The sequence below is a fragment of the Solibacillus sp. iso_87 genome (assembly GCF_056173085.1).
In genome coordinates, this window is record NZ_CM149656.1 from 956,542 (window position 1) to 1,187,227 (window position 230,686).

A 230,686-nucleotide genomic window follows, 5' to 3' on the forward strand; every position below is an offset into this window, starting at 1 on the left:
TAATTGGCGTCATTAAGGAAAGGTTGAATGATGTTGAATATTATGGCTGTGTTTGGTAGCTATTTAAATTTAGTATTACTGGCAACTGTATCTACAAATGAAAGTGATTACGTGTTTAATCGTATGTCTGGAATTACAAGATATTTATACGAAAATTTACCGAGCTACGAAATAGCTGGCTATGCAACATTCGTTCTTGTATTCCTTATGTCGGCAATTGTATACAAACTTGGTTTTGCAAAAAAACTTTCGTTCGGCAGAAATGTCATCATCTATACTTTCCTGTTTTTAGGATGTATGGTGTTAACATTTTTAGCTCTCTTTTTACCGATGATTGAAGGTTTAATTGTAGCTGCGTTAATTCTGATCATTTATAAATCACGTTTATGGCGTGAAAAACGTGAAGAAGCGAAACAACTAAGTTAATAGAGAGGGGGGTGTGTTAATTTGGACACATTCCCTTCTTTTTTTAAGGCGGTTTGATTGAAAACGCTTTATTCGGAGCGTTATAATTCATAACTGGGGATAATAACTAAAATGGAGTAGTGGAAAATGAATCTTACTAAAAAGCAAATCTTTATCATTGTTGGATTAGCGCTAATTATTATATCTTGCGTTATTTTTATACCTGCAGTATTATCGGCGAAAAATGAAGATAATGCAGCAGCGGAACTAAGTGAAGTTTATAATGATCAATTTGTCGTTACAAAATCTACGGCACCTGCAATCGGTGATGATTTTGAAGTGACGGTCCAATCGGAAACATCAAAAACAGTGTATGATTTTGAAGTAAAAGACGGTAAATATTTTGGCGAATATTATGGTGAAAATGTAAACATGCAAGTGAATGAACTGATTCAACCGATCGTTGGAGAAGAAATATTAGTTATGTCGAATGTATTTCAGAAAGGCTTGGAAGAAGAGACAGCACTTGAAAATGTGAAAGCGGATAAAGCTACTGTGCACTTATTAGTGGACGCTGAAGTTTCAGAAGCAACAGCACAGCAAATTGCAGATGCTGTAAAAGCACAATTCGGCGAAATTCCAGTGACTGTTGAAGCATATGTTGTGGATGAAGAACGTGTTTTTGAAGGGGTAAAAACAGAAGTATTGAATTTCTTCCAGTTAAGCAAAATTAACGGAAAAAGCTTCGTCGACTTTAAATTCCACGAACAGTCTTTTGAATTTTAATAATTTCGTTTAATAAGGAAAAAACCATTTTTCTCTTTTTGAGAAAAATGGTTTTTTGGTTTTCCGGATCATATTTTAAAACTCTTCATCAAATTTCGATGATGTTCGGAAAAAGTGGAATTTTCCGGTTGCTATTCGTTTATGTGTGTTTTCGGAAATACGTTCCGAACATGTTGTGCACATAAACGTATGGATGGGACGATTACGTAATTTTTTCGCTAAAGGTAAATCGTTTGGTAGTTCATGTAGTGTATCGCAAATGACACATTTTACACGCATGACGAAATCCTCCTATTGAATACGAATCGCACGCACATTTTTTATTGGATTTTCTACATTTGAACCATCAGCAAATAAAACGTGTACTGGTCCATCTTCTAAAAGTGGCTTTCCATCTTGGCTGAATTTGAAGATGAAACTTTCAGCCTGCTCCAATGGAAATGCAAATTCCTCGTCTGTTGTACATTCAAAAACAACTTCATTTGCACCATCAGCAAGTTCGGCATTTTTCAAAAATGGTTTGATTTCCATTCCGAATGTGCCTGTCATCATGCCTTTACGGTCAAATTTTCGTTCAGTTTTCAATGTAGGCGGAAATACTGCACCTTCCATAATTTCACGCGACCAGTGTGCACCCATGTCACGTAAATATTTTTCGTTATTTTCTTCAACTTTTTCTGAAACAAAATATGTATTCAGATCCAGTTTACGATCATCAAAAATCCATACAGTAGGATCTAATGTTAGTTCAAATTTAACCGCGCCTTTAATTGGAATGATTGTTTCGGTCATTTGTAAGTCCCCCTTCACTAAGTTCCTTCATAATTATAACGCGATTCCTCATAGAAAGAAATATAATTGAATTGAATGCAAAACATACAAAGACACTTGCATTTTTGAATGTAAAAAGATACACTTTACTAAGATAGAATCGAAGAAATATCATAGATGGGGGCGTCCTCATGGATACGAAAGCACAAGCTTCCTTTCAGGAAAAAGCATTAGAGCTGTTAACTGCGGATGCAGATAAAATTGCTCGATTAATTCGCGTACAAATGGATAATCTGACAATGCCATCTTGTCCGTTATATGAAGAAGTTTTAGATACACAAATGTTTGGTTTATCACGTGAAATTGAATTTGCCGCGAAACTCGGGCTGATCGAACGTGAACAAGGTAAGCAAATTCTCGATTCGTTAGAGAAAGAGCTTTCTTTATTACATGATGCGTATACAGACAAATAAAAGAAAACTCAAACGCTACATTGCGGTTTGAGTTTTTTTTTCAAAGATGAGGTTTATAACATGAAACAATATTTTAAAAATTATTTTCGCAATTTTGATTATGGGTTGTTGTTCGTTTACATTTTGTTAATGTTATTTGGACTTGTCATGATCTACAGTTCGAGTATTTGGGTTTCTATTATGCAATATGATGCAAATCCGAACTTTTATTACAATCGGCAGCTCGTCAATATAATTTTAGCGTTAATTTTGTTTACGGTCGCTGTCATTACGCCATATAAAAGATTATCCAATAAGTCTATATTAGGTCTTTTGCTGGCAGTTATGTTTATACTAGAGTTATGGCTTTTAATAGCCGGCAATAGTGTTAATGGTTCAAGAAGTTGGATAAGCCTGTTCGGCATTATGAATTTCCAGCCGTCCGAATTTGCCAAACTCTTTATTATTATTTTCTTTGCGGGAACTTTTTACCGTAAAAGTGTGAACCGTGGTTCGATGCAGCTGTTAACATTTGATGATGTGTCGTATCCGCTGGGCATGTGGTTATTTATCGTACTTGTTGTCGGTTTTGAAACTGATTTGGGTGCACTTGTTATTATTGTAGCCATAGCACTTGTTGTTGTTATTACGAGCGGACTTAGAGGTAAGACGCTCGGCCGAATTTTTGGACTGCTCTCGGCTCTAGGGATTGTCGGAATGATCGGGATTTTAATCTTTAAATGGGACACGGTTTTTAACGCAAGCCGAAGAGGCCGTATTACTTCATTTATAGATCCTTTCAGTGATCCGCTTAATTCCGGTTATCATGTAGTCAACGGATATTATGCTATCGGAGCAGGGGGTTTGGAAGGTCGAGGGCTCGGGCAGTCGATTCAAAAGCTGGGGTATGTACCTGAACCACAAACCGATTTCATTATGGCGATCATTGCCGAAGAGTTAGGGATTTTTGGTGTATCAATTGTTATTCTTGGTTTAGGCTTTATTGTGATGCGCGGTTATTATATCGCGATGTCAACAAAAGATCCGCTTGCACGAATGTTAGCAGCGGGCATTTCTACATGGATAGGATTACAGACTTTTATTAATTTAGGTGGATTATCGGGACTTATCCCGTTAACCGGAGTAACGTTACCTTTTATTAGCTATGGCGGTACTTCTATATTATTGCTCTCAGTGGCAATGGGGATACTTATTAATGTATCCACACATCACAAATTGGAAAAAAGAAAGTAATTGGGGGTTAAGGAGAAATGAAGTCGATTCAAAAGATTTTAGTTGCAAACCGAGGCGAAATCGCCATCCGTATTTTACGCGCCTGTAATGAGTTACATATTAAAACAGTTGCAATTTATTCTCGTGAAGATAGCGGATCTTATCACCGCTATAAAGCTGACGAGGCATATATCGTAGGCGTGGGCAAAAAACCGATTGATGCTTATTTGGATATTGAAGGCATCATTAAGATTGCAAAAGAGGCCAACGTGGATGCGATTCATCCTGGTTACGGTTTTTTATCGGAAAATGTTGATTTCGCGCGCCGTTGTGAAGAAGAAGGTATTCAATTTATTGGACCGACTTCTAAGCATCTTGATATGTTTGGCGATAAAGTGAAAGCGCGTGAACAGGCAGTTTCTGCGGAAATTCCGGTTATTCCAGGTACAGACGGTCCTGTAGCAAACTTGCAGGAAGTAGAACAGTTCAGTGAAACTTACGGCTTCCCGATCATGATTAAAGCGGCTCTTGGCGGTGGCGGACGTGGAATGCGTTTAGTAAATTCCAAAGAAGAACTGCAATCAGCTTATGAGCGTGCAAAATCTGAAGCAAAAGCTGCATTCGGCTCGGACGAAGTATATGTGGAGAAGGCGATTATTAAGCCGAAGCATATTGAAGTACAAATTATCGGTGATACACACGGCAATATTGTGCATCTATATGAACGTGACTGTTCAATTCAACGACGTCATCAAAAGGTAGTGGAAATTGCACCGTCAAATTCTATTTCTGAGCAGCTCCGCAATGATATTTGTGATGCGGCTGTTAAGTTGATGAAAAATGTCGGCTATATTAATGCAGGTACTGTAGAATTTTTAGTTGCAGACAATCAGTTTTATTTCATTGAAGTAAATCCGCGTATTCAAGTTGAACACACGATTACAGAAATGATTACCGGCCTTGATATTGTGCATGCACAAATTAAAGTGGCAGAAGGGCTTGACCTTCATTCGAAAGAAGTAGGAATTCCTGCACAGGACAAAATTCCGTTGTTCGGATACGCGATTCAATCCCGAGTAACAACAGAAGACCCTGCGAATGACTTTATGCCGGATACAGGAAAACTGATGGTATACCGTTCAAGTGGCGGTTTTGGTGTTCGTCTGGACGCAGGAAATGGCTTCCAGGGCGCTGTTGTAACACCATACTATGATTCTTTGCTTGTAAAAATTTCGACATGGGGAATGACGTTTGAAGAAGCCGCGGCAAAAATGGACCGTAACTTACGTGAGTTCCGTATTCGTGGTGTAAAAACGAATATCCCGTTTTTAGGTAATGTTGTATTACATGAAAAATTCATAAAAGGCGAGTTTGATACGAGCTTTATCGATACGACACCGGAATTGTTTGAATTCCCGGAACGTAAAGACCGTGGAACAAAACTATTAAACTATATCGGAAATGTCACATTAAATGGATTCCCAGGTGTTGAAAAACGTACAAAGCCGATTTTTGTACAACCTGACAAGCCAAAAGTCGATATTCTTATTCCTTCTCCAGAAGGCACAAAGCAAATTCTTGATACGCGGGGTGCAGACGGACTTGTGAAATGGATTAAGGAGCAAGAAGATGTTTTACTGACAGACACGACATTCCGTGATGCCCATCAATCATTGCTTGCAACGCGTGTGCGTACACAGGATATGCTTGAGATTGCAGAGGAAACATCTCGTCTAATGCATGACTATTTCTCCCTTGAAATGTGGGGTGGGGCGACGTTTGATGTTGCATACCGTTTCTTAAGCGAAAATCCGTGGGACCGATTGGAAAAACTTAGAAAGAAAATTCCGAATGTTCTGTTTCAGATGTTGCTGCGCGGAGCGAATGCGGTAGGTTATACGAACTATCCGGATAATCTGATCCGTGAGTTCATTCAGGAATCCGCTTCTTCAGGTGTGGACGTTTTCCGAATTTTCGACTCGCTTAACTGGATTAAAGGAATGGAAGTAGCAATTGATGAAGTACGTAATAGCGGAAAAGTAGCGGAAGCGGCAATCTGTTACACAGGCGATATTTTAGATGATAGCCGAGCGAAATATACGGTTCAATACTACAAAGATATGGCACGTGAACTAGAGGCGACGGGTGCACATATTTTAGCGATTAAAGATATGGCGGGACTACTGAAACCACAAGCTGCATACCGACTTATTTCCGAGCTGAAAGATGCGACTAGTCTGCCAATCCACTTGCATACACATGATACGAGCGGAAACGGAATTTACTTATATGCGAAAGCAATTGAAGCGGGTGTTGATATTATCGATACAGCACTAGGTTCAATGGCTGGTTTAACATCACAGCCAAGCGCCAACTCATTGTACTATGCAATGAAAGGTTCAGAGCGTAATGTACGTGCAGATATCGATAGCCTGGAAAAATTGTCATACTACTGGGAAGATGTTCGCAAATATTATGTTGATTTCGAAAGTGGCATGAATGCACCACATTCTGAAATTTATGTACACGAAATGCCTGGCGGTCAATACAGTAACCTGCAGCAGCAAGCAAAAGCGGTCGGTTTAGGCGACCGTTGGGATGAAGTGAAGACAATGTATTCCCGTGTAAATCTAATGTTCGGTGATATTGTAAAAGTAACGCCGTCATCAAAGGTAGTAGGGGATATGGCATTATTCATGGTACAAAATGATCTAACGGAAGATAATATTGTTGAGCGTGGACAAACGATTGATTTCCCTGAATCCGTTATTGAATTTTTCCAAGGTTATTTAGGACAGCCGCATGGCGGATTCCCGGTAGAAATTCAGAAAGTTGTATTAAAGGATCGTACGCCTATTACAGTTCGTCCCGGAGAATTATTGCCGCCGGTTGATTTCGATCAGCTGACAGCAGAATTAACTGAAAAGTGTGGACGAGCACCATCTAAACAAGACGTACTGGCATATGCGCTTTACCCGAAAGTATTTGAGCAATATATTGATGCTGTGAATGCATTCGGCGATGTTTCTGTACTCGATACGCCGACATTCTTCTATGGATTGAAAATTGGCGAAGAAATTGAAGTAGAAATCGAAAAAGGAAAGACACTGATTGTAAAGCTAGTATCAATCGGTGAACCGCAGCATGACGGAACACGTATTATCTATTTTGAACTGAATGGCCAATCCCGTGAACTGGTAATTCAAGACTTAACGGTTGAAGTAGACGGCAGCATTGCACTGAAAGCCGACCCGTCCAACCCGAACCAAATCGGTGCAACAATGCCGGGTACTGTTCTAAAAGTCGTTGTTAATAAAGGAAGCACAGTAAAACGTGGCGAACATTTATTGATTACTGAAGCGATGAAAATGGAAACAACAGTCCAAGCGCCAAAAGACGGTATTGTAAAAGAAATTTATGCAAAAGCAGGAGACGCTATTTCAACAGGCGATTTGCTTATTGAATTAGAATAGGAAAAGTCTTTCTAGCTTAAAATGAAAAGCGCCGCATTTTTGAATTCAAAATTTGCGGCGCTTTATTTTATATTTACTAGACCGCCGTGAACTTTACAGTATTACAACGAAAGGGAGATTGAAGTTGCAATCTCCCTTTTCTAGTAACTATAAACCTATTTAATTTATTTTTGATCTTGAAACTAGCATGATCAAATAACATAATAAACCGAATAGAAGTGTAATTAATAACGAGTGCATTAATGAAACGAACAAATGAAGTTTTAACAGGACTACAAGCATACCGGCAATCACTTGTAAAATGACAAGCGAAAGAGCGATTGTCCAGCCCCAGAAAATAATCCGCTGATTCTTGTAGTTTCTGATAACATGGATAGCAATATAGGCAATCCAAATTACGAAGATCAACACTGCAAAACGGTGCCCCATCTGAACCCACTCATACATATTGTACGGCATCGTCATTGGCTGATCGTTACGGCAGAACGGCCAGTCCGGACAGACTAGACTAGCATCGGTATGACGTACAAGAGCCCCGGTATAAACAACTATATATGAATATAAAGTAACGCAAATAGTATGTATTTTTAATTTCCTGCTCATGTACAATTGATCGGCATCAAACTTTTTGTCGACTTCAAATACAATCAAGGTAAGCAGCAGTACAGCCGCAAATGAGATTAATGAAATCCCGAAATGTAACGCTAAAATAAAGTCACCTTGTCCCCATAAAACTTGGGCAGCCCCAATGAATGCCTGAAGAGCAAGGAAGAACAGTGCCAAAAACCCTAAAAGCTTAACTTCACGAATATGGCCTAGCGCGCGCCATGTCCAAATAACAAGAATGAGGATAAAAATGGATACAGACCCCGTTACAAGACGGTGAGAAAATTCAATTAATACTTCTGTTGTGATTTCTTTCGGTATTAATGAACCGTTGCAGTCCGGCCAGTTTCTTCCACAGCCCAAACCGCTATCGGTCTTTGTAACTAGTGCTCCACCTTGAAGGATGAGCAACATGCCAAGTGTAGACAAAACAGCAAACCATTTTAGAAATTTGTAATATTTTTGATGCATAAAATGAGCTCACCTACTTTAATTTTCGCTTCGCTACAAAGAGCGTCTCTAATTTTAGATGATAGCGAAAATATCTGAAAAATACAACCATATTCAGGATTCCATTGTAAACGCAACCATTTTTTCACAAATTGTTCATAAATTCTTCTCCTCGCATTCACAAATATTGCCAAAAAATACATTACTATATAGTTATTGATAGAGATTTCTGCATGTTTCGACAGGTTTGATGTGAAGTAGTTTGAAATTTCATGAAACGTCTAGAAATCCTATCCAAATTTAGATATAGTTATGGTAACGGAATATGCTTACAAATTTGAAAGGAGAAGTAAGTTATTGGACTCTTTTACCAAAACCCCGTCGAACTATAGATATTTTTAACACAATCATTCTTTAAGTTTTCTTGCACTTATAAAGATAGAAATCTGTACTTCACATTAATGAAGACTTAAAGAAGAAATGAAGTTTTCTAGATATTTTGCTTATTTTTCTAGCAAAATAGTATAAACTAGAATTTGGTAGTAAAATGGGGTATAAGTAAAAATGTCTCAGTAATTCTAAAATCCTACTAATTGCGTAAGCGGATTTTTGTAACCGATAGCAGTGACTGCTGTCAGCATGTGAGGACTTATAATTTTCTGAGCCAAATCATTTAAGTGAAACTTTACTCAAATATATTAGAATTTTTCCAATCGATCTGTTTTTGACTTACCTCGATTAGAAGAACAGGAGACTAATCAATATTTGAATATAAAGGGAAGCAGTGAGTAGTGGGCGGCTAAAAAATCGGGATTCTTTCCAGTACAGTCTTGCACTGTACAAGAATTCACATAGACATAACCGCAGTCATGGTTACACATGAAAATACAACAAAGAAAGAGGGGTTTATTAAGCTATGATGAAAGGGCTTAAAAAATGGCGTTTATTCTCGTTATTAACAGTAATGACAGTATTCCTTTCAGCATGTGGTGAAGAGTATATCTCGACGCTTCGTCCATCTGGTCAAGTTGGTAAAGAACAATTAAACATCTTATATTTATCCATAGCTATTATGGCATTAGTCGTTATTGTCGTATCGACAATTTATTTAGTTGCTTTCTTTAAATTCCGCCGTTCAAAAGTTGGCGAAGACCATATGCCGAAGCAAGTGGAAGGCAGCCATACTTTAGAGGTGATTTGGACAGTTATTCCAATTATTTTATTATTAGTCTTAGCTGTTCCAACGCTGCACTATACGTATAAATTTTCGAATGTTGCTGCAATGGACGAAGTAGACGAAAGCGGTAACAATACAGCACTTACAGTAAATGTTACGGCAAAGTTATACTGGTGGGAATTTGAATATCCAAACCAAGGAATTATTACAGCACAGGAACTGGTTGTTCCTACTGGGGAAAAAGTATATTTCAACTTAATCGCATCTGATGTAAAGCACTCATTCTGGATACCGGCTATTGGCGGAAAGATGGATACAAACGTTGATGGTATTAACAAATTCTATTTACAGTTTGATAGAGAATCAGCCGGTTTAAACGATGGCGAAGGCGTATTCTATGGTAAATGTGCGGAGTTATGTGGTCCTTCGCATGCATTAATGGATTTCAAAGTAAAAGCACTTGAGCCGGAAGCGTTCAACGCATGGGTTACAGCAATGCAGGCTACTGAAGGTACCACAGCAGATAAAGAGTCGTCTAATTTAGGTGAAGCGACATTTGCCAACTCTTGCTTAGGATGTCACGCAGTATCCGGAGTTGCGGGCAATGGATTAGGTCCTAACTTAACAACTTTCGGTGACCGTAACCGTGTTGCTGGTTTCATGGACCATACAGTAGAAAACACGGCAGACTGGATTTATGAACCTTCTAAATACAAACCAGGAAATACAATGCCGGATAAACTTGTGACAGAAGAAGAAGCACAAGCAATTGCTGACTATTTAATGTCATTATCAGTTGAAAAGTAATATTTACATTAGAGAGAAACATTGAAGGAGGTTAAAGGTGTGAGCTCTGTTACACAGAAAAAGGGCTTTGGAGCACATGTATGGGACTATTTGACAACGGTCGATCATAAAAAGATCGCAATCATGTATTTAGCAGCCGGTACTCTGTTCTTCGCAATTGCAGGATTTGAAGCATTACTGATGCGTATTCAATTAATGTTCCCTGAAAGTACATTCATTTCTGCAGGCCTATTTAACGAACTATTAACAATGCACGGCACAACGATGCTATTCTTAGCAGCAACACCAATAATATTTGCCTTTATGAATGCGGTCGTACCACTTCAAATTGGTGCACGTGATGTTGCATTTCCGTTCTTAAACTCATTAGGATTCTGGCTATTCTTTATTGGTGCAGTATTCCTACACCTATCATTCTTTTTAGGTGGAGCACCTGATGCAGGTTGGACTTCTTATGCATCATTATCTTTATATTCACCGGGCCATGGTATTGACTTCTATATTCTTGGTCTGCAAATCTCGGGTGCAGGTACGTTAATATCAGGTATTAACTTCATCGTAACAATCATTACGATGCGTGCACCGGGTATGACGTTCATGCGTATGCCTTTATTCACTTGGACGACTTTAGTAGCAAGTTCCCTAATTTTATTCGCATTCCCTCCACTTACTGGTGGATTGTTCTTAATGTTAGTTGACCGTATGTTTGGGGCAAACTTCTTTGATCATACAATGGGTGGTAATACAATTATTTGGGAGCACTTATTCTGGATTTTCGGTCACCCTGAAGTATACATCTTAGTACTGCCGGCATTCGGTTTATTCTCGGAAATTATTCCGGTTTTCGCTCGTAAACGTTTATTCGGATACTCATCAATGGTATTCGCTACAATTTTAATCGGTTTCTTAGGGTTCATGGTATGGGCCCACCACATGTTCACAGTTGGTTTAGGTGCTACTGCGAACGCAATTTTCGCTGTTGCTACAATGGCGATCGCTGTTCCGACAGGGATGAAAGTCTTCAACTGGATCCTTACAATTTGGGGCGGTTCGATTAAAGTAACAGTGCCGATGCTCTATGCACTTGGATTTATTCCTTCATTCGTTGCTGGTGGGGTTACAGGGGTAATGCAGGCAACTGCACCACTTGACTATCAGCTGCATGATTCTTACTTTATCGTTGCTCACTTCCACTACGTAATCGTAGGTGGTATCGTAACAGGTTTATTCGGATCAGCGCATTTCTACTGGCCAATTATGTTTAACCGTGCATTAAATCCTAAACTGGGAATGATTACTTTCTGGATGTTCTTTATCGGATTCCACTTAACGTTCTTCATCCAGCATTTCTTAGGATTAATGGGTATGCCACGTCGCGTATTTACTTACATGGAAGGTCAAGGTTGGGATTTATTCAACTTTATCTCGTCAATCGGTGCTATTATGATGGGAATCGGGGTAGTATTATTAGTAATCGATGCAATTTTATCGATTAAATCAGAACCGGTTAACCGTCGTGATTACTGGGGCGATGGTCGTTCACTTGAGTGGGCGCTTGAAACACCGTTGCCATTCTATAACTTTAAACAAACACCACTTATTCGTGGTTATGATCCTTATTGGATTGAGAAAGAAGAAGGCAACAAAGAAGGTATGGTTTATGCTGAACCATTAGGTGAAATCCATATGCCAAACAATTCAATTCTGCCGTTCATTATGTCAATCGGTATGATGATTGCCGCATTTGGTGCTTTATACAGCCCGTGGGGAGATCAAGTACAGGCTGGTACAGCTACAGGAACAACTCCTGCAATTTCTTTAGCATTGATTATTGGTGGTCTAGGATTAACAATTGCATGTATGATCGTTCGTTCGTTTAAAGATGATTTAGGATTCCACGTAACGGTTGCTGAAATTGAACAAGTAGAAGCGGATTTAGCTCACTACCGTGCAACAGGTAATAAAGGGGGTATCAAGTAATGGATATTAATCAGAAATTTACTCCACAAACTTGGCCGAAACACCCTGAACAAGCTACTATGGAAGGGAAAAACAAGTTAGTTGGACTTTGGATTTTCCTGGCATCGGATACAGTATTATTCGCGAGTGTATTTGCTACATATATCGCGCTTAAAGATAGCGGTCCGGCAGGGATGGAATTCGCGGCAAAGGATCTTTATGAATTACCGTTAGCGTTTGTAATGACAATGTTATTATTAACATCTTCATTAACTTCTGTATATGCGATGTACCATATGAGAAACTTTAACTATTCCGGTGTTCGTACTTGGATGGGGATTACAGTTTTATTAGGCTTAGGCTTCCTTGCATTGGAAATCTATGAATTCCAGCATTATGTACACATCGGGTTTGGTTATACACAATCGGCATTCTCTTCTGCGTTCTTTACGCTCGTAGGGATGCACGGTTTACACGTTATTATTGGTTTAGTCTGGATTACGGGATTAATCATCCGCAATAGTAGCCGTGGATTGAACTTATACAATGCACCGAAGTTCTTTGCAGCTTCACTTTACTGGCACTTCATTGACGTTGTATGGGTATTCATTTTCACAGTAGTCTATCTGATGGGAGTGGTTGGATAAAATGGGACACGAAACTCATGTAGAAGTACGTACTCAGGCACAATTCGAATATGACAGAGAACATGCCAAAGCGCATATGCGTAAACAAGTAGTAAACTTTGCGATCATGATTTTCCTGACTTTTATCGCATTTGCCGCTGTACTGGCTGACTTTGCTCCAACATTTATCATTCCGATTATTTTATTATTGGCTGGAGTACAAGTAGTACTGCAACTTTATGCTTTTATGCACTTGGAAGATCGCACAACACATATGGTTGGTGTAATTGAGTTCTTCATGTGGAGTGCAGCCTTCATCGCGTTCACGTTCTTCCTGGCGTTTACGACAATTATTTGGTGGGGTAATTAATTGCATAACAATCGACGTCCTTAGCAAATGCTGGGGACGTTTTTTGTTTTAAGGTATTTTTGCAAAGTGAGTTATATAGTCGCATAAAAATTTACGGCAATAAATTAAGGTGAAACGGGAGTAAAATGGAGTAGAGGGTTTCAGATTCCCGAGAGACAACAAATGTAAATTTGCGACTAAAGTAAAGCGACAGGAGCACCGAGCGGAAAATCCAATTTTATCGGGACGAGTACCGATGCCCGCAGATAGTTAAGCCCGCAATGGAAATCAACGGTCTTAATTAGATAGGAAGGTTGAATTAGCTTCATATAAATAATGTACGGTCTAACCTATATAGAAAATACATGTTTGATTCAAGCAATTGTCATAGTTCTTTCATTGATGTTGGTGAAATTGCCATTTATAATAAAGTGAAAGTACAATTAGTGGGGCTTTTCTTCATTTCCCATTAATTAGAAGAAGTACAAGCTAAAACCGTCTCGTACTGTGACAACGCTTGTGTGACCAATATCGTGTTGACCCGAACCAATTTGGCTTTTACTACCCGTTAATGCGGGATAACTACTGATGTTTAAAGGAGCATGGTCATATGCCAATAAGTATATTCGGATTTCAAGCATTATGGAGCCCATATTTATTCGGGTGTTTACTACTTGTAACGGCTTTCTATTTTTTACTGACTGTTTCATGGCGAGAAAAGTTTAACTTGAGTGAACCGTTAAAGAAGAGTGAAGCAGCTTATTTTGTACTAGGAATCATTTCTTTTTATATAATTAAAGGATCTCCAATTGATTTGCTTGGTCATATTATGTTTACGATGCATATGACGCAAATGGCATTCTTATTATTATTAGTGCCGATATTCTTTATTAAAGGAATTCCTTGGTGGGTTTGGAAAGTGGTTGTGGAAGCACCGGTTATGCGAACAATTTTTAAAATTTTTACAAAACCGCTCGTTTCTATTATCGTCTTTATTGGCTTATTTTCGGTATATCATTTACCATCTGTATTTGACACGATTAAATTAAATGAAATATACCACCTGGCTTATACAGCGATTTTGTTTACCTCTGCTATTTTTATGTACTGGCCATTATTGAATAATGTTGATGGACAGCATGAAATGAAGAATATGACGAAATTGGCGTATATTGCCTCGAATGCCGTGTTAATAACACCAGCCTGTGCGCTTATTATATTTGCTTCAAGCCCGATGTACGGTACATACAGTGATAGTGATATGTGGCTGAAGGCGATGGAATTATGTGTTCCTTCCTCTACACTATCAGGACTTACATTATCTGGTCCGGAGTTGTTCTCGAGTATGGATTTATTGAGCGACCAGCAAGTTGGCGGCGTATTGATGAAAATTATTCAGGAAATTATATTTGGCGTTATTTTATTTAAAATTTTCCGTAAGTGGTGGAATACAGAGCGCTCAAATCAGCAGGAAATTACAGATAATGCTTTAAAAGAGTTTCAAAATAGAACACAGTACTAATAAGATGTTAAAATGTGTACAAATGGAGCAATCAACCTAATAATGTTGTTCATATTGATAGATTAAGTAAGAATGGAGATTTGAAAATGAATTTACCTATATTACCCACAATAAGCACGACGTTTATTGTCCTTAGTGCAGTGCTCGTAGCAATTGGCTGGGTATTGATCGCAAAGAAAAATGTGGAAGCACATAGAAAAGTAATGTTAGCAGCTGGTGTTTCGGCATTGGCATTCTTTATCATTTATGTATCACGTACTGTGTTTATTGGTAATACGGCCTTCGGTGGACCGGATGAGCTGAAAATTTATTACACAATTTTTTTAGTTTTCCATATAACATTAGCGACAGTTGGGGCAGTATTCGGGCTGACAAGTATAATTTCAGGTCTTAAATCCAATCTGAAATTACACCGCAAAATTGGTGCGATTACAAGTATTATTTGGTTCTTCGTAGCGATTACCGGGGTTATTGTATATTCATTGCTTTATGTTATTTATGAAGGCGGCGAAACGACGTCTGTCTTTAAAGCAATTTTAGGATTTTAAATTTTAAGCTTCCTATACTTTGATATAGGGAGCTTTTTTGGCAAATAAAAAAGCTGGGTTGGGTTGCCAGCTTTTAAAGGGATTAAATACCGTATGCTGATAGCTCTCTGCGAACATCTGCCAGTACTTTTTCACACTCTTTTACAAGATGTCCCGGGAATACCTCATCTGTGTATTCAACACCGTGTGGATAATAGTATTTTCCAATTGCAGGTTTGTTGATATTTAAAGTTGCATTATGTGCACCTACATCACCTGATACTGCATTACAAAAAACACGTAAATAAAAACGACCTTCACGTACATCATAGCAGCGGTCAAATGTCATTCGGTCATAGTCCCATGCACCGTGGCACTCTAAACCGAATTTGCCCATTACTGTCGTTAAAACTTCTTGATCAACTTTAACATGTTCGAGTTGTGTGTTTTCAAAATACATTTCTTTATCCTCCCTTTGCCTATCGTACATAAGTTTACGGTCAATTCTAATAATAGAACAAAATGGTAATTGATGCAATGACAACATTGTGTCATAGTGTCCAAAATTGGTATAATTATACTACCTAAAATAATGGTGGAGGATTTTAATGAAAGTTTTATTTCGCATATTAATTATTGCAACTTGTATCGGGATTGTCGTTTATTATTCAAATGAAGAATCCTCTCAAACAGAATTATTGGAAGGCCCGCCGAGCATTACAAAACCGGTAGTCGAACCGGAACCTTCCATGCCGGATGAACAGTATCTTCCGCGACCAGCTACAGGTATTTCTACATTAATAGGAAAAACATCAAAGGAAGTATTGGAAACATACAGTACTCCGAAGCGAATCGATCCATCGGAATATGGGTATGAATGGTGGATTTATGATACAGACAATGGACTGTTAATGGTCAGTATGAAGGAAGATCGAGTAAATCAGATTTATACAAATAATAGTAAATTTGATATAGCACCGTTTGTAATCGGAGAGCCATTGGACGACATTTATCGTACGACAGTACTGGGACAGGAAATAACAGTTGAACTCGAGGAGAATATCTATATATTTGCAATGAATGAACAAGATTTGCATGATCGCATTCTAGTAAAATACGATAATCTGTATGCGCAATTATACATAGATCACGAAACGAATCAATTATACAGTGTCCGTTTTCTCGATGGGGAAACACTCGTATTACATAAGCCGTATGAAATGCAATTTATAGGGGAGCTCTTTGAAGCAAGTACACCTTCGAGCTATATGCAAATTGATATCAATTTGGCGAACCGAAGACAATTGACCGATTTGGCAAATTCCTTGCGTGTGCAATATGGATTGCCTGCTTTACTTCCTTCAGATACGCTCGCTTCCTTGGCGGATTATAATAGTGAACATATGTTTTTAGGAATGATGGATTCTCAAGTGACAGATGATGAATATAAAATTGAAGACCAGTTGAATGAAGTGCAGCAGGGGTATGAGCAGCACGGTGTCAATGTGGCAACAAATTATAAAGATACCATTGAGGTAATCCATGGCTGGATGAACTCGAAAGAACATCGAACATTGCTTACGGATGAGGAATTTACGCATATCGGTTCAGGAGCATTTATGAATTACTATACACAGCTGTATGTGAAACAAAAATAAAAATAAATTAAAAATTAAACGCTGCGATATGTAGCGTTTTTTTTTTGCCTTCATAAAGTATGGTAAGGAGTGAAACCGTGCAAATTGGAGAATTGATTAAAGATTGGCCGTGCACTATGAAGGGCTCCATTAGAGTGGAAATAAAACGAGTGGAAGACGATGCGAATCTTATTTTGCCTGGAGATGCTTTTATCGCCAGGAAGGGAAATAAGTCGAGTGGTATTTCGTATATTGATAGCGCTTTGGAGAAGGGCGCAGCAGCAATTGTAGTAGATGATGAAAATTACTTTAATGAAGCCGATTTACCTGTACCGATTATTTGGGTACCGAATTGTTTGAGTTTTATTGCTTATGCGAGTGCAAAAATTTATAATTTCCCCGCAGAAGCATTAACCGTGATTGGGGTAACAGGCACAAACGGCAAAACAACTGTTACGCATTTTATCGGACAAATTTTAAACCAGTTGGATAAGCGCACTATGGTAATCGGTACGAATGGTGTTTTTATCGACCAGGAAAAATGCTATCCGGAAATGGAAGCATTGACAACATTACAGGCGAAAAATATTCAATTTTTGTTCAAAGAAGCAATCCGTCTTGATGTACCTTACGTTGTTCTGGAAGCTTCGTCCATTGGTCTGGAAAAGCACCGTCTGGATCATTGTGATATTGATATCGGTATTTTCTTAAATGTGACAGAAGATCACATTGAAGACCATGGTAGTTTTGAACGTTACAAACTATCCAAACAGATTTTATCGACCTTGGCGAAAAAAAATATTATAAACAGTGATGACAGTGTTTGTCGTTCCATTGGTTTAGCGACAAAAGGCAAGCGTATTTTTTTCGGCAAGGGGAGCCATGTCGACTACTTTTTCCAAACGCTAGTTGACGGACCAGCATCAACGACTTGTTGTATTCAGCATAAAAAAGAGAAGCATATAGTGAACATCCCGTTAGTGGGTGACTATCAATGCAGCAACGTGCTTGCAGCGATAAGCTGTGTTGCACAGCTTGATTTTCCGTTAAGTGATATATGCAATACAATCGGAAATTTAGTATTGCCTGAAGGTCGGTTTGAGCATGTGAAAAACCAGTTAGGCTTATCGATCGTCGTCGATTATGCCCATACACCGGATGCGATGAAAATGATTTTGCAAACATTAAAAAAGCATACAAAGCGCCGGTTAATTGTAATGTTTAGCTGTGGTGGTAACCGAGACAAGGCAAAACGGCCGAAGATGGGAATGATCGCATCGATTTATGCGGATTATATTATTTTAACGACAGATAATGCGCGCAATGAAAGTCCGCAGCAGATTAATAAGCAGATTCGTGAAGGCTTTTCTTCTTCACAGGAGTATATTGAGTGTCTCAACCGAAAAGAAGCGATTGAGCATGCGCTTAATTATGCGGAAGAAGGCGATACAATCGTACTGCTAGGAAAGGGTCATGAAAAAACACAGCAAATTGGAGACAAACAAAAATACTTTTCCGATTTAGTATTTGTTCGGGAAATGGTAAGACAATTGGAAAAACGTCGGTTGAACAATCATTGATTTTCCCTTCAATTCTGTTATGATAAAGTGAGATTGGAGGAATAAACAATGCTCATGACTTCTGATTGGGTTTTTATTTTAGACGAGGTCGATGAATTAAATGCGATGATCCTTTCCTCTGAGCAAGCCGAAAACCTTCGTCTTGCGAAAAAGGCAGTCTACGAGGATGCGGAATTAAGCGCACAAATTATGGCCTTTCAACGGTTAAAAGACCAATATGAGGATGTACAACGCTTTGGCAAATATCATCCTGATTACAATATAATTATGAAAAAAATTCGAACAGAAAAGCGTCTGATCGATATGAATGAACAAATTGCGGCACTTAAAGTGGCGGAAAATGATTTTCAGGATTTACTTGATGAAATTAGCCTGCTCATTGGCCATTCCGTTTCGGAAGCTGTAAAAGTTCCGGTAAGCAATCCGTTTTTTGCAAGCAGTTCTTCTTGTGGCAGCGGATGCGGTACAGGCGGCGGTTGTTCGTGTTCAGCTTAATGTAATAAAAAAGCTCCCGAAATTTTGAACTGCACCCCATTTGTTAGACACATCTAACAAGGAGGTGCAGTTTTTCTATGACTAGAATGAGTCCAGAAGATAAACTAGCAGCGGTTCAACGATATGTAAATGGCAAGGAAAGCTCAAGAACGGTCGCTGCGGATTTTGGTATTTCACACCGGTATTTATTAACTTTAGTAAAACAATATCAAAATAACGGCGTAGAAGTGTTTGTCAGACGATATACAAATTATACAAAAGCGTTTAAACTAGACGTACTTAATTATATGACTGAACACGGTACGTCCTTACACGAAACGGCAGCGATTTTCAATATAGCAGCTAGTTCGTCGATACGGAATTGGAAAAACCAATTCGAAAGATTAGGAGAAGATGCCCTTCAGCCAAAGAAAAAGGGGCGTCTATCCATGAAAAAAGAATCGACTAAACAACCAAAACAAGCACCAGTAGAAGGTTCACCTGAAGCACTTCAAGCAGAGATCAACCGTCTACGCATGGAAAACGAGTATTTAAAAAAGTTGAATGCCTTAGTTCAAGCCAAGGAAAAATTACCAAAGAAGACAAAGTAAAGGTCATCTATGAATTAAGGCATAAATACTCGGTGAAGGCGCTTGTGGCATTCGCAGAAATCAAACGCAGCACGTATTATAATCTAGTGAAGAAGATGAATCGACCAGATCGAGACGCTGATTTAAAAGCCGATATTCAAGCGATTTACGACGAACACGAGGGTCGTTACGGCTACCGTCGTATTCGTGATGAGCTGGAGAATCGTGGGCAAAAAGTGAATCATAAAAAGGTTCAGCGCATCATGAAAGAGCTTGGATTAAAGTGTTTAGTACGCATGAAAAAATATAAATCGTATAAAGGGACGGTTGGTGAAATCGCCCCAAATATTTTAAATCGCAATTTCACTGCAGAAGCACCAAATGAAAAATGGGTAACGGATATAACGGAGTTTAAATTATTTGGCGAAAAGCTTTATTTATCGCCTGTTTTAGACTTGTTTAACGGAGAAATTATCACCTATACAATTGGCTCTAGACCTACCTATTCATTAGTTTCAGAGATGTTAGAAAAGGCGTTAGAACACTTACCAGAAGACCATCAGCTATTAATGCATTCCGATCAAGGTTGGCATTATCAAATGAAGCAATACCGCCACAAGCTCCAATCAAGAGGCATTGTACAAAGTATGTCGCGTAAAGGTAACTGTTACGATAATTCAGTCATGGAGAATTTCTTTGGCATCATGAAGTCGGAATTCCTCTACTTTAAGAAATTTGAAAGTGTAGAGCAATTTAAATTGGAACTTGATAAATATATAAATTATTACAACACGAAACGCATGAAGGCAAAATTAAAAATGAGTCCGGTGCAATACCGAACTCAATTTACCCAAGCTGCCTAAATGAAATAACCGTGTCTAACTTTTAGGGGTCACTTCAAATTTTCGGGAGCTTTTATTTGTTATTGCGTCTAGGCTAAAGCGCCAACTCCTCGCACCATTAAGCCCCTCCGTGCAAGGGTGGTAGAACGTTTACTTTTGCGTCGGGTCTTCCAATGGCTTGGGCTCACACGATGTGAGTCATTGGGGGCATGCCCCATGGATGTGGCGTTTTGCCCACTCGGAGTTATACGGGCGCTTTAGCCTTTTGATTATTGCGATACTTTTTGGATGAGTACTTCTGCGACATCCGGACGGTTTGTCACAATTCCCATTGCCCCTTGTCGGATGACACGGTTCATTGTTACGAGATCATCAATGTCGCTGTAAATTGTCGGTACATTAAGTTCCGATAAAAACTTAACAAAGCGCGGTGAATCATAATTGAAAACACCTTGTTTTAATGGAACGATGAACAAGTCTACTTTTGGGTGATACAAATGACCGAATTGACTTGTGAATGAAGTCATCGCCTTTTTAATGTCGCCTTCACCGGCACCAAGAGCGATGCGGTTTTGTGCATATAAGTTGAAGCGGTCGATTTGTTCGCTATACGGACTTGTAACGATTACTTGGTATTGAATATTCAATTCTTCGATTAAGCGCCATAGTTTAGAAGGCATTAAACTACCTTCATATGTGTCTGGGCTATCTTGAATGTTTACGATAAATAGTTTATCCGGATATGTTTCGATTAATTGGCGTAATGTCACGGCCAGTATATGCTGTTCTCTGTAAGGGAAAGCCCCTTCTAAATCTTCAAAGTTATAGCCGATATTGAGTTCTTTTAATTGTTCAAATGTAAAGTCTTTAATAAAGCCAGAGCCATTTGTTGTGCGGTCTACCGTTGCATCATGAAAAGCGATAATTTCTTCATCTTTTGAAAGGCGGACACTTACTGTAAAGCCATCCACACCGATTTCCGCTGCTCGTTCAAAAGCAAGTAACGAATGTTCAGGTGCCAGACCCGCGCCTCCATGTTGTGCGATAATAATTGGACGTTCAAATTGTAATGCTTCTTTTGATTCACGTTTTTGCGGCTTTGAAATTGCTTTTGTTCCTGCCCATGCCGCCGCACTAGCCGCCGCGATTGCTAAAGCTACTTTTGTTTTCTTACCCATTAAATTCGTCCTCCTCTAACCGTACATTGTTTCGTTGAAAGCTATGTGCAATAAATGAGTTTAAAAAGCTTAAAATAGTATGAAGTGTATATCTCACTCTACTATTTTTCATTATAACGGAAAAGAAGTGGAACTGTCTAAACTCTGTTGCTAACAATTTGCACATTTGGTATGCTTTTAGTGAAAAAGACGGCTTGAAACTGAAGGAATTTACAGGAATTTGTTGCATGATTTAGCTGAATATAAATTTTTTTATGAAGAAATGGGGAGTTTTCCATGAATGAAAGACAAGGTTTAATTATATACGTTCATCAATTAAAACATGCGAAGTCGTTAAGAAAGTATGGTCACGTAAATTTCATCTCCAGGAGATTAAAATATGTTGTGATTTATTGTAATCGAGACGAAATCGAAACATTGAAAAATAAAATACAACGCCTTCCATTTGTGAAAGACGTTGTTGAATCATACCGTCCATTTGTTAAAAATGAATTTGAAAATGCAAAGCCGGATAAAGCAAAAGAGTATGATTATAAAATAGGTTTATAATTTTTACTTATTGCATCGGTGGTATGTAACGATTTAATCTCAAAATACCAATTAAGTATTGATAATATTGATTTTTTTCCGAAAAAACAGATGAGTGTTTAATTTCAAGAATGTTTTCTTGCTGCTTAACATCTTGAATCGTTTGTTTAAATATCTCAATTCGCTTTGACAGTTTTTCCTCGCTATATGGAATCCCTTCGCGGCAAATATATATTGGCATAAATTTGCCTTCACCTGATGGTTTAAAAGCCACGGCTAATGAAGCGACTGAATTGCCATCTTGAGTTGCAGTGAAAATAAATGCGTTATGGAATCGATGCCCATTTGTTTTGACCAGTTCGCAAAGCTCATATATATCGCCATAGCCTTGACCGAGTTCGATAAACTGTTGAATCATTTTTTTAGCACATCCTTTCTTTATAATAGTAACATGATGCAGGAGGTCAGGCACTTGAAAATTGCCGTTAGTATTTTTTCATTTTTAACGATACTAATCGGAACTATACTTTTTATGCAGTTCCAAGTTTATTCGGATAAAGTGGACTCGACTGAAAAAGGCTATCGTTATTCTCAGGAAATTGAAATTGTGTACCGTGGCGAAAGCTTGGATATTCGCCAGCATTTCAAAAATTTGCCGAATGAAGAACTGACGATTGAATGGCCAAAATCTTCCATTAATCCTGATTGTTTTATAGAAAATGAACATAGCTGTGCACGTTTAAGTGAAGACACCAATAAGTTTAAAGCCGGAGAAACACGGGCACAATCGATTTCCTATGTCATTCCATTAAAGAACGGCTTACAGTCCCGTAAGCTTATGAAAAATGTCTTTGCTACATTAAAAAACGGTGATGTTCAGTTCTCAACGGTGCATATTTCCACTGAAAAAGAAGTAAAAGGGCAGTGGGTAACAGGTTTGCCGTTAATCGGTGAGCAAAAATTGTCACTCGTCAACTATTCGATGTTTAGTGGGGAAGGCCCAGTAAAAGATCTGTTTTGGCAAGATGGGGACTTTGCGCTGCAAGAAGAAGTGGGCGTTGTCTCCATTTATTCAAGAACTCCATTAAAAGCTGCATTTTATGAAAAGCTTGAAAAAGTCAACTTCTTAAGTGATGAACATCTTGCAATCATTAACGGCACTAATATAGATGGGATCGATGGATTCCGAATGCTTTTTGTGCCGAATGTAACAGTGGCGAAGGTGCAGCAAAAGGTCCTGATTACACAACTGGAAGCAGCCTATGATTTTGTTGACAGCCCGCATTGGCTGAAAGAATTAATGGCATCATTTTTGACGGATACTGTATTTGGTGGAGAGAAAACAAAAGAAGTCGCTGCAACAATTACCGCCCAATTAACGGAATCGCAACTGACGGAGTGGCGAGAACGATTACAGGCATTGGAAGGTAAAAAGATCAGTGGAGAACTGCTGGACAAGGAGCTATCTGAAGTATTGGGAGCTTCTACGAAATATATTTCAATGAACGCACAATCAGAAAAGTCCTATCCATTTTTATATAATGACCCGCGGAATCTTTACGTCAATTCGGAAAAGCAGTCTGCCGTTCAAGTTGTATTAAAAGATGGCGAAGTATTGTACGGGGCAGATATTCTGCTGGAATCGATCGGTTATGATGTAAGTATTGGAGAACATGGGTATTATGTAGTAAGTGAAACGCGTGAATTCAGATTCCCGCATGAACCTGGTTTTTATGTATTTAATCAGAGACGCTATGACACGGTATCATTACCGGTAAAACAAGTTGCGGGCCAATATTTCATTGAGGAATCGTGGTTGCAGCGTTTGTTTATAGTAGAAATTGAAAAGACGGAAGACCGAATTAATATTTCGGCTCCTTAAAAAAAATACGGACACGATTTAGTAGGAAAGTTTGGTGAAAATCATGCGCGTTGTTGCAGGAGACAGAAAAGGGATGCCTTTAAAGGCGATTACAGGAAATACAACACGACCGACAACAGATAAAGTAAAGGAATCCATTTTTAATATGATTGGCCCATTCTTTAATGGTGGTTTGGCGGTTGATTTATTTGCCGGGAGTGGCGGGCTAGGTATCGAAACACTAAGTCGCGGTGCAGATTATGCGCTGTTTATCGAAAAAGATGCCCGTGCTTTCCAAGTGCTCCAGGAAAATATAAAAAAATGCCGTTATGAGGATGTATCTGAACTTTTCCGGACAGATGCGACGCGTGCGGTGAAGGCTTTATTGAAAAGAGATATTGTCATTGACTATCTATTTTTGGATCCGCCCTATCACAAAAATGAATATTATGATTTAGTCGAAACACTAGTTGAAGGCGGGAAGCTGGCGCATGATGCAATCATTATGTGCGAACATTCAACGGAAGTCACATTGCCGGAAAATTACGGCCGCTTTAACCTAGCAAGACAAGAAGAATACGGCAGTACGATCATTTCTATTTATCGTCATGAAGAGGAAGAGGGAGAAATCGTTTGACAGAAAAAATCGCAGTAGTACCTGGAAGTTTTGATCCGATTACGAATGGTCATATTGATATCATTCGTCGGGCAGCCGATGTTTTTGACACAGTATATGTCGCAGTATTAAATAACTCAGCTAAAAAACCATTGTTTACAATTGAAGAGCGCACAGCCTTAATTAAAGAAGTGACAAAAGATTTACCGAATATTCGAATCGAAACTTCTTCGGGACTGCTGATCGATTATGCCCGTGAAAAGAAAGCGAAAGCCATTGTACGTGGTTTACGCGCAGTTTCCGACTTTGAATATGAAATGCAGATTACTTCGATGAACCGAGTACTTGATGAAAACATTGAAACATTTTTCATCATGTCAAAAAATCAGTATTCATTCTTAAGTTCAAGCATCGTTAAAGAAGTAGCCAAATACGGCGGAAAAGTAAGTGAACTCGTACCAGCTCTTGTGGAACAAGCGTTAAACGAAAAATTCGCTAAATAATAAAAGAGCTTCTGTGAAGGATAACGTCCCACACAGAAGCTCTTTTTGTATTCACAATGGAGCTGTATCCGCCAGAAATCAACGGACTTCATTAAAAAAACTTTATCTATAAAAACAACAGGAAAAATAATATTGGGATGACGATGCTGTAAACAACACGCGTGAAAATATACGGTCGAATCGCAATATTTGCTGAGCGGGCAATTACGATTACTTGCAGGTGAATGCTTAAACTTTGAGTTGTCAAAAATACGACAGTGAAAAATATAAGCATGTCGCCATATAGTTGCTGGTGTAGCAAATGTAACCCGTTCGTCACTTCAAGAAAGCTGGCAATTCCAATTTCTAAATAGGTAGGAATTGATTTGAAAACCACTTCGACACTATGTAGAAACACTTGGTAAATCGTCGTAAAAAAAATGATCGTTGTTGCCACAATCAATATTGTTGGGGCACTTTCCTTAATACTTGACGTAAATGGTGTCGGGTCTTTAGGTGCTCTATGCACTTCTTTTGAAAGCGGAGGAGAAAATTTATATACGGCAATCAGTAAAATGAATGAAAAGCTATGTAGTAAAATTAAATATTGCCAGCTGAATGTTGTGGAATTTAATAAATCGCTTCCGACAAAGCCGAATAAAAAAAGCGGGCTTGGACAATGGCAAATGCCGAGCAAATAGGCGGCTTGCTGCTTTGTGATCGAATTACGTTTCACGAGTTGCGTAATTGTAGCAGCACCTGTAGGATACCCCCCGATGGCACTAATTCCGTAAGTTTGCAAAAAAACGATAAAGGGTGAATTGTTATAAGAATGCGTCAATTTTAAAAGCCATGTCGTTAATACCAAATACGGCAGTAAATATGGAAATAAAGCTTCCATAAATAGCGATACACCAATGTCTGCACCTACATGTGTCATTTCCGGGAAAAATAATAATAAACTAATTAATGTAATACATAAAAGGATTGTCCAAATATTTTTCATCCTTTTCAATATTTTGTCATTCGCTCGTTCAAATGCTACACTAATTGTATGCAAAAGAAGTTTAAATTAGTATTTCAACTAATCGGCAAGTAATTTTTAAGGAACGAATTTTGACATAAAACCGTCCTATAATTTGTTGGTAGCTGACAAAAATTAGTCCTGATACAATTACGCCAATGCGAAATCGATTATTTATAGAGGAGTCTAAATAAATGGGGAATAAAGGGAAAATAGCATTTGGCCTGTTTCTAATTATATTAATGGGTTTATCTTTCTATAGGTTGGATTATTATATTACAAAACCGGGTGGTACATATAATGTAAGCGAATTTTTGGCGATTCAAAATGGTGACCAGGACGATGAAGGTTCATTTTATATGACGACCGTTGCAATGGGGCAGGCAACTCCGTTAACTTATGCAATGGCAGCCGTAGCGGATTATTATGATATTGTAAAGTTAACAGATGTACGCCAAGAGGAAGAAGATGACGAAGAGTATAATGTTCGTCAATTGAAATATATGACGGACTCCCAGTTTAATGCAACGTATGTAGCGTTCAATCGTGCAGGGCTTGAATATCAAGTGACGTACAAAGGACTCTATGTATTGAATGTACTTGCAGATGGTGCTGCAGACGGACATTTAAAGCCAGGAGATGAAATTGTGGAAGTAGATAATGAGCGTATTGATAGTTTGGAAACGTTTCTTACTCTCATTACGCCAAAAGTAAAGGGAGATAAAATTAATCTAGTTGTAAAACGGGATGGAAAACTTATTGACGAAACATTGGAGATTAAAGAAATACCAGGTTCTGAAGGGCGTATTGGTATCGGTATCACTTATTCAGAAAGTAAATCAATCAAAACCGATCCGAAAGTGACCGTCAAAACAGAAGATATTGGCGGACCGTCTGCCGGATTAATGTTTACATTAGAGCTGTTAAATCAGCTGATCGAGGAAGATTTAACAAAAGGCTATGAAATTGCAGGTACAGGTGAAATGCTGGAGGATGGAACGGTAGGCCGAATTGGCGGTATAGAGAAAAAAGTTGTTTCCGCGGATAAAGAAGGCGTGGATATTTTCTTTGCACCTGATGATGAAATAACAAAAGAAATGCTTGAGTATAACCCAAGCATTACTTCAAATTATGAGGTGGCAGCCCAAACAGCAAAAGCCATTGATTCCGACATGAAAGTCATTCCTGTTAAAACAATTGATGATGCTCTGAATTATTTAAATCAACTACAACCGAAAAATTAATAGCGAATAGGCGGAGTTTTATAATCTTCGTCTATTTTTTTATTTGAAAATTGCTGTATGCCTAATTGGTACATTTGAGTTGCGTGCAGATCAATGGCCAATATTGGATCACTGACAGCTGCAACCCGGCTGATGAGCGGCAGGGAAAGGGACTTTTTAATGCTTGAAATATATTGCTGTCCAGAAGATGTCATGCCCAATATCCGAATATATGTAGGGCTTGAATAGGCATGTAACTGTTCTTTCGTGACCCCAGTATAAATATGTGTCAGCATCCGCTGGAGTCTTGTCCATGTATAACGCTTCGATTTCAACGCATTCATAAACTCTTCGAAGTCCGAGCTCGTTCTTGCATATTTAATGAGTGAGTTTTCAAGCCCTTCTGATACGTCTGCATACTGTTTTAACTGCTGTGGGGTATGTCTTAAAATAGCATACTGCAAAAGTGGCCAAAAGCCTTCCCAACTTGCAAAACGGCCATGTTCTGCCTGCCAGTGTCCAAGTTGACCAATACTCGGCTCGGGTAAATATTGTGTAACCTGCTCGAGAGACTTACCGCTGAACAATGCCTGACGAATCCCGGTAGCACTGGCAATTTCGCTGTCTGTATCAATCGCATCGTGATATCCTGCAGCAATTCGCTGAATCGTAGCAGGTCTCATAACCGTCTGTAGCTTCTCAATTGCTTCGACGTAATGGAAGCCTAGTATATTATTTGGTTGCCCTAAATCAATGTATGCATTCGGGGAAAGTTGTTTAAGCTGTTCATATGCCGTAAAAAGAGCTTGCGGATAGCTTTTGCCTTGCTGAATTGTTTCTTTAATAATGGAGTTATAGAGTGTACGGTTGCTTTCTATTAAGTGATAAGTGTTGAGAAACGGCGTGATGCTTCCTTGTTCGCTCCCAAATGCTAATGTCGTACATTGCGTTGCTTCCAATAGTTGGACAGCACCTGAAGCAAAACCAGTTGCCTGAGCAGTGCTGAAAATATAAGGAAGTTCAATTACGATGTCAACTCCGCTTGCGAGTGCCATCTTTGTCCGGTGCCATTTGTCGACGAGTGCTGGCTCTCCTCGCTGTAAAAATTGACCGCTCATAACGGCAACCGCAACATCACTGTTCGTAGTGCGTTTTGCTTCGTTTACGTGATGCAGATGGCCATTGTGAAACGGATTATATTCAACAACTATACCGACGGCTTGCATAAACTTCCCCCTTACGCTAAAATAGTTTTTTGTTCGCATCAATACGTTCGAAATGAATGTATCTTTGCAATATGTTAGAATTAATTTGATTATAAGCACGTTTTGTAATAGTGACAAGAAATTATCTTGACATCTTTTTTTATGGGCTATATAATAAACAGTGTTGTCTCGAGGTGATTAACGAATGAAATGGTCAATTCATCAATTATCAAAGTTTCGAAAAGACGGAATGCCGATTGATACAGTTGTTCAGTTGGATGAAGTAAAAAATCGTAACACCGATATACGTAACGTTTCACCCGTTCATGTAAAAGGGCTTTGTACTTTTGGTGCATCGCAAATGACTTGTCAATTAACGATTAGCACTACATTAACGCTTCCATGTGCACGCACGTGGGAAGATGTTGAATATCCTGTGAACATCGAAACAGTAGAAGTTTTCAGCTGGGTCGATGAAGAAAATCGCGGGGATGTTGAGGGCGATATCCATTATGTTGATGGAGACGTTGTTGATATGAAACCAGTCCTTGAGGAATTAATTCTTCTTGAAGTGCCGATGCAAGTATTCAAAGAGAATACCGAAGGACAAGTGCAAGGCGGTAAAGGCTGGAACTATTCAACGGATGAAGATGTAGAAAAAGCTAAGGAAGTTGACGAACCAAAATTGGATCCAAGACTGGCTGCTTTAGCTAAGTATTTTGATCAAACAGATGAATAAATATCTGTAAGGAGGTGCCATCAATGGCTGTACCATTTAGAAGAACTTCTAAAACTGCAAAAAGAAAGCGTCGTACGCATTTCAAACTATCTGTACCTGGTATGGTAGCTTGCCCAAACTGTGGAGAAGCTAAACTATCTCACCGTGTTTGCAAAGCTTGCGGACAATACAAAGGTAAAGAAGTAGTAGCGAAATAATTCAGTATTTACGCTATATAAAGACTAGTTAAGAGACCATGGCTCTTAACTAGTCTTTTTTCTGTTTTTGCATAGAAGCATTGTCAAAACAATAGCGCTCAACTATTATTAGAATAGTTTGATATATCGAAATAATTACTAAAGGAGATGGGCAAGTGGATTACTTAATTCAGAATGAAGATGGGATTCTAACATTTACGATTAATCGCGAAGTAAAAAGAAATGCTATAAACTACGCGGTGATGGAAGGTTTAAAGGAAGTTATTACATACATAAAAGAACATAATGATGTGCGTTTCTTAGTTATTACAGGTGCCGGTGAAAAATCGTTTTGTTCGGGCGGGGACTTGTCGGAGTTTCATAGTTTGGAAACAGAAGAAGAAGCGTTTGGCATGCTGAGTAAAATGGGGAATATTTTATATGATTTAGCGACATTGCCTGTACCGACAATTGCTTTAATAAACGGAGCAGCTGTTGGAGGAGGTTGTGAAATTGCGACAGCTTGCGATTTCCGACTGATTTCCTCACATGCAAAAGCCGGCTTCATCCAAGGGACACTGGCGATTACGTCTGGATGGGGCGGAGGAACTTATTTGTTTGAGCGTGGCCTGCGCCATGACCGTGCATTAAAAATGCTAATAGACGCAAAACCGTATGATGCGCAAACGTTATATGAGATCGGTTGGGCGATGCGTGTGTATATTGAAGGGACGAAAGAGCAGGCTCTTGCAGAGTTTATTGAGCATATGGCGAAGATCCATCCTTCTGTCCACCAGGCATATAAAGAAATTGAATTAAGAAAATGGCGTGAGCGCAATATGTACGAGCGAGTGATGGAAGAAATCCGACTATGTGCAAAGCTGTGGGAATCCGAAGCTCACCATAAAGCAGTACAGAACTTCCTCGAGAAGAAAAAATAATCCGTAAACAGATTGCTTGGTTAATAATTTATATGAAGTCCGTTGATTGGAATGGAGGAAGATGGAGTGAATGCTAAAATTGTCACGTCCTTTGATAACGCATTCGTGACCAACATCGTGTTGGCCTCTGACCTGCAATGAAAATTAATCCCCTAGTTACGATGAAAACTATTTTTCTCGTAACTTTTTTTGTTTTTAAGTCTATTTTGTTCATCATGGCATATAGTAGTAAAAAATATGAGGTGGTGCAACTGTGGAGCAAAAAAGAAGGAAAGATCAATGGACAATTGCAGACGATGAAAAGTTAGCTGAAATTGTGATTCAAACAGTTCAAAACGGACGTACACAACTAGAAGCTTTTGAGCAGGCAGCACAGGAGTTAAACCGGACGAAGCAAGCTTGCGGCTTTCGCTGGAATAAAACATTGCGAGCGCAGTATGGACAGGTTTTGAACAGCGTCAGAAAGCGCCCGAAACAGTTGATGCGCAGTCACTTAAAGTTGGCGTTATCTAGTTTTGAAGAATTGACAGAAGCATATAACGAACTAGAAATGAAATATTCGGAATTGCAATCAGAGTATGACAAAATTACGAAGTGGTTACATCAAGGTGTAGCCTTAACAAAAGGAAAACCGAGTTAAAGAAAAACTAACTATAAATAGAAATAAAATAATTTTTCGAGAAAATAATTGTAATTAATTTTACGGCTACTTACAATAGAAGTAGAAACATAGCGCGAGTAGCGCAAATATCTTCTAACAAGGGGGCCTTTTGCATGGCAGAAGTAAAAGCACAGATGGCAGGTACAGTATTCGAGGTAAGTGTTAAAGAAGGGGACAGTGTGACAAAAGGGCAAACACTCATCATTTTGGAATCGATGAAAATGGAAATCCCGCATGAGGCAGAAGCAGATGGGACAGTAGCAAAAATTACTGTTGCTGAAGGAGATTTTGTTGAAGAGAATGATATTTTAGTAGAATTAGCTTAAGTGATGGAGGAAAGATAATGACACAGCCTACTTATAACGAACACTTACAGCAGAAAATAGAAGAAATATACGCAGGCGGGCAACCAAAATATCACGAAAAGTTAAAAGAAACGAATAAACTTTTTGTCCGGGATCGCTTGAAACAATTATTTGATGATGGAATTTATGAGGAAGATGCCCGTTTTGCAAATTGTGAAGCCGGAGATTTGCCTGCAGATGGCGTTGTAACAGCTATTGGGCAAATTGATGGGCAAACCGTTTGCGTTATGGCAAATGACTCTACTATCAAAGCTGGGTCATGGGGTTCGCGAACAGTTGAAAAAATAATCCGTATTCAAGAGACTGCGGAAAAGATGCAAGTACCAATGCTTTACTTAGTCGATTCTGCAGGGGCGCGCATTACAGATCAGCTGGAAATGTTCCCTGGGCGACGCGGGGCAGGCCGTATTTTCCATAATCAAGTACGTATGAGTGGAATGATTCCTCAAATATGTATTTTATTCGGTCCATCTGCTGCAGGAGGAGCCTATATTCCGGCCTTTTGTGACATCGTTATAATGGTGGACGGAAATGCTTCAATGTACTTAGGATCACCGAGAATGGCTGAAAAAGTAATCGGTGAAAAGGTTTCGCTCGAAGAAATGGGCGGAGCGCGTATGCACTGTACCGTTAGCGGATGTGGAGATGTATTAGCTGCAAACGAGGAAGAGGCAATCCGCGAAGCGAGACGTTATATCAGTTATTTCCCTGCAAACTTTGCGGAATTCCCGCCGATTGATGAAATGAAAGCACCGAAACGCGGGAGAACACTGGAAGAGATTATTCCGGAAAATCAAAATGCGCCATTTGATATGTATGAATGTATCGAACAGCTGATTGATGAAGACAGCTTCTTTGAAATTAAAAAGCTTTTTGCTTCTGAACTGATAACAGGGCTAGCCCGCATCGATGGGCAAGTAGTAGGGATTATCGCCAATCAGCCGAAAGTAAAAGGCGGCGTATTGTTTATCGATTCTGCCGACAAAGCAGCGAAGTTCATAACGCTTTGTGATGCATTCTCGATTCCGCTGTTATTTTTAGCGGATGTACCGGGCTTTATGATCGGTACAAAGGTTGAAAAGGCGGGCATTATACGACATGGGGCGAAATTTATATCGGCGATGAGTTCAGCGACAGTACCGAAAATTTCGGTTATCGTTCGTAAAGCATATGGAGCTGGACTTTATGCGATGTGCGGACCGGCGTTTGAACCAGATGCAGTCATTGCATTACCAACTGCCCAAATTGCGGTTATGGGTCCTGAAGCGGCTGTAAATGCTGTTTATTCAAATAAAATCGAAGCAATTGAAGATCCGAAAGAGCAAATACAGTTTGTGAAACAAAAAATTGAAGAGTACAAGGAAGAAATCGATTTATACAAATTGGCTTCCGAAATGGTAATTGATGATATTGTCGCACCAAATCAACTGCGACATACATTAATTCAACGCTTTAATTACTATAATTCGAAACAAATTGTCTTACCATATCGAAAACATCCGGTATATCCAGTATAATAAATTAAGCTAAAGGTCTGTCTTGAAGGCAGACCTTTTTAATTCGAAATAAATTTGAGGTATAATATAATGCGAATTGAAATCATTGGGGCAGGTGCAGTTGGTTTATTAGTAGCAAGCTATTTTGCTGAAATGAATATGGATGTGTACATTGTCGGGAAACCTGCGGAGAAAACTGTATTTAAGGACATCCAAATTGCTAGGACGAACTTGAATCAATCTGTTACGACCGTCAACGTTAAATATATTTCGGCACTTTCAAATGAAGCGGATTTAGTCATTTTAGCTGTAAAATATGGACAACTTCATGAAGTGTATGCAAGTATGGAGCGTGTAAAGGAATCTATTCCATTATTATTTTTGCAGAATGGTTTAGCACATTACGAGGAAGCACTTGCATTATGTAAATCCCATATTGCATTTAGTTCGATTCAATTCGGTGCTCTTAAACTGTCACAGTATCATGTCGCCCATAAAGGGGAAGGTGTGATGAAAGTTGCTGTAGCAAAAGGGGATCGCAGCAAGTTTGATTTCCTAAACGTACTTTCATCGTCCGGACTGCCGATTGTATTTGAACAAGATGCCGAAACGATGCTGATGGAGAAAGCGCTGCTGAATTGTTTTATCAATCCGTTAACTGCGATTTTGCAAGTAAAAAATGGGCAGCTAATTACACAGAGCTATACATTGCAATTATTGAATAATTTATATAAAGAACTCATGACGGCATTTCCGCAATTTAAAGAATCATTCCAATTTGAGCAAGTCGTTGCACTTTGTGAAAGGACAGCAGAAAATACATCGTCTATGCTGGCGGATCGACTCGCAAATCGCAGAACAGAAATTGATACTATAGCTGGAGCGATTTTGAAAAAAGCGGAACAAAATGAGAAAGAATTACCTGTGTTACAAACACTTTATCATCTAGTGAAAGCATTTGAGGAGAGCGGTGAACAACTGTGATATTATTTTTTCAATATTTGGTGGCAACAATTATTGTATGCCCGATTATTGCTTTTATCACTGTGCTGCTCATATGCCGTAAGCTTCGATTAAAAAAACATAAAGCGATTGGCTTGGCAGCGGATATTACAACATTTCTTTTGTTTTTTTCGATACCAATTGCGTTACAAGGACTATGGAATATTGGTATATTAATGCCGATGCTAATTATCGTACTCGTAATTGCGATTGTTTTTACATATGTTGATTGGCGAACGAAAAAAGAAATTGAAGTAAAGCCATTACTGAAAAAAGTTTGGCGCTTTTACTTTTTATTGTTCAGCATCACTTATTTTATAATTTGGATCGTTGGAATTACCCATTCAGTTATGATGTTTATGATGGTTGATTAGGTGGCTAAACTTTTCTTTTACTGTAAACTAGTATCCGGAGAAAAATAAAGCAACGCAGTGATAAAGGTAATTTTAAAATTGAGTAAAGAGAAGTAGAGGAGAATTTTCATGGAGCTAGAACAAATAAATTCACCAGTAACGAATAAGCTATTAGCGGACTATTGGTCGGAGAATGCCGATATCCATTCGTTTTTTGAATATAAATATAATGAGGGAGCTTTTGACCAACGATTTGCATATTTAAAAAATCGTACATATCGTTCGAAAGAGCTTGCTCAAATTATACGCAGTTATATGGAGCAGTATGGCATCTCGGAAAAAACGGCGCATCATTTAGATGAAATTGAGCAAGGTGCTGTAGTTGTAGTAGGTGGTCAGCAAGCTGGTTTGCTGACAGGTCCTCTCTATTCTGTTCATAAAGCGATTACGGTAATTCTGCTGGCGGAACAACAAAGAAAAATACTAAATGCACCGGTCGTACCAATGTTTTGGATAGCGGGTGAAGATCACGATATTGAAGAGATCAATCATACGTATACAATGGCAAACGGCGAAGTGAAAAAACGTGGTTACAGTGAACGTTCTAAGCTGAAGAAAATGGCTTCGACTACAGAATTGAATAAAGAAGCACTTCAGCAGTTTATTTTAAATGTATTTAAAGATTTTGGGGAAACACAACATACAACAGACTTACTGAATAATGTTTTGAATCATGCAGAAAATAGTGAAACTTTTACTGATTTCTTCTCGCTGCTGATGAATGATTTATTTAAAAAGCACGGCTTATTAATGCTGGATGCAACTTATGGGCCGTTCAGACAATATGAAAAAAACTACTTTGTCCAATTGATTGAAAAGAACGAATCGATCGCAACAGGTGTTGTAGCGCAGGAAAGAAAGCTTGCCGAGAAAGGCTATGCAATGCCGATTGAAGCTACGGAGCAAAATGCGAATTTATTTTACATTAAAGAAGGCGAGCGTTTTCTGCTGGAGCGCAGTGGCGGCCACTTTAAAAATGGGTCAGCCCATGCGAATTTTTCAAAAGAGGAATTAGTGGCTATTGCGAATGAGTCTCCTGAATGTTTAAGTAATAATGTCGTTACCCGACCATTAATGCAGGAAATGGCACTCCCGGTACTAGCATTTGTCGGAGGTCCCGGTGAACTTGCTTATTGGGCAACTCTAAAGCCTGCATTTGATACGCTGCAGCTGCAAATGCCGATATTTGCGCCAAGGCTCAGCATTACGCTTGTTACGCGTCAAGTTGATGCATTACTGGAACAAAAAGAGCTGTCTGTAACGGATGTGCTGACAGGTAAGGTCGATGAACATTTAGCACAATTTGTGGAAAGTGTGAAAGATGAACAAGTAACGCGCGCAATTGAGCAGATGCAAAAACAGATGGAAGAGCAGTATGAACAACTGACGAGCTATCTGCAGCATGGTAACTATCATGTAGAAGATTTATTGGAGAAGAATAAAAATTACCATGAACGTCAATTCCAATATTTACGCTCGAAACTGGAACAGCAAAATATAGAAAAGCATGAAGTTTCAATTCGCCAATACAAAACGATCCAGTCGCTATTATATCCAAATGATAGTTATCAGGAGCGCTTGTACAACCCTTATTTATTCCTAAATACCTATGGGGAAAAGCTGATTGATGATTTATTGGATTTGCCTATGAGTATTTCCGTGAAACACCAACTTATTACCTTATAAAGAACAAGAGTTATCTCATATGCAGATAACTCTTTTTTGTGTCTTTTAGCACCGAACGTATGTGTGAGAATATGCTCATTTACGTGATTTCATTTTATTGTTATGAGAAGCAAGGAATTTGGTGGTAGAAAGTGGGGGGATGTGGTACATTATTTATTAAAGTGGGGTGAGTAGCATGTTCATGGGAGAATATCAACATTCTATCGATGCAAAAGGCCGCATGATTGTCCCTGCAAAGTTTCGCGAATCACTTGGAGAACACTTTGTAATAACTCGCGGGCTAGATCAATGCATTTTTGGATATCCTATGGATGAATGGCGAAAACTCGAAGATAAATTAAAGGATTTACCGATGACCAAAAAAGATGCACGTGCATTTGCGCGATTCTTCTTTTCTGGGGCAACAGAAGTAGAAGTGGACAAGCAAGGCCGAATTAATATTCCATCAACACTGATTGGATACGCTAATCTTGAAAAAGAATGCGTGATATTAGGTGTATCGAGCAAAATTGAAATTTGGGCGAAAGAATCTTGGCAGCAATACTTCGAGCAATCGGCAGAATCATTTGATGAAATCGCAGAAAATCTGATTGGCTTTGATTTTTAAATTTCTTTAGTAGTAGATGAAAAAATTTAAAGCAATGGTCACTATTACAGAACCGACATGAACTCTTAATCCGGGCGTAATAGTACCGACACGTAATTGAATTAATATTAAGAGGTGCTTCAAACTATGTTCGATCATACAACCGTATTATTGAAAGAAACTGTTGATGGGTTGAACATCAATCCGGATGGTATTTATGTAGACTGCACATTAGGTGGTGCAGGCCATAGTGAGTACCTTGTACAACAATTATCAGAAAAAGGCCGTTTAATTTGCTTTGACCAGGATACAACGGCTATTGAAAACGCAAAAGTACGATTAGCCGAATATTTAGATCGCGTTATATTCGTACACTCAAATTTCCGCTATTTAAAAGAAGAATTACACAAACTGAACATTCATCAAATAGATGGGATTTTATATGATTTAGGTGTTTCATCACCACAACTTGATACACCGGAACGAGGATTTAGTTACCATCACGATGCACCGCTCGATATGCGGATGGATCAGACTGCAGAACTGAGCGCATATCATGTTGTGAATGAATGGTCATACGAAAATCTTGTTCGTATTTTCTTCCGTTACGGAGAAGAAAAATTTTCTAAACAAGTTGCGCGCAAAATTGAACAAGCCCGTGAAATTGCTCCTGTTGAAACGACGGGTCAATTAGTAGAGCTTATAAAAGATGGTATTCCAGCCCCAGCACGTCGCAAAGGTGGACATCCTGCAAAACGAATCTTCCAGGCTATTCGAATTGCTGTAAATGATGAATTAGGTGCAGCGGAAGATTCTTTAGTAGATGCAATCGATTTATTGAAAATTGGTGGTCGTATAAGTGTGATTACATTCCATTCATTAGAAGACCGCTTAACAAAAACACTATTTAAAGAGGCTTCATCATTGCCGGATTTACCTCCTGGATTACCGGTTATTCCAGAGCATATGAAACCAGTACTTAAACTAGTGTCGAGAAAACCGATTTTACCATCAGACGAGGAGTTAGCTGCGAATAATCGTTCACGTTCAGCAAAATTGCGCATCGCTGAAAAAATTAACGATAAAGGACGTGGGTAAAAAATGGCAGTAAGAGCAAGACAAACTTATATACAACAGCAGCCAGAACTACCTCAACATCAGCAGCAGGAACAAAGACTGCCGGTCCAGCCGAAAAAACGCAAACCTAAGTATTTTTCGGCACAGGAAAAGTTTTTGTTCCTAGTATTTGCAATCGTAGTAGCATCTTTCGCTATTTCCATATTACATACTCAAGGAGAAATCCAAACACTCAGTATGGAAATCCAAAAAATCGAACGCGACATAACTGAAGTCAATAACAATAATACAGATTTAAAAGTACAAGTAAGTGAACGCTCCACTCACCAACGTATTTGGGAAAAAGCGAAAGAACTCGGATTAACACTAAATGAGAAAAACGTGAAAGTAGTGCCGGGAGAATGAAAAAGAGAAGATTTCGTTACCAGATAGGAGCCTTTCTAATGTTTATATTCTTTGGAGGGCTCTTTTTACTATTATATTGGCGTTTTGCATCAATCCAGGCGACAGGAATGGTAAAAGGGCATGAATTGGAAGAAGAAGCATTATCAAGGTACGAAACTGGATATGTGTTATCGGCAGACCGTGGGAAGATTCTGGACCGCAATGAAAATGTGATTGCCGAAGATACATTAAGCTACCGTCTTGTAGCGGTAATTAAAGAATCGGCAACAGAAAATAAAAAAAATCCAAGGCATGTCGTCGATAAAGCAGAAACAGCAAAATTATTGGCGCAATACATTCCGATGGATGAAGAAAAAATCTATGAACGGCTAAACCCTTCCAAAGATTTATATCAAGTCGAGTTTGGACTGGCAGGGCGCGGCATCAGTCATGAAGTGAAAAAGAAGATTGAAGAGCTTGATCTGCCTGGCATTCTATTATACAGCGACAAAAAACGCTATTATCCGAACGGCGCCTTTGCCTCTCATCTTATAGGTTTTGCATTGCGTGAAACGGATGATGACGGAAATTCGTCGGTTGTCGGGAAAATGGGGCTTGAATATATTTATGACAAGCAATTAACAGGAAACGATGGTAAGTTAACCTACCAGCGAGATGCTCGTAACTATTTATTGCCAAGCAGCGATAAAGTCGTACAGGAAGCACAAGACGGGAACGATATTTATTTGACAATCGATAAAACGATTCAAAACTTCCTGGAAGAAGCAATGACGCGTGTCAACGATCAATATAAGCCGCAGTCTATGGTTGCTGTCGTAGCGAATCCGAAAACGGGGGAAATCTTGGCGATGTCACAACGACCAACGTTCAATCCTGACACGCGTGAAGGATTAGATGGCAACTGGCTGAATGATGTTGTGGAAAATACAATTGAACCGGGTTCCACATTTAAAACATTTACGGTTGCAGCCGCAATCGATTCAGGGAATTGGCATCCGAATGCCAAGTATCAGTCAGGGCAGTATAAAGTTTATAACGATACAATACGGGATCATAATAGATACGGTTGGGGTCCAATTTCCTATTTAGAAGGTATCCAACGCTCTTCAAATACGGCGATGACGAACTTGCTTGATGTTATGGGCTGGGAAACGTATGAAAGCTATTTAAAGGAGTTTGGTTTCGGTCAAAAAACAGGCATTGATTTACCGAATGAAGCGAGCGGCATTATTAACTCGCGCTATCCTTTGGAAAAGTATACGACGACATTCGGTCAAGGTTCGACTGTTACTCCGATTCAGTTAATTCAAGGGGTAACGGCCGTTGCAAATGACGGGAAAATGATGCAGCCATATGTAATCGATAAAATTGTTAATCCGAACACTGGTGAGATTTTAGTAGATTCAGAGCCTACTATAAAAGGTGAACCGATTTCGGCAGAGACAGCGCAGCAAACACGTGAGGTTCTAGCTTCTACTATATATGGAGAAGCCGGGAATGCGAAACGTTTCCAGATTGACGGCTATAAAGTAGCCGGAAAAACAGGAACTGCCCAAATGCCAAAAGCAAATGGTATTGGTTATGACTGGGGAAAAAATGAATTCCTATATTCATTTTTAGGAATGGCTCCAGCAGAAGATCCGCAGCTGGCTGTATTTATTTCAGTTGCAAAACCAAAACTAGGTGCAACCGAAATAGGTTCTGACCCAGTTTCACAAGTTTTCAATTCAGTTGTACAGAACAGTTTGAAGTACATGAATATCAATCCGTCGGACGTAGCAGAAGCGGAGACAACAAAGATTGACGATTATGTAGGCAAGCAGACAGATACTGTCATGACTCAACTGGAATCTGAAGGACTGGTCCCAGTAATAATTGGTCAAGACGGAGAAATTACAGAACAGTTCCCTGCAGCAGATGCATCATTAACAAGTGGTAGCATCGTTTTCTTAAAGACAGATGGAGAGATTACATTACCATCGTTTAGTGATTGGTCGTTACGTAATTTACTTGTCTATAAGTCACTATCCAAACTGCCGATTGAAATTGTCGGCGAAGGCTATGTTGAAAGCCAAAGTGTTTCCCAAGGGACGCCGATAACAGATAATTCACCGATCGTCGTCAAGCTAAAAACCCCTGAGGAGAAGTATTTGACCCCTCCGGCAGAGGATATGGAACTGGAAGAAGAGAAAGACGAAGAATTTACTGAAGAACTTCCACAAGATTAGAGAGATTTGAATACAAACTTCATCTTTAACATACGTTGTTTTAGGTGAGGTGTCATATTATGAAATGGGTAACTACAAAATCTAAAAAACGTTTAACATGGATCGCCATCGCACTTGTACTATACGGCGTGGCGATTTTTGTTAAATTAGTATCCGTTCAAATTATTCAGTATGATGAGCTTTCGACAAAGGCAAAAGAAAACTGGGACAGGGAAATTCCTTTTCATACACAGCGAGGCGAAATTACTGACCGAAACAATGAAGTAATTGTAACGAATAAACTTGCCCCGACTTTGTACTTCATGCCTTCACAAAACGAAGATAAAGAACAAGCAGCAGATGCCATTGCAAACGTGCTCAATAAAGATCGAGTCAAAATATTGGAAAGACTGCAGCAACGAGTATCCCTAGTAAAAATTGCTCCAGAAGCTAAAAACATCACTTATGAGCAAGCGGAAAAAATTCAGCAGCTCCAAATTCCGGGTTTATACAGTGGTGTCGATTATGTAAGATCTTATCCGCACGGTAATTTGCTCGCACGCTTTCTAGGGTTTACAGGTGCTGACAACCAAGGTTTGGCAGGAATCGAATACGAGTATGATGAATTATTAAAAAGTTCGGATGCAGCCATTCGGTTATTTACTGATGCAAAAGGGAATGCATTGGAGCATGTAGATGATGAATGGAAAGACGGAAAAGACGGTGCGACAATTCAGCTGACAATTGATTTAAGACTTCAGAAGATTGTCGAACGTGAATTATCGCAGGCAATGCTGGAATATGATGCAGATCAGGCATTGGCCATTGCCATGAATCCTAATAGTGGTGAAATACTGGCGCTTGCATCATTCCCGACATACGATCCAATGAAATTTTCGGAAGTAGAGCCAAGTATATATAACCGTAACCTTCCTGTATTTATGTCTTATGAACCGGGTTCCACATTTAAAATTATTACGCTCAGTGCCGCTATTGAAGAAGGTGTAGTCAACATGGAGGAAGAACATTTTCATGATCATGGCTATACAATGGTCGAGGGGGCACGATTGCGCTGTTGGAAACGAGAAGGACATAAAGACCAGACTTTTTACGAAGTTGTACAAAATTCATGTAACCCTGGATTTGTAGAGCTAGGGCAACGAGTTGGTTCAACAAAGTTGCTTGAGTATATTCACAAATTCGGATTCGGGAAAAAAACGGGCTCGAACATTGCCGGTGAATCATCAGGCATATTATTTTCAAAAGAAGCATTTGGTCCGGTAGAGCATGCTACGACCTCTTTTGGTCAGGGTGTTTCCGTTACGCCGATTCAGCAGATGCAGGCGGTCTCAGCAGCAATTAATGGCGGTACATTATATACGCCATATACGGTTTCGAAAATACTGGACTCCAAAACAAACGAAGTTATTATGGAGCAAGATCCGGAAGCAAAAGCGCAGGTCATCAGTGAAGAGACATCGGAAAAAGTGCGTCATGCATTGGAGCTTGTAGTTGCAAAAGGTTCTGGTCGCCAGGCATTTCGTGACGGCTTACGCATTGGGGGCAAAACAGGGACAGCGCAAAAGGTGGAAAACGGCCGCTATAAGGACGGAGACTATATTGTATCGTTCATCGGTTTTGCGCCGGCCAATGATCCGGAAATTATCGTGTATGTTGCGATTGACAATCCGAAAAGTTCGTTGCAATTCGGAAGTGTTATCGCTGCACCGATTGTAGGCCGTATTATCGAAGATGCAGCGCCGCTGTACAATATCGAAAAGCAAAAAGATCAAATAGAACGGGATTACGTTTGGGGCGATGAATTGACTGAGCGTACACCAAACTTTATTGGAATGACAAAAGAAGAAGTAATCCCTCACTTATATCCTTATAAAATCGAATGGCACGGAGAAGGCGAAAAAGTAATTCAGCAAGTCCCGTCAGCTGATAGTCTTATTCTCCAAAGTGGTAGTGTTCATTTATATTTAGGAAATTAAATTGGATTTCCATCTTTCAAAATGCAACTAAAACAACTATTATAGTGAAGGACGTTTTTTCACAATAATAACTAGAGGTCGTAATCGTTGAAAATCAAACGTTCCACCATATTCAGACAGAAGTTTTAAAGGAGATATATTATGACATTATCAACAACATTGACCATACTCTTTTCATCATTTTTAGTAACGGTCATTTTAGCGCCAGTAGGAATCCCTCTTTTACGCCGATTAAAATTCGGGCAAAGTATACGTGAAGAAGGCCCTCAATCACATATGAAAAAAGCGGGTACACCTACAATGGGTGGTTTAATTTTCTTGTTAGCCATTATTATTTCGACAATTATAGTCGCAATGATTTTCGACTTGTTTACAACACAAACGATTGTATTATTACTTGTTTTAGTTGGATTTGGCGTAATTGGCTTTTTAGATGATGGGCTGAAAGTTATTTTTAAACGTAATTTAGGATTGACTTCCCTTCAAAAATTAATTGGTCAAATTGCAATTGCGATTGCAGCATTCTTACTATTACGTTTAGGTTCATTTGATACATCTGTAGGAATTCCATACACAGATTTATCGATTGATTTAGGAATTCTATATGTTGGGTTTTTAATTTTCTGGCTAGTAGGTTTTTCAAATGCAGTCAATTTAACAGATGGTTTGGATGGACTCGTTTCAGGAACGGCTTCAATCGCATTTGCTGCATTCGGTGTCATTGCATTATTTAACGAGCAAGCCGATATTGCATTATTTGCATTTGCTGTAACTGGTGCATTACTTGGATTTTTGATTTTTAATGCAAATCCGGCAAAAGTGTTTATGGGAGATACAGGTTCCCTTGCGCTTGGCGGTGCATTGGCAATGATTTCGGTCCTGGTGAAACAAGAATTGCTGTTACTATTAATCGGTCTTGTATTTGTTATTGAAACATTATCCGTTATTTTACAAGTAGGAAGCTATAAACTGCGTAAAAAGCGTATATTCAAAATGAGTCCGATTCACCACCATTTTGAATTATCCGGCTGGTCAGAATGGAAAGTCGTACTAGTATTTTGGTCAACAGGTTGTATCGTAGCACTTATAGCAGTATTAGCGGAGGCGTTATTATGATGGAATATGAAGGATTACAAGCTAAAAAAGTACTCGTTTTAGGATTGGCGAAAAGTGGTGTTGCGGCTGCTGAGCTTTTGCATCGGTTAGGTGCATTTGTAACAGTCAATGATGCAAAGCCATTTGATGCAAATCCTGAAGCGCAGGAGCTTTTATCAAAAGGAATTACCGTAATTTGTGGACGACATCCAGAAGATTTGCTTGATGAAGGTTTTGAGCTTGTCGTAAAAAACCCCGGGATTCCATACACAAATCCGATCGTTGCCGATGCGATAACAAAAGGTCTGCCTGTTATTACAGAAATGGAACTTGCCTATTTAGTAAGTGAAGCGCCATTTATCGGTATTACCGGTTCGAATGGCAAAACAACAACGACAACTTTACTTTACGAAATGCTTAACGTAGGCCGTTTAAAACCATTAATCGCCGGGAATATTGGAACCGTTGCTTGTGGTGTTGCAGCAGAAGCAAAAGCAGATGAGGTTATTGTTACTGAGTTATCATCGTTTCAGTTAATGGGGACACGTGAATTCAGACCGCATATTGCAATTTTGACAAATCTGTATGAAGCACATTTAGATTACCACGGGACATTTGAAGAATATGCTGAAGCTAAATTTGGAGTCACACGCAATCAAACAGCTGAAGATTATTTCATTTATAATGCCGATCAGGAAGTTGTGGCGAAATATGCTCAAAAATCAAATGCTCAACTCATTCCATTTACGACAAAAGGTCAAGCAAAACAAGGTATCAGTGCAGATAAAGAAAACATTTATTGGCAAGGCGATGCAATCTTAAAACGTGATAATATTGTATTGCCGGGCGAGCATAATTTAGAAAATATTTTATGTGCTGTAGCAGCAGCCCTACTGCAGCAATGTCCTGTTGAAGCAATTGAAGAAGTTTTATCAACATTTGCAGGGGTACGTCACCGAACGCAGTTTGTCCGTGAATGGCAAGGACGTAAAATTTACAATGATTCAAAAGCAACAAATGTACTGGCAACGAAAAGTGCCTTGGCTGCATTTGAGCAACCGATTGTATTATTGGCCGGCGGATTAGATCGCGGGCATTCATTTGAGGAGCTTCGTAAAGAAATGACACGTGTAAAGGCAGTTGTCGCGTTCGGCGAGACTGCACTTCGCTTTATCGAATTTGCAAAATCATGTGGCATTACGAATATTGTGCGTGCAATTGATGTAGAAGATGCAGTGGGATACGGAGCAAAAATGTCTGAAGAAGGTGACATCATTTTACTGTCACCGGCATGTGCAAGCTGGGATCAACATGCGAGCTTTGAAATTCGGGGCGACTTATTTATTGATCGTGTTATGAAACTTTCATAAGAAAGGATAGTTACACTGTCGCAAAAAAATCAACAGTATTTTATGATCAGTGCGATTGTATTGTCGCTTATTGGCATACTCTTTATTTTTTCAGCAGGTACATATTGGGGGAATGTTCACTATGATGGACAAACCCCGTTTTACCTGAAGCAGTCAATCTATTTCATCGTTGCACTTATCATTTGTGCAGCCATTATGAACTGGGAGTTTTTACAGCAACCGAAAGTGTGGAAGATTTTTTATATCATCTCGCTTGGCTTGCTTGTTGCTGTTCTTATTCCGGGTATCGGGATTGTCCGAAATGGTTCGCAAAGTTGGATTGGAATCGGTCCTTTAACGATCCAACCGGCTGAAATTGCGAAAGTAACAACAATTATTTATATTAGTGCATTATTAACACAGCGGAAATCGTATGAGCGCATTGTTCAAGTGAAGCATTTTCTCATATTGATTCTTCCGGCAGCCTTAATTATGCTTCAGCCTGATTTTGGTGCTGTCTTTATTTTAGTTGTAGTTGTTTTAATTATACTTTTTATTGCACAATATCCGTTGCGTTTATATGTTGTCCTCATCACTTTAGGTATAGGAGGCCTTGCCGGGTTAATTATCGCAGCTCCATATCGCCTTAAACGGATCGAAGCGTTTATCAATCCTTGGGCAGACCCGTTAGGAAGCGGCTTCCAAGCTGTACAATCTTTATTTGCGATAGGTCCGGCAGGCTTGTTTGGACATGGATTATTAAAAAGTAGACAAAAGTATTTATACTTACCGGAACCGCAGAACGATTTTATTTTTGCGATTATTTTAGAGGAAATCGGACTTGTCGGTGGAATGGGACTGCTGCTTATTTTTGCGTGCTTTTTAATTCTTGGATATCGCTTGGCATTACAATGTAAGCATGTATTTCATTTTTATGCGATATGCGGACTTACAACGATGATTGCTGTACAGGCAGCTCTGAACATAGGGGTAGTTATTAATTTATTGCCTGTAACCGGTGTAACACTGCCATTTATAAGCTATGGCGGAACATCGCTTGTTGTTGTCTGGGTAACAGTAGCGCTTATTTTAAATTTTTCATATGAAAGAAGGAAGGAGTAGGGATAATGGAAAAAGTAATCGATATTACAGAACGAGTACCAGCCATGAAAAAACGCAGAAGACGCCGTACTAATTTTAAATTTTTAGGACTAGTGACGATTTTTCTTTTTATCATTATCATCCTTCTTTATTTTCAATTACCTTATAGTGATATAAAAAAAATTGATATTAAAGGGGCAGCCCTTAAGGAAGATACGTACTATATCGAACAGTCAAATTTAAAAATAGACGATTCGTTATGGGGCTTTAAAATTTCGGAAGTGGAGCAGGCAATTGCTAAACATGAATGGGTAAAATCCGTAAATGTCGAAAGAAAATTCCTGAATGAAGTTCAAATTACAATAGAGGAATGGCAAAAAGTAGCCTATATCTCACAAGACGGGGAATTTTACCCTATGCTTGATAATGGCATTGTCTTTGAAGAACCCAATGAAATTGTTCCTATCGATGCACCGATTTTCCGGGATTTCGAAAATGAGGCTCTTCGAAAAAAGCTGTTAAAGGAACTGGCGAATCTAAAACCGGAAGTACTGTCGCTCATTTCACAAATTAATGCAAATCCTACAGAGGCGGACCCGTATTCAATAACGCTTTTCATGAATGATGGCTATGAAGTACGCGCAGATGCGAATACTTTAGCAGAAAAGTTAAATTACTATCCATCGATTATTGCGCAAATTGAAAGCGAGGACGTTTCTGAAAAAGGGATTGTAGATATTGAAGTTGGTTCATATTACCGACCTTTTTCAGGAGAATATTCATTAATAAAAGAAGACACTGAAAAAGTTGAAGAAACTACAGATGAAACAGAAAATGCGGAAACTGATGAAGGGGGGCAACTGGAAGAACAAAATGAAGAAGAGCCAGAATGATAACAGCAGGCAGCCGAAGAAAAAATCTGCATTATTTTCAAAAAAGTATGGCGCTATATTAATTGTATGCGTGATTACAGGATTTATTATCGGTTTTTCCTATAATTTATCAAAGGACAAGCGTACATTAAGTTCTGCCTCTCCCCAGTTTGAGCAGGAAAATCAGTACATGGAAGATTTGATTGAAAAACAGGAAAGAAACAAAGAGCTTGCAGGTGAGTTGGCCCAATTAGAGGAGAAAATTCGAACATATGAAAAGCAGTTTTCTTCGAACGAAACGCAATATGAGCAGAATCGGCAAGATGCTGAGCAATTGCGACTATTATTAGGACTAACAGATGGAATGGGACAAGGGATCAAAATAACACTGCAAGACGGGGATTATAATCCAGATACTACCAACCCGAATGAGTATATTGTGCACGAAAGTCACATATTTAAAGTATTAAATGAATTAAAAATTGCAGGTGCCGAGGCAATTTCTATTAACGGACAACGTTTGAAACCGAATTCTTACATTGCCTGCAATGGTCCGGTCATTACAATTGATGGGCAACAGTACCCAGCACCATTTGTAATTGAGGCAGTTGGTAATCAGGATGTACTTATTTCTTCCTTAGAATTGGCAGGGGGAGTATTTGACCAATTATTAAATGAACAAATTGTCGTTACTTTGGAAACAGACGACCTAATAGAAATGCAAACAGTCAGCGATGAATAAGGCATAAAATCGGAGGGAAAATGATGACGAAAAAAATGTACCGTAATATTACAATTATCTCGTTCATCATCGGCTTTATGCTCGCAGTGCAGTACAACACAGTTCAAAATCCGACCGAAAGAACTACAGTCGATATTTGGGAAATTCGCCAGCAATTATTTGCGGAACAGGAGCAGCATTCCGAACTGCTGACCGCAATAAGCGAATTAACCGAAACTGTAAATAAATACGAGGATGCAGAGTTTGATAATCCGGAAGTACTATTGCAGCAAACTGTTGACCAACTTAAAGAACGTGCAGGAATTTTGCCGGTTGAAGGACCGGGGTTAACGTTATCAGTTGGCCCTTCACCTGAATTAGTGGGCTTAGGCTATGAAATAAAGCCTGTATCGCCTGAACTGTTAATTCGCCTTATAAATGATTTAAATCGATATAATGCCCGGGCAATTGAAGTGGATGGCAAACGTTTAAGCTACAATTCGGCCATTCGCGATATTAATGGGAAAACAACGATCAATAGTGAGCCGATTCAAAATACGAATATTGAAATAAACATCATTACACTTACGTATGAGCAAGCCGAGAAAATGAAAAATCATTTGCTGGCTTCTACGTTCCAGGATGAGTTTTATATTGATAATCTAGTATTGACGATTCATGAAGCAGAGCAGAAGATACAAATTGATTCAATTGCACCTGTACAAAGAATTAAGTATTTATCAGAAAAGTAGAAGGGGATGCGAATATGTGGTTACCACTTTTAGGTCTTATATTAGGTGTGGTATTAGGGATTTTAACAGATATTCAAATTCCATCTGTTTATGAAAACTATTTATCCATTGCTGTACTGGCGGCTCTCGATACAATGGTCGGCGGTATCCGTGCATTATTGCAGCAAGTTTACGATGATAAAGTATTTATTTCCGGGTTTTTCTTTAATATAATTTTAGCAGCAGGATTGGCTTTTCTCGGAGTTCATATAGGTGTCGATCTTTATTTAGCCGCTATTTTTGCATTCGGAGTTCGACTGTTTCAGAATATCGCAGTCATTCGTCGGTTATTATTGACAAAATATGAGAACAGAAGATTGAAAAAGGAGGAAAACTCTTAACAATCACGTTAAAATATCATTACAATTTATCGTTTTACTTAGACAATCAACGAAATTTACAATAGAATGAACTATAGGAGTAATCGAAGGAGGTGCAGTAAGTTGAATCATCAAGAAATTTATGTTTCTCTCGATATTGGATCATCTTCAATAAAGGTCCTGATCGGAGAAATGAACGGTGATCAATTGCACGTAATTGGTGTAGGTCATGTGAAATCAACAGGGATAAGAAAAGGTGCAATAGTTGATATAGATGCAACTGTACAGTCCATTAAAAAAGCTGTAGATCAAGCAGAGCGAATGACTGGTATTAATATAGAAGAAGTGGTGCTTGGAGTTCCTGCAAACCAGACAGCATTACAGCCTGTTAAAGGGGTTGTAGCGGTAAACGGTGAAGACCGGGAAATCACGGACGATGATTTAGCTAGAGTAATAGACTCTGCACAGGTAATGTCGATTCCACCAGAGCGAGAGTTAGTAAATTTGATTCCTAAACAATTTATCGTAGACAACCTAGATGAGATTAAAGACCCGCGGGGTATGATTGGCATTCGTTTAGAGATGGATGCGACAATGATTACGACATCCAAGACGCTTGTACATAATGTTTTAAGATGTGTAGAACGTGCAGGCTTGCAAATTCGCGAAATTTATCTACAACCATTAGCAGCAGGAAATTTTGCGCTGACGGAAGATGAGAAAAATCAAGGAACTGCTTATATCGATTTAGGCGGCGGATCGACAACTGTTGCGGTATTCCAAGACGGACTGCTGACAAATACAGCTGTTATCGCGGTAGGCGGAGATCATATTACGAAAGATCTATCGATTGTATTAAAAACACCGACAGAACAAGCCGAAAAAATCAAAAAGCAGTATGGACATGCCTTTTACGATGATGCTTCCGATGAACAAACGTTTGATGTTCCTGTTGTTGGTACTGATACAACGGATCAATACAGTCAACGTTTCATCTCAGAAATTATCGGAGTACGTTTAGAAGAGTTATTTGAATTAGTATTGGATGAATTAGCACGTATGGGGGTACAGGATTTACCGGGTGGTGTTGTCATTTCTGGCGGGGTAGCACAGCTTGAAGGAATTGCTCAACTGGCGCGACAAGTAATGTTAACGCGAGTTCGCATTTATACACCTGATTACATCGGTGTACGTGAACCGGCCTTTACAACGTCAGTAGGTTTAATTCGTTATGCACATGCAGAAGACGAATTTTACGGAAGAAGCGAGCCGGTACCAGCTTCTTCATATGCAGCACCTTATCCTACTCAACCAACTCCTTCTAAAAAACAATCAAATGTGCCGGAGAGAGTAGATAGCGCAAATAAAGTAAGTGTAATTGATCGCGCGAAAAACTTATTAAACAAATTTTTCGATTAATACGAAAATGAATGACGTGAACAATTAGGAGGAGAAGAGTATGTTAGAATTTGAAACGGATGTTGAACAATTAGCCGTTATTAAAGTAATCGGCGTTGGCGGAGGCGGTAACAATGCCGTAAACCGCATGATTGAACATGGTGTACAAGGTGTAGACTTTATCGCTGTAAATACAGATGCACAAGCTTTAAATCTGTCAAAAGCTGAATATAAACTACAAATTGGCGGTAAATTAACACGTGGACTAGGTGCAGGGGCAAACCCAGAAGTAGGAAAAAAAGCTGCTGAGGAAAGCCGCGAACAATTGGAAGAAGTATTACGTGGTGCCGATATGGTATTCGTAACTGCCGGTATGGGCGGTGGTACTGGTACGGGTGCAGCACCGGTAATCGCATCAATCGCACGTGATTTAGGTGCATTGACAGTAGGTGTTGTAACACGTCCGTTTACATTTGAAGGCCGTAAACGCCAAACTCAGGCAATCGGCGGTATTACTTCAATGAAAGAAGCAGTCGATACATTAATCGTAATTCCAAACGATAAATTACTGCAAATTGTTGATAAATCAACTCCAATGCTGGAAGCGTTCCGTGAAGCGGACAATGTATTACGTCAAGGTGTACAAGGTATTTCAGACTTAATCGCAACACCTGGTTTAATTAACCTGGACTTTGCCGATGTAAAAACAATTATGTCCGATAAAGGTTCGGCATTAATGGGTATCGGGATTGCTGCTGGTGAAAACCGTGCAGTAGAAGCCGCTAAGAAAGCAATTTCTTCTCCATTACTTGAAACATCAATCGATGGTGCAAAAGGTGTTATTATGAATATTACAGGCGGAACGAACTTAAGTTTATTTGAAGTTCAGGAAGCTGCCGATATTGTACAGCTCGCTTCAGATGAAGAAGTAAATATGATCTTCGGTTCTGTAATTAATGATAACCTAAACGATGAAATTATCGTAACGGTAATTGCAACAGGATTCTCTGATGACTTTATTATTCAAAAGCCGCAGCCTGTGCGTCCGTCAATCGGTGCTCGTCAACAAGCTGCAACAAGCACAACTCAACCGCAACAACAGCAGCCTGTACGCCAGCAAGATCCAGTGCAGCAAGAAGCGCCACGTCAAACACAACAAACAAACTATCAGCAAGACGATGCATTGGATATTCCGACATTTTTACGCAATCGTCGTAATCGCTAATAATACAAACTTTCATAGTATGAAAAACGATTATTTACATCTATATGTGAATAATCGTTTTTTTTAGTTTAAAAGATGTTATGAAAAGTAGCCTGCCTATGCATGTATAGGCAAGGAAAAGTAGAATAACAGATTCACACCATCACATTAAAACCTCCTCCTTTGCCCCTATGATTCTTTAACTTTCCTGCTACCAACTTTTTGTCGATTGGATTTGAATGTCGTAACAATATGTCATACGATTCTTCCAGATTTATGCAACAGTTAGACAAAATACTCTGAGGGGGTTTGATAATCTTATTTACAGGAGGACAATACATGTATGCAGAGTGGATTCTTTTAATGAATTTTTTAATGAATCTCGTACTACTAAAATTTACCGCAACCATAACATATACCATCATTCCAATTTGGAGATTACTATTAGGGGCCTTTTGTAGTGCGCTGATCGCTGTGTTATTTATGGGAAACATATTTATGTTGCTTGTAAGTTTCATCGTACTATTAGGCATTGCCTTTTCATTTAAATGGAAAATATTTTACGAGCAAGGGAAGTGGATTGTTGTCGCTACTTTGCTCGCAGGTGGATTAATAACAGCATTACAACCATTTTTGCTTGCATCTCCGTTTTTCGTTTATATTTTTTTATGTTTCGGCATAGTATGTATTAGTTTGACAGTGATGAAACAAGGCTGGTTTCAAAAATTGCAGAATGTTGCACAAAGTCGATATGTAACGACAAGCAAAGTAGAACTGTTCGAACAACAAATGGAGCTCGTAACATATATCGATACGGGAAATGAATGCACTGAACCTTTAAGTCAGGCACCGGTCCATTTTATTTCGTTTAAATCAGTTCAATCGATGTTGCCGGATGAATTTAGTGAATGCCTGCTCAAATGGAATGAGCAGGAGCCTTACTCACTGACAATGTTTTCAAAGGAAATACAGAAAAGAATACGTATTGTTCCTATTACAACGGTTCAAAAAGGCACATTACTCGTACCGGCCTTTCGTGCCACAATTGTCATTCAGAACAAGACGTATCCAAATCACTATGTTGTATTTACGAAAAATGATGCGCGCTTTCCGCAAAATGCACAAATGATTGCACATGTTTTTGTCCTAACGAATTCATAAGGGAGGATCGATATTGCTTAAAAAAATTCAATCGATAATTTTAAACATACTAAGCTACTTTAGAAGAAAAAAAGGGACATACTATATAGGGGGACATGATTCATTGCCTATTCCATTAACTAGAGAAGAAGAAGTTGTCGTAGTCGAAGCATTTATGAATGGTGACTTGCATGCCAGAGATATGTTAATTGAAAGAAATTTACGTTTAGTCGTTTATATTGCAAGACGTTTTGATAATACGAGCACGCCGATTGAGGATTTAATCAGCATCGGTTCCATTGGCCTTATTAAAGCGATTGAAACTTTTAATTTGGACAAAAACATTAAATTAGCGACGTATGCATCGCGCTGTATCGAAAATGAAATATTGATGCATTTACGAAAGACGAGCCGCATGAAAGGCGAAGTTTCCTTTGATGAACCGTTAAATGCGGATGCAGACGGAAATGAACTATTACTTTCAGACATATTAGGGACAGAAGAACATATTATAACACTTGATGTAGAACGTAAAATTGAGCGACAGCATATGTTTAATGCCATTAATCAGCTGACACCTCGTGAAAAATATATTATGGAATGTCGTTTTGGCCTAAACGGAAAAGAAGAAATGACGCAAAAGGAAGTAGCGGACCATTTAGGTATTTCACAATCTTATATTTCAAGATTGGAGAAAAAAATTATTATGGATTTACGTGAATTCTTGAACGAACCAATTGCATAAGATGGTTAAATTTGGCGCGCATAGCGATGACCATTTCGGACAAAATGATTGCAAAGACAAAAGACAATCTAGTTCGGAAGGTGAAGTTGGATGCGTACAAAAGTGGAATTATGTGGTGTGGATACATCTACATTACCAGTACTGAAGCCAGATGAAATGAAAGATTTATTTATACGATTACAGCAAGGAGAATGGATTGTTCGTGAGCAGCTAGTTTTTTGCAATTTACGATTAGTGCTCAGCATTGTCGGCCGTTATGCCTACCGTGGCGAACAGGCAGATGATTTATTCCAAGTAGGATGTATTGGTTTATTAAAAGCGATTGATAATTTTGATTTAAAGCATAATGTTCGATTTTCAACATATGCTGTACCGATGATTATGGGAGAGATCCGCCGACACCTGCGCGACCATCATGCACTTCGTGTGTCTCGTTCATTGCGCGATATTGCGTATAAAGCGATGAAAGCGAAGGAACAATTTATTGCGGAACATTTAACAGAACCCACAATCGAGCAATTGGCACAGGCAATTGAGATGAAAAAAGAAGATGTATTGTTTGCTCTTGATGCGATTCAAGACCCGATGTCACTGCAGGAACCGATTTACTCCGATGGTGGCGATGCAATCTTTATGATTGACCAAATTAAAGATAAAGTGACAGAAGAGCATTGGGTAGGCTCGATTTCACTGCAAGAAAGTATGAAAAAGCTAAATAGCAGACAAAAAATGATTATAGAAAAGCGCTTTTTCCTAGGAGAAACTCAAACGGAAATCGCCCAATCTTTAGGTATTTCACAAGCGCAAATATCAAGATTGGAAAAGAGTGCGGTAGAATTGATGAAGCGGGATTTCCGTTAAATAGATAGAAATTCTGAGGGACTGTCCAACACGTAGGGCTGTCCCTTTCATCATAATTTCACGATGTTTGAATACTTATAAAGAGGTAAAAATAAATTATTGATACAGAGAGGATGGAGGAATGCGATTTTCATCCGTTCAGGAGAAGGAAATCATTGAGGCAACAAGTGGAAAATTTATCGGTTATATTGTAGATGCGGAAGTGGACGAAAAAGAAGGTGCCATTACGGCATTTATAATTTCCCCGCCAAAAAAGTTTTACCATTTATTTCAAGGGGAAGAGTTAGTTAAGAAAATCCTCTTTAGTAATATACTCACAGTCGGAAAAGATGTCATCTTAGTGAAATCACCGGATGAATAGTTCACGCTATTCATTGAAAATTAAACTAGCACTTGATACAATGAGAGAAACTATTGTTGTAAAGTTGGGAAAAAAGTGACGAAAATCATAGAAAACTTAAAACAGATTCAACATCAAATAGAAATTGCAAAACAACGTGTCAATGCCGAACAGGCAGTCCAGATTATTGCTGTGACGAAAGAAGTAGATGTCAACCGGACAGAAGAGGCAATTGAAGCGGGTCTTGTCCATTTAGGAGAAAACCGTCCTGAAGGCTTATTAAATAAGCTGAATTCGATTGACTCAGCTGTTTCCTGGCATTATATAGGTTCATTACAGACAAGAAAAGTAAAGCAAGTAATTGATCAAATTGACTATTTACATTCTCTTGATCGATTAAGCCTGGCAGAAGAGATTGAAAAAAGAGCAACAAAACGAGTGAAATGTTTCTTGCAAGTAAATGTTTCCGGTGAAGAATCAAAACACGGCTTAACAAAAGAACAAGCGCTAGTTTTTGTAAAGCAGCTTGAGCAATTTTCAAAAATTGAAGTAGTAGGTTTAATGACAATGGCTCCTTTTACTGAAGATGAAACGATGATTAGACAAGTGTTTAAACAGTTAAAACAATTGCAACAAGAAGTGTCACAATTGAACATTCCAAATGTACCTTGTACTGAATTATCGATGGGCATGTCAAATGACTACGAAATTGCAGTTGAAGAAGGGGCAACATTTGTTAGAATTGGAACAGCTCTTGTTGGCTAAGGAGGATTAATATGAGCATTAAAAATATTTTTGACAAGTTCTTTTATTTAGAAGAAATAGAAGAAGATTATGCTCCTGCCCAATCGCAAACAGTGCAAAAACAAGCACCAAAAGCAGTTCAAAATGAACCACAGCAATTTTACCAGGATTATGGACAAAAGCAGCAACCACATCTCATTCAAAACCGAATGAAGAAGGAGCGTAAAATGCAACAGCAACCACCACGTAATGAAGTCGTGATGCAAAATCATAATAATGTTGTGAGTCTTCAAGCTGCGTCTTCATCGAAGAATTCAAAGTTAGTATTGTTAGAACCACGCGTGTATGCAGAGGCGCAGGATATCGCAGAACATTTAAAAAATAAACGTGCTACCGTTGTCAATTTACAGCGCATCGACCGAGATCAAGGGAAGCGAATAATCGATTTTCTTAGCGGAACAGTGTATGCTTTAGGTGGAGATATTCAGCGTATTGGAAATGATATTTTCTTGTGTACACCGGAAAATGTAGAAGTATCAGGAGAAATTTCTAATTTAACGTTCGAGTAATTAAATTTTGTGAGGTAAAAACATGATTCTATTTTCAATTGTACAAACAGCATTTCTAGTATATCGTTTTATGCTGATTGGGTACATACTAATGTCTTGGATTCCGGCACTGCAAGAATCGGCTGTTGGTCGTTTCCTTGAAACAGTTTGTGAACCGTATTTAGGATTCTTCCGCAAGTTTATTCCACCAATTGGTATGATTGATATTTCACCAATTGTCGGTTTATTCGCGTTAGTATTTATCGAGCGAGGCGTCTATAGCGTCCTAGCATTTTTCTTATAATCTGATTGAACTCCTGCCATGGTAGGAGTTTTCTTTATTTCCGGTTGTTTCGCGGTTATCGGAATGAAGCGGGGCCAACATTCAACTGGAAAAAGGTTCTGAAATGGCTGAATGCCCTATACATAAAATAAAAGTTTAATTTAATCAGAAAGTGGAAAAGTTAGTAACACAGTTTAAAAGAAAGTAGGAATTATGATGGAGCATTTGATCCAACATTTTCGTAAAGATGAACAACCTTTCATTGAGCAAGTTATTGGATGGCAGCGTGAAGTAGAAGATCGCTATGCTCCAAAATTGACTGATTTTTTAGATCCGAGACAGCGTTTTATCGTAGAGTCCATTGTTCAGCAATCAGATGATCTCCGTGTATTCACAGAAGGGGTATTTGAAGAAGCGGAACGTAAACGAATGCTGATTGCCCCTTCGTATTACGAGCCGGCAGAAACCGATTTTCAAATTGCTGTGTACTCACTGAATTACCCGACAAAATTTGTCCAGCTGCGCCATCCTGATGTTTTAGGTGCCTTATTATCAATCGGACTTGATCGCAGCAAGTTTGGGGATATTCGACTTGCCGATAATACGGTTCAATTTGCAATCGCATCGGAAATCGCGGATTACGTGCGTGCGCATTTAACGAGTATAGGCAAAGTGAAAGTAAGTGCTGAGCAAATGGATGCGACTACACCGTATATCCAAAACGAGGAGCAATGGGTCGAAAGCTCGCATACGGTTTCTTCCATGCGTCTTGATGTGGTTTTAGCAACAATCGTTAATATCTCCCGTCAAAAATCACAAAGCCTGATCAATGCCGGAAAAGTAAAAGTTAACTGGACTGTCAGGGAAGCTGTGGCTTTCGAATTGCAGGAAGGCGACATTATTTCAGCGCGAGGATATGGACGGTTAAAAGTCATCCTGACAGAAGGACGGACAAAAAAAGATAAGATTCGATTACAAGTAGGACGTTTAGAGCAAAAAGTATAATTTTCAACCGTTTTTTAGGAAAACATGATGTTATTCCCTAAAGAAACGTTTATAATACTTGTAAGAATGTACGTAAAAAAGGAGAGTAGAACGATATGCCATTATCACCTCTTGATATACATAATAAGGAGTTTACACGTGGGTTCCGTGGATATGCAGAAGACGAAGTAAATGAATTTTTAGATCAGATTATAAAAGATTATGAAATTGTTTTACGCGAGAAAAAAGAGCTCGAAGAAAAGATTAAGATGATGTCTGAACAAATGAATCATTACAATTCATTGGAAGACACATTGCAGAAATCAATTGTTGTTGCTCAAGAGGCAGCTGGCGAAGTTCGTCGTAATTCCGAAAAAGAAGCAAAGCTCATCGTTAAAGAAGCTGAAAAAAATGCGGATCGTATTGTAAATGACGCACTGGCAAAAGCGAGAAAAGTGACGATTGAGATTGACGAATTGAAAAAACAGTCGAAAGTATTCCGCAACAGATTTAAGATGTTAGTGGAAGCACAGCTTGATTTACTGAATACAGGCGATTGGGACCAATTACTGGAATATGACGTAGACTTAACGGAAATTCAGGAAAACAATCGTAAAGAACTCAATGAAGAGAACCAAAATGACGAAAATGCCGTGTATTAGTCCAACAGTACTTGACATTTTATACAGCCTTTTCATATACTGAAAAATAATGAATAGGATGCACTTGCATCAGGCTTTGACGGAGACAGTAAATTTAACATTGTGGTTTAGCGATTCGAGGATGGTGAGAGCTCGAACGAAGCAAGTTAAATCGAAAATCACTCTTGAGCTAAATAACTGAAATTCGAGTAAGTTATTTCGTAGCACACGACGTTACAGTGTCTAATGAGGCTAATATTATTTAGCGAATTTAGGGTGGTACCACGAGACTAATGCTCCTCGTCCCTTTTTATAGGGATGGAGGGGCTTTTTTGTTGTTTTGAAAAGCTACCAAATCCTTAAGAGCATTTAAAAATCATGATTCATTTAAGATACCATTCGGGTAAGCGTCAAACCCGGATTGGAAATCAACACTCGATAAAATCACTAGGAGGAATTTACAATGGTAGAGTATAAAGACACATTATTAATGCCGAAAACCGACTTCCCTATGCGCGGCGGTTTACCGACAAAAGAACCGCAAGTTCAGGCACAATGGGATGAAATGGATATTAACAAATTAGTGATGGAGCGTACAAAAGATCGTCCTCACTATTTACTGCATGATGGTCCTCCATATGCAAACGGAGACATCCATATCGGTCACGCATTAAACAAAGTTATCAAAGATATGATTAACCGCCAAAAATCAATGTCAGGTTTCCATGTTCCATATATTCCAGGTTGGGATACACACGGTTTACCGATTGAGCAGGCATTAACAAATAAAGGTGTTAAGCGTAAAGAAATGTCGGTTGCAGAATTCCGTGAACTATGTGAGAAATACGCTTATGAACAAATTGAAAACCAAAAAAGCCAATTCCGTCGCCTAGGTGTACGCGGTGACTGGGAAAATCCGTATATCACATTAAAGCCTGAATTCGAAGCACGCCAAATCGAAGTGTTCGGGAAAATGGCGGAGAAGGGCTATATTTATAAAGGCTTAAAACCAGTTTATTGGTCTCCATCTTCTGAGTCAGCATTGGCAGAAGCGGAAATCGAATATAAAGATGTTGAATCATATTCAATTTATGTAGCATTCGGCATTAAAGACAGCAAAGGCGTAGTACCTGCAGATGCTAAATTTGTCATCTGGACAACAACTCCTTGGACAATTCCGGCAAACTTAGGGATTTCGGTTAACCCTGAATTCACATATGTTGTCGTAGAAACAAACGGCAGCAAATATATTGTTGCAAAAGATTTACTGGAAAAATTATCAGCGACATTTGGCTGGGAAGATGTTCAAATCGTTCAGGAAGTACAAGGCGAACAGCTTGATATGATCGTTGCAGAACACCCAGTTTACAAACGTGATTCATTAGTGATGGTTGGCGACCACGTAACTGCTGATGCTGGTACGGGTTGTGTACACACAGCACCAGGTCACGGTGAAGACGACTATCAGATCGGTAAACGCTATGGACTGGACATTTTATCACCAGTAGATAACGGCGGCTGCTACACAAATGAAGCACCTGGCTTTGAAGGATTGTTCTATGAAAAAGCAAATCCGGTTGTCATTGAAAAATTAAAAGAAGAAAATGCATTATTGCATGTTTCTAAATTTACACACTCATACCCGCATGACTGGCGTACGAAAAAACCGGTAATTTACCGTGCAACACCACAATGGTTTGCATCTGTTGAAATGTTCCGTGGTGAATTATTAGATGCTGTAACAGCGACAGAATTTACACCAGCATGGGGCGAAACACGTCTTTACAATATGATTCGTGACCGCGGTGACTGGGTAATTTCCCGTCAGCGTGCATGGGGTGTACCAATTCCGATTTTCTATGCCGAAGATGAAACACCGATCATCACATCAGAAACAATCGCGCATATTTCGAAATTATTCCGTGAACACGGTTCGAATATTTGGTTCCAGCGTGAAGCAAAAGACTTGCTACCTGAAGGCTTCACACATGAAGGCAGCCCGAACGGCAAGTTTACAAAAGAAAACGACATTATGGACGTATGGTTCGACTCAGGATCATCTCACCAAGGTGTATTAGCAGAGCGCGGACTGAAATATCCTGCTGACCTTTATCTTGAAGGTTCGGACCAACACCGCGGCTGGTTCAACTCATCATTAATCACATCAGTGGCGATTAATGGGCATGCACCATATAAAGGGTTATTAACACATGGTTTCGTATTGGACGGCGAAGGACGCAAAATGTCTAAATCGCTTGGCAACACGATTGACCCGATCAAAGTGATGAACCAATACGGTGCCGACATTATTCGTATGTGGGTAGCATCGGTTGACTATACAGGGGATGTTCGTATTTCAATGGATATGTTGAAGCAGGTTTCTGAAACATACCGTAAAGTGCGTAATACATTGCGCTTCCTGCACGGAAATGTGACAGACTTTAACGAAACAACTGACCGTGTCGCTTACGAAGAGTTACGTGAAATGGATCAGTATATGTACATGCGCTTACAGGATGTTGTAAAAACAATCCGTGAAGCATATGACCGTTATGACTTCTCGACTGTTTACACAACTGTGAATAACTTCGTAGCAATCGAGCTATCTTCATTCTACTTGGATATCGCAAAAGATGTTGTCTATATCGAAGGAACTGACAATAAAAACCGTCGTGCAATGCAAACGGTTATGTATGATACATTAATGGCATTAGTTAAATTATTAACGCCAATTATTCCACATACGACTGAAGAGTTATGGAGCTACATCGAATTCGATGGCAAGCCACAATCAGTACAATTAACAGATTTCCCAGAAGTAGTAGAACAAGCAAACTTTGCAGACCTACGTACGAAATGGGTAAAAGTAATCGCAGTACGCAATGAAGTGTTAAAAGCATTGGAAGAAGCGCGTAATGCAAAAACAATCGGTAAATCACTGGAAGCGAAAATTTCGGTTTATGCAGACAGTGAAACAGTCGAGCTATTGAATGATGCAAACATCGATTTTGCACAGCTTTCAATTGTATCTCAATTCTCCATCGCAGGCAGTAAGGAAAATGCACCTGCAGAAGCATTAGTACTTGATAAAACAGCATTAGTTGTTGAAAAAGCAGACGGTGAAAAATGTGAACGTTGCTGGACAATTTCAGAAACAGTCGGCGCAAGCGAAAACCATCCAACACTATGTAAACGTTGTGCGGATGTTGTAGAAAACTATTACGTATAAAAATTCGGAACGCTATTGCCACTTTGGTAATGGCGTTCCTTTATACCTTTTTTATTTTTCCGAAAAATAAAACATTTAGGAGTTGTACATTTTGGAACAAATCGAACAAAAGCCATTAACTCCTGATACGTTTATGCAGGGGTTAAAAGATTGTATACCGACATTACTAGGATATATTAGCATCGGTCTAGCATTCGGTGTTGTAGGAATTGCATCAGGTATATCGGTATTGGAAGTATTTTTACTGTCGGTGCTTGTATATGCAGGTTCCGCCCAGTTTATATTTTGCGGATTGTATTTAGCCGGAGCTCCTGTAACAGCAGTCATAGTCACAATTTTTATCGTCAATTTACGGCACTTGCTGATGTCACTGACAATTGCACCGTACTTCACAAAGTATTCTACGCTGCGTAATATCGGGTTCGGGACATTGCTGACAGATGAAACATTTGGTGTTTCTGTCGTTGCTGCCGGAAAAGAAGGACGTCTTGGCGGGAAATGGATGGATGGTTTAAACATAACGGCCTATACAACTTGGATTGCAGCATGTACGATAGGCGGCATTATCGGGCAATGGCTGCCTGATCCGGAAAAATGGGGACTGGACTATGCTTTAGTGGCAATGTTTGTCGCGCTGCTTGTTCTGACGCTTGCGAGCATTCCAAAAGAAAAATTAATGCATTACATAAAACTGATTGTCATTATGGTCATCTGCATGTACGGGATGCTTTACTTTATGCCGGGGCATTTAGCTGTTCTGTTATCAACAATAATTGTTGCAACGATTGGGGTGGTATTGGAAAAATGACAACCTCGGTAGCGATGGTATTATTAATTTTAGGCTGTGCTTTAGTAACGTGGATTCCTAGAATATTGCCGTTTATATTAGTGAAAAATATGAAGATGCCAAAAATCGTCCTGCGATGGCTTGCCTACATACCGGTTTGTATATTGTCCGCCCTCGTAATTGAAGGTTTCTTCGAGAAAGAAGAAGCAATCGTTACGGTTCAATGGCTTAATGTGGTGGCGTTTATTCCGACATTATTTGTTGCTTTACTCACAAAAAGTTTATCAAAAACAGTAATTGCCGGAGTAGTGACAATGGCGGGAATGCGATTAATTGTCGGCTAAATTGAACAGACAGAAGCTCGTTTAGTTATTCGTGACTAAATAAGCTTTTTTTGTAGAACTTTTTAATTAATGAAATGTGTTTTATTTTCCTTTCTTGTCACTTTTCACGTATTAAAAATATCAGATGGTCTGGTATTTATGTTAAAATAGGAAAGATATATCGTAAACGGAGGATTTGCTGTGTATAAATATTACGGAATCGCAATAATTGCAGTCATTTTGGATCAATGGACAAAGTGGCTCATTGTTAAAAATATGGAATTAGGGGAACGCATCAGTGTATGGGATCCTTGGTTTGGCATCTTATCGCATCGTAACCGTGGTGCGGCATGGGGCATGTTAGAGGGACAGATGTGGTTGTTCTCAGTCGTAACAGTTGCTGTCATTATCGCAATTATTTATTTTAATCATACAGAAGCAAAGGGTAAGCCACTATTTCATGTAAGCTTAATGCTGTTATTAGGTGGTGCGGTCGGTAACTTTATTGACCGTTTATTCCGAGGAGAAGTAGTTGATTTTGTCGATGTTTTTATACCGGTAATCAATTATCATTTCCCGATCTTCAATATAGCGGACGCAGCTTTAACAATTGCTGTTGTAATGCTTTTCATTACGATCATACTAGAAGAAAAAAAGGATAAGAAAAAGGTGAAATAATGACAGTAGTCACATTAACAATAGAAGAATTTGCAGGAGAACGTATTGATAAGGCGCTTTCACAAATGGAAGAATCTTGGTCTCGTTCGCAAATTAGTAACTGGCTGGATGAAGAGCGCATTTTAGTAAACGGTGCAGCCGTAAAAGCAAAATATAAAGTAAAGCAAGGGGACGTTATTGAAGTAACGGTTCCTGAAGTAGAAGATCTGGAAATCGTTCCAGAAGATTTAAATTTGGAAATCGTTTACGAAGATGCCGACGTATTAGTTGTGAATAAACCGCGTGGAATGGTAGTTCACCCGGCACCAGGCCATACTTCAGGCACATTAGTAAATGGTTTAATGCATCATTGCAAAGACTTATCTGGCATTAACGGTGTAGCACGTCCAGGTATCGTACACCGTATTGATAAAGATACGTCCGGTTTATTGATGGTTGCAAAAAATGATGTTGCCCATGAAAGTCTTGTTAATCAGCTTGTTGAAAAGTCGGTAACACGTAAGTATACGGCATTAGTACATGGTCATATTGCGCATGAAAAAGGAACAATTGATGCACCGATCGGCCGTGACCAAAAGGACCGTCAAAAGCAGGCAGTTGTCGATAAAGGCAAGCATGCGGTAACACATTTCCAAGTAATCGAGCGTTTCGGTGAGTTTACTTTAGTAGAGTGCCGTCTTGAAACAGGCCGTACTCACCAAATTCGTGTGCACATGAACTATATAGGTTTCCCATTAGCGGGCGACCCGAAATACGGTCCAAGAAAAACAATCGATTTCGGTGGTCAAGTATTACATGCAGGTGTTTTAGGATTTATCCACCCTGTAACAAAAGAATATTTAGAGTTTGAATCACCACTACCGGAAGATTTCAAACAATTATTAGAAGAATTACGCGGGTAATCGCGGGCGGCCGTCTCCTTTTTGGGGGCGGTTTTTTTAGTTTGGGAAGCATTGCCCCGGCTTTTATTAGAACTTTTGAAACAGATATTAGAAATTATTGCGGCGATATTAGAAGATGTAGAGCTTTTATTAGAAAACGGCAGGAAATGGGTTCGATTTAAGGTGCTATTATCTGCATGTAGAGGCATACTTATTTGAACAATTGACCATTATATTAGAAGATCATACTTTTATTAGAAGATTTCAAAATATATTAGAACAATCACCACACTTATTAGAAAATCTCCGCCAATCAAAAAATCGAGAGAAAATTCAAACTTTTAAAACATTAATTTTCAGTTGTCTGACCTTCACTAAGATAGTTGACTTATTAAATAATCAAGCCTATACTGACAACAGTGAACTACAGAACTTGACGAGAGCAAGCAGGTAGTCACAGCATAATCAAATCAATCTGAATATTGTTCACCTTTAATGGCAGTCCAGAGAGGCTGAGAAGGGATAATGTGAAGCAACGGAATTTTTGTGCGCAAAAATACCCGTGTGCAGTTTTTCAACATGACTTTTCAAACCCTCTAGAACTTTCTAGAGGGTTTTTTGTTTGAAACTTACATTGATCATACCCTGTGAACACGGAAAAAACGAAAGGAACAAAAAACATGGAAAATTTTACAGTATTACTTGATGGACCATCGATGAACCGTGCGATTACGCGGATCGCACACGAAATTATTGAACGCAACAAAGGCATTGACGAAGTAATTTTAGTCGGGATCAAAACACGCGGTGCATATTTGGCAAGACGCCTTGCAGAAAGAATCGAGACGATCGAAGGGAAAGCGATTCGGACAGGAGAGCTTGATATCACATTGTACCGTGATGATTTAACACCTAAGCACGATCAGGCACAAGTTAAGCAAGTTGATATTGAGCACCAAGTAAAGGATCAGAAAGTCGTGCTGATCGATGATGTTCTTTATACAGGAAGAACAGTTCGTGCAGCATTGGATGCCATTATGGACTTAGGAAGACCTGCGCAAATCCAGCTTGGGGTTCTCGTTGACCGTGGACACCGCGAATTGCCGATACGTGCTGATTATGTTGGGAAAAATATCCCGACATCAAGCGTTGAACGTATTGTCGTTAATCTCGTAGAAACAGACAAAGAAGATATTGTAACAATTCATAAATTTGAGGATTAAGTGAATACAGGGAGAGAACATCATGACAAAAGCAGTATTGGATATTCATGAAAAACCTACAGTAGGGCAGCTGATTACATTTAGTTTCCAGCACATGTTTGCCATGTTCGGATCAACAATTTTAGTACCAAAATTAGTCGGGTTAAGCCCATCCATTGCGCTTTTAACAAGCGGAATTGCGACAATTATCTTTTTGATTATTACACAGTTTAAAGTACCGGCATACTTAGGTTCATCATTTGCCTTTATCTCTCCGATTATATTAGTAGCAGGCTTAACAGAAGCAGGTGTTTCCATCAATCCTGGAAATGCAATGATCGGTGCAATGATGGTCGGGGTTGTATACGCAATCGTATCATTATTAATTTGGAAAACAGGCTACAAATGGCTGATGAACATTTTACCGCCGATCGTCGTTGCACCGGTAATCATCGTAATCGGTTTAGGGTTATCAGGCACGGCAGTAGATATGGCGATGAATGTAGACGGCGAATACAGCGGTCTTCACTTCTCGGCAGCATTGGTAACATTAGCTACGGCGATTATTTTCAACGTATTCTTTAAAAATATTTTAAGCGCAATGCCGATTCTTATGGGAATTGTTGTCGGCTATATATATTCAGTCATCATTGGAATCGTTGACTTCACAGCAGTAAAAAATGCGAAGTTCTTCGCATTGCCGGACTTTTTAATCCCTGGTGTACACTACGAGTTCCAACTTACAGGAGCAATCTTTATCGGAATGGTGCCGATCGTCATTGTAACAATTTCAGAACATATCGGTCACCAGCTAGTATTAGGGAAAGTTGTAAACCGCAACTATATTAAAGAACCGGGCTTACATCGTTCGCTGTTAGGTGACGGTCTTGGAACATTTGCTTCAGCACTGATTGGTGGTCCGCCAAAAACAACATACGGCGAAAACATCGGGGTTCTTGCGATCACACGTGTATATTCAGTGTATGTAATTTTAGGGGCAGCAGTTGTTGCCATCGTCGTATCGTTCTCAGGTCAGCTAATGGCACTGATTGAAACGATTCCGACAGCAGTACTTGGCGGTATTTCGATCCTGTTATTCGGGATTATTGCAGCAAGTGGTTTACGTATGTTAGTGGAAAGCAAAGTGGACTTCGGAAATAACCGAAACATGGTCATTGCATCCGTAATACTGGTAGTCGGAATTGGTGGAGCAGCAATGCGCTTTACAGAAAGCTTTGCAATTGAAGGAATGGCATTAGCATCGATTATCGGTGTCATCTTGAATCTTGTATTGCCAGGTCGTGAAGTAACAGAAAAAGATATTTACGAAACAGAAGAATAAAAAAATATACCTTTTAAAGATTGTCCAGAGAGGCAAGGAAGGGTATGACATGCATGAAAGGATCATCAACAGGATGATGCTCTACCTTGTCACACCCTCCAAGCCTCGCTAATGATGATAGCGAGGCTTATTTATGACGAGATGTTGTATATTTAAACAAAAAGTAGATTAAATATTCATAATGTAATAAAATAATATCAAGCTAGCATTTGCGCCGGGGCGTAATTGATATAAGCGGAGGCACTCACATGAAAAACTTATTATCGATGGAACATTTGTCAAATGAAGAAATAATGATGATTTTAAATCGCGCACAGCATTTCGAAAATGGAGAAGAACCTGTGTTACAACGCGAATTTCATGTAGCAAACCTTTTCTTTGAGCCTAGTACACGTACAAAAACAAGCTTTGAAATGGCCGAGCGTCGACTAGGATGTACAGTTATTCCGTTTGATGCCGAGTTTTCGAGCACGACAAAGGGAGAAACGCTGTACGATACAGTCAAAACATTGGAAATGATCGGAATCGATGCAGTCATTATTCGGGATAAGGAAGATGAATATTACAACGAGCTTTTGGAAGGTATCGGGTGTGCGGTCATCAATGCAGGAGACGGTGCAGGCCAGCATCCTTCACAGTCACTGCTGGATTTATATACGATTCAAAAAGAGTTCGGACGATTTGAAGGTTTGAATATTACGATCGTCGGTGATATTTCACATAGCCGTGTTGCAAAATCAAATGCGACAGCACTTACTCGTTTAGGGGCAAACGTTCGATTCCTTTGTCCTCCAGCATGGGCAGGCAATTTCGAAGCGGCACACAGCTGGGATGAAGTACTGGAAGACAGCGATGTCATCATGCTGCTGCGTATCCAGCATGAACGTCACTCCGTAAGTAAAAACTTTTCAAAAGAAAGCTACCATGAAGAGTATGGCTTAACAATTGAACGTGAACAGCGGATGAAAGAGCGGGCGATCATTATGCACCCGGCACCGGTAAACCGCGATGTGGAAATTGCGGATGCTCTTGTTGAATGCAGTCGTTCCCGCATTTTTGAGCAAGTGCGAAACGGTGTATTTACACGAATGGCCATTTTAGAAACGATTTTGAAAGGAAGAGATCAATATGAAAACAGTTATACAAAATGTGAAGCTACTCAATGAGGAAGGCGAATTAGTAGTTTCTACTATTGTAATAGAGAACGGCAAAATCGCTTCAATTAATGGAGACATTCCGGCTGGTGCAACGGTTATTGACGGCAAAGGCCATTTTGCATCACCAGGTTTTGTCGATGTACATACACATCTGCGTGAGCCGGGCTTTGAGCATAAAGAAACAATCGCAACAGGTTCGGCTTCTGCGGCAAAAGGCGGCTTTACAACAATTTGTGCGATGCCAAATACGAAGCCGGTACCGGATTCAGTGGAAAATATGCAGCTTATTAACGGCTTGATCAAAGAAAGTGCAGTGATTCGCGTTTTACCATATGGTTCATTAACGAAAGACATTTCGGGTGAGGTTCGCACGAATATGCAAGAGTTAAAAGAACATGGCGCGGTCGCTTTCTCGGATGATGGAATTGGAATTCAGTTAGCTTCGACAATGTATGAGCAAATGCAGCAGGCAGCAAAACTGGATGCGGTTGTTGTTGCACACTGTGAAGATAATTCACTTATCTACGATGGGGTTATGCACGAAGGAAAACGCAATAAAGAACTTGGATTACCAGGGATTCCATCTATTTGCGAGTCAGTACAAATCGCACGAGATGTACTGCTGGCTGAAGCGGCTGGTGCACGTTACCATGTATGCCACGTATCGACGAAAGAATCCGTACGTGCTGTAAGAGATGCAAAAGCAGCAGGAATTAAAGTGACTGCGGAAGTTTGTCCACACCACTTATTATTAGAAGAAATGGATATCCCATCAGATGATGCGAACTGGAAGATGAACCCGCCATTACGTGCTGCAGACGATAAAGACTCACTGCATTCAGCATTGCTGGACGGTACGATCGACTGTATCGCGACAGACCATGCACCGCATACAGAAGAGGAAAAATGCTGCGGTATGGTAGGTGCTCCATTTGGAATTGTTGGTTTTGAGACAGCATTTCCATTATTGTATACAAATTTTGTAGCGACAGGGAAATGGACATTAAAGCAATTAGTCGATTGGATGAGTGTAAAAGCAGCCCAAATTTTCGATCTTCCATACGGAACATTGGAAGTAGGCGCTTCAGCGGATCTTGTACTAATCGATTTAGATAAGGAACAGGCAATCGATGCAGAAGGGTTTGTTTCTAAAGGACGCAATACACCATTTAACGGATGGACAGCAAAAGGATGGCCGGTAGTAACGATGTTTGAAGGCAATATTGTATATCAGGAGGCAGAATAATGAAGAAGCGTTTACTAATTTTAGAAGATGGCACTGTATTTACAGGTACTGCATTTGGAAGCGACAAAGCAAGTCAAGGAGAAGTTGTATTTACAACAGGGATGACAGGCTACCAGGAAACAATTTCTGACCCATCATTTTACGGGCAGATTGTTACATTAACATACCCGTTAGTCGGAAATTACGGTATCAACCGTGATGACTTTGAAGCAATCACTCCTGCAATCCGCGGTTTTGTAGTACGTGAGTTGGCAGAGCAGCCATCAAACTGGCGCTCGGATATGTCTTTAGGGGATTACTTGGCATCACAAAATATCCCTGGCATAGAAGGAATCGATACAAGAAAATTAACGCGCATTATTCGTACAAAAGGAGCTGTACGAGCGATTTTAACTGAAGCAGATGCCGAAGTGGATATCGCACAGATTGTCGCTCAATTACAGGAGACACCTTATATTACACACCATGTCCGCGAAGTTTCGCCAAAAGCGGCATACCCGTCACCAGGACGCGGAAAACGTGTTGTGCTGATCGACTTTGGAATGAAGCATGGAATTTTGCGCGAACTGAACAAGCGTGACTGTGATGTGCTGGTCGTACCATACAATACGACAGCCGAACAAATTTTAGCAATGCATCCGGATGGAATCATGCTTTCAAATGGTCCAGGGAACCCGGAAGATGTAACAGAAGGAATTGAGACAATTAAAGGACTAATCGGAAAAGTACCAATCTTCGGTATTTGTTTAGGGCACCAGCTGTTTTCACTAGCTTGTGGCGCGAAATCGTTTAAATTGCCATTCGGTCACCGAGGCGGAAATCACCCGGTAAAAAATCTGCGTACTGGCCGCACGGATTTAACGAGCCAAAACCATGGCTATGCAATTGATATCGAGTCATTAAAAGATACTGATCTAGAGTTAACGCATGTCGCTTTAAATGATGGAACTTGTGAAGGGGTGCGCCATAAAAAATATCCGATCTTCACTGTGCAGTATCACCCGGAAGCATCACCTGGTCCTGAAGATTCAAACTACCTATTTGACGAATTTATCGAAATGATGGAAATCGAAGCAGCAAAGGAGAATCAATATGCCTAAACGTACAGATATAAATACAATTTTAGTAATCGGCTCAGGTCCGATCGTAATCGGTCAAGCAGCGGAATTTGACTATGCAGGAACACAAGCATGTCTTTCATTAAAAGAAGAGGGCTATAAAGTAATCTTAATCAACTCGAACCCGGCGACAATTATGACAGATACTGAGATCGCAGACAAAGTATACATCGAGCCAATCAGCCTTGAATTTGTATCGCGTATTTTACGTAAAGAGCGTCCGGATGCCATTCTGTCCACATTAGGTGGTCAAACAGGATTAAATATGGCAATCGAGCTTGATGAGTCTGGCATTTTAGATGAACTCGGAATTGAAATTCTAGGTACGAAACTGGATGCGATTCATAAAGCTGAGGACCGTGACTTGTTCCGTAACTTAATGTATGAACTTGGTGCACCGGTTCCGGAATCGGACATTATCCATAACATGGAAGAAGCGAAAGCGTTCGTTGCAAAAATCGGCTACCCGGTAATCGTCCGTCCGGCATTCACACTAGGCGGTACAGGCGGAGGAATCTGCTACAACGATCAGGACTTGCAGGAAATTGTCACGTCTGGTTTAAAATATTCTCCTGTAACACAATGTTTACTGGAAAAATCAATCGCAGGCTTTAAAGAGATTGAATACGAAGTAATGCGTGACGCGGCGGATAATGCAATCGTAGTATGCAATATGGAAAACTTTGACCCAGTAGGTATCCATACAGGGGACTCGATCGTTGTAGCACCAACACAAACGTTATCGGATCGTGAAAACCAGATGCTGCGTAACATTTCACTCGATATTATTCGCGCATTGAAAATCGAAGGTGGCTGTAACGTTCAGCTGGCATTGGATCCTTACTCATTCCAGTACTATGTAATCGAAGTAAACCCGCGTGTATCGCGTTCATCTGCACTGGCGTCAAAAGCGACAGGCTATCCAATCGCGAAGCTTGCAGCAAAAATCGCTGTAGGACTTACACTGGATGAGATTAAAAACCCTGTTACAGGATCAACATTTGCTTGCTTCGAGCCGGCTCTTGATTACATTGTCGCGAAAATTCCACGTTGGCCATTTGATAAGTTTGAATCGGCAAAACGTAACCTTGGTACACAAATGAAAGCAACTGGGGAAGTAATGGCACTTGGTCGTACATTTGAAGAAGCGATATTAAAGGCTGTTCGTTCATTGGAAACTGGCCATGTGCATATTGAAATGAAAAATGCGGATGATTTAACAGATGCATGGATTGAAAAGCGTATTAAAAAAGCAGGGGATGAACGTCTATTCTTTATCGGTGAAGCAATGCGCCGTGGTGTGATAGTGGAAAAAATCCATGAATGGTCTGCAATTGATATGTTCTTCTTAACGAAGCTGAAGAAGATTGTAGACATGGAAACAACATTGGCAGAAAACATTGGCAATCAGGAAATTTTAAGAACTGCGAAACGTTTAGGCTTTGCGGATAAAAAAATTGCACAGCTTTGGGAAATGGAAGAGCAGGCGGTTTATGAATTCCGTAAAGAGCATGGAATTATTCCAGTATATAAAATGGTTGATACATGTGCGGCAGAATTCGAATCGAATACACCATACTTCTACGGCACATACGAGGATGAAAATGAGTCCATCCGTACTGACAAACCTTCTGTTGTAGTACTTGGCTCAGGTCCGATCCGTATCGGTCAAGGGGTAGAGTTCGACTATGCAACAGTTCACTCTGTATGGGCAATTCAAGAAGCAGGCTATGAAGCGATTATCATCAACTCAAATCCGGAAACGGTTTCGACTGACTTCTCGATTTCGGATAAATTATACTTCGAGCCATTAACAATTGAAGATGTGATGCACATTATCGATCTGGAGCAGCCAATCGGTGTAGTTGTACAGTTCGGTGGGCAAACAGCGATCAATTTAGCGGATAAGCTGGAAGCGAACGGTGTGAAAATTTTAGGAACAACACTTGAAGATATTGACCGTGCTGAAAATCGTAATAAATTCGAAGCGGCATTACAAGAATTGAATATTCCACAACCTCCTGGCGATACTGCAACATCAGCTGAAGGTGCGATGAAAATTGCGGAAGGTTTAGGTTTCCCTGTATTAGTTCGCCCATCATATGTGCTAGGTGGTCGTGCAATGGAAATCGTTTATAACATGGAAGAGCTTGCTCACTATATGACAAACGCGGTTGAAGCATCACCGGATCACCCTGTATTGGTCGACCGTTACTTAACAGGACAGGAAATTGAAGTCGATGCCATTTGTGACGGTGAAAATGTGTTAATTCCGGGAATCATGGAGCATATTGAACGCGCAGGAGTGCACTCAGGTGACTCAATAAGTGTATATCCACCACAAAAGTTAACAGATGCTCAGAAGGAAACATTAGTAAACTATACGACTCTTCTTGCAAAAGGACTTGGCATTGTCGGTTTAATGAATATCCAATATGTAATGAGCGAAGGCGAAATTTACGTAATCGAAGTAAATCCTCGCTCAAGCCGTACTGTACCGTTTTTAAGTAAAATTACAAACATTCCAATGGCAAATATCGCAACAAAAGCCATTCTTGGTCAATCGATTATTGAACAAGGCTACCCAACAGGACTGGCAAAAGAACAGCAAGGCGTTTTCGTAAAAGTACCGGTATTCTCATTCGCGAAATTACGACGTGTCGACATTACATTAGGACCTGAAATGAAATCAACAGGGGAAGTAATGGGGAAAGACGCAACATATGAAAAAGCGTTATATAAAGGTTTCGTAGCAGCAGGTATGGAAATTAAAACACATGGTACGATCCTGTTCACTGTATCGGATAAAGATAAACAGGAAGCAATCAGCCTGGCGAAACGCTTCTCAACAGTCGGCTACCGCATCGTAGCTACAGAAGGTACAGCGAAAACATTTGAAGCAAATGGTATTAAAACAGACATCGTTGAAAAAATCGGCGGTAAAGGCAAAACATTGATCGATATGATTCAAAACGGTGAAGCCCAATTAGTTGTCAATACATTAACAAAAGGGAAACAGCCGGCACGCGATGGCTTCCGTATTCGTCGTGAATCGGTTGAAAACGGCGTACCATGCCTAACTTCATTAGATACAGCAGAAGCAATGCTACGCGTAATTGAATCAATGACATTTACAGCAGAAGAAATGCCGAAAGCGGAGGTTGTACACTAAAATGATTCGTCAAGAGAAAATGACAGTTGTAGCACAAAAGCAAATTGCGACGAACATTTTCGAATTGACACTACAAGGACAACTGGTTCAGGACATGTCGCCTGGCCAGTTTGTTCATGTAAAGGTGTCAAATACATTCGAGCCCTTGTTGCGTCGACCAATCAGTATTGCCAATGTCGATAAAGAAAAAAATGAATTTACGATGATTTACCGTGCTGAAGGTCGTGGCACAAAATTTCTGGCAACAAACCGTGAAAATGAAATCGTAGATGTTTTAGGTCCGTTAGGGAATGGGTTTCCCGTTGAAGCGGCAAAACCCGGCCAAACAGCGCTTTTAGTCGGTGGGGGAATAGGTGTCCCGCCACTCCATGAGTTAGCGAAACAACTGAATGCGCGCGGCGTGAAAACGATTCATGTTCTAGGTTTTCAATCAGAGGATGTATGCTTCTACGAGGAACAGTTCAATGCTTTAGGCGATACGTACTATGCAACAGTAGACGGGACGAAGGGAACGAAAGGGTTTGTTACAACAGTATTTGATGAAGTAAAACCCGAGTTTGATCTGTTTTATTCATGTGGTCCATTGCCGATGCTTCGTGCTTTAGAAGGCTATTACTCTGAAAAAGAGGGGTACTTATCCTTTGAGGAACGAATGGGCTGCGGCATCGGTGCGTGCTTTGCATGTGTATGCGATACGACTGAAGGCTACGGAAAAGAATATGTAAAAGTGTGCTCGGATGGGCCAGTATTCCCGAAAGGAGTTGTGGCATTATGAGCCGTTTAAACTTACAATTGCCAGGTTTGGACTTGAAAAATCCAATTATGCCTGCGTCAGGCTGCTTTGGCTTTGGACGTGAGTATGCCCAGCTTTATAACTTGTCAAAGCTTGGTGCCATTATGATTAAAGCAACAACTGTGGAAACGCGTAAAGGAAATCCGACACCGCGTGTAGCTGAAACATCAGCTGGTATGCTAAATGCGATCGGTCTGCAAAATCCAGGGATTGAAAAGATAATGGCAGAAGAGCTGAAGTTTTTGGAAAGCTATGATGTCCCGGTTATTGCCAATGTTGCCGGAACAGAAGTTGCGGATTATGTGGAGGTAGCAGAGCGTATTTCAAAGGCATCTAACGTAAAGGCGTTAGAACTGAATATTTCTTGTCCGAATGTAAAATGCGGAGGGATACAGTTCGGGACGGATCCGGAAACAGCTAGGCAGTTAACTGCTGCTGTAAAGGCGGTTTCAAGTGTACCTGTATATGTAAAGCTATCTCCGAACGTGACAAATATCGTAGACATTGCCAAAGCGGTTGAAGCAGGCGGAGCGGACGGTATAACGATGATTAACACACTTGTGGGAATGCGTTTGGACGAGCGTACGGGCAAACCTGTCATTGCAAACGGGACAGGTGGTTTATCAGGTCCAGCCATTAAACCGGTAGCTATACGAATGGTGTATGACGTTTATAAAGCAGTGAACATTCCGATTATCGGCATGGGCGGGGTAACTTGCGCACAGGATGTAATCGATTTTATGTCAGCTGGTGCATCAGCTGTAGCAGTTGGTACAGCAAACTTTGTTGATCATTTCGTATGCCCGACAATTATTGATGAATTACCGGACTTGCTTGACACGTTGAATTTGAACCATATTTCAGAACTTATCGGAAGGAGCCACCGTTAATATGAATACAAAACCTATTATTGCTTTAGATTTTCCCGGTGAAAAAGAAGTTATGAGCTTTTTAGGGCAATTCGATGAGAGACTTTTCGTTAAAATCGGGATGGAACTGTATATGCAGGAAGGTCCCGATGTTGTGCGAAAAGTAAAAGAACAAGGACACGATATATTTTTAGATTTAAAGCTTCATGACATCCCGAACACTGTGAAATCAGCGATGAAGGGCTTAGCGGGGCTTGGTGTGGATTTAGTGAATGTCCATGCAGCAGGTGGACGCACGATGATGGAAGGTGCATTGGAAGGTTTGGATGCCGGTACACCAGCCGGGGCTAAAAGAGCAGCATTAATTGCCGTTACACAACTGACGTCTACGACAGAGCAGCAAATGCAAAATGAGCAAAAAATTGCCCTATCTTTAAAAGAATCCGTTTTACAATATGCACAGCTTACAAAACAAGCTGGTCTTCAGGGTGTAGTCTGTTCAGTTCATGAAGCACAGGCAATCCGTGAAGCATGCGGTGATGACTTTTTACGGGTGACACCGGGTATTCGTATGCTTGGTGGGGAATCACATGATCAGCAGCGTATTGCAACCCCTGATGGAGCTAAAAAGGATGGTTCGTCATTAATTGTTGTAGGTCGTGCTATTACTGGAGCTGTCAATCCGGTAAAAGCGTATCAAGAAGTTTGTAACTTATGGGAGGCTAACTAAAATGTCATTACAAAACGAAATTGCACATGCAATGCTAAAAGTAGGAGCGGTGGAATTAAATCCAACCGATTTATTTACATGGGCTTCAGGAATTCAGTCACCGATTTATTGCGATACACGTTTAACAATTTCAGATCCTGTTATTCGAAAACAGCTTGCCAATGGACTGTCCTCATTAATCAATGAGCATTTTTCTGACTGTGAAGTAGTGGCCGGTACTGCTACTGCGGGGATACCTCATGCTGCCTGGGTTGCGGATATTATGCAATTGCCAATGGTGTATGTGCGTTCAAAAGCAAAAGAGCACGGGCGCGGAAACCAGATTGAAGGAAAATATGCAAAAGGTCAAAAGGTCGTTGTAATTGAGGATATCATCTCAACAGGAGGTTCATCCATTACTGCTGTTGAAGCATTACGTAATGCAGGTTGTGAAGTGTTAGGGGTCGTATGTGTATATACATATAATCTGCCTAAAGCGGACCAAGTATTTAATGAAGCTGGCGTTAAATATGTTTCATTAACAAATTTCGATTACTTAATCGATGCGGCAAAAGAAGCAGCTGCTATTCAGGAAGCCGACATTCCATTCCTGAAAAATTGGCATCAAGACTTAAAAACAGGAAAATTAAAATAAAATAAAAATTTCAATCCGTGGGGGTATCAGCTCCCGCGGATTGTTTGTTAAACCAATCGGGCTACTACTGATAGTATGAATCCCCATTTATACAAGATAAAAAAATATTAAAAATATTCAAAAATGTGTGAAGTTATCAAAAATATACTTTACACGTTTTTGTTATAGTTATATAATTCCATTATGCAAATTATCAGTTTTTTTAATAATGAAGTTTAATGGATTTAAATTTTATTAAACTACATAAAAAAGTATTTCTAGATGTTTTTATGTAGAAAAGACATAATTATAATCATTAAGCGTTAATTTTTATAGTAAATTATCCGAAAATTTAAACTTAAAAGAATAGTTTGCTATTGATAAATTTAAAATGTTAAATTAGAATAGTTAGAAAGTTTAATAATTGACATGTAAATATATTTTATGGATAATTTACGAAGTAGTACAAAAAATTAACAAAATATTAATATTTTTAAAAGACTGAGTATTAGCAAGGTTTAAATTTTTTTGATAAGGGTATTTTAATCTATTTGGAAAAATTTAATATAGAGCGAGTTTAGCAGAGTCGATTGTATGTTTAAGGAGAAAGGAGCGGTTATTTAATGTCTACGAATGAATTATTAGAAATCCGAAATTTACGTACGAGTTTCCGAATTAAAGATACATACTACCCAGCTGTAGACAATGTTTCGTTAACGCTTCGCAAAAATGAGATTTTAGCAATTGTTGGTGAATCAGGTTGCGGGAAAAGTACTTTGGCAACATCAGTAGTCGGGTTGCACAATTCAGTAACTACAAAAGTTGAAGGGGAAATTCTTTATAACAATCAAAACTTAGTTAAATTGACAGATGAACAGTTTAATAAGTTAAGAGGAAATGACATCGGTTTCATTTTCCAGGATCCACTTTCTGCATTAAACCCATTAATGCGTATCGGAGAGCAAATTGAAGAAGGGTTAATTTATCATACAAAATTAACTAAAGAACAACGTGAAAAACGAGTTATTGAATTACTGGATCAAGTAGGGATCGCCAATATGCAACGCGTTGCACAACAATTCCCTCATCAGTTATCGGGCGGTATGCGTCAGCGTGTTATGATCGCGATCGCATTATCAGGAAAGCCTGCAATCATTATTGCGGACGAACCGACAACAGCACTTGATGTAACAATCCAAGCGCAAATTTTAGATTTATTGAAGTCTCTGCAAGATGAAATTCAATCAGGCATCATTTTAATTACACACGACTTAGGGGTTGTTGCTGAAGTAGCGGACCGAGTAGCTGTAATGTATGCCGGAGAAGTAATAGAGGAAGCACCTGTTGTGGAATTATTCAGAAATCCGAAGCACCCGTATACAAGGTCTTTGCTGAAATCAATTCCTCAAACAAACAGTGAGAATGAAAAATTAGAAATAATTCAAGGGATGGTTCCTTCTTTAATGAAGTTACCACGCCAAGGCTGCCGTTTCTCATCACGTATTCCTTGGGTTCCACAATCAGCACATGAAGCAGATCCACAGCTTCATGAAGTAGCTCCTGGCCATCTTGTACGCTGTACTTGCTGGAAAGATTTCCATTTTGAGGATGAGGAAGGGAGCGTAAATCAATGAGTTTCATGCAAGTAGAAGATTTAAAAGTTCACTACCCGATCCGAGGTGGATTTTTTAACACAGTAGTTGACCATGTTTACGCAGTAGATGGTGTAACGATGGAATTTGACCGCGGAAAAACTTACGGTCTTGTAGGTGAATCCGGCTCAGGTAAATCTACAACCGGTAAAGCGATTATCGGGTTGGAAAAAATTACATCAGGCCGTATTCTTTATGAAGGTGAAGATGTAACAAATGCACGCCGTAAACGTGATTCAGCATATAACCGTGATATCCAGATGATATTCCAGGATTCGCATTCCAGTATGAACCCGCGTAAACGTGTATTGGATATTTTAGCAGAGCCAATTCGTAATTTCCTGAAGTTGTCTCCGCAAGAAGAGCGAAAGCGCATTAATGAGCTACTCGCAATTGTAGGGATGTCAGAGGACGTACTACTTAAATATCCACACGAGTTTTCTGGTGGACAAAAGCAACGTTTAGGGATTGCCCGTGCAGTTGCATGTAACCCAAAAATGATTATCGCGGATGAGCCGGTTTCGGCACTTGATTTATCCGTACAGGCACAAGTTTTAAACTTTATGAAGGATATTCAGGAACAATATGGAATTAGTTATTTATTCATCTCTCACGATCTAGGTGTTGTTCGCCATATGTGTGACCATATTTCTATCATGTATAAAGGCAGATTCGTAGAAACAGGTAAGCGTGAAGATATTTACACAAATCCGCAGCATATTTATACAAATCGTCTGCTTTCAGCAATTCCTGATATTGAGCCTGAAACTCGAATTGAACGTAAGCTTGAGCGTCAGAAAGTTGAGGCAGCATATCGCCAGGAACAACATAAATATTACGATAAGGATGGAAAAGTATATCCTTTAAAATCGATTTCAGACTCACATAGAGTAGCAATGTCTGAAGATGAAAAGGAGCGTGTATAGTATGTGGAAAACGATAGTTCGCCGTGTATTAATAATGATTCCGCAGCTATTTATTTTAAGTCTCCTAATTTTCATATTAGCGAAACAAATGCCAGGGGATCCATTCACAGGATTAATTACTCCTGAAACAGATCCGAATGTTATTGAAGAATTACGTGTTAAAGCAGGTTTCTATGATCCGTGGTATGTACAGTACTATAACTGGATAACAAATGCAGCACAAGGTGACTTCGGTCAGAGTTATACATTTAAAAAGCCGGTTGCAGATATTATTGGAGACCGTGCAATGAACACATTATTACTTTCATTGCTTAGTGTAATTTTCCTTTATGTGCTGGCGATCCCTTTAGGAGTACTTGCTGGACGTTACCACGATTCATTCTTGGATAAATCTATTGTACTTTACAGTTTTATCTCTTATGCAATCCCTGCATTCGTACTATATTTAATCTTCGTTTTCATTTTCGGCTACCGACTGATGTGGTTCCCGACAAGTGGTACGGTGGAAATAGGGTTAGACCCGGGAACCTGGAGTTATTATTGGAGTAAGTTCTACCATTTATTGTTACCGGCAGCCAGCTATGCACTGCTAGGTACGACGGGTGTCATTCAATATTTACGTTCGGAAATTATTGATGCAAAAACAATGGATTATGTTAAAACAGCACGCAGTAAAGGGATACCGATGAAGAAAGTATATTCACGTCATATCTTCCGTAACTCATTGTTACCGATTGCAGCGTTCTTAGGATTCACGATTACCGGTTTACTCAGTGGATCGATTTTCATTGAAACTGTATTCGCTTATCCGGGAATGGGGAAATTGTTTGTCGAGTCCATTTCAAGTCGTGACTACAGTGTAATAACGGCATTAGTAATGTTATACGGCTTCTTAGCATTATTAGGTAGTCTATTATCCGATATTATCTTAAGTATAGTGGATCCGCGAATTCGCATAGACTAATCAATAAATTAATAATGACTAAGGAGAGGTGATTTTAATCATGGAAAACAAAAATGAACAGACAGTAGAAAAATTAGAATCTCAAAGCTCTCCACCAACTGGTATTCAAGTAGTATGGCGAGAGTTTAAAAAAGATAAATTAGCATTGTTCTCATTAATCGGAAGTATCCTGCTAATGATTGCGATCATGATCATGGCATTGTGGACTATTGATCAGACAGAAGTAATGAAAATCCAATTGTTGGAGCGCTTTACTGAACCAGGTGTCCGAGGTTTTATCCTTGGGGCCGATGAAGCTGGACGGGACATGTTTGGACAGCTGATCATTGGCGCGAAAAACTCAATCCTGATTGCGGTTGCGGTTACAATAATCGCAAATGTAGTCGGAATCGGTCTAGGTATTATTATGGGGTATTACGGTGGTTTCATCGATAATTTCTTCATGCGTATTATTGATTTCTTTATCACTCTACCAACTACTATGATCATCATCGTAGTCGTAACAATCATTCCATCATACGGAATATTGGATCTCATCTTAATTCTTGCAGCATTTCAGTGGATGTCGACGGCCAGACTTGTGCGATCCAAAGCACTTTCTGAAGCGCGGCGCGATTACATTAGTGCCTCCAAAACAATGGGTACAAGTGATTTCGCGATCATGTTTAAAGGATTATTGCCAAACTTAAGCTCGCTCTTAATTGTCGAAGTGACATTAAGCTTTGCGGGAAATGTAGGGATCGAAACAGGTCTTTCGTTCTTAGGTTTCGGTTTACCACCGTCAACACCAAGTTTAGGAACTTTAGTAAGTTATGCTATGAACCCGATAATTTTATCGAGTAAATGGTGGGTATGGTTGCCTGCATCAATATTGATCTTAGTAATGATGCTTGGTATAAATTACGTTGGTCAAGCGTTACGACGCTCTGCTGACGCAAAACAACGTTTAGGATAATAAGGGAGGAAAAACAGATGAAGAAAAAGAAGGGTTTAATGCTGTCATCAGTATTTGCTACGGCACTAGTATTAGCAGCATGTGGAGGCGATGACGAAACAACAACTGAAAAACCAGCTGAAAATACGGATGGTACAAAGACAGAAGAAAATACAAATGACGGCGGTTCTACTGCAGTATCTCCAACACTTCCATCAGAAGTTACAAATGATGGAGAAGCAATTCAAGGTGGTACGTTACAATATGCTTTAGTAACAGATTCTCCTTTCCAAGGTGTTTTCTCTTGGGAATTATATGAAGATGCTTATGATGCTGAAATTTTAGGCTTCATGTCAAATGTAATTTTCGATACAGATGGCGACTTCCTTGTAACTGATGAAGGGATTGCGAAGTTAGATGTCGATGCTGATAACAACAAAGTAACAATCACTATCCAGCCTGACGAAGTGAAATGGTCTGATGGAACGCCACTAACTGTTGAAGATATCATTTATCCATATGAAATTATCGGTCATCCGGATTATACAGGTATCCGTTATGATGATGACTTCAAAAACATCATCGGTGCTGCTGAATATAAGGCAGGTAAAGCAGATACAATCTCTGGTATCAAAAAGATCGATGATAAAACAGTTGAAATTTCTATGACTAAAGTTTCGCCGGCTATCTATTCTTTAGGTGACGGCTTATGGGGTTATGCAGCGCCGAAACATGTGCTGAAGGATATTCCAGTTAAGGACTTAATCTCTTCAGATGCGGTACGTAAATCTCCTGTAACTTTAGGACCATTTAAATTAGATAAATTAGTTGACGGTGAATCTGTTCAGTTCGTAGCGAACGAGCATTACTTCAAAGGTAAACCGAAATTAGACAAAGTCGTATTACAAGTTGTCCCTTCATCTTCTATCGGTGAAGCATTACGTACAGGTAAATATGATATGGCTTCTTCATACCCGACGAACCAGTATGATGGCGTAAAAGATCTTGAAAACTTAACAGTATTAGCTCGTCCGGAGCTGGCATACTCTTACCTTGGCTTCAAGCTTGGTAAATGGGATGCAAAAGGAGGAGAGGATAAGACCGGCTTAAACATTACGGATGAAAATGCAAAAATGAATGATGCTAACTTACGTAAGGCAATTGCTTATGCAATGGATATCGAGCAAGTTGGTGAACGTTTCTATCAAGGATTACGTTCACGTGCAACATCATTAATTCCGCCAGCGTTCGCTTCATTCCATGACAATTCTTTAGAAGGATTCAACTATGATCCGGAAAAAGCAAAAGAGTTATTAGATGAAGCTGGATACAAAGATGTTGACGGCGACGGCATCCGTGAAGATAAAAACGGTGAGAAATTTGAAATCCGCATGGCAGGTATGTCAGGTTCTGATACTGACGAAGCAATCGTTGAATACTACCGTCAAAACTGGAAAGATGTTGGTTTAGATGTACAGTTAACAACTGGCCGTTTAATCGAGTTCAACAGCTTCTACGACAAAGTAAAAGCGGATGATCCGGAAATCGATATGTTCATGGCAGCATGGGGTACTGGTACAAACCCATCTCCACTTGGTTTATACGGTGAAGGAGCTTCATTCAACTACAGCCGTTTCGTAACACCGGAATTACAAGCATTATTAGTTGATATCGACTCTAAAGAAGCGGTAGATCCAGAATACCGTGCGGATGCATTCCGTAAGTGGGAAGAGTATATGTTCGAACAAGCAACAACAATTCCGACATACTTCCGTACAGAAATCATTCCGGTTAACAAACGTGTGAAAAACTACAATGCTAACTATGCTAATGATACAATGGATGATTTACAATTACTTGAATTAACAGCTGACGCACCAATTAAATAATATCAGCAAAAAACCGCTTAGGGGTCACTTCAGAATTTTCTAAGCGGTTTTTTTATGTTAAAAGTTTTAAAATTGTACACTAATAAGTATTTATTTTTTTAATAAATTACTTTAAGTCATTTAATACGCAAGGCTGTTACGTCAAGAAGATTGGTGATAACAAATACAATCGCCCCTTCGTAGTCCGCAAATTCCACCAGGCAGTGGCGTTTTTGGGTTTATTTTTTTGCGCTGTGCCGAGTATACAGGTAAAATCAGCGACAACATTCGAGTTTGGGGCAACCGTTCTTTTTAAAGATTTCTTCCGAGTGAGCTGGATATTTTCCTTTAAACGAATTACAAAATCCTGTTTTGTTTTCGCATTGATGTGGTAACTTACATTTTACATGAAATCTCTCTTTTTTGTTGAATTTTATTGGTAAGAACTAGCTAATCAATAGACGTGGATTAATTACCTTTAATTGTTATTTATGTTATAATATAGGTGAGAGGGGGGATTATCATGAAGAAAGTTAAAGTATTAATTTTTGCATGTTTATTAGCAGTTGGATTTACAGCAAGTGTTAGTCCTATGTCAGCATCAGCTCATGGCTGTGGAAAAATGCCGTGTAAAGAACTTGAATGGTGGAATTAATTGGTGTTAAAGTAATTATGAATAAAAGTGGAGTCGCTGATTTCAAATGTGGTAACAGTGGAGTCGCTGATTTCAAATGTGGTAACAGAAGTTAGGGACAAACTAAAAAAATCAGTGATTAAAGATGCTGGGATAACCCCTGGCTTCTAACTGAAAAACCCCAGAAATTTTACGCATTGTAAAATTTCTGGGGTTTTGTTTTTGGGGTATAAAAATGGTTACTTCTTAAAGTACGGGAGATTTCACACGTATTGCGCGTATTGGAATTTTTGTTACGAAGTCCTAAGCGAAAGGTGGAGACATTTCGTTAATTGTGCCAATGGTTGCATACCACGACCATACTGAACATATGTAGATGTCATCGCAACAGAGCAAGGTATTGCCGATATACGCGGAATAACGCCAAAAGAGCGAGTAAAAGCAATTATTGAAAACTGTGTGCATCCTGACTTTAAAAAGGCTATTTGGGATTATTGTAACGGTGCAGTTGAAAAAACAGGCAACACACATACACCACATGATATAGAAAAATCATTGTGGTGGCATGTGTATTACCAAAAAAATAAAATGATGAAGCAATAATTATGAAAGCACACTTTGAAAATCTACTAGAGTGCGCTTTTAATGTTTATTTTTTTAACTGCATAACCACAGCTTCATCTGGTGTGACGAATAGTGTTTTTTGCTCGAAATAAATGACAAACCCTGGTTTTGCGCCATTCGGTTTTTTCACATGGCGAATTTCCGTATAGTCTACCGGCACCGACGAAGAGTCACGTGCTTTAGAGAAATAAGCACTTAATACGGCGGCTTCCGTCAATGTTTGCTCATCCGGGTTTTCCGAATGGATGACAACATGCGACCCCGGAATATCTTTCGTATGCAGCCATACTTCATTGCGTTTTCCAATCTTGAATGTCAAATAATCATTTTGCTTATTGTTTTTGCCTACCGAAATCGAAATACCTGAAGTAGATACAAATTTTTCAGGTTCGGGTTTTGTCGGTTTCTTTTTTCGTTTAGCCTGGCGAATTCGAAGTAGACCTTGTTCTGCCAATTCTTCTCGGATTTCTTCAATATCTTTAGTGGAGGCTTGCTGTACTTGCTGTGTTAGCATTTCCAAATAGTTGATATCTTCCGTTGCTTTTTGTTTCTGTTCTTCAATCATAACTAACGCAGTTTTTGCTTTATTGTACTTTGTGTAATAGCTTTGCGCATTTTCAATCGGTGTTTTTCTCGGGCTAATCGGTATTCTTACTGTTTCGGCGTTTTCACTGTAATAGTTTTCAACATCTACAAATTCTGCGCCTTTTTCGAAATTATAAAGATTGGCCATCAAAAGCTCACCGTAAAGTTGGAACTGCTCCAGATTTTGAGCACGTTCATAATCTTTTTGCAGCTTTTTTTGTTTCAGCTTTAATTTATTCAGTTCATTTTGCAGCCAGCGTTCAAGATCACCGGCTTGCTGTTTCACCCGATCACGTTTTGCACGGGCGAAAAATACACGGTCAAGCAGTTCACCAAGTGTTTCATAATTCGTAACAGCACCTGATAAGTGAGTTAGCGCTGTTGGCGAGAAATAGATTTTCCCTTCCTGCTCAACATAGGTCGGGTTTGCACTCGTAGCGATTTCGTTCATCAGCTGTCTGCAAGCAGTTACAGCATCATTTGTCGTGATGCGGTGCAGCAACTCGGTTGCATGCAGTGGCGAGAAACCGGCAAACTGTTCGACAATGTCTTTAGTAGTTGGTTCTTTTGAGAAAACCTCTTTCAACTCTACGTCGGATAAACTTGTCAGTGCAATTTTCTGTTGTTGTGGCGGTGCGATATATTGTTGACCTGGTAAAACAGTCCGGTAGCTGTTCATCGATGGCGGCAGATGTTTGATGCTATCAATAATGACATCATTCTGAGCATCGATTAACAGCAAGTTGCTATGACGCCCCATAATTTCGATGACGAGCTTACGTTTTACCGCATCGCCGATTTCATTTTTACTGTCGATTTCAAATGTGATCACCCGTTCAAAGCCGACCTGAACAACAGATGAAATAAAGCCCCCTTCAATATGTTTGCGTAACAGCATACAAAACATAGGCGGGTCTGCCGGATTTTCGATCGATTGATCTGTTATGTGAACGCGGGAATATGAAGGGTGGATAGAAAATAATAGTTTACTGTTTTGGCCAGCTGCACGAATTTGCAATACAACTTCAAGTGCATTCGGCTGATAAATTTTTGTAATACGTCCGGAAGTAAGGCTTTGTAGTTCCTTGCTCATTGAACGAGTAAATAGTCCATCAAATGCCATCTTTATGCCTCTTTCATTAAATAAGTCTTTTTGATTGTTTAATCATACCATTTTTTCGTTTAAACCTGTAGTTATCGTAAATTACTATAAAGAAGTAAATAAAGGGCCGTCTTTATATGGGGAGTTGATTTTCATTGCGGGTCGGACGCTTTCCGCGGGCACGGCCTGAGCCTATAGTCTCAGGCGTCGTGCTTTTCCCGCAGGAGTCGCCGCCCCTCCATTTCAATCAACCTTTTTAAATTTAGAGTCCTTATCTTATTTAAATCTTGATAATTAAAAAGTATTTCATTGCACCATAACTATGATAAAATATATATTTGGATAATAGACGTTAACGCAAAATTGATAGCACATATGCTATAATTGAAACAATTAAGTAAAGAAGGATGTGACGAACCTTGGTACGTAGTATGACCGGATTCGGCAGGGGGGTCACAACAACGAAACACTTTCAACTCACTGTTGAAATTCGTGCTGTGAATCATCGTTTTTTAGAAATTAATACAAAGTTTCCAAAAGAATGGATGGAATCTGAAGTAGTAGCAAAAAAAATGTTGTCGGATGCAGTTTCTCGTGGGAAAATAGATGTTATCATTTTTCTGAAGGAGCTCCATGACACTGAACAGACGATTCAAATCAATTGGTCACTGCTCAATGCTTTTCTCCAGGCAAAAAAGGAATTGTCACAAACGGTTCCGATGGAGGAAAAGTGGACAATGCAGGAAATTGTGAGTTTGGACCAAGTGTTGCAAGTTGAAAAAATTGAGTTCATGCAGGATGAGGTTATTGATGCTGTAAAAAATGCTTTGGCAGAAGCGATTCAAAACCTCATTGCGATGCGTGATCGTGAAGGGCAAGGATTGCAGCAAGTGATGCTGCAGTATAAAGCAGACCTGGAAGCGCAAATTGCTCAAATACGGCAATATGCACCGCTCGCAGTTGAAAAATATCGTGAACGTTTAATGAGCCGCCTAGAAGAAGTAGCAAGCGGTCAATCATTGGACGATCGTTTACTTTCAGAAGTTGCGATTTTTGCAGAGCGAATTGATATTACAGAAGAGCTGGACCGTTTAGAGAGCCATTTTAATCAGTTATCCGAAACTTTAACTGAAAACATTGCAATTGGACGCAAGCTTGATTTCATTATGCAGGAAATGAACCGGGAAATTAATACAATCGGTTCAAAAAATCAGTCTACCCAATGTTCAGCTGCAGTCGTGCAGTCGAAGACGATTTTAGAAAAAATGCGTGAACAAGTTCAAAATATTGAATGATATAAAGGAGTTACTTATGAAAAAACAACGTGGATTATTAATTGTTTTATCTGGTCCATCAGGTGTTGGTAAAGGGACAGTTCGCAAAGAGCTCTTTTCACAGCCGGATACGAATTACGAATATTCGATTTCAATGACAACACGTAATCCTCGCGAAGGAGAAGAAGATGGTGTAGACTATTTCTTTAGAACACGTGAGGAATTCGAAGCGTTAATCGAGCAAGGAGGCTTACTGGAACATGCAGAATTTGTAGGCAATTATTACGGTACGCCACTTGCATATGTACACGAAACGCTAGAAGCAGGACGCGATGTATTTTTGGAAATTGAAGTACAAGGAGCAGCACAAATTCGTGAAAAAGCACCAGATGCGTTGTTTATCTTTTTAGCACCACCAAGCATTTCCGTATTGGAACAACGTTTAGTTGGTCGTGGTACGGAAACAGAAGATGTAATCGCTCGTCGTATCGCTACTGCTCGTGAAGAAGTCGAAATGATGAGTTTATATGATTACGTTGTAGAAAACGACCAAGTTCAAAATGCATGTGATAAAATAAATGCTATCATAGTAGCAGAACACTGCCGTCGTGAACGTGTGGAAAAACGCTATTTGTCAATGTTGAGAGGAGAATGAAACCATGTTATATCCATCAGTAGATAATTTAAAAAAACAAATCGATTCTAAGTATTCTTTAGTAAGCTTAGCATCAAAACGCGCGCGCCAAATGCAAGAAGAGGGCGGCGAGCACTTAAACTCATACATTTCTTACAAGCCAGTAGGAAAAGCATTGGAAGAAGTAGCTGCCGGAAAGCTTCGCAAAGTTCAACAAGACGCTTCAACTGTTTACGAAGACGAAATCTAGTTGGTAATGTAAAAAGAATACTCCCTGAGTAGAAGCTCCCTAAGAATTTTTCTTTGGGAGCTTATCCTTTGAAAGGACGGTAAAATGATGAAAAAAAACAATATACTATTGTGTGTTTCGGGCGGGATTGCAGTATATAAAGCGGTTGCGTTAGTGAGTAAACTGTCTCAGGCAGGTTTTAACGTAAAAGTGATTATGACAGCATCTGCACAAAAGTTTGTTACCCCTTTAAGCTTCCAAGTGATGTCTAAAAACGACGTGTTTTTTGATACTTTTGATGAAAAAGATTCCAATGTCATTGCCCATATTGATTTGGCAGATTGGGCGGATTTAGTTATCGTAGCTCCTGCAACAGCCAATATGATTGCGAAAATGGCACATGGTATGGCGGATGATATGGTGACAACAACTTTACTTGCAACAACTGCACCAGTATGGGTGGCACCGGCGATGAATGTACATATGTATGAACATCCGGCCGTTTTACGGAATATTGCACAACTTCATGAAGATGGCATCCACTTTATCGAACCGTCTGAAGGATTTTTGGCATGCGGCTATGTAGGGAAAGGTCGTCTGGAAGAGCCGGAAAAAATTACGGCAATTGTAGAAAAGTACTTTCGTGAACAATCGGGAAGCGATGGACAATGAAATTTGCACAAGTAATCGTCGATGTTTCCGCGTATCCGGTTGACCGTCCTTTCGATTATTTAATACCGGAAGATTGGGAAGAGCTGGTTGACATAGGCTGTCGTGTCAAAGTGCCATTCGGACCGCGTAATGTACTTGGATTTGTCGTTGGCATTACAACCGAATCAGACGTACCGGCAGAAAAAATAAAGCCGATTTCGGAAATACTCGATTTGGAATCTATTTTAACTGAGGAAATGCTGAGTCTGGCAAAATGGCTGAAGCACCAAACAATCTGCTACGAAATTGAAGCATTGCAAGTAATGCTGCCTGGTGCGTTGCGGGCGAAGTATGAAAAATATGCCGTCTTACAAGGAGAAGTATCGCAATTACCGCAAATGCTGCAATCGTACTTTGAGAAAACTGGAAAAGTGAATTTAGTCCAATTAGAAAAGGAAAATTTATTAAATCCAGTAAAACGCGCAGTAAAAGCCGGTCTTCTCTATATTGAAAATGAAGTAAAACAAAAAGGCCAAGTAAAACAAGTGCGCAAAGTGCAAATATATTCCCGTGAACAAATAGAAGATGTTATCGGACAAATAGGGAAACGGGCACCGAAGCAGCTGGCATTAATGGAATGGATGCAGGAGCATGCGGGAGACGTCGTTTTACCGGAACAAATTTATGAAGCCGTTCAAGTGACAAACAATGTATTAAACAGTGTCATTGATAAAGGGGCAGCAGCGTATATACAAGAAGAAGTTTACCGCGATCCGTTTACAAAAGAAGTCGTGAAAACAGACTTCTTACAATTAACAGATGAGCAAGACGTGGCACTGAAAAAAATTACGGAAGCGATAGATGATAAGCGTCAAGAGACATTTCTTCTTCACGGCATTACGGGCAGCGGGAAAACAGAAGTGTATTTGCAGGCGATTCAGCGGACAATCGCAGAGGGAAAGGAAGCGATTGTACTCGTACCTGAAATATCCTTAACACCGCAAATGACAGAGCGATTCAAATCGCGTTTCGGTAATGAAGTAGCGGTTATGCATAGCGGATTATCGGTTGGTGAAAAATATGATGAATGGCGGAAAGTGCAGCAAGGGAAAGTTAAGGTAGTAGTAGGTGCACGATCAGCTATTTTTGCACCTTTTAAAAATCTCGGCCTGCTTATATTAGATGAAGAACATGAGTCAACATACAAGCAGGAAGATTCACCCCGCTATCATGCACGGGATGTCGCCATATGGCGCGGAAATTATTATAATTGCCCTGTTATTCTAGGGAGTGCGACACCTGCATTAGAATCGTTTGCACGTGCGAAAAAAGGTGTATATACATTGCTGTCATTGTCACAGCGGGCAAAAAATCAGGCATTGCCGTCTGTTCAGATTATCGATATGCGGGAACAGCTTCAGGCAGGAAACCGCTCGATGTTTTCTGAACCGCTAATGGAGGCATTACGTGACCGTCTAGATAAAAAAGAGCAGACTGTACTGTTTTTAAATCGCCGTGGCTATTCATCGTTTGTATTATGCCGGGATTGCGGGACAACGGTACAATGTCCGAACTGTGATATTTCGTTAACATATCACCGCTATCAGGAAAAGCTGAAATGCCATTATTGCGGTCACGACGAATATATTCCGGAAACATGTCCGGAATGCCTAAGTGAAAACATCCGCTATTTCGGTACCGGTACGCAAAAGGTGGAAGAAGAAATTTATAAGCTGTTTCCGGAAGCACGTGTCATGCGGATGGATGTCGACACGACTAAACAAAAAGGGGCACATGAAAAAATGCTCGATGCGTTCGGTCGAGGGGAAGCGGATATTCTGCTCGGTACGCAAATGATCGCAAAAGGGCTTGATTTCCCGAATATTACATTAGTCGGCGTATTGAGTGCCGATACATCGCTTCATTTACCGGACTACCGGGCTGCAGAAAAAACATTCCAGCTTATGACGCAAGTTAGTGGACGGGCAGGACGACATAATAAGCTTGGGGAAGTATACATCCAAACGTATACTCCGGAGCATTATGCGATCCAACTGTCTAAAGATCAGCATTATACACCGTTTTATGAACGTGAAATGCATGCAAGGCATATTGCTGGATATCCGCCTTATTATTATATTGCGCTTATTCAAGTTTCCCATGAAGACGTCATGTTTGCTGCAGAATATGCAGGACGTGTCGCGGAGTATTTGCGTTCCAATTTATCATTTAATGTTTCTGTTATTGGACCGACAACAGCCAGTATCGCTCGTCTCCAAAATAGATATCGTTATCAATGTTTGATAAAATATAAAGTAGAGCCAAATTTAATTCCGGTTCTTTTACAGCTTATAAAACTGTATCGATCGGAATGGATTAAAAAAGGCATTGTGCTAACAGTTGATTTAGATCCAACAATGATCTAATGCATATAGAAAGAGGTATTAAAATGGCAATTAAAGAAGTTGTGAAAAACCCAGCGAATGTATTATCAAAAAAAACGAGAGAAGTTGAAGTAATCGATGAAAATATCATTCAACTTTTAGATGATTTATATGACACGATGGTAGAAAATGATGGTGTAGGCATTGCTGCACCTCAAATTAATGTTGATTTACGTGTAGCAATCGTAGAATTAGGCGAAGATATTTTAGAAATGATCAACCCGATCGTAATTGAAACACGTGGTGAAGAAGAAGATGTAGAAGGCTGTTTAAGTTTCCCGGACTTGTTTGGAATGGTCAAGCGTCCAACTTACGTAAAAATCGAAGCATCTGACCGTGAAGGACGTATATATGAACTTGAAGCAGAAGACTTTGAAGCACGCTGTATTTTGCATGAAATTGATCATTTAGAAGGTATTTTATTTGATTCGAAAATGACGCGTGTATTAACAGAGGAAGAATTAGAAGAGCTATACGCGGACGCTGAGGAGGAATAATCGATGACAAAAATCGTATTTATGGGAACACCTGCCTTTTCAGCGCCAATTTTACGTATGCTTCATGAAGAAGGCTATCCCATCGCAGCAGTTGTGACACAGCCGGACCGTCCAGTTGGTCGTAAAAAAGTATTAACGCCTCCACCTGTGAAAGAGGAAGCATTACAACTAGGCTTACCGGTTATTCAGCCTGAAAAGCTGCGCGGTTCACAGGAGCTGGAAGAAATTTTGGCGTTAAATGCCGACCTTGTCGTAACAGCGGCATTTGGACAGATTTTGCCGAAAGAACTGCTGGATGCACCGCGATTAGGTTGCATTAATGTCCATGCGTCATTATTGCCTGCATATCGAGGCGGTGCACCAATTCATCAGGCAATTATTGATGGACAGGCAACGACAGGTGTAACAATTATGTATATGGCGGAAAAACTTGATGCCGGGGATATTATTTCGCAACGGGAAATTGCTATTGAAGATACAGACAATACGGGCACAATGTTTGATAAATTAAGTGCGGTTGGTCGTGAATTATTAAAAGAAACAATGCCATCGATTATCGATGGGACAAATGCCCGCATTCCACAGGATGAATCACTCGTAACATTTGCGCGCAATATTAGCCGCGAACAGGAGTTGATTGATTGGAATAATGAAGCGCGTGCATTGTATAATCAAGTGCGCGGATTACACCCTTGGCCTGTTGCTTATACGACATTTGAAGGGGCTAACTTTAAAGTCTGGGCGGCAAAGGTTGGGGAAACTTCAACAAACGCTGTACCGGGAGAAGTCGTGAAAATAGAAAAAGATCACTTTGAAGTAGCGACAGGAGATGGCGGTACATTAGCGCTGTATGATGTACAACCAGCAGGGAAGAAACGCATGACAGCAGAAGAGTTTTTACGTGGTACGGGCTCGAAATTACAGATTGGGGACCGTTTTGAATGAGTAAAAAGAAACAAGTGATTTGGGATGGTAATGTCCGTGATGCCGCTTTAACGATTTTATTGACGGTCGATAAAAGCCAGGCGTACAGCAATTTATTATTACACCAAACAATTGAGAAATATAAAATCGATGCAAAAGACCGTGGCCTGTTAACAGAGCTCACATATGGAACATTGCAGCATAAACTGACACTGGATTATTATCTGGAGCCATTTATTCGCGGTAAAGTGGATATTTGGGTGCGTTGGCTGTTACGTATGTCGCTCTATCAAATGCAGTACCTAACGCGTATCCCTGCGCACGCTGCCGTAAATGAAGCAGTGGAAATTGCAAAGCGGCGCGGCCATAAAGGGATTGCCTCAATGGTTAACGGTATTTTACGTTCGATTTTACGTGAAGGTGTTCGTTCGACCGATTTAATAGAAGATGCAAATGAGCGTCTGTCAGTCGAAACGAGTCATCCGCAGTGGCTTGTCGATCGCTGGGTGGAAAGCTACGGCTATGAAAAAACACGTGAAATGCTTCTTGAAAATAATATTGCACCACTGCAGACAGTACGTGTCAACACGACAAAAGCAACTGTCGAGCAAGTTTTGACAACACTTGAACTTGAAGGTGTAAAAGCACGCCGCAGTGAATATATACCCGAATGTCTGCATCTTGAAAACGGACAGGCTGCACGTACAGGAGCGTTCCGAAACGGGCTTATTACAATTCAGGATGAAAGCTCGATGCTGCCGGCAAAAGTGCTGAATCCGCAGCCGGGTATGAAAGTACTCGATATGTGTGCAGCACCAGGCGGAAAAACAACGCATCTTGCAGAAGTTATGAAAAATGAAGGCTCGATTTTAGCGACTGATCTACATCCGAAAAAATTGGATTTAATCGAGGAAAACGTTGCGCGTCTAGGATTGGATATTATCGAAACAGCCCCTCTTGACGGAAGAAAAGCAGCAAGCTTTTTACAAAAGGAAGGCTATGATGCGATTTTGGTCGATGCACCATGCTCAGGCTTGGGCGTAATGCGACGCAAGCCGGATATTAAATATACGAAGCGTGAAGAAGATTTAGAGAGCCTGCAAACAATCCAGCTTTCGATTTTAGATAATGCAGTACAGCTATTGAAAGAAGACGGACGACTAGTGTATTCAACGTGCACAGTAGACCGCAGTGAAAATGAAGGTACGGTACAAGCCTTCTTGAAAGAGCACCCTGAAATGAACTTGGTGCCAATCGAAAATTTACCAACACAACTAGAAGCGAAGCAACAGGACGGGATGCTGCAAGTATTCCCGCAAGATATAGGCAGTGACGGATTTTTCGTAGCTGCATTCGTAAAAAAAGGAGCGTCCAATTAACTAATGGAGCAAGAACAATTAAAACAACTTGATGAACGAATTCAGGATTTAGTGGAAGAAACAGCAGATAAGCCGGTACGTCGTGCGAAAAAAGAAAAGCCTCAGTTAAAACCTTCGATCTATTCATTACGTCTAGATGAAATGAAGGAATGGCTGACAGCAAATGGAGAAAAGGCTTTCCGTGCAGCGCAGATTTATGAATGGCTTTATGAAAAACGTGTCCAAACATTTGAAGAAATGTCCAACTTACCGAAAGCATTACGTGAAAAGCTGGAAGCCGAGTTTGCATTAACGACACTTTCAACAATTATTAAGCAGGAATCAAAAGACGGTACAATCAAGTTTTTATTCCAGCTGCAGGACGGCTATTCAATTGAAACAGTATTGATGCGTCATGATTACGGAAATTCAATTTGTGTAACAACACAAGTAGGCTGCCGTATCGGTTGTACATTCTGTGCATCTACATTAGGTGGCTTGAAGCGTCATTTAATGGCAGGAGAAATTGTTGAGCAGGTCGTAAAAGTACAACAACAGCTTGATGAAACAGAAGAGCGTGTATCATCAATCGTTATTATGGGTATCGGTGAGCCGTTTGATAACTACGATGCAATGATGAACTTCCTTAAAATTATGAACGATGACAAAGGATTAAATATCGGTGCCCGTCATATTACGGTTTCGACTTCTGGAATTGTACCGAAAATTTACGAATTTGCAGATGAAGGTATGCAAATAAACTTTGCGGTTTCTCTACACGCACCAAACCAAGAGGCACGTCAGAAATTAATGCCGATTGCAAAAGCATATAAATTAGAAGAATTGATGGAAGCAGTAAAATACTATACGAAGAAAACAGGACGTCGTGTCACATTTGAATACGGTTTAATGTCAGGGCAAAATGATACAGAAGAAGTAGCAATGGAACTGGCGAAGCTGATCAAAAATATTAAATGTCATGTCAACTTAATTCCGATTAACTACGTGCCGGAGCGTGATTATATTCGTACATCACGCAGTAAGATTTTTGCTTTTGAAAGAACGCTTAAGGAGCAGGGGATTAACGTAACAATCCGTCGTGAGCAAGGTGCAGATATTGCAGCTGCATGTGGCCAGTTACGTGCACAGGAACGATCACACGAAACAAAGTAGGTGGACTATAGTGAACTTTACAGTGGAAAGTGATATTGGGTTAAAGCGAAAAATAAATGAAGATCGGGCTGCGTTTTTTGAGCGCCCCGATCATTTTAAGCTTGCGATTTTAGCAGATGGTATGGGTGGTCATAATGCTGGTGATGTAGCGAGTGAAATGGTTATTACCGAAATGCATGCACTCTTTAAACAGGAAAATGCAGAAAGTTTTGCAACAAAACAGTTAAAGCTGGAATGGTTGCGTAATGCGGTGTCACATATTAATCAAAAAATATATCATTACTCATTAACACATGAAAATTGTCAAGGTATGGGAACGACAATGATTGCTGTGTTGCTTGACAAGAGTGATTGCACGATAAGCCATGTCGGCGATAGTCGTGTATACCATATTACAAACGAAACAGTAAAGTTAGTAACGAGAGATCATTCTTATGTAAATATTTTATTGGAAAATGGAGAAATTAGTGAAGAAGAGGCACAAAATCATCCTCAACGGAACTTTATTTTAAAAGCACTCGGTACAGAAATTTCGATTGAACCTGATTTTTATGAAATCACTCTATCAAATGAGGCCTTTTTACTCATTTGTTCCGACGGGTTAAGTAATAAACTGTCTACAGAGGAAATGGGTAAGATTATTACTACACAGGTTTCCATTCAGGAAAAAGGAAAAAAATTAGTCCAATTAGCAAATGAGCGTGGTGGAGAAGATAATATTTCCCTTATCTTAATGACAACGGTGCAGGAGGTGTAACAATGCTAGTAGGAAAACATATAAGTGGCCGTTATAAAATTTTAAAATTAATTGGCGGTGGCGGTATGTCAAATGTATATTTGGCACACGACATTATTTTAAGCCGTGACGTCGCAATTAAAATATTGCGTTATGATTTATCGAATGAAGAAGAATTGCACCGTCGTTTCCAGCGTGAAGCATTGTCTGCAACAAGTTTGACTAATCCTAATATCGTAAGCATCTATGATGTTGGTGAAGATGGGGATATGCACTATATTGTCATGGAATACATTAAAGGGAAAACATTAAAACAATACATACAAGAGTTTTCACCTTTATCTGCAGCTCGAAGTGTCCATATTATGAAGCAGCTAACATCGGCGATTGCCCATGCACATGAAAATGGCATAATCCATCGAGATATAAAGCCACAAAATATATTGATGGACGAAGAAGGCAATGTGAAAATTACTGATTTTGGGATTGCAACATCGCTTGGAGCAACAAGCTTCACTCAAACGAACTCAGTCATCGGAACTGTCCATTATTTGTCGCCGGAGCAGGCACGCGGCGGTGTAGCAACGATGAAGTCCGATATATATGCACTTGGGATTGTCTTTTATGAGCTTTTAACAGGAGAATTGCCATTTTCCGGGGAATCCGCTGTATCTATTGCGTTAAAGCATTTGCAGGCAGAAACACCTTCAGTCCGTGAATTCGATGCAAGCATTCCGCAAAGTGTGGAAAATATCGTATTAAAGGCAACAGCAAAAGATCAAAACCACCGCTACAGCAATGCAGAAGAGATGGAAGAAGATTTAAATACATGTTTATCATTACAACGGGTGAATGAACCTAAATTTATGCCGCCAGTAGATGACGGGGCGACAAAGCTGATCCCGATTATAAAAGATCCAAAGCCCGTTCCTGTCCCGGTTCAGGAACCATCTACAGGTATAACGGAACAAACAGTCCGGATTGATTCAAAACCGCCGGTAGAGGAAGAACCAAAGCTGTCAAAAACGCCTAAACAAAAAAAGAAAAAGAAAAAATGGCCGCTAATCGTTGGGCTATTAGTTCTTTTAACAATTGGTGCAGTAGTAGCTGCTGTTCTCCTGACTCCAAATAGGGTAGTCGTTGAAGATGTGACGGATATGACGGTTGAAGAAGCAATTCGAATTTTAGAAGAGCAAGGCTTCGTTATTGGAGAACAAGAAGAACGCAATAATGAAGAAATTGAATCCGGAAATGTCATTGAAACGAATCCGCAGGCAGGTAGGGAACGTGAAAAAGGCACTACGGTTGATTTAATCGTCAGCATCGGTAAAGAAATGACAAAGATGGAAGATTTCATTGGCAAACAGCGTGATGAAGTAATGGATGCGTTAGAAGAATTTAACGACTATGATTTCAAAGAGGAATATTCTTCTGATCGTCCAGCAGGCGAGATTATCGCTCAAACACCTGCAGCCGGAGAGGAAATTCACGTCAATGAGACGGATGTTGTATTAACAGTTAGCAGAGGACAAGAGCAAGTAACGGTGCGTGACTTGATGGCGTTTAACGAAGCAAACCGTTCAGAATATGAAAAGAGCTCAGGTTTTAAAGTAAATGTAACAGGTGAAGAATATTCCGATAAACCGGCCGGTGAAGTAATCAGCCAAACACCAAAAGCAGGCACAAAGCTTGAAAAAGGCGGTACAATCAATGTCGTCATTTCAAAAGGGCCAAAAGCAAAACAAGAAAAGTTCTATACAAATTCAATTGAAATTCCGTACGAGCCTTTTGAAGAAGGAATGGAACAAGAAGTCTCCATTTACATTCAGGACAAAACACGTACAATGGCAGAGCCTGTAGAAACGATAACAATTACTGAAGATACTTTATATACAATTAAGCTGGTCATTGTTGAAGGAGACAAAGCAGCCTACCAGATTGTACGGGATAACAATGTAATTGAAAATAAAACAATTACTTATGAAGAATTGGCGGAATAAGGAGGAATTGGATGGCGCAAGCCCAAATTCGAAAAGCATTAAGCGGTTATTATTATGTTGAAAAAGACGGCGATTTAATTCAATGTCGCGCTCGTGGGATTTTCCGTAATCGCGGAGAATCTCCACTTGTGGGCGATTTTGTGGAATATTCTTATGACGGCGAATCGGATGGTTCAATTGATAAAATTCTGGAACGCCACAATGAGCTCGTTCGACCACCGATAGCCAATGTGGATCAGGCCTTACTAGTGTTTTCCGCAAAAGAACCGGATTTTAATACAGTACTGCTCGACCGTTTTTTAGTCGTGCTCGAGTCATTCCATGTGCAGCCGATTATTATTCTGACGAAGATGGATCTATTGAATGATGCCGAACGTGCACATTTACAAACATATATCGACGACTATAAGGAAATCGGCTACGACATTATCGAAACTTATATTGATGATCCAACATTGCTCGAGAAAATCGAACCATACTTGCAGGAAAAAACATCAGTGCTTGCCGGACAGTCAGGTGTCGGGAAGTCTACATTGTTAAATACATTGCTTCCTGAACTGGATTTAAAAACAGGTATTATTTCAAAAAGTTTAGGGCGCGGGAAACATACAACACGTCATGTAGAGCTAATTGAAGTATGTGGCGGGCTATTGGCAGATACTCCAGGCTTCAGTTCTTTCGATTTTGAAATGATAGAAAAAGAAGAGCTGACATCTTGTTTACCAGAGTTCGAGAGGATTAGCGAGAATTGTAAGTTCCGTGGCTGCCTGCATATAAAGGAACCGAAATGTGCAGTAAAACAAGCGGTAGAAACCGGGGAAATCCGTTCGTACCGCTATGAGCATTATGAACAAATTTTACAAGAAATTATTGACCGAAAGCCGAGGTATTAGACATGATTAAAATTGCACCATCAATTTTAGCAGCAGACTTTGCAAAGCTGGGACAAGAGGTAAAAGAGGTAGAAGCAGCAGGAGCGGAATTGATTCATATCGATGTAATGGACGGCCATTTCGTACCGAATATTTCATTTGGTGCGATTGCATTAGAAGCAATTCGTCCTCTTTCTACATTACCGATGGACGTACATTTAATGATTGAAAATCCGGATCAGTATATTGAACAATTTGCGAAAGCAGGTGCAGACTACATTACAGTACATGTTGAAGCATGCCGCCATTTGCACCGTACGATTCAGTTAATTCGTTCACATGGTGTTAAACCGGGTGTTGTATTAAATCCGCATACGCCGATTGAAACGATTCAGCATATTTTGGAAGATGTGGATATGGTGCTGTTTATGACGGTTAACCCAGGCTTTGGCGGGCAAAAGTTCATTGAATCGGTTGTGCCAAAAGTGGAAGCATTATCGAAAATCATTAAAGAACGTGGCCTGAATATAGAAATTGAAATTGATGGCGGAATTAACGCTGAAACAATCGTACCTTGTGCAAAAGCAGGTGCAACGGTTTTTGTTGCTGGTTCAGCTATTTACAGTAAAGAAGATCGCGCACAAGCTTTACAGGAAATTAAACAAGCAGGATTAGCGGCAATTCAGTGATTGTAGCAATCTGCTCAGGCGGCCCCGTTCATGAGGTCGCCTTTTCTTTAACACCGGATATATGGATTGGAGTCGACCGGGGTGCATTATATTTAGTGGACAAAGATTTACTTCCCCACAGCATTGTCGGCGATTTTGATTCTATTACAGCGGAGGAATTTGCGCGGATTTCCGAAGTTGTAGACCATGTTGAACAGTTTCAGGCGGAAAAAGATGAGACGGATACAGACTTAGCCTTGCTGAAGGCACTTACATATGAGCCGCAGGAAGTCTTTTTGACGGGTGTTACAGGCGGGCGCTTGGATCATTACGAAGCGACTTTAAGATCTGTTTTTCTTATGCAGCAGCAGTATCCTCATATTACTTTTAAAATCATTAATTCTCATAATATCATTCAATTTTTACTGCCGGGTACACATACTTTGACAGAAGATCATTATACTTATGTATCTTTTTTTGCCTATGGAAAAACTCTTCAGAACGTTACGTTGCGTGGGGTTAAATATGAAACGACAGATGAAGTAATTGAGCAGGGGACAACACGTTTCACAAGCAATGAAATAAAAGGTACAGGGTCTATTTCATTTAAGGAAGGCATATGTTTAATGATAAAGAGTAAAGATTAAGGAGGAACAACGCTGAAAGTATATACATTCCAAATGCCTAAGTGGTTAAGCGGTGTGGCAAGAGGCTGCGTGAAGTTGTTTCGTAGAGATAAAAAAGAAAAATAAAGATCCTGGCTACAGCTCATAGTGATTATGGGCTGTATTTTTTCTGGCTTCATCGCAAAAAAATAGAGTACCAGCAATTGCTGATACTCTATACGCGATTATACGCGTTCGATTTTACCTGATTTTAAAGCACGAGCAGAAACCCATACACGTTTTGGCTTACCGTCAACTAAGATACGAACTTTTTGAAGGTTAGCACCCCAAGTACGTTTGTTAGCGTTCATAGCGTGTGAACGGTTGTTGCCTGTACGAGCTTTACGGCCAGTAATTACGCATTGTTTTGGCATTGTAAAATTCCTCCTTACAGCTGAATCTGAAATCTTTATTTCAGTTCGTTATTTCACATACCATAATAATTTAACATACAGAGGCAATGAGTGCAAGACATTTTGCATAACCTTTCAAGAAAAAAACCTTTACACCCCATTTTGCTTAATCGGGATTAAAACCTTCCTGTAAAAGGTAACGTACTATATAAACTAATTATTTGGGGGAAGCAGTTATGAAAAAATGTATGGTCATCATCAATCCTTCTTCAGGAAAAGAAAAGGCAAGTGAGTACGAAAAGAAAATTATCGGACAATTACATAATTATGAGGTTGTTGTGAAAGAGACAGCAGGGGAAATGGATGCAACTCGCTTCGCAAAAATGGCATGCGATGAAAAATATGATGCGGTCGTTTTAGTCGGCGGAGACGGTACATTAAATGAAGGAATCAATGGCATTGCAGAACAGCCTCACCGTCCTGTTGTAGGAATAGTCCCATTGGGTACAGTCAACGATTTTGCCCGTGCATTGGACATCTCACTTAATCCGGATGAGGCAATTGCGTTACTTGGCGGAAAAACAACGAAAGCTGATATCGGGAAAGTGAACGATCATTACTTCACGAATGTTATTGCGATCGGACTGTTGGCAGAAGCGGTCGGTGCTGTGACGGTGGAACAAAAAACGTCTCTAGGTTCGCTCGCTTATTTATTTGAAGGTGTGAAAGCGGCTATACAAAATGACTCTTATGAACTGGAAGTTAAGGCAGATGGACAAACATATAAAGAAAATATGATGCTCTTCATCTGTGTATTGACCGATTCAGTCGGAAGCTTCCGACAACTGAATGAAGATGCCGACAAATCAGACGGCCTCTTGCACGGGTTTATTATTAGAAGTACGAACACACTACAAGTGGTCGGCACAGCTAAAAACCTGCTGACAGGCAATTATGAGAACGACGACAATATTATTAAATTCAATGCCCGTGAAATGCATATTAAAGCGAATGAAGCACTTTCACTGAATGTTGACGGGGATTTAGTCAGTCAGCTTCCGGCTAAAATCTCCATTTTGCATAATCATATCGAATTTTTCGCGGTTAAATAGTGGGTCTCGACCAAAATAGGTGCTTATAAATAGTCGGTTGGCATAAAAGCACATGGAACGGAAGGCGGCGACTCCTGCGGGATAAGCGTGACGGCCGATACACCGCAAGAGCGTAGCGATGAGGGGGATTGGCCCACGCCCGCGGAAAGCGTCCGCCTGTAGTGGAATGTGCGGATAAGCGTTTATTTTGGTATTGAGCCAAAATAGTCAGTGATACGTTTCAATAATGCTTCTCTGTATAACAACCGGAAATTGTCGAATACTCTAATTAGATTGTGCTAAAAAATTATTATAGTATGATGTTGTTTTGTTATTGGAAGATTAAAACTAAAGAGAAGCTTAATAAAGAGAAATTCAAAAAAACGACTTCGGGCTAGACGTAGATGAACGTTTTCTTTTATAATCGACTTTTGTGTAGTACAATATAAATTAGTCAAATAGAGCCAAGGGGGCATTCACTATGTCAGTAGAATTAAATAACGAATTCGGTCATATTGATATATCCAATGATGTTATTGCTCAAATTGCTGGTGGAGCAGCGATTGAATGCTATGGCATTGTAGGCATGGCATCAAAACATCAAATTCGTGATGGTTTAACAGATATTTTACGAAAAGAGAATTTTGCAAAAGGTGTGCTCATTCGCCAAGAAGGTGATGACTTACATATTGATATGTACATTATTGTAAGCTATGGTACGAAAATTTCTGAGATCGCTTATCAAGTACAATCCAAAGTAAAATATACAGTAAATAAAACATTAGGTATGAGCGTTAAATCAGTTAATATTTTTGTTCAAGGCGTTCGTGTTGCGAATGTGTAAGAGGAGGAAATGAATCGAATGAAGTCTTTAGACGGAATTAAATTTGCTGAAATGGTACAAATGGGTGCACATCACCTATACCAAAACGCAGCTTATGTAGATTCGCTAAATGTATTCCCTGTGCCGGATGGTGATACAGGGACAAATATGAATTTATCAATGACATCTGGTGCAGATGAAACAGAAGCCAATGTAAGTGCACATATCGGTAAAACAGCTCAGGCTTTATCAAAAGGCTTACTAATGGGTGCACGCGGAAATTCAGGCGTAATTTTATCGCAGTTATTCCGCGGGTTCGGTAAAGCGATTGAAAAAGAAACTGAAATCGATGCGAAAGGCTTAGCGAATGCATTTCAGGCTGGTGTAGATACGGCCTATAAAGCCGTTATGAAACCAGTGGAAGGGACAATCTTAACGGTTGCTCGTGAAGCGGCAGCAAAAGGTGTGGAAGTTGCTGAAACAGAAGAAGATATGATTGTCTTGATGGAAGCGTTTATCGAGGAAGCAAAACAATCATTAAACCGCACGCCGGATCTTTTACCTGTATTAAAAGAAGTGGGCGTTGTTGATAGCGGCGGCCAAGGACTGCTATTCGTTTATGAAGGATTCCTTGCTTCTATGAAAGGCGAGCCATTACCGGAAAAAAATGAATCTTCACTGGACGATTTAATTAATGCAGAACATCACCGTGTACAAGACTTCATGGACACATCTGACATTGAATTTGGATACTGTACAGAAATCATGGTGCGTTTCGAGGAAGATAAGTCACCATTTGATGAAGAGCAGTTCCGCCAAGAATTGAATCCGATGGGCGACTCATTACTCGTAATCTCGGACGATGAAATTGCAAAAGTACATATACACTCGGAAACTCCAGGTGCCGTACTTGCAGCGGGTCAAAAATATGGTAGCTTAATTAAAATTAAAGTAGACAATATGCGTGAACAGCATTCTGCGATTGTCAACGATGCACCACAAGCACCTGCGAAACAGCAAAAAACAAAAGTACCATATGCGATTGTAACGATTGCAATGGGTGAAGGTGTATCCAATCTTCTACGCTCGATCGGTGCTTCTTATGTAATTGAAGGCGGACAGACGATGAACCCTTCTACAGAAGACATTGTAAAAGCAGTAAAAGAAATTGGTGCAGAGCGTGTACTAATTTTACCGAACAACAAAAATATCATTATGGCGGCAGAGCAAGCAACTGAACTTCTGGAAATTGAAGCAGCGGTTGTGCCGACAAAAACGATCCCTCAAGGAATGGCAGCTATTTTAGCATTCAATCCTGCTGAGTCGGTTGAAACGAATAAGGCAAACATGACACAAGGCTTTGCACATGTGAAGACTGGTCAAGTAACATTTGCAGTACGTGATACATCGATCGACGGTGTTGAAATCCGCAAAGATGATTATATGGCATTAGCTGAAGGTAAAATTATTTTATCGACTCCTGAAATGATGGATGCAGCGAAAAAAGTGCTTGAAGGATTAATGGATGAAGATTCAGAAATCATCACAATCATTTATGGTGAAGATGCGACAGCAGAACAAGCCGATGAATTACAAAACTTTATCGAAGAAAACTACCCGGATGCTGAAGTGGAAATTGTTGAAGGTAAGCAATCCCTGTATCCGTTCATTTTATCTGTAGAATAAAATCAATAGTGAAAGCAGTGTGTACATTCATGTATGCACTGCTTTCATTATGTTTAAGTGGAGAGACACGGGCGAATTTGAAGATAATTTAACGCAGTTTTTCCCGTTATTCGGTAATGGAGCCTGTTTAGTGAGAATTAAGGGTAATACTTCCGGCCACTTATCCACTGTGTAGCTTAATGTCAGCGTAAACTTATGGAGGTTAATCCTCAATTTGGTTATTGTTCTGTTTTTACAACAAGAAGTTTGTTAATTGCAGAGAAAATGAGTACACTAAGAGTAAATGAAAGTATGAAAGAATATGGGGGGATAACTTTATGAAATTTACATCAGTCTTTGATATTATTGGACCTGTTATGATTGGTCCATCCTCTTCACATACAGCAGGGGCAGCACGAATTGGACGTGTTGCACGCGACTTGTTTGGACGCCAGCCGAAATGGGCGAAAATTTATTTATACGGCTCCTTTGCCGAAACATACCGCGGCCATGGAACAGATGTGGCGATTGTCGGTGGATTACTAGATTACGATACGGATGATGAACGTATTAAAACTTCTTTTGCTGAAGCAGAAAAAGCAGGCTTGCAGTTTGAATTTATTCCGGAAACAGCTAATAAAGAGCATCCGAATACCGCACGCATTTTAATGGGTGATGACGAATCAGAAATGAGCGTTGAGGGCATTTCAATCGGCGGCGGTAAAATTGAAATTAGTGAAGTAAATGGATTTAAGCTGCGTCTGACAGGCGGGATGCCGGCAATTTTAGTTGTGCATGATGACCGTGCAGGCTGTATTGCAAACGTGGCCAACTGTTTAGCCATGCATCATGTCAATATTGGACATATGGAAGTATCGCGTATTGAACGTGGTTTAACCGCTTTAATGGTAATTGAAGTCGATCAAAACATTGATCAGCGTCTATTAGAGCAAATTTCATACATTCCACATATTACAAAAGTATCGAAAATTAATAACTAAGGGGTGACAAATATGGATGTTTTATTCCGCAGTGTTCGTGAGTTAGTGGAGTTAGCCGAAAGAGAAGGAAAACTTATTTCCGAATTGATGATCGAGCAGGAAATGTTAATTACAGGTCGCTCGCGCGAAGAAATTTTTACACAGATGGACCGCAATTTAACGATTATGGAAGAAGCAGTAGAGCGTGGTTTAAAAGGCGTACAGTCCGTAACAGGTTTAACTGGAGGCGATGCTGTACTCATTCAAAATTATATTAAAAAAGGCAATACATTAGCCGGAGACCTTTTACTTGATGCTGTCAGCAAAGCCGTTGCAACAAATGAAGTGAATGCGGCAATGGGTACAATTTGTGCGACTCCAACTGCAGGTTCAGCGGGAGTAGTTCCGGGGACATTATTTGCAGTTCAGAATAAATTAAATCCGACACGTGAACAAATGATTCGCTATTTATTCACTTCTGGCGCGTTTGGATTTATCGTTGCGAACAATGCTTCGATTTCAGGTGCAGAAGGTGGCTGTCAGGCGGAAGTCGGCAGTGCATCGGCAATGGCGGCGGCAGCGATTGTAGAAATGGCTGGCGGAACAGCGCAGCAAAGTTCGGAAGCATTTGCCATCACGCTGAAAAATATGCTCGGATTAGTATGTGACCCGGTTGCAGGCTTAGTGGAAGTACCTTGTGTGAAACGTAATGCAATGGGTGCATCGAACTCATTAGTCGCAGCAGATATGGCATTGGCAGGTGTGACAAGCCGCATTCCATGTGATGAGGTAATCGGCGCAATGTACCGAATCGGTCAGGCAATGAGCCCGAACTTAAAAGAAACAGCGCGTGGCGGTTTAGCTGCAACACCAACAGGCAAAGCCATTACCCATGCAATCTTTGAAGGCGGAGACCTGAAAAGCCTACTGAAATCGCGTGTAGGCAGTAACTAACTATCAGTTTAGAAACTGAAGAAATTGAATAAAGAATTATAAAAGCACTAAACAACTAAAAAATGAGCACAAATTTTTGTGTTCTTTTTTTAGTTTATGAGGGAACGTATGCACCCATTTTATGATATTGTTAAACTATAAAGTGAAACTTCAATCAGGGGGTACATACCCCACTGATTGGTAGTTAAACCAATCGGGCTTTTACGGGTAGTTAATTCCCGCCGATCACCTTCGCTCTGCTTCAGTCTAGAGGCGGGCATTTACTACCCGTTAATGCGGGATAAAAACTCGTAAAGGAAGGAAGTGTCGACAATGATTCATGAGCCAGTTTCACAATTAAAGGGAATCGGAAAAGAAACAGCCGAAAATTTAATGAAAATTGGCATCGAGACAATCCATGACTTGATTTGGACATTTCCATACCGCCATGAAGATTTTCGATTAAAAGATCTAACTGAAACACCGCATAATGAGCGTGTGACGATTGAAGCACGAATCGAAAGTGAACCGACCGTATTATTTTTAGGGAAAAATAAATCCCGTTTGCAATTTACGGCTCTTGCAGGAAGACATTTAATTAAAATTGTGTTTTTCAATCAAAATTATTTACGGCAAAAAATTTCAACTGGCGGCATCATTACGGTTACCGGAAAATGGGATCGCGGACGTCAAGTTATTGTCGGATCGTCCGTGACATTCGGACCGAAAACAGAACAAGTCGATTTTGAGCCTGTTTATAGTTTAAAAGGGAATATACAGCAAAAGCGCTTCCGTAAATATATGCGCCAGGCATTAGATACTGTGAAGGAACAACTGCCTGAAACATTGCCGAATTATCTGCGTGAAAGCTATCAGTTAGTTAATATTCAAGAAGCGCTTGAAGGTGTGCATTTCCCGCAAAATGCAGACCATGCAAAACAGGCGCGACGCCGCTTCGTATACGAAGAATTACTGCAATTCCAACTGCGTATTCAAGCATTGAGAAAAGCGAATAAGGAAAATGAAAAGGGAATTTCCGTTCGCTTTGATCTGGAGAAATTAAAGGAATTTATTGCGACTCTGCCGTATGAATTAACAGGTGCCCAAAAGCGGGTTGTCAATGAAATTTGCAAGGATTTACTGCTCCCGCAACGTATGAACCGCCTACTTCAAGGGGATGTTGGTTCTGGGAAGACGGTCGTTGCGGCAATCGGCCTATATGCAGCTGTAACGGCTGGGTATCAAGGGGCTTTAATGGCACCGACCGAAATTTTAGCAGAACAGCATGCGGAAAACTTACATATGTGGTTTGATCCGATTGGTGTCAAGATCGCTTTATTATCGGGCTCCACAAAAACAAAGGCGCGACGTGAATTGTTGGCACAGCTCGCAGCAGGAGAAATCGATATTCTCATTGGGACACATGCACTTATTCAGCCGGATGTTGAATTCAAGAAGCTAGGATTTGTCATAACGGATGAACAGCATCGTTTTGGTGTAGAACAACGTCGTGTACTGCGTGAAAAAGGCGAAAATCCGGATGTACTGTTCATGACCGCAACACCTATCCCGCGTACATTAGCCATTACAGCTTTTGGTGAGATGGATGTTTCGATTATTGATGAGTTGCCTGCCGGGCGTAAAGAGATTGAAACGCATTGGCTGAAAAAAGAACAGCTGAACAGTGTGCTGATGCGTATGACCCAAGAACTTGAAGCAGGCCGCCAAGCGTATGTCATTGCTCCGTTAATCGAAGAGTCCGATAAACTGGATGTGCAAAATGCAGTGGAAGCTTACGAACAATTGAAGGCCTATTTCGGCACCCGTTTTGAAATCGGCCTGATGCATGGTCGACTGCATTCGGACGAAAAAGATGCGGTCATGCGAGCATTTAGTGATGGGGAAATTCATGTACTTGTATCGACAACTGTTGTCGAAGTTGGGGTAAACGTACCAAACGCGACATTCATGACAATTTATGATGCCGAGCGTTTTGGTTTAGCGCAGCTTCACCAGCTACGTGGACGTGTTGGTCGTGGAGAACATCAATCCTATTGTGTGCTGATTGCCGATCCGAAAACAGATGAAGGAAAAGAACGTATGTTGAGTATGACCGAGACGAATGACGGTTTCCGCCTAGCTGAAAAAGATTTGGAACTGCGAGGATCAGGGGATTTCTTCGGGAAAAGACAAAGCGGGTTGCCGGAATTTAAATTGGCCGACCTTGTCCATGATTACCGGGCACTTGAAACGGCAAGACAGGATGCCGAGAAGATGCTTTATGATGAAGCATTCTGGCAAGATCAGGAATATGAATTTTTACGAGAAGATTTAACGGCTTCTGGAGTTATGCAAGGAGAACGAATCGATTAAACGGTTAGAACCTGTAATTGGTGGAAAACTATTTAGGCTACTTAATAATGCTGAAAAGAGGTTATAAGATGGGAAACATGTATCCGTATTTCGTGTTAAATGGACGAGCAAAAGAGGCAGTGGTGTTATATGCAGAACTGTTTAATGCCAAAAGTGTAACGATTTCAACATTTGGAGAATTACCGCCAAATCCTGAGCACCCTATTCCGCCAGAAGCAAAGGATTTGGTCATGAATGCACAAATTGAGCTGGAGGAAGGTCAAATGATGTTTTCCGATACGTATCCGGGCTCTCCGCAAGTGACGGTAGGGGACAATATCAGCATTGCCTATACGTCAAAAGACGAGCAGGAAATCCGATTTATTTTCGATGGTTTAAAAGAAGGCGGAAAGATCGTAATGGAGTTACAGGAGACCTTTTGGAGCAAGTGCTATGGACAAGTAACAGATAAGTTTGGTGTGCTGTGGCAGCTAAGCCTGGAGGCATAAGATTTTAGGAACGCAACAAAAAGTTGTTGCGTTCTTTTTTTTATACATGTATATTGATATTAGTACCAAGTGCTAATACTAATCTTTTAGAAAATTAAAGGTAGGTAACAAATACGATGAAGCGTTCCAAAAAAGAGCGACAGTCGTTATTGACTGAACAGATCGCAGACAATCCTTTCGTGACAGATGAACAATTAGCAGCTGAATTTAATGTGAGCGTTCAAACAATTCGATTGGATCGCATGGAACTCGCTATTCCGGAATTGCGTGAGCGTATTAAAGATGTTGCTGCTAAAAAATATGATGAAGTAAAATCGTTGCCACTTGATGAAGTCATCGGTGAAATTATTGATATAGAGCTGGATAATCGGGCAATTTCAATATTTGATGTTGGAGAAGAGCATGTTTTCCAGCGCAATGGCATAGCACGCGGTCACCATTTATTTGCACAGGCCAATTCTTTGGCGGTTGCAGTAATTGATGATGAGCTCGCCCTTACTGTAAAATCAAATGTAGCTTTCGTGAAGCCGGTTCGAGCAGGAAATCGTGTCGTAACGAAGGCAGTTGTAAAAGGGAAAAACCCGGATAAAAACCGTACGTTTATTGAAGTGACTTCTTCTGTTGATAATGAAATAGTTTTCAAGGGAGAGTTTGAAATGTATCGGATGAAAGGTGAAGAAACAACATGAAAATAGCAGTAGATGGTATGGGTGGAGATAACGCACCAAAGGCAATTGTTGAAGGTGTCTTCATGGCACTTGAAGATTTTCCGAAATTAACGATTGATTTATATGGCGATGAACAAAAAATGGCACCTTATTTAAAAAATCATGATCGCCTAACGGTTGTTCATTGTAGTGAAGTTGTAGAGGCAGAGGACGATCCGGCACGCGCAGTACGCCGCAAAAAGGATTCTTCAATGGCTCGTATGCTTGATGCAGTTGCTGAAGGAAAGGCAGACGCTTGTTTATCGGCAGGGAATACTGGTGCTTTAATGGCAGGCGGACTTTTCAAAGTAGGCCGTATTGATGGGGTAGCACGTCCTGCATTAGCAACAACACTACCGACGATGAATGGTGATGGCTTCCTTATGCTTGATTTAGGGGCGAATGCAGATGCAAAGCCTGAAAACTTATTACAGTACGCAATTATGGGTGATATTTATGTGAAGCAAGTACGCGGTCAAAAAGCACCTCGTATTGGTTTATTAAATATCGGAACTGAAGATAAAAAAGGTAATGAATTAACTAAAGCGGCATTCACATTGATGAAAGAAGCGGATTTTAACTTTGAAGGCAATGTGGAAGCACGCGAATTACTGAATGGGGTCGCTGATGTTGTCGTAACGGATGGGTTTACAGGCAATATGGTACTGAAAACAATTGAAGGTACGGCAGGCACGGTTTTCAAAATGTTGAAGGATGCGTTATTTGCCACGACAAAAACGAAAATTGCTGCTGCATTAGTAAAAAATGACCTAAAACAGTTAAAAGATAAAATGGATTATACAGAATACGGGGGCGCGGCTTTATTCGGCCTGAAAGCACCTGTTATTAAAGCGCATGGTTCTTCGAATGCACGTGCGGTTTACAGTGCAATTCGCCAAGCGACAATTATGGTAGAGCATAAAGTATGCGAAACAATTACCAAAAAAATTGAGCAATTGCCAAAGCCAGAATAAAGCTTTTTCACAAAGGGGATTATCAAATGACAAAAATTGCTTTTATTTTTCCAGGACAAGGTTCACAAACTGTAGGGATGGGTGCGGAGTTTGTTGCGAATGATGAAGTAAGCAAACAGTATTATGAACGAGCAAACGAAGTGTTGAACCTTCCATTGTCGGACTATATGTTAAACGGTCCACAAGAAACATTAACACTGACATACCATGCTCAGCCAGCTTTATTGACATCAGGGGTGATGATCGCAAATAAGCTGATTGAAGCTGGTATTGCACCGCAATATACTGCGGGGCATTCATTAGGAGAATACAGTGCATTTGTCATTTCAGGAGTAATTGATTTTGAAGATGCAGTTCAAACGGTTCATAGACGGGGTGTATTTATGGACGAGGCAGTACCTGCAGGTCAAGGAGCAATGGCAGCTATATTGGCGTTAGACGGAGTAGAACTAGACGCCATTTGCCAGCAAGTATCCGCTGAAGGAGAAGTCGTTCAAGTAGCGAACTTCAACTGTCCGGGCCAAATTGTGATTTCAGGGACGAAACAAGGTGTTGACGAAGCATGTAAAAGAGCGAAGGAAGCAGGAGCAAAACGAGCTTTACCTTTAGTCGTAAGCGGTCCTTTCCATAGTTCATTAATGCAAAAAGCGGCACATCATTTAAAAGATACGGTAGCAAAATTACCATTACAGGAACCAAAAATTCCGGTAGTGAGCAATGTAACTTCAGAGCTTTTAACAACGGTTGAAGCAATTAAAGAAGAAATGGTTGCCCAAGTAACAAGCTCTGTACAATGGCAGCAAAACATTGAAAAGCTTATTGCTGAAGGGGTAACGGTCTTTATCGAATGCGGACCTGGAAAAGTATTATCAGGCTTAGTGAAAAAAATCGACCGCAATGTACAAACATACTGTGTATATGATGAGGCGAGTTTGACACAAGTTGTTGAGGCATCAAAGGAGTGGAAACAATGGGTTTAACAGGGAAATGTGCTGTTGTAACAGGGGCATCTCGTGGCATTGGTCGCGCAATCGCATTACAATTGGCAAGTGAAGGTGCAAAAGTCGTTGTCAATTATAGCGGGAGCGAGCAAAAGGCACAGGAAGTTGTAGAAGAAATTAAAGCAAATGGCGGCGAAGCAATTGCCGTACAGGCGAATGTAGCAGATGCGGATTCTGTACAGAATTTAATGAAATCAGCGCTTGATACGTACGGTTCGATTGATATTCTAGTGAACAATGCGGGCATTACGCGTGACAATCTATTAATGCGTATGAAAGATGACGAATGGGATGATGTCATCAATACGAATTTAAAAGGTGTTTTCCTTTGTACAAAAGCTGTAACGCGTCAAATGATGAAACAGCGTGCAGGACGCATTATTAATATTTCTTCAATCGTTGGGGTTGCAGGGAATGCCGGACAGGCAAACTATGTAGCAGCAAAAGCTGGTGTGATCGGTCTGACGAAAACGACTGCGCAGGAACTTGCATCACGTAATATTTTAGTCAATGCCATCGCACCAGGTTTTATTACAACGGAAATGACAGAAGGCTTACCGGAAGATTTAAAAGAAGGTATGCTTAAACAAATCCCGTTGGCAAAACTTGGTCAACCGGAAGATATCGCAAAAGCTGTCGTATTTTTCGCATCAGACAGCGCTAACTACATTACAGGCCAAACCCTCCAAATAGACGGCGGCATGGTAATGGCTTAATATGATTGAAATATAAGTAATCTAGTTGATTCGAGTGAAGTGCCCGCGGAAAGCGTGCCCGGAACGGAAATCAACTGGGTTAGAATTTTTGAGGGGAGGTGACTGATTTGTCTACAGTATTTGAGCGTGTTTCAAAAGTAGTCGTTGACCGTTTAGGCGTCGACGAAAGCGAAGTGAAATTAGAAGCATCATTCCGTGAGGATTTAGGTGCAGATTCATTAGATGTTGTTGAGTTAGTAATGGAACTTGAAGATGAGTTCGATATGGAAATTTCTGATGAAGATGCAGAAAAAATTGCAACAGTTGGTAATGCAATTTCATACATCGAAAGCAAAATCAGCTAATTCATTTATAAAACACAGGGCTGTACGAAGTCACAACGACTTTTGTACAGCCTTTTTTGCGTCTGAAAATTGCGTTAAATAACAGTTTCTAGTTGACCGAACAATTAAAACGAAATTTGATAGGAATTTGACTGATACCCTTTGCACAATGCTATAGAACAAGGTAAACTAAACGATAGAAACTAGAAGGAAGGCAGAAAGTACATGACCTATAGAAAAAAAGGGAACAACCAGAAACCCGGTGTACTCCCTGAAAAAGTAAAATCACAATTTCAAGTTTTAGAAAACGAAATGAACATTCATTTCCAGAATAAAGATTTATTATATCAAGCATTTACACATTCATCTTATGTGAATGAGCATCGCCGCAAATTATTTACGGACAACGAGCGATTAGAATTTTTAGGGGACGCTGTATTAGAGTTATCTGTATCAAAATATTTATTTGAAAAATTTCCGAATATGAGCGAAGGGGAACTTACGAAATTACGTGCATCAATCGTTTGTGAGCCATCACTAGTTGTTTTTGCGAATGAACTAAACTTCGGACAATTCGTTTTATTAGGTAAAGGTGAAGAATTAACAGGTGGTCGCGAACGTCCGGCACTACTTGCTGACGTATTTGAATCATTTGTCGGAGCCCTTTATTTAGATCAAGGCCTAGAAGTAGTTGTCGCATTTTTAGAACGTGTCGTATTCCCTAAAGTTGAAGTCGGTGCTTTTTCGCATGTGATGGATTTTAAAAGTCAATTACAAGAAATTATTCAACAAACAAATAACGGCCTTTTAAATTATGAAATTGTTGATGAAAAAGGTCCAGCACATAATCGAACATTCGTTTCACGCGTATTGTTAAACAGCCGGGAGTTAGGTATTGGCCGTGGAAAATCAAAGAAAGAGGCTGAGCAGCAAGCAGCACAAAGTGCCATGCTGATGCTTAAGCAGTCGAAGCAAGAGGAGGAATAACATGTTCCTTAAAAGACTCGAAGTAGTAGGCTTTAAATCATTTGCCGAACGTATCGGGATTGATTTTGTACCTGGTGTTACAGCAGTTGTAGGACCAAATGGTAGTGGGAAAAGTAATGTAACAGATGCAATCCGGTGGGTATTAGGAGAGCAGTCTGCCAAAAGTCTGCGTGGAGCCAAAATGGAAGACGTTATTTTTGCAGGAAGTGAATCAAGAAGAGCACTGAACTTTGCGGAAGTTACACTCGTTTTAGATAATACAGATGAACAAGTAGCAATACCTTATACAGAAGTAAGTGTGACAAGACGTGTTTATCGCTCAGGCGAAAGTGAATATTTACTGAATAACCAGCAATGTCGTCTAAAAGATATTACAGACTTGTTCATGGATTCGGGGCTTGGGAAAGAAGCATTTTCCATTATTTCACAAGGACGAGTTGATGAAATTCTAAACAGCCGTCCAGATGACCGCCGCAGTATTTTTGAAGAGGCTGCGGGTGTTTTAAAATATAAGCAGCGCAAGAAAAAAGCGGAGCATAAGCTTGTTGAAACAGATGAAAATCTAAATCGGGTTCTCGATATTTTACATGAAATCGATCAGCGTCTGGAGCCATTGAAAATTCAGGCTTCCAGCGCGAAAGATTACGTGAGAATGACCGAAGAACTGAAAGATTTTGATATAGCATTAATGGTTCATGATATCCGTGCAAACGGCAAAGTATTGCAAGGCTATACTGAAGAGCAGCGAAAATTAACAGCAACCGAAAAAGAACATGCAACTGAAATTGCGACAGTGGAACAACAACTGCGCAAAATGCGTACGGAGTTGAAAGCGATTGACGAAGTGGTGGACAGTTCTCAAGAACAGCTTGTCGAGGCGAGCGCGGAAGTAGAACGATGGGAAGGCCGTAAAGCGCTATTTAACGAAAAGCGTTCAAATGCCGAAAAACAAATTCAGCAACTACGTGAAAGCTTAACGGAAGCATCCAATACTGTAAAAGAACTGCAAGAGGCTGAACGGGAAAAACGCGGGCAGTTTACGGAAAAGCAAAAAATCGTTAGCGAAATTCGTTCGACGCTAAAACAGGTCGAGCAAGCTTTAACACGCTCTGCTTCGGAAATCGAACAAGAAATTGAAGATGCGAAAAATACGTACATTAACTTGCTTAACGAAGAAGCGACAGTAAAAAATGAATTAAAGCATATCGATCAGCAGCTTTCGCAGGAACAGGCATCTGTTGAGCGAATGACAGGTCGTTCATCTGAAATTCAAAAAGAACTAACTGAAGCACTCATTGCGAAAGAAGTGACAGAACGTGCACTTGAACAGGCGGAACTGTCTGTGAAAGAGCAACTAAATCATTTTGATGTAATTCAGCATCAGTTAAAATCAGCGACTGCCGATTTAGATGAAAAGCAAGCATTATTGTATAAAGCTTATCAGCATCATCAGCAATTAAAAGCGCGTAAAGAGACATTGGCTGAACTTGAAGCTGATTTCTCAGGCTTCTTCCATGGTGTTAAGGAAGTCCTTTTAGCTCGGGATCGTAAAGAACTGCAAGGGATCGAAGGTGCAGTAGCCGAGCTAATTCAAGTCGAGGCAAAATACTCACAGGCGATAGAAACTGCTTTAGGTGCAGCTTCACAGCATATTGTGACTGAGAATGAACAACATGCTCAAAAAGCAATTGGCTGGTTGAAGCAAAAACGTGCAGGCCGTGCAACATTTTTACCGAAAACAGTAATGCGTTCACGGAAAATTCATGCACAGCAATTAAGCGATATTCAATCACACCCTGCTTATGTTGCATTGGCATATGAACTAGTAAATTATGCACAAGAAAATACAACAATTATTGAAAACCTTTTAGGTAATGTATTAGTTGCATCTTCTTTGGAAGGTGCAAGTCAAATTGCCCGTTTATGCGGATTTAAGTACCGCGTTGTTACCCTTGAAGGGGACATCGTGAATGCTGGTGGTTCTTTAACAGGTGGTGCCGTAAAGCAGCAAAGTTCATTGTTCTCGCGTAAAGCGGAACTCGACAAACTCGTAACGACGTTGGGAGAAATGGAGTCAACAATCCATTCTGCCGAGCAAACGGTAGCGACGAAGAAAGAACAGATTGCATCATTACGACACTCATTAGAAGAGATGAAGCTGCAAGGTGAAACATTGCGTGAGCAAGAGCAAATTCACCGTGCGAAGCTTATGGAACTTGATATGATTGTGAAGAACTTACAGACGACGGTAACGATTACGCAGTCGGAGCAAACTTCATTATCGACACGTAAAGAGTCGTTAAACGAACAGCAGTCAGTTGCACAATCACGATTGACAGAATTAAGTAAAGAATTACAGGAAATTCAGCAAACGGTTGATGAACTGACACTCGCTAAGGCACAGAGTGAAACACAAAAAGATGTATTGCGTGAACAGTTAGCTCAACAAAGATCTGAGCTTGCTGTTGCCCAAGAGCAATTGACGCAAGTACAGGCATCGATTGCAGGAATTGAACTGAATTTGTCTAAAGCGCAGGCAAATGTCGAAAAAATTTCCCGGGAAATCGACTGGATAGAATCTGAAGATGGCTTAAATGGTCCATCAGCAGAAGAATTAGCCCAAACAATTGTCGAATGGACGGAGAAAAAAGACGTACTGACAGAAATTATTCAAAAGAACCGTACACTGCGTTCTACTTTGCATGAGCAAGTTACGGAGAATGAAATTCACCTGCAGGAAATACAGCGAGTACACAAAAGCTATGTTGATGCATTGCGTGCACTCGAGCTGAAATGCAGCCGAATTGAATTTGAAATGAATAGTTTGCAAGAGCAATTACTTGAGCAATATGAATTAGACGTTTTATCTGCTCAAGAAGAAGCAATCAGCATTGAAGATGAAGAACAAGTTCGACGGAAAGTGAAGCTGCTGAAGCAATCGATCGAAGAACTTGGTCCAGTCAATTTAACTTCGATTGAGGAATACGAGCGTGTGCAGGAACGCTATACATTTTTAAGTGAACAACGAGAAGATTTAGTTGCTGCAAAAGATACGCTGCACAAAGCAATCGGCGAGATGGATGAAGAAATGACAGAACGCTTCAGTGAAACATTCAAGCAGATTCGCAAGCAATTCGTCATTTCGTTTAGAGAGCTGTTTGGTGGCGGTACTGCGGACCTGGTGCTGTTGGATCCTAATAACATGTTAGAGACGGGTATAGAAATTATTGCCCAGCCACCAGGGAAAAAACTGCAAAGCTTAAGTCTGCTTTCTGGCGGAGAACGTGCATTAACGGCTATTGCTTTATTGTTTGCGATTTTAAATACACGACCTGTACCATTCTGTATTTTGGATGAGGTTGAAGCAGCATTGGATGAATCGAATGTTGTGCGTTATAGTGAATATTTACGTAAATTTAGTGAGCATACTCAATTCATCGTCATTACACACCGTAAAGGCACGATGGAAGGGGCAGATGTTCTGTACGGTATTACAATGCAAGAGTCAGGTGTATCGAAACTTGTATCTGTAAAACTGGAAGAACATGCTGAATTAGTAGCGCAAGGGAGTGGCGGAAGATGAGTTTTTTTAAGCGACTGAAAGAAAAACTGGCAGGTAGCAGTGAACAAAAAGAACAGCAAGAACTACAAGATCAACAGGTAGATTTGTTACCGCTTGACGAACAAGTACAGGAAGAAAATCAATTAATCGAGACAGTGGAAGAAGAAATTTCTGTGATTGAACAAACTGTTGAAAAAGAGCAGGAAGAAACAGTTGAGCAGCCGGTAATTGAAGAGATACAGCCTGTTGAAGAAGAAATTTCTAATCAATCGGACGCAGAAGTTGAAGAACCTCAAAAGCAGTCTGCCTGGTCGATTACCCAGAAGTTTAAAGCGGGATTGGAAAAGACACGTAATTCTTTCACTTCTAAAGTAAACGATTTAGTTGCACGTTATCGTAAAGTGGATGAAGATTTCTTTGAAGAGCTGGAAGATGTACTGCTGCAAGCGGATGTCGGCTTTGAAACAGTGATGGAATTAATGGATAAATTACGTTTTGAAGTACAGCGTCAAAACATTAAAGATACGAACGGAATTCAGACGATCATTTCCGAAAAGCTTGTCGAAATTTATGAATCTGGTGAAGAAAATTTAACAGAATTAAATATTCAGCAGAGCGGAGATTTAACGGTTATTTTATTTGTTGGGGTTAATGGTGTCGGAAAGACTACGACAATCGGTAAATTGGCCCACCGTCTAAAATCGGAAGGGAAATCAGTGATGCTGGCAGCGGGTGATACTTTCCGTGCCGGTGCCATTGAGCAGCTGCAAGTATGGGGTGACCGTGTCGGTGTAGAAGTTATCGCGCAATCAGAAGGTTCCGACCCTGCAGCAGTAATGTATGATGCGATTCGTGCAGCGAAAAACCGCGGTGTTGATATTTTAATTTGTGATACAGCGGGCCGTCTGCAAAACAAAGTCAACTTAATGAACGAACTTGAAAAAGTACATCGTGTAATTTCTCGTGAAATTCCGGATGCACCACATGAAGTACTCCTTGCATTGGATGCGACAACAGGCCAAAATGCGCTTGTTCAGGCTCAAATGTTCAAAGAGGCAACAAATGTAACAGGTATCGTTTTAACTAAACTGGATGGTACGGCAAAAGGCGGTATCGTATTGGCTATTCGCAATAAACTGCATATCCCTGTAAAATTTGTAGGACTTGGTGAAAAAATGGATGATCTGCAGCCATTCGATGCAGAACGTTATGTATATGGTTTATTTGCCGAAGGACTGGAAAAAGAATTGGAAAAAGCAGAAGACTAACAATTATTTTCGCTTTATCATTATATTCAAAAAGCAATTCGTATAATTTTTACGAATTGCTTTTTTGATGAAAAAATAATTCAATCGACTGATTTTTTTTTTAACTCTGAATTGAGGGGTTGCTTTTCATGTTATATTTTGACATGATAAACTTTACCAAAACGTTTTAGTAAACATTTATTAACTAAAAGGAGATAAAAATGAAAAAAGTAACAATAGCCGACGTTGCTAAGGAAGCAAATGTTTCGGTCAGTACCGTTTCACAATTTATGAATCAGCGCTACGAGTATATGAGTGTTGAAACACGGGCAAAAATACAGTTAGCCGTTGAAAAACTGCGCTACAGGCCAAATATTTTAGCGCGAAGTCTGAAAAACAAAGGGACCCAAACAATTGGGATTATTGTCGCAAATATTATGTACACGTTTACTACACATATCGTCCATCATTTAGAGCGACACTTTCAGCAACACGGCTTCCAGGTCATTGTGTGCAATGCAAATGATAACCCGAAATTGGAACGTGAACATATTGATTTGCTGCTCGCAAAGCAGGTAGAAGGTTTTATTCTTTTCCCTACAGGCAATAACAAAGACTTGTATGACTATTTATATAACAGTAATATACCGGTTGTTTTTTTAGACCGTATGATTGCCGACGTGAAAATACCAAGTGTTCTATTGAATAATGAAAAAGCCATCGAGCTGGCAGTTGGAGAACTGATGAATAAAGGCTATGAAAATTTAGCTATTGTGGCAGGCTCGATTGAACAAAATATTACGCCTCGTCTCGAAAGGCTGGAAGGTTTCCGCCAGGCGATGAAAAAGAGGGGGGTAGCATATGGAGAGCATCAAGTAATCGCCACTTCAACGGAAAACCTGCCGGAAAAGTTCAAACAGTTACTTACTGAAGTCAGCCTCGATGGAATTATTGCCGGAAATGACCGTATGCTGCTTGCAATTTTACACTATTTGAAAGAATATGCTCCAGACATTTTGGGGAAGATCGGTATTGCTGTAATTGACGAAATGCCATTAGCTAAATTTATGTCTACAAAATTGACAACGATTGAACAGCCAACAGAAGAAATGGCAAAACAAGCGGTTCATTTGTTCCTGCAAATCAAAAAAAGCGGCTACACAGAGGAATTATTACCCGCATACCGGTTCGATCCGATTTTAGTATAGGATTTATAGCGATTGAGGAACTGTATTAAGAACAGGTCCTCTAAAACTATATGAAATATTTTTTGAGAATAATATTCTAAAAATTAAGAATTATCCTTGCAAATGTTCTGAAGATAATTTATTATTTTTTAATAAAACGTTTTACTAAATCGTTTTAGTTAAATGTAACCGCATACAAGGGGGAAAAATGATGAAAACAAAAGGGGTTTTAATGCTATTACTTGCATTAACAATATTTTTAACTGCTTGTAATTCTTCCGATGAAGCTCAAACAATCATTTTAGCCGAGAACCAGGTAGATGATTATCCTACTTCAGTCGGCGATTATGAATTTGCGAGATTAATAGAAGAAAAAACAGATGGACGTTACAAAGTGGAAGTTTACACAGGAGGTCAACTTGGTGACGAAAAGAGTGCCATCGAATTAATGCAGGTAGGGGCAATTGAACTGGCACGGGTTAATGGCAGTCCTTTAATGGAATTCTCGGATTCATTAGGCGTTTTATCGTTACCATACCTATTTTCAAATGATGAACATAAGTGGGAAGTATTGAATGGTGAAATCGGCGAGACATTATTAAATGGATTAAGCGAATCGAATTTACAAGGTTTGGCTTTTTACGATTCAGGCAACCGTCACTTCTATAATGCGGTTCGCGAGGTAAAGTCACCGGAAGATTTAGAAGGGCTAAAAATAAGAGTACAGCAATCAAGTTTAAATATTGACATGGTTGAGGCATTAGGAGCTTCTGCCACAGCAATGTCTTACGGTGAGGTATATTCGGCTATTCAAACAGGTGTTATTGATGGTGCTGAAAACAACTTCCCAAGTTATTACACGACGAATCATTTTGAAGTTGCTAAATACGTGACGATGGACGGACATTCTGGTGTACCTGAAGTTTTGACAGCTTCGAAAGCTTTCTGGAATACGCTATCTGATGAAGATAAGGAGATATTTAAGGAAGCGGCATTGGAATCACAAGTCGTGCAACGAGAAGCATGGGCAGAACTGGAAGAAAAATCTTTACTTGAAGCACGAAATGCCGGTAATACAGTTACAGTCATCGATGATGTGACACCTTGGCAAGAAGCAGTTGAACCAATCTACACAAAATACGGGGAGCAGTTTAAAGAGAATTTAGAGAAGATTCAATCATTGGTTAAGTAAACAAAGGGGAGGGCAATCGAGTGGCTACTATAAAAAAAGCAAAAAGTATTTTAGACCGCAGCCTAGATTATATTTTAGGAACGATGGTTATTGCGATGACATTAATCATCATCTATCAAATATTTACACGAAACTTTTTAGACTTCACACCGAGATGGACGGAAGAATTGGCGTTGCTTTTATTAATTTGGATCGCCTTTATTGGAATTGCAATCGGATTTAGAGACAACTTACATATTGGGGTAGGGGTATTTGTAGGTTTGATGCCAAAGAGCATTCAAAAGAAAATAGATCTCATCACTAAAGTATTGGTAGTTGCAATGAGTATCATTTTTATCTACTACGGTATCCGTTTTACATTTTTAATGCATGGCTCATTAATGGCCGGTACAAGATTGCCGCAAAGTATTTTATACAGTGCGATTCCTGTCAGTGGTTTTTTAACATTCATTTACGGGATTGAAATGTTCTTTAAAGATGCGATTCATGAAGATTTTGATGACGATGCCAAAGAAGCGATGGAGGCGGCTAAATAATGGGGATTGCGATTTTACTTGCAGTATTTGTAGTGTTATTAATTTTACGTGTACCAGTTGCATTATGTCTGGCTGTTTCGTCATTTGTCACTACGATTTATTTAGGGATTGATTTAGCAGCTATTGTACAGCGAATGGTAAGTGGATTGAACAGTTTTTCGCTTATTGCGATTCCATTTTTCATTTTAGCTGGTGAAATAATGAATGAAGGCGGTATTTCACGCCGTTTAATTAATTTAGCAAATGTTATTGTCGGTAAAGTTCGAGGCGGTTTAGCGATGGTAAACGTTTTATCATCAACGTTTTTTGGCGGTATTTCGGGTTCTGCAGTTGCGGACGTTTCATCTATTGGTTCTGTATTAATCCCAATGATGAAAAAGCAAAAATATGATGCGGAATATTCAGTTGCCGTTACTATTTCAAGTGCTGCACAAGGGGTTTTAATTCCACCAAGTCATAATATGATTATTTATTCTACTGCTGCCGGTGGTGTATCGGTTGGTGCATTGTTTATGGGAGGAATTATTCCGGGCATTGCGTTAGGCTTAATTTTAATGATCTTTGCATATGCCATTGCAGTTAAGCGTAATTATCCGAAAGGTGAACCGATTAAGCGTGAACAAGTACCGAAAATTGTACGCGAAGGTTTATTAGGATTGTTTACAGCAGTTATTATTATTGGCGGGATTTTATCCGGTATTTTCACAGCGACAGAATCTGCTGCAATCGGTGCATTATATGCGTTTATCATTTCATTTTTCGTTTATAAAGATGTGCCGATTTCGGCGATGGGGAACATTTTAAAACGTACTGTAAAAACATTGTCGATGGTATTGTTTTTAATTGCTGCTTCTTCAGCATTCGGCTGGCTGCTTGCATTTTTAAAAGTACCTGCAATGGTTACAGAAACGTTATTGGCTGTTTCACCGAACGATTTTGTTACATTATTAATTATTAATGTTATTTTACTAGTATTAGGTATGTTCATGGACATGGCACCGTTAATTCTGATTGCGACACCAATTTTATTGCCTGTAGCAATCGAAGCAGGTATGGATCCGGTTCAATTTGGTGTTGTATTAATTCTTAACTTAGCGATCGGTCTTGTAACACCGCCAGTTGGTACATGTCTGTTTGTCGGATGTGCGATAGGTAAAATACCAATTGAAAAAGCGACAAAGGGAATGCTTCCATTTTATGGAGCAATGATTGTTATACTACTATTAATAACGTTTGTTCCAGACATTACGTTAAAACTTCCGGAATTACTATTGAAGTAGGGGGACTAGAATATGACAAAAACATTTTTGGGTGATTCATTTTTATTGAACAATAAAGTAGCTGAGAAGCTGTATTTCGACTATGCAAAAGATTTACCGATTATCGATTATCACTGTCATTTAAGTCCTCAGGAAATTTATGAGGATAAGCAATTCAAAAATATAACAGAGGCTTGGTTATACGGTGACCATTATAAATGGCGTGCGATGCGGGCAAATGGGGTTCCGGAACACCTTGTAACGGGTGATGCGGATGATTATGAGCGCTTCGAAGCATGGGCAAAAACCGTTCCGTATACGATTGGAAACCCTTTATATCAGTGGACTCATTTAGAACTGCGCCGATTCTTTAATGAAGAAACATTATTAAATGAAAAAACAGCACGTGCTATTTGGGATAATGTAAATGAACAACTACCTCAAAAAACAGCACGCCAGTTGATTATAGACTCAAAAGTAGAAGTAATCTGCACAACTGATGATCCGATTGACTCGCTTGAATATCATATCGCGCTTCAAAAAGATGAGCAGTTTAACGTGAAAGTACTGCCAAGTTTCAGACCGGATAAAGCGTTGGAAATCAATAAGCCGACGTTTGCGGCTTGGATAGGATCATTATCGGAAGTAGTCGGTGAAACAATTGAGTCTTATGAACAATTGAAAGAAGCTCTTGCAAAACGTATTCAGTTTTTTGATGAAGTCGGCGGTAAAGTATCAGATCATGCATTGGATACGATATATTACGCAGAAGCGACAGAACAGGAAGTGAGTGCTATTTTTGAAAAGGGGCTTGCGGGTGGACAAGTATCGCTGGAAGATGAAGCGAAATACAAAACAGCATTGCTTATCTTTTTAGGAAAGCAATACGCTTCATATGATTGGGCAATGCAATATCATATTTCCGCACACCGCAACAACAATACACGTCAGTTTAATGAATTAGGACCGGATACAGGCTATGACAGCATTAATGATGGTCCAATCGCGGTACCGCTGACACGTTTACTGGATGCGCTTGCACTTGAAGATGCATTACCGAAAACGATTATTTATTCATTAAATCCGAAAGACTATTACGTTATTGCTAGTATAATCGGAAGCTTCCAGGAAAAAGTACCGGGGAAAATTCAATTCGGTACGGCTTGGTGGTTTAATGACCAAAAAGAAGGAATGCTTGATCAGATGAAAGCACTTGCGAGCATAGGGGTATTCAGCCGCTTTATCGGTATGCTGACGGATTCACGCAGTTTCCTGTCTTATACGCGCCACGAATATTTTAGACGCTTAGTATGTGATCTTATTGGCGAATGGGTTGAAAATGGAGAATTCCCTGAAGATTATGAGCTGCTTGGAACAGTTGTACAGGATATTTGCTATTACAATGCAAAAAATTACTTTAACTTTTAAATGGGGTGGATGAAGCATGCAACAGTTATCAAACGATGTGTATACTCGAAAAACAGCTGTCGTAGAGCGTATTGTCCAATTCGGCACGGGGAATTTTCTCCGTGCTTTTGTTGATTGGCTTATACATGAAGCGAATTTACAGCAGCAACACGATTTAGGAATTGTTATTGTCCAGTCAACATCAGGAAGTACGTCAGAAGTGATCAATGCGCAAGACGGCCTATACACACTTGTTACGCAAGGGATTCAAAATGGTAAGCAAGTCAACTATGAACAAGTGATTGAAAGTGTCTCGCGCAGTATTTCACTGCAAAGGCAATATGAAGAATATATGAAGCTTGCAGTTTCGGAAGACCTCCAATATGTTGTATCCAATACAACGGAAGCGGGAATTGTTTATGAAGAGCTCCCATTTGATCGACAGCCATCAACTAATTTTGTGGCGAATGTGACTCATTTTTTATGGAAACGCTATGAAACATTCGGCGGGGATCCGTCAAAAGGGTTGATTTTTCTGCCGTGTGAATTAATTGAACAGAACGGTACTACTTTAAAAAATGGAATTGTAAGCTATGCAAATGCATGGAACTTAGGGCAGAACTTCATTGATTGGGTTACAAGTGCCAATACATTTTGCAACACACTTGTTGACCGTATCGTACCGGGATTCCCGAAAAGCCAACATGAAGAATTAACGTTGAAGCTTGGGTATGATGATAAGTTACTTGTTTCGGCAGAACCGTATTATATTTGGGTAATAGAAAATGAAGAAGCGCTGCATTCTTTCCCGTTAATTAATAATAAATTTGAAGTAAAGCTAGTAGAAGACCTGAGTTATTACCGGGAGCGTAAAGTGAAAATGCTGAATGGTGCGCACTCCGCATTAACACCGCTTGCTATTTTATTGAATATTGATACAGTCGGGCAAGTGATGGAACACCAATCGTTAAGACCATTTGTTCAACGTTTACTTGTAGAAGAAGTGATTCCTACCATTAATGGCGACAAAGAACAGTTAATCACATATCAACAGGCGGTTTTAGAGCGCTTTGAAAATCCGTTTATTGCACATTACGTAAAAAGTATTGCACTCAATGCGATCGCCAAGTTTAAAACCAGAAATATTCCATTATTACTGGCGTATTATAAGCAATATGAAACACTTCCAAAACATCTAACAACAGCATTGGCTGCCTGGATTTACCTATATCAAACACCAGCAGTTTTCTCGCCGCAAGATGCTCCGGAAGCGATTGAGCAAATTACGGCAATGCCATTAGCGGCTGTATTGCGTAATGAAAATCTTTGGGGAATAGATTTAACAACGATTCCACAACTTGAACAATTTGTCGGGCAGGCAATTGCGGCATTTAAAGAACAACAAACAGCACAGTTTATTGCGGAATTGGAAGAGGAGGTACTAGGATTATGAAAGAAACGATTGTAATTCATCCATCTGATAATGTTGCGGTCGCTTTACGTGCGTTTGAAGCGGGAGAGCCATTTTCCATCGGCCAAGAGCAGATTAATCTATCACAGGAAGTTGCAAGAGGCCATAAAATTGCCACACGTAATATTCAAAAAGGGGAACATATTATAAAATACGGCTATCCGATTGGACATGCTACTGAAGATATTGCAAAAGGAACGGTTGTCCACACACATAATGTGAAAACAAATTTGCAGGACATTATTAACTATAATTACGACAAGAAAGATATTACATTAAACTACCAGCAGCGTAATTTAACATTTAAAGGGTACCGACGCAGCAACGGTGAAGTCGGTATACGGAATGAATTGTGGATTATTCCTTCAGTCGGATGTGTGAATGGTATTGCGGATATGATTATTCGGGAGTTTGAGCAACGTGTAGGAAGTATTGCGCCATTTGAATCGACACTCGTATTAAAGCATAATTTTGGCTGTTCACAATTAGGCGACGACCATGAAAATACACGTACTATTTTACTGGATGCAATTAATCATCCGAATGCTGCAGCAGTTCTGGTATTAGGACTTGGTTGCGAGAATAATACAATTGAAGAGATGAAGCAGGAGCTTGGCGTTTACGATACTTCCCGTGTGAAATTTGTCGTGTCGCAGCAAGTTGATGATGAAGTTGAAGCAAGTGTAGAAGCGCTCGTGGAACTTCATGAAGCAGTTCGCAATGACCGCCGAGAAGATATTCCGATTAGTGAATTGCGTATCGGACTAAAATGTGGCGGTTCAGACGGTTTATCGGGCATCACGGCGAATCCGCTTCTAGGCCGATTCTCCGATTTTTTAGTATCACAGGGCGGCACAACGGTGCTGACGGAAGTTCCGGAAATGTTCGGAGCGGAAACAATTTTAATGAACCGTGCACAAGATGAGGAAACATTTGAAAAAATTGTTTCGCTTATTAATGACTTTAAGCAATACTTCATCGACTACAATCAGCCGATTTATGAAAATCCTTCACCAGGCAATAAAGCGGGCGGGATTACGACGCTGGAAGACAAGTCGTTAGGTTGTACGCAAAAAGCGGGCAGTGCTGAGATTGTCGACGTTTTGAAATACGGAGAACGTTTAAAAAAACGCGGGCTGAATTTATTGAGTGCGCCGGGCAATGATCTTGTAGCATGTACAGCACTCGCATCTGCCGGCTGTCAATTAGTGCTGTTTACTACAGGTCGTGGTACGCCATTCGGCTCATTCGTACCTACGATGAAAATTTCCACAAACAGTGCAATTTATGAACAAAAAAAGCATTGGATTGATTTTAATGCAGGGCAAATACTAGAAGATGACGCTGACGAAGATGCGGTACTGGAAGAATTTATTCAATACATTATTGCTGTTGCAAGTGGTGAGCAATTAAATCATGAACGTATGAACTTTAAAGAAATGGCTATTTTTAAAACAGGTGTAACGCTCTAAAAGTACCTTCGCTTTATAGTAATCTTCCTATTATATAAGAAATGGCGATGCTCCCTTTTTTGTGAGGGAGTGTCGTCATTTTTTTAAATCGTTTATTAATGGAAAGAAAAAGGTTATCCACACGGACAAGGGGATTGCCTTGACAGTAACTGCCCACAAGATTATGATAAGATAGACAAATTATGATTGGAGAGATAAAAATGCTACTTGAAAAAACAACACGCATGAACTTTCTCTTCGACTTTTATCAAGCGTTATTAACTGATAAACAGCGCAGCTATATGGAACTGTATTACTTGGACGATCACTCGTTAGGAGAAATTGCCGAAAGTTATAATATTTCACGCCAGGCTGTTTACGATAACATTCGCCGTACTGAGGCGATGCTTGAAGAATATGAAGAAAAACTAAATTTATTCGAAAAGTTTCAACAACGTCAAATTGTGTTAAAACAATTGGCGGATGCAATTGAGGATGAGGCTTCTACGACAGAGGCGAAACTGGCATTGGTTGAACAACTGAAGGAATCGGATTAGGGGGCGAACGAGTTGGCTTTTGAAGGTTTAGCAGAGCGACTCCAAGGTACGATCCAAAAGATTAAAGGTAAAGGGAAAGTTACGGAACAAGACGTTAAAGAAATGATGCGTGAAGTCCGATTTGCCTTAATCGAAGCGGACGTAAACTTAAAGGTAGTAAAAGAATTCGTTAAAAAAGTTAGTGAGCGCGCAGTCGGTGTCGACGTCATGAAATCATTAACACCTGGTCAGCAAGTCATTAAAATTGTACAGGATGAATTGAAGAATTTAATGGGTGGCGAACAAAGTCCGATTAAATTCAGCAACCGTCCTCCGACTGTCATTATGATGGTTGGTTTACAAGGTGCAGGTAAAACCACGACTACGGGTAAGTTGGCGAATGTATTACGTAAAAAATATAATAAAAAACCATTACTAGTAGCAGCAGATATTTACCGTCCAGCCGCTGTTCAGCAATTGCAGACATTAGGGAAACAGTTATCTCTGCCAGTATTCTCACTAGGTACAGATGTTTCACCTGTTGAAATTGCACGTCAGGCAATCGAGCATGCAAAAGAAGAGCATTTGGACGTTGTATTAATCGATACAGCTGGTCGTCTTCATATTGATGAAGAGCTGATGCAGGAACTGAAAGATATTCGCGGTTTAAAAGAGCCGGACGAAGTATTTTTAGTTGTTGATGCAATGACAGGTCAAGATGCTGTAAATGTTGCACAAAGCTTTAATGAAACAGTCGGCATTACGGGCGTTGTCTTAACAAAATTAGACGGTGATACTCGTGGTGGTGCGGCACTGTCGATTCGCTCTGTTACAGAGAAACCGATTAAATTTGTCGGTATGGGCGAAAAGATGGATGCGCTGGAACCATTCCATCCAGAGCGTATGGCTTCACGTATTTTAGGGATGGGTGATGTACTGTCACTGATCGAAAAAGCACAGGCCAACGTTGATATGGAGAAGGCGAAAGAGCTGGAAGAAAAGTTCATGACACAGAGCTTTACGTTTGATGACTTTATCGAACAACTTCAAGCCGTGAAGAAAATGGGACCACTTGATGAATTATTGAAAATGATTCCAGGTGCAAACAAAATGAAGGGCCTTGACAATGTCAAAGTCGATGAAAAGCAGATGGGACGCATCGAAGCGATTATCTATTCGATGACACCAAATGAAAAGACAAACCCGGAAATCATTTCGGCGAGCCGCAAAAAGCGTATCGCTACAGGCTCAGGGACGTCAATTCAGGAAGTAAACCGCTTATTGAAGCAGTTTGAAGAAATGAAAAAAATGATGAAACAGATGACAGGTATGGCTCAAGGAAAAGGTAAAAAGAAGATGAAAATGCCTGGTTTTGATTCATTATTTAAATAAAAAATAAGGTGTTAAGAAAAAACACTTTACAAACCATCAAGACATTGCTAATATAATATCTTGTGTGAAACTTATTCGGAGGTGCTATTAAAATGGCAGTTAAAATTCGCTTAAAACGTATGGGAGCTAAAAAATCTCCTTTCTATCGTATCGTAGTTGCAGACGCTCGTTCACCACGTGACGGCCGTCAAATCGAAACAGTAGGTACTTACAACCCACTTACAGTTCCAGCTACAGTACAAATCGATGAAGAGAAAGCTCTTAAATGGTTAACTGATGGTGCAAAACCATCTGATACTGTACGTAACCTGTTCTCAGAACAAGGTATCATGGAAAAATTCCATAACGCTAAATACAGCAAATAATTCAATGATTAATTCGGAGGTGGCATTATGCAGCAGCTGATTGAAGCAATTGTGAAACCGTTAGTCGATTATCCGGAAGACGTTCGTATTGAGACGGACGAAACTTCAAATCGAGTTGTTTATAAGCTTTTTGTTCATCCAGAGGATCGAGGGAAAGTAATAGGCAAGCAAGGACGTGTTGCGAAGGCAATTCGTACGATTGTGTACTCAGCAGCGGGCGGCCACCAGAAGAAAAAGACGTATGTCGATATATTGGATTAGTAAAAGAAGGGTGGCATTTTGCTAACCCTTCTTTTTTTGTTATGATATTGTTGTTTTCCGTTACGGCGGACGCTTTCCACGGGCGTGGCCTTACACGAACGTCTCAGGCGTCACGCTATTCCCGTAGGAAGCATGCTTGTAGCGAAAGGCGTAGTCGCCGTCAGCTACACTCGCCGCCTTCACTCCAAACAACGGTGTATATAAAAGTTATGTGGTAACAAATTATTATAAAAGGTGGAATATACATGGAATGGTTTAATGTAGGGCGTATTGTAAATACACATGGTATTCGCGGAGAGCTGCGAATTTTATCGACAACGGACTTTGAAGAAGAACGTTTTGCGGTAGGTTCGAAACTAGCGGCGTTCAAAAAAGATGATAAAAAACCGACTTGGGTAACGATCAGTTCATCAAGACGCCATAAAAACTTTATATTGGTGACATTTGAAGGAATGGAAAACATTAATTTAGTGGAACCATTTAAAGAAGGTCTATTAAAAGTATCGATGGATCAATTAGCGGAAGATGAGCTTGAAGATAATGAATACTATCACTTTGAAATCAAAGATTGTGAAGTGTTTTCAGAAGAGGGCGAACTGATCGGCGTTGTTACCGATATTTTAGAAACGGGCGCGAACGATGTATGGGAAATTAAAGCGCAAAATGGTAAGAAGCATTACATTCCCTACATTGAGGATATCGTAAAAGATATTGATGTCGATGAAAAGAAAATCGTTATTCACGTAATGGAAGGTTTGTTGGAATGAAGATTAACGTATTAAGTTTATTTCCTGATATGTTCACAGGTGTGTTTGGGTCATCAATTTTAAAAAAGGCTCAGGAAAAAGGTGCTGTTGAACTGGCGGTAACCGATATCCGAGAGTACAGTGAAAACAAGCACAAACAAGTGGATGATTACCCATATGGCGGCGGAGCGGGAATGGTATTAAAGCCGGAACCGATGTTCAATGCGGTGGAAGCCATTACAGAAGGCCGCAAGCCACGTGTTATTCTTATGTGCCCACAAGGCGAGCGCTTCACGCAGAAGAAGGCAGAGGAGCTTGCAAAGGAAGAGGATTTAGTATTCCTTTGCGGGCATTATGAAGGATATGATGAGCGGATTCGGGAGCATCTAGTAACAGATGAGATTTCGATCGGCGACTTTGTTTTAACAGGCGGCGAGCTTCCTGCAATGACGGTGATCGATGCGGTTGTACGTTTGTTGCCGGGTGTACTTGGGCAGGAAGATTCACATATTCAGGATTCATTTTCAACAGGATTATTAGAACATCCTCATTATACGCGTCCAGCTGATTTTAGAGGGATGAAAGTGCCGGATATACTGTTATCAGGTAATCACGCGAAAATCGATGCGTGGCGTGAGGAACAGTCATTCAAGCGTACGTTAGAGCGCAGACCGGATTTATTGGAAGCTCTTGAATTAACGGACAAGCAAATGAAAATAATCGAAAAAATTAAGAATGAAATGTAAAGCAAAACTACTTGCAAGCCTAAAATAATTATGGTAAGATTCATTTTGTGCTTCAATGTAAGCACTGAATTACGGTGTTCCGCTGTGGCTTAAATTAGCGTGCATGAGCATCTGTCTAAGGAGAGAAAACAATGTCAAACATTATTACAGAGATCACTAAAGATCAATTACGTTCAGACTTACCTACATTCAAACCAGGTGACACAGTTAAGGTACACGTTAAAATCGTTGAGGGTACTCGTGAGCGTATCCAATTATTCGAAGGTGTAGTTATTAAACGTCGTGGTGGCGGAATTAGCGAAACTTTCACAGTACGTAAAATTTCTTACGGTGTTGGTGTAGAGCGTACTTTCCCAGTACACACTCCAAAAATCGCTAAGTTAGAAGTAGTACGTAAAGGTAAAGTACGTCGTGCTAAACTTTACTACCTACGTAACTTACGTGGTAAAGCTGCTCGTATTAAAGAAATTCGATAAGAACTTTTTAGAAGGGGGCTTGTATATACAAGTCCCTTTCTTTCTTTAAAAAAAATGTGTATTAACATGTGATTTTGACAATAAACTATAGATAATATGATGTAATAATTTAGATTAGATTTTTGCTTGATATACATATTTCGTATACAATAAATGTGATGAGCAAGGGGGATAGCTACGTGGAAAAAACTGAAAAAGAAAAAAATGAGCTTTGGGAATGGACGAAAGCTCTACTGATTGCGTTTGCGATTGCCGCATTTATTCGTTACTTTTTATTTACACCGATTGTAGTAGACGGGGATTCAATGATGCCTACCCTTGAAAATGGTGATCGCATGATCGTCAACAAATTCAGCTATAAAATCGGCGAGCCCGACCGTTTTGACATCGTCGTATTCCACGCACCTGAACAAAAGGACTATATTAAACGTGTCATTGGTCTTCCAGGGGACTTTGTAGAATACAAGGATGACCAATTATATATTAATGGTGAAGCGATCGATGAACCGTATTTGGACGCATATAAAGCTGAAATTAGCGAAGGCAACTTAACAGGCGACTTCTCGCTGAAAGATATCGATCCGTCGCTGGACGTAATTCCGGAAGGCTACGTATTCGTAATGGGCGATAACCGTCGCTTCAGTAAAGACAGCCGCCATATCGGAATCGTCGACCAGAAAGAAATTATCGGCAATACGAACATCATTTTCTGGCCGTTAAACGAAATTGAGATCGTTAAGTAATATTTATCGTTTTTTATCAATAGATGAGGATGACATAATTAAATGTCATAGCAGTTGATTGGAATGAAGGGGAGGCGAGTTGATTTCGCCTTCTCATTTATCAAGTCGTTGCTTCTGCGGTGGCCGCAATAAATTGCAGCCATCCTCGGCGCAAAGAATTAGAGACAAACAAGTTTGACTCTAATTCTTGCCCGCGGAAAGCGTCCGACCCGTAATGGAAATCAACCCCATATTTGATGATGGATCATTTTCAAAATAAATATTAAATATTGTCTAAAATGAGGGGGCAGTTTAAACTCCTCATTTTTTTGTTGAGAATAGAAGTATGTAATTTACAGGAGGTTATACATTATGACAATTCAATGGTTTCCAGGACATATGGCAAAGGCGCGCCGTCAAGTATCGGAAAGTCTAAAGCTTGTCGATATCGTTTTTGAGCTAGTCGATGCACGTTTACCATTATCTTCACGTAATCCGATGATCGATGAAGTCATCCATCAAAAACATCGTCTGCTCATTTTAAATAAACAAGATATGGCTGATGAGCAGGAAACACGCCGCTGGATTCAATATTTCGCCGACAGAGGCTTTAAAGCAGTAGCGATTAACTCATTGGAAGGTAAAGGCTTGCAGGCGGTCACAAAGGCCGCTCAGGAGATTTTAGCGGATAAATGGGAGCGCATGAAATCAAAAGGAATGAAGCCACGTGCCATCCGCGCAATGATCGTAGGTATTCCGAATGTCGGCAAATCAACTTTAATCAACCGTTTAGCGAAGAAAAACCTTGCGAAAACAGGAAATATGCCGGGTGTTACGAAAGCACAGCAATGGATTAAAGTCGGTAAGGAAATTGAACTTCTTGATACGCCGGGGATTTTATGGCCAAAGTTTGAAGATCAGGAAGTCGGCTACAAGCTTGCTTTAACTGGTGCGATTAAAGATACAATTACGAATATGGAAGATTTGGCTGTATACGGCTTACGTTTTTTAGAAAAGCACTATCCAACACGCATGGAAGAACGCTATAAAATTTCATCCGTATCCGAGGAACTTGTCGAAACATTTGATGCAATTGGAAAGTTGCGCCGTGTATTTGGACAAGGCGGAGAGATTGACTATGATCAAGTGTCCGTATTAGTTGTACGCGACATTCGTGAACAAAATCTTGGGAAACTGACATTTGACTTTGTTTCCGAGCAACTTGAAAAAGAGCAATTGGAAGAAGCGATTGCTCTGGAAAACGAAGAGCGCCGGAAAAAAACTGCTGCGCTAAATCGCCAGAAAAAGCAAGAAAGCAACGAATAAAGTGGAATAATAGACAGGCAAAACCTTTTTCATTTATTTGAGAAAGGTTTTTTCTTTTATAATAAGAAAAGTAGACGATATAACAGTAAGATTGATAGAAAGTAAAATTAGATAAAAAACCAAGTTAGTAATAGATTTGAGGACTTTATATGAAAACAATTAAAGAGATTACAGAAGCATTAAAAACAGCAGCACAAATCGAGCCATGGATGGATTATATAGTAAAGGATGAACGGGCAGGCGTCCAAAAAGCATGGATGCAATTTCAAAAGCGTCTGGAAAAGATAGAGGCACTCCAACAAGCACATAATGAAAAACTGCAATTTGACGCAAGTTATTTACCATATGAAGATGCCTATATCGCAGGCACAGACGAAGCAGGCCGCGGACCGCTCGCAGGACCTGTCGTAACCGCGGCTGTTATACTGCCGAATCATTGCCAGGAACTGCTTGGCGTAAACGATTCCAAACAATTATCAAAAGAAAAACGCAACCAGTTTGCTGAACGGATTAAAAAACATGCATTATATTATTCTGTTCATTTTCAAAGTGCCGAAGAAATTGACCGCCTCAACATATATGAAGCAACACGCCAGTCGATGTTAAAAAGTATTGAAACACTTGAAGTAACACCGAACTTCATATTGGCCGATGCGATGACACTTTCGACGTCGATTCCGCAAGCATCCATCATAAAGGGGGATGCACGTAGCCTGTCAATCGCAGCAGCATCTATATTAGCGAAAACGGCACGTGATGACTATATGGAAAAACTGGATCGTGAATATGCGCAATACGGTTTTGCGCAGCATGCTGGGTACGGAACAAAGCAGCACTTGGAAGCAATCGCCCAATATGGACCGACAGAACATCATCGAAAAACATTTGAACCGATCAAATCATTGCTTCAAAGAAAGGAGTAACGGCATGAACTTCTCATCGTTTAATGCAATCCAAACTAATACTTCGCAGCAAGTAACAGCAAATCAGCCATTATCGTTAAGGCAGGATCAAGTATTTCACGGGACGATCAAGCAGCTCTACCCAAATCAGATGGCAGAAGTCCAAGTAGGCAATCAAAAGCTCATGGCAAAGCTGGAAGTACCTTTAAAGCAAGGTGATGCACACTTTTTTCAAGTGACAGCGACAAATCCGCAAACAGAATTAAAAGTCGTAACTGGACCGATGTCACAATCAATGACAGCAGGTCAGCAAATGTCCCAGCTGCTTGAAACAATGAATTTGCCGAAATCGAATGAAATGCAGCAAGTACTTTCGCATTTTATGAAAGCTCAGTTACCCCTTGCGAAAGAACAGCTCATTGCCGCGGAAAGCTGGATGAAAAACTTGCCGGCAGGAGTAGATAAGAATAATGCACTTCACGCACTGCAGCGTATGGTGGAGCTGAAAATGCCTTTTACAAACACCGTATTTCAAGCATTGACTCAAGGAATCAAAACAGATGGCATGTCGGCAAATTTAGCAAATTTAGTGCAGCTTTTGGCAACTCAGGCTGGAGGAAATGAAGCAATTAAATCATCGCTCCTACAGAAAATTGACCAGCTGGCAAAACCGTTGAACAATGAAACAGGCGGTATCCTCCTTGCAAGAGCAACCCAAAATTTACTGGATAATAATTCACCGAGTGCATCGAAAATTCAATCGCTGACGGTATTGAAAGAAGCGGGAATTTTACCGCAAAATGCAACTTTGCAAAATTGGCAAACGGTAAATCAGCAAGGAAACCAACAGGCTGCTGCAACACCGCTATTAAAAGAGGCGGGCCTAATGCTGCAGCAGCTCGGCCAAACGAGCCCTGAACAAATAAAACCGATGTTAGAGCAAGTAAAAGCATGGATTAATAATGAAAGCTTAATATCTTCAGCACAAAAGCAGCAACTACAGCAATTACTGTCACGCTTTGAACAGCTCCCGGCTTCAAAGCCAGCTATGGAAGCATTGGTAAATCAACTGCGGCATCAACTGACAAACGCATACAGTGAAAGTCTGACAACGCGATTGTTTATGCAAAATGATCAAGGACTGTCCGCGAAGGATCAATTGCTTACGTTACTGAAACCGGATGCGAATTTACCGATTGCCGATCAGCTGTTGCGCAATTTAGTGAAAGTGACGGCTGATAGTCCGCAGCCGGTGATGCAAAGTGCCTTCACTCAAGCAGAAGGTCAAGTACAGGCTGCTGTTGATAGTCGTGCGATGGAACAGGCGATAAAAACTGTCTTAAAAGGACTTGGGGTCAGCTATGAAGCGGCGCTGGCAAATAAGGCAGGCGATATACAGGCAATTGCCCAGCAAATGAAGCCGCAATTATTAGCGCTTCTTCAAGATGTCCAAACACCTATCGCAATAAAAGATGCCGCAGAAATGGTGATGGCCAGACTAAATGGAATGCAGCTCAATTCAGGGGAAAACGGGCATCAGCATCAGCTTGTCATGCAAGTGCCGTTGGATTTTTTCGGCAAGAAAATGGATGCGACATTGCAATGGAATGGTCGTATGAAAGAAGATGGTAAAATTGATGCCAATTTTGCCCGTATTCTATTTTATTTAAATATGGAAACATTGCAGCAAACTGTAATCGATATGCAAGTACAAAACCGTGTTGTCACAATTAATATATATAATGATATGCCAAATTTAGATTCGTTGGCGACTTCGCTAAAAGGAACATTAAAGGCAGGATTGCTGGAAAAAGACTATACATTATCCGGACTGTTTATCAAACCTTTTGGAGAACAAACAGGAAAAACTGTCACAAAACTGTCAAATATGCAAGAAGACGAGCAAGGAGGGGTAGATATCCGCGTATGACCGAAAAAAAATATATCCGAAAAGAAGCGATCGCCCTTTCCTATGATCCGCAAAAAAGCAGTGGTCCGAAAATCGTCGCAAAAGGAAAAGGGAAAATTGCGGAAAATATATTAGAAAAAGCTGCGATGCATGAAGTACCTGTTTATGAAGATCCGAACTTGGTGGAGCTGTTGGGCCAGCTTGATTTGAACACCTCGATCCCGGAAGAACTATACCAAGCAGTTGCCGAAGTTTTTGCCTTTATTTATCATTTGGACGAAAAGCAGAAGTTAACTTTTAAAAATAAATAATCGGTATTTTTTTAATTTTATGCGGAGTATATCTTTCGGAAAATTAGAAAATATCTATACAAAGAATATTTTGACATAAAGTGAACTAAAAATTGCTTGTGTGACAAATATAGACATTGTCTGAATAATTGTATAAAATAGATTATGTTAGTAGAATAATTTCCAAATGTCCGATGGGAGGATGTATCATGAATATCCATGAGTATCAAGGGAAAGAGATATTAAGACAATACGGTGTAGCGGTTCCAAGAGGAAGTGTCGCGTTTTCACCGGACGAAGCAGTAAAAGCAGCAAAAGAGCTAGGTGCAAACGTAACGGTAGTAAAAGCACAAATTCATGCAGGGGGCCGCGGTAAAGCGGGAGGCGTGAAAATTGCTAAAAACCTGGATGAAGTTCGCTCTTTCTCTAAAGAATTATTAGGCAAAATTTTAGTAACTCACCAAACAGGTCCAGACGGTAAAGAAGTAAAGCGTCTTTATATAGAAGAAGGTTCGGACATTAAAAAAGAGTATTACTTAAGTTTAGTATTAGACCGTGCAACTTCTAGAGTAGTAATGATGGGTTCTGAAGAAGGCGGTATGGATATCGAAGAGGTAGCCGAGACTAATCCGGAAAAAATCTTTAAAGAAGTGATTGACCCGGTTACAGGTTTAAATGCTTTCCAGGCACGTCGTATGGCATTCAATATGAATATCCCTGCTAAGCTAGTAAATAAAGCAGTAGGGTTAATGCTTGGTATTTATAAAGCATTTATCGATAAAGATGCATCGACAGTAGAAATCAACCCGCTAGTTGTAACTGGTGATGACCAGGTAGTGGCGCTTGATGCAAAATTCAACTTTGATGCAAACGCTTTATATCGTCACAAAGATATCGTAGAATTACGCGATTTCGATGAAGAAGATCCAAAAGAAATTGAAGCATCTAAATACGATTTAAGTTATATTTCGTTAGACGGCAATATCGGCTGTATGGTAAATGGTGCAGGTCTTGCCATGGCGACGATGGATACGATTAGTTACTACGGCGGATCACCCGCAAACTTCCTTGACGTTGGGGGCGGTGCAACAGCTGAAAAAGTAACAGAAGCTTTTAAAATTATTTTATCAGACAAAAATGTAAAAGGAATTTTCGTAAACATTTTTGGTGGAATCATGAAGTGCGACATTATTGCAAGTGGTGTTATTACGGCTGCAAAAGAAGTCGGTTTAGAAGTTCCATTAGTAGTACGTTTAGAAGGGACTAACGTAGAGCTAGGTAAAAAATTGTTAAATGAATCCGGTTTGAACATTGTGGCAGCTGACTCAATGGCGGACGGCGCACAAAAAATCGTGAAATTAGTTGAAGCTGAAGGCGGGGTAAAGGCATGAGTGTGTTCATTAATCAAGAGACAAAAGTAATCGTACAAGGGATTACTGGGGAAACAGCCCTTTTCCATACAAAACAAATGCTTGAATACGGAACAAAAATCGTTGCAGGGGTAACACCAGGTAAAGGTGGCCTTGAAATCGAAGGTGTTCCTGTATTTAATACAGTACAAGAAGCAGTCGATGCGACAGGTGCAAATGTATCTGTTATTTACGTACCGGCACCATTTGCGGCTGATGCTATTATTGAAGCAGTTGATGCGGATTTGGATATGACGATTTGTATTACAGAACATATTCCGGTACTTGATATGGTTAAAGTAAAGCGCTATATGGAAGGCAAGAAAACACGTTTAGTTGGTCCAAACTGTCCAGGTGTTATTACTGCTGATGAGTGTAAAATCGGTATCATGCCAGGCTACATTCATACAAAAGGACATGTAGGTGTAGTTTCACGTTCTGGTACATTAACTTATGAAGCGGTACACCAGCTGTCTCAAGCAGGAATCGGTCAAACAACAGCTGTAGGAATCGGGGGCGACCCAGTAAATGGGACAAACTTTATCGACTGCTTAAAAGCATTCAACGAAGACCCGGAAACTTATGCGGTAGTCATGATTGGTGAAATCGGTGGTACAGCGGAAGAAGAAGCTGCAGAATGGATCCAGGAAAACATGAACAAACCGGTAGTAGGCTTTATCGGCGGCCAAACAGCTCCTCCAGGAAAGCGTATGGGTCACGCAGGTGCCATTATTTCCGGCGGTAAAGGAACAGCTGCAGAGAAAATCAAAGCAATGAATGCAGCGGGTATTGAAGTAGCTCCGACGCCTTCTGTAATCGGTGAAACACTGATTAAAGTAATCAAAGAAAAAGGCTTGTACGAAGCTTGTAAAACACATTAAAATGAAAGATGTAGCGGTCGCCTCGCTACATCTTTTTCGTATGTCTCAATATACGAGGTTCCAATGAACGGGTTATGAGCCCGAATTCATTGGCAATACTATGTTTTACCTCAATGCTTACCTCACACTTTAAAACTGCGGTCATCTGAATTTCTTCTATTAAAAAGGAGTGTTGAAATGACCAACCCAATAAAGGAACATTTATTGAAACTGCATTATATTCTTCCTCTCACTTGGAAAAAAGTCCTGAATTTAATGAAAATTACAGATGAATTCGACGAAATATTGCATATTTCGCCAAAATTTTTAGCGGTCCAGCTAAATATAAAAGAAGAAAAAGCCTCACAGCTTATAAAACATTATAAAGAGCTCATACCAAGGTCAATGGAAACTTATTATGGTCAACATAATATAACAGCCATTCCCTATACAAATCCTTTATATCCGGAACGCTTAAAACAGCTGTACGATGCACCTGCTGTTATATATGCAAAAGGTGATATTCAATTACTGAACAGACCGAAAGTGATTGCGGTCATTGGTTCAAGGGCAGCGACAAGCTATAGTGAGGATGTATTGAATTTCATTCTGCCTCCGTTAATTCGTGAGCAATATGTCATAGTGAGCGGTCTTGCAAAAGGAGCAGACCGACTTGCACATGAAGCAACAATCCGATATGGTGGGAAGACAATAGGTGTTTTAGGCCATGGCTTTTTCCATAGTTATCCCCCTCAAAATAAAGAGCTGAATGCATTTATGGGACGTGAGCATTTACTTTTAACAGAATATCCTCCCTATGTCGGTGTGCAAAAATGGCATTTCCCTGCACGAAACCGTATTATTAGCGGATTGAGCGAAGCGCTGGTCGTTACGGAAGCCGCACTGAAAAGCGGAACACTTATAACAACAGAGCTTGCTCTTGAACAAGGAAAAGATGTTTTTGCAGTGCCGGGAAATATTTTTAACGAGCAGTCACGGGGGACAAATAAATTAATAAAAGAAGGCGCAATTCCAGTGTGGGATGGCTTTCAAATCTTAGAGGAAATCCAATTGTTTTCAAAATCACGTTGAAAAAAAGTTGCAATATTAGCCAATCTGTTATACATTTTGCAACAGGAAAAGCTTTGACATACATGGACAGCTTCATGTGAGTGAATATAAGAAAAATAACTATACCTCTATAAGGAGGACAACAGATGGCAGATTATTTAGTAATTGTTGAATCACCTGCAAAGGCGAAAACAATTGAACGATATTTAGGAAAAAAATATAAAGTAAAAGCTTCGATTGGACATGTACGTGATTTACCACGTAGTCAAATGGGAATCGATACCGAAAATAACTATGATCCAAAATATATTACGATTCGCGGTAAAGGTCCGGTACTTCAGGAACTGAAAACAGCGGCAAAAAAAGTGAAAAAGATTTATCTCGCAGCCGATCCAGACCGTGAAGGGGAAGCAATTGCCTGGCATTTAGCCACTGCTTTAAACATTGATATTAATTCAGATTGCCGCGTTGTATTTAACGAGATTACGAAAGAAGCAATTTTAGAGAGCTTCAAGCACCCGCGTCCGATTAATATGGATTTAGTCGATGCACAGCAAGCACGTCGTATTTTAGACCGTCTAGTAGGCTACAATATTAGTCCAATCCTTTGGAAAAAGGTTAAGAAGGGCTTATCGGCAGGACGTGTACAATCTGTTTCATTGCGTTTGATTATTGACCGTGAAAATGAAATTAAAAAATTCGAGCCGGAAGAATACTGGTCAATCGATGCAAGCTTCGAAAAAAATAAAAAGCAATTCGATGCCTTTTATTACGGAAACGGCAAAGAAAAAATTAAATTAACAAATGAACAACAAGTAAAAGATATATTAAAAGGTGTAAAAGGCTCAGAGTTTGAAGTAATGAATGTTGTAAAAAAAGAACGGAAGCGCAATGCGTCACCGGCCTTCACGACTTCTTCACTTCAACAGGAAGCTGCACGTAAGTTGAACTTCCGCGCTAAGAAGACAATGATGCTTGCACAGCAGCTTTATGAAGGTATTGAGCTCAGCAAAAAAGAAGGTGCTGTCGGATTAATTACGTATATGCGTACCGACTCAACGCGTATTTCCGATACAGCGAAAACAGAAGCTAAGTCATATATCGAAACAAAATACGGTAAAGATTTCATTGCCGGAGAGCAAAAACAGGCGAAAGCGAAGGCAAATGCACAAGATGCCCATGAAGCGATCCGTCCAACGAGTGCGATGCGTACACCAGAGGAGCTTAAAGCTATTTTAAGCCGCGACCAGCTGCGATTATACCGTTTAATTTGGGAGCGCTTTATCGCAAGTCAAATGGCACCAGCTGTACTTGATACCGTGACAGTTGATTTGCAAAACAATGACGTATTATTCCGTGCGAACGGGTCTCAAGTGAAATTTGCCGGGTTTATGAAGCTTTATATTGAAGGCACAGACGATCAGGAAGAAGAAACAAATAAGCTTTTACCTGAAATGGAAATCGGCGATAAAGTAAAATCGCTTGAAATCGAACCGAAGCAGCACTTCACTCAGCCACCTCCTCGCTATTCAGAGGCGCGTCTAGTAAAGACATTGGAAGAGCTAGGTATAGGCCGTCCATCGACATATGCCCCAACACTGGATACTATCCAAAAGCGCGGTTATGTGCAACTTGATGCGAAGCGCTTTGTGCCGACTGAACTTGGAGAAATCGTTCATCAGGCAACATTGGAGTTTTTCCCGGAAATCATTAACATTGAATTCACCGCACAGATGGAGCATAATCTTGATGAAATCGAAGAAGGCATTACACAATGGGTAAATGTCATCGATGAATTTTACAAAGACTTTGAACCACGGGTAAAATATGCGGATGAAGTAATGGAAAAAATCGAAATTAAAGATGAGCCTGCTGGAGAAGACTGCGAAAAATGCGGTGCGCCAATGGTATTCAAGCTTGGACGTTACGGGAAATTTATGGCTTGTTCAAACTTCCCGGATTGCCGCAACACAAAAGCGATTGTAAAACCGATCGATGTTAAATGTCCTTCATGTGAGACAGGTGAAATTGTTGAGCGTAAATCCAAAACAAAGCGCATTTTTTACGGATGCAATCAGTATCCGGAATGTGACTTCGTATCATGGGATAAGCCGATTAGTAGACCTTGTCCGAAATGTAGTGCATTATTAGTAGAGAAGAAATTGAAAAAAGGTGTTCAAATTCAGTGTACAAACAGTGAATGTGATTATGAAGAAACACCGTCACAATAAAATGAAGAGGTAACAAAAATGACACAACAAGTAGTAAATGTAATTGGTGCAGGTTTAGCCGGTTCAGAAGCAGCTTGGCAAATTGCGAAGCGCGGTGTGAACGTACGTTTATATGAAATGCGCCCAGTAAAACAAACACCAGCACATCATACAGATAAATTCGCTGAGCTAGTATGTTCAAACTCATTACGTGCAAACGGACTGACAAATGCGGTTGGTGTAATCAAAGAGGAAATGCGTAAATTGGATTCTGTTATTATTGCAGCAGCAGACAATAGCTCTGTACCTGCCGGCGGTGCTTTAGCAGTAGACCGTCATGAATTTGCAGGTATCGTAACAGAAAAAGTGAAAAACCACCCGTTAATTGAGGTAATCAATGAAGAGGTAACTGAAATTCCGGAAGGTATTACAGTAATCGCAACAGGTCCATTAACTTCTGAAGCATTGGCGAAGCAAATTCAGGGCCTTACAGGGGAAGACTATTTGTACTTCTATGATGCGGCAGCACCGATCATCGAAAAAGATTCGATCAATATGGATAAAGTATACTTGAAATCACGCTATGATAAAGGTGAAGCGGCATACTTGAACTGTCCGATGACAAAAGAAGAATTCGATGCTTTCCGTGAAGCGCTTATTACTGCGGAATGTGCACCGTTAAAAGAATTCGAAAAAGAAAAGTATTTCGAAGGGTGTATGCCGATTGAAGTAATGGCAGCACGCGGCGAAAAGACAATGACATTCGGACCGATGAAACCGGTTGGTCTGGAAGATCCGAAAACGGATAAACGTCCATATGCTGTTGTTCAGTTACGACAAGATGATGCAGCGGGGACACTTTACAATTTAGTAGGCTTCCAAACACATTTAAAATGGCCGGAACAGAAGCGTGTCTTCTCGATGATTCCTGGTTTAGAGAACTTGGAAATTGTACGCTACGGCGTAATGCACCGTAATACGTTCATCAATTCACCAAAAGTGCTGACACAAACATATCAGTTGAAAGCACGTCCAAACCTTTTCTTTGCAGGTCAAATGACAGGTGTTGAAGGTTATGTAGAATCAGCCGGCAGTGGTCTGATTGCAGGAATAAATGCAGCACGTATGGCTTTAGGCCAAGAGTTGCTTTACTTCCCGCATGAAACAGCATTAGGTGCAATGGCTCGATACATTACACATACTGATGCGAAAAACTTCCAGCCGATGAACGTGAATTTCGGGATTTTCCCGGAACTTGGCGAGCGCATCAAATCAAAGCCGGAGCGTGCTGAACGCCATGCTAACCGCGCATTGGATTCGATTCAGAATTTTATTAATAATCAGGCAATTTAATTGCGAAAAGCCCTTAAAGACTGTTATACTTTAGGGGCTTTTAATTTTGCGGTGATTATTTAAAAATGGCCATAATAATAAGTATTGCTTGACATGATATTGCGATATTTGTCGAATAATACAAAGAAGTTGAATAACTCTAGCAAATTTTACTTGAAAAGTATTCACAATAGGTATAGTGTCAATATGTGTGTTTTTTTAGTAGGAAAATTAACATATTTATTCATACAACATCATTTCTCTTTTGTAATAACAGGGGGTATACACGATGGATGAAAATTTGCAAAACCAGCTTGACCAATTTATTCGCTACGTGCAACTAGAAAAAAACTTTTCCCTACATACTGTTCGCGAATATACTTCTGACTTAGAAGAATTTTTTGCATTTTTGCATGCTGAAGGTATACAAAAAATTACAGAAGTTGAGTATATCCACGCACGTCTATATGTAACAAAGCTTTATGATGAACAAAAAGCAAGAACTTCAATTTCCAGGAAAATCTCATCGATCCGTTCTTTTTTCCGTTTTTTAAATCGAGAACAGAATATTGATGATGCTCCGTTTCGTTCACTTTATCATCCGAAAAAGGAAGAGCGATTACCGAGCTTTTTTTATGAGGAAGAATTGAAGGAACTATTCGAGAAAAATGAAGGCGATGAGCCGATTCAAATTCGTAATATGGCACTGTTGGAACTTCTTTATGCGACTGGAATGCGTGTAAGCGAGTGTGTCAGTCTTGAACTGACAGATATCGATTTTCATTATAATATCGTCCGTGTAATGGGGAAAGGCCGAAAGGAGCGGATTATTCCGTTTGGTCAATATGCGCATGATGCACTTAAACTTTATATAGATCAAGTACGTCCGATATTAATGAAGAAGGAAAATCATCAGAAAGTTTTTGTCAATATGCGCGGTGGCGAACTTACTGCCCGTGGTGTGCGTTATATATTAAGTGAGATGATTGACAATGCCAGTATGCATACGAAAATTTATCCACATATGTTACGACACACATTTGCTACGCATTTATTGAATAATGGGGCAGATATGCGTACAGTCCAGGAACTGCTTGGGCACGCCAATTTATCTTCAACTCAAATTTATACTCATGTAACGAAGGAAGCTTTAAGAAAGACATATATGAATAGTCATCCGCGAGCATAGTTAAGGAGGAAATAAAGAATGGGTCAAATTCATGCGACAACGATTTTCGCTGTTCACCACAACGGTGAATGTGCAATGGCCGGGGATGGTCAAGTAACATTGGGAAATGCAGTTGTAATGAAGCATACGGCACGTAAGGTCAGACGTCTGTTTAATGGGAAAGTATTGGCAGGGTTCGCAGGTTCTGTTGCGGACGCTTTTACATTATTCGAAATGTTTGAGGCAAAACTGAATGAATATAATGGTAACCTGCAAAGGGCTGCAGTAGAAGTGGCAAAGCAATGGCGTGGGGATAAAATGCTCCGTCAATTGGAAGCGATGCTGCTTGTAATGGATAAATCAACATTGCTTCTTGTTTCAGGGACTGGTGAAGTAATTGAGCCGGACGATGGCATTTTAGCAATTGGTTCAGGTGGAAACTATGCATTGTCAGCTGGCAGAGCATTAAAAAAACATGCGGGCGATCATTTATCGGCAAAAGAAATCGCAGAGGCTGCGCTGACGACCGCTGCGGATATTTGTGTGTTTACAAACCATAATATTATCTTGGAGGTATTATAATGACTACGATCAATTTAACACCAAGACAAATTACGGAACAATTAAACCGTCATATTGTTGGCCAGGAAACAGCAAAACGTGCAGTTGCAGTTGCGCTGCGTAACCGGTACCGCCGCTCTTTATTAAGCGAAGAATTAAAAACAGAAGTAATCCCGAAAAATATTTTAATGATTGGACCTACTGGGGTAGGTAAAACAGAAATTGCACGCAGAATCGCAAAACTGACGAATGCTCCGTTTATTAAAGTGGAAGCGACAAAGTTTACGGAAGTTGGTTATGTTGGACGTGATGTCGAGTCAATGGTGCGCGATTTGGTGGAAGCTTCTCGTCGCCTTGTGAAGGACGAAATGTTCGAAAGAGTGAAGGATCAGGCAGAGCGCAATGCGAATGATGTGCTTGTGAAATTACTTGTACCTTCAAAAGTAAAAGAAAAGCTTACGCAAAATCCTTTTGAAATGCTATTCGGTCAAAAAGAGTCGTCTCAGGAAGAAACTGCAAACCAGGATGAACCGGAAATTCGTACACGACGCGCGCAAATTGCCCAAGATTTAAAAGACGGAAAATTAGAAGAGCAATGGGTAACAATAGAAGTAACGGAAAATGCCCCATCTCTTTTTGATGCAATGCCCGGTATGAATATGGATAATGCAAACGGTATGCAAGATATGCTTTCTAATTTAATGCCGAAAAAGACGAAAAAACGCAAAGTCCAAGTAAAGGATGCGCGTCGTTTATTAACACAAGAAGAAGCAAATAAGCTGATCGATACGGATGCGTTGTCCAGTGAAGCAATTCAACGTGCAGAACAGGCCGGCATTATTTTTATTGATGAAATCGATAAAATTGCAAGCAAAGGTTCCTCATCTGCGGAAGTATCCCGCGAAGGCGTTCAGCGTGACATATTACCGATTGTGGAAGGATCCACAGTTACGACAAAATACGGCACTGTAAAAACGGACTATATGCTCTTTATTGCAGCAGGTGCTTTCCATATATCAAAACCGAGCGATCTTATTCCTGAATTGCAAGGACGATTCCCGATTCGTGTTGAACTTGAAAAATTAACGAAGGATGATTTTGTTCGTATTTTGAAAGAGCCGGATCAATCGTTAATATTGCAATATAAAGCATTGCTTGAAACAGAAGGTGTTACGCTGAACTTTACGGACGAAGCGATTGAACGCATTGCGGAAATTGCAACAGAAGTAAATCAGGAGACAGATAACATCGGTGCACGCCGTCTGCACACAATTTTAGAACGACTGCTTGAGGAACTTTCCTATGAAGCATCGGAAATTGCACCTGCACATATCGACATTACACCGAACTATGTTAATCAAAAATTAGCGAATATAGTAAAAAACAAAGATTTATCGCAATTTATTCTTTAATTATAAGTTGAATTAGTATCTTTAAATTGTAAAAACCTTTAGAATATTAAGTGAATTAAAACGTTCCGTAGGAGGAAACAGAAATGAATTTATTAACAAAAACACGAAAAATCAATGCAATGTTACAAGCATCTGCTGGTAAACCAGTTAACTTTAAAGAGATGGCTAATACTTTAGGTGATATTATCGAAAGTAACGTATTCATCGTAAGCCGTAAAGGGAAGTTGCTTGGCATTTCAATACACCAACAAATCGAGAATGAGCGTATTAAGAAAATGTTCGAAGAGCGCCAATTCCCTGAAGAATATACACAAAACTTATTCAATATTACAGAAACTTCTTCAAATTTAGATATTAACAATGAGCACACTGCATTCCCAGTGGAAAATAAAGACCTATTTGCATCTGGTTTAACTACAATTGTACCGATTATCGGTGGCGGTGAGCGTTTAGGTACGTTAATGTTAGCGCGCATTAGTGATCAGTTTGAAGATGATGATCTTATTTTAGCTGAATACGGTGCTACAGTAGTAGGTATGGAGATTTTACGTGAAAAATCTGAAGAGATTGAAGAAGAAGCACGTTCTAAAGCAGTAGTTCAAATGGCGATCAATTCATTATCTTATTCTGAGCTTGAAGCAATCGAGCATATTTTCGAAGAATTAGATGGCAATGAAGGTTTACTAGTTGCTTCAAAAATCGCTGACCGCGTAGGTATTACACGTTCAGTTATCGTAAACGCATTACGGAAACTAGAATCTGCTGGTGTTATTGAATCACGTTCATTAGGTATGAAAGGAACATATATTAAAGTATTAAACGATAAGTTCCTGAACGCATTAGCTGAAATTAAAATGAAATAAGACATTTTCATTTACAGCAAGGAGGATTTCTCTCCTTGCTGTTTTTTTTTTAGGAAATGCAGAAAAATGTCGAATAAAAATACTCTAAACGAGAATTTTTTTGGATTTTAATGTATAATTAGGTATATGGTCGTTGTTGTTTGAAATAAATAAATATCTTTTATACCTAAATGGTGATAAAATTCATATGACAAACGATTTGTTACAAATTTATGAAATGTAATTATATAAATATTAATATAAAGGGATTTAATGTATGATGTTTAAGGAAATAAATAGTATTTCGATAAATTGAAAATTTCAATTTTAGACTAATATAATAATTTTCTGTTAGCGAAAGTGTATATGTAGGTCTAAATAGTGTGATGAAATGGATTGTCGAAAAATGTTCGGACTAATATATAGTTAATTGTTATATTTTTTATGTAAAAATAGTTCTTTAAGACTATTCGAAAGGGTCAAAAGTAGATAGACACTAAGGTTTAAACTAATTACAATTGTATTATTGAGTTTTTGTGTGCAAATTTTAGCGAAATATGAATGAGGTGAGAATTTTGGATTTATTTGGCGGGACAATAAGTAGCCTGGAAAAGGGACTTTCCTATGCAACTTTGAAAAATAAAGCAATAACACAAAATATAGCGAATGTTGATACACCGAATTATAAAACTAAAGAAATTAGCTTCAAAGACGTATTAAATGATGCAAAGCAAGCGACGATTCCTGCGTATCGTACAGATGCGAGGCATTATAATTTTAAAATTAATATTGGGAGCAGCGGTGTGTATTCGAATGAAAACTTCCGCAGCAGAGCAAATGGAAATGCTGTAAATATGGATGCTGAACAAGCGAAGCTGGCTGAAAATACAATTTATTATAATGCCCTTATAGATCGTGTCAGCAGTAAATTTTCAACATTGAATAATGTTGTAAAAGGAGGAAGATAAAAATGTCCATTTTTCATAGCATGAATACGACAGCTTCTGCATTAACGTCACAGCGATTACGAATGGATGTAATTTCCTCTAACGTTGCCAATGTCGATACAACGCGAGCGAAGCAGGTAAATGGTGAATGGGAGCCATATCGAAAAAAATCTGTCACATTAAAAGAGCAGCAAGGTCAATTTTCCAACTTTTTAAACTTGGCGATTGGAAAATCGGAAAAAGACGGTGTTGGTAACGGTGTTAAAGTAAGTTCTATTAAAGAAGATACAGAAACCCCTTTTAAATTAGTTTATGATCCATCACATCCCGATGCTAATGCAGAAGGATATGTTCAGATGTCGAATGTTGATGTATTAAAGGAAATGGTTGATCTCATTTCGGCAAGCCGTTCTTATGAAGCGAATATAACTGCTTTTAATGCCAACAAGAACATGTTAACAAAAGCATTAGAAATCGGGAAAGGATGATATTTAAATGGCAATTAACCCAATAACATTCATGCCTCCTACACAATCTGTGAATGAAGTAAATGTTCAGAATCAACTGACTCCTGCAAATGCGCAACAGCAATTTGCAGATACATTAAAAGAAGCGATTGCAAGTGTCACTGAACATCAAAAAACATCAGATACAATGACACAAAAATTAATTAACGGTGGAGATGTTGATTTATTTGAAGTGATGATTGCTGCACAAAAAGCAAGTGTTACTTTAAACACAACAATTGAAGTTCGTAATAAAGCTGTTGAAGCTTATCAAGAAATTATGCGTATGAGTGTGTAATGGTTTGAAAAACGACTGACGAATTGTTGGGCATTCACTTTAAGCGGAGGATTCATAATGAATGAACGACTTACAAAAATTAAAAGCGACTCAACCGGTTTCTGGAAAAGTCGCACTAAAAACCAAAAAGGTGCATTAATCGGTGCGTTAGCTGCAGTCATTGCAATTGCAGCGGTAATTACGTATTTCTCAACGCGTACGACAATGGCTCCGTTATTTCCGGAGATGTCACAGGCTGAAGTAGGGAGAATTACGGAAGTACTTACTTCACAAGGTGTAACGTACGAAGTGTCAAACGGCGGGACAGTAATATTAGTGCCGGAAAATCAAGTACAGGACTTACAAGTGTCATTAGCAGCCCAGGGTTATCCTGATTCTGGGGAAATTGACACGTCTTTTTTTACATCTAACGCGGGCTTTGGAATGACCGACAATGAATTTAACGTAATTAAGCAAGCGACGATCGAAACGGATCTGGCGAATTTAGTTCGTAAATTCGAAGGAGTCAAAGATGCAAGTGTCATGATAACTTTACCTGAAGAAGGTGTCTTCCTTAAAGATGCTAAAGGTGAGGCGCAGGCTGCAATTGTGATAGATACAGCACCTGGACATAAATTCTCGGACGATCAAATTAAAGGATTATTTAATTTAGTATCGATGAGTATTCCGAATTTACCTAAAGAAAATATCACGATTATGAATCAGTATTCTGAATATTATGATCTGGCTTCAGCGGAAAGCGGTGGCGACGGAATCGATTCAGTTACTGGACAAATGGAAGTGAAGAAAACGATTGAGCGTGATTTGCAGCGCCAAGTGCAGCAAATGCTCGGTACGTTAATCGGTCAGGATCAAGTCGTAGTAAATGTATCGGCGGACATTGACTTTAAAAAAGAAAATCGTGAAGAAAATTTAATCCGACCTGTTGATGAGGAAAATATGGAGGGTATTGAAATTAGTGCCCAACGTATTACAGAAACATACTCAGGCGGTGCTGCAGAAGCGGCAGAAGGTACTACTGAAGCCGGAAGTGTAACAGATAACTTTGTAGATTATGTTGAAGGAACAAACGGTGACGGCGATTATGAACGAGTAGAAGAGACGATTAACAATGATGTTAACCGTATTCGCCGTGAAATTCAGGAAAGTCCTTACAAAATTCGTAATTTAGGTATTCAAGTAATGGTAGATCCTCCAAATGCAGAAGAAGGGTTCGATCAAGGTGTTCGTACTGATATTGAACAAATTTTATCGACAATTGTCCGTACATCGATTGATCAGGAAGCTGCCGGTAACCTAACAGACGAAGATATTGCAAATCGTATTGTCGTGTCTGTACAGCAGTTCCAAGGAAATGATACAGCGGAAGATCAGCCGCAATCGGTTATTCCTTGGTGGGTATGGGTAATTGGCGGTATTTTAGTTGTTGCAATTATATTACTTGTAATTAATGTAATCCGTGCACGGCGACGTAAGCAAGATGAAGAAGAGCTGGAGATTTTAGAACAGCAACAGCAGGTAATTGAAATAGAAGATATTTCTGAAGAAAAAGAAACTGAAGCGACTGTACGCCGTAAGCAATTAGAGAAAATGGCCAAAGATAAGCCGGAAGATTTTGCGAAATTATTGCGTAGCTGGATTGCTGAAGATTAATAGGAGGTTCCGCTGTGTCCAAGAAAGAAAAAGACCTATCAGGAAAGCAAAAGGCTGCTTTACTGTTAATTTCTCTAGGACCGGAAGTTTCGGCTTCTGTATATAAGCATTTAAGTGAAGAGGAAATCGAACGTCTGACACTGGAAATCTCGAGTGTGAAAAGAGTGGAATCGACAGTTAAAGAAGAAATTATAGAAGAATTTCATCAAATTGCACTTGCGCAGGACTATATTACACAAGGCGGTATAGGATATGCGAAGACGGTACTGGAAAAAGCATTAGGTGCTGAACAGGCACAGGCGATATTAAATCGTTTAACTTCTTCATTACAAGTAAGACCATTTGATTTTGCTAGAAAAGCAGATCCGGCACAAATTTTTAATTTTATCCAAAATGAACATCCTCAAACAATTGCCCTTATTCTATCTTATTTAGAACCAGGGCAAGCAGGGGTTATTCTATCTTCGTTACCACAGGAAGTACAGGCGGATATTGCAAAGCGTATTGCAATTATGGAATCGACGTCTCCGGAAGTTATTAGTGAAATTGAATCGGTATTAGAGCGAAAACTATCATCTACTGTGACACAGGACTATACAGAAACAGGCGGCGTAGATGCAGTCGTGGAAGTATTGAATGGTGTGGACCGTCAAACAGAGAAAACGATTCTGGATGCACTTGAAATTCAAGATCCTGAACTTGCCGAAGAAATTAAAAAGCGCATGTTTGTATTTGAAGATATCGTTACACTCGATAATCGTTCAATTCAGCGTGTTATTCGTGACTGTGAAAACGAAGACTTATTATTATCGATGAAAGTCTCTTCAGAAGAGGTAAAAGAAATTATTTTCCGAAATATGTCTCAACGTATGGCAGATACATTCCGTGAAGAAATGGATATTATGGGACCTGTGCGATTACGAGATGTAGAAGAAGCGCAGTCTCGAATCGTAGCAGTTATCCGACGTTTAGAAGATGCAGGTGAAATTATAATTGCACGTGGCGGAGGAGATGATGTAATTGTCTAAAATCATCCGTTCAACAAATGCACAGCAACCCGAAGAGTCATCAATTGTAGAAATTAAACTTCAAAATTTCTTCGAGCCGATTCATTATGGGAAAACGGAAGATGAACGTATAGAGGAATTGTCACAACAAAAATCAATGGATATTGAAGCTGAACGCCAGCAAATGCTGGAACAGGCAAATTATGAAATCGAACAGCAAAAAGCCCAATTCGAGCAGTATCGATCAGAGCAGCTTGAGGCAATTGAAGCGTTAAAGCAATCATGGGAAGAAGAAAAAATCATTCTTCAACAGGAAGCTTATGACGGCGGTTTTGCACAAGGGTACGAGGATGGTGTACAAAAAGCAAATGCAGCGATGCAGCAGGCATTACAAGCGGCAAATGAGACGATGGCAAATGCACAAAAAATTGCAGCATCTTATATTGAGTCCCAGGAGTCCGTCCTTTTGGATATTGCATTAACAGCTGCAGAACGCATCATTCATACAGCACTTGACCGTGACGACGAAATGTTCGTTTCAATTGTACGACGGGGATTAAAAGAAGCACGGGAAATGAAAGAAATTAAATTATATGTTTCACCGAAATATCATCCGATTGTGACAGAACAGCTAAAGGAATTAGCGGAAATATTCCCGGTAAATGTTCCGTTTATGGTATTTGTCAATGAAGATTTACTAGATTCGGAAAGTTATATCGAAACAAATCATGGACGTATCGTTGTTTCGATTGACGAACAATTGCAGGAGCTCCGCAGACAGTTATACGAACTAATCGAAAGTAAGGAATGATAAGGATGAAAATGGCTCAATTAGTTGAACAAATTCCTAATCTTAATACATTTAAAAAGTATGGTAGAGTGACGAGAGTTGTCGGCTTGATGATTGAGTCCCAAGGTCCTGAAAGTTCCATCGGGGACGTTTGTAAAATTCACATCCAAACATCGAAAAACGGCCCGCAAGTAATGCTGGCAGAAGTTGTGGGGTTTAAAGATGAAATCGTGATTTTAATGCCATACTCTTCGCTGAAAGAAATTTCGATCGGCTGTCTTGTAGAGGGGACAGGCTCACCACTGGAAGTGAAGGTAGGCCCTGAGCTGATTGGGAAAGTACTTGATGCAATGGGCAACCCGTTTGACGGCCAACCATTGCCAAAAGGATTAACGACAGTCCCAACGGAAAAAGAGCCGCCAAATCCTTTAAACCGTCCTCCGATTAACGAACAGTTAGAGGTCGGAGTAAAGGCAATTGACGGAATGCTTACAGTTGGCAGCGGTCAGCGTGTAGGTATATTTGCAGGATCGGGCGTCGGAAAAAGTACATTGCTTGGGATGATTGCCCGAAACACGGAAGCGGATATAAATGTGATTGCTCTAGTAGGAGAACGTGGACGTGAAGTACGGGAGTTTATCGAACGGGATTTAGGTCCGGAAGGTTTACAACGGTCGGTTGTCGTAGCGGCTACTAGTGATCAGCCTGCACTAATGCGAATTAAAGCGGCATTTACCGCAACAGCTATTGCAGAATATTTCAGGGACCGCGGCAAGAACGTCATGTTAATGATGGATTCCGTAACCCGAGTTGCGATGGCGCAGCGTGAAATTGGACTAGCAATCGGTGAACCGCCTGCAACAAGAGGTTTTACACCTTCCGTTTTTGCAATTTTACCAACATTGTTGGAACGGTCAGGGACAAATATAAATGGGACAATTACCGCATTTTATACAGTGCTTGTAGACGGTGATGATATGAATGAACCAATTGCAGATGCTGTACGGGGGATTTTGGACGGTCATATTGTACTGGACCGGAATCTTGCCAACAAAGGACAGTATCCGGCGATTAATGTGTTAAAAAGCGTAAGCCGTTTAATGAACCATATTGCACAGCCTGAGCATGTTCGTGCAGCGAGCCGTTTGCGGGAATTATACTACAGCTATTCAAAATCAGAGGATCTGATTAATATCGGGGCATATAAGCGCGGGACATCGAAGGAAATTGATGAGGCGATTTTGTATGAGCCGCTCATTACAGAATTTTTAAAGCAAGGGTATAAAGATAAAATTTCGATCGAACAAACAGTCAATGAAATTATCGCTTTATCGAATGGTGGTGCCCGTTAATGATGAAATACAATTATCGTTTTGAAAAAATTCTTGTCGTTAAAGATCAGGAGAAAACGGAATCGGAACTGGCTTTTAAAGAATCGGTGCAAGTATTTGAGGAAATTGCTACAAAGCTGTATGACCTGTTAAAGAAAAAAGAAGATTTGATCGAGTATCAGCAGGAACGGTTAAAAATAGGATCTTCCATCGATGAAATCAATCATTACTCGAAATTTATCGATAGTATGGAAAAAACTATTGAAGACGCACAGCAAAAAGTAATGCAGGCACGGGCAAAAATGAATTGGCATGAACAAAAATTATTGGAAAAAAGTTTGGAAGTACGTAAATATGAAAAAATGCGTGAAAGAGATCATGAAAGATTCATAGAAGATCAACTTCATATAGAAGCAATTCAGTTAGATGAGCTTTCAACAATTGCGTATTACAAGAAGGAAATCAGGTGATTCCGTGGCAAAAAAAATTAAAAATACGATGGAGCAAGTGGAAGAAATAGAATTGGAAAGCCAATCTCCAGGTTTTTTCAAAAAGTTTTTCTACCTATTTTTAATCCCGTTTATGTTTCTCATCGCAATTTTATTGATTATTACATCTCTGACGGAATATAACGTGTTTAAAATGGCGGATGAAGCAATTGAAAAAATCCCGTTTATCAGCTCGGATGTAAAAGAGGGAGTAGTAGAAAACAGCTCATTAAATGAACAAAAGGTAGTAGAGCTGCAAGCGGAAATTCAAGAAAAGGAAGCGCAAATTTCCCAGCTACAATCACAAATTGACGCATCAGCGACTGAAAAAGAAGAGCTTTTAATTGAACAGGAACGTTTGCTGTTTGAAATTGAAAAACTGCAGCGCGATCAGGAAGAGTCGAAAAAAGAGTTCAAAGAAATTCTGTCTACTTTTGAAAAAATGTCTGCAAGAAAAGCAGCACCTATATTAGTTGAAATGAGTGACACGGAAAGCGTACGTATAATGTCAGAGATGAAACCCGATACATTATCAGCTATTTTCGCAAAAATGGCACCGGCAGATGCTGCCCGCTTTACAGAGCTTTTATCACAGCAATAGTCTTTGAGTGGAAGGAGGTGTAGTAAATGAATATAGCAATGTTACAAACAGTAAAAATGCCAAAGCAAGATATCCAGCCAAACACAGTAAAAACAGCAAAGCCGGATTCAAAAACATTTGGGAGTGTGTTTAATTCGATGATTTCAAAGTCGTCTGCTCCAACCGCTAAGCAAACTGGAGTATCAGAATCGCCGCTAGCTAAAAGTATTTCCGGGATTTTAGAAGAGGACTCACTGGAAGGACTACTTGAACAATTAGGTGTGAAGATGGATGAGTCGGGGCTATTCGCATTGGTAGGTGAAGAAAGTACACCGATTGCGATAGACGAACTAATGACTTTAGATAACTTAACGGAGCTTTTAGGAATGACAAAAACGGAGTTGGATGAAATTGTTCAAAAGTTATTAGGTGATACAAAACAAGAAATAACGGATATTTGGTCCCTGATCGAGCAATCTCCACAAATTCTAAGTGAAGTATTAGCAGCTATTGAAAAGCCTGAGCAAAATAAGGTTCAAGCGAAAGAATTGCAGCAAGTTGTACAAATTTTAAAGCTAGCTCAACTAGCCGGAAGTAAAGTCGATACGGTCTATCAACAGGAAATCCAATTAGCCAGTTTAAAAGATGCATTGCTGGTATTGGTGAATGAAGCTCAGAAATTAGCAGGAACAGAGCAGAGCACTACGAAAACTACGACTTTCCAACAAGTAGTACAGCAAGGTCAACAGACTGCCCAAAACCAACAGACGACCGTTAAAGTTGAAGCGGATACGCAAACAGCAGGGCATTTACAGCAGCAAGTGACACATTCAAAAACAGTGACCGTTACATTACCTGCTGAAAAGCCGGCACAGTCGGATGCATTAATAAAAGAAATTCAAAACTTGATCAATCGAAGCCAACTTTCAGGACAGCCAGGTAATATGAAATTATTCCTGAAACTGTTTCCAGAGAATCTCGGTCAAATACGAATTGAACTAGTTCAAAAAGACGGGGTCATGACTGCCCGATTATTGGCAACGACAGCAATGGGGAAAGAGTTGCTGGAAAATAACATTAACCAATTAAAAGCCGGTTTCGTTTCTCAAAATATTCAAATGGAAAGAATCGATGTTGCACAGTCTTTACAGGATGCCGATCGAAATGCGCGTGATCAAAACTTATTTAATAACTTCTTCCGTCAAAAAGACGGGGAAAAAGAGCAGGATAATAATGAAGATACGCTAGAAGAAGAAAATGTTTCGTTTAAAGATCTATTAAGCGAGGAGGTAGAATAAGTGGCAAATTCAATTTCAAATGATTATTATTTACCGGCGAATAATGCAAATTTCAAAGTAACAGATAAACAAGATAACGGGGCGCTCGGTAAAGATGCGTTTCTAAAAATATTAATTACACAACTGCAAAACCAGGATCCAACAAGCCCGATGGATGATAAGGAATTCATTGCACAGATGGCACAATTTTCTTCATTAGAGCAAATGCAGAATATGACAAAAGCGATGGAAAATTTACTGGAATCACAGCAACAGTCACAATTGATGAGTTATACAACATTTGTAGGCAAAGAAGTGAAATGGCATGAAATTACAGATAAAGTGGATGCAGACAACAAGCCAATTTACAACGAAGGAACAGGCTCCATTCAAGAACTGAAATTTGTTAATGGGGAGGCCGTGTTTGTACTGGCTGACGGCAAGGAAATTAAACCAGGCAATATTTCATCGATTCTTGGTGGTACGAGTACGACAGAGCCGACAGTTCCAGCCGGAAATCCATTAGCAGAAGCGAGCCAGCTGATCGGACAGACGGTACAATATACAAATGGTGACCAGGTCGTTGAAGCAATTATTGAAGCGATTAAAACAAATAATGTGAATATCGAATACATTTTAAATGATGGTTCTCGTTTAACAAAAGACCAATTTACAGTGAGTTCTCAAACAACCCAAAATGAAAATGTAACAGAATAAGAGGTGGGGCTGATGAACAGAGTCAATATTCAACATATCCCTTACCATCCACCGATAAAGCCGATAGCAAAGCAAAATACGGAGCAAGTTTCAAAGCAGTCCTTTATGGACCATTTAAAACAGGCGACCGGTGATGAATTAAAAATAAGCAAGCATGCTTCAGAACGGTTGAATGAACGAAATATTTCTATAACAGATCGTGAATGGCAACAAATCTCCGAAAAGGTATTTGAGGCAAAGAATAAAGGTGTGAAGCAGCCATTAGTCTTGTTAGATCAGGCTGCCTTAATTGTAAGTGCAAAAAATGCGACGGTTATTACCGCATTGGATCGTAATGAAGCGAAACAGCAACTATTTACCAATATTGATGGAACAATCCTTTTATAGGCCGGACCTTCAGAAGTAAGGAAGCCTACAGTCGTTGAATGATCGATACGACTGAACAAAAAAACAGATTTGAAAAACGAAGGGAGAACGACATTTCATGTTACGTTCAATGTATTCAGGTATTTCAGGCTTAAAAAACTTTCAGACAAAATTAGACGTGATTGGGAATAATATCGCGAATGTTAATACGTACGGCTACAAGAAAGAACGTACTATTTTTAAAGATTTAATTTCCCAAACACAGACAGGGGCATCTGGTCCATCTGCTACTCGCGGTGGTGTAAATGCTGTACAAGTGGGTTTAGGCTCTCAATTAGCTGCGATTGATACGATCCACAATCCAGGGTCAATGCAAACTACGGGTCGTACGCTAGACATGGCAATATCAGGTGATGGATTCTTTATGGTAGGAGATTCAGTTGTTGGTCCAGATGAACAGGGGTTAATTACTGAAAGTGGTTTTACTAATACACTTTATACCCGCGCCGGGAACTTTTATATGGATCGCAATGGCTATGTCGTAAATGGCGACGGTAAATATTTAGTGGGTTTACCAAATGCAGAGATTTATGATGAAGTTGATGAAGCAGCAATAAGCAATGCTGATGCAGATAAAGAAACAGCTGCGGGTACAATTGGTACGGATAACCTGTATGAAGAAGGGGCAATTACTATTGCAGATGAAATTGCGCCAATTAAGATTCCAACAAATGCGCAATCTATGTCTATTTCACAGGATGGTTCGATCTATTATGTGGACGTAAATGGTAAATTACAGTTTGCTGGTCAGACATTATTAGCAAAGTTCCCTAACGCATCGGGTCTAGAAAAAACAGGTTCTAACTATTTCCAAGTAACGGCTAACTCTGGAGACCCATTAGTACAAGTAGGTACACAAGCTGGTATCGGCTCAGTTAACTCAGGCTTCATGGAAATGTCCAACGTAGATCTTTCGGAAGAATTCACAGAGATGATAGTTGCGCAGCGCGGGTTCCAGGCGAACTCTCGTATTATTACAACTTCGGATGAAATTTTACAAGAGCTTGTTAACTTAAAACGATAGTTTAAATTTATTATAGAAGGGGGGCCGGGCCGGCTCTCAAGTGCAGGTCCGGCCCTATTTCAATGATTGAGGTGACTCGCCTTAATGGTAAAGCATTTACTTTAAATGCTTTATACATAGAAACAGTTGAAGCATTTCCGGACACCCAAATTACGCTGACGACTGGACGTAAATACATTGTGTTAGAGACTGAAGAACAGGTGCGGCAAAAAGTGAGGGCATTTTATCAGAATGTCCAAGTTTTATCTAACCCGCACCTTAGAGGTGAAGAAGATGAAGAATAATAAACTAGTAACAATTATGCTAATTATATTAGTGACGATTACATTATTCGGTGTTATTGTAGTTGTGTTATTGACACAGCTCGACAAAGAGAAGCCGAATGGTCCAACGATTGATGAAATCATCGAGTCATCGGTAGACATTCCTGAAATTACGACAAACTTGGCAGATGGAAGTTTTGTTCGAATTACATTAAAAATCCAGGCATCAGATAAAAAAGCTGGTGAAGAGTTGTTTAAGCGGGACTTCCAAGTAAAGAACATCGTGATTCAAGAACTTTCTGAAATGGAAGAGAAAGCTTTAGAAGGCAAGCAAGGAAAAATTGCATTCCAGGATGCAATTAAATCTCAAATCAATGAGTTAATGCAAGAAGGGGAAGTTACGCAAGTGTATATTACTTCATACGTACTTCAGTAATCATCAGTACTACACAATTTTAATTTTTTGAAATGGAGGTGGGCAAATGGCAGGAGATATAATGTCGCAATCCGAAATCGATGCGCTTTTATCGGCGATATCGACCGGAGAGATGTCTGCAGAAGACATAAAAAAAGAAGATGAGACAAGAAAAGTTAAAGTATATGACTTTAAGCGGGCTCTGCGCTTCTCAAAAGACCAAATCCGAAGTTTGACCCGTATACATGAAAACTTTGCGCGACTGTTGACAACATTCTTTTCAGCACAGTTAAGAAGCTATGTTCAAATAACAGTAGCATCCGTAGACCAAATTCCGTTTGAAGAATTTGTTCGTTCAATCCCAAACATGACATTGATCAATGTATTTGAGGTCCCGCCTTTAGATGGCAATATTTTAATGGAGATCAACCCGAACATTGCCTATTCGATGCTCGATCGATTGATGGGCGGAGCAGGGGGAAGTCATAGCAATGTTGACAATTTAACTGAAATTGAAACGAAAATCATGACAAATTTATTTGAACGTTCATTTGATAATTTACGTGAAGCATGGGAGAATGTTGCTGAAATCGATCCGATGCTTGTGGAACTGGAAGTAAACCCGCAGTTTTTACAAATGATTTCGCCAAATGAGACGGTAGTTGTCATTTCGTTTAATACAATTATCGGGGAAACGACAGGGATGATTAATATTTGTATCCCGCATGTTGTACTAGAGCCGATCGTTCCGAATTTATCTGTTCGCTACTGGATGCAGACAAATACGAAGGAAATTTCACCGGAACAAACAAAAATGCTTGAAAATCGTGTGAAACAAGCAAAATTACCGGTTATTGCAGAGTTAGGAACGGCAGACATTACAATTGAAGATTTCCTGACAATGGCTGTCGGTGATGTCATTCCGTTAAATCAAAAAATTGAAAATCCATTAACACTGAAAGTCGGCAGCTTACCGAAATTTACTGTTCAGCCAGGCAAATTGAATAATAAAATGGCTGTTCAAATTATCGACCCTTTGAAAGGAGGAGACGAAGATGAGTGATGAAATGCTCTCCCAAGAAGAAATTGAGGCTCTATTAAGGGGCGAAACGCTGGAGGATTTTTCTGCAAATACAGCAAATCCGGAAGAAGAAATTAAAGTTGAGGATCACTTAACTCCGATAGAAATTGATGCATTAGGTGAGGTAGGTAATATCTCATTCGGCAGTTCGGCAACTGCATTATCTTCATTACTAGGTCAAAAAGTAGATATTACAACACCTAGTATTACAATGATTAATCGTAACCGTTTAGAACAGGAATTCCCGCAACCATATGTTGCTGTACAAGTAGAGTATACAACTGGCCTTTCAGGAATGAATCTTCTTGTAATCAAACAATCGGATGCTGCAATTATTGCAGATTTAATGCTGGGTGGCGATGGTGTAAATCCAAGACCTGAATTAAGTGAAATCCAGTTAAGTGCAGTTCAAGAAGCAATGAATCAAATGATGGGTTCAGCTGCCACATCCATGTCAACAGTGTTTAACCAAAAGGTTGATATTTCACCGCCGACAATTGATCTACTGAACATTTCACAAAATGAAGGCACTGACACGATCCCTACAGATGAATTATTAGTGAAAATTTCCTTCAGATTGCGTATCGGTGAATTGATCGATTCGAATTTAATGCAATTACTACCTTTAAAGTTTAGTAAAAAGATAGTAAAGTCATTAATGGGAGAAACTGATGAGCCTCTTACTGCAACAACAACAGTGGAGCCTACACCAGTTCAGCCGACACAACAGCAGCCAATGCAGCAGGCACAACAACCGATGTTTGAACAACCGGTTCAGCAGCCAGTTTATGAGCAGCCAGTACAACAGCCGGTCTATCAGCAGCCAATGTATGAGCAACCGGTGCAGCAACAAGCGTATCAGCAACAGCAACCTGCATATGAACAGCCAGTTTACCAGCAGCCTGCTTATACAGCACTACCGGCAAATGTACAGCAAGCACAATTTGCAAGCTTTGAATCGCCAAGTATTTCACAGGCAGAAGCACGCAATTTAAATATGCTGCTTGATATTCCATTGCAAGTAACAGTTGAGCTGGGACGTACTAAACGTTCAGTAAAAGAAATACTCGAACTATCGAGCGGATCGATTATTGAATTAGATAAGCTAGCGGGTGAACCTGTAGATATACTAGTCAATAGTCGGTTAATTGCAAAAGGCGAAGTTGTAGTAATTGATGAGAACTTCGGTGTTCGCATCACAGATATTTTAAGTCAGGCAGATCGCTTGAACAATATTAGATAGTTTTAATTGGAGGAATTAGATTATGTCTAAAAGGATTTTAATTGTTGACGATGCAGCATTCATGCGCATGATGATCAAGGATATTTTAACGAAGAATGGTTATGAAGTAGTTGGAGAAGCAGCTGACGGAATTCAAGCGGTTGAAAAGTACAATGAATTGCGTCCGGATTTAGTAACAATGGATATTACAATGCCTGAAATGGATGGTATTGCAGCATTAAAAGAAATTAAAGGCACGGATCCAAGCGCGGTAGTTATTATGTGTTCAGCAATGGGCCAACAAGCTATGGTTATCGATGCGATTCAAGCTGGTGCAAAAGACTTTATCGTAAAGCCTTTCCAAGCAGATCGCGTAATCGAAGCGATTCAAAAAGCTTTAGGTTGATCTGATGAAAGCAAAAAAATCATTTCGATTTTGGATCGCTGTTGCAATTGTATTGATGACGGCATTATTTACACCAATCTCAAATGGGACTTTTGCGATGGTAAGTAACGTATACGAAAACTGTAATGAAAACCCTGAAGAATGTTCAGAAGAAAAAATTTCAGATGAGAGTACTCCGGATGCCGATGCAGAACAAACTGACTCGGCATCCGTTAGTATTGGATTTTGGGATTATCTTAAAGTTTTAATAGCACTTGTCTTCGTCATAGGGCTATTATTGTTCATTTTAAAGTATTTAAACAAGCGTAACTTCAACTATCAACAAAATGCCGTTATTAAAAATATCGGTGGCTTGTCTGTAGGACAGCAAAAGTCTGTACAATTATTACAAATTGGTAAACGAGTTTATGTAGTTGGTGTCGGCGATAACATTCAACTTCTGAAGGAAATTGAATCCGAAGAGGAAATCGACCATTTACTAAATCAAATTGAAACTAAGCAGAGCATGGTGAATACTTCACCATATATAGCTCAGTTAATTAATAAATTTTCACAAAAAAAGCGTCCTCAGGATATTTCGGAAGGCCCTAAATTCAATGATTTGTTCAATGAAAAAATCGGGAAAATCAAACAGCAACGTAGTGATGAACTTGAACGTTGGAAAGAACAGGAGCGTGATGATCGATGAACGACCTTCTTTCCGTGTTTTCTGAAAGTGATCCGGGAAATGTATCCACATCGGTTACGCTGTTATTCCTGTTAACTGTTCTATCTTTAGCGCCGAGTCTGTTAATATTAATGACTTCATTTGCGCGTATCGTCATCGTTCTGTCGTTTACTAGGACAGCCCTTGCCACGAACCAGATGCCGCCTAACCAGGTAATTATCGGGTTGGCATTATTTTTAACATTCTTTATTATGGCTCCGACATTCCAGCAAGTAAACGAGCAGGCATTACAGCCGCTTTTTGATGAAGAAATTAATTTGGAAGAGGCATATGAGCGAGCGACGATTCCGTTCAAACAATTTATGGCTCAGCATACAAGGCAAAAAGATTTAGAACTTTTTATCGAATATAATCAGGCAGAGTATCCGGATTCCATCGAGGAAATTCCGATGACGCTGTTAGTACCCGCATTTGCGTTAAGTGAAATTAAAACAGCTTTTCAAATGGGCTTTATGATTTTCATTCCGTTTTTAGTTATTGATATGGTAGTCGCAAGTACACTGATGTCAATGGGGATGATGATGCTGCCTCCAGTAATGATTTCACTGCCATTTAAAATCTTATTATTTGTACTCGTCGATGGTTGGTATTTAGTGATGAAATCTTTACTTCAAAGTTTTTAGGGGATGATATAAAGTGACACAGGAAATGGTCATTGCAATTGCAGAAAATGCAGTATACACGATATTGATAGTTTCGGGACCTTTATTATTAATCGCACTTGTCAGCGGTTTAATAGTGAGTATATTTCAGGCAACAACTTCCATTCAAGAACAAACATTGGCGTTCGTACCTAAAATCGTAGCGGTATTAGTGGCGATTATTTTTTTTGGTCCGTTTATGATCAGCAAAATGACGGACTATTTTCACGACATTTTAAATAACCTAGTTCGGTATATTGGGTGAGAAAATGACGGAATTACTACCGAATTTATCAATATTGCTATTAATTTTAGTACGTGTTTCTGCATTTTTCGTCTCCATCCCTTTATTTTCTTATCGTACAATACCACCGCAAGTGCGCATTATTTTGGCTGTCGCTTTAGCGTGGATGATGTATTATACGTTTAATATTGAGCCGTTTGAAATTAATGCTTTCTATTTGCTGCTCGTTTTAAAGGAGGCAATTATCGGGCTTATGCTGGGATTGGCCGCGATGATTATCGTTTCCGCTGTCCAAATAGCGGGCGGATTTATCGATTTCCAGATGGGGTTTGCAATGGCGAATATTATCGATCCGCAAACCGGTGCCCAGTCTCCGTTAATGGGGCAGTTTTTAAATTTTTTAATGCTTTTAGTATTGCTTTCAATAAATGGTCATCATCTTATTTTAGATGGTATTTTTTATAGTTATCAGTTTATGCCGATGGATCAGTTTTTCCCGAATTTCGGTGAAGAAGGGACCGCACTGTTTATTATAAAAATATTTGTATCTGTATTTGCCATAGCATTTCAAATGTCAGCTCCAATAGTTGCAACATTATTTTTAGTAACGTTAGCGTTAGGAATTACAGGGAAAACTGTACCGCAAATGAATATATTTGTAATCGGATTCCCGATTAAAATTGCAGTAGGGTTTCTAGTATTGATGGTGACAATGGGTGTATTAATAGGAGTTATGAAGGAGCTAATTGAATTTATGATTATTTCTTTACGTGACTTAATGGTTATTTTAGGTGGTGGCTAACATGGACAAAAAGCTATTGATCAACGTTGACCTTCAGTTTTTTGCAGGTGAAAAAACGGAAAAAGCAACACCGAAAAAGCGGCAGGATTCACGAAAAAAAGGACAAGTATTAAAAAGTCAGGATGTCACAGCCGCCGTACTACTGCTATTGTCATTTTTCTTTTTACTTTTCTTTGCACCATTCATGTACGAAGGTATGAAAGATTTTTTACTACAAGCACTTAACCGCAATATGTTAATTGAAACGCTGAACGCTGAAACCGTAATGGATATGTATGTTGAATCCATTAAAGAAATGGCAATTATCGTTCTGCCGATTATGGTCATTGCCATCATTGCAGGTATTGGAGCTAACTTTTTTCAGTTTGGCTTACTTTTTACAACAGAGACATTAAAAATAGATTTAAAAAAAATGGACCCTATTAAAGGGATCAAAAAGATTATTTCTGTACGAGCGATCGTCAATTTAATTAAATCATTATTGAAAGTAACGCTAATCGGGACCGTAACAACCGTTGTCATTATTATCTATTTGGAAGATGTATTATCGCTTGCTTTACATAGTCCGGCACAAATTTTGGCCACAGTAGCATACTTGTCGACAATCATGGGAATTGCCGCTTCAATTATGCTCGTATTCATTGCATTGTTTGACTATATTTATGAACGGTATGAATATGAAAAGCAATTGAAGATGTCAAAACAGGATGTTAAAGATGAGCATAAAAATGCAGAAGGGGACCCGCTGATCAAGTCGAAAATTAAACAGCGTCAACGGGAAATGGCAATGCGCAGAATGATGCAGGATGTACCGGCTGCAGATGTTGTCATTACAAACCCGACCCATTTTGCCATAGCATTAAAATACGATGAAGATATGATGGATGAGCCGAAAGTTGTAGCAAAAGGAACCGATTTTGTTGCACAGAAAATTAAACTTATTGCAAAAGAACATGATGTCATTATGGTGGAAAATCGTCCGCTTGCCCGTGCGATGTATGACCAGGTTGAAATCGGACAGGCTGTACCGGAAGAGTTTTTCAAAGCAGTTGCCGAAGTTCTTGCATATGTATACCGGATCAAACGCAAAATTTGACATAGATTTCAGGAGGGACAACAATGCAAATACGCGACATAGGGGTTTTAGCTGCAGTTATTATGGTTGTAGCGATGCTCATTATCCCTCTTCCACATTGGCTACTCAGTTTTTTAATTATTATTAATATTACATTTGCTCTTCTCGTTTTATTAACTTCGATGAATATGAAGGAAGCGCTCGATTTCTCGATTTTCCCGACTGTCATTCTATTATTAACGCTGTTCCGTCTGGCATTGTCTGTATCTACGACGCGTGCTATTTTAGCGGAAGGTGACGCAGGTAAAGTAGTAGAGACATTTGGTAATTTCGTAACAGGCGGTAATATTTTAGTAGGTTTAGTTATTTTCTTATTACTAGTTATTATCCAGTTCATCGTTATTACTAAAGGTTCGGAACGTGTTGCGGAAGTTGCTGCGCGTTTTACTTTGGATGCGATGCCTGGTAAGCAAATGAGTATTGATGCAGATTTAAACGCCGGAATGATTTCGGAAAAGGAAGCGCGCGAACGCCGTGAAAAGGTATCCGGAGAAGCGGACTTTTACGGAGCGATGGATGGTGCGACGAAATTCGTTAAGGGGGATGCGATCGCCTCAATCATTATGGTTGGTATTAACTTACTCTTCGGTATGATCATCGGTATGCTACAGATGGAGCTGAGCTTTAGTGAAGCTGCATCGAAATATTCGATGCTGACAGTCGGTGACGGACTTGTATCGCAAATTCCGGCATTATTAATTTCCACTGCAACAGGGATTGTTGTAACACGTGCCGCTTCAAAAGGAAATCTTGGTTCAGATATTACAGCTCAGTTATTTGCACAATCCAAGCTTCTGTATGTAGCTGCAGGTACAATCCTCCTGCTCGGGTTATTCACACCGATACCGGACTGGATTACAATTCCGATTGCAATCGCATTAGCGGCTGGCGCATTCTTAATGGATCGTAAAAAGGAAGAAACACCGGAAGAGATTATGGAACTCGAAGAGGAAGTTGCTTCGGATACGATGAAAAGTCCGGAAAATGTTATTAATTTATTAAATGTCGATCCGATAGAGTTCGAATTTGGCTACGGATTAATTCCGTTAGTGGATGCCGCGCAAGGCGGGGATTTACTGGACCGAGTAGTTATGATCCGTCGTCAGCTTGCATTGGAGCTAGGGATTGTTATACCAATTGTCCGTATCCGTGACAATATCCAGCTGCAGCCAAATGAGTACCGGATTAAAATAAAGGGAAATGAAATGGCAAGAGGTGAATTATTGCTGGATCATTATTTGGCAATGAGTCCAGGGGATGATAATTCGATCGATGGTATTGATACAATCGAGCCATCATTTGGATTGCCTGCTAAATGGATTACAGAAGCAGTAAAAGAAGATGCTGAAATGTTCGGCTATACAGTTGTCGATCCGCCAAGTGTTGTTTCGACACATTTAACCGAAATTATTCGGGTAAATGCGCACGATCTGCTTGGCCGTCAAGAGACGAAGCAACTGATCGATCATTTACGCGAAACCCATGCGATTTTAGTGGACGATTTAATTCCGACCCCATTATCAATAGGGGAAGTACAAAAAGTATTGGCAAAACTATTGCGTGAAAATGTTTCTATTCGAAATTTGCCGATCATTTTCGAAACATTGGCAGATTACGCAAAGCTTACTAGTGATCCCGATATTTTAACAGAGTATGTGAGACAGGCATTGGCTAGACAAATTACATCTCAATTTATTAACGGCCAACAAGCATTGAAAGTTATCACAGTATCTGCAAAAGTGGAAAAACTCGTAGCTGACAGCATTCAGCAAACAGACCACGGAAACTATTTAGCAATGGATCCGCAGCAGTCGCAATTCGTATTGGAAGCTATTGCAAAAGAAGTGGAGCGTGTTTCCTATACGGAACAGTCGCCAATTATTTTATGTTCGCCAGCTGTGCGACTGTATATAAGACAATTAACAGAACGTTATTTCCCGCAAGTACCGATTCTTTCATATAACGAATTGGATGCAGCCGTTGAAATTCAAAGTGTAGGGGTGGTGAATGTTGAATGAAGATGAAAAAATACAATGCACCTTCCATTGCTGAGGCAATGAAACAAATTCGCGCCGATTTAGGGGAAGATGCAGTTATTCTGAATTCGAAAGTCGTCGTGACGAAAAAATTTTTCGGATTAGTGAAAAATAAAAGCTATGAAGTCGTGGCAGGATATGACCAGTTTGAAAAGAAACCTTCATTGCCGTCTTTAGAAGACATTCCGACATTTGCGCCGCAATTGAAAGAGGAAGGGATCCGCGAAGCAGCTTCGTCTGTGGAACAGCATAAAAAAGTTCCGCAAGGCGATTCTGCCGGCTTGCCTGAAAACTTGATCAAAGAAATTGCCGATTTAAAATCGATGATGCAATCGATGCAACGTATGTCGGTACAATCTCAATATCCTGATGAACTCTTACCATTTATCGACTTTCTACGTGAGCAGGAACTTGGAGAGGAGCTTATCACAAGAATCAGTGATGAGCTTTTTATGTATTATAACGAGCATGGCAAGCAAATCACATGGAACGAGATGCAGGAAGTTGCCAAAGACTATTTAAGAAAAGAATTGTATGACTTGCCGATCAGCGGAATTTCGTATAAGAAAAAATACATTAATGTGTTAGGTCCAACAGGTGTTGGAAAAACGACAACGATTGCGAAAATGGCAGCACGCGCTGTCCTTGAAAAGAAAAAGAAAATCGGCTTTATTACGACAGACACGTATCGTATCGCAGCAATCGAACAATTGAAAACGTATGCTGCATTACTGCAGGCACCTGTTGAAGTTGTTTATAATGCAACAGATTATGCTGAGGCGATTAAAAAGTTTAATCATTTGGATTTAATTTTTATTGATACGGCCGGAAGAAACTATAAAGAAGCGAAATATGTAGATGATTTAAAATCATTACTACAATTTAGCGAACAAGTAGAATCTTACTTAGTTTTATCTTTAACGTCTAAGCAAAAAGACTTAGAAGCAATTATTGAACAATTTACGAACTTGCACATCGAAAAATTTATCTTTACGAAGCTTGATGAAACAAATTCTATTGGCACTATGTTTAATTTAATGATTAAATATAATAAAGGACTAGCTTATTATACAAATGGTCAAGAAGTACCGGAAGATATTGAACAACCAAATAGTGATAATTTACTAGAACTTTTCTTCAAGGAGAATTCGGATGAAAGATCAAGCTGAAAAACTGCGCCAGAAAATGCTGGAAAGTGAACATAAGCCTGGGCGATCAATTGCAGTTGTTAGTGGAAAAGGCGGAGTAGGAAAAAGTAATTTTACGACAAACTTCGCTACCCTTTTATCAAAAAAGGGGAAAAAGGTAGTCATTTTAGATATGGATATTGGCATGGGCAATGTACACATTCTCATAGGAAGCTCCGTAAAATACAGTTTAAAAGATTACCTCGATGGTCAAGTAGCACTTGAAGATGTTTTGTGCGAAACGAACGAGGGGGTAAGCTATATTTCCGGCGGTTCAGGTATGTCGTCGTTAATGGAATGGTCTCCTGATGTTTTTGCCCGTCTAATCACGGCTTTTGAAACATTGCAGAAAAATTATGATTTTGTCTTATTTGATATGGGAGCAGGTGTTGTTGAGTGGTCGCTCGATCTATTAACATCCATTGAAGAAATTATCGTTATTTCTACAGCTGAACCGACGTCCATTATGGATGCTTATTCTATGATGAAATTTATCCATCTAAAAGATCCGATGAAGAAATTTTATCTGTTAGGCAATCGTGCATTTACAGTTGAGGAAGGGCAAGATACGACACAGCGTTTAAAAACGGTGATGCAGCATTTTTTAGAGAAGGAAGTATCGATTTTAGGCTCATTGCCGGAAGATCCTGTTGTGCGTCAATCAGTACGTCAGCAAGCCTTATTTACAGTGCTGTATCCTGAAGCCCCAATTACAAAAACGATGGGGAAAATTGTTGAGCAATTTTTAACAACGCAGGCAGTAATGAAGGAAGTGCATGCAAAAAACGAGTCTATGAAATTTATATCAAAATTAAAAAGCATCTTTTCGAGAGGGCGTGAGTAAATGAGCAACTTACAGAAAACCAAACTGCTAGTTGTTGATGATTCCGCCTTTATGCGGAAGCTAATAAGCGATTTTTTTTCGGATCATCGGCAAATTGAAGTCATCGGGGCTGCACGTAATGGGAAAGACGCCATTAAAAAGATCGAGCAGCTTAAACCCGATGTCGTGACAATGGATGTGGAAATGCCGGAAATGAATGGGATGGAAGCGTTAAAAGAAATTATGCAAATGTATCCATTGCCTGTCATTATGCTCTCAAGTACGACAAAGCGCGGAGCAGAAAATACATTAATGGCAATGGAATACGGAGCAGTCGATTTTGTTGCGAAACCAAGCGGTTCCATTTCATTGGATTTACATAAAATTAAGGATGAAATTGTACGAAAAGTGGAAGAGGCATCTAAAGTTACGGTTTCAAAATTGAAAAAACCTTTCCGTAAATCGGCAGTCGCAAGTCAAGCGATCCGTCATCCTTTTAATAAGGAAGAATCTAAACTAAAAAGTTTGATAAAGCCAACCGACAACATCGATGTATCGATAAAAAAGACGGAGTGGAGCAAAACTTCGAAAAAAATTATTTTAATCGGGACTTCAACTGGTGGTCCTAGGGCCTTACAGGAAGTCATTACGAAAATTCCCGCAAATGTGGGTGCACCGATTTTAATCGTACAACATATGCCTGCCGGTTTTACAAAATCGTTGGCAGCAAGACTTGATCAGTTGAGTGAAATTCATGTGAAAGAAGCAGAACAAGGCGACCTGTTACAAAAGGGAACAGCCTATATTGCACCGGGTGGATACCATCTTAAATTAAGGAAAGTCGGATCATCACTTGCTGTCGTACTCGACAATCAGGAACCGCCAAGATCAGGCCATCGCCCGTCTGTAGACGTCATGTTTGAAAATGTCAGCCAATATTCGGAGTTCGATAAAATTGCCGTTATTATGACGGGAATGGGCTATGACGGATCAAAAGGACTAGTCTCGCTCAAAAAAACAGGGAATGTCACGGCTATTGCCGAGTCAGCAGAAACATGTATCGTATATGGAATGCCAAAAGCTGCTGTGGAAACGCAGCTTGTAGATGAAGTGGCGGATGTTGATGATATTGCCCAAACAATTATGAAATATATGCCTTAAAAAGGGGTGCCCTCTAAATGGAATTAAATCAATATTTGGAAATGTTTATTGAAGAAAGTAAAGAGCATTTACAAGCATGCAGTGAACACTTATTGGAATTGGAAAAAAATCCGGAAGATTTAACGATTGTCGGAGAGATTTTCCGTTCGGCACATACTTTAAAAGGTATGGCAGCAACAATGGGCTTTGAAGATTTAGCCGACTTAACACATAAAATGGAAAATATTTTAGATGCGATCCGCAACAGTAAAATTAAAGTGAACGCAGAAATTTTGGATGTCGTTTTCGAATCTGTGGATCATTTAGAAGAAATGGTATACAACATTGCAGATGGTGGTGACGGTAAACGCAATGTGCAAGCAACAGTGGAAAAGCTAAAGCGCATTGAAGCAGGTGAACCGGCAACTGCTGCTTCGGAAGAGCCAATTCCTGGTCAGGAAATTGCTGCTACAATGGTAGCCAATGAGCTTGAACAGCCAGCTGAAGCATTGGAATTAAAATTATCCTATGATGATTTTGAAAAAACGGTCATTCTGCAATCATCAGAACAAGAATTCAATGCATACGAAATTACAGTAGCTTTACGTGAAGACTGTTTATTAAAAGCAGCTCGTGTATTCATGGTCTTCGAAATACTAGAGAAAAACGGGGATGTCATTAAATCTTCACCGACAGTGGATAAATTGGAAGAGGAACAGTTTGATAGTGAATTCCACGTTGCCTTTATTTCGAAAGAGTCAGCTGAAGATTTGCAAAAAATGCTGATGAAAGTATCAGAAGTTGATCGTGTAGTAGTCAATAAAATAGATCGAAATGTATTTGTTACAAAAACTACGGCAATCGAAGTACCTGCAGAAGAAGTACAGCCACAGCTTGGAGTACAGGAAGCGATAACTATCGTATCTGAGGAACAGCCAAAAACAGCAGCCAAAAACAATACTAGTAAATCTGGGCATGCATCAAGTAAGACGATTCGCGTAAATATTGAACGTCTAGATATATTGATGAACTTGTTTGAAGAGCTTGCAATTGATCGCGGTCGTCTTTTATCGATCGCAGGTGATGTAAATCACGGTGAACTAAACGAGACAGTAGAACGTATGAGCCGTACAATGGGGGATCTGCAAAATATCGTCTTAACAATGCGCATGGTTCCTGTAGATACAGTATTTAACCGTTTCCCGAAAATGGTACGACAATTGTCGCGTGATTTAAACAAAAAAATCGAGCTTAATATTGTTGGTGCAGAAACAGAACTTGACCGTACAGTAATTGATGAAATTGGAGATCCGTTAGTTCACCTGATCCGTAACTCGGTCGATCATGGAATCGAAAGTCCGGAAGTACGCCGTGCAAAAGGCAAACCTGAAGAAGGAACGGTGGAACTTCGTGCTTATCATAGCGGGAACTATGTATTCATCGAGATTGAAGATGATGGAGCAGGGATTAACCGCGATAAAGTATTGGCAAAAGCGCTGTCTAAAGGAATTGTTACGCATGAACAATCATTAACAATGACAGACAAGCAGATCAACGAGTTAATTATGGCATCCGGTTTCTCAACCGCCGACGTCATTTCGGATGTTTCGGGCCGTGGTGTAGGTTTAGATGTTGTTAAAACAACGATTGAATCATTAGGCGGCAACATTTCGATTGAATCAACTCAAAATGTCGGCTCGATCTTCTCAATTCAATTACCGCTGACACTGTCAATTATTTCAGTCATGCTCGTAGAAATTGAAAAAGAAATTTATGCAATTCCGTTATCATCTATTATTGAAACATCGATTATCCGTCAGTCAGACATATTAAACGCACATAATCAAAAAGTAATCGATTTCCGTGGTAAAGTTGTACCGCTTGTATTCCTGGAAGAAATTTTTGAAGTACCGCGTGCCGAACAAAAAGATGATGGCTTCCATTCAGTCGTAATCGTCCGCAAAGGCGATAAATTAGCTGGTTTAGTGGTCGATTCATTTATCGGTCAGCAGGAAATTGTGTTGAAATCATTAGGTAACTACTTAACGAATATTTTTGCGATTTCAGGTGCAACGATATTAGGAAACGGAAAAGTGGCGTTAATTGTAGACTGTAACGCACTGATGAAGTAAAAGGATAAGAGGTGTAAAGTATGACGAATGCAACAGAGCAAAAAAACTTGAAAGTAATTGTCTTTCAATTAGCAGATAAAGAATATGCCATCCCTGTTTCGCACGTAAAGGGAATCGAAAAATTAATGCATATTACTCGTGTACCGAAAACAGAACGGTATGTAAAAGGTGTCATTAATCTTAGGGGTGTTGTAACACCTGTCATCGATTTACGTGAACGTTTTGACTTGCCGGTTTCTGGTAACGAAGAAACAACTCGAATTATTATTATTACATTGGAAACAATGGAAGTCGGTTTTATTGTCGATTCAGCAAATGATGTTTTGGACATTGATGCATCTTCCATTGAACAGCAGCCTGAAGTGGTCGGCTCATTAGAAGAAGATTTTATTGCAGGTGTCGCAAAATTGGATAATCGTTTATTAATTTTACTTCACTTAGATAAAGTATTAAATCCGATCGATTAATTTCAATGAATAATTTTCCGGGTGAGCCTCGCTTGCCTGGAATCTATTAAAGTAGGGATTGAAGATGAACTTTAGTGAAAAAATTACGTTGCTGCATTTAGATGTTTTAAAGGAAATCGGAAATATTGGTGCTGCACATGCGGCTACCGCATTATCGAATTTATTGGGAAAAAAGATCGATATGCGTGTACCCGACGTGAAAATGGCCTCGTTTAATGAAATGATGGAGCTTGCTGGCGGTTCGGAAAATGCTGTCGTCGGCATTTATCTTCGTATTGAAGGGGATGCACAAGGAAGCATGTTTTTCATTTTGCCGATTGAACAGGCAAACCGATTTATTCGTAGTCTCATTCATGACGAATCTTTTGATTTTCACACACCGCCATATTCGGAAATTGGCTTATCGGCAATGCAGGAAATGGGCAATATTTTATCCGGCTCTTATTTATCCGCTTTATCAGATTTTACAGGTCTTAAAATTTATCCGACGGTACCTGGATTAAGTGTCGATATGTTTGGCGCAATTATTAGTATCGGACTTATTGAACTATCACAAGTGAGTGATACGGTCATCGTCATTAACACATCTATATATGAAGAAGTCATGTCTGATGATGAAGCGGTAAAAGGACAGTTCTTCCTGTTACCTGAACCTGATTCATTTGAAGCGATTTTTAAAGCATTAGGAGTGCCCACGACATGATAGTTACCCATTCAAACGAAGTGATTAAAGTAGGCATTGCTCAAATGGATCTCGTGAAAGTTCCTAAAACGATTCGTACATCGGGATTGGGTTCTTGTGTAGGTGCAGTCATTTACGATGATTCCAAAAAAGTTGCCGGTATGGTCCATGTTATGCTGCCGGATTCCAGTTTAAATCGAACGGCAACAATGAATGTCGCAAAATTTGCCGATACGGGAATTGCCGCTTTAGTCGAACTTTTAAAACAAGAAGGCGCGCAACGCTTTAAGTTGAAGGCGAAAATTGCGGGCGGTGCACAAATGTTTCAATTTACAGCAGATAAAGATTCAATGAGAATTGGGCCCAGAAATGTGGAAGCTGTAAAAGCACAGTTAAAAGAACTGGGTATACCGCTTATCGCTGAAGATACGGGCGGCAACAGCGGTCGGACTATCGAGTTTAACCCTGAAACATGCATGCTTCAAGTTCGTACCGTCAATAAAGGAGTGAGTGAAATTTAATGTTTGGTTCAATTTTTTATAATTTTTGGGCAGCACTACTTTCATTCGCTGTTTATTTTATCGCTGCAATTCAAAATCCATATGCGATGCCGCTGCCGACGATTGGCGCAGCTTTGGTCGTTGCTGTCATTGCGTTTGGTTTAATGTTTCTTATTCGTTACTTCCTTGGATATGTATTTTATACACCGGAAGCACCTGTTTTGTCACAAACCGAAGAAGAACTTCCTGTAGTTGCGAAAGAGACGGAGAAAACCCAGACTGTTCCGCAAGGCGATCATACAACAATGGAAGTTGAAGAAGAGAATACGGAGGAAATTGCACAAGTCGTTCGTTCGATGCTTCAAAGCGATGAATCCCTTACACGGTAAAAGAGTCGTACATCCGGCTCTTTTTTATTTAGCAGAATATAAGGAAATACTGTGTCGAAATGCTGGATTAAATGTATATTAAAAGGCTTTTTGGTATAATAAACATAAATAATGTTACTTTTCAAATAAAGGGGTGGGTATGTTTGACAGAACAAAGGCATAGAGACGAACAATCATTATGGGTTCGTTGGACAAAGAACCGTGATCCCGAAGCAGGCGATTTATTAATAAAAAAGTTTAAACCACTCGTATCGTATCATGTACAGCGTATTGCTGTAGGGCTTCCGAAAAACATTTCCAGAGACGACCTGATGAGTCTTGGGATGATGGGGCTGTTTGATGCGTTAAATAAATTTGATATAAATCGAGATTTAAAGTTTGATACGTATGCCTCATTCCGTGTACGTGGCGCTATTCTCGATGGTTTACGTAAAGAGGACTGGCTCCCGAGATCAGCGCGTGAAAAAGCAAAAAAGCTTGAATCGCAAATCGAATCACTTGAGCAAAAGCTGATGCGCCATGCGACACCGGAAGAAGTTGCAGCACATATGAATTTGCCGGTCGAGGAAGTATACCAAACATTCCAAGAACATTTTTTCTCGAATGTGCTTTCGATCAATGAGCAGCTGGACCAGGAAGAATCGGAAGGCAAGTCCTTTGTTATCCGTGATGACAATACAAAAACACCCGAGCAGCAAACCGTTCATGTAGAGCTACTAGGCGATTTGGCTGAAAATATTAAAAAGCTGAATGAAAAAGAACAGCTTGTCATTAGTTTATTCTACTCGGAAGAATTAACATTAACCGAAATCGGTGAAATACTGGAACTGTCGACATCAAGAATTTCGCAAATCCACTCAAAAGCATTGTTTAAATTACGTAAATTATTGTCTTCGGAAATGATTAATACGTAAGGAGGCGGCGTTATGAGCTTAAAGGGCCTGGAATTGCAGATTGCGATTCCAAAAACATTTGAGGCAGGGAAAATGGTGGATCAGCGTCAACAGAATACAATCCTGCAGCAAATGCATGCAAACGAGGCATTGAACAGGGAATTGGAACGCAAACAATTATCTGTCAATGAAACAGAGCATCTGAACGCAGTCAAAGATGAGGAACAGGAAAAGACTTCCCAGAACGGGCAAGAGCCAATGCAGGAAAACAAGAAAAATAAGGAACAGCTAGATCAAAAAGTGCAGCATCCGTTTAAAGGGAATCTTTTTGATTTTAGTGGCTAGGAGCAGTCATCTATGATCGCAGTTATAATTACCTTATTTCTTATCCAGATGATTACGATTTTTGTAATTGTTCTTTTATATAGTAAGCTTTCTAAGTTTCAGAATTTAGAAAAGCGCCAAAATGAACTGATTAATGAAATGGACAATGCGATTAGCGTATATTTAATGGAGATGAAAGAAGAGAATGACCGGTTAATCAACGAATTGAAAAAAACGAATGTTGCTCAAAAGACCGCAACATCCCGTAAAGAAGAGCCTTCGCTGCCTTTAAAAGAACAGCCGGTAAAAGAACAGGAAATGGAACCGCGCAAATTCGTTCCGGCCAAGCAAGCAGCAAGTGCCTATCAAAAGCAAAAAACACAGCAGCATGTCGAAGAAAAAAACGATGCAGCATTAGTAAAAGCAGAACCACTTTCTGATGACAGTGACGTCCAGGAGCAAAATATGACGTTTGAGCAGCAAGTAATCCATCATTATCGCAATGGAAAAACAATTGAAGAAATTGCAAAAATGATGGAACGCGGGAAAACAGAAATAGAACTCCTCGTAAAGTTTCACGCGTAAAGTAGTTGCACTTGAAAGTCTATTATGATATATTTACAAACGGTGTTAACAATACACACGTATTTTGATGTAGTAAGTGGTGCTCGTAAGTCTACGGGTAGCTTGTTGCAGATGAAAAATACGGAGGAAAAAAACCAAACATATTAGGAGGAAACACTCATGTCAGTAATTTCAATGAAACAATTACTAGAAGCTGGTGTACATTTCGGTCACCAAACTCGCCGTTGGAACCCAAAAATGAAGAAATATATCTTCGTAGAGCGTAACGGTATCTACATTATCGATTTACAAAAAACGGTTAAAAAATTAGAAGAAGCATACGATTTTATGCGTCAAGTTGGTCAAGACGGTGGTAAAGTTTTATTCGTAGGTACGAAAAAACAAGCACAAGAAGCGATCAAAGAAGAAGCTGAACGTTCTGGTAACTACTACATCAACCAACGTTGGTTAGGTGGTACTTTAACAAACTTCGGTACTATTCAAAAACGTGTACAACGTATGAAAGATATCGAAAAAATGGAAGAAGATGGCACTTTCGCTGTACTTCCTAAAAAAGAAGTAATCCAACTTAAAAAAGAGCACGAGCGCTTAGTTAAATTCTTAGGCGGTATCCGTGATATGAAAGCTATTCCGGACGTAATGTTCGTTGTAGACCCTCGTAAAGAGCGTATCGCAGTTGCAGAAGCAATCAAATTAAACATCCCTCTAGTTGGTATCGTAGACACTAACTGTGATCCAGATGAAATTGATTACGTAATCCCTGCAAACGACGATGCTATCCGCGCGGTTAAATTATTAACTGCTAAAATGGCTGACGCTTTATTAGAAGCTAAACAAGGTGAAGAAGAAGCTCCTGCAGTAGAAGAAGCTACAGCTGAGTAATTCACTGTTAGAAAAGGTGATAAGTGGATGAACCCCTTATCACCTTTTTTTGAGAAATGAATTTGAAGATGTATGAATCGTTGAAAAATAGCGATTTATCGCTTAAAGTATGAAATAGTGTAAATAAATTTTTCATTATATTTAGGAGGAAACTCAACATGGCAAACATTACTGCACAATTAGTAAAAGAATTACGCGAAAAAACAGGCGCAGGTATGATGGACTGTAAAAAAGCATTAGTATCAACAGAAGGTGACATCGATGCTGCAATCGATTTCCTACGTGAAAAAGGTTTAGCTGCTGCTGGCAAAAAAGCTGACCGTATCGCTGCTGAAGGTACAACTTACATTTTAGAAAACGGTAATGAAGCGATTCTTTTAGAAGTAAACGCTGAAACAGACTTCGTTGCGAAAAACGACAAGTTCCAATTTTTAGTTTCTTCTTTAGCTGAGCAATTATTATCTGCTAAACCAGAATCAGTAGAAGCTGCTTTAGAATTAGAAAAAGACGGCGTGAAAATCGCTGACCAAATTTCTACAGCTACTGCTACAATCGGTGAAAAAATCTCATTACGTCGTTTCGAAATCAAAACAAAAACTGATGCAGATGCATTCGGTTCTTACTTACACATGGGCGGACGTATTGGTGTATTGGTAGTTCTTGAAGGTTCTACTGACGCTGCTGCTGCAAAAGATATCGCTATGCATATCGCTGCAATCAACCCAACTTACATTTCTCGTGACGAAGTTTCTGCTGACGAAGTTGAACGTGAGCGCAAAGTATTAACTGAGCAAGCGTTAAACGAAGGTAAACCAGAAAACATCGTAGCGAAAATGGTAGAAGGCCGTCTTGGTAAATACTTCGAAGACGTATGCTTATTAGACCAAGCTTTCGTTAAGAACTCAGATCAAAAAGTACGTGACTTCGTAAACTCATTAAATGCTACTGTAACAAGCTTCACTCGTTATGCTGTTGGTGAAGGTATCGAGAAACGTGAAGATAACTTCGCTGAAGAAGTAATGAGCCAAGTTAAAGGTAACTAATTAAATTACAACTTAAATTAACATTAATTTAAGCAAACAGTAGGGAGCACCATTTGCGTGTTCCCTATTTTTAAAGAAATCTATTTTTGAATGAAGCGAAGTACGATACATAAAAACACAATCGTATTTCCTTTTAAATAAATGAGTAACGGAGGTCTACTATGGGTGTGTCAGAGTACAAACGAGTAGTTATTAAACTTAGCGGGGAAGCATTAGCTGGAGAATTAGGCTTCGGTTTCTCACCGGATGTTATTAAATCGATCGCTGCAGAAATTAAAGAAGTTATCGACTTAGGTGTAGAGGTCGCATTAGTTGTCGGCGGAGGCAACATTTGGCGCGGGAAAATCGGCGCTGAAATGGGAATGGAACGTGCCAATGCAGATTATATGGGCATGTTAGGAACAGTGATGAATGCACTTGCATTACAAGACTCACTGGAAAATCTGGGTGTTCCTACACGTGTTCAATCATCGATCGTTATGACACAAGTGGCAGAGCCATATATTCGACGTAAAGCAGTTCGTCATTTGGAAAAAGCACGTGTCGTAATTTTTGCTGCGGGAACAGGTAACCCATACTTCTCGACAGATACGACAGCAGCTTTACGTGCCGCAGAAATTAATGCAGATGCAATTTTAATGGCGAAAAATAATGTGGATGGCGTTTATTCTGCAGATCCAAAATTAGATTCTGAAGCAGTTAAGTATGACACACTTACGTATTTAGACGTTATTCAACAAGGTTTACAAGTAATGGATTCTACAGCTTCGACATTATGTATGGATAATGATATTAAGCTTGTCGTTTTCAACTTATCAGAACCAGGTAATATTAAACGTGCCGCTTTAGGCGAAAAAATTGGAACAGTTGTTAGGAGAGATGCGTAATGACACAACAAGTATTAAATCAAGCAAAAGAAAAAATGACTAAATCAATTAATGCTTTCTCACGTGAATTAGCTTCAATTCGTGCAGGTGTAGCAAATGCTTCACTATTAGATCGTATCACGGTGGACTACTACGGTTCTCCAACGCCGATCAACCAAATGGCAGGTATTTCAGTACCGGAAGCACGCCTTTTAGTTATCCAGCCTTATGATAAATCAATCTTAGGCGAAATCGAAAAAGCAATTATGCGTTCAGATATCGGCATCACACCGACAAATGACGGAAATGTAATTCGTTTAGCTGTTCCGGCATTAACTGAAGAGCGTCGTAAAGAATTAGTGAAACAGGTGAAAAAAGAATCAGAAGACGCAAAAGTTGCTGTACGTAACGTGCGCCGTGATGCAAACGATGACCTGAAAAAACTGGAAAAGAACGGTGAAATCACAGAAGACGAACTACGCGGCTTCAACGATGACATCCAAAAACTAACAGACAACTCAATCGTTAAAATCGAAGAGTTAGTGAAAGAAAAAGAAAAAGAAATTTTAACAGTTTAATTTTAATTGCTTCGCGCTGGTGGATCACATTAGCGCGAAATCTTTTTCTGGCGATGTATGAACTTTACATGGATTAAAACGTCCTGCTAATAAGGACGTTTTTTTTACAATAATAGATAAATTTTAAGTTTGTTAGGGAAATATAGCTGTAGCAAAAAAACATGCACATGAACCCATTCCCCCTAATTGAAAGTATAAATTGTGGAAAAAATACATATGAAAGATTAAAAGAAGCACAATTATTCTTTAAGATACTAAAGAAGTTCATTATATAAAAAGGACAGGCTATCCCTTTTTTGATATGATAAAATGGGAAGCAGTCCGATCTGTGCAGTTGGGGGTATTAACTATGTTTAAAAAACTTTTTGGGAAAAATATAAATAAAGAACAGTCATTCGGTAGTGAAAATGTGGACTTAGTTAAGGGAGAGGATATCCCTACCCATATTGCAATTATTATGGACGGAAATGGACGTTGGGCGAAGAAGCGTTCAATGCCACGAGTTGCAGGGCATCATGAAGGAATGAAAAACGTTCGAAAAATAACACGTTGCGCTTGTGATTTAGGAGTAGAAGTATTGACGCTCTATGCGTTTTCAACGGAAAACTGGAAGCGTCCTAAATCAGAAGTAGAATTTTTAATGCGTTTACCAGAGCAATTTTTAAATTCCTTTTTACCGGAGCTGATGGAGCGAAATATTAAAGTAGAAATGATTGGTGTGATGGATTCATTGCCAGACTATACACAATCTGCTTTAAGAAAGGCGATGGAAGCGACTGCAGGGAATACAGGATTAGTATTAAATTTTGCGATGAATTACGGTGGACGTGCTGAGATTGTAATGGCAATGCAACAGCTTCTGAAAGAGGTAGAAGCAGGAAATTTTACAATTGATGAATTAAATGAACAACATATTTCCCAGTATGTAATGACGGCTCATTTACCTGAACCCGATTTATTAATTCGTACGAGTGGTGAAGTGCGCATAAGTAACTTTATGCTATGGCAGCTTGCCTATACGGAATTTTGGTTCACTGATACGCATTGGCCTGATTTTGACGAAGCATGTTTAAAAGAGGCAATCTCTGTGTATCAAAACCGTAACCGCCGTTATGGAGGGCTGAAAGGAGAAGGAACAAATTGAAACAACGCATCATTACCGGAGTAATTGCTGCAGCATTATTTATTCCATTCGTAATTTATGGAGGAACACCATTTGCGATTTTAATGAGTATCATCGCAGTCATTGGTTTCTATGAATTGCTGAAAATGAAAGGAATTTCAATTGCATCTGTTCCAGGTATTATTGGTACACTTGCATTATTAGTATTGGTTGTACCAAATGATTGGTCACTGAATATCGTTGAGTTTTTTCAATATGATTCAATATTGATGATCTTGTATGGAATCGCGATATTGTTATTGATTTATATTGTACTTGTAAAAAATAAAATGACGTTTGATGAAATCGGTTTTATATTGTTAGGGGCACTTTATGTCGGGCTTGGATTCCATTATTTTATCGAAACACGTTTTATTGGATTGGAATATGTCGTCTTTGTATTGTTAGTCGTATGGACTACAGATTCCGGTGCCTATTTTGTAGGACGTAAATTAGGGAAAAATAAATTATGGCCGGAAATTTCGCCGAAGAAAACAGTGGAAGGCTTTATTGGCGGGATTGTTATTGCAGTTATTTTCGCAATTGCCATGCAGCTCATCTATCCTTTTGCATCAAGCTGGCTTCAATTAATCGTTGTGACAATAATTGCATCGATCATTGGACAAATGGGTGATCTGGTCGAATCGGCTATTAAACGTCATTACGGTGTAAAAGATTCAGGCAATATTCTGCCTGGACACGGCGGCATATTGGACCGTTTTGACAGTATGCTGTTTGTCGTACCATTGCTGCATTTTTTACATTTCTTTTCCTAGGACATAGAAGGGACGTATCATTGTGAAAAAAATTAGTTTATTAGGTGCAACAGGTTCCATCGGATGGCAAACCTTTGATATTTTACTTGCGAATCCGAATGAATTTAAGCTTGTTGCATTTTCAGCCGGACAAAATATTGAAAAGTCCCGCGAAATTATAAAAAAACTTCAACCAGAATTAGTTTCGATGCAAACAGAGGAAGCGGCAGGCACTTTACAAAAAGAATTCCCGCATGTTTCCTTTACATATGGCGAAAAAGGATTGGTCGATGTAGCGACACATCCGGATTCGACAGTGCTTATCAATGCAGTATTAGGCAGCGTTGGACTGGAATCGACACTTGCTGCGATCCGTATGGGAAAAACGATTGCCATTGCTAACAAAGAAACACTTGTAACAGCAGGTCATCTTGTAATGGCTGAAGCGAAAAAATACAATGCTCCGATCTTACCGGTAGACAGTGAGCATTCAGCTGTTTTCCAATCGATGAACGGCGAAAACAAAAAGCGTATCGAGCGCATTATTTTAACGGCATCCGGTGGTTCATTCCGTGATAGAACAAGGGATGAACTAGTAGGTGTAACAGTAAAAGATGCTCTAAATCATCCGAACTGGTCAATGGGAGCCAAAATTACGATTGACTCAGCAACAATGATGAATAAAGGGCTTGAAGTTATTGAGGCACATGTACTGTTTGATATGCCATATGACAACATCGACGTATTGCTGCACCGTGAAAGCATCATTCACTCTATGGTGGAATATGAGGATACAAGTGTCATCGCACAATTAGGGACACCAGATATGCGTGTACCGATTCAATATGCACTTAGCTACCCGGACCGTTTATCGCTAGCAAATGGCCAACGTTTAAATTTGGCTCAAATTGGACAGCTTCATTTTAAGGAAGTGGATTTTGACCGTTTCCGCGCATTAAAGCTTGCTTATGATGCAGGACGTATGGGTGGGACAATCTTAACGGCAATGAACGCGGCAAACGAAGCAGCCGTTGCATTGTTTTTACAAGAAAAAATTACTTTTTTAGAAATTGAAGAATGTATTGAGCGTATTATGAATAGTCATAACAATATCGCTTTGCCAGATTTAGCAACTATTTTACATGTAGACAGTGAAACGAGAAAAACAGTCGCAAGCATGGTAAAATAGTAAGTGTGAAAAACGGACGTGAAGAAAGAAAAGGTGGACATCCCTTTTTGTACAAGCGGTGCCTTTTTTCAAGAGCTTGATTGCTAGAAAAGATTGAGCGAAATAATATTCGGCTCAGTTCCAATGAAGGTGGGAGATTATGCAAACAGTTATAGCCTTTATTTTAATTTTTGGCTCACTCGTTTTTTTCCATGAGCTAGGTCACTTCTTATTTGCAAAGAAAGCAGGCATTATGGTGCGTGAATTTGCGATTGGTATGGGACCGAAGATTTTTGGGATGACGAAAGGTGAAACAGTCTATACGCTACGATTATTACCGATTGGCGGTTATGTAAGAATGGCTGGCGAAGATACCGATACGGTAGAACTGCAGCCTGGTTACCGCGTAGCTTTAATAACGAACGAAGAAAATATTGTAGAAAAAATCATTCTCAACCAAAAAACACATTACCAAAACGTCATCTTTTTAGAAGTAGAGCGTGCGGATTTAGAACGTGAACTTTGGATTGAAGGTTATGATGAGGATGACCAGTTCATTCGCTACAATGTATCACGTACAGCAAGCGTCGTTGAAAATGGTACGGAACAGATGATTGCGCCGCTTGATCGCCAATTTAATTCAAAATCTGTTGGCGCTCGTGCGATGGCGATTTTCGCAGGTCCATTATTCAACTTTATTTTAGCATTTTTCATCTTCCTGATTATCGGGCTTATTCAAGGGATTCCTTCCGATGAACCGATCATTGCTGAAGTTGTGGACGATTCTGTTGCGAGCAGTGCCGGATTGGTCGATGGTGATAAAGTAGTCAAGGTGAACGGCCAGTCGATTTCAACTTGGGAAGAATTATCAGAACAAATTTTCAACAATCCGAACAAAGCCGTAACATTCGAAGTGGAACGTGCAACGGGAAATGAAGTGATTGAACTTACACCAAAAGCTGTGGAACAGGAAGGCGGCTCACCGTACGGTCAAATCGGTGTTATGCGTTCCATTGAAAAAAATCCATTACAAGCAGTAGTGTATGGTGTGGAAGAAACGTATAACATGATTATTACAATCGGAACACTTGTCGGCAAACTGGTTACCGGCCAATTCTCGATTGACGCATTATCTGGACCGGTAGGAATATATAAAACAACTGAAACGGTTGTAACGTTCGGTTTATATAATATTCTATACTTTGCGGCAATGCTGAGCGTCAACTTAGGGATTATGAACTTGTTACCATTACCAGCACTTGATGGTGGCCGTTTACTTTTCTTCGCTGTGGAAGCAGTAAGAGGAAAACCAATCGACCGTCAAAAAGAAGGTATGGTTCACTTCGTCGGAATACTCCTCCTGATGATCTTGATGGTCGTCGTAACATGGAACGATATCCAGCGATTCTTCTTCTAAAATTAATTAAGATGATTTAACTAACTGGCAAGCAAGTTGATTGGAATAATTTTGCTACAGGAGCACTGGGTGAGAGTAAAAGGAACAAAAGCTAAAAGCGCCACGTCCTGTGGCAACGCTTTTGTGACCAACATCGTGTTGGCCTCCGACCCGTAATGGAAATCAACCCCTTGTCAGATGCAGAATCTCTTTTAAACAAAATACGTTTTAAAATGGCAGCTTTGAGCGTTTTGTATGAATAATACTAGCGTTCAAAGCTAAATTTGATTAGTATTATAGAAGTAGCAATTTAAATAAAAAAGGTGGCACTATTTATGAAACAGACCAAAACGTTTATCCCGACTTTAAGGGAAAATCCATCCGATGCCGACGTGAAATCGCATCGTATGCTTATGCGTGCCGGATTTATCCGTCAGAATGCAGCAGGAGTATATTCATACTTACCATTAGCACGCAAAGTATTATCAAAAATCGAGCAGATCATCCGTGAAGAAATGGAAGCAATCAATTCGATCGAGCTATTAATGCCTGCATTGCAACCAGCAGAGCTATGGCAGGAATCAGGTCGCTGGGAAGCATACGGTCCAGAGCTTATGCGTTTAAAAGACCGTCATGACCGTGACTTTGCTCTAGGTGCTACTCATGAAGAAGTGATTACAACTTTAGTGCGTGATGAAATTAAATCATACAAAAAATTACCGTTAACACTTTATCAAATCCAAAGTAAATTCCGTGATGAAAAACGTCCACGCTTCGGCTTACTGCGCGGTCGCGAATTCATTATGAAAGATGCATACTCTTTCCACTCATCACGTGAATCACTTGATGCAACATACGATGATATGTACCAAGCCTATTCAAACATCTTCACGCGTCTTGGCCTGAACTTCCGTGCCGTAATTGCGGATGCAGGTTCGATCGGCGGTAAAGGCACACATGAATTCATGGTGCTATCTGAAATCGGGGAAGATACAATCGCTTATTCAGATACATCGGATTATGCGGCAAACATCGAAATGGCTGAAGTTGTTGTAGAATACACAGCACCGACAACATCGATGAAAGACATCGAAAAGATTGAAACACCAGATCAAAAAACAATTGAAGAAGTATCGGCATTTTTAAATGTGGAACCTTCAAATGTGATCAAATCACTAGTTTTTGATATTGATGGTGAGCTGGTTGTTGTTTTAGCGCGCGGTGACCACGAAATCAACGATATTAAACTGAAAAATGCATTAGGTGCTACATCTGTTGAATTGGCAGAAGACGCAGCTATTAAAGAATTACTAGGCTGTACACCAGGTTCAATCGGTCCTGTGAAATTACCGGTAAATGTAAAAGTTATTGCGGATAACGCAATCAAATCAATCCGTAACGGTGTTGCAGGTGCAAACGAAGATGGATTCCACTTATTGAATGTTAATCCTGAGCGCGACTTCGCGATCAGCTCTTATGAAGACATTCGTTTCATCCAACAAGGTGACCCATCTCCGGACGGTCAAGGTATCATTAAGTTTGCTGAAGGTATTGAAGTTGGACATATTTTCAAATTAGGTACAACTTATTCAGAAAAACTAAATGCAACATTCCTTGATGAGCAAGGTAAAGCACAACCATATATTATGGGATGCTACGGTATCGGGGTTTCTCGTATACTCGCTGCAGTTGCAGAACATTTCCAAGATGAAAACGGATTTGTATGGCCTGCACAATTAGCGCCATATGACTTGCAACTAGTGCCAGTCAATGCAAAAGACGAAGCACAAGTTCAATTAGCGGACGAGCTTTATGGTGTACTGAAATCATATCGCTACGAAGTGTTATATGATGATCGTCCAGAACGTGCCGGCGTAAAATTTGCGGATGCAGATCTAATCGGGCTACCTGTTCGTATTACAGTAGGTAAAAAAGCTTCAGAAGGTCTTGTAGAAGTGAAATTCCGTTCAACAGGCGAATCTGCAGAATGGGCGAAAGAAGAAGTCGTCGATCGCTTAAACGAATATTTCCGCCAAAACTAGTAACGATTAAGATAGAGAGAACGGGAAAGTACAATTTTTTATGTACTTTCTTTTCTTTTTCATTGGAAGTGAAGGGTCCATTTTTTTCTGATAGGGTTGGTTTAGATGAATAACGGTACTAATTCCGCTTATTTTAAATAAAGTGGAGCATTTTTTTCTACGCCCGTTGAATCCCTTCGCCTTACAATGGAAACAGCATGATGAAAGGGTGAAACAATTGTCAAAACAGGAAGGAAGACAAAAATTCCTACTATTGTTACAGCAGCTTGAATTGACTGATGATGTCTATATGTCCTTTTTTGAAAATGGAACACTCGAACGTGTAACGGTTCATAAAAAGAAACGTATTTGGGACTTTAAAATAAAAATAGAAAATATATTGCCTTACCAAGTGTATCAGTTACTGCGTATGCGGATGGTGGAGAAGTTTTCTCCTATAGCCAATGTGTTACTGACGATTGAATCATATAATCCGGTAGTCAATGAGCAGCATATTTTGGATTATTGGCAAGTAGTAGTTGAGCAATTGGATGAAATGTCGCCGCTCTTGCGCGCAAATTTATCGAAGCAAACACCGAAATGGACAGGTCATAAGCTTGTCGTGACATCGATGCTCGAAGTCGAGTACTTATCGTTAAAAGCGAAATATACAGATAAAATTGCCGAGTCGTACAAAACATTCGGTTTCTCTCATATCCCGCTTGAGTTCCAGCTTGTAGAGGAAAATGATGAATTTATCGCACAGCAAGAAGCGTTTTACCAACAGCGTCAGGAAGAGGAAGAGCGTCTGTCCAAACAGGCGATGGCCGATTTTGCAACGCGTGAAAAAGAGAAGGCGGCCAATCCTGGTGCTGTTTCCAATGGAGATACAGCGTTCCAGATTGGTGCACTCATTAAAAATCCGGATCCGGTTGAAATCCGTACAGTACTGGAAGAGGAACGCTCGATTGTACTGGAAGGGTTTATTTTTGCATGTGATATTAAAGAACTTCGAAGTGGTCGTTCTTTGCTTGAATTCAAAATTTCCGACTACACCGACTCACTAATGGTCAAAATGTTCTCAAACGGTGACGAGGATGTCGTGAAGATGAAGCAGATGAGCAAAGGGATGTGGGTGCGTGTACGCGGATCTATTCAGCTTGATACATTTGCCCGCGATTTAGTCATGATGGTAAAAGACATCAATGAAATCAAGCGTGAACCTAAAAAAGACCATGCTCCGGAAGGCGAAAAGCGTGTTGAACTTCACTTGCATACACCGATGAGTCAAATGGATGCGATGACATCTGTCGATAAACTAGTGGCACAAGCAGCCAAATGGGGACATCCTGCGATTGCGGTAACCGACCATGCTGTTGTTCAGGCATTCCCTGAAGCGTATGCTGCCGGAAAGAAAAACGGCATTAAAGTCATTTACGGCGTGGAAGCAAACTTAGTTGATGACGGAAAACCTATTGTTTACGATCCGGTTGATGTGGACCTTGAAGATGCAACGTACGTTGTATTTGACGTAGAGACGACCGGCTTTTCGAATGTGTATGACACGATTATCGAGCTGGCGGCCGTCAAAATAAAAAATGGTCAAGTTATTGATACATTTGAACGTTTCTCAAATCCGCACCGTAAACTGACGGCAAAAATTATCGAGCTGACACATATTACCGATGATATGCTTGTCAATGCACCAGAGCTGAGTGATGTCATTCGAGAATTCCATGACTTTATCGGCGATGGCGTCGTTGTTGCGCATAATGCAGCGTTTGACTTAGGTTTCTTATATGTTGCGTATAAAAATGCCGGCATTGAAGTTCGCCACCCGGGGATCGATACGGTCGAGCTTTCCCGTCTTGTAAACCCAGGGCAAAAATCGCATAACTTAAAAACATTAACGAAAAAATACAATATCGAACTAACCCAGCATCACCGGGCAATTTATGATACCGAAGCAACGGGAGAACTATTCTTGCATTTATTGAAACAGGCTGCCGATTTAGGCATTAAAAACCTGATTGAAATGAATGACCATGTCGGCGGTGAAGAAGGATATAAACAGTCACGTCCAAGTCACTGTACAATTTTGGCGGTAGATGATGCCGGACTGAAAAATCTGTTTAAGTTAATTTCGATTTCGCATACGGAAACATTTTACCGTGTACCACGTATTCGACGCTCCGATTTGCAGAAACTAAGACAAGGTTTAATCGTCGGCTCAGGCTGCTCGAATGGTGAGCTATTTGAAACAATGATGAATAAAACGCAGGAAGAAGCAGAGCGTATCGCAAAATTTTATGATTACTTGGAAGTAATGCCAAAACCGGTCTATTCTCCGTTAGTGGATGGTGGTACGGTCCATGATGAATGGGCATTGGAAGACATTATCCGCCGTATCGTCAAGCTTGGTAAAAAGCTGAACTTACCGGTTGTAGCTACAGGAAATGTTCATTATCTGCATGAAACTGATGCGAAGTTCCGTCAAATCCTTGTTGGGTCAATGGGTGGGGCAAACCCGTTAAATCGTAATCCGTTACCGAAAGTTCATTTCCGTACAACGGATGAAATGCTGAAGGAATTCGACTTTTTAGGCCCGGATTTGGCGAAGGAAATCGTTGTGACAAATACGCAGCTTGTTGCCGATATGATTGGCGATGTAAAACCGATCAAGGATGATTTATATACGCCGAAGATTGAAGGCTCGGATGATGAAGTAACGAATTTGACTTATGAAATGGCACATAGCATTTACGGCGAAAATTTACCGGAAATTGTTCAAGCGCGTATTGATAAGGAACTGAAATCGATTTTAGGGCACGGGTTCGGAGTAATTTACCTGATTTCCGCAAAACTCGTAAAAAAATCGCTCGCTGACGGGTACCTAGTAGGTTCACGTGGATCTGTAGGATCATCCCTCGTCGCGACATTTATGGAAATTACAGAAGTAAATCCGCTACCCCCGCATTATGTTTGTCCAAAGTGCAAGCATTCGGAGTTTATCGCAGATGGTTCGGTTGCATCAGGCTATGACTTACCGAACAAACAATGTCCGGAATGTGGTGCCCCGTTCAAAAAAGACGGCCAGGATATTCCGTTCGAAACATTCCTGGGATTCAAAGGTGACAAGGTACCTGATATTGACTTGAACTTCTCCGGTGAATATCAGCCACAGGCGCATAACTATACGAAAGTGCTGTTCGGTGAGGATTATGTATTCCGTGCCGGAACAATCGGTACGGTAGCTGAAAAGACGGCATATGGTTATGTAAAAGGATACGGAAGCGACAATGGCATCACTTACCGAAATGCGGAAGTGGACCGCCTTGTGCAAGGATGTACAGGGGTAAAACGTACAACCGGACAACACCCGGGGGGCATTATCGTTGTACCGGATTATATGGATATTTACGACTTCTCGCCAGTACAGTTCCCGGCGGATGCCCAGGATTCGGAATGGAAAACAACCCATTTCGACTTCCACTCGATTCACGATAATATTTTAAAGCTCGATATACTTGGACATGATGATCCGACCGTAATTCGTATGCTTCAGGATTTATCCGGAATCGATCCGAAAACAATACCGACAGATGATCCGATTGTTATGAAGATTTTCAGTTCAACGGAATCGCTCGGTGTAACGGAAAAGCAAATTGGAACGAAAACAGGAACGCTCGGAATTCCGGAGTTCGGGACAAAATTCGTACGCCAAATGCTTGAAGAAACGAAACCGTCAACATTCAGTGAACTTGTTCAGATTTCAGGACTGTCACACGGTACAGACGTATGGCTTGGAAATGCACAGGAACTAATTAAAGACGGCACTTGTGTATTAAAAGAAGTAATCGGCTGCCGTGACGATATTATGGTTTATTTAATTTATCAGGATTTGGAGCCGTCGTTCGCCTTTAAAATTATGGAGTCCGTTCGTAAAGGTAAAGGCTTAACAGATGAAATGGAAGCGGAAATGCGCGCGAAGAAAGTGCCGGAATGGTATATCGATTCTTGTAAAAAGATTAAGTACATGTTCCCGAAAGCCCACGCCGCAGCGTATGTATTAATGGCTGTGCGTATTGCATGGTTCAAGGTTCATCATCCGATTCTTTACTATGCAGCGTACTTCACTGTGCGTGCGTCGGACTTTGATTTGATTGCAATGACACAAGGTTCTGTCATGATTCGCAAAAAAATTGATGAGATCAACATGAAGGGTCTTGATGCAGCACCAAAAGAGAAAAGTTTACTGACGGTTATGGAACTGGCACTTGAAATGTGTGAACGCGGAATGAGCTTCAAAAAGGTTGATTTATACCGTTCACAGGCAAGTGAATTCATTATCGAAGGAAACTCATTGATTCCGCCATTTGATGCCATTCCAGGCCTTGGTACAAACGTGGCGAAACAAATTGTTGAAGCGCGTAAAAACGGAGAGTTTTTATCGAAGGAAGATTTACAGCAGCGCGGGCGTGTATCGAAGACATTAATTGAGTATATGGATGAGCTTGGATGTCTGGAAGGAATGCCGGATGCCAACCAGCTGTCATTATTCTAATGTTTGGATTGGCTAAAAGAGAGGATTTTGTATTTACGGATGCATATTCTCTTAATTGTTGTTAATTCTAAGTGTTAATAGGCAAAATTTGCATTAGGATAGCCTTTGTGCTATGCTAAATGTAATAATTTGTTGATAGTTCACCAGCAAAAGAGTGGGGTTTCCCGCTCTTTTCTGTTGTTTACACAACTATTTAATTTCGATGAGCAAGTGTTTTGATTATTTGTTCAATGGAATTGGACCTTTGGCGAATATCACAAATTTTAAAATGAAAAAAATGAAGTCCGTCTAAAACGTCGTATTTTACGGCAATGACAGGCTGACCCACGTCCTGTGGGCCTCAAAAGAAATCTGGGCGCAATTGCATGTAGATGTAAATGTCTCCATTTTTTTCAATGAAAACTCGTCTTTTGTTTAACCAATACTATGAAGATTTAAAACAAACAAAGACGTTAGGGAGGATACGATGAGCAAAGTTACGTCGATCATTGAAGAGCTAGTGACACCGATCGTGGAAGAGCTTGATTTGGAATTAGTTGATATCGAGTTCGTGAAAGAAGGACGCGACTGGTTCCTTCGTATTTATGTTGACACACCAGAAGGCGGCATTGATATTTTACAATGTGCACAAGTGAGTGAACGTTTAAGCGAGAAGTTGGATGAAAATGATCCAATCGAGCAAAACTATTACTTAGAGGTTTCTTCACCAGGAGCGGAACGTCCGTTAAAGAAACAACAGGACTTTGAAAAAGCAATCGGCAAATATATTTATGTAAAAACTTATGAACCAGTTAAGGATTTAAAAGAATTCTATGGTTATTTACGCGAATATACAGATGAATTTTTAGAAATCGAATTCCGTATTAAAACTCGTAAAGTTACAGTACAAATTGAAAAAGAAAAAATTGCGCAAGCGCGTCTTGCTATCGATTTTTCAGATAAGCAAATTTAGGAGTGAAAACAAAAATGAGTAGTGAATTACTAGATGCCCTAACTGCCCTTGAAGAGCAGAAAGGTATTTCAAGAGATGTATTAATTGAGGCGATTGAGGCGGCTTTAGTAACGGCGTACAAACGTAACTTCAACCAAGCGCAAAACGTTCGCGTGGATCTTAACCTAGAAACAGGTTCAATGGTTGTTTATTCTCGTAAAGACGTAGTAGAAGAAGTAGAAGACGATCGTCTGGAAATCGCATTGGAAGATGCGAAATTCATTAATGCAGCTTATGAAATTGGTGACGTCGTAGAAGAAGAAGTAACACCACGTAACTTCGGACGTATCGCGGCACAGACTGCTAAGCAAGTTGTTACGCAACGTGTTCGTGAAGCTGAGCGCGGTTTAATTTATGAAGAGTATGTAGACCGTGAAGATGACATCGTAACAGGTGTAATCGAGCGTCAAGATGCACGTAATATTTATGTGTCAATCGGTAAAGTGGAAGCGGCATTACCTGTTAACGAACAAATTCAAGGTGAAGTTTATAAGCCAACATCACGCATCCGTGTTTACATTACAAAAGTTGAGCGCACAACACGTGGTCCACAAGTAATCGTATCTCGTACACATCCTGGATTATTGCGCCGTCTGTTTGAAATGGAAGTTCCAGAAATTTATGATGGCACTGTTGAAATCAAATCAATCGCGCGTGAAGCGGGAGACCGTTCAAAAATCTCTGTATATGCACATAATGAAGAAGTAGATCCTGTAGGTTCATGTGTTGGAGCTAAAGGTGCACGTGTGCAAACAATTGTAAACGAATTAAACGGTGAGAAAATCGATATCGTAGAATGGTCAGAAGATCCGGTTGTATTCGTTGCAAACGCACTAAGCCCTTCAAAAGTTCTGGACGTTCAAGTAAATGAAGAAGAAAAGTCAACAACAGTTGTCGTACCGGATTACCAATTATCACTAGCGATTGGTAAGCGCGGACAAAATGCTCGTTTAGCAGCAAAATTAACGGGCTGGAAAATCGACATCAAGAGTGAAACAGATGCACGCGAATTAGGAATTTATCCTTCTGAAACGAGCACATTCGTTCCACGTGAAGATGCAGAAGAAGTACAATTTGATTTATATGGTGATGACGAAGAGTAAGCCATCATTTGGAATGATTTTGCAAGGAGGGTAAGCAATATGGTCGTTAATAAAAAAATTCCTTTACGCAAATGTGTTGCAACAGGCGAGATGCTTCCGAAAAAATCAATGATTCGGGTCGTTCGTTCAAAAGAGGGCGAAGTGACTGTTGATATTACAGGAAAAAAATCCGGTCGTGGAGCATATGTTTCTAAAACGGAAGATGCTGTTGAAATGGCGCGTAAAAAGAATATTTTAGATCGCCAGCTTGATGCAAAAGTGCCGGATGAGGTGTATGAAGAGTTGCTAACGCTAATCCGCCGGGAGTCGATTTTATGACAAACCAGGCATTGCTACAGCTATTAGGTTTAGCGGCACGTGCACGAAAAACAATATCCGGAGAAGAGCTTGTCGTAAAGGAAATCCGCAACGGCAATGCAAAACTTGTCTTTTTAGCTTCGGATGCTTCGGCAAATACGAGCAAAAAGATTCAGGATAAATGTACGTTTTATAAAGTTGAGTATTATGTTTTCGGAGATCGATATGATCTTGGACATGCTACCGGGAAGGAAGCCCGTGTAGCGATTGCTATTACAGATAGCGGATTTGCTAAAAAAATGTCTAGTCTACTCAACGAAAATTAATCGGGGGTGAGCAGATGAGCAAAGTAAGAGTTCATGAATATGCGAAAAAGGTAAATAAAACAAGTAAAGAAGTTATTGAGGTACTTGCAAAACATAATCTGCCGGTGAAAAATCACATGGCGGTCATTGATGAGCAGGCGGTCTCAAAACTAAATTCTGTCTTTAAGCAAGCAGTGGAACCAACGAAAGATTCTCCTGCAAAGACACCTGCCAAAGCTTTAAATGTAACACCAAAACGCGGTGAACAAGGGCAGAAGAAAGCGCAGCAAGGTCAAAAGCAGGATCGTCCACAATCTGCTTCAAATAACCAACAACCGAACAAAGCTTCAAACGCCCAAGGGCAACCAAAATCGCAACAAGGCGAAAAAATAAGAAATGAAAAAGGTAACCAAAATCGAAATATGACACAAAATAACAATAATAACCGCAAAGGCGGATCTAACCCAAATAACAGTAATAATAAAGGCGGTAACACGCAAAATAAAGGCGGCTATCAACAACGTAGAAAACCAGGTATCAATGGTGGTAAACGTCGTACGCATCGCCCTGCACCACAACCAATGGTGCAAAAGGAATTACCGGAAAAAATTACTTTCTATGAAAGTTTATCAGTTGCAGAACTTGCAAAAAAATTACACCGTGAGCCATCGGAAATTATTAAAAAATTATTCATGCTTGGCGTAATGGCAACAATTAACCAAGAGCTTGATAAGGATGCAATTGAGCTAATCTGTGCAGACTACGGGGTAGAAGTAGAAGAAGAAATCCGTATCGACAAAACAGATTTAGATACGTACTTCGATGATTCAATCGTGGAAGTTGACGAGAATGCATTAGAAGAGCGCCCACCAGTTGTAACAATCATGGGACACGTTGACCACGGTAAAACATCATTGCTTGACTCAATCCGTAAAACGAAAGTTACAGCGGGTGAAGCAGGCGGTATTACTCAGCATATCGGTGCATACCAAGTAGAAGTTAACGGGAAGAAAATTTCATTCCTTGATACTCCTGGACACGCGGCATTCACAACAATGCGTGCGCGCGGTGCATCAATTACAGATATCGCAATTATCGTAGTTGCAGCAGATGACGGTGTAATGCCTCAAACAGTTGAAGCGATCAACCACGCAAAAGCTGCAGAAGTACCAATTATCGTGGCAATCAACAAAATGGATAAACCATCTGCCAATCCTGACCGTGTACAACAAGAATTAACTGAGCACGGATTAGTTCCTGAAGCATGGGGTGGAGATACAATCTTCGTACCAATTTCAGCACTAAAAGGTGAAGGTATTGACCAGCTACTGGAAATGATTTTATTAGTTTCTGAAGTAGGCGAATTAAAAGCGAACCCGACTCGTTCAGCAATCGGTACAGTAATTGAAGCACAGCTTGATAAAGGCCGTGGTGCAGTTGCAACACTTTTAGTTCAAGATGGTACATTACGTGTTGGTGATCCAATCGTAGTCGGTCATGCATATGGTCGTGTACGTGCAATGGTAAACGATCTTGGCCGTCGTATTAAAACAGCTGGCCCTTCTATGCCGATTGAAATTACAGGCTTAAACGAAGTACCACAAGCGGGCGACCGTTTCGTAGTATTCGCAGACGAAAAAACAGCTCGTCAAGTTGGTGAGTCTCGTTCAATGACAGCTATCCAAGCGTCACGTTCAGAAAAACAACGTGTTACACTTGATAACTTATTCGAACAAATGAGCCAAGGCGAAATGAAAGAGCTAAACTTAATCGTCAAAGCAGACGTACAAGGTACAGTGGAAGCAATGGCTTCTTCATTAATGAAAATTGATGTTGAAGGCGTTAACGTTAAAATCATCCACACTGGTGCGGGTGCGATTACAGAATCGGATATCTCACTTGCTGCTGCATCAAATGCAATCGTTATCGGATTCAATGTTCGCCCTGATACAAATGCAAAACGTGCTGCTGATGAAGAAGGCGTAGATATTCGTCTACACCGTATCATCTATAAAGTAATCGAAGAAATCGAACACGCGATGAAAGGGATGCTTGATCCAGAGTTCGAAGAGAAAATCGTTGGTCAAGCGGAAGTTCGTCAAACAATTAAAGTATCTAAAGTGGGTACAATCGCAGGTTCATACGTTATCGAAGGTAAAATCGTTCGCGATGCCGGTGTACGTGTTATCCGCGAAAACGTTGTTGTGTTCGAAGGTGAACTTGATTCACTAAAACGCTTCAAAGATGATGCAAAAGAAGTTGCCAAAGGATATGAGTGTGGTATTACGATTAAAAACTACAACGACATTAAAGAAGGCGACATTATCGAAGCCTTCGTAATGGAAGAAATCGTTCGTAAATAATGATTGTATACGCAGAAGTTGAATTCATGATTCAGACTGCCCACTCATTAAAAGAAAAGCGCGCCGTCCTTCAGCGGATGGTGACACGCACGAAACAAAAATTCAACGTTTCCGTTGCTGAAATCGACCATCAGGATGTATGGCAGCGTACAAAGCTTGCGCTTGTCGCAGTGGCTTCTTCCAAAGAAGCTGCTGAACGCGAGCTTATGCGGGCTGTCCATTACCTGCAGTCAAATCCGCAATGGGAACAGCTGGATTTCTATCGTGAATATTTATAAGGTCCACTTATCGTGGCAAACTGTACTATTAATTACGCAATTTAAATGAGGTGACATTTATGTCTCTACGTTCTAATCGAGTTGCTGAGCAAATGAAAAAAGAAATTACTGAAATCATTGCGCGCAAAATTAAAGATCCGCGTGTAGGCTTCGTTACGGTTACAGATGTAGCAGTAACAGGAGACTTACAGCAAGCAACTGTTTATATTACATCGTTAGGCAATGACCGCGAACGTGCGGAAACATTGCAAGCGCTGGAAAAAGCATCCGGTTTTATCCGTTCGGAAGTTGGTTCACGTATCCGCTTACGCCGTACACCTGAACTTGCATTCGAATTCGATACAGCAATCGAATACGGAAACAAAATCGATGCATTACTACGTGGCCTACACGAAGATAAATAAAACTAAGAAGTCTGCACTGCATAACTATGCGGGCAGACTTTTTTGCATTTTTAGCACGGAAGTTTTTTGGGAATTTGAATACAGAAGTTTTGTTAAAGGAGTAAACTCTATGTTAGGTTGGAGTGACGCGTAGCGAAGGGGGGCGACTCCCAGGGGATTAAGCGTGCGCGGAAAATCCACTTTATCGCTGCCGCCATAAGAGGCAGCGATAAAGTTAGTTGGAGCCACGCCCCCAGGAAAGCGTCCCCCCGTAGCGAAGCAAAACGGATGATGTGAAAAGTACCGACTATAGAACGAACTTAAAGTAAAGAATCAATTATATATGAAATCCTCATTTCGAACAAAGGAGCAAAAAAATGAACGGTATTTTGCCATTATGGAAAGAGCGCGGCATGACAAGTCATGACTGTGTATTTAAATTACGAAAAATATTGAAGACGAAAAAAGTAGGCCATACCGGCACACTTGATCCGGGTGTAGAAGGCGTCCTGCCAATCTGTATCGGCCAGGCAACACGCATCGCCGAATATTTAACAGATACCGGCAAAACGTATGAAGCAGTCGTATCGATCGGACGCACGACAACAACAGAAGATGCGGAAGGCGAAACGGTAGAACAAAATACAGATCTCAAATCATTTACACGTGAAGAAATTTTAAACGCACTTCAAACGCTGACTGGTGAAATCGAACAAACGCCTCCGATGTTTTCCGCTGTAAAAGTGAACGGGAAAAAGCTTTACGAGTACGCAAGAGCTGGTCAGACAGTCGAGCGCCCAACACGTAAAATCAAGATTTACGAGCTGGAATTATTGAATGATGCACAAATGTTCGAAGGGGAAGAAGTGAAATTCTCGATTCGCATCAAATGTTCTAAAGGGACCTATATTCGTACATTAGCCGTACAAATTGGTGAAGCATTAGGCTACCCGGCGCATATGCATGAACTTGTAAGAACAGCGTCAGGCACATTCACGAAAGATAATTGCTTTACATTGGCCGAAATCGCGGAAATGATGGCAGCTGGGGAGCAGGAGAAGTTTCTGTTGCCGGTTGAATATGCATTATCCGACTATCCATACATTGAAATTACGGAAGACATTGAAAAGCAAATTTTCAATGGGCAAGTTCTCCCAATGCATACTTTATTAACGGAACATGATAAAATTGTATATGGTGTAGAGGGACGAGCATTTGCGGTTTACATCGCCCATCCGACAAAGAGCGGGCAAATGAAGCCGGATAAGATGTTTCCCGAAATTAATTAGGAGGCACGAGATGAACGTTATTCATTTGAAATACCCCCATCAATTAGCACAGGAAATAGAAAAAGAGGCGTACTCATTAGCAATCGGATTTTTTGATGGGGTACATAAAGGACATCAGGCGGTCATTGAAGCGGCAAAGCAAAAAGCCGAGCAGCTTAATATTAAAAGTGCCGTGATGACTTTTGATCCACATCCATCGATTGTATTAGGTAGACGTAATGAGAAAGTATTTTACATTACGCCTCTATCACAAAAATTAGATACTTTAAAAAAATTAAATATCGATACAGTATTTGTTGTAAACTTTACATCTGATTTTGCAAAGCTTACACCTGAAGAATTCATTAAGTATTTTATCGTTGATTTAAATGTTCAGCATGTAACTGCCGGTTTTGATTTCTCATTTGGCTCATACGGCAAAGGCAATATGGAGCTGATGGAGCAACTGTCTAACGGCCAGTATGGTGTAACAGCAATCGAAAAGCAGCAGGATGTAGTTGAAAAAATCAGTTCCACACGCATTCGCAAAGCATTGCAGGACGGAGAAATGGAGCAGGCTCGTAATCTATTAGGCCGCGCATTTGAAGTGCCGGGAATCGTCGTGCACGGAGATAAACGCGGACGGACAATGGGCTTTCCGACAGCAAACGTCCAGGCGATGGAAGGCTGCTATATACCGGCAACAGGTGTGTATGCAGTGAAAATTTTAGTGCAAAATAAATGGTATGACGGGGTTTGTAATGTAGGCTATAAACCGACATTCAACAACCCGGATGAAAAGCAGCTGTCGATTGAAGTGCATATTTTAAATTTCAATAAAAATATTTACGGTGAAGAGGTCGTTGTCGGCTGGTATAAACGCATTCGCAGCGAACGGAAATTTAACGGCATCGAAGCTCTAATTGAGCAAATTGAATTAGATAAGCAGCAAGCGATCGCCTATTTTGAACAACTACGCTAAATAGTTGCGCATCTATAAACAATTATGGTACTATTCACTAGTACGAAATTCTCGTATGAACCTTAGCTCGGCTTTTCGCAACTCCAGCGACTGCTGTGCTATTGGGGATATCTTATTTATCAGGAGGTCATTTAAAATGGCAATTACACAACAACGTAAAAACGAAATTATCGCTGAGTACCGCGTACACGAAACAGACACTGGTTCTCCAGAAGTACAAATCGCTGTATTAACTGCTGAAATCAACGCTTTAAACGCTCACTTAGCTACTCACAAGAAAGATTTCCACTCTCAACGTGGTCTTCTTAAAATGGTAGGTAAACGTCGTCATTTATTAAAATATTTACGTGAAAACGACGTAGCTCGTTACCGTGAATTAATTACTAAACTTGGATTACGTCGCTAATACGTCGTTAATCTGACAATAAAAAGCGGGATTTTTCCCGCTTTTTATTATGTTTGAAAAGATTTAGCTTTCCGAATCAATGGTGCGATGTTTAACTTCTTTGAGCAGGTGTCAACACGCCTGTTGAAAGAAGTTAAACCATTGCTGGAGAGCCAAAGATATTTTATTAAATTTATCAATATTTTAATCAAAAAATTTAGCATAGAAAACGCTTTTTTGATACACTAACTATGGTACATAATATGATACGTAGAGTGTTTCAATAAGAAAGGGGTTCATTTAATGAACGAAAAAAAGGTCTTTTCGTATGAATGGGCAGGCCGTCCACTTGTAGTAGAAGTAGGACAGCTAGCAAAACAAGCAAATGGTGCTGCAATGATCCGCTACGGCGAAACAGCAGTTTTAGCTACTGCGACAATGTCAAAACAGCCAAAAGCATTAGATTTCTTCCCGTTAACAGTTAACTTTGAAGAACGTCTTTATGCAGCAGGTAAAATCCCAGGTGGTTTCATTAAACGTGAAGGACGTCCATCAGAAGCAGCAGTATTAACTTCTCGCTTAATCGACCGTCCGATCCGTCCAATGTTCCCGGATGGTTTCCGTAATGAAGTACAATCAATTTTAATGGTTATGTCAAATGATTCAGACTGCCCTGCAGATGTAGCGGCAATGTTTGGTTCTTCATTATCATTAGCAATTTCTGATATCCCATTCGACGGACCGATTGCAGGTGTACATGTGGGATATATCGACGGTGAATTCGTTGTGAACCCGACTATAGAACAATCTGCAAAATCGACTGTTCACTTAACAGTAGCAGGTAACAAAGACGCGATTAACATGGTAGAAGCAGGTGCTTTAGAAGTAACTGAAGAAATCATGCTTGAAGCGATTATGTTCGGTCATGAAGAAATTAAAAAGTTAATTGCTTTCCAAGAGCAAATTGTTGCTGAAGTTGGAAAAGAAAAACTGGAAGTAACATTATATGAATTAGATGCAGACTTAACAGCAGCGATCAAAGCTGAATGTGAAGCTGATATGAATACAGCGATCCAAACAGTGGACAAGCAATTACGCCAAGAAAATATTACAGCAGTAAAAACTCGTGTTATCGAATCTTATGAAGCGCAGGAAGCTGACGAAGATACGATGAAACAAGTGAATGCTATTTTAGATAAAATGGTAAAAGACGAAGTGCGTCGTCTAATTACAGAAGATAAAGTACGTCCGGATGGTCGTAAGCAAGATGAAATCCGTGCACTTTCTTCTGAAGTAGATCTATTACCACGTGCACACGGTTCAGCATTATTCACACGTGGACAAACGCAAGCATTATCAATTTGTACTTTAGGTGCTTTAGGTGACGTTCAAATTATTGACGGCTTAGGTATTGAAGAATCAAAACGCTGGATGCACCACTACAACTTCCCACAATTCTCAGTTGGGGAAACAGGTCGTTACGGTAGCCCAGGCCGTCGTGAAATCGGTCACGGTGCATTAGGTGAGCGTGCGATTTTAGCGGTAATGCCAACTGAAGAGGAATTCCCGTATGCAATTCGTTGCGTATCGGAAGTATTGGAATCAAACGGTTCTACTTCTCAAGCATCAATTTGTGCATCAACAATGGCTCTTATGGCTGCAGGTGTACCAATTAAAGCACCGGTTGCAGGTATTGCAATGGGTCTTGTTAAAAAAGGCGAGCACTATACTGTATTATCAGATATCCAAGGTATGGAAGACCACCTTGGCGACATGGACTTTAAAGTGGCAGGTACAGCTAAAGGTGTAACAGCACTTCAAATGGACATTAAAATCGATGGTCTGTCTCGTGATATTTTAGAAGAAGCATTAACTCAAGCGAAAATCGGCCGTATGCACATTTTAGAGCATATGATGTCAACGATTTCAGAGTCTCGCACTTCATTATCACAATACGCACCAAAAATCGTTTCAATCAAAATTAATCCTGACAAAATCCGCGACGTAATCGGACCGGGTGGTAAAGTAATCAATAAAATTATTGATGAAACAGGCGTTAAAATTGATACAGAACAAGATGGTACAATTTACATCGCTTCAGCTGATGAAGCAATGATTAACCGTGCTAAAGAAATGATCGAATCAATCGTACGCGAAGCTAAAGTAGGCGAGTACTACATGGCAACAGTAAAACGCATTGAAAAATTCGGCGCATTCTGTGAAATCTTCCCAGGTAAAGACGGCTTACTGCACATTTCTGAAATTCAGGAAGAACGTACGAAAGAAGTAGAAGACGTATTAAAACTAGGCGATGAATTACTTGTGAAATGTATCGAGATCGATAAACAAGGTCGCGTAAACTTATCACGTAAAGTAGTTATCAAAGAAGAAAAAGAGCGCGCAGAACAAGGGAAATAATTGAAACAAGCGTATCAAAACAAGATAAAAAGGGAGGTTGTACACTATTGTACAGCCTCTTTTTTAAATAACTTATGGAACGAATGCTAAGAGCGTCACATTGTATGACAACGTATTCTTGTTCAAATATCCTGTGGAACTTCAAATTGGAATACTACAGATTTTTAGTCATACTTATAATTTATTAGCCGAAATAAAGGAGAAATTTATGGTACAAGTAATTACAGCAAAAAATGGCGTGCGCATTGTCACAGAGCAAATGCCGCATGTCCGGTCATTATCGGTCGGCATTTGGGTCAATGCAGGCTCACGCTACGAAACAAAAGAAGAAAATGGGATTACCCATTTTATCGAGCATATGCTTTTCAAAGGAACGAAAAACCGTACAGCCCGTCAAATTGCGGAAGAGTTTGACCGCATCGGAGGAGAGATTAATGCCTTCACATCGAAGGAACATACATGCTATTACGCAAAAGTGCTCGACCATCATGGGGAGCTAGCAATCGAGATTCTGGCCGATATGTTCTTTAACTCTTTATTTGCAAAAGAAGAAATTGAACGTGAACGCCAAGTTGTCCTTGAAGAAATCTATATGAGCGAAGACGATCCGGCAGATGATGTCCATGAAAAATTATGGGGTGTCATGTTCCCGGATGATGCGCTGGGCCGTCCGATTTTAGGGACACCGGAAACGCTGGCAACATTTGATGAAAAGATGATCCGCACTTATATGGCGAAACATTACGGCCCTCAAAATGTTGTTATTTCGATTGCAGGGAATATTGAAGAGAGTTTACTGGAAAAAGTGGAAGCATTATTCGGAAACTATGAAGCAAGTGAAGAATCAGTAGTTTCCAAACCGTCTTACCCGACATTTACACCAGGGGAAGTTGAAAAATTGCGCGATACCGAACAGGCGCATATTGCAATTTCATTCCCGGCGATTGCGGTAAAAGATCCGAAAATGTACAGCTTTATTGCGTTGAATAATATTATCGGCGGCAACATGAGTTCACGTCTGTTCCAGGAAGTGCGTGAAGAGCGCGGATTGGCGTATTCTGTGTTCAGCTACCAGTCGAGCTATGAAGATGTAGGGACGTTTACGATTTATGCATCGGCATCGAAACAAAATCTGGATGCATTAAAGCAGCAGATCGACCAGACGTTATTTGACCTTGTGGCAGGAGGGGTAACGGAAACCGAGCTTGAAAATGCGAAGGAGCAGTTAAAAGGCGGCTTTGTTTTAGGGCTTGAAGGAACGGAAGACTTTATGAACCGTAATGGAGTCAATGAACTGATCCACCAAAATCACCGTTCAGTCGATGAAGTACTGGCTAAAATCGATGCGATTTCGATGGAAACGATCGATGAGTTAATTACACAAATTTTATTATCCGAACCGGCAATTGCGATTATCGGACCGGAAAACGAATAACAAAAGGACAGCGCGTGCTAGCAGTTAGCATACGCTGTCCTTTTAAAATTCGGCCGCCTGAAATTTTGTTGTAGCCGACTTGAAATATTGATAATAGATAATAAAACCAATAATCGGAACAATCGGTGCACCCATTAGTACAATATCCATAATACTAAATATAAGCACAATCACTAAATGAACAAACGTAAAGAGAAAAAAGTAGCCAATTACTGTACCAAACGAAACGCTTTTCGAACCCTTTGTCGGATTGTTTAAATAGTTTTTCAGCATTGATCCGATGGAAGCGATTCCGGCAGCAAAAGCAATTGAAAGAAAGGAAAATTCAAAGCCTCCGATTTGATTATTCAAATATAAATAAGTTTGATAAATTCCGATAGGAACTGCAATGATAAGCAAGAGCAGCAAACTGAAGATAAACAAGCTTTTTACAAAGTCTTTTGGATCAATCGGCATTACACGTAATCGTTTCATAAAATGGTTCTCGAGTATATAGCTCGTTCCTAATGACGGTGAGAGCATAAATAAATAGAAAGTCAGAAAACCTAAATTAATTTCTTTGCTAATTACCCACTGAATTGCGATCATTCCTATAATAAATAAAAAAACAGTGATAAATAGTTTTCTCGATAGATAAAAATGAATTTTAAGTAGTGCTATCAAACGACATCCCTCCTGTTTTCAAGAAAGTAAGTGATGCTTGCTGCGATGATGAGCAGGATCAATAAACTCACAAATAAAATGAAACTTTGATAAGTAGATAATCCTCCAAGAAATACGAATAATTGTGATAATCCTAATGGAATAAGAAATATAAAGAAGTTCGTAAATCGCCCAAACTTGCTTCGGCGAAACAGCAGGAAAAAAGCGATAATAAAAAAGCTGATGCCAAAGCTTACTAATAGCTGTCTGACGGAAGGCAAAACAAGCTGCTTTTCCAACAATGTTTGAATAGCGGTGGTTGCTGCAATTGTATAAAGGATATAGTACAGTGTGTAACGTCCTAAAAAAGAGAGATCCAAATAGAAAAACGTCTTTCTGGAAATCGGAAACAAACTTGTCATGACGAGCTGGCTCTCCCGTTGATCCAAATAAACGGCACATAGCGCTGTGATACTGATGGACATTATAAAGTACGCCGCGAATTCGTCACCCACAAATAATAAAGGGAGAGCGACAATCGATGCCACAAGTGGTGTAAACAAAATCCATGCAGACAATTGCTGACCGTAAAAACGAAAAAGCATCTGTTTCATTTTTTCCGCCCCTTTATGAAAAACAGCATCAGATCATCAATCGTCGGTTTTTGCAGTTCAATAACGGGATTTACGAATTCACGCATAACCAAGTACTCAATCCCAAATACATAATCCCGTTTGCCGATAATCGAATGGTTCGGTATAATTTTCGCTTCTTCATGCGATCCTTTCCAAATTCCGTACCCGTACAGCAGGTCATCTTTATTTTCACTGAACAAAATTTCGCCATCATGGATAAATGTTATCGTATCTGCGATTTTCTCTAAATCCGTCGTAATATGCGAAGAAAAGAGAATGGCATGATCTTCTTGTTCCATAAAGTTTTGTAGCATACCAAGCACTTCATCGCGTACAATCGGATCAAGACCGCTCGTTGGTTCATCCAGCAGCAAAAGTTTTGGCCTATGTCCCAATGCAAGTGAAAGGGCGAGCTTCATTTTCGCTCCTTTAGACATCGTTTTGATTTTGTCATACTTCGGCACATCCAGCTGCTCCAGCAATCGATAAAAATAAGGACGGTCCCAAGTAGGATAAACATTTCCGTACAGGACGTCGAGCTCCTTTGGTGTAAAACTTTCCGGTACATGGAGTTCATCAAATACAACTCCGATTAGCGCCTTGGACTCCACTTCATGTTCAATATGATCTTTTCCGAATAAAAGGATGTCTCCATCAATTTTTTTCAGCAAATTTAATATCAGCTTGATCGTCGTTGATTTTCCGGCACCGTTTTGCCCGATAAAGCCTGCAATCGTTCCGCTCTCAACCGTGAACGAAATATTATTTAAACGGAATTTTTTAAATTGCTTCGAAACATTTTTTACTTCAATTGCGTTCATCATCATTCCTCCAATAGTAAATCGAGTAAGTCATGCAGTTCCTCTTTCGGCACATTGGCAGTTTTCGCGATGGATACCGCTTTCGTGAAATGCATTTCAATTTGGCGGATCAGCTCTTCCCGCAGGAAATCCTGATTGCGTTCCGATACATAGCTCCCTTTACCGGCAATCGTGACGATAAAGCCATCCCGTTCCAAATCTGCATACGCCCGCTTCGTTGTCATAACACTGATTTTCAGTTCTTTCGCCAATGCCCTTATAGAAGGCAGGGAATCACCTGTTAATAGTGTGCCTGTCAAAATGGCCTGTTTTAACTGGTCGGTAATTTGCTCATAAATAGGTTTTTCGCTGTTATTGCTCAATTTGATAATCAATCGTTTCACCTCGCATGTTCAAACTGTGTATGTACAGTATATACAGATATGGCATATTTTGTCTACCTGAAATTCAAGAAACAAAATTTTTACGCATTTGAATTTTAAACTATATTATTTACCATTATTATTTTTCCGAACGAGTGCCGTGTGACTCGTTGCCCGCGAATAGGTCCTTCAAACTTAAATGATGAACCATTTCACTTCTGCCAAAGTTGATGCATATAGTAATGTAGGCTCTTACAAGAGGAGGGATACAATGCTTTTATCAGAGCTCGCTGAAAAAGAACTGATCGAAATGGAAAACGGTGTTCGATATGGATTTTTAGCTGAGACGGAATGTATTTTTGATGCCAAAACTGGAAAGATTGCCGGATTTGAAATGCCGGCGCAAATGGTAAAAATGCCATTCCAAAAGAAAAAGGCAGGGATGGTAAAATATATTCCTTGGACTGAAATTATTTTAATTGGGGAAGACCGGGTATTATTTCAAAAAACAACATCGACATTAAAGCATGCCAATGATGACTGAACGCTGGCTTGTGATCGGTACAGATGAGCGGATGAAGTTTTTGGCGAAGCAATTATCGACAAATGATCGCACGGTGTATTACAAAAATACGACTGTTTGGGATGAAGCACTGAACAAAGTGGCGTTGGAGCTGCACCCGACAGAAATTGTGTTGCCGATCCACCCTTTATCGATGCAAGTGGAGGAGCTTTTAGGTATTCGTCAGGCACGATTTTTTGCGGGAAAATTGACAGATCAATGGAAACAAATTCTTGGAAACAAGCAAGTGCATTACTATTTGGAAGATGAAACATTCATTTGGAAAAATGCTGCACTTACTGCAGAAGGCTTTTTAGCGCATTTGTATAAAGAAAAGGTAAATGTACAGTATAAAACAATTATGATTACAGGGTTTGGACGTGTAGCAAAAATGCTTGCCCTGATTTTAACACGTCTCAATGCAAAGGTCATCATCGCCGTACGTTCGGAAACGCAAAAAGCCGAGGCCCTTGCATATGGCTATCAAGGTATTGAATTAAATGAGAAAAACAGTATGGAAGCGGATTTTCTGATTAATACGATTCCGACAAAATGGCTGACAAAGGATTTTGAATCATGGATGATCCGTCCGATTTATGATGTCGCATCAAGCCCGGGATGTTTGAACGATATCAAATTATCTCAATATGAGCTGCTACCTGCATTACCTGGGAAATACTTTCCGCAAGCTGCAGCAAACTTATTATACGAAACGATACTAGAATTACGAAAGGAGGAAGCAAATGCTTGAGGGAAAACGCATTGGTTTAGGAATTACCGCATCACATTGTACGTATGAAGATGTCGTACCGAAAATTACCCAATTTCGTGAAGCCGGTGCAACCGTTGTACCGATTATAACGCCTTCTGTATTACATGCTGCTACACGATTTGGAACGGGTGAAGAATGGATTGAGAAAATCGAAGCACTCGCGGGAGAAAAGGTCGTCAGTTCCATTGCGGAAGCGGAGCCGTTTGGACCGAGTAATCCGTTAGACTGTATGGTAATCGCACCGATGACAGGGAATTCGATCAGTAAGTTTGCGAATGCCGCAACAGACAGTGCCGTACTGATGGCAGCAAAGGCGACACTTCGAAATGGTTCACCTGTAGTACTTGGTATTTCAACGAATGATGCGCTTGGGTTAAACGGAATGAATTTAATGAAATTAATGAATGCAAAAAACATTTTCTTCATTCCATTCGGTCAGGACGATCCAATAAAAAAACCGACGTCGCTCATAGCGGATTTCACAAAAATGCTCGATACTGTAGCATATACGCTCGCTCATAAAAAACAGATACAGCCAATATTTATACAATATTTTAAATAATCAAATTATCTCGCACAATTCTAATAATATATGATACAATATCCAACATTATATACATACCGATATTTTTAGGAGAGATGAGACATGACAAAGAAATTGAATGTTGCCGTAGTTGGGGCAACAGGAGCTGTAGGTTCAAAAATGATGGAGAAGCTGATTGAGCGCAAATTTCCAATTGCATCTATCAAGTTTTTAGCTTCTGCTCGTTCAGCGGGAAAACAAATTGAATTCAATGGTGAAAACTATACGATAGAAGAAGCGAAACCGGAAAGCTTTGAAGGGATCGATCTTGCATTATTTTCAGCAGGCGGAGCTGTATCTGAAGTGCTGGCACCTGAAGCAGCAAAGCGTGGAGCGATTGTTATTGATAACACAAGCCATTTCCGTATGGATCCAGAGGTACCGCTTGTTGTACCGGAAGTAAATCGCCATGCATTAAAAACGATTCCAAAAGGGATTATCGCAAATCCAAACTGTTCGACAATTCAAATGGTTGCAGCATTACAGCCGATCCGTGAAAAGTTTGGTTTAACAAAAGTTGTTGTATCGACATATCAAGCGGTATCCGGTTCTGGTGTGGCAGCAATTGAAGAGCTGCGTGAACAAAGTGCACAGTGGGATGCAGGGAAAAATGTTGAAGCGAAGGTTTTACCGGTTAAATCAGATAAAAAAAATTATCCTATCGCACGTAATGTCATTCCGCAAATTGATAAATTTACGGACAATGGCTTTACATATGAAGAAATGAAAATGATCAACGAAACGAAAAAAATTATGGAAGCACCTGAGCTGAAAGTTGCTGCAACATGTGTACGTGTTCCGGTTGTTTCAGGCCACTCAGAATCGGTTTATATCGAACTGGAGCAAGAAGCAACAGTACAGCAAATTTTTGACGCATTAACTGGAGCACCGGGCATTGTTCTGCAAGATGATATTCGCGAACAGCTTTACCCGATGCCGATTTTTGCGGAAAATGAAGAACCGACATATGTTGGACGTATTCGCCAAGATTTAGACAACAAAAAAGGATTCCACTTATGGATTGTGTCAGATAATTTATTAAAAGGGGCTGCACTCAACTCTATTCAAATTGCAGAAGCTATGCTAGAGGATCACTTACTATAAGGGGAGGATTATTAGTTATGGATTTCGGACGTATTGGTACAGCGATGATTACGCCGTTTAAAAAGGACGGTACGATTAATTATCCTGAGTTAGAACGAATTATTGATCATTTAATTGAAAATGGTACAGATTCAATTATTGCTTGTGGAACAACTTCGGAAAACCCGACAATGTCAACTGAGGAAAAAATCGAGGTCGTGCGCTTTACAGTCGAAAAAGTTGCAGGACGCATACCTGTTATTGCCGGTACAGGGGATAACGAAACAGCCTACTCGATTATGATGACTCATAAAGCAGAAGAAAATGGGGCAAACGGAATCATGCTCGTAACTCCATATTATAATAAGCCAAACCAGCGCGGCATGTATGCCCACTTTAAAACGATCGCAAAAGAAACGAAGCTTCCTGTCATGCTGTATAATGTACCTGGTCGTACAGGTGCCAATATTTCAGCGGAAACAACGATTGCGATCAGCAAAGACGTACCGAATATTACATGCATTAAAGAAGCAAGCGGTAACCTGGATCAAATGGGTGACATCATTGAAAATGTCGATCCGGATTTCTATGTATATTCAGGGGATGACGGATTAACATTGCCACTGCTTGCAATCGGCGGACGCGGCATTATTTCTGTCGCTTCTCATATAGTAGGGAAAGATATGCAGCAAATGGTTCGCGCATTTGAAGAAGGCCGTCATCAGGAGGCTTCACAAATTCACCGTGCATTACTGCCGCTCGTTCGTGCCTTATTTGCACAACCGAATCCATCACCAATTAAATACGCGATGACAAAATTAGGCTTTGATACACTTGATGTACGGATGCCGATGATGGAAATGCTGCCGGAAGAAAAGGCGGCATTTGATGAAATTTGGGATACGTACCAGGAAAAAGCAAAAAGTTTCCGCGCATTACAAGTGAACTAACACTTACACAGTCACTCCTTCCGATGTGAAGCGGGTGACTGTTTTTTTATTTTTAGTCAGTTTGAGGATTATAGCGGCTGAACTGAGGATTAATGTTCAGCAATTGAGGATTATAGGACGAGGCTTGAGGATTATAGGCTATCAACTGAGGATTATCCAGATAAAACTGAGGATTAAAATTTCGACATTCTGTAAAACGGTTGTGATTTTAATTTACCCGCAGTTCCATAAAAAAAGAAAATCACTTTTTTATTTGTACTAACGTCATTCTCACCGTATAATGAACTTTAAGTGGTTGCTGTTCGGAACAATTTAGGAGGAAATAAAGTGACAAAATCAAAAAATGAACTAATCCGTGTCATTCCATTAGGTGGAGTAGGCGAAATCGGAAAATCAATGTATGTAATAGAAATCGATGAAGAGCTTTTCGTAGTAGACAGTGGGCTCATGTTCCCAGAAGACGAAATGCTTGGAATTGATATCGTCATTCCAGATATCACGTATTTAGAGGAAAATAAAGAGCGCGTAAAAGGTATTTTCCTTACACATGGACATGAAGATGCAATTGGATCAATTGCGTATGTATTAAAGAAAATTAAAGCACCGGTATACGGTTCAAAGTTAACGATCGCATTGGCGAAGGAGCATTTAAAAGAATTGCCTGCACCTTACCAAGTGAAATTCTTTGAAGTATCGAGCAATAGTCGCATGAACTTCAATTCTACTTATGTGACATTCTTCCATACAACACATAGTATTCCAGATTCATTAGGTATCGTGTTCCATACTTCTGAAGGCGCGATCGTTCACACGGGCGAATTCAAATTTGACCAATCGGCAACAGGCAAGTTCAAGCCGGATTTGGCAAAAATGGCGATGCTCGGTGAAGAAGGCGTATTCATGCTTTTATCAGAATCAATGGAAGCAGAACGCCCAGGCTATACAACAAGTGAAGCAGTGATTGCGGAAGAATTGCAAAAAACGTTCCATTCGGCACCGGGTCGAATTATCGTAGCATTATATGCATCAAACTTTATTCGTATTCAGCAAGTGTTCAGACAAGCTGCCGCATCGTACCGTAAAGTCGCGGTAGTCGGGAAATCATTAGAGAAAATGGTCGATATCGGTGTAAACCTTGGCTATTTGGAAATCGATGAGTCAACACTTGTACCAGTAAACGAAATTCATAAATATCATGATGACGAAATTATTATTATGGCAACGGGCAACAAAGGTGAACCACTTGATGCACTAGATAAAATTGTGCGTAAACACCACCGTGACATTAAAATTAGAAATACAGATACAGTTTTAATTACATTTACACCATCACCAAGCATGGAAGTGCAAATGTATAACACAATGAACCAATTGGCTAAAGCTGGCGCACATGTCATGACTTCAAACAAAAAAGTCCATGTTTCCGGCCACGGCAGTGCGGAAGATTTAAAATTGATGCTGAACTTTATGAAGCCAAAATACTTTATCCCGGTACAAGGGGAGTACCGCATGTTAATTGCGCACTCAAAACTTGCACAACAAGTGGGCTTGCAGAAATCACAAATCTTCATCGCAGATAAAGGCGATATTGTCGAGTACAAAAACGGCAAAATGCGCATGACAGGACGTGTACAGGCGGGGAATGTATTAATCGACGGAATCGGTGTAGGCGATGTAGGTAATATCGTTTTACGCGACCGTAAACTGCTTTCTCAAGATGGTATTTTCATTGTCGTTGTGACACTGAACCGTGCACAGAAAAAAATTGCTTCAGGTCCCGAAATTTTATCGCGCGGATTCGTTTATGTACGCGAATCTGAGCAGTTAATGGAGGAAGCTTCTGAAATCGCACGCGAAGTGATCGAGAAGTATGTCGGCAAAGAAACGTTCGAATGGACAAACATTAAGCAAGAAATTCGCGACACATTAAATCAGTATTTATTCCAAAAAACAAAACGTCGTCCAATGATCATTCCGATCATTATGGAGTACTAATTTGAGGGAGAGGCAACTATAGTTGCACCTTTATCTAATAATCAAAAAGGGTTTTCTTACTTTAAGCGTGAGAAAGCCCTTTTTCTACTAAATTTCCGGAGTGGAGATGTACCTTGTTACTAGTATTAGAGAATGCTGGATAAATGCGGTAAAAACTATCCGAAAAAAACTGATTTTTCGGTACATAGCAGTAAAAATTATTCTATTCAGCACAAACTAAGTTAATTGATTAAATATAACGCCTCACCATAACCCGGAAGCCTATACAGCAACTTTGGCGTCTAACATTAAGGAACAATTTTAAGTAGGTGAACAAAGATTGGATAAAAAGAAAAGTACTAAAACAAAAGCAAAAGCAAAAGTAAAGCCGACGCTAAAGCCAAAAACGAAAGAGGAGCTCCATCCGCTCGCATATGAAATTATCGGATTGCTGCTCATCGCATTAGCCATTATCGAATTTCTTGAGTTCGGACTCGTTGGAAGAATGCTCCATTCTATCGCCATGTTTTTCTTCGGCAATTTGCATTTTATCATCCCATTACTCTGCTTTTTAGTTGCAGGGATGTTAATGGTCAAACGCCGGGGTGTCGCATTTAATACCCGTGTCGTATACGGTGTGCTGTTTGTCGGGGCAAGCTTGACGATTTTCAGTCATAGCTTGTTATTCGAGCAAATGCATGCAACGAACACACTGTTGTCAAATTCCGTATTAAAAGAAACGTGGAGAATACTTATTAGCACAGATGGAATCGCAAACCGCAGCAATGCGCTTGGCGGCGGTATGATCGGCGGATTATTATTCAGCCTGTTCCATGTATTATTCGACGCATCCGGAGCAAAAATTGCCGCATTTGTATTATTGGCAATCGGGATAATTTTAATTACCGGGAAAGCGCTCGTGCCAATATTAGTGGAGAAAGTCCCTGCACTTAAGGGAAAGTTCAAAAGAACGAAACGCAGCACAAGAAGTAAGCCGAAACCGGAAGTTAAAGAGAAGCAGCGTCGTTCTAAAACTGAACCAATTATGGATGAGGAAGCGGCTGATTTGGAAGACCTGATTATTACGACAGCAACGCCAACACATCATGAGCCGATTATTTCGAATTTTGTGGAGCAAGTAAAGCAGGAACAGCAAAAAGGAACTGAAATCGAAGTAGAAGAAAAAATAAGTGAACCGATTATGGCAGTAACATCCGAAACGGACCAAACATACATTTTGCCGTCCATGCAGCAACTAAACCCGCCTCCGGAACATGATCAAAGCGGTGAATATTCGGTCATTCAAACAAATGCAAAGAAACTGGAACAAACATTTTTAAGTTTCGGTGTAAAAGCGAAAGTGACACAAGTTCATTTAGGTCCAGCAGTTACAAAATATGAAGTAATGCCGGACACAGGTGTAAAAGTAAGTAAAATTGTCAGCCTTCAAGATGACTTGGCACTTGCCCTTGCAGCAAAAGATATTCGTATTGAAGCACCGATTCCAGGGAAATCGGCTGTCGGAATCGAAGTGCCGAACAGTGAAGTGGCAGTTGTAACATTACGTGAAGTGCTTGAAGCAAATGAGCAGGTGAAAGTCGGGGCCAAATTGCTAGTAAGTTTGGGTCGCGATGTAACAGGCCAGGCGATTGCGGCAGAATTAAACAAAATGCCACACTTATTAGTAGCCGGTTCAACAGGGAGCGGTAAAAGTGTATGTATCAATGGCATTATCGTGTCATTATTGATGCGCGCAAAACCAAGTGAAGTAAAAATGATGATGATCGATCCGAAAATGGTGGAGCTAAGTGTGTATAACGGCATTCCGCATTTATTGGCGCCAGTTGTAACAGATCCGCGTAAAGCGGCACAGGCATTACAGAAAGTCGTGTCGGAAATGGAACGACGCTATGATCTGTTTTCACACTCCGGTACAAGGAATATTGAAGGATATAACGAATTTATCGATATAAGCAATGAAGGTGCAATGGAAAAACAGCCGAAGCTTCCGTATATTGTCGTAATTGTCGACGAGTTGGCGGACTTAATGATGGTTGCCTCGAGTGAAGTGGAAGATGCGATTACACGACTTGCCCAAATGGCGCGTGCAGCAGGGATTCACCTCATTATCGCAACACAAAGACCGTCTGTTGATGTTATCACCGGCATCATCAAAGCGAATATTCCTTCACGTATTGCATTTGCCGTGTCGTCGGCTGTCGATTCCCGCACTATTTTGGATATGGGCGGCGCCGAAAGATTACTTGGCCGCGGTGATATGCTGTATTTACCGGCAGGGGCATCCAAACCAGTCCGTGTTCAAGGTGCATTTGTAAGTGATCATGAAGTGGAAAGAATTATTAACAGTGTCATTGAGCAGCAAAAAGCTCAATATGAGGAGGCGATGATTCCGACCGATGAACCGATTGTTGACGTGATGGACGAAACGGACGATCTGTATGACGAAGCCGTACAGCTCGTACTGGAAATGCAAACAGCTTCCGTATCTTTACTGCAGCGCAGATTTAGAATCGGGTATTCACGAGCAGCCCGAATTGTCGATCAAATGGAGCAGCGCGGGGTTGTCGGACCACCAGAAGGAAGTAAACCACGTCAAGTACTAGGAAATCGATTTTAACTAGTAAAACCTTGACATTGTCGCACTTTTCTGAATATATTCTTTTCTATAAGTTTTGAAATAATTTCGCTAATTTTTCACATTAACGTGACACATTTAAAGAAATATGTTTTCTTTTTTCGTTTAAAGTGTTATATTATTCACGAATTAGTAGGAATGTTGTACATCAGATGTCTGATCTCTATGTTATGGTGGTGATACTAATTGACAATTAAAGCAGATCATCGTCATTTATACTTACAAGTTATTGATCGTTTGAAGTCAGATATAGATAAAGGGACCTATCGTGAGAACGAAAAATTACCCTCAGAGTTCGAACTTTCAAAAACATTAGGTGTAAGTCGTGCAACGCTTCGTGAAGCACTGCGACTTTTGGAAGAAGAAAACGTTATAATCCGTCGTCATGGTGTTGGTACATTCGTCAATCCAAAGCCGGTCTTTACGTCAGGCATTGAGCATTTATCAAGTGTATCTTCTATGATTGAAAACGCTGGTATGAATCCAGGCACAATCTTCATCAGTGCGAAGGAAGAAAAAGCCACGGAAGATGATGTGGAACGTTTCCAAGCTGACATTGATGACAATGTTATCACGATTGAACGTGTAAGAACGGCAGACAATGAACCGGTCGTCTACTGTGTAGATAAAGTACCGGCAAATTTACTGCCAAATGAATTTATAAGTAATCAAAGCGTTTCGATTTTTTCGGCTTTAGAGCAAACCGGATCTATCCGTGTCGCATATGCAGTGACATATATTGATCCTGTAGGCTTCCACGATGAAGTATCACCGATATTGAAATGTGGGCCGGAAACAGCATTGCTTGTATTAAAGCAACTTCACTATGATGAAAATGATCGTGTTGTTCTTTATTCAAAAAATTATTTCAGAGCTGACAAATTCAGCTTCCATGTAGTACGTAAACGGGTGTAGAACAATAATTTCTATTATTTAATTCCTGCTAATATCAATTACCTTTGAGGGGGACTCATTAATGAAAAAGCGTAAATTTGGTTTATTAATTTCTTCTGTAGTAGCAACTGGTGCAATTTTGGCGGCATGCGGAACTGACGAAGAGTCAACTGATTCAAAAGACACTTCAAACAATGATTCTACATCTGGTTCTGAAACAAGCACTGACGCAGGTTCTGGCGATTTCTCAATCGCAATGGTTACAGACGTTGGTGGCGTAGACGACAAATCATTCAACCAATCAGCTTGGGAAGGTGTTCAACAATTCGGTGCTGACAACGGCCTATCTAAAGGTGACGGTGGTTTCGACTACTTACAATCTCAATCAGATGCTGACTACAACACAAACTTAAACAACTTATTACGTCGTGACTTCGATTTAGTATTCGGTGTTGGTTTCATGATGGGTGATGCAATTGAAGAGATCGCTAATGACAATCCAGATGCACAGTTAGCATTAATCGATGCTGAAGTAGCAGCTGACAACGTAGCAAACATCCTGTTCAAAGAGCAAGAAGGTGCTTTCTTAGCTGGTGTTGTTGCAGCTTCAATGTCTGAATCAGGCAAAATCGGTTTCGTAGGTGGCGTTGATATCCCAGTAATTAACCGCTTCCACGCTGGTTTCATCGAGGGTGCAAAAGCTGTTAACCCGGATATCGAAATCCAAGTAAACTACACAGGCGTTTTCGATGATGCATCTAAAGGTAAAATCGCTGCGAACTCAATGTACTCTTCTGGCGTAGATATTATTTTCCACGCTGCTGGTGGTACTGGTAACGGTGTATTCTCGGAAGCTAAAGAGCGTAAAGCAAAAGATCCGGATGCGAACGTATGGGTAATCGGTGTTGACGCTGACCAATACGCAGAAGGTCAAGTTGATGACTCTACAAACATCACTCTAACTTCTATGTTAAAAGGTGTTGACAACGCAGTAGTGGATATCGCTACAAAAGCGAAAAACGGTGAGTTCCCAGGCGGTGAAACAACTGTTTACGGTTTAGCTGAAGACGGTGTTGGCTTAGCAGATTCTCGTGGTGCGATTCCTCAAGAAGTGTTAGATAAAGTAGAAGAATATAAAGAGAAGATTGCTTCTGGCGAAATTAAAGTTTCAGAAGAAAAACCTAAAGATAAATAATAATTCTTAATGGTAGTCATCATAGGGGAATTATTCCCCTATGATGATTTTCTAATTTACAGGTCTGTTTTAAATATTCAGTAAATTGGAAATGTAAGCGTTCTATTTTCATAGAATTGTAGGAAAAGGGACGTATTTAGAGTAGGAATTCGTCTTAAAAAATTAATAGATGAAAGATTTTCCCAAAAATCTTTCATGTGTTAATTTTATAAAAATACTTTTAAAGATAAATAGCCTAAGGGAGTGAGTCTAGTGGAATACGTGATTGAAATGCTAGGGATCCGCAAAGAGTTCGGTAATTTCGTAGCAAACAACAATATCACCCTCCAATTAAAAAAAGGCGAAATTCATGCACTACTAGGGGAAAACGGTGCAGGTAAATCGACTTTAATGAATGTACTTTTCGGTCTATATCAACCAGAAGCCGGAGAAATTAAAGTACGCGGAGAATCAGTAAAAATTACAGATCCGAATAAAGCAAATGATTTAGGAATCGGAATGGTGCACCAGCACTTTATGCTTGTGGAAAACTTTACGGTTACGGAAAATATCATTTTAGGTAGCGAACCAACGAAACTGGGAGCTATCAACATTAAAGATGCTGCAAAAGATATCGCTGCATTATCGAAGAAATACAACTTGGATGTGGATCCATATGCGAAAATTGAAGATATTTCTGTCGGAATGCAACAGCGTGTGGAAATTTTAAAAACGTTATACCGCGGTGCAGAAATCCTTATTTTTGACGAGCCGACTGCATCATTAACACCGCAAGAGATTACGGAATTAATGGCGATTTTAAAACTTCTGATCAAAGAAGGCAAGTCGATTATCATCATTACGCATAAGCTGAAAGAAATTATGGAAGTATCTGACCGTGTAACAATTATCCGTAAAGGTGAAGGTGTTGGAACGGTAGTAACAGCTGAAACGAATCCGGATCAGCTTGCGGAATTAATGGTAGGGCGACAAGTAGAATTCAAAACAGAAAAAGGGGAAGCAAACCCTACTGAAGAAATCTTCAAAGTCGAAAACCTTGTTGTAACGGATTACCGAGATGTTGAAAAAGTAAAAGGTCTGAATTTATCAATTCGTCGTGGTGAAATCGTTGGTATTGCAGGGATTGACGGAAATGGTCAATCAGAATTAATTGAAGCAATTACAGGACTGCGCAAAATTAAGAGCGGTAAAGTAACATTAGGCGGCAAAGATATTACAGGCTTAAAACCGCGTGAAATTACGGAAACTGGTGTAGGACATATTCCTCAGGACCGTCACAAACACGGGCTTGTCCTGGATTTCCCTATTGGGCACAATATCGCACTACAAACTTACTACAAATCGCCAATTTCAAAAGGCGTTATTATGGACTATAAGAAAATTAATGAAAAAGCGCGCAAAATCATTGAAGAGTATGATGTTCGTTCAGGTCAGGGAGAAATGACGCCAGCACGTGCGCTTTCAGGCGGTAACCAGCAAAAGGCGATTATCGGACGTGAAGTCGACCGTGATCCGGATCTGTTGATTGCAGCACTTCCTACTCGTGGATTGGACGTAGGGGCAATTGAATTTATTCACTCTCGTTTAATCGAGCAACGTGATAAAGGTAAAGCCGTATTATTGATTTCGTTTGAATTAGATGAAGTTATGAACGTTTCTGACCGCATTGCCGTAATTTATGATGGGACAATCGTTGATACGGTTTATCCGAAAGAAACATCTGAACAAGAGCTGGGCTTATTAATGGCCGGTGAAAAACGTAAAGCAAAGGCAGTTAAGGAGGGGAACGAATAATGTCAAATCGAGTTGTGAATCTGCTCGTTCCACTCATCTCGGTAGTTTTAGGATTACTCGTTGGCGGTATCATCATGGTTGTCAGCGGCTATGATGCAATCGATGGTTATACAGCACTATGGAATGGTATTTTCGGAGATTCTTATTCTATCGGTAATACGATCCGTCAAATTACACCGTATATTTTAGCAGGTCTTGCGGTAGCATTTGCCTTCCGTACGGGATTATTCAACATCGGTGTTGAAGGTCAGCTATTAATGGGTTGGCTTGCAGCGGCATATGTCGGTTATGCAATTGATGGATTACCACGTATTATCCACTTGCCATTAGCATTACTAGCGGCTGCGGCAGCTGGTGCATTCTGGGCATTTATCGTAGGTTTCCTGAAAGCAAAACTTCAAGTACACGAAGTAATTGCTTCGATCATGTTAAACTACACAGCATTATACTTAACAAATGCTGCGATTAAATCATTATCAGACGGCGGATTCAAAACGCCAACGGTATTAGAGTCAGCGACATTACGTAATCAGTGGTTACGTGAAATTACGGACAATTCAAGTCTTCACTTAGGGATTATCGTGGCACTGATCATGGTAGTCGTAATGTGGTTTATTTTAGAAAAAACAACTCGAGGTTATGAGTTGAAAGCAGTAGGGTTCAATAAAAACGCTGCTGAATATGCAGGTATGAACGTAAACCGCAATATCATTTTAGCAATGACAATTTCCGGTGTATTCGCCGGTCTTGGCGGTGCGATGGAAGCGTTAGGAACGTACCAAAATGCTTCGATTAAAGCAGCAGCTTCAGGTATCGGATTCGACGGGATCGCCGTAGCATTACTAGGTGCGAACAATCCGATCGGTGTATTCTTCGGGGCTTCATTATTCGGTTCCCTGAAATACGGTTCATTAAACATGCCGAACGAAGCCGGTATTCCGGAAGAAATCGTATCGATCATTATTGCAGTAATTATTTTATTCGTAGCTTCAGGCTATATTTTACGTGTTGGTTTACAGAAATTCGGAAAGAAAAAGGAGGGCAAGTAACATGAGCTTTTTAGAAGTGTTATACTTTATCGTCCCTTCTGCCCTTTTATACGCAACACCGCTTATTTTAACAGGTATCGGGGCTCTATTCTCGGAGCGTGCAGGGGTAATCGGTCTTGGTGTTGAAGGGTTAATGATTGTCGGTGCATTTACAGGTATTTATATCAACTTAGAATACTATGATGACTTTGGTAGAAACGTAATTTGGCTTGCATTACTTGCTTCATTATTAGCAGGAGCAATTTTCTCGCTAATCATTGCAATCGCAGCAGTAACATTCCGTGCAGACCAAACTGTAACGGGTGTTGCACTAAACATGCTTGCTGCAGCAATTACAGTTTTCTTAGTAAAACTGATTTACGGTAAAGGTCAAACAGATATGGTTCAAGCACCATTACAACGTTTTGAAATACCGTATTTATCCGATATACCGTTTTTAGGACCATTGCTGTTCCATAACGTATATTCAACAACTATTATCGCGTTCATCGTGGCAATCGGTGCGTGGTTCGTGCTTTACAAAATGCCATTCGGTTTACGTATCCGCGCAGTTGGGGAACACCCGATGGCAGCAGATACAATGGGTATTAACGTAGCGAAAATGCGCTACATCGGCGTTATGATTTCCGGTGCGTTAGCAGGTGTCGGTGGTGCATCATTAGCCATGACATCATCTAGTGATTTCTCTGCATCAACAGTAGCCGGACAAGGATTCATCGCCATCGCCGCTATGATCTTCGGTAAATGGCATCCAATCGGAACATTAGGTGCCGCACTATTCTTCGGCTTGGCACAAACATTAAGTATCGGTGGAGGGAACATCCCATACATTCAGGAGATCCCACCAGTAATCCTGCAAGTCCTACCATACGTCCTGACAATCCTGGCATTAGCAGGCTTCGTAGGAAAAGCAGTAGCACCAAAAGCATCAGGCGTCCCATACATCAAAGGAAAACGCTAATTATAAAAACAACCGTCTGTACAAATTGGATTTGTACAGGCGGTTTTTTGTGTTGATTGAGTGGGGCGGGGAGATTTATTAGCCGAGTTGTAGGGGAAAGTAGAACATCTTGAAGTGAAAGTAGAAAGATCTCCGGCTAATGTAGAAACTATTCAAAGATAAGTAGAACGAATCGCCGGTAAAGTAGAAAGCGTGGAATTTATTAGCCAAGTTACGGGAGAAAGTAGAAAGTTCTACTGCTAATGTAGAAACTATTCAAAGAAGAACGAATCGCTGGTAAATTAGAAAGCGTGGAATTTATTAGCCACGTTACGGGAGAAAGTATTAGCCAAGTTGCGTTTAAGCGTGAACTTTGAATTTAAAGGGAATAAAATTCACCGTACCTTGATTCAAATTGAATAAGAAGCCCGAACCTTATATAAAACCATAGTTGTGCGGAGTGGAGGGGCCGACTCCTTGGGGGTTAAGCGTGCGCGGAAAATCCACTTGATGTATGCCGCCGTAGAGGCATACATCAAGTTAGTTGGAGCCACGCCCCCAAAAGAATAAAGGAACGAATGCTAAGGGCGTCACATCGTGTGACAACGCATTCGTGACCAACATCGTGTTGGCCTCCCGTAACGCAGCACAACGACCCCCATTAAGAAACGCAGAAAGCGTAAAGAAATTTTATTTGAAAAAAGAAATATTTTTAATTTTAACTGTTCATACTTTTTATTCATAAATGTCACGAATTAGGGAACACTTAGTACGGATAATAACTTTGCACAAATCAAGGCAACACATGTATAGTAGAGAAGAAGCATTTATATTTATATTCACGAGGTAGTCAGGAGGAGTTTTTTTGTTTTTAACAACAGAAATTGCGAAAGGTGTTTCGCTTCATATACGACAAACCGCCCAATTTAAAACGGTGAACTTTTCGATCAAATGGAGAGCACCATTAAATGAAGAAACAGCGGCACAGCGTACAGTATTATCGAATGTTCTGCAGCACAGCAACGAAAAATTTCCAACATCGGCAAGTTACCGCAGCTATTTAGATGACCTGTTCGGCACAGTATTGTATTTTGACACAGCAAAGCGCGGTCAGGAACATACAGTACTATTAAATGTCGAAACAGTAAATGACCAATATTTATCGCATGGCAATGTATTAAATGAAGTAATCGACCTGATCCAGGAAGCGATCTTCAAACCGAACTACGAAAACGGCGTATTTAAAGAATCAATTGTCAACCGTGAAAAAGAAATGGTCATCCAACGTATCCAATCAATTTTCGATGACAAGTCACGCTACGCACAAAAACGTTTAACAGAAATTATCCGTCCAAACAGTGCAGCATCATTTTCTGCAAACGGTAATATTGAAGCCGTAAAAGCAATTACACCACAATCATTGACAAAAACATATGAAGATATGCTAGCAAATGATGTCATTGATATTTACGTTGTCGGTGATATTAATGTAGAAGAAATGGCAGAAAAGTTAAAAGCAGCATTCGCATTTGCTGAACGTAATGCGCTACCAAAAACACAAGAAGAAACAACTCCAGCAAACATTGAACCGTACACGAAAGAAACGCAGGAAATGAAACAAGGGAAACTGCATATCGGCTACTCGACACCAGTACGATTTGGCGATGAAGATTTCCCAATCATGCAAATTTTCAACGGTATTTTTGGCGGATATGCCCACTCAAAACTGTTTATGAATGTCCGTGAAAAAGAAAGTTTAGCTTATTATGCATCAAGCTCTTATTCTTCACAATACGGGTTACTGTTTGTGGTGTCAGGTATTGAGCCGGCAAATGAAGAAAAGGCACGCAAATTAATTGCCGAACAGTTAAAAGTGATGCAAAACGGTGAAATTACCGATTTGGAATTGGCGCAAACGAAAGCGATGCTCATTAACCAGTTAAAAGAAGCATTGGATTCACCTCGTGGCCAAATCGAAATTTTTGACCAATACAAAGTATTAGACGAACCGTTTACTATGGATACGTGGACTGCACGCTGGCAATCTGTGTCAAAAGAAGATGTGCAAAAAGTGGCACAGGATATTAAATTAGAAGCAACGTATTTCTTATGCGGTAAGGGGGAGTAATCCATGGAAACAATTGAATTCCAGCAATTAGATGAAACATTATATTACAAGCAGCTAAACAATGGATTAGACGTATACATTTTGCCGAAAAAAGGCTTTTCAAAAACATTTGTGACATTCACAACGAAGTATGGTTCGATTGACCGTACATTCGTACCAATCGGAGAAACAGAGCCGATTACTGTTCCTGATGGGATTGCACATTTTTTAGAGCATAAAATGTTCGAAAAAGAAGACGGGGATGTATTCCAACAGTTCAGTGAAGTAGGCGCGCAGGCGAATGCGTTCACATCATTCACCCGCACAGCGTACCTGTTCTCTGCAACGGACCATATTTATAAAAGTACGGAAACATTACTGAATTTCGTACAGGAGCCGTACTTCACGGAAGAAACGGTAAATAAAGAAAAAGGCATCATCGGGCAGGAAATTACAATGTACGATGATCAGCCGGATTGGCGTTTATATTTTGGTGCGATTGAAAATATGTACCACAACCACCCGGTGAAAATTGATATTGCCGGCACGATCGATTCAATTGACGGAATTACAGCCGAGCATCTGTATACGTGCTACAATACGTTCTACCACCCATCAAACATGCTATTGTTCGTAATCGGTGCAGTAGACCCTGTTGAAATGATGGCATTTATTGAAAACAACCAAAACAAAAAGACGTTCCAGGAGCCGACTGATTTGAAGCGTCTGTTTGATGAAGAACCATCAAATGTGGCGGAAAAAGAGCGCGTGCTTCATATGGATGTTCAAAAGCCAAAAGTGTATGTCGGATTAAAGGCGAAGCAGGTTGATTTAAGCGGCGAAGAAATGCTGAAGCATGAACTTGCTGTACAAATCGGCGTTGAATGCTTATTTGGCCGCGCTTCATCGTTCTATACAGATGTGTATGAAAACGGCTTAATTGACGAGTCATACGGCTATGATTTCTCATTGGAAAACGGCTATGGATTTGCACTGATCGGCTCGGATTCAGAGCAGCCGGAACAGCTTGCCAAATTGATTAAAGAAAAGCTGGCAGAAACAGAGCAAGGAAACTTATTCACTTCTGAAGATGTAGAACGTATTAAACGTAAAAAAATCGGTTTCTTCCTGCGTGCACTAAATTCCATCGAATTTATCGCCAACCAGTTTACACGTTACAAGTTCAACGACATGAACTTGTTTGATGTTGTACCGGTGCTTGAAACAATTACAGTCGAAGATATCGAAAAAGCATTCGCAACGATTCAAGGCGAAGAACAGCAAACGGTGTTTACGATCATGCCGGTTAGCGGGCGCGATCGAAAATGAAGAAGTTTGCATTAGTTTGCGGTGCTTCAGGTACGATTGGGCAAGCAATTTGCCAGCAGTTAGCACAGGATGGCTGGTCACTCTATCTGCATTATCATACTGGGCATACTGTCATTGACAGTATGCTTCAAGTGTTTACCGAGAACTTTCGGGATCAGGAGTTTATCCCGGTAAAAGCAGATTTCAGCAGTGACACCGGGGCGGAGCAAATTGCCGCCCAAATTTATTCATTGCAGGCGATCGTTTTTGCGAACGGCCATGCATTTTATGATTTACTGGAAAACACACCAGCCGAGGAAATGACGAAACTTTGGCACGTCCATGTACAAAATCCGATGCGGACGACGGCACTGCTCGCAGGCAAATTACGAGCGAACAAAGTCAGCTATGTGCTTGTAATTGGTTCGATCTGGGGAGACGTCGGAGCAGCAGGCGAAGTTGCCTACTCAGCTGTAAAAGGCGCACAGCACAGCTTCGTGAAAGCATACTCTCAGGAAGCGGCGTTTAGCGGCATTCGAGTTAACGCGATTGCACCTGGAATTATTAATACGAAGATGAACGCAAAGTTCGATGCCGAGGAACGCGAAGTGATCGAAAGCCAAATTCCTTTGCAATCATTTGGCGAAGCGCTCGATATTGCCAATATGGCGGCTTTTTATTTGAGCGGACGCGCTGATTATGTAACAGGACAAATAATTCGAGTTAATGGTGGCTGGTACATATAATTTCCCGATATCCGCACATACTATTTGTGCGAGAGGAGGGAAAGCAAATGGGAATTTTACAAAACTGGGAACAGTGGACAAGCTTCTTAGGTAAACAAGTATCCGATGCAAAAGAAAGCGGCATGCCTAATAAAATGATTGAGAAAGCCGCAGTTCAGATTGGCGAGTATCTTGCGAAAAACGTTGACCCACAAAATGAGCAAGAGCGCGTGTTATCTGACTTATGGTCTGTTGCCGAAAAGGACGAAAAGCAAGCGATTGCAAGCTGTATTATGAAGCTCGTTCAAAATAAAGCAACACACTAATTAGTTTTACGAAAAAATGTCACTCGCTGCATTAGTGAGCGGCATTTTTTTATGTATACGAAAGTGGCGAATGAGCTCTGAATTGGCGATTAAATATGGAATTGACGATTAAATACTCATGATTGTCGATTAATCACTATAAAATGGCGAATAAGCCCGTTGCGTTGACGATTAAATGGTCAAAACTGACGAATATCTCTATAGAAGTGGTGAATAAATTAACCTACATAAAAAGTGGCGATTATTCCATAGATATTGACGAATAACTTAATGAGAAAGTCTAATAAATTCCCCTTCTTATAAACAAAAATTCCTTGCATCATTTTCTAATAGTACCAATCTCCAACTGTAAATGCACGATTGTCCAACATTGATACTTCTAGAACGCGTTTTTCAAAAATTATTTCAAGAAAACTAACAAAAACGTGGCTTTCTAACTTTTCAATAGGTAGAAAATCCGCTATGATGGAACTTGTAAGAAATAAATACGTTTCTATTATGAGGGGACAGATACAAAATGGGCGAATGGTATTTTGAATATGAAATTCAAGTGAATCGACCAGGTTTATTAGGAGATATTGCATCGCTGTTAGGAATGCTTCGCGTTAATATTGTCTCGATTAACGGTGTGGATGAGGAGCATCGAGGAATGCTGTTATCTACAGAGAACGAAGAATCTATCCAGCGTTTTATTTCAATCGTCTCAACAATGGAAAATATAAATGTTACAAGATTTCGTGAGCCAAAACTGCGTGATCGATTGGCTGTTCGGCATGGGCATTATATACCGAAAGATGCGGATGAAAAAAATACATTCCGGTTCGTACGTGACGAATTAGGAATTTTAGTTGATTTTATGGCCGAATTATTTAAAAAGGAAGGGCATAAATTAATTGGGATCCGTGGAATGCCGCGTGTAGGAAAAACAGAATCAATCGTTGCTGCAAGTGTGTGCGCGAATAAAAAATGGATTTTCATTTCTTCTACTATGATTAAACAAACCGTCCGGAATACGTTAATGGGCGATGAGTTTAATGGGAATAATATTTTTATATTGGACGGTGCCGTAACACGTCGCTCGACGGATGAACGCCACCAGCAGTTAGTTCGGGAAATCATGGGTATGCCGACGATTAAAGTCATTGAGCATCCAGATCTGTTCGTACAGCATTCATCATATAAAATAGAAGATTTTGACTATATTATCGAATTGCGCCATGAGCCGGATGAAGAAATAACATATGAAATTATCGAAAAGAATAATATGTTATCGAGTACAGACCATTTTGGCGGGTTTGATTTTTAGTAAATAAGAGGGCTTAGTGCCAACTTTATTTGAATATATTAAAAGTAGGTGTTTTTTTTGACGGAACTAGGAGCTCGCTTGAAGGAAGCGAGATTAGCTAGAGGTTATAGTTTAGATGATTTACAAAATATCACTAAAATCCAAAAACGTTATCTAATAGGAATCGAAGAAGGCAACTATACAATTATGCCTGGTTCTTTCTATGTACGTGCCTTCATCAAGCAGTATGCCGAAGCAGTCGGACTGGATGCGGATGAAGTATTAACTGAGTATCGAAAAGATATTCCGGAAATGCAAAAAGAAGAGGTCGCCCAATCATTCACACAAAGTCCGAGTCGCCGCAATATGAAAGCGACATCGAGCAATAAGATGATGGAAGCAATGCCGAAATTGATCGTCGCATTGTTTGCGATTGTCATTATTATTGTAATTACAACTCTATACATCCAAAAAACGGGCAGTGTGCCAGATGTAGTAGAAGAAGACAATAAACCGATCGAATACGAACAAAATCCAAATTCAACACCAACAAAACCTGTTGAAGACAACGAAGAAAACACAGAAGTAGATGCTGAAGAAACCGTTGAACCTGAAGAACCTGTCACAGAAGAGCCGGTAGCAGCGCAAACAGTCAGTGAAGGTGTTGTACAAGGCGAAGATTCAACATTTGAAGTATCAGGAACAGACAGTTTGAAGATTCGTGTTGAAGTAGCAGGTGATACATGGGTTGGTATTCGTAATGAAAACCGCCAAGAGCAAGTAAATGCACGTGTCTATAAAGCTGGAGAAGTAGTAGAACATGATTCAACGGCAAACGGTTATGCACGTATTCGCTTAGGAAACTCAAAAGTGGCAAAAGTTTACGTAAATGATGTAGAATTAGCTTACGCACAAGATATGGTTTCTCAAAACGTGATTTTAAAATTAGTGAATGAAGGACAAGGAGAGTAGTCATCTAAATAGATGGCTCTTTTCTTTAGACGAAAGGTGTTAGCAAATGAACATTCCAAATAAGATTACAGTCTCGCGCATTTTATTGATCCCACTATTTGTGATTGTAATGATGTTTGATTTTGGTTGGGGCAATATGACGCTGTTTGGCGCGGAAATGCAAGTGAACTACTTTGTGGGGGCACTGATATTTATTTTCGCTTCGGCAACGGACTGGGTAGATGGCTACTATGCCCGCAAATATAATTTAGTGACGAACTTAGGAAAGTTTCTGGACCCGCTTGCAGACAAGCTGCTCGTTTCTGCTGCCTTTATTTTATTGGTGGAAATCGACCTGGCACCTGCATGGATTGTCATTATCATTATTTCGCGTGAATTCGCGGTAACGGGACTTCGACTGATTTTAGCAGGACAAGGGGAAGTCGTAGCGGCAAACCAGCTTGGTAAAATTAAAACTTGGGCCCAAATCGTGGCGATTTCTGCATTAATTTTACACAATACGATTTTTACATTAGTTGGCATACCTTTTGATATGATTATGCTTTATGTAGCATTATTCTTTACAGTATGGTCTGGATGGGATTATTTCTATTTAAACCGTCGTGCATTATTGGATTCAAAATAAATAAAATTTCTAAAACTAGGTTAGAATTTCTTTTAGGATAGGTAATAGTAATAAGTATCCATAAAAGATAGAACAAGACTCGTGAATGCGAGGAATGTTTTTCTAATCTAGTTTTTCTTTATTTTTACAGCAGTTGCCAACACAACTGCTGTAAGAAAAGCCTCTGGCAGATGTCACAGATTTTCTAAAGGTACTTTTGAGTATACGCTAGAGCGTATTCTCAAAAAATCTGGACTCAATTACGCCAAGGCGAAATTGATCTATAGGGGGTTTTAGGAATGAATGCAGAAATTATAGCGGTAGGATCGGAATTATTATTAGGGCAAATCGCCAACACGAATGCGAAATTTATTTCGAGCCAGCTTTCGGAACTTGGCATTAATGTTTATTATCATACAGTTGTGGGAGATAACGAGGCGCGGCTTTTGGAGGCAATCAAAATTGCGGAACAGCGAGCGGACATTATTATCTTCTCAGGTGGTTTAGGTCCGACGAAGGATGATTTAACGAAGGAAGCGATTGCGAAACATTTGAATCGTACATTAGTGTTTGATGAAACGGCGCTGTTTGCAATTGAAGAGTTCTTCTCGAAGCAAAGACGACCAATGACGGAAAACAACCGGAAACAGGCGCTTGTACTGGATGGCTGTGATGTTTTGCTGAACCAGCACGGGATGGCACCGGGAATGTTTTTAGAGGAAAATGACCGTATTTATATTTTACTGCCGGGTCCACCAAAAGAACTCGAGCCGATGTTCCAATATGAAACGAAGCCAAAATTGGCGGCACTTCTACATGACGGCGGGGTAATTTTATCGCATGTACTTCGTTTTTACGGTATCGGCGAAGCAGACCTGGAAACCCGCATACAGAACATTTTGGATGAACAGACGAATCCAACCGTTGCCCCACTTGCTTCAGATGGTGAAGTAACTTTGCGCATTACCGCAAAAGCTCAAAATGAACCACAGGCTTTCCGTCTAATTGAATTGAAGAAACGTGAAATTCTCGATATTGTCGGAGAATACTATTACGGGGTAAATGATGAATCATTAGGCTTCAAGCTTGTGCAAATGCTTCTTGAAAATGAATTGACTGTTTCCGCTGCCGAAAGTTTAACGGCCGGTCTGTTCCAGTCGGAGCTGGCAGAAGTTCCGGGTGTCGGATCCGCATTAATCGGCGGTGTCGTAACGTATACGAAAGAAGCGAAAATCAAGCACCTCGGTATTTCCGGTGAACTGCTTGATGAATACGGAATCGTCAGCAGTGAATGTGCTACGGCAATGGCGACACAAGTCCGTGAAAAGTTCGGTACAGATATCGGTGTCGGACTGACGGGTGCAGCAGGACCGGGGGATCATGACGGACAGCCTGCGGGATCTATCTGGGTTGGTATTAAAATTGGTGACACAGAGCCATTAACGTATCGACTGCAATTAACCGGTTCAAGAAATACAAACCGGATCCGCGCGGTGAAGTTTACGTTCAGCTATTTAATGAGAGAATTAGCGAATCAAGGTTACAAAAAGCTGATTTAGTTGTCAGTTTCTTTTGAAAAATACGGTTTGGTTATTGATATAAAGGCATTTAGAAACATTCAAAGGAAAAGCGAAAATATGTTCGCTTTTTTCTTGAATGTTATCTCATTAGCAAGTATAATAGAGACATAAGTTAAATAAAGCTTTTTCTTAAGGAGGAAATAGTTTGAGCGATCGTAAAGCAGCATTAGATATGGCGTTAAAACAAATAGAAAAACAATTCGGTAAAGGTTCTGTTATGAAGTTGGGTGAGAACTCGAACAACAAAATCGATACTACTTCATCAGGCTCTATCGCAATTGATGCAGCACTAGGTATAGGCGGTTACCCGCGCGGACGTATTGTAGAAGTTTACGGACCAGAATCATCTGGTAAAACAACAGTTACATTACATGCCATCGCAGAAATACAGGCTAACGGCGGTACAGCAGCATTTATCGATGCTGAGCACGCACTTGACCCAGTATACGCACAAAAATTAGGCGTTAACATTGACGAATTATTATTATCACAGCCGGATACAGGTGAACAAGCACTTGAAATCGCGGAAGCATTAGTACGTTCTGGCGCGATCGATATTATCGTAATCGACTCTGTAGCAGCATTAGTGCCAAAAGCAGAGATCGAAGGCGAAATGGGTGACTCGCACATGGGTCTCCAAGCACGTTTAATGTCACAGGCATTACGTAAATTATCAGGTGTTATTAACAAATCGAATACGCTTGCTATTTTCATCAACCAAGTTCGTGAAAAAATCGGTGTTATGTTCGGTAACCCGGAAACAACAACAGGTGGACGTGCCCTTAAATTCTACTCTTCTATCCGTTTAGAAGTACGTCGCGGTGAAGCGATTAAGCAAGGTACGGAAATTATCGGTAACAAAACAAAAATCAAAGTCGTAAAAAATAAAGTAGCACCACCATTCCGTACAGCGGAAGTTGATATTATGTACGGTGAAGGGATTTCAAAAGAAGGCGAAATCGTCGACATCGGTGCAGAACTGGACATCATCCAGAAGAGCGGTTCTTGGTATTCTTACAACAGCGAACGAATTGGCCAAGGTCGTGAAAATGTAAAACAATTCTTCAAAGAAAACCCTGCGATCAAAGAAGAAGTAACAGAAAAAATCCGTCAACATTTCGGTATCGGCGAACTAGGCTACACAATCGGCGCCAACGATACAACTGACGAAGAAGAACTGGATGAACTAGAATTATTCGAAGACGAAAAAGAATAATGTTACAGACCCAAGCGAAGTAGTTTGCTTGGGTTTTTGTTTGTTTTTGTACGGGAAGGCAGTTACGGAATAGACGGAAATGAGCGTTCTACTTCTGGGGTCCCTGATTCTACATTTGGGGTGAAACGTTCCATATATCGTGCGGGGGATTCTACTTTAAGTGTAGAGCTTTCCACTTTAAGCTGAATAGATCTACTTTCCCTGGGAAGCCGGCAGATAAAGGAGGAGTGTTCTACTTACAGAGTCACTTGTTCTACATAAGGGGAGAAATGTTCTACATATCTTGAGGGAATTTCCACTAAACCCAGAGCATTCCACATTAAGCCGGAAAAATCCTCCATTCCACCTTGACAGTTCCACTTTCCGACCGAAATCTTCTACTTTCGCAGCCCAACCCCAAAAAATATAAAAAACCCCTTAAACCATGGCTATTCTTGACATACCTTATTTTGAACTATACAATTAAAATGTATAATTTCTAAATTTTGAAATGAATAGGCGGTATGTTTGAACAATTCAGATATATTTAGCCGACTAAGAGAACATCAGACATATATAGGCATAGGAGGGAAACGATATTATGGAAATGATACTCCCTGCTTTGCTAGGATTCGCTGTCGGTGTCGCTGTTATCTATTTCTACATGAAAAACGTGAATGAATCAAAAGTGACTGGTGCAAAGCATGTTGCCGAACAAATCGTGGAAGACGCGAAACGTGAAGCAGATGCACTTAAAAAGGAAGCACTGCTTGAAGCAAAGGATGAAACTCACAAATTTCGAACTGAAGCGGAAAATGACATTCGTGACCGTCGTGGAGAGCTTCAGAAACAAGAGAACCGTTTATTGCAAAGAGAAGAAAACCTTGACCGCAAAGATGATACTCTGAACAAAAGAGAGATAAGCTTAGAGCGTAAGGAAGAAGCTCTGGCTAGCAGACAACAGCATATTGAACAGATGGAAAGCAAAGTAGAACAACTTGTTGCAAGTCAAAAGACTGAGCTTGAGCGCATTGCAGCTCTGACGCGCGAAGAAGCGAAAGAGGTTATCTTGAAGGAAGTTGAAAACGAACTTTCTACAGATATCGCTGTAATGACAAAAGAATCGGAATTGCGTGCAAAAGAAGAATCGGACAAAAAGGCTCGAGAAATTTTATCACTTGCATTACAACGCTTTGCAGCTGACCATGTTGCAGAAACAACTGTGTCCGTTGTAAATCTGCCGAATGATGAGATGAAAGGCCGTATCATTGGTCGTGAAGGCCGTAACATCCGTACATTAGAAACACTTACAGGTATCGATTTAATTATTGATGATACACCTGAAGCTGTTATTTTATCCGGCTTTGATCCGATCCGCCGTGAAACAGCTCGTCTTGCATTGGAAAAACTAGTTCAAGATGGTCGTATTCACCCGGCACGAATTGAAGAAATGGTTGAAAAATCTCGCCGTGAAGTGGATGAGCAGATCCGCGAAACAGGGGAGCAAACAACATTTGAAGTAGGTATTCATAATCTGCATCCGGATTTAATGAAAATTCTTGGTCGTATGAAATACCGTACAAGCTATGGTCAAAATGTATTGAAACACTCAATCGAAGTAGCCCACTTAGCAGGATTACTTGCTGCTGAACTAGGCGAAGATGTGACATTAGCGCGTCGTGCAGGTTTACTGCATGATATCGGTAAAGCAATTGACCATGAAGTTGAAGGAAGCCACGTGGAAATCGGTGTGGAACTGGCAACGAAGTATAAAGAACACCCAGTTGTTATTAACTCAATTGCT

223 protein-coding genes, 2 pseudogenes and 1 other annotated feature (2 of these 226 running past the window's edge) are annotated in these 230,686 nt (G+C 40.0%); of the genes and pseudogenes, 211 read left to right on the forward strand and 14 right to left on the reverse strand.

All coding sequences use genetic code 11. The features are described from left to right. From typA to AC0VXV_RS04660, 3 genes are all read left to right on the forward strand, one after another. On the forward strand, window positions 1-3 hold the final stretch of the coding sequence (gene typA, locus AC0VXV_RS04650; protein ID WP_475530548.1) for a translational GTPase TypA. The gene continues 1,848 nt to the left of window position 1, outside the view; 3 of the gene's 1,851 nt are visible here — the last part of the coding sequence; the start codon falls outside the window, past its left edge; the stop codon is at window positions 1-3. 24 nt (window positions 4-27) lie between these two features. Further along, a complete protein-coding gene (locus AC0VXV_RS04655; RefSeq protein WP_475530549.1) occupies window positions 28-426 on the forward strand; it encodes a YlaH-like family protein in 399 nt (132 codons plus the stop codon). A 126-nt stretch (window positions 427-552) separates the two neighbouring features. Next, window positions 553-1,191, forward strand: coding sequence for a fucose permease (locus AC0VXV_RS04660; RefSeq protein WP_475530550.1), 639 nt, complete (start codon window positions 553-555; stop codon window positions 1,189-1,191). Window positions 1,192-1,266: 75 nt separating this feature from the next. Here the strand turns inward: AC0VXV_RS04660 and AC0VXV_RS04665 are convergent, their stop codons facing one another. Both AC0VXV_RS04665 and AC0VXV_RS04670 read right to left on the reverse strand, forming a co-directional pair. Then, window positions 1,267-1,470: a YlaI family protein gene (locus tag AC0VXV_RS04665; protein ID WP_475530551.1), complete on the reverse strand. Its 204-nt coding sequence runs from the start codon at window positions 1,468-1,470 to the stop codon at window positions 1,267-1,269. Window positions 1,471-1,482: 12 nt separating this feature from the next. Next, the gene (locus AC0VXV_RS04670; RefSeq protein WP_079524947.1) at window positions 1,483-1,983 is read right to left on the reverse strand and encodes a hypothetical protein; all 501 of its coding nucleotides are present in this window, start codon (window positions 1,981-1,983) and stop codon (window positions 1,483-1,485) included. 170 nt (window positions 1,984-2,153) lie between these two features. On the opposite strand from AC0VXV_RS04670, the gene AC0VXV_RS04675 reads away from it, so the two are divergent. From AC0VXV_RS04675 to pyc, 3 genes are read left to right on the forward strand one after another with little or no spacing between them, the layout of a single operon-like run. Continuing rightward, window positions 2,154-2,435, forward strand: coding sequence for an Fpa/YlaN family protein (locus AC0VXV_RS04675; RefSeq protein ID WP_008403446.1), 282 nt, complete (start codon window positions 2,154-2,156; stop codon window positions 2,433-2,435). A 60-nt stretch (window positions 2,436-2,495) separates the two neighbouring features. Next, a complete protein-coding gene (locus AC0VXV_RS04680) occupies window positions 2,496-3,668 on the forward strand; it encodes an FtsW/RodA/SpoVE family cell cycle protein (RefSeq protein WP_475530552.1) in 1,173 nt (390 codons plus the stop codon). Between the two features lie 17 nt (window positions 3,669-3,685). Continuing rightward, on the forward strand, window positions 3,686-7,120 hold the full coding sequence (gene pyc / locus AC0VXV_RS04685; RefSeq protein WP_475530553.1) for a pyruvate carboxylase: 3,435 nt from the start codon (window positions 3,686-3,688) through the stop codon (window positions 7,118-7,120). Between the two features lie 159 nt (window positions 7,121-7,279). Here the strand turns inward: pyc and AC0VXV_RS04690 are convergent, their stop codons facing one another. Continuing rightward, window positions 7,280-8,197 carry a COX15/CtaA family protein gene (locus AC0VXV_RS04690; RefSeq protein WP_475530554.1) on the reverse strand — a complete coding sequence of 306 codons (918 nt, stop codon included), beginning with the start codon at window positions 8,195-8,197 and terminating at the stop codon, window positions 7,280-7,282. An 895-nt stretch (window positions 8,198-9,092) separates the two neighbouring features. On the opposite strand from AC0VXV_RS04690, the gene coxB reads away from it, so the two are divergent. The 6 genes from coxB (at window position 9,093) to AC0VXV_RS04720 (ending at window position 15,164) form a co-directional block, all read left to right on the forward strand. Continuing rightward, window positions 9,093-10,160, forward strand: coding sequence for a cytochrome c oxidase subunit II (gene coxB / locus AC0VXV_RS04695; RefSeq protein WP_475530555.1), 1,068 nt, complete (start codon window positions 9,093-9,095; stop codon window positions 10,158-10,160). A 39-nt stretch (window positions 10,161-10,199) separates the two neighbouring features. Then, complete coding sequence (locus AC0VXV_RS04700) at window positions 10,200-12,140, forward strand: cytochrome c oxidase subunit I (protein ID WP_475530556.1); 1,941 nt, start codon at window positions 10,200-10,202, stop codon at window positions 12,138-12,140. Beyond that, the gene (locus tag AC0VXV_RS04705) at window positions 12,140-12,766 is read left to right on the forward strand and encodes a cytochrome (ubi)quinol oxidase subunit III (RefSeq protein ID WP_079524960.1); all 627 of its coding nucleotides are present in this window, start codon (window positions 12,140-12,142) and stop codon (window positions 12,764-12,766) included. The genes AC0VXV_RS04700 and AC0VXV_RS04705 overlap by 1 nt, the downstream gene beginning before the upstream one ends. Before the next feature lies 1 nt (window position 12,767). Then, window positions 12,768-13,115 (forward strand): cytochrome C oxidase subunit IV family protein, encoded by a 348-nt coding sequence (locus tag AC0VXV_RS04710; protein ID WP_475530557.1) that lies wholly within the window; start codon window positions 12,768-12,770, stop codon window positions 13,113-13,115. A gap of 589 nt (window positions 13,116-13,704) precedes the next feature. Next, window positions 13,705-14,616: a cytochrome c oxidase assembly factor CtaG gene (ctaG, locus tag AC0VXV_RS04715; RefSeq protein WP_475530558.1), complete on the forward strand. Its 912-nt coding sequence runs from the start codon at window positions 13,705-13,707 to the stop codon at window positions 14,614-14,616. Between the two features lie 86 nt (window positions 14,617-14,702). Continuing rightward, on the forward strand, window positions 14,703-15,164 hold the full coding sequence (locus tag AC0VXV_RS04720) for a DUF420 domain-containing protein (protein WP_079524966.1): 462 nt from the start codon (window positions 14,703-14,705) through the stop codon (window positions 15,162-15,164). 82 nt (window positions 15,165-15,246) lie between these two features. On the opposite strand, the gene AC0VXV_RS04725 is transcribed toward AC0VXV_RS04720, so the two are convergent. Next, window positions 15,247-15,603 carry a YugN family protein gene (locus tag AC0VXV_RS04725; protein ID WP_008403436.1) on the reverse strand — a complete coding sequence of 119 codons (357 nt, stop codon included), beginning with the start codon at window positions 15,601-15,603 and terminating at the stop codon, window positions 15,247-15,249. A gap of 148 nt (window positions 15,604-15,751) precedes the next feature. Here AC0VXV_RS04725 and AC0VXV_RS04730 point away from each other — a divergent pair, with 148 nt between their 5' ends. The 4 genes from AC0VXV_RS04730 to AC0VXV_RS04745 all read left to right on the forward strand — a co-directional run bounded on the left by AC0VXV_RS04730 (window position 15,752) and on the right by AC0VXV_RS04745 (window position 20,287). Further along, window positions 15,752-16,801 (forward strand): CAP domain-containing protein, encoded by a 1,050-nt coding sequence (locus tag AC0VXV_RS04730; RefSeq protein WP_475530559.1) that lies wholly within the window; start codon window positions 15,752-15,754, stop codon window positions 16,799-16,801. A gap of 59 nt (window positions 16,802-16,860) precedes the next feature. Next, the gene (locus AC0VXV_RS04735; RefSeq protein ID WP_475530560.1) at window positions 16,861-18,360 is read left to right on the forward strand and encodes a UDP-N-acetylmuramoyl-L-alanyl-D-glutamate--2,6-diaminopimelate ligase; all 1,500 of its coding nucleotides are present in this window, start codon (window positions 16,861-16,863) and stop codon (window positions 18,358-18,360) included. 48 nt (window positions 18,361-18,408) lie between these two features. Then, window positions 18,409-18,855 carry a YlbF/YmcA family competence regulator gene (locus AC0VXV_RS04740; protein ID WP_008403432.1) on the forward strand — a complete coding sequence of 149 codons (447 nt, stop codon included), beginning with the start codon at window positions 18,409-18,411 and terminating at the stop codon, window positions 18,853-18,855. 77 nt (window positions 18,856-18,932) lie between these two features. Continuing rightward, window positions 18,933-20,287 (forward strand): IS3 family transposase gene (locus AC0VXV_RS04745; protein ID WP_475529255.1). Its coding sequence is split into 2 segments (ribosomal slippage): window positions 18,933-19,386 and window positions 19,386-20,287, totalling 1,356 coding nucleotides; the frame shifts between segments, so codons are not numbered across the junction. A gap of 248 nt (window positions 20,288-20,535) precedes the next feature. On the opposite strand, the gene AC0VXV_RS04750 is transcribed toward AC0VXV_RS04745, so the two are convergent. After that, entirely contained in the window at window positions 20,536-21,444 is a 909-nt protein-coding gene (locus tag AC0VXV_RS04750; protein ID WP_079524974.1) for a glycerophosphodiester phosphodiesterase family protein, read from the reverse strand. A 276-nt stretch (window positions 21,445-21,720) separates the two neighbouring features. On the opposite strand from AC0VXV_RS04750, the gene AC0VXV_RS04755 reads away from it, so the two are divergent. Continuing rightward, window positions 21,721-21,993 carry a YlbG family protein gene (locus AC0VXV_RS04755; RefSeq protein ID WP_008403430.1) on the forward strand — a complete coding sequence of 91 codons (273 nt, stop codon included), beginning with the start codon at window positions 21,721-21,723 and terminating at the stop codon, window positions 21,991-21,993. Window positions 21,994-22,000: 7 nt separating this feature from the next. Here AC0VXV_RS04755 and AC0VXV_RS04760 read toward each other — a convergent pair whose 3' ends face one another. Next, the gene (locus tag AC0VXV_RS04760; RefSeq protein ID WP_475530561.1) at window positions 22,001-22,390 is read right to left on the reverse strand and encodes a DUF7147 family protein; all 390 of its coding nucleotides are present in this window, start codon (window positions 22,388-22,390) and stop codon (window positions 22,001-22,003) included. Window positions 22,391-22,444: 54 nt separating this feature from the next. Between AC0VXV_RS04760 and AC0VXV_RS04765 the strand changes: the two genes are divergently transcribed. From AC0VXV_RS04765 to coaD, 3 genes are read left to right on the forward strand one after another with little or no spacing between them, the layout of a single operon-like run. Beyond that, window positions 22,445-23,854, forward strand: a complete 1,410-nt coding sequence (locus tag AC0VXV_RS04765) for an RNA polymerase II (RefSeq protein WP_475530562.1) — start codon at window positions 22,445-22,447, stop codon at window positions 23,852-23,854. A gap of 43 nt (window positions 23,855-23,897) precedes the next feature. Continuing rightward, on the forward strand, window positions 23,898-24,470 hold the full coding sequence (gene rsmD, locus AC0VXV_RS04770) for a 16S rRNA (guanine(966)-N(2))-methyltransferase RsmD (protein WP_475531401.1): 573 nt from the start codon (window positions 23,898-23,900) through the stop codon (window positions 24,468-24,470). Continuing rightward, on the forward strand, window positions 24,467-24,952 hold the full coding sequence (coaD, locus tag AC0VXV_RS04775) for a pantetheine-phosphate adenylyltransferase (RefSeq protein ID WP_475530563.1): 486 nt from the start codon (window positions 24,467-24,469) through the stop codon (window positions 24,950-24,952). The genes rsmD and coaD overlap by 4 nt, the downstream gene beginning before the upstream one ends. A gap of 106 nt (window positions 24,953-25,058) precedes the next feature. Here coaD and AC0VXV_RS04780 read toward each other — a convergent pair whose 3' ends face one another. Then, complete coding sequence (locus tag AC0VXV_RS04780) at window positions 25,059-25,937, reverse strand: hypothetical protein (RefSeq protein WP_475531402.1); 879 nt, start codon at window positions 25,935-25,937, stop codon at window positions 25,059-25,061. Between the two features lie 212 nt (window positions 25,938-26,149). On the opposite strand from AC0VXV_RS04780, the gene AC0VXV_RS04785 reads away from it, so the two are divergent. Beyond that, complete coding sequence (locus tag AC0VXV_RS04785; RefSeq protein WP_475530564.1) at window positions 26,150-27,199, forward strand: SepM family pheromone-processing serine protease; 1,050 nt, start codon at window positions 26,150-26,152, stop codon at window positions 27,197-27,199. Here AC0VXV_RS04785 and AC0VXV_RS04790 read toward each other — a convergent pair. Next, window positions 27,196-28,404, reverse strand: a complete 1,209-nt coding sequence (locus tag AC0VXV_RS04790) for a nucleotidyltransferase (protein ID WP_475530565.1) — start codon at window positions 28,402-28,404, stop codon at window positions 27,196-27,198. The genes AC0VXV_RS04785 and AC0VXV_RS04790 overlap by 4 nt on opposite strands. A 184-nt stretch (window positions 28,405-28,588) precedes the next feature. Between AC0VXV_RS04790 and AC0VXV_RS04795 the strand changes: the two genes are divergently transcribed. From AC0VXV_RS04795 to AC0VXV_RS05060, 54 genes and pseudogenes are all read left to right on the forward strand, one after another. Beyond that, a complete protein-coding gene (locus AC0VXV_RS04795; RefSeq protein WP_079524990.1) occupies window positions 28,589-29,122 on the forward strand; it encodes a YceD family protein in 534 nt (177 codons plus the stop codon). A gap of 23 nt (window positions 29,123-29,145) precedes the next feature. Beyond that, window positions 29,146-29,319, forward strand: a complete 174-nt coding sequence (rpmF, locus tag AC0VXV_RS04800) for a 50S ribosomal protein L32 (protein ID WP_008403415.1) — start codon at window positions 29,146-29,148, stop codon at window positions 29,317-29,319. 155 nt (window positions 29,320-29,474) lie between these two features. Then, complete coding sequence (locus AC0VXV_RS04805; RefSeq protein WP_475530566.1) at window positions 29,475-30,239, forward strand: enoyl-CoA hydratase/isomerase family protein; 765 nt, start codon at window positions 29,475-29,477, stop codon at window positions 30,237-30,239. Window positions 30,240-30,492: 253 nt separating this feature from the next. Then, on the forward strand, window positions 30,493-30,879 hold the full coding sequence (locus tag AC0VXV_RS04810; protein WP_079524995.1) for a transcriptional regulator: 387 nt from the start codon (window positions 30,493-30,495) through the stop codon (window positions 30,877-30,879). 134 nt (window positions 30,880-31,013) lie between these two features. Continuing rightward, window positions 31,014-31,226 carry an acetyl-CoA carboxylase biotin carboxyl carrier protein subunit gene (locus AC0VXV_RS04815; protein ID WP_079524997.1) on the forward strand — a complete coding sequence of 71 codons (213 nt, stop codon included), beginning with the start codon at window positions 31,014-31,016 and terminating at the stop codon, window positions 31,224-31,226. Between the two features lie 17 nt (window positions 31,227-31,243). Continuing rightward, window positions 31,244-32,782, forward strand: coding sequence for an acyl-CoA carboxylase subunit beta (locus AC0VXV_RS04820; RefSeq protein WP_475530567.1), 1,539 nt, complete (start codon window positions 31,244-31,246; stop codon window positions 32,780-32,782). 69 nt (window positions 32,783-32,851) lie between these two features. Then, complete coding sequence (locus AC0VXV_RS04825) at window positions 32,852-33,745, forward strand: ketopantoate reductase family protein (protein ID WP_475530568.1); 894 nt, start codon at window positions 32,852-32,854, stop codon at window positions 33,743-33,745. Further along, the gene (locus AC0VXV_RS04830) at window positions 33,742-34,137 is read left to right on the forward strand and encodes a DUF3397 domain-containing protein (protein WP_475530569.1); all 396 of its coding nucleotides are present in this window, start codon (window positions 33,742-33,744) and stop codon (window positions 34,135-34,137) included. The genes AC0VXV_RS04825 and AC0VXV_RS04830 overlap by 4 nt, the downstream gene beginning before the upstream one ends. Window positions 34,138-34,245: 108 nt before the next feature. After that, window positions 34,246-35,862 carry a bacillithiol biosynthesis cysteine-adding enzyme BshC gene (bshC, locus tag AC0VXV_RS04835; protein ID WP_475530570.1) on the forward strand — a complete coding sequence of 539 codons (1,617 nt, stop codon included), beginning with the start codon at window positions 34,246-34,248 and terminating at the stop codon, window positions 35,860-35,862. A gap of 175 nt (window positions 35,863-36,037) precedes the next feature. After that, complete coding sequence (mraZ, locus tag AC0VXV_RS04840) at window positions 36,038-36,469, forward strand: division/cell wall cluster transcriptional repressor MraZ (protein ID WP_014824545.1); 432 nt, start codon at window positions 36,038-36,040, stop codon at window positions 36,467-36,469. Window positions 36,470-36,595: 126 nt separating this feature from the next. Next, on the forward strand, window positions 36,596-37,546 hold the full coding sequence (rsmH, locus tag AC0VXV_RS04845) for a 16S rRNA (cytosine(1402)-N(4))-methyltransferase RsmH (protein ID WP_475530571.1): 951 nt from the start codon (window positions 36,596-36,598) through the stop codon (window positions 37,544-37,546). A 3-nt stretch (window positions 37,547-37,549) separates the two neighbouring features. Beyond that, complete coding sequence (gene ftsL / locus AC0VXV_RS04850) at window positions 37,550-37,930, forward strand: cell division protein FtsL (protein ID WP_079525012.1); 381 nt, start codon at window positions 37,550-37,552, stop codon at window positions 37,928-37,930. A gap of 38 nt (window positions 37,931-37,968) precedes the next feature. After that, a complete protein-coding gene (locus AC0VXV_RS04855) occupies window positions 37,969-40,158 on the forward strand; it encodes a penicillin-binding protein (RefSeq protein WP_475530572.1) in 2,190 nt (729 codons plus the stop codon). Between the two features lie 59 nt (window positions 40,159-40,217). Next, a complete protein-coding gene (locus AC0VXV_RS04860; RefSeq protein ID WP_475530573.1) occupies window positions 40,218-42,134 on the forward strand; it encodes a penicillin-binding transpeptidase domain-containing protein in 1,917 nt (638 codons plus the stop codon). A gap of 141 nt (window positions 42,135-42,275) precedes the next feature. After that, a complete protein-coding gene (gene mraY, locus AC0VXV_RS04865) occupies window positions 42,276-43,250 on the forward strand; it encodes a phospho-N-acetylmuramoyl-pentapeptide-transferase (RefSeq protein WP_339175453.1) in 975 nt (324 codons plus the stop codon). After that, the gene (gene murD, locus AC0VXV_RS04870; protein WP_475530574.1) at window positions 43,247-44,599 is read left to right on the forward strand and encodes a UDP-N-acetylmuramoyl-L-alanine--D-glutamate ligase; all 1,353 of its coding nucleotides are present in this window, start codon (window positions 43,247-43,249) and stop codon (window positions 44,597-44,599) included. Before mraY ends, murD begins: the two co-directional genes overlap by 4 nt. 42 nt (window positions 44,600-44,641) lie before the next feature. Further along, window positions 44,642-45,700, forward strand: a complete 1,059-nt coding sequence (locus tag AC0VXV_RS04875) for an FtsW/RodA/SpoVE family cell cycle protein (RefSeq protein WP_350481522.1) — start codon at window positions 44,642-44,644, stop codon at window positions 45,698-45,700. 5 nt (window positions 45,701-45,705) lie between these two features. Next, the gene (locus tag AC0VXV_RS04880; protein ID WP_475530575.1) at window positions 45,706-46,572 is read left to right on the forward strand and encodes a cell division protein FtsQ/DivIB; all 867 of its coding nucleotides are present in this window, start codon (window positions 45,706-45,708) and stop codon (window positions 46,570-46,572) included. Continuing rightward, the gene (locus AC0VXV_RS04885; RefSeq protein WP_475530576.1) at window positions 46,553-47,293 is read left to right on the forward strand and encodes a DUF881 domain-containing protein; all 741 of its coding nucleotides are present in this window, start codon (window positions 46,553-46,555) and stop codon (window positions 47,291-47,293) included. Before AC0VXV_RS04880 ends, AC0VXV_RS04885 begins: the two co-directional genes overlap by 20 nt. A gap of 20 nt (window positions 47,294-47,313) precedes the next feature. Further along, window positions 47,314-48,024 (forward strand): DUF881 domain-containing protein, encoded by a 711-nt coding sequence (locus AC0VXV_RS04890; protein ID WP_475530577.1) that lies wholly within the window; start codon window positions 47,314-47,316, stop codon window positions 48,022-48,024. 14 nt (window positions 48,025-48,038) lie between these two features. Then, window positions 48,039-48,404: a small basic family protein gene (locus AC0VXV_RS04895; RefSeq protein WP_008403393.1), complete on the forward strand. Its 366-nt coding sequence runs from the start codon at window positions 48,039-48,041 to the stop codon at window positions 48,402-48,404. A 102-nt stretch (window positions 48,405-48,506) separates the two neighbouring features. Then, complete coding sequence (ftsA, locus tag AC0VXV_RS04900; protein ID WP_475530578.1) at window positions 48,507-49,802, forward strand: cell division protein FtsA; 1,296 nt, start codon at window positions 48,507-48,509, stop codon at window positions 49,800-49,802. Between the two features lie 40 nt (window positions 49,803-49,842). Next, entirely contained in the window at window positions 49,843-51,006 is a 1,164-nt protein-coding gene (gene ftsZ / locus AC0VXV_RS04905) for a cell division protein FtsZ (RefSeq protein WP_475530579.1), read from the forward strand. 318 nt (window positions 51,007-51,324) lie between these two features. After that, window positions 51,325-52,146, forward strand: coding sequence for a sigma-E processing peptidase SpoIIGA (locus tag AC0VXV_RS04910; protein ID WP_079525034.1), 822 nt, complete (start codon window positions 51,325-51,327; stop codon window positions 52,144-52,146). 13 nt (window positions 52,147-52,159) lie between these two features. Further along, window positions 52,160-52,870, forward strand: a complete 711-nt coding sequence (sigE, locus tag AC0VXV_RS04915) for an RNA polymerase sporulation sigma factor SigE (RefSeq protein ID WP_079525036.1) — start codon at window positions 52,160-52,162, stop codon at window positions 52,868-52,870. A gap of 90 nt (window positions 52,871-52,960) precedes the next feature. Beyond that, window positions 52,961-53,731, forward strand: a complete 771-nt coding sequence (gene sigG, locus AC0VXV_RS04920; RefSeq protein WP_008403388.1) for an RNA polymerase sporulation sigma factor SigG — start codon at window positions 52,961-52,963, stop codon at window positions 53,729-53,731. Window positions 53,732-53,852: 121 nt separating this feature from the next. After that, entirely contained in the window at window positions 53,853-54,092 is a 240-nt protein-coding gene (locus AC0VXV_RS04925; RefSeq protein ID WP_079525038.1) for a PRC-barrel domain-containing protein, read from the forward strand. 75 nt (window positions 54,093-54,167) lie between these two features. Further along, window positions 54,168-54,836 carry a YggS family pyridoxal phosphate-dependent enzyme gene (locus AC0VXV_RS04930; RefSeq protein WP_475530580.1) on the forward strand — a complete coding sequence of 223 codons (669 nt, stop codon included), beginning with the start codon at window positions 54,168-54,170 and terminating at the stop codon, window positions 54,834-54,836. Window positions 54,837-54,847: 11 nt separating this feature from the next. Further along, window positions 54,848-55,384: a cell division protein SepF gene (locus AC0VXV_RS04935; RefSeq protein WP_475530581.1), complete on the forward strand. Its 537-nt coding sequence runs from the start codon at window positions 54,848-54,850 to the stop codon at window positions 55,382-55,384. A 22-nt stretch (window positions 55,385-55,406) separates the two neighbouring features. Next, on the forward strand, window positions 55,407-55,667 hold the full coding sequence (locus AC0VXV_RS04940; protein WP_475530582.1) for a YggT family protein: 261 nt from the start codon (window positions 55,407-55,409) through the stop codon (window positions 55,665-55,667). A 195-nt stretch (window positions 55,668-55,862) separates the two neighbouring features. After that, complete coding sequence (locus AC0VXV_RS04945; protein ID WP_475531403.1) at window positions 55,863-56,651, forward strand: YlmH family RNA-binding protein; 789 nt, start codon at window positions 55,863-55,865, stop codon at window positions 56,649-56,651. Window positions 56,652-56,746: 95 nt separating this feature from the next. Continuing rightward, window positions 56,747-57,292 (forward strand): DivIVA domain-containing protein, encoded by a 546-nt coding sequence (locus tag AC0VXV_RS04950; RefSeq protein WP_475530583.1) that lies wholly within the window; start codon window positions 56,747-56,749, stop codon window positions 57,290-57,292. A 67-nt stretch (window positions 57,293-57,359) separates the two neighbouring features. After that, window positions 57,360-57,582: a binding site (T-box leader), on the forward strand. A gap of 152 nt (window positions 57,583-57,734) precedes the next feature. Next, entirely contained in the window at window positions 57,735-60,500 is a 2,766-nt protein-coding gene (gene ileS, locus AC0VXV_RS04955; RefSeq protein ID WP_475530584.1) for an isoleucine--tRNA ligase, read from the forward strand. A 133-nt stretch (window positions 60,501-60,633) separates the two neighbouring features. Further along, entirely contained in the window at window positions 60,634-61,308 is a 675-nt protein-coding gene (locus AC0VXV_RS04960) for an AzlC family ABC transporter permease (protein WP_475531404.1), read from the forward strand. Beyond that, entirely contained in the window at window positions 61,305-61,631 is a 327-nt protein-coding gene (locus tag AC0VXV_RS04965) for an AzlD domain-containing protein (protein WP_475530585.1), read from the forward strand. The genes AC0VXV_RS04960 and AC0VXV_RS04965 overlap by 4 nt, the downstream gene beginning before the upstream one ends. Before the next feature lie 180 nt (window positions 61,632-61,811). Next, complete coding sequence (gene lspA / locus AC0VXV_RS04970) at window positions 61,812-62,288, forward strand: signal peptidase II (RefSeq protein WP_350477201.1); 477 nt, start codon at window positions 61,812-61,814, stop codon at window positions 62,286-62,288. After that, window positions 62,288-63,190, forward strand: a complete 903-nt coding sequence (locus AC0VXV_RS04975; RefSeq protein WP_413077723.1) for an RluA family pseudouridine synthase — start codon at window positions 62,288-62,290, stop codon at window positions 63,188-63,190. Before lspA ends, AC0VXV_RS04975 begins: the two co-directional genes overlap by 1 nt. Window positions 63,191-63,849: 659 nt before the next feature. Beyond that, the gene (gene pyrR / locus AC0VXV_RS04980; RefSeq protein ID WP_475530586.1) at window positions 63,850-64,392 is read left to right on the forward strand and encodes a bifunctional pyr operon transcriptional regulator/uracil phosphoribosyltransferase PyrR; all 543 of its coding nucleotides are present in this window, start codon (window positions 63,850-63,852) and stop codon (window positions 64,390-64,392) included. Window positions 64,393-64,414: 22 nt separating this feature from the next. Next, window positions 64,415-65,713, forward strand: coding sequence for a solute carrier family 23 protein (locus tag AC0VXV_RS04985; RefSeq protein WP_475530587.1), 1,299 nt, complete (start codon window positions 64,415-64,417; stop codon window positions 65,711-65,713). Between the two features lie 248 nt (window positions 65,714-65,961). Continuing rightward, entirely contained in the window at window positions 65,962-66,879 is a 918-nt protein-coding gene (locus AC0VXV_RS04990) for an aspartate carbamoyltransferase catalytic subunit (RefSeq protein WP_475530588.1), read from the forward strand. Continuing rightward, complete coding sequence (locus AC0VXV_RS04995) at window positions 66,842-68,116, forward strand: dihydroorotase (protein ID WP_475530589.1); 1,275 nt, start codon at window positions 66,842-66,844, stop codon at window positions 68,114-68,116. Before AC0VXV_RS04990 ends, AC0VXV_RS04995 begins: the two co-directional genes overlap by 38 nt. Then, the gene (locus AC0VXV_RS05000) at window positions 68,116-69,216 is read left to right on the forward strand and encodes a carbamoyl phosphate synthase small subunit (RefSeq protein WP_475530590.1); all 1,101 of its coding nucleotides are present in this window, start codon (window positions 68,116-68,118) and stop codon (window positions 69,214-69,216) included. The genes AC0VXV_RS04995 and AC0VXV_RS05000 overlap by 1 nt, the downstream gene beginning before the upstream one ends. Further along, window positions 69,209-72,406 (forward strand): carbamoyl-phosphate synthase large subunit, encoded by a 3,198-nt coding sequence (carB, locus tag AC0VXV_RS05005; RefSeq protein WP_475530591.1) that lies wholly within the window; start codon window positions 69,209-69,211, stop codon window positions 72,404-72,406. The genes AC0VXV_RS05000 and carB overlap by 8 nt, the downstream gene beginning before the upstream one ends. Before the next feature lies 1 nt (window position 72,407). After that, entirely contained in the window at window positions 72,408-73,181 is a 774-nt protein-coding gene (locus AC0VXV_RS05010; RefSeq protein WP_475530592.1) for a dihydroorotate dehydrogenase electron transfer subunit, read from the forward strand. Next, the gene (locus AC0VXV_RS05015) at window positions 73,178-74,089 is read left to right on the forward strand and encodes a dihydroorotate dehydrogenase (protein ID WP_475530593.1); all 912 of its coding nucleotides are present in this window, start codon (window positions 73,178-73,180) and stop codon (window positions 74,087-74,089) included. Before AC0VXV_RS05010 ends, AC0VXV_RS05015 begins: the two co-directional genes overlap by 4 nt. A gap of 1 nt (window position 74,090) precedes the next feature. After that, on the forward strand, window positions 74,091-74,798 hold the full coding sequence (pyrF, locus tag AC0VXV_RS05020; protein WP_475530594.1) for an orotidine-5'-phosphate decarboxylase: 708 nt from the start codon (window positions 74,091-74,093) through the stop codon (window positions 74,796-74,798). Window position 74,799: 1 nt separating this feature from the next. Beyond that, window positions 74,800-75,432, forward strand: a complete 633-nt coding sequence (gene pyrE, locus AC0VXV_RS05025; RefSeq protein ID WP_475530595.1) for an orotate phosphoribosyltransferase — start codon at window positions 74,800-74,802, stop codon at window positions 75,430-75,432. 602 nt (window positions 75,433-76,034) lie between these two features. After that, the gene (locus tag AC0VXV_RS05030) at window positions 76,035-77,045 is read left to right on the forward strand and encodes an ABC transporter ATP-binding protein (RefSeq protein ID WP_475530596.1); all 1,011 of its coding nucleotides are present in this window, start codon (window positions 76,035-76,037) and stop codon (window positions 77,043-77,045) included. Next, entirely contained in the window at window positions 77,042-77,989 is a 948-nt protein-coding gene (locus tag AC0VXV_RS05035) for an ATP-binding cassette domain-containing protein (RefSeq protein WP_475530597.1), read from the forward strand. Before AC0VXV_RS05030 ends, AC0VXV_RS05035 begins: the two co-directional genes overlap by 4 nt. Window position 77,990: 1 nt before the next feature. Then, complete coding sequence (gene opp4B, locus AC0VXV_RS05040; RefSeq protein WP_014824528.1) at window positions 77,991-78,953, forward strand: oligopeptide ABC transporter permease; 963 nt, start codon at window positions 77,991-77,993, stop codon at window positions 78,951-78,953. Between the two features lie 40 nt (window positions 78,954-78,993). Continuing rightward, window positions 78,994-79,908 (forward strand): ABC transporter permease, encoded by a 915-nt coding sequence (locus AC0VXV_RS05045; protein WP_041865781.1) that lies wholly within the window; start codon window positions 78,994-78,996, stop codon window positions 79,906-79,908. Between the two features lie 17 nt (window positions 79,909-79,925). After that, a complete protein-coding gene (locus AC0VXV_RS05050; protein ID WP_475530598.1) occupies window positions 79,926-81,776 on the forward strand; it encodes an oligopeptide ABC transporter substrate-binding protein in 1,851 nt (616 codons plus the stop codon). Between the two features lie 502 nt (window positions 81,777-82,278). Beyond that, a complete protein-coding gene (locus AC0VXV_RS05055; protein ID WP_475530599.1) occupies window positions 82,279-82,410 on the forward strand; it encodes a hypothetical protein in 132 nt (43 codons plus the stop codon). A 232-nt stretch (window positions 82,411-82,642) separates the two neighbouring features. Further along, window positions 82,643-82,992, forward strand: a pseudogene (locus AC0VXV_RS05060) (acetyl-CoA hydrolase/transferase C-terminal domain-containing protein); the annotation flags it as partial. A 46-nt stretch (window positions 82,993-83,038) separates the two neighbouring features. On the opposite strand, the gene AC0VXV_RS05065 reads toward AC0VXV_RS05060, so the two are convergent. Beyond that, window positions 83,039-84,721, reverse strand: a complete 1,683-nt coding sequence (locus AC0VXV_RS05065; protein ID WP_475530600.1) for an Rqc2 family fibronectin-binding protein — start codon at window positions 84,719-84,721, stop codon at window positions 83,039-83,041. Between the two features lie 398 nt (window positions 84,722-85,119). Between AC0VXV_RS05065 and AC0VXV_RS05070 the strand changes: the two genes are divergently transcribed. The 14 genes and pseudogenes from AC0VXV_RS05070 to AC0VXV_RS05135 all read left to right on the forward strand — a co-directional run bounded on the left by AC0VXV_RS05070 (window position 85,120) and on the right by AC0VXV_RS05135 (window position 98,807). Beyond that, window positions 85,120-85,995, forward strand: a complete 876-nt coding sequence (locus AC0VXV_RS05070) for a YicC/YloC family endoribonuclease (protein WP_475530601.1) — start codon at window positions 85,120-85,122, stop codon at window positions 85,993-85,995. A 16-nt stretch (window positions 85,996-86,011) separates the two neighbouring features. Further along, complete coding sequence (gmk, locus tag AC0VXV_RS05075) at window positions 86,012-86,629, forward strand: guanylate kinase (RefSeq protein WP_475530602.1); 618 nt, start codon at window positions 86,012-86,014, stop codon at window positions 86,627-86,629. A 4-nt stretch (window positions 86,630-86,633) separates the two neighbouring features. After that, entirely contained in the window at window positions 86,634-86,858 is a 225-nt protein-coding gene (gene rpoZ, locus AC0VXV_RS05080; protein ID WP_079525096.1) for a DNA-directed RNA polymerase subunit omega, read from the forward strand. An 84-nt stretch (window positions 86,859-86,942) separates the two neighbouring features. Further along, window positions 86,943-87,491, forward strand: a pseudogene (gene coaBC, locus AC0VXV_RS05085) (bifunctional phosphopantothenoylcysteine decarboxylase/phosphopantothenate--cysteine ligase CoaBC); the annotation flags it as partial. A gap of 14 nt (window positions 87,492-87,505) precedes the next feature. Then, a complete protein-coding gene (gene priA, locus AC0VXV_RS05090) occupies window positions 87,506-89,914 on the forward strand; it encodes a primosomal protein N' (RefSeq protein WP_475530603.1) in 2,409 nt (802 codons plus the stop codon). A 23-nt stretch (window positions 89,915-89,937) separates the two neighbouring features. Beyond that, on the forward strand, window positions 89,938-90,429 hold the full coding sequence (gene def, locus AC0VXV_RS05095) for a peptide deformylase (RefSeq protein WP_475530604.1): 492 nt from the start codon (window positions 89,938-89,940) through the stop codon (window positions 90,427-90,429). 3 nt (window positions 90,430-90,432) lie between these two features. Next, the gene (fmt, locus tag AC0VXV_RS05100) at window positions 90,433-91,374 is read left to right on the forward strand and encodes a methionyl-tRNA formyltransferase (protein WP_475530605.1); all 942 of its coding nucleotides are present in this window, start codon (window positions 90,433-90,435) and stop codon (window positions 91,372-91,374) included. After that, entirely contained in the window at window positions 91,371-92,732 is a 1,362-nt protein-coding gene (gene rsmB / locus AC0VXV_RS05105; RefSeq protein ID WP_475530606.1) for a 16S rRNA (cytosine(967)-C(5))-methyltransferase RsmB, read from the forward strand. The genes fmt and rsmB overlap by 4 nt, the downstream gene beginning before the upstream one ends. A 3-nt stretch (window positions 92,733-92,735) precedes the next feature. Then, entirely contained in the window at window positions 92,736-93,884 is a 1,149-nt protein-coding gene (gene rlmN / locus AC0VXV_RS05110; protein WP_475530607.1) for a dual-specificity RNA methyltransferase RlmN, read from the forward strand. A 10-nt stretch (window positions 93,885-93,894) separates the two neighbouring features. Next, window positions 93,895-94,641, forward strand: a complete 747-nt coding sequence (locus AC0VXV_RS05115; protein WP_475530608.1) for a Stp1/IreP family PP2C-type Ser/Thr phosphatase — start codon at window positions 93,895-93,897, stop codon at window positions 94,639-94,641. A gap of 2 nt (window positions 94,642-94,643) precedes the next feature. Further along, window positions 94,644-96,620 carry a Stk1 family PASTA domain-containing Ser/Thr kinase gene (gene pknB, locus AC0VXV_RS05120; RefSeq protein ID WP_475530609.1) on the forward strand — a complete coding sequence of 659 codons (1,977 nt, stop codon included), beginning with the start codon at window positions 94,644-94,646 and terminating at the stop codon, window positions 96,618-96,620. Window positions 96,621-96,631: 11 nt separating this feature from the next. After that, complete coding sequence (rsgA, locus tag AC0VXV_RS05125; RefSeq protein WP_079525113.1) at window positions 96,632-97,513, forward strand: ribosome small subunit-dependent GTPase A; 882 nt, start codon at window positions 96,632-96,634, stop codon at window positions 97,511-97,513. Window positions 97,514-97,515: 2 nt separating this feature from the next. Continuing rightward, a complete protein-coding gene (gene rpe, locus AC0VXV_RS05130) occupies window positions 97,516-98,181 on the forward strand; it encodes a ribulose-phosphate 3-epimerase (protein ID WP_065216449.1) in 666 nt (221 codons plus the stop codon). Then, on the forward strand, window positions 98,178-98,807 hold the full coding sequence (locus tag AC0VXV_RS05135) for a thiamine diphosphokinase (RefSeq protein WP_475530610.1): 630 nt from the start codon (window positions 98,178-98,180) through the stop codon (window positions 98,805-98,807). The genes rpe and AC0VXV_RS05135 overlap by 4 nt, the downstream gene beginning before the upstream one ends. A gap of 203 nt (window positions 98,808-99,010) precedes the next feature. Here AC0VXV_RS05135 and rpmB read toward each other — a convergent pair whose 3' ends face one another. Further along, window positions 99,011-99,199 (reverse strand): 50S ribosomal protein L28, encoded by a 189-nt coding sequence (gene rpmB / locus AC0VXV_RS05140; RefSeq protein ID WP_004227417.1) that lies wholly within the window; start codon window positions 99,197-99,199, stop codon window positions 99,011-99,013. A 215-nt stretch (window positions 99,200-99,414) separates the two neighbouring features. On the opposite strand from rpmB, the gene AC0VXV_RS05145 reads away from it, so the two are divergent. From AC0VXV_RS05145 to AC0VXV_RS05640, 100 genes are all read left to right on the forward strand, one after another. Next, on the forward strand, window positions 99,415-100,290 hold the full coding sequence (locus tag AC0VXV_RS05145; protein WP_475530611.1) for a diacylglycerol/lipid kinase family protein: 876 nt from the start codon (window positions 99,415-99,417) through the stop codon (window positions 100,288-100,290). A 460-nt stretch (window positions 100,291-100,750) separates the two neighbouring features. After that, the gene (locus tag AC0VXV_RS05150) at window positions 100,751-101,113 is read left to right on the forward strand and encodes an Asp23/Gls24 family envelope stress response protein (protein WP_008403339.1); all 363 of its coding nucleotides are present in this window, start codon (window positions 100,751-100,753) and stop codon (window positions 101,111-101,113) included. 18 nt (window positions 101,114-101,131) lie between these two features. After that, on the forward strand, window positions 101,132-102,778 hold the full coding sequence (locus tag AC0VXV_RS05155; RefSeq protein ID WP_475530612.1) for a DAK2 domain-containing protein: 1,647 nt from the start codon (window positions 101,132-101,134) through the stop codon (window positions 102,776-102,778). A gap of 317 nt (window positions 102,779-103,095) precedes the next feature. Beyond that, entirely contained in the window at window positions 103,096-103,758 is a 663-nt protein-coding gene (gene sdaAB / locus AC0VXV_RS05160) for an L-serine ammonia-lyase, iron-sulfur-dependent subunit beta (protein WP_475530613.1), read from the forward strand. A gap of 12 nt (window positions 103,759-103,770) precedes the next feature. Then, window positions 103,771-104,691: an L-serine ammonia-lyase, iron-sulfur-dependent, subunit alpha gene (sdaAA, locus tag AC0VXV_RS05165; protein ID WP_251689411.1), complete on the forward strand. Its 921-nt coding sequence runs from the start codon at window positions 103,771-103,773 to the stop codon at window positions 104,689-104,691. A 312-nt stretch (window positions 104,692-105,003) separates the two neighbouring features. Continuing rightward, on the forward strand, window positions 105,004-107,043 hold the full coding sequence (gene recG, locus AC0VXV_RS05170) for an ATP-dependent DNA helicase RecG (protein WP_475530614.1): 2,040 nt from the start codon (window positions 105,004-105,006) through the stop codon (window positions 107,041-107,043). Window positions 107,044-107,111: 68 nt separating this feature from the next. After that, entirely contained in the window at window positions 107,112-107,531 is a 420-nt protein-coding gene (locus AC0VXV_RS05175) for a VOC family protein (protein ID WP_008403332.1), read from the forward strand. 116 nt (window positions 107,532-107,647) lie between these two features. Then, window positions 107,648-108,220 (forward strand): transcription factor FapR, encoded by a 573-nt coding sequence (gene fapR / locus AC0VXV_RS05180; RefSeq protein WP_079525130.1) that lies wholly within the window; start codon window positions 107,648-107,650, stop codon window positions 108,218-108,220. Continuing rightward, complete coding sequence (gene plsX / locus AC0VXV_RS05185) at window positions 108,217-109,212, forward strand: phosphate acyltransferase PlsX (RefSeq protein WP_475530615.1); 996 nt, start codon at window positions 108,217-108,219, stop codon at window positions 109,210-109,212. The genes fapR and plsX overlap by 4 nt, the downstream gene beginning before the upstream one ends. A gap of 26 nt (window positions 109,213-109,238) precedes the next feature. Further along, the gene (fabD, locus tag AC0VXV_RS05190) at window positions 109,239-110,192 is read left to right on the forward strand and encodes an ACP S-malonyltransferase (RefSeq protein ID WP_475530616.1); all 954 of its coding nucleotides are present in this window, start codon (window positions 109,239-109,241) and stop codon (window positions 110,190-110,192) included. Next, window positions 110,183-110,929: a 3-oxoacyl-[acyl-carrier-protein] reductase gene (fabG, locus tag AC0VXV_RS05195; protein ID WP_079525136.1), complete on the forward strand. Its 747-nt coding sequence runs from the start codon at window positions 110,183-110,185 to the stop codon at window positions 110,927-110,929. The genes fabD and fabG overlap by 10 nt, the downstream gene beginning before the upstream one ends. A gap of 107 nt (window positions 110,930-111,036) precedes the next feature. Further along, the gene (acpP, locus tag AC0VXV_RS05200; protein WP_008403327.1) at window positions 111,037-111,273 is read left to right on the forward strand and encodes an acyl carrier protein; all 237 of its coding nucleotides are present in this window, start codon (window positions 111,037-111,039) and stop codon (window positions 111,271-111,273) included. A gap of 204 nt (window positions 111,274-111,477) precedes the next feature. After that, entirely contained in the window at window positions 111,478-112,239 is a 762-nt protein-coding gene (gene rnc, locus AC0VXV_RS05205) for a ribonuclease III (protein WP_475530617.1), read from the forward strand. 1 nt (window position 112,240) lies between these two features. After that, window positions 112,241-115,822, forward strand: a complete 3,582-nt coding sequence (gene smc, locus AC0VXV_RS05210) for a chromosome segregation protein SMC (protein WP_475530618.1) — start codon at window positions 112,241-112,243, stop codon at window positions 115,820-115,822. Next, the gene (ftsY, locus tag AC0VXV_RS05215; RefSeq protein WP_475530619.1) at window positions 115,819-117,069 is read left to right on the forward strand and encodes a signal recognition particle-docking protein FtsY; all 1,251 of its coding nucleotides are present in this window, start codon (window positions 115,819-115,821) and stop codon (window positions 117,067-117,069) included. Before smc ends, ftsY begins: the two co-directional genes overlap by 4 nt. Window positions 117,070-117,269: 200 nt before the next feature. Then, window positions 117,270-118,256, forward strand: a complete 987-nt coding sequence (locus AC0VXV_RS05220; RefSeq protein ID WP_475530620.1) for a LacI family DNA-binding transcriptional regulator — start codon at window positions 117,270-117,272, stop codon at window positions 118,254-118,256. A gap of 187 nt (window positions 118,257-118,443) precedes the next feature. After that, a complete protein-coding gene (locus tag AC0VXV_RS05225) occupies window positions 118,444-119,427 on the forward strand; it encodes a TRAP transporter substrate-binding protein (RefSeq protein WP_475530621.1) in 984 nt (327 codons plus the stop codon). Window positions 119,428-119,447: 20 nt separating this feature from the next. Next, window positions 119,448-119,963: a TRAP transporter small permease gene (locus AC0VXV_RS05230; RefSeq protein WP_475530622.1), complete on the forward strand. Its 516-nt coding sequence runs from the start codon at window positions 119,448-119,450 to the stop codon at window positions 119,961-119,963. Further along, window positions 119,963-121,243, forward strand: coding sequence for a TRAP transporter large permease (locus AC0VXV_RS05235; protein WP_475530623.1), 1,281 nt, complete (start codon window positions 119,963-119,965; stop codon window positions 121,241-121,243). Before AC0VXV_RS05230 ends, AC0VXV_RS05235 begins: the two co-directional genes overlap by 1 nt. A 12-nt stretch (window positions 121,244-121,255) precedes the next feature. Then, window positions 121,256-122,650 carry a glucuronate isomerase gene (gene uxaC / locus AC0VXV_RS05240; RefSeq protein ID WP_475530624.1) on the forward strand — a complete coding sequence of 465 codons (1,395 nt, stop codon included), beginning with the start codon at window positions 121,256-121,258 and terminating at the stop codon, window positions 122,648-122,650. Window positions 122,651-122,666: 16 nt separating this feature from the next. Beyond that, the gene (locus AC0VXV_RS05245; RefSeq protein WP_475530625.1) at window positions 122,667-124,082 is read left to right on the forward strand and encodes a tagaturonate reductase; all 1,416 of its coding nucleotides are present in this window, start codon (window positions 122,667-122,669) and stop codon (window positions 124,080-124,082) included. After that, window positions 124,079-125,572, forward strand: coding sequence for a UxaA family hydrolase (locus AC0VXV_RS05250; RefSeq protein WP_475530626.1), 1,494 nt, complete (start codon window positions 124,079-124,081; stop codon window positions 125,570-125,572). The genes AC0VXV_RS05245 and AC0VXV_RS05250 overlap by 4 nt, the downstream gene beginning before the upstream one ends. Window positions 125,573-125,772: 200 nt before the next feature. Beyond that, entirely contained in the window at window positions 125,773-126,108 is a 336-nt protein-coding gene (locus AC0VXV_RS05255; RefSeq protein WP_079525160.1) for a putative DNA-binding protein, read from the forward strand. A 12-nt stretch (window positions 126,109-126,120) separates the two neighbouring features. Next, window positions 126,121-127,479 (forward strand): signal recognition particle protein, encoded by a 1,359-nt coding sequence (ffh, locus tag AC0VXV_RS05260; protein ID WP_413077758.1) that lies wholly within the window; start codon window positions 126,121-126,123, stop codon window positions 127,477-127,479. 92 nt (window positions 127,480-127,571) lie between these two features. Then, a complete protein-coding gene (gene rpsP / locus AC0VXV_RS05265; RefSeq protein WP_008403312.1) occupies window positions 127,572-127,844 on the forward strand; it encodes a 30S ribosomal protein S16 in 273 nt (90 codons plus the stop codon). A 27-nt stretch (window positions 127,845-127,871) separates the two neighbouring features. Then, window positions 127,872-128,105 carry a KH domain-containing protein gene (locus AC0VXV_RS05270; protein ID WP_008403311.1) on the forward strand — a complete coding sequence of 78 codons (234 nt, stop codon included), beginning with the start codon at window positions 127,872-127,874 and terminating at the stop codon, window positions 128,103-128,105. Between the two features lie 245 nt (window positions 128,106-128,350). Beyond that, window positions 128,351-128,872, forward strand: coding sequence for a ribosome maturation factor RimM (rimM, locus tag AC0VXV_RS05275; protein ID WP_079525164.1), 522 nt, complete (start codon window positions 128,351-128,353; stop codon window positions 128,870-128,872). Then, a complete protein-coding gene (trmD, locus tag AC0VXV_RS05280; protein WP_475530627.1) occupies window positions 128,869-129,597 on the forward strand; it encodes a tRNA (guanosine(37)-N1)-methyltransferase TrmD in 729 nt (242 codons plus the stop codon). The genes rimM and trmD overlap by 4 nt, the downstream gene beginning before the upstream one ends. A 131-nt stretch (window positions 129,598-129,728) precedes the next feature. Further along, entirely contained in the window at window positions 129,729-130,073 is a 345-nt protein-coding gene (rplS, locus tag AC0VXV_RS05285; protein WP_008403308.1) for a 50S ribosomal protein L19, read from the forward strand. Window positions 130,074-130,252: 179 nt separating this feature from the next. Next, a complete protein-coding gene (lepB, locus tag AC0VXV_RS05290; RefSeq protein ID WP_475530628.1) occupies window positions 130,253-130,816 on the forward strand; it encodes a signal peptidase I in 564 nt (187 codons plus the stop codon). 351 nt (window positions 130,817-131,167) lie between these two features. Further along, window positions 131,168-132,121: a ribosome biogenesis GTPase YlqF gene (gene ylqF, locus AC0VXV_RS05295; protein ID WP_475530629.1), complete on the forward strand. Its 954-nt coding sequence runs from the start codon at window positions 131,168-131,170 to the stop codon at window positions 132,119-132,121. A 149-nt stretch (window positions 132,122-132,270) separates the two neighbouring features. Beyond that, a complete protein-coding gene (locus AC0VXV_RS05300) occupies window positions 132,271-133,044 on the forward strand; it encodes a ribonuclease HII (RefSeq protein WP_475530630.1) in 774 nt (257 codons plus the stop codon). Between the two features lie 4 nt (window positions 133,045-133,048). Next, a complete protein-coding gene (locus AC0VXV_RS05305; RefSeq protein WP_475530631.1) occupies window positions 133,049-134,953 on the forward strand; it encodes a hypothetical protein in 1,905 nt (634 codons plus the stop codon). Next, window positions 134,950-135,243 (forward strand): EscU/YscU/HrcU family type III secretion system export apparatus switch protein, encoded by a 294-nt coding sequence (locus tag AC0VXV_RS05310; protein WP_475530632.1) that lies wholly within the window; start codon window positions 134,950-134,952, stop codon window positions 135,241-135,243. Before AC0VXV_RS05305 ends, AC0VXV_RS05310 begins: the two co-directional genes overlap by 4 nt. Window positions 135,244-135,431: 188 nt before the next feature. After that, a complete protein-coding gene (gene sucC / locus AC0VXV_RS05315; protein ID WP_079525179.1) occupies window positions 135,432-136,613 on the forward strand; it encodes an ADP-forming succinate--CoA ligase subunit beta in 1,182 nt (393 codons plus the stop codon). After that, complete coding sequence (sucD, locus tag AC0VXV_RS05320) at window positions 136,610-137,512, forward strand: succinate--CoA ligase subunit alpha (protein WP_079525181.1); 903 nt, start codon at window positions 136,610-136,612, stop codon at window positions 137,510-137,512. The genes sucC and sucD overlap by 4 nt, the downstream gene beginning before the upstream one ends. A gap of 177 nt (window positions 137,513-137,689) precedes the next feature. After that, entirely contained in the window at window positions 137,690-138,583 is an 894-nt protein-coding gene (gene dprA / locus AC0VXV_RS05325) for a DNA-processing protein DprA (RefSeq protein WP_475530633.1), read from the forward strand. Between the two features lie 125 nt (window positions 138,584-138,708). Then, window positions 138,709-140,793, forward strand: coding sequence for a type I DNA topoisomerase (gene topA, locus AC0VXV_RS05330; protein ID WP_475530634.1), 2,085 nt, complete (start codon window positions 138,709-138,711; stop codon window positions 140,791-140,793). Between the two features lie 18 nt (window positions 140,794-140,811). After that, window positions 140,812-142,125: an FADH(2)-oxidizing methylenetetrahydrofolate--tRNA-(uracil(54)-C(5))-methyltransferase TrmFO gene (gene trmFO, locus AC0VXV_RS05335; RefSeq protein ID WP_475530635.1), complete on the forward strand. Its 1,314-nt coding sequence runs from the start codon at window positions 140,812-140,814 to the stop codon at window positions 142,123-142,125. A gap of 268 nt (window positions 142,126-142,393) precedes the next feature. Then, window positions 142,394-143,293, forward strand: a complete 900-nt coding sequence (xerC, locus tag AC0VXV_RS05340) for a tyrosine recombinase XerC (RefSeq protein WP_475530636.1) — start codon at window positions 142,394-142,396, stop codon at window positions 143,291-143,293. An 18-nt stretch (window positions 143,294-143,311) separates the two neighbouring features. Beyond that, window positions 143,312-143,854: an ATP-dependent protease subunit HslV gene (hslV, locus tag AC0VXV_RS05345; protein ID WP_339175539.1), complete on the forward strand. Its 543-nt coding sequence runs from the start codon at window positions 143,312-143,314 to the stop codon at window positions 143,852-143,854. Continuing rightward, window positions 143,854-145,245 (forward strand): ATP-dependent protease ATPase subunit HslU, encoded by a 1,392-nt coding sequence (gene hslU / locus AC0VXV_RS05350; RefSeq protein WP_475530637.1) that lies wholly within the window; start codon window positions 143,854-143,856, stop codon window positions 145,243-145,245. The genes hslV and hslU overlap by 1 nt, the downstream gene beginning before the upstream one ends. An 83-nt stretch (window positions 145,246-145,328) precedes the next feature. Next, window positions 145,329-146,108, forward strand: coding sequence for a GTP-sensing pleiotropic transcriptional regulator CodY (codY, locus tag AC0VXV_RS05355; protein WP_008403294.1), 780 nt, complete (start codon window positions 145,329-145,331; stop codon window positions 146,106-146,108). 554 nt (window positions 146,109-146,662) lie between these two features. Next, window positions 146,663-147,055, forward strand: coding sequence for a flagellar basal body rod protein FlgB (flgB, locus tag AC0VXV_RS05360; protein WP_475530638.1), 393 nt, complete (start codon window positions 146,663-146,665; stop codon window positions 147,053-147,055). Window positions 147,056-147,057: 2 nt separating this feature from the next. Continuing rightward, window positions 147,058-147,522, forward strand: coding sequence for a flagellar basal body rod protein FlgC (gene flgC / locus AC0VXV_RS05365; protein WP_475530639.1), 465 nt, complete (start codon window positions 147,058-147,060; stop codon window positions 147,520-147,522). A 7-nt stretch (window positions 147,523-147,529) separates the two neighbouring features. Further along, entirely contained in the window at window positions 147,530-147,838 is a 309-nt protein-coding gene (gene fliE, locus AC0VXV_RS05370) for a flagellar hook-basal body complex protein FliE (protein WP_475530640.1), read from the forward strand. 57 nt (window positions 147,839-147,895) lie between these two features. Then, window positions 147,896-149,491, forward strand: a complete 1,596-nt coding sequence (gene fliF / locus AC0VXV_RS05375) for a flagellar basal-body MS-ring/collar protein FliF (protein WP_475530641.1) — start codon at window positions 147,896-147,898, stop codon at window positions 149,489-149,491. Between the two features lie 14 nt (window positions 149,492-149,505). Then, complete coding sequence (gene fliG, locus AC0VXV_RS05380) at window positions 149,506-150,519, forward strand: flagellar motor switch protein FliG (RefSeq protein WP_475530642.1); 1,014 nt, start codon at window positions 149,506-149,508, stop codon at window positions 150,517-150,519. Beyond that, window positions 150,512-151,309 carry a flagellar assembly protein FliH gene (gene fliH / locus AC0VXV_RS05385; protein WP_475530643.1) on the forward strand — a complete coding sequence of 266 codons (798 nt, stop codon included), beginning with the start codon at window positions 150,512-150,514 and terminating at the stop codon, window positions 151,307-151,309. The genes fliG and fliH overlap by 8 nt, the downstream gene beginning before the upstream one ends. Before the next feature lie 5 nt (window positions 151,310-151,314). Then, the gene (gene fliI / locus AC0VXV_RS05390) at window positions 151,315-152,640 is read left to right on the forward strand and encodes a flagellar protein export ATPase FliI (protein ID WP_475530644.1); all 1,326 of its coding nucleotides are present in this window, start codon (window positions 151,315-151,317) and stop codon (window positions 152,638-152,640) included. Further along, window positions 152,640-153,089 (forward strand): flagellar export protein FliJ, encoded by a 450-nt coding sequence (gene fliJ, locus AC0VXV_RS05395; RefSeq protein ID WP_176142070.1) that lies wholly within the window; start codon window positions 152,640-152,642, stop codon window positions 153,087-153,089. The genes fliI and fliJ overlap by 1 nt, the downstream gene beginning before the upstream one ends. 4 nt (window positions 153,090-153,093) lie before the next feature. Next, entirely contained in the window at window positions 153,094-153,708 is a 615-nt protein-coding gene (locus AC0VXV_RS05400; RefSeq protein WP_475530645.1) for a MotE family protein, read from the forward strand. 26 nt (window positions 153,709-153,734) lie between these two features. Further along, window positions 153,735-154,985, forward strand: coding sequence for a flagellar hook-length control protein FliK (locus tag AC0VXV_RS05405; RefSeq protein WP_475530646.1), 1,251 nt, complete (start codon window positions 153,735-153,737; stop codon window positions 154,983-154,985). Continuing rightward, window positions 154,986-155,681, forward strand: a complete 696-nt coding sequence (gene flgD, locus AC0VXV_RS05410; protein WP_475530647.1) for a flagellar hook assembly protein FlgD — start codon at window positions 154,986-154,988, stop codon at window positions 155,679-155,681. It begins immediately after the preceding gene. A 12-nt stretch (window positions 155,682-155,693) separates the two neighbouring features. Continuing rightward, window positions 155,694-156,068 (forward strand): TIGR02530 family flagellar biosynthesis protein, encoded by a 375-nt coding sequence (locus AC0VXV_RS05415; RefSeq protein ID WP_475530648.1) that lies wholly within the window; start codon window positions 155,694-155,696, stop codon window positions 156,066-156,068. 97 nt (window positions 156,069-156,165) lie between these two features. After that, window positions 156,166-157,131, forward strand: a complete 966-nt coding sequence (locus AC0VXV_RS05420; RefSeq protein ID WP_475530649.1) for a flagellar hook-basal body complex protein — start codon at window positions 156,166-156,168, stop codon at window positions 157,129-157,131. Window positions 157,132-157,193: 62 nt separating this feature from the next. Then, window positions 157,194-157,415, forward strand: coding sequence for a flagellar FlbD family protein (locus tag AC0VXV_RS05425; protein ID WP_475530650.1), 222 nt, complete (start codon window positions 157,194-157,196; stop codon window positions 157,413-157,415). Further along, window positions 157,405-157,830, forward strand: a complete 426-nt coding sequence (fliL, locus tag AC0VXV_RS05430; RefSeq protein WP_475530651.1) for a flagellar basal body-associated protein FliL — start codon at window positions 157,405-157,407, stop codon at window positions 157,828-157,830. The genes AC0VXV_RS05425 and fliL overlap by 11 nt, the downstream gene beginning before the upstream one ends. 46 nt (window positions 157,831-157,876) lie before the next feature. Continuing rightward, window positions 157,877-158,872 (forward strand): flagellar motor switch protein FliM, encoded by a 996-nt coding sequence (fliM, locus tag AC0VXV_RS05435; protein ID WP_475530652.1) that lies wholly within the window; start codon window positions 157,877-157,879, stop codon window positions 158,870-158,872. Next, entirely contained in the window at window positions 158,865-160,133 is a 1,269-nt protein-coding gene (gene fliY, locus AC0VXV_RS05440; RefSeq protein ID WP_475530653.1) for a flagellar motor switch phosphatase FliY, read from the forward strand. The genes fliM and fliY overlap by 8 nt, the downstream gene beginning before the upstream one ends. A 22-nt stretch (window positions 160,134-160,155) precedes the next feature. Beyond that, the gene (locus AC0VXV_RS05445; RefSeq protein WP_014824480.1) at window positions 160,156-160,518 is read left to right on the forward strand and encodes a response regulator; all 363 of its coding nucleotides are present in this window, start codon (window positions 160,156-160,158) and stop codon (window positions 160,516-160,518) included. A gap of 4 nt (window positions 160,519-160,522) precedes the next feature. Beyond that, window positions 160,523-161,206 carry a flagellar biosynthetic protein FliO gene (locus AC0VXV_RS05450; RefSeq protein ID WP_475530654.1) on the forward strand — a complete coding sequence of 228 codons (684 nt, stop codon included), beginning with the start codon at window positions 160,523-160,525 and terminating at the stop codon, window positions 161,204-161,206. Beyond that, window positions 161,203-161,868 (forward strand): flagellar type III secretion system pore protein FliP, encoded by a 666-nt coding sequence (fliP, locus tag AC0VXV_RS05455; protein WP_340800471.1) that lies wholly within the window; start codon window positions 161,203-161,205, stop codon window positions 161,866-161,868. Before AC0VXV_RS05450 ends, fliP begins: the two co-directional genes overlap by 4 nt. Window positions 161,869-161,881: 13 nt before the next feature. Then, window positions 161,882-162,151, forward strand: coding sequence for a flagellar biosynthesis protein FliQ (gene fliQ, locus AC0VXV_RS05460; RefSeq protein ID WP_475530655.1), 270 nt, complete (start codon window positions 161,882-161,884; stop codon window positions 162,149-162,151). Window positions 162,152-162,155: 4 nt separating this feature from the next. Further along, on the forward strand, window positions 162,156-162,932 hold the full coding sequence (gene fliR / locus AC0VXV_RS05465; protein ID WP_475530656.1) for a flagellar biosynthetic protein FliR: 777 nt from the start codon (window positions 162,156-162,158) through the stop codon (window positions 162,930-162,932). A gap of 1 nt (window position 162,933) precedes the next feature. Then, window positions 162,934-164,028, forward strand: coding sequence for a flagellar biosynthesis protein FlhB (flhB, locus tag AC0VXV_RS05470; protein ID WP_475530657.1), 1,095 nt, complete (start codon window positions 162,934-162,936; stop codon window positions 164,026-164,028). Window positions 164,029-164,051: 23 nt separating this feature from the next. Then, the gene (gene flhA / locus AC0VXV_RS05475) at window positions 164,052-166,085 is read left to right on the forward strand and encodes a flagellar biosynthesis protein FlhA (protein ID WP_475530658.1); all 2,034 of its coding nucleotides are present in this window, start codon (window positions 164,052-164,054) and stop codon (window positions 166,083-166,085) included. Beyond that, window positions 166,082-167,272, forward strand: a complete 1,191-nt coding sequence (gene flhF, locus AC0VXV_RS05480) for a flagellar biosynthesis protein FlhF (RefSeq protein ID WP_475530659.1) — start codon at window positions 166,082-166,084, stop codon at window positions 167,270-167,272. The genes flhA and flhF overlap by 4 nt, the downstream gene beginning before the upstream one ends. Then, window positions 167,256-168,134: a MinD/ParA family protein gene (locus AC0VXV_RS05485; RefSeq protein ID WP_475530660.1), complete on the forward strand. Its 879-nt coding sequence runs from the start codon at window positions 167,256-167,258 to the stop codon at window positions 168,132-168,134. The genes flhF and AC0VXV_RS05485 overlap by 17 nt, the downstream gene beginning before the upstream one ends. Beyond that, window positions 168,135-169,274 (forward strand): protein-glutamate methylesterase/protein-glutamine glutaminase, encoded by a 1,140-nt coding sequence (locus AC0VXV_RS05490; protein ID WP_475530661.1) that lies wholly within the window; start codon window positions 168,135-168,137, stop codon window positions 169,272-169,274. It begins immediately after the preceding gene. 17 nt (window positions 169,275-169,291) lie between these two features. Next, window positions 169,292-171,385, forward strand: a complete 2,094-nt coding sequence (locus tag AC0VXV_RS05495) for a chemotaxis protein CheW (RefSeq protein ID WP_475530662.1) — start codon at window positions 169,292-169,294, stop codon at window positions 171,383-171,385. A 20-nt stretch (window positions 171,386-171,405) separates the two neighbouring features. Continuing rightward, window positions 171,406-171,852 carry a chemotaxis protein CheW gene (locus AC0VXV_RS05500; RefSeq protein WP_475530663.1) on the forward strand — a complete coding sequence of 149 codons (447 nt, stop codon included), beginning with the start codon at window positions 171,406-171,408 and terminating at the stop codon, window positions 171,850-171,852. Window positions 171,853-171,916: 64 nt separating this feature from the next. After that, a complete protein-coding gene (locus tag AC0VXV_RS05505; RefSeq protein ID WP_350477277.1) occupies window positions 171,917-172,555 on the forward strand; it encodes a chemotaxis protein CheC in 639 nt (212 codons plus the stop codon). Then, the gene (locus AC0VXV_RS05510) at window positions 172,552-173,055 is read left to right on the forward strand and encodes a chemotaxis protein CheD (RefSeq protein ID WP_475530664.1); all 504 of its coding nucleotides are present in this window, start codon (window positions 172,552-172,554) and stop codon (window positions 173,053-173,055) included. Before AC0VXV_RS05505 ends, AC0VXV_RS05510 begins: the two co-directional genes overlap by 4 nt. Continuing rightward, the gene (locus AC0VXV_RS05515) at window positions 173,055-173,423 is read left to right on the forward strand and encodes a multidrug transporter (protein ID WP_475530665.1); all 369 of its coding nucleotides are present in this window, start codon (window positions 173,055-173,057) and stop codon (window positions 173,421-173,423) included. Before AC0VXV_RS05510 ends, AC0VXV_RS05515 begins: the two co-directional genes overlap by 1 nt. Window positions 173,424-173,566: 143 nt before the next feature. Continuing rightward, the gene (locus AC0VXV_RS05520; RefSeq protein ID WP_079525256.1) at window positions 173,567-174,337 is read left to right on the forward strand and encodes a FliA/WhiG family RNA polymerase sigma factor; all 771 of its coding nucleotides are present in this window, start codon (window positions 173,567-173,569) and stop codon (window positions 174,335-174,337) included. A 12-nt stretch (window positions 174,338-174,349) separates the two neighbouring features. After that, window positions 174,350-174,661, forward strand: coding sequence for an RNA polymerase subunit sigma (locus tag AC0VXV_RS05525; RefSeq protein WP_475530666.1), 312 nt, complete (start codon window positions 174,350-174,352; stop codon window positions 174,659-174,661). A 12-nt stretch (window positions 174,662-174,673) separates the two neighbouring features. After that, the gene (locus tag AC0VXV_RS05530) at window positions 174,674-175,225 is read left to right on the forward strand and encodes a hypothetical protein (RefSeq protein WP_475530667.1); all 552 of its coding nucleotides are present in this window, start codon (window positions 174,674-174,676) and stop codon (window positions 175,223-175,225) included. A 159-nt stretch (window positions 175,226-175,384) separates the two neighbouring features. After that, window positions 175,385-176,107 carry a 30S ribosomal protein S2 gene (gene rpsB / locus AC0VXV_RS05535; protein ID WP_079525262.1) on the forward strand — a complete coding sequence of 241 codons (723 nt, stop codon included), beginning with the start codon at window positions 175,385-175,387 and terminating at the stop codon, window positions 176,105-176,107. 158 nt (window positions 176,108-176,265) lie between these two features. Next, the gene (gene tsf / locus AC0VXV_RS05540; protein WP_475530668.1) at window positions 176,266-177,150 is read left to right on the forward strand and encodes a translation elongation factor Ts; all 885 of its coding nucleotides are present in this window, start codon (window positions 176,266-176,268) and stop codon (window positions 177,148-177,150) included. 161 nt (window positions 177,151-177,311) lie between these two features. Next, complete coding sequence (pyrH, locus tag AC0VXV_RS05545) at window positions 177,312-178,037, forward strand: UMP kinase (protein WP_079525266.1); 726 nt, start codon at window positions 177,312-177,314, stop codon at window positions 178,035-178,037. Further along, on the forward strand, window positions 178,037-178,594 hold the full coding sequence (frr, locus tag AC0VXV_RS05550; RefSeq protein ID WP_475530669.1) for a ribosome recycling factor: 558 nt from the start codon (window positions 178,037-178,039) through the stop codon (window positions 178,592-178,594). The genes pyrH and frr overlap by 1 nt, the downstream gene beginning before the upstream one ends. A gap of 349 nt (window positions 178,595-178,943) precedes the next feature. After that, window positions 178,944-179,738, forward strand: a complete 795-nt coding sequence (locus tag AC0VXV_RS05555; RefSeq protein WP_475530670.1) for an isoprenyl transferase — start codon at window positions 178,944-178,946, stop codon at window positions 179,736-179,738. Beyond that, window positions 179,735-180,532, forward strand: a complete 798-nt coding sequence (locus AC0VXV_RS05560) for a phosphatidate cytidylyltransferase (protein WP_475530671.1) — start codon at window positions 179,735-179,737, stop codon at window positions 180,530-180,532. Before AC0VXV_RS05555 ends, AC0VXV_RS05560 begins: the two co-directional genes overlap by 4 nt. Before the next feature lie 22 nt (window positions 180,533-180,554). Then, window positions 180,555-181,700: a 1-deoxy-D-xylulose-5-phosphate reductoisomerase gene (gene dxr / locus AC0VXV_RS05565; RefSeq protein WP_475530672.1), complete on the forward strand. Its 1,146-nt coding sequence runs from the start codon at window positions 180,555-180,557 to the stop codon at window positions 181,698-181,700. Between the two features lie 139 nt (window positions 181,701-181,839). Beyond that, complete coding sequence (rseP, locus tag AC0VXV_RS05570) at window positions 181,840-183,096, forward strand: RIP metalloprotease RseP (RefSeq protein WP_475530673.1); 1,257 nt, start codon at window positions 181,840-181,842, stop codon at window positions 183,094-183,096. Window positions 183,097-183,410: 314 nt separating this feature from the next. Further along, window positions 183,411-185,117, forward strand: a complete 1,707-nt coding sequence (locus AC0VXV_RS05575; RefSeq protein WP_475530674.1) for a proline--tRNA ligase — start codon at window positions 183,411-183,413, stop codon at window positions 185,115-185,117. Between the two features lie 208 nt (window positions 185,118-185,325). After that, window positions 185,326-189,660, forward strand: a complete 4,335-nt coding sequence (locus AC0VXV_RS05580; RefSeq protein ID WP_475530675.1) for a PolC-type DNA polymerase III — start codon at window positions 185,326-185,328, stop codon at window positions 189,658-189,660. Window positions 189,661-190,126: 466 nt separating this feature from the next. After that, window positions 190,127-190,612: a ribosome maturation factor RimP gene (gene rimP / locus AC0VXV_RS05585; RefSeq protein ID WP_475530676.1), complete on the forward strand. Its 486-nt coding sequence runs from the start codon at window positions 190,127-190,129 to the stop codon at window positions 190,610-190,612. A gap of 14 nt (window positions 190,613-190,626) precedes the next feature. Continuing rightward, window positions 190,627-191,754: a transcription termination factor NusA gene (gene nusA, locus AC0VXV_RS05590; RefSeq protein ID WP_079525286.1), complete on the forward strand. Its 1,128-nt coding sequence runs from the start codon at window positions 190,627-190,629 to the stop codon at window positions 191,752-191,754. A gap of 39 nt (window positions 191,755-191,793) precedes the next feature. Continuing rightward, window positions 191,794-192,072: an RNase P modulator RnpM gene (rnpM, locus tag AC0VXV_RS05595; protein ID WP_008403237.1), complete on the forward strand. Its 279-nt coding sequence runs from the start codon at window positions 191,794-191,796 to the stop codon at window positions 192,070-192,072. Beyond that, complete coding sequence (locus tag AC0VXV_RS05600; RefSeq protein WP_475530677.1) at window positions 192,069-192,377, forward strand: YlxQ family RNA-binding protein; 309 nt, start codon at window positions 192,069-192,071, stop codon at window positions 192,375-192,377. The genes rnpM and AC0VXV_RS05600 overlap by 4 nt, the downstream gene beginning before the upstream one ends. A 14-nt stretch (window positions 192,378-192,391) precedes the next feature. After that, entirely contained in the window at window positions 192,392-194,719 is a 2,328-nt protein-coding gene (infB, locus tag AC0VXV_RS05605) for a translation initiation factor IF-2 (RefSeq protein WP_475530678.1), read from the forward strand. Further along, a complete protein-coding gene (locus tag AC0VXV_RS05610; RefSeq protein ID WP_079525294.1) occupies window positions 194,719-194,997 on the forward strand; it encodes a DUF503 domain-containing protein in 279 nt (92 codons plus the stop codon). Before infB ends, AC0VXV_RS05610 begins: the two co-directional genes overlap by 1 nt. A gap of 59 nt (window positions 194,998-195,056) precedes the next feature. After that, complete coding sequence (rbfA, locus tag AC0VXV_RS05615) at window positions 195,057-195,401, forward strand: 30S ribosome-binding factor RbfA (RefSeq protein ID WP_079525296.1); 345 nt, start codon at window positions 195,057-195,059, stop codon at window positions 195,399-195,401. Window positions 195,402-195,757: 356 nt separating this feature from the next. Then, window positions 195,758-196,669 carry a tRNA pseudouridine(55) synthase TruB gene (truB, locus tag AC0VXV_RS05620; protein ID WP_475530679.1) on the forward strand — a complete coding sequence of 304 codons (912 nt, stop codon included), beginning with the start codon at window positions 195,758-195,760 and terminating at the stop codon, window positions 196,667-196,669. Window positions 196,670-196,679: 10 nt separating this feature from the next. Further along, a complete protein-coding gene (ribF, locus tag AC0VXV_RS05625; protein WP_475530680.1) occupies window positions 196,680-197,630 on the forward strand; it encodes a riboflavin biosynthesis protein RibF in 951 nt (316 codons plus the stop codon). A gap of 136 nt (window positions 197,631-197,766) precedes the next feature. Then, complete coding sequence (gene rpsO / locus AC0VXV_RS05630; protein WP_079525302.1) at window positions 197,767-198,036, forward strand: 30S ribosomal protein S15; 270 nt, start codon at window positions 197,767-197,769, stop codon at window positions 198,034-198,036. A 282-nt stretch (window positions 198,037-198,318) separates the two neighbouring features. Continuing rightward, complete coding sequence (pnp, locus tag AC0VXV_RS05635; RefSeq protein ID WP_475530681.1) at window positions 198,319-200,433, forward strand: polyribonucleotide nucleotidyltransferase; 2,115 nt, start codon at window positions 198,319-198,321, stop codon at window positions 200,431-200,433. A gap of 208 nt (window positions 200,434-200,641) precedes the next feature. Next, complete coding sequence (locus AC0VXV_RS05640) at window positions 200,642-201,868, forward strand: M16 family metallopeptidase (protein ID WP_475530682.1); 1,227 nt, start codon at window positions 200,642-200,644, stop codon at window positions 201,866-201,868. Between the two features lie 42 nt (window positions 201,869-201,910). Here the strand turns inward: AC0VXV_RS05640 and AC0VXV_RS05645 are convergent, their stop codons facing one another. Genes AC0VXV_RS05645 through AC0VXV_RS05660 form a run of 4 tightly spaced genes read right to left on the reverse strand, consistent with a single transcriptional unit; the run spans window position 201,911 to window position 204,340 of the window. Further along, the gene (locus tag AC0VXV_RS05645; protein ID WP_475530683.1) at window positions 201,911-202,531 is read right to left on the reverse strand and encodes a hypothetical protein; all 621 of its coding nucleotides are present in this window, start codon (window positions 202,529-202,531) and stop codon (window positions 201,911-201,913) included. Then, window positions 202,528-203,124 carry an ATPase gene (locus tag AC0VXV_RS05650; RefSeq protein ID WP_475530684.1) on the reverse strand — a complete coding sequence of 199 codons (597 nt, stop codon included), beginning with the start codon at window positions 203,122-203,124 and terminating at the stop codon, window positions 202,528-202,530. Before AC0VXV_RS05650 ends, AC0VXV_RS05645 begins: the two co-directional genes overlap by 4 nt. Further along, complete coding sequence (locus tag AC0VXV_RS05655) at window positions 203,121-203,972, reverse strand: ABC transporter ATP-binding protein (RefSeq protein ID WP_475530685.1); 852 nt, start codon at window positions 203,970-203,972, stop codon at window positions 203,121-203,123. Before AC0VXV_RS05655 ends, AC0VXV_RS05650 begins: the two co-directional genes overlap by 4 nt. Beyond that, complete coding sequence (locus AC0VXV_RS05660; RefSeq protein ID WP_340717682.1) at window positions 203,969-204,340, reverse strand: GntR family transcriptional regulator; 372 nt, start codon at window positions 204,338-204,340, stop codon at window positions 203,969-203,971. Before AC0VXV_RS05660 ends, AC0VXV_RS05655 begins: the two co-directional genes overlap by 4 nt. Before the next feature lie 259 nt (window positions 204,341-204,599). Here AC0VXV_RS05660 and AC0VXV_RS05665 point away from each other — a divergent pair, with 259 nt between their 5' ends. The 22 genes from AC0VXV_RS05665 to rny form a co-directional block, all read left to right on the forward strand. Beyond that, window positions 204,600-204,872 (forward strand): YlmC/YmxH family sporulation protein, encoded by a 273-nt coding sequence (locus tag AC0VXV_RS05665; RefSeq protein WP_475530686.1) that lies wholly within the window; start codon window positions 204,600-204,602, stop codon window positions 204,870-204,872. Further along, window positions 204,862-205,641 carry an NAD(P)-dependent oxidoreductase gene (locus AC0VXV_RS05670; protein WP_475530687.1) on the forward strand — a complete coding sequence of 260 codons (780 nt, stop codon included), beginning with the start codon at window positions 204,862-204,864 and terminating at the stop codon, window positions 205,639-205,641. The genes AC0VXV_RS05665 and AC0VXV_RS05670 overlap by 11 nt, the downstream gene beginning before the upstream one ends. After that, complete coding sequence (locus AC0VXV_RS05675) at window positions 205,634-206,224, forward strand: dipicolinate synthase subunit B (RefSeq protein WP_340717685.1); 591 nt, start codon at window positions 205,634-205,636, stop codon at window positions 206,222-206,224. Before AC0VXV_RS05670 ends, AC0VXV_RS05675 begins: the two co-directional genes overlap by 8 nt. Window positions 206,225-206,308: 84 nt before the next feature. Next, window positions 206,309-207,349, forward strand: a complete 1,041-nt coding sequence (locus tag AC0VXV_RS05680; RefSeq protein WP_475530688.1) for an aspartate-semialdehyde dehydrogenase — start codon at window positions 206,309-206,311, stop codon at window positions 207,347-207,349. A gap of 17 nt (window positions 207,350-207,366) precedes the next feature. Further along, complete coding sequence (gene dapA, locus AC0VXV_RS05685; protein WP_475530689.1) at window positions 207,367-208,278, forward strand: 4-hydroxy-tetrahydrodipicolinate synthase; 912 nt, start codon at window positions 207,367-207,369, stop codon at window positions 208,276-208,278. Window positions 208,279-208,605: 327 nt separating this feature from the next. Beyond that, complete coding sequence (locus AC0VXV_RS05690) at window positions 208,606-210,273, forward strand: ribonuclease J (protein WP_079525327.1); 1,668 nt, start codon at window positions 208,606-208,608, stop codon at window positions 210,271-210,273. A gap of 319 nt (window positions 210,274-210,592) precedes the next feature. After that, the gene (locus AC0VXV_RS05695; protein ID WP_475530690.1) at window positions 210,593-212,890 is read left to right on the forward strand and encodes an FtsK/SpoIIIE family DNA translocase; all 2,298 of its coding nucleotides are present in this window, start codon (window positions 210,593-210,595) and stop codon (window positions 212,888-212,890) included. 204 nt (window positions 212,891-213,094) lie between these two features. Then, entirely contained in the window at window positions 213,095-213,823 is a 729-nt protein-coding gene (locus tag AC0VXV_RS05700; protein ID WP_475530691.1) for a GntR family transcriptional regulator, read from the forward strand. 61 nt (window positions 213,824-213,884) lie between these two features. Further along, on the forward strand, window positions 213,885-214,997 hold the full coding sequence (locus tag AC0VXV_RS05705) for a BMP family lipoprotein (protein WP_475530692.1): 1,113 nt from the start codon (window positions 213,885-213,887) through the stop codon (window positions 214,995-214,997). Between the two features lie 252 nt (window positions 214,998-215,249). Beyond that, window positions 215,250-216,791 carry an ABC transporter ATP-binding protein gene (locus AC0VXV_RS05710; protein WP_475530693.1) on the forward strand — a complete coding sequence of 514 codons (1,542 nt, stop codon included), beginning with the start codon at window positions 215,250-215,252 and terminating at the stop codon, window positions 216,789-216,791. Next, window positions 216,791-217,840: an ABC transporter permease gene (locus AC0VXV_RS05715; protein ID WP_079525337.1), complete on the forward strand. Its 1,050-nt coding sequence runs from the start codon at window positions 216,791-216,793 to the stop codon at window positions 217,838-217,840. The genes AC0VXV_RS05710 and AC0VXV_RS05715 overlap by 1 nt, the downstream gene beginning before the upstream one ends. A gap of 1 nt (window position 217,841) precedes the next feature. Continuing rightward, window positions 217,842-218,801, forward strand: coding sequence for an ABC transporter permease (locus tag AC0VXV_RS05720; RefSeq protein ID WP_475530694.1), 960 nt, complete (start codon window positions 217,842-217,844; stop codon window positions 218,799-218,801). A gap of 844 nt (window positions 218,802-219,645) precedes the next feature. After that, window positions 219,646-220,908: an EF-P 5-aminopentanol modification-associated protein YfmF gene (gene yfmF, locus AC0VXV_RS05725; RefSeq protein ID WP_475530695.1), complete on the forward strand. Its 1,263-nt coding sequence runs from the start codon at window positions 219,646-219,648 to the stop codon at window positions 220,906-220,908. Window positions 220,909-220,911: 3 nt separating this feature from the next. Continuing rightward, window positions 220,912-222,216, forward strand: coding sequence for an EF-P 5-aminopentanol modification-associated protein YfmH (gene yfmH, locus AC0VXV_RS05730; RefSeq protein ID WP_475530696.1), 1,305 nt, complete (start codon window positions 220,912-220,914; stop codon window positions 222,214-222,216). Beyond that, complete coding sequence (ymfI, locus tag AC0VXV_RS05735; protein WP_475530697.1) at window positions 222,213-222,941, forward strand: elongation factor P 5-aminopentanone reductase; 729 nt, start codon at window positions 222,213-222,215, stop codon at window positions 222,939-222,941. The genes yfmH and ymfI overlap by 4 nt, the downstream gene beginning before the upstream one ends. A gap of 47 nt (window positions 222,942-222,988) precedes the next feature. Then, on the forward strand, window positions 222,989-223,246 hold the full coding sequence (locus tag AC0VXV_RS05740; protein ID WP_475530698.1) for a DUF3243 family protein: 258 nt from the start codon (window positions 222,989-222,991) through the stop codon (window positions 223,244-223,246). A gap of 517 nt (window positions 223,247-223,763) precedes the next feature. Next, entirely contained in the window at window positions 223,764-224,552 is a 789-nt protein-coding gene (locus AC0VXV_RS05745; protein WP_079525352.1) for a DUF3388 domain-containing protein, read from the forward strand. A 48-nt stretch (window positions 224,553-224,600) separates the two neighbouring features. Then, entirely contained in the window at window positions 224,601-225,503 is a 903-nt protein-coding gene (locus AC0VXV_RS05750; RefSeq protein ID WP_475530699.1) for a helix-turn-helix domain-containing protein, read from the forward strand. Between the two features lie 46 nt (window positions 225,504-225,549). Continuing rightward, window positions 225,550-226,128: a CDP-diacylglycerol--glycerol-3-phosphate 3-phosphatidyltransferase gene (pgsA, locus tag AC0VXV_RS05755; protein WP_350477316.1), complete on the forward strand. Its 579-nt coding sequence runs from the start codon at window positions 225,550-225,552 to the stop codon at window positions 226,126-226,128. A gap of 278 nt (window positions 226,129-226,406) precedes the next feature. Continuing rightward, window positions 226,407-227,666 carry a competence/damage-inducible protein A gene (locus tag AC0VXV_RS05760; protein WP_475530700.1) on the forward strand — a complete coding sequence of 420 codons (1,260 nt, stop codon included), beginning with the start codon at window positions 226,407-226,409 and terminating at the stop codon, window positions 227,664-227,666. 166 nt (window positions 227,667-227,832) lie between these two features. Next, the gene (gene recA / locus AC0VXV_RS05765) at window positions 227,833-228,903 is read left to right on the forward strand and encodes a recombinase RecA (protein ID WP_413077812.1); all 1,071 of its coding nucleotides are present in this window, start codon (window positions 227,833-227,835) and stop codon (window positions 228,901-228,903) included. A 580-nt stretch (window positions 228,904-229,483) separates the two neighbouring features. Next, window positions 229,484-230,686, forward strand: the 5' portion of a protein-coding gene (gene rny / locus AC0VXV_RS05770) for a ribonuclease Y (protein WP_475530701.1). 351 nt of this gene lie beyond the right edge of the window; 1,203 of the gene's 1,554 nt are visible here — the first part of the coding sequence; the start codon lies at window positions 229,484-229,486; its stop codon lies beyond the right edge, outside the window.

What these genes read in the sequence shown, in the direction of transcription:
- hslV (WP_339175539.1), top strand. Translation starts at nt 143,312, where the DNA reads ATGGGTCAAATTCATGCGACAACGATTTTCGCTGTTCACCACAACGGT.
- rpsO (WP_079525302.1), top strand. Translation starts at nt 197,767, where the DNA reads ATGGCAATTACACAACAACGTAAAAACGAAATTATCGCTGAGTACCGC.
- AC0VXV_RS05760 (WP_475530700.1), top strand. Translation starts at nt 226,407, where the DNA reads ATGAATGCAGAAATTATAGCGGTAGGATCGGAATTATTATTAGGGCAA.
- plsX (WP_475530615.1), top strand. Translation starts at nt 108,217, where the DNA reads ATGAAAATAGCAGTAGATGGTATGGGTGGAGATAACGCACCAAAGGCA.
- pknB (WP_475530609.1), top strand. Translation starts at nt 94,644, where the DNA reads ATGCTAGTAGGAAAACATATAAGTGGCCGTTATAAAATTTTAAAATTA.
- bshC (WP_475530570.1), top strand. Translation starts at nt 34,246, where the DNA reads ATGGAGCTAGAACAAATAAATTCACCAGTAACGAATAAGCTATTAGCG.
- ylqF (WP_475530629.1), top strand. Translation starts at nt 131,168, where the DNA reads ATGACAATTCAATGGTTTCCAGGACATATGGCAAAGGCGCGCCGTCAA.
- AC0VXV_RS05495 (WP_475530662.1), top strand. Translation starts at nt 169,292, where the DNA reads ATGGAATTAAATCAATATTTGGAAATGTTTATTGAAGAAAGTAAAGAG.
- rimP (WP_475530676.1), top strand. Translation starts at nt 190,127, where the DNA reads ATGAGCAAAGTTACGTCGATCATTGAAGAGCTAGTGACACCGATCGTG.
- fabD (WP_475530616.1), top strand. Translation starts at nt 109,239, where the DNA reads ATGACAAAAATTGCTTTTATTTTTCCAGGACAAGGTTCACAAACTGTA.
- ftsL (WP_079525012.1), top strand. Translation starts at nt 37,550, where the DNA reads ATGGCAGTAAGAGCAAGACAAACTTATATACAACAGCAGCCAGAACTA.
- rpmB (WP_004227417.1), bottom strand. Translation starts at nt 99,199, where the DNA reads ATGCCAAAACAATGCGTAATTACTGGCCGTAAAGCTCGTACAGGCAAC.
- ymfI (WP_475530697.1), top strand. Translation starts at nt 222,213, where the DNA reads ATGAAGAAGTTTGCATTAGTTTGCGGTGCTTCAGGTACGATTGGGCAA.
- AC0VXV_RS04670 (WP_079524947.1), bottom strand. Translation starts at nt 1,983, where the DNA reads ATGACCGAAACAATCATTCCAATTAAAGGCGCGGTTAAATTTGAACTA.
- rpsB (WP_079525262.1), top strand. Translation starts at nt 175,385, where the DNA reads ATGTCAGTAATTTCAATGAAACAATTACTAGAAGCTGGTGTACATTTC.
- codY (WP_008403294.1), top strand. Translation starts at nt 145,329, where the DNA reads ATGAATTTATTAACAAAAACACGAAAAATCAATGCAATGTTACAAGCA.
- priA (WP_475530603.1), top strand. Translation starts at nt 87,506, where the DNA reads ATGAAATTTGCACAAGTAATCGTCGATGTTTCCGCGTATCCGGTTGAC.
- AC0VXV_RS04735 (WP_475530560.1), top strand. Translation starts at nt 16,861, where the DNA reads ATGGTAAGGAGTGAAACCGTGCAAATTGGAGAATTGATTAAAGATTGG.
- AC0VXV_RS04795 (WP_079524990.1), top strand. Translation starts at nt 28,589, where the DNA reads ATGAAATGGTCAATTCATCAATTATCAAAGTTTCGAAAAGACGGAATG.
- rsmH (WP_475530571.1), top strand. Translation starts at nt 36,596, where the DNA reads ATGTTCGATCATACAACCGTATTATTGAAAGAAACTGTTGATGGGTTG.
- AC0VXV_RS04750 (WP_079524974.1), bottom strand. Translation starts at nt 21,444, where the DNA reads ATGGGTAAGAAAACAAAAGTAGCTTTAGCAATCGCGGCGGCTAGTGCG.
- AC0VXV_RS04935 (WP_475530581.1), top strand. Translation starts at nt 54,848, where the DNA reads ATGAGCATTAAAAATATTTTTGACAAGTTCTTTTATTTAGAAGAAATA.
- AC0VXV_RS04680 (WP_475530552.1), top strand. Translation starts at nt 2,496, where the DNA reads ATGAAACAATATTTTAAAAATTATTTTCGCAATTTTGATTATGGGTTG.
- fliL (WP_475530651.1), top strand. Translation starts at nt 157,405, where the DNA reads ATGAAGAATAATAAACTAGTAACAATTATGCTAATTATATTAGTGACG.
- AC0VXV_RS04975 (WP_413077723.1), top strand. Translation starts at nt 62,288, where the DNA reads ATGACAGTAGTCACATTAACAATAGAAGAATTTGCAGGAGAACGTATT.
- AC0VXV_RS05065 (WP_475530600.1), bottom strand. Translation starts at nt 84,721, where the DNA reads ATGGCATTTGATGGACTATTTACTCGTTCAATGAGCAAGGAACTACAA.
- AC0VXV_RS05225 (WP_475530621.1), top strand. Translation starts at nt 118,444, where the DNA reads ATGATGAAAACAAAAGGGGTTTTAATGCTATTACTTGCATTAACAATA.
- AC0VXV_RS04755 (WP_008403430.1), top strand. Translation starts at nt 21,721, where the DNA reads ATGAATGAAAGACAAGGTTTAATTATATACGTTCATCAATTAAAACAT.
- carB (WP_475530591.1), top strand. Translation starts at nt 69,209, where the DNA reads ATGCCTAAACGTACAGATATAAATACAATTTTAGTAATCGGCTCAGGT.
- AC0VXV_RS05220 (WP_475530620.1), top strand. Translation starts at nt 117,270, where the DNA reads ATGAAAAAAGTAACAATAGCCGACGTTGCTAAGGAAGCAAATGTTTCG.
- AC0VXV_RS04990 (WP_475530588.1), top strand. Translation starts at nt 65,962, where the DNA reads ATGAAAAACTTATTATCGATGGAACATTTGTCAAATGAAGAAATAATG.
- sdaAB (WP_475530613.1), top strand. Translation starts at nt 103,096, where the DNA reads ATGAAATTTACATCAGTCTTTGATATTATTGGACCTGTTATGATTGGT.
- AC0VXV_RS05270 (WP_008403311.1), top strand. Translation starts at nt 127,872, where the DNA reads ATGCAGCAGCTGATTGAAGCAATTGTGAAACCGTTAGTCGATTATCCG.
- AC0VXV_RS05515 (WP_475530665.1), top strand. Translation starts at nt 173,055, where the DNA reads ATGTTTGGTTCAATTTTTTATAATTTTTGGGCAGCACTACTTTCATTC.
- dprA (WP_475530633.1), top strand. Translation starts at nt 137,690, where the DNA reads ATGACCAACCCAATAAAGGAACATTTATTGAAACTGCATTATATTCTT.
- AC0VXV_RS04895 (WP_008403393.1), top strand. Translation starts at nt 48,039, where the DNA reads ATGTGGTTACCACTTTTAGGTCTTATATTAGGTGTGGTATTAGGGATT.
- AC0VXV_RS04825 (WP_475530568.1), top strand. Translation starts at nt 32,852, where the DNA reads ATGCGAATTGAAATCATTGGGGCAGGTGCAGTTGGTTTATTAGTAGCA.
- AC0VXV_RS04815 (WP_079524997.1), top strand. Translation starts at nt 31,014, where the DNA reads ATGGCAGAAGTAAAAGCACAGATGGCAGGTACAGTATTCGAGGTAAGT.
- AC0VXV_RS05720 (WP_475530694.1), top strand. Translation starts at nt 217,842, where the DNA reads ATGAGCTTTTTAGAAGTGTTATACTTTATCGTCCCTTCTGCCCTTTTA.
- AC0VXV_RS05245 (WP_475530625.1), top strand. Translation starts at nt 122,667, where the DNA reads ATGCAACAGTTATCAAACGATGTGTATACTCGAAAAACAGCTGTCGTA.
- AC0VXV_RS05420 (WP_475530649.1), top strand. Translation starts at nt 156,166, where the DNA reads ATGTTACGTTCAATGTATTCAGGTATTTCAGGCTTAAAAAACTTTCAG.
- AC0VXV_RS04760 (WP_475530561.1), bottom strand. Translation starts at nt 22,390, where the DNA reads ATGATTCAACAGTTTATCGAACTCGGTCAAGGCTATGGCGATATATAT.
- AC0VXV_RS05505 (WP_350477277.1), top strand. Translation starts at nt 171,917, where the DNA reads ATGAACTTTAGTGAAAAAATTACGTTGCTGCATTTAGATGTTTTAAAG.
- fapR (WP_079525130.1), top strand. Translation starts at nt 107,648, where the DNA reads ATGAAGCGTTCCAAAAAAGAGCGACAGTCGTTATTGACTGAACAGATC.
- pyrR (WP_475530586.1), top strand. Translation starts at nt 63,850, where the DNA reads ATGGAAAATTTTACAGTATTACTTGATGGACCATCGATGAACCGTGCG.
- AC0VXV_RS04940 (WP_475530582.1), top strand. Translation starts at nt 55,407, where the DNA reads ATGATTCTATTTTCAATTGTACAAACAGCATTTCTAGTATATCGTTTT.
- AC0VXV_RS04945 (WP_475531403.1), top strand. Translation starts at nt 55,863, where the DNA reads ATGGAGCATTTGATCCAACATTTTCGTAAAGATGAACAACCTTTCATT.
- AC0VXV_RS05510 (WP_475530664.1), top strand. Translation starts at nt 172,552, where the DNA reads ATGATAGTTACCCATTCAAACGAAGTGATTAAAGTAGGCATTGCTCAA.
- fabG (WP_079525136.1), top strand. Translation starts at nt 110,183, where the DNA reads ATGGGTTTAACAGGGAAATGTGCTGTTGTAACAGGGGCATCTCGTGGC.
- AC0VXV_RS04720 (WP_079524966.1), top strand. Translation starts at nt 14,703, where the DNA reads ATGAATTTACCTATATTACCCACAATAAGCACGACGTTTATTGTCCTT.
- AC0VXV_RS04820 (WP_475530567.1), top strand. Translation starts at nt 31,244, where the DNA reads ATGACACAGCCTACTTATAACGAACACTTACAGCAGAAAATAGAAGAA.
- AC0VXV_RS04965 (WP_475530585.1), top strand. Translation starts at nt 61,305, where the DNA reads ATGACAACCTCGGTAGCGATGGTATTATTAATTTTAGGCTGTGCTTTA.
- AC0VXV_RS05415 (WP_475530648.1), top strand. Translation starts at nt 155,694, where the DNA reads ATGAACAGAGTCAATATTCAACATATCCCTTACCATCCACCGATAAAG.
- AC0VXV_RS04785 (WP_475530564.1), top strand. Translation starts at nt 26,150, where the DNA reads ATGGGGAATAAAGGGAAAATAGCATTTGGCCTGTTTCTAATTATATTA.
- uxaC (WP_475530624.1), top strand. Translation starts at nt 121,256, where the DNA reads ATGACAAAAACATTTTTGGGTGATTCATTTTTATTGAACAATAAAGTA.
- AC0VXV_RS04995 (WP_475530589.1), top strand. Translation starts at nt 66,842, where the DNA reads ATGAAAACAGTTATACAAAATGTGAAGCTACTCAATGAGGAAGGCGAA.
- flgC (WP_475530639.1), top strand. Translation starts at nt 147,058, where the DNA reads ATGTCCATTTTTCATAGCATGAATACGACAGCTTCTGCATTAACGTCA.
- gmk (WP_475530602.1), top strand. Translation starts at nt 86,012, where the DNA reads ATGAAAAAACAACGTGGATTATTAATTGTTTTATCTGGTCCATCAGGT.
- fliI (WP_475530644.1), top strand. Translation starts at nt 151,315, where the DNA reads ATGAAAATGGCTCAATTAGTTGAACAAATTCCTAATCTTAATACATTT.
- AC0VXV_RS05740 (WP_475530698.1), top strand. Translation starts at nt 222,989, where the DNA reads ATGGGAATTTTACAAAACTGGGAACAGTGGACAAGCTTCTTAGGTAAA.
- fliE (WP_475530640.1), top strand. Translation starts at nt 147,530, where the DNA reads ATGGCAATTAACCCAATAACATTCATGCCTCCTACACAATCTGTGAAT.
- AC0VXV_RS04890 (WP_475530577.1), top strand. Translation starts at nt 47,314, where the DNA reads ATGATGACGAAAAAAATGTACCGTAATATTACAATTATCTCGTTCATC.
- mraZ (WP_014824545.1), top strand. Translation starts at nt 36,038, where the DNA reads ATGTTCATGGGAGAATATCAACATTCTATCGATGCAAAAGGCCGCATG.
- AC0VXV_RS04710 (WP_475530557.1), top strand. Translation starts at nt 12,768, where the DNA reads ATGGGACACGAAACTCATGTAGAAGTACGTACTCAGGCACAATTCGAA.
- pnp (WP_475530681.1), top strand. Translation starts at nt 198,319, where the DNA reads ATGAACGAAAAAAAGGTCTTTTCGTATGAATGGGCAGGCCGTCCACTT.
- dapA (WP_475530689.1), top strand. Translation starts at nt 207,367, where the DNA reads ATGGATTTCGGACGTATTGGTACAGCGATGATTACGCCGTTTAAAAAG.
- rsmD (WP_475531401.1), top strand. Translation starts at nt 23,898, where the DNA reads ATGCGCGTTGTTGCAGGAGACAGAAAAGGGATGCCTTTAAAGGCGATT.
- flhB (WP_475530657.1), top strand. Translation starts at nt 162,934, where the DNA reads ATGGACAAAAAGCTATTGATCAACGTTGACCTTCAGTTTTTTGCAGGT.
- truB (WP_475530679.1), top strand. Translation starts at nt 195,758, where the DNA reads ATGAACGGTATTTTGCCATTATGGAAAGAGCGCGGCATGACAAGTCAT.
- pyrH (WP_079525266.1), top strand. Translation starts at nt 177,312, where the DNA reads ATGGGTGTGTCAGAGTACAAACGAGTAGTTATTAAACTTAGCGGGGAA.
- sucD (WP_079525181.1), top strand. Translation starts at nt 136,610, where the DNA reads ATGAGTGTGTTCATTAATCAAGAGACAAAAGTAATCGTACAAGGGATT.
- pgsA (WP_350477316.1), top strand. Translation starts at nt 225,550, where the DNA reads ATGAACATTCCAAATAAGATTACAGTCTCGCGCATTTTATTGATCCCA.
- AC0VXV_RS04780 (WP_475531402.1), bottom strand. Translation starts at nt 25,937, where the DNA reads ATGAAAAATATTTGGACAATCCTTTTATGTATTACATTAATTAGTTTA.
- rseP (WP_475530673.1), top strand. Translation starts at nt 181,840, where the DNA reads ATGCAAACAGTTATAGCCTTTATTTTAATTTTTGGCTCACTCGTTTTT.
- ctaG (WP_475530558.1), top strand. Translation starts at nt 13,705, where the DNA reads ATGCCAATAAGTATATTCGGATTTCAAGCATTATGGAGCCCATATTTA.
- AC0VXV_RS05305 (WP_475530631.1), top strand. Translation starts at nt 133,049, where the DNA reads ATGAACTTCTCATCGTTTAATGCAATCCAAACTAATACTTCGCAGCAA.
- murD (WP_475530574.1), top strand. Translation starts at nt 43,247, where the DNA reads ATGATGGAATATGAAGGATTACAAGCTAAAAAAGTACTCGTTTTAGGA.
- hslU (WP_475530637.1), top strand. Translation starts at nt 143,854, where the DNA reads ATGACTACGATCAATTTAACACCAAGACAAATTACGGAACAATTAAAC.
- AC0VXV_RS05445 (WP_014824480.1), top strand. Translation starts at nt 160,156, where the DNA reads ATGTCTAAAAGGATTTTAATTGTTGACGATGCAGCATTCATGCGCATG.
- AC0VXV_RS04690 (WP_475530554.1), bottom strand. Translation starts at nt 8,197, where the DNA reads ATGCATCAAAAATATTACAAATTTCTAAAATGGTTTGCTGTTTTGTCT.
- AC0VXV_RS05300 (WP_475530630.1), top strand. Translation starts at nt 132,271, where the DNA reads ATGAAAACAATTAAAGAGATTACAGAAGCATTAAAAACAGCAGCACAA.
- AC0VXV_RS05235 (WP_475530623.1), top strand. Translation starts at nt 119,963, where the DNA reads ATGGGGATTGCGATTTTACTTGCAGTATTTGTAGTGTTATTAATTTTA.
- rpe (WP_065216449.1), top strand. Translation starts at nt 97,516, where the DNA reads ATGATTAAAATTGCACCATCAATTTTAGCAGCAGACTTTGCAAAGCTG.
- fliM (WP_475530652.1), top strand. Translation starts at nt 157,877, where the DNA reads ATGGCAGGAGATATAATGTCGCAATCCGAAATCGATGCGCTTTTATCG.
- rpsP (WP_008403312.1), top strand. Translation starts at nt 127,572, where the DNA reads ATGGCAGTTAAAATTCGCTTAAAACGTATGGGAGCTAAAAAATCTCCT.
- ftsY (WP_475530619.1), top strand. Translation starts at nt 115,819, where the DNA reads ATGAGTTTTTTTAAGCGACTGAAAGAAAAACTGGCAGGTAGCAGTGAA.
- AC0VXV_RS04860 (WP_475530573.1), top strand. Translation starts at nt 40,218, where the DNA reads ATGAAATGGGTAACTACAAAATCTAAAAAACGTTTAACATGGATCGCC.
- fliJ (WP_176142070.1), top strand. Translation starts at nt 152,640, where the DNA reads ATGATGAAATACAATTATCGTTTTGAAAAAATTCTTGTCGTTAAAGAT.
- AC0VXV_RS05050 (WP_475530598.1), top strand. Translation starts at nt 79,926, where the DNA reads ATGAAGAAAAAGAAGGGTTTAATGCTGTCATCAGTATTTGCTACGGCA.
- infB (WP_475530678.1), top strand. Translation starts at nt 192,392, where the DNA reads ATGAGCAAAGTAAGAGTTCATGAATATGCGAAAAAGGTAAATAAAACA.
- ftsZ (WP_475530579.1), top strand. Translation starts at nt 49,843, where the DNA reads ATGTTAGAATTTGAAACGGATGTTGAACAATTAGCCGTTATTAAAGTA.
- sucC (WP_079525179.1), top strand. Translation starts at nt 135,432, where the DNA reads ATGAATATCCATGAGTATCAAGGGAAAGAGATATTAAGACAATACGGT.
- AC0VXV_RS04740 (WP_008403432.1), top strand. Translation starts at nt 18,409, where the DNA reads ATGCTCATGACTTCTGATTGGGTTTTTATTTTAGACGAGGTCGATGAA.
- AC0VXV_RS04790 (WP_475530565.1), bottom strand. Translation starts at nt 28,404, where the DNA reads ATGCAAGCCGTCGGTATAGTTGTTGAATATAATCCGTTTCACAATGGC.
- AC0VXV_RS05310 (WP_475530632.1), top strand. Translation starts at nt 134,950, where the DNA reads ATGACCGAAAAAAAATATATCCGAAAAGAAGCGATCGCCCTTTCCTAT.
- AC0VXV_RS05665 (WP_475530686.1), top strand. Translation starts at nt 204,600, where the DNA reads ATGCTTTTATCAGAGCTCGCTGAAAAAGAACTGATCGAAATGGAAAAC.
- AC0VXV_RS05675 (WP_340717685.1), top strand. Translation starts at nt 205,634, where the DNA reads ATGCTTGAGGGAAAACGCATTGGTTTAGGAATTACCGCATCACATTGT.
- AC0VXV_RS05155 (WP_475530612.1), top strand. Translation starts at nt 101,132, where the DNA reads ATGAAGTCTTTAGACGGAATTAAATTTGCTGAAATGGTACAAATGGGT.
- AC0VXV_RS04855 (WP_475530572.1), top strand. Translation starts at nt 37,969, where the DNA reads ATGTTTATATTCTTTGGAGGGCTCTTTTTACTATTATATTGGCGTTTT.
- AC0VXV_RS05490 (WP_475530661.1), top strand. Translation starts at nt 168,135, where the DNA reads ATGAGCAACTTACAGAAAACCAAACTGCTAGTTGTTGATGATTCCGCC.
- AC0VXV_RS05485 (WP_475530660.1), top strand. Translation starts at nt 167,256, where the DNA reads ATGAAAGATCAAGCTGAAAAACTGCGCCAGAAAATGCTGGAAAGTGAA.
- AC0VXV_RS05745 (WP_079525352.1), top strand. Translation starts at nt 223,764, where the DNA reads ATGGGCGAATGGTATTTTGAATATGAAATTCAAGTGAATCGACCAGGT.
- AC0VXV_RS05015 (WP_475530593.1), top strand. Translation starts at nt 73,178, where the DNA reads ATGAGCCGTTTAAACTTACAATTGCCAGGTTTGGACTTGAAAAATCCA.
- AC0VXV_RS04660 (WP_475530550.1), top strand. Translation starts at nt 553, where the DNA reads ATGAATCTTACTAAAAAGCAAATCTTTATCATTGTTGGATTAGCGCTA.
- rsgA (WP_079525113.1), top strand. Translation starts at nt 96,632, where the DNA reads ATGGCGCAAGCCCAAATTCGAAAAGCATTAAGCGGTTATTATTATGTT.
- AC0VXV_RS05150 (WP_008403339.1), top strand. Translation starts at nt 100,751, where the DNA reads ATGTCAGTAGAATTAAATAACGAATTCGGTCATATTGATATATCCAAT.
- ileS (WP_475530584.1), top strand. Translation starts at nt 57,735, where the DNA reads ATGGTAGAGTATAAAGACACATTATTAATGCCGAAAACCGACTTCCCT.
- frr (WP_475530669.1), top strand. Translation starts at nt 178,037, where the DNA reads ATGACACAACAAGTATTAAATCAAGCAAAAGAAAAAATGACTAAATCA.
- AC0VXV_RS04655 (WP_475530549.1), top strand. Translation starts at nt 28, where the DNA reads ATGATGTTGAATATTATGGCTGTGTTTGGTAGCTATTTAAATTTAGTA.
- fliF (WP_475530641.1), top strand. Translation starts at nt 147,896, where the DNA reads ATGAATGAACGACTTACAAAAATTAAAAGCGACTCAACCGGTTTCTGG.
- ribF (WP_475530680.1), top strand. Translation starts at nt 196,680, where the DNA reads ATGAACGTTATTCATTTGAAATACCCCCATCAATTAGCACAGGAAATA.
- AC0VXV_RS05000 (WP_475530590.1), top strand. Translation starts at nt 68,116, where the DNA reads ATGAAGAAGCGTTTACTAATTTTAGAAGATGGCACTGTATTTACAGGT.
- AC0VXV_RS05600 (WP_475530677.1), top strand. Translation starts at nt 192,069, where the DNA reads ATGACAAACCAGGCATTGCTACAGCTATTAGGTTTAGCGGCACGTGCA.
- AC0VXV_RS05575 (WP_475530674.1), top strand. Translation starts at nt 183,411, where the DNA reads ATGAAACAGACCAAAACGTTTATCCCGACTTTAAGGGAAAATCCATCC.
- flhF (WP_475530659.1), top strand. Translation starts at nt 166,082, where the DNA reads ATGAAGATGAAAAAATACAATGCACCTTCCATTGCTGAGGCAATGAAA.
- smc (WP_475530618.1), top strand. Translation starts at nt 112,241, where the DNA reads ATGTTCCTTAAAAGACTCGAAGTAGTAGGCTTTAAATCATTTGCCGAA.
- AC0VXV_RS05250 (WP_475530626.1), top strand. Translation starts at nt 124,079, where the DNA reads ATGAAAGAAACGATTGTAATTCATCCATCTGATAATGTTGCGGTCGCT.
- AC0VXV_RS05035 (WP_475530597.1), top strand. Translation starts at nt 77,042, where the DNA reads ATGAGTTTCATGCAAGTAGAAGATTTAAAAGTTCACTACCCGATCCGA.
- AC0VXV_RS05530 (WP_475530667.1), top strand. Translation starts at nt 174,674, where the DNA reads ATGATCGCAGTTATAATTACCTTATTTCTTATCCAGATGATTACGATT.
- topA (WP_475530634.1), top strand. Translation starts at nt 138,709, where the DNA reads ATGGCAGATTATTTAGTAATTGTTGAATCACCTGCAAAGGCGAAAACA.
- rsmB (WP_475530606.1), top strand. Translation starts at nt 91,371, where the DNA reads ATGAGTAAAAAGAAACAAGTGATTTGGGATGGTAATGTCCGTGATGCC.
- sigG (WP_008403388.1), top strand. Translation starts at nt 52,961, where the DNA reads ATGCGTACAAAAGTGGAATTATGTGGTGTGGATACATCTACATTACCA.
- flhA (WP_475530658.1), top strand. Translation starts at nt 164,052, where the DNA reads ATGCAAATACGCGACATAGGGGTTTTAGCTGCAGTTATTATGGTTGTA.
- pyrE (WP_475530595.1), top strand. Translation starts at nt 74,800, where the DNA reads ATGTCATTACAAAACGAAATTGCACATGCAATGCTAAAAGTAGGAGCG.
- rpoZ (WP_079525096.1), top strand. Translation starts at nt 86,634, where the DNA reads ATGTTATATCCATCAGTAGATAATTTAAAAAAACAAATCGATTCTAAG.
- AC0VXV_RS04885 (WP_475530576.1), top strand. Translation starts at nt 46,553, where the DNA reads ATGAAGAAGAGCCAGAATGATAACAGCAGGCAGCCGAAGAAAAAATCT.
- tsf (WP_475530668.1), top strand. Translation starts at nt 176,266, where the DNA reads ATGGCAAACATTACTGCACAATTAGTAAAAGAATTACGCGAAAAAACA.
- AC0VXV_RS04665 (WP_475530551.1), bottom strand. Translation starts at nt 1,470, where the DNA reads ATGCGTGTAAAATGTGTCATTTGCGATACACTACATGAACTACCAAAC.
- AC0VXV_RS05680 (WP_475530688.1), top strand. Translation starts at nt 206,309, where the DNA reads ATGACAAAGAAATTGAATGTTGCCGTAGTTGGGGCAACAGGAGCTGTA.
- xerC (WP_475530636.1), top strand. Translation starts at nt 142,394, where the DNA reads ATGGATGAAAATTTGCAAAACCAGCTTGACCAATTTATTCGCTACGTG.
- AC0VXV_RS05555 (WP_475530670.1), top strand. Translation starts at nt 178,944, where the DNA reads ATGTTTAAAAAACTTTTTGGGAAAAATATAAATAAAGAACAGTCATTC.
- AC0VXV_RS04960 (WP_475531404.1), top strand. Translation starts at nt 60,634, where the DNA reads ATGCAGGGGTTAAAAGATTGTATACCGACATTACTAGGATATATTAGC.
- AC0VXV_RS05010 (WP_475530592.1), top strand. Translation starts at nt 72,408, where the DNA reads ATGATTCGTCAAGAGAAAATGACAGTTGTAGCACAAAAGCAAATTGCG.
- yfmH (WP_475530696.1), top strand. Translation starts at nt 220,912, where the DNA reads ATGGAAACAATTGAATTCCAGCAATTAGATGAAACATTATATTACAAG.
- AC0VXV_RS05255 (WP_079525160.1), top strand. Translation starts at nt 125,773, where the DNA reads ATGCTACTTGAAAAAACAACACGCATGAACTTTCTCTTCGACTTTTAT.
- fliP (WP_340800471.1), top strand. Translation starts at nt 161,203, where the DNA reads ATGAACGACCTTCTTTCCGTGTTTTCTGAAAGTGATCCGGGAAATGTA.
- rpmF (WP_008403415.1), top strand. Translation starts at nt 29,146, where the DNA reads ATGGCTGTACCATTTAGAAGAACTTCTAAAACTGCAAAAAGAAAGCGT.
- AC0VXV_RS04985 (WP_475530587.1), top strand. Translation starts at nt 64,415, where the DNA reads ATGACAAAAGCAGTATTGGATATTCATGAAAAACCTACAGTAGGGCAG.
- def (WP_475530604.1), top strand. Translation starts at nt 89,938, where the DNA reads ATGGCAATTAAAGAAGTTGTGAAAAACCCAGCGAATGTATTATCAAAA.
- AC0VXV_RS04925 (WP_079525038.1), top strand. Translation starts at nt 53,853, where the DNA reads ATGCGATTTTCATCCGTTCAGGAGAAGGAAATCATTGAGGCAACAAGT.
- AC0VXV_RS05425 (WP_475530650.1), top strand. Translation starts at nt 157,194, where the DNA reads ATGATTGAGGTGACTCGCCTTAATGGTAAAGCATTTACTTTAAATGCT.
- AC0VXV_RS05450 (WP_475530654.1), top strand. Translation starts at nt 160,523, where the DNA reads ATGAAAGCAAAAAAATCATTTCGATTTTGGATCGCTGTTGCAATTGTA.
- recG (WP_475530614.1), top strand. Translation starts at nt 105,004, where the DNA reads ATGATTCATGAGCCAGTTTCACAATTAAAGGGAATCGGAAAAGAAACA.
- AC0VXV_RS05405 (WP_475530646.1), top strand. Translation starts at nt 153,735, where the DNA reads ATGAATATAGCAATGTTACAAACAGTAAAAATGCCAAAGCAAGATATC.
- AC0VXV_RS05655 (WP_475530685.1), bottom strand. Translation starts at nt 203,972, where the DNA reads ATGATGATGAACGCAATTGAAGTAAAAAATGTTTCGAAGCAATTTAAA.
- AC0VXV_RS04675 (WP_008403446.1), top strand. Translation starts at nt 2,154, where the DNA reads ATGGATACGAAAGCACAAGCTTCCTTTCAGGAAAAAGCATTAGAGCTG.
- pyc (WP_475530553.1), top strand. Translation starts at nt 3,686, where the DNA reads ATGAAGTCGATTCAAAAGATTTTAGTTGCAAACCGAGGCGAAATCGCC.
- AC0VXV_RS05640 (WP_475530682.1), top strand. Translation starts at nt 200,642, where the DNA reads ATGGTACAAGTAATTACAGCAAAAAATGGCGTGCGCATTGTCACAGAG.
- AC0VXV_RS04705 (WP_079524960.1), top strand. Translation starts at nt 12,140, where the DNA reads ATGGATATTAATCAGAAATTTACTCCACAAACTTGGCCGAAACACCCT.
- nusA (WP_079525286.1), top strand. Translation starts at nt 190,627, where the DNA reads ATGAGTAGTGAATTACTAGATGCCCTAACTGCCCTTGAAGAGCAGAAA.
- sdaAA (WP_251689411.1), top strand. Translation starts at nt 103,771, where the DNA reads ATGGATGTTTTATTCCGCAGTGTTCGTGAGTTAGTGGAGTTAGCCGAA.
- rlmN (WP_475530607.1), top strand. Translation starts at nt 92,736, where the DNA reads ATGGAGCAAGAACAATTAAAACAACTTGATGAACGAATTCAGGATTTA.
- AC0VXV_RS04880 (WP_475530575.1), top strand. Translation starts at nt 45,706, where the DNA reads ATGGAAAAAGTAATCGATATTACAGAACGAGTACCAGCCATGAAAAAA.
- pyrF (WP_475530594.1), top strand. Translation starts at nt 74,091, where the DNA reads ATGAATACAAAACCTATTATTGCTTTAGATTTTCCCGGTGAAAAAGAA.
- AC0VXV_RS05030 (WP_475530596.1), top strand. Translation starts at nt 76,035, where the DNA reads ATGTCTACGAATGAATTATTAGAAATCCGAAATTTACGTACGAGTTTC.
- rbfA (WP_079525296.1), top strand. Translation starts at nt 195,057, where the DNA reads ATGTCTCTACGTTCTAATCGAGTTGCTGAGCAAATGAAAAAAGAAATT.
- mraY (WP_339175453.1), top strand. Translation starts at nt 42,276, where the DNA reads ATGACATTATCAACAACATTGACCATACTCTTTTCATCATTTTTAGTA.
- rnpM (WP_008403237.1), top strand. Translation starts at nt 191,794, where the DNA reads ATGGTCGTTAATAAAAAAATTCCTTTACGCAAATGTGTTGCAACAGGC.
- AC0VXV_RS05045 (WP_041865781.1), top strand. Translation starts at nt 78,994, where the DNA reads ATGGAAAACAAAAATGAACAGACAGTAGAAAAATTAGAATCTCAAAGC.
- fliR (WP_475530656.1), top strand. Translation starts at nt 162,156, where the DNA reads ATGACGGAATTACTACCGAATTTATCAATATTGCTATTAATTTTAGTA.
- AC0VXV_RS05650 (WP_475530684.1), bottom strand. Translation starts at nt 203,124, where the DNA reads ATGAAACAGATGCTTTTTCGTTTTTACGGTCAGCAATTGTCTGCATGG.
- AC0VXV_RS05175 (WP_008403332.1), top strand. Translation starts at nt 107,112, where the DNA reads ATGGGAAACATGTATCCGTATTTCGTGTTAAATGGACGAGCAAAAGAG.
- AC0VXV_RS05705 (WP_475530692.1), top strand. Translation starts at nt 213,885, where the DNA reads ATGAAAAAGCGTAAATTTGGTTTATTAATTTCTTCTGTAGTAGCAACT.
- AC0VXV_RS04730 (WP_475530559.1), top strand. Translation starts at nt 15,752, where the DNA reads ATGAAAGTTTTATTTCGCATATTAATTATTGCAACTTGTATCGGGATT.
- trmFO (WP_475530635.1), top strand. Translation starts at nt 140,812, where the DNA reads ATGACACAACAAGTAGTAAATGTAATTGGTGCAGGTTTAGCCGGTTCA.
- trmD (WP_475530627.1), top strand. Translation starts at nt 128,869, where the DNA reads ATGAAGATTAACGTATTAAGTTTATTTCCTGATATGTTCACAGGTGTG.
- AC0VXV_RS04875 (WP_350481522.1), top strand. Translation starts at nt 44,642, where the DNA reads ATGATCAGTGCGATTGTATTGTCGCTTATTGGCATACTCTTTATTTTT.
- AC0VXV_RS05500 (WP_475530663.1), top strand. Translation starts at nt 171,406, where the DNA reads ATGACGAATGCAACAGAGCAAAAAAACTTGAAAGTAATTGTCTTTCAA.
- AC0VXV_RS05715 (WP_079525337.1), top strand. Translation starts at nt 216,791, where the DNA reads ATGTCAAATCGAGTTGTGAATCTGCTCGTTCCACTCATCTCGGTAGTT.
- fmt (WP_475530605.1), top strand. Translation starts at nt 90,433, where the DNA reads ATGACAAAAATCGTATTTATGGGAACACCTGCCTTTTCAGCGCCAATT.
- AC0VXV_RS05670 (WP_475530687.1), top strand. Translation starts at nt 204,862, where the DNA reads ATGATGACTGAACGCTGGCTTGTGATCGGTACAGATGAGCGGATGAAG.
- AC0VXV_RS04910 (WP_079525034.1), top strand. Translation starts at nt 51,325, where the DNA reads ATGTATGCAGAGTGGATTCTTTTAATGAATTTTTTAATGAATCTCGTA.
- opp4B (WP_014824528.1), top strand. Translation starts at nt 77,991, where the DNA reads ATGTGGAAAACGATAGTTCGCCGTGTATTAATAATGATTCCGCAGCTA.
- rimM (WP_079525164.1), top strand. Translation starts at nt 128,351, where the DNA reads ATGGAATGGTTTAATGTAGGGCGTATTGTAAATACACATGGTATTCGC.
- rnc (WP_475530617.1), top strand. Translation starts at nt 111,478, where the DNA reads ATGACCTATAGAAAAAAAGGGAACAACCAGAAACCCGGTGTACTCCCT.
- AC0VXV_RS05055 (WP_475530599.1), top strand. Translation starts at nt 82,279, where the DNA reads ATGAAGAAAGTTAAAGTATTAATTTTTGCATGTTTATTAGCAGTTGGA.
- fliY (WP_475530653.1), top strand. Translation starts at nt 158,865, where the DNA reads ATGAGTGATGAAATGCTCTCCCAAGAAGAAATTGAGGCTCTATTAAGG.
- coxB (WP_475530555.1), top strand. Translation starts at nt 9,093, where the DNA reads ATGATGAAAGGGCTTAAAAAATGGCGTTTATTCTCGTTATTAACAGTA.
- rplS (WP_008403308.1), top strand. Translation starts at nt 129,729, where the DNA reads ATGTCAAACATTATTACAGAGATCACTAAAGATCAATTACGTTCAGAC.
- AC0VXV_RS05145 (WP_475530611.1), top strand. Translation starts at nt 99,415, where the DNA reads ATGAAAAAATGTATGGTCATCATCAATCCTTCTTCAGGAAAAGAAAAG.
- AC0VXV_RS04725 (WP_008403436.1), bottom strand. Translation starts at nt 15,603, where the DNA reads ATGTATTTTGAAAACACACAACTCGAACATGTTAAAGTTGATCAAGAA.
- AC0VXV_RS04950 (WP_475530583.1), top strand. Translation starts at nt 56,747, where the DNA reads ATGCCATTATCACCTCTTGATATACATAATAAGGAGTTTACACGTGGG.
- AC0VXV_RS05610 (WP_079525294.1), top strand. Translation starts at nt 194,719, where the DNA reads ATGATTGTATACGCAGAAGTTGAATTCATGATTCAGACTGCCCACTCA.
- AC0VXV_RS05525 (WP_475530666.1), top strand. Translation starts at nt 174,350, where the DNA reads ATGAGCTTAAAGGGCCTGGAATTGCAGATTGCGATTCCAAAAACATTT.